Source organism: Allokutzneria sp. A3M-2-11 16 (assembly GCF_024213555.1).
Taxonomy (GTDB): domain Bacteria; phylum Actinomycetota; class Actinomycetes; order Mycobacteriales; family Pseudonocardiaceae; genus Allokutzneria.
Map to the genome: position 1 here is coordinate 343,476 of NZ_JANAVO010000003.1, position 223,093 is coordinate 566,568.

The window sequence follows — 223,093 nt, forward strand, 5'->3', positions numbered from 1 at the left end:
GCCGCGGTTCTGCGTCGGCGCGCACCTGGCCCGCCTGGAGGGAGAGCTCGCGCTGGCCACGTTGTACCGGCGGCTGCCGGAGCTCAGCCTGGCGATCGACCCGGCGGAGATCCCCTACTCGGCGTCGTTCATCACGATCGGCCCGACGTCGATCCCGGTCAACCTGGGGGCCGTCAAGTCCTGACGTCCGGCAGGATGGGCTGGTGGAACTGATCGTGCTGGCCGGGGGCGAGGGCAGTCGTCTCGGTGGACGGGACAAGGCCGCGCTCGTCCTCGGCGGCAGGACCTTGCTGGAGCGGGTGCTCGGCCTCGTCGCCCCGGACTCGCGGGTGATCGTGGTCGGGCCCCGGCGCGAGACCACCCGGCCCGTGGTGTGGACTCGTGAGGACCCGCCTGGAGGTGGGCCGGTCGCCGGGCTCGCCGCCGGTGTGGCGCGGGTGGTCGACGACGTGGTCGCGGTGCTCGCGGTCGACCAGCCCGGGGTCACCGCGAGCACGCTGACCCGGCTGCGCGCCGCGCTGAGCGAGGACGTCGACGGGGTGGTGCTCGTCGACGCCGAGGACCGTCCACAGTGGATGGTGGGGGTGTGGCGAACCGCCGCTCTGTCGCGGTGCCTGCCCGAAACGCCCGCGGGCAGCTCGCTCCGGCGCGTGCTCGGCGGGCTGACCGTGCGGCGGCTGCCCGCCGAGGACGCGGAGGCCGACGACATCGACACCCCGGCGGACCTCGGCCGCTGGCGCGACCGCGCCGAGTAGCCGGATCGTCACCCGCCGAAGTTTGTCCTTTCCCTTACCCGGCCCTGTGTTCGCGCTGTCCTGGCGCTACCTCGCTCGCTCGAAAGTGGAGTCACACCCACCGACGAGCACTGAGGAGTTCGACAATGCGCACCAGCAAGGGCATCAAAGTCGCCGCCGTGACCACCGCGCTGCTCGCCACCGCGTTCGCCGGGACCGCGAGCGCACAGGCCCCGCAGCGCTCTGCGTTAACCATCGAGATCGGCAAGCCGTCGCAGCAGCGGATCGCCGCGCTGTTCAGCCAGTGGAACGCCGCGCTCGCCACCGGTAGCCCGAGCACCGTCGCCGACCTCTACGCTCGCAACGCGGTGCTGCTGCCCACGGTCTCCAACGAGGTCCGCACCGACCGGGCCAGGATCGTCAACTACTTCGAGACCTTCCTCGCGAAGAAGCCGAGCGGTCGCATCCTCAGCTCGACGATCACCGTGCTGGACAACAACTCCGCGACGAACAACGGGACATACCGGTTCAGCTTCGCCGACGGGTCCACTGTGGACGCTCGATTCACCTACGTCTACGAGAAGGTCGGGGGCAGGTGGCTGATCGTCACCCACCACTCCTCGGCGATGCCGGAGAAGTAGCCGCGCGCAGGGAGATCCACACGCCCAGCCCGCCGCCGGGAGCCGCTTCGAGGCGAGCGCTCCCGGCGGAGTCGGCGACCAGCTGCTTCACGATCGCCAGGCCCAGCCCGGAACCGCCGCGGCCGGTCAGCGCGGGACCGCGCCAGAAGCGGTCGAAGGCCCGAGCTCTGTCCTGTTCGGACAGACCGGGTCCCTGGTCGAGCACGGCCAGGTCCACCCGGTCGCCAGCGGCCCCGGCCCGCACGGTGATCATCCCGCCCTCCGGGGACACGTCCAGGGCGTTGGAGAGCACGTTGTCCAGCACCTGCTCCAGGTGGCCCGGCCCGGCCAGCACCCGCAGGTCCTCGTCGGGCAGCTCGGCCACCAGGCGCACCCCGCGCTCGGCGGCCACCGGCGACCACACCTCGAACCGGTCCCGCACCAGGTCCGCCACCTCGGTGGGCTCCGGCGGGGCCACCATGCCCTCCGCCTTCGCCAGCGCGAGCAGGCCGTTGACCAGCCTGCTCATCCGGACCACCTCGGCGGTCGCGGCGGCCACGTCCTCGCGGGTGAACTCGTCATCGGTGTTGTTGTCGGCGAGGGCATCGGAGATGTTGTCCAGCGACAGCCTCAGCGCGGTCAGGGGCGTGCGCAGCTGGTGCGACGCGTCGGCGACGAACGCCCGCTGCGCGTCGACCAGCGTGCCGATCCGCTCCGCCCCCGCGTTCAGCGTGCGCGAGAGCGTGCGCGTCTCCGGCGGACCCGCCTCGACCGAGCGCGCCGTGAGGTCACCGTCACCGAACCGCGCGGCCATCGCGGTCAGCTCCCGCAGCGGACGCGTCAGCCGCCGGGCGACGAACACCCCAGCCGCAGCGGCCAGCACCAGCACCCCGATCGCGAGAGCGGCGCGGAAACCCCAGATCTGCCACAGCCGCTGCTCCAGCGGCGCGTCCGGGAAGCTGACGCGCACCGCGCCCTTGACCGCTCCGTCGGGCGAGCTCGCGGGGACGGTGACCACCAACGCGTCCGCGCCGAGCGCGGGGGAGTACTGCCACGCGGTGCTGTCCGTCGCCGCGGCCGCGGGCAACAACTCGATCCGCCCCGGCGTCTGCTGTTCGTAGGCCCGCACGAGTCGGTCCAGCGCTTGTCGCGACGGCTCATCGCCTGCGGCGAGCAGCAGCGCGACCGTGTCGGCCTCGCGCCGCACGGACAGTTCGAGGTCGCCTTCCAGCTGGGCGGTGAGCGTGAACGCGACCGGGACCGTGAAGCCCGCGATCGCCAGCGCGATCAGCAGGACGTAGCTGGCGACGAGCTGGCGGACCACTACGACACGACCAGACGGAAGCCGACGCCGCGCACGGTCTCGATCGCGAAGGCGTCCGGGAACTTCCGCCGCAACGCGCCCACGTGCACGTCCAGGGTCTTGGTCGGGCCGAACCAGTTGGCGTCCCAGACCGCTTCCATGATCTGCTCCCTGGTGAACACCGCGCCCGGCTCCTCGGTGAGGAACGCGAGCAGGTCGTACTCCTTCGGCGTCAGCGGCACCTCCGCCTCGTCCAGGAACGCCCGCCGCGCCCGCCGGTCCAGGGCCAACCGCCCGTAGCGGTCCGGCGCTTGTTCCTCCGGCCCGGCGGGGCGGACCCGGCGCAGCACCGCCCGCATCCGCGCGATCACCTCGCGCACCCCGAACGGCTTGGACACGTAGTCGTCCGCCCCGATCTCCAGGCCCACCACCCGGTCCACCTCGTCGCTGCGCGCGCTGATCACGATGATCGGCACATCGCCGCGCGCCCGCAGCTCCCGGCACACGTCCAGCCCGTCGGTATCGGGCAGCCCCAGGTCCAGCAGCACCAGCCCGGCCTCGGGCGCGGCCAGCGCCTCCGCCCCGGTGCGCACCCAGTCGACCTCGAAGCCGTAGCGGCGCAACCCGCGCCCCAGCGACTCGGCGATCGGTTCGTCGTCCTCGACCAGCAGCACTCGCACGCGTGCATCGTCGCATCGCACCCGAGGTAGGGCAGTCTTCAAGTACCCCCAACCCCCGCCCTCACGGTCTCAAACCGCCCCCAACCCAAGCCTCAGCCCACGCCCCTGCGGCCCGCGCGCACGCATCCACCCAAGCCGTGCCGCCTCCACGTCGGAGTCGTCGCCGCACCACGTCCGACAGCGACCACGCGCTCGCCCGGAACGTCCGTTCGCTGGCAACGCCGCGCTGTCTCAGGCGCATTCGCGCAGAGGTGCGGCGGTCTTCAAGTAAGACGAACCCCCGCTCCGAACGTCTCCAACCGCTACCAACCCTGGTGGGGTTTGTCGTCGTTTGAGACCGCTGGGACGGGGGTTCGGGGTACTTGAAGACCGGCGGACCTGGGTCAGGGGATGCGTTGGCCGAGCACGAGGGAGATGCCAGCGGCGACGATGAGCGTGAGCGTGCCGAGCACCATCCACGGACGGCTGGCGTCGGCGCGCTTGGTCTCGTAGCCGATCTGCTCGCCCAGGTTGTCGTAGACCCGGCGCAGCTCGCTCTCGGTGGCGGCCTTGTGGAAGTCACCGCCGGAGAGCGTGGCGATCTGCTTCATCGAGTCGTCGTCCACCGGCACGAGCTGCGAGCGGCCGTCGATCTCGATGCTGCCGTACTCGGTGCCGAAGGAGATGGCCGAGATCGGCATGCCGCCGTTCTTGGCGTTCTTCGCCTCGGCGAAGGCGCCGCGCGGTTCGTCCAGGCTGGTCGGGATGGTCTGCTTGCCGTCGGACATCAGCACGATCCGCGCGGGCGGGCGTCCCTCCGGCCCGGCGATCAGCTTGCTGAAGGAGTCGACGGCGGCCACCGCGGAGGCGATCCCGTCACCGGTCGCCGTGCCCGCGCCCAGGCGCAGGTTGTCGATGGCGTGCTTGACCGGGCCGCGTTCCACGGTCGGCGCGACCACGACCGCCGCCGAGCCCGCGAAGGTGATCAGGCCCAGGTTCACCCCGGGGGTCAGCCCGTCAGCGAAAGCCTTGGCCGCGTTCTGCGCCGCGGTCAGCCGGTCCGGCTTCACGTCGGTGGCCTTCATCGACAGCGACACGTCGATCACCAGCATCACGGTCGCGCGGTTGCGCGGCACCCGCTGCTCACCGGTGGGCCCGGTCATCGCCACGGTCAGCAGCGTCATCGACACCAGCATCAGCGCGGGCGCGACGTGGCGCACCCAGCCCTGCCGCTTCGGGGCCACCTTCTCCAGCAGCTCCAGGTTGGTGAAGCGCATGACGTTGCGCTTGCGCCGCCGCTGCTCCAGCACGTACCAGCCGAGCAGCCCGGCCACCGCGGCCAGCAGCAGGAACCACCACGGGTTGGCGAAGCCCTCCAGGCTCAGACCGAACATCAGGCTCCCCCTCCCGACCAGCGCTGCTTGCGGCGCACCACGAAGCGCAGGATGTCGGCGATCCAGTCGGAGTCGGTGCGCAGCACCAGGTGCGAGGCCCCGACCCCGCGCAGCGCGGCGGCCACCTCGTCGCGGTGGGCCGCTGCCGCGGCGGCGAACTCCCTGCGCAGCAAGGGGGTCGCGTGCACCTCGCGCTGGCCGCCGGTCTCCGGGTCGGCCAGCACCACGGTGCCGACGTCGGGCAGTTCCACATCACGCGGGTCCAGCACCTCGACCGCGAGCAGGTCGTGCCGGGCGGCCAGGCCGCGCATCGCGCGCAGCCAGTCCACCGGGCCGAGGAAGTCGGAGATCACCACGGCCAGGCCCCGCCTGCGCGGCGGGCGGCGCAGCTGCTCCAGCGCGGCGGCGAGATCACCCCGGGTGCCCTCGGGCGCGGCGGGGTGTTCGGCCGCCTTGCGGATCAGGCTCCGCGCGTACGGCAGGCCGCCGCGCGCCGGGATGCGGATCGTGCGCTCGCCGTTGGCCACGACCGCGCCGATCCGGTTGCCGCCGCCCCTGGTCAGGTGCGCGACGGCGGCCAGAGCGGCGATGCCGAGGTCGCGCTTCTCGCAGCCCGCCGTGCCGAAGTCCATGCTCCGCGAGCGGTCCAGGACGACCCAGGTCTCCAGCTCGCGGTCGGCGACGGTCTCCCGGATGTGCGGCTCGGTGGTGCGCGCGGTGACCGACCAGTCCATCCGGCGCACGTCGTCGCCGGGCTGGTACTGCCGCGCCTCACCGGGTTCGGTCCCTGGGCCCGGCACCAGGCCCAGGTGGTTGCCCTGGAGCAGGCCGTCCAGCCGTCGCCGCACGGTCAGCTCCAACGTGCGCAGCCCGGCCTCCATCCGTCCGCCCCGCAGTGACGGAGGCGCCCAGGACGGGCGCGTCTCCTCGGGGCTCTGCGCGGGGGTCACTGCCTGGGCGCGGCCTGGGCGGGCGCCTGCGGCATGGGCTGGCCGGGCGGCGGGCCCTGCTGCGGCCGCGCGGAGACCTGCGGCAGCGGAACGGTCTGCAGCACGCGGCTGATGATGTGGTCGACCGGGACGCCGTCGGCGAGCGCGTCGTAGGAGAGCACCAGGCGGTGTCGCAGCACGTCCGGCACCACGTCCACCACGTCCTGCGGCAGCACGTAGTCGCGCCCGCGCACCAGGGCCAGCGCCCGGGAGGCGGCGACCACGCCGAGGGTGGCGCGCGGGGACGCGCCGTAGGCGATCCAGCCCGCGACGTCGGTGAGACCGTGCTCGCCGGGCTGACGGGTGGCCAGCACGACGCGGACCACGTAGTCGACGAGCGCGTGGTGCACGAACACCTGTGACGCCACGCCCTGGAGCCGGACCAGCTCCTGCGCGGTGAGCACCTGGTGCGGGGCCGGGGGCTGCACGCCCATCCGGTAGACGATCTCGCGCTCCTCCTCGGCGGAGGGGTACTCGACGAGGATCTTGAACAGGAAGCGGTCGCGCTGCGCTTCGGGCAGCGGGTAGACGCCCTCGTTCTCGATCGGGTTCTGGGTGGCCATCACCAGGAACGGGTCGGGCATCGGGAAGGTCTTGCCGCCGATGGACACGTGCCGCTCGGCCATGACCTCCAGCAGCGCCGACTGCACCTTGGCCGGGGCCCGGTTGATCTCGTCGGCGAGCACGAAGTTGGCCACCACCGGGCCGAGCTCCACGTCGAAGGTCTCGCTGCCCTGGCGGTAGATCCGGGTGCCGAGGATGTCGGCTGGCACCAGGTCGGGGGTGAACTGGAGGCGGTTGAACGATCCGCCGACCACCCGCGCGAAGGTCTCCACCGCCAGCGTCTTGGCCACGCCGGGCACGCCCTCCAGCAGCAGGTGGCCCTTGGCGAGCAGGCCGACCAGCATCCGCTCGACGAGGCGGTCCTGCCCGACGATCACCCGCTTGACCTCGAAGACCGTGCGCTCCAGGAGTTGGGCGTCACGAGCGGGGGTCTGCGGTGCGGCGGGGGCGGCCGTGCCCTCGGCGTGCCCGGGGTCGGTCACTGGGGTTCCTCCTACGACGAGAACCGTTGCTCTTCGGGACACGACTTTAGGCACCGCGTGACCGCGCGCCGGACGCACCCCGGCGTGTAGCAAACCCCGCCGCCGGTGTGACCACTGTGAAAGCGCTCCGCCCGCGCACCCCGCTTCGGGCGGCGGCCCCAGCGTGGTCGGCCGGTCTTCAAGTACCCCCGACCCCCCTCCCAGCCACCGCTAACCGTGGCTAACCCGCGTGGCGCTCGCGGGGGTTAGGTGCGGTTGAAGACGGTGGGAGAGGGGGTTCGTAGGACTTGAAGACGGGACAACCCGGCTGGGAGGGGAGACGGCGGGGCGGGTGGGAAAATCACTAAGCTCGGGGTGTGGAGACGCCGAGGTTTCGCCTGCTCGGACCGCTGGAGGTGCGTGCGGTCGACGGCTGGCGCGGGGCCAGGGCGGCGAAGCAGCGCTCGGTGCTCGCGCTGCTGCTGCTCCACGCCAACCAGGTCGTCTCGGTGGACCGGCTGGTGGCCGAGGTGTGGCCGGAGGACCCGCCTGGCTCGGCCGTCAACGCCGTGCAGGTCTACGTGCACCAGATCCGCCAGCTCCTCGGCGGCCCCGGCCTTTTCACCCGTTCCGGTGGGTACGCGCTGGACGTGGGGCCCGGCGAGCTGGACGCGGAGTGCTTCGCGCAGCTCGCCGCGCGCGGCCGGGCGGAGCTGGACCGGGCCGAGCACGACCGGGCGGTGGCCACGATGGGCGAGGCGCTGGCGCTGTGGCGCGGCACCGCGCTCGCCGACGTGCCGCAGGGGCCGACGGTGTCCGCCGAGCGCACGCGCCTGGAGGAGCTGCGCTGGTCGGCGCGGCAGACCCTGGTCGACGCGCGCCTCGGGCTCGGCCACTACGCCGAGGTGATCGGCGAGCTGCGTGCGCTCACCACCGAGCAGCCGCTGAACGAGGGGCACTGGGCGCGGCTGATGACGGCGCTCTACGGGGCGGGGCGGCAGGCCGACGCGCTGGAGGCCTACCGGCAGGCCAGGGAGACGTTGGTGCACGCGCTCGCGGTGGAACCGGGGGAGCGGTTGCGCCGCAGGCACGCCGACATCCTGGCCGGGGTGCCCGCCGCCGCGCTGGTCGACGCGAAACGCGTGTCCACAGTGGAGGGTCAGGCACCCAGGGTGGTTGAGCTGCCCGCCGAGCTGCCGGGGGAGCCCGCGGGGTTCACCGGCCGCGAGGAGGAGCTGGCCCTGCTGGAGCGGGCGGTGCGGCGCAACGCCCAGGTGGTGGCGATCGACGGCCCGGCGGGCGTCGGCAAGACCGCGCTGGCCGTCCACTTCGGACACCGGACCGCCGCGCGGTTCCCGGACGGCCAGCTCTACGTGGACCTGCACGGCTACAGCTCCGAACCGCCGATGTCGCCGGAGGAGGCCATCGGCCGGTTCCTGCGCTCGCTCGGCGTGCCCGACGCCAGGGTGCCCACCCGGCGGGACGAGGCCGCCGCGATGCTGCGCAGCACGCTCACCGGCAAGCGGCTGCTGCTGGTGCTGGACAACGCGCGCGGCACCGAACAGGTCCGGCCGATGCTGCCCGGCACCCCCGGCTGCACCGTCCTGGTGACCAGCCGCAGCAGGCTCGGCGGGCTCGTCGCGCTCAACGGCGCGGAGTCGGTGCGCCTGGGCATGATGTCCCCGGAGACCTCGCTGCGGTTGCTGGAGCGGTTGATCGGGGCGGACCTGGTGCGCGCGGAGGCGGAGACGGCGCGGGAACTGGCGCACCGTTGCGGTCATCTTCCGCTGGCGCTGCGGGTGGCGTGCGGGCAGCTGCTGACCAACGCCCACGACGGGCTCGCCGATCTCGTCGAGCGGTTGAGCGGGGCGGAACGCCTTGCCGCGCTGGAGATCCCCGATGATCCGCACGCGGCGGTGCGCACGGCGTTCGAGCGCTCCTACCAGATGCTGGAGCCCGACGAGCGGATGGTGTTCCGGCGCCTCGGCCTGATCCCCGGGGCGGACTTCTCCGTCGCCGCGGCCGCGTGCGTGTCGCCGGGACCCGCCGACCGGGCGCGGACCAGGACGCGGCTGCGGCGGCTGGTGGAGGCGCACCTGGTGGAGGAGGTCTCGCCGGGGCGCTACCGGCTGCACGACCTGCTCCGCGAGTACGCCGCGCAGCTCGTCGCGGCCGAGGACGGGGAGGACGGCGCCCGCGCGGTGCTGCGCAGGCTGGTGCTGTGGTCGATGCACAGCGCCTGGGCGGCGGTGATGACCGACCTCGGCGGCCAGCACTCCGCGGCCTCGTTCGCCGAACCGGACCCGGACTGCCCGCCGGAGGCGTTCGGGACGATCGCCGAGGCGTTCCGCTGGCTGGATGCGGAGCAGGACAACCTGGTCGCGTGCGTGGTCCGGGCCGAGTCGGCCGGGCTGCCCGAACTGGCCTGGCAGTTCGCCGTGATGCTGGCCCCGCACTTCGACCGGACCAGGGACTACCAGCACTGGATCACCGCGAACGAGGCCGGGCTGCGCGCCGCGCGGCGCACCGGGCGGCCGGACGCGGAGGTCAGCATGGTCACCGGGCTGGGCAACGCGGCCTACCAGATGCACCGGCTGGACGACGCGCTGCGCCACCACCGCCGCGCCCTCGAACTCTCCCACGAGCTGGGCAAAGCGCGCGGGGTCCGCTCCGTGCTGCACAACATCGGCGGGGTCTACCTGCGGCTCGGGCGGATGGCGGAGGCCGAGGAGAGCCTGCGGCGTTCGCTTGAGCTCTCCCGCGAGCTCGACGATCCGGGCACCGCGGCGCTGAGCAGGCTCAGCCTCGGCGAGCTGTGCACGGAGGCCGACCGGCCGCTGGAGGCGCTCGACCACTTCGCCGACTGCCTGAAAGCGATGGAGCGGCTGGACAACCGGTGGTCGGCCGCGCTGGCCCGGCTCAGCCTCGCCGAGGCTCAGGCCCGCGTCGGCACCCCGGTCCCGGCGCGGGCCAACAGCGAGCTGGCGCTGGCCCAGATGCGCGAGCTGGGCAGCGAATGGGGCGAGGCCGCCGCGCTGCGCGTGCGCGGCCTGGTGCACCGGGCGGAGGGCCGGAGCCACGACGCGATGGTCTGCTGCCTCCGCAGTTCCCGGATGTTCCACGACAGCGCGGACCGCTACCAGGAAGCACTGTCCACTGTGGAGCTCGGGCGGGCCTTCCTGGCACTGGACCGGCCGGAGGAGGCCGAGCGCGCCTGGCGGGAGGCACTGGCGATCTACGAGGAGATCGGCAGCCCCCGCTCCGCCAGGGTGCACGAACTGCTCGGTGGCTGAGCCGCCCCCTGCAAGCGGTCCCCAACGATCGTGACGCCCCCGCGGAACATCCGCGCAGCCCAAAATCCCGTTTCGTACTCAAAACGGGTTTTTGGAGCGCTCTTTTTCCCGTTATGAGTACGAAACGGGGTTCTCTAGGTTGCGGCCGCCGTGCGTTGGGTGCGGAGGCGGTTGGGGCGCATAGGCACAGTTTACGTGGTGTGCGGAGTGCTTGCGGGGCATGAGCTGGGCTCGCCGAGCTTTGGTCAGCGAAGCCTCGCCGTCAGACGGCTTCCAGGACGAAGAACAGGAAGCACAGGAAGGCCGACCTGGTGCCGAGTTCCTCCGGGAACAGCTCGCGGGCGCCCGGTGCCGGGTGCGGTTCGCTGACGACGGCGGTTCGGAAGCCCGCCGCAGTGAAAGCGTCGGTCATCGCGTGCAGCGGCCGGTGCCAGTACGTGAGCACGGCCTTCTGGCCGCTGAAGGTGTACTCGTCGGACCACTTGACGGTCCCGAAGTAGTCGGCTTCGGGATGGACCACCTTGTAGATGATCGGGTGGTTCACGGCCATGATCAGCCGACCGCCGGGCTTGAGGATGCGCCGCAGCTCGGCCAGCGGCGCATCCCAGTCCTCCAGGTAATGCAGCACCAGCGACGCGATCACATCGTCGAACGCGGCGTCGGGATAGGGCAGCGGGGCGGCGATGTCGGCGACCCGCAGGTCCGCGTCGGCGCCCAGCCGCTGCCTGGCCAGCTCCACCATCGTCGTGCTGAAGTCGAAGCCGGTGACGAGGGCGCCCCGGTCGCGCAGCGCCTCGAACAGCGGGCCGGAGCCGCAACCGGCGTCGAGGACCTGCCTGCCCGCCACGTCCCCGGCCAGGTCCAGGATCGCGGGCCGCGTGTAGTAGGCGTTGATGAGGCTGGACTCGGTCTCGGCCGCGTACGCCTCGCCGAAGGTGTCGTAGTCGTTGGCCACGGCCCCGGCGGAGCTCTCGGAAACAGCAGGCATGCGATCCACTCTGGCACAGCACGCCACCAGCGGAGGCGGCCGCTATCCGAGCCTTCTATGGGTGTAACGCCCGTAATGGATCGCCCAGAAAAGTCGCTCAGCACCGGCGAATCGACACTCCTTGAGCCTCCCCTGACATTCTTCGCGACCGCTTCAACGGCGCTTAAGCGGTACTTCAACGCCTTTGTCGAGGCTTTACCTCGCGGGGACTCCCCGCAGGTCGCCGGCCCTGTGCGCCGGGTGATGCAGGGGCAACAGCCGTGTGGGGCGGGGCCGGCGACCGCCGGCCCCGCCGGCTTGTCCGAATGGGATTGCGCGAGGGCCGGCACGTTCTTCGGATGTGTTGTGAGGAGTGCCATGCCCGTCCCACCCGTGTCACCGCCGGACTCGGGTTGGCCCATCGCCGACCTGCGCTGGGCCGACGCGCGCTACCTGCACGAGCTGCCCGCGACCCCGGTGCGCGACACCAAGCGCGCCGAACGCCGGATGGGCCGGTGGAACACGTGCTTCACCGAGGGGTCCACGGCCAGCCGCCGCGCGGCGGGGGTACTGGGCTTCAAGCTGGACTCGTTGTGGCGGACCTTCGGTTCGCCGACGGGCTGCGAGGACCGTTCCCCGGTACCGGACTGGCTGATCCAGGTCCATCGGGTGCGCGGCTACGGCGGGCCGCCGCAGGACGAGCGACACCTGGCCGCCGACGAGGAGTTGGCCGGGATACGCGCGGTCACCGAGATCGTGCGCGGTTACCAGCGCGTGCTGCACAACAGGTTGCGGAGGCTGCCCGCGACCAGCGGCGCGCCGGGCCTGACCCGGCTGCCGGAGCTGGTGGTCGCCGCGTGGCCCCGGCAGCGGATCGCGGACGCGATGTCCGGAGTCGCGGACGCCGACGAGGCCGGGCAGGTGCGGCTGTGGAACACGTACCCGGTGCTGCTGCGCTACGTCAACGACGTGCTGCGGGCCTGGCTGCACGAGCGCACCGGCTTCGCCCAGCGGCTCGTCCGGGACCACGTCGAGCTGAGCCGGGTCTGCGGTGAACCGCTCGGCGAGCTGGTCTCGATCGACTTCGACCGCGGTGACCGGGGCGTCGCGGAGCTGGCGTTCGAGCGGCTGAGCATGATCTACCGGCCGCACAGCGTCGAGGCGGACCGGGCGTGGGCGGCCGTCTGCGCGTGGTTCAACGACCGGAGGCCGCGGCACGACCTGCTGCCGGTCCCGGTGCTGGCCAAGGACGGCTACGGCTGGATGTGCCACGTGGCCGCGCGGCCGTGCCGCACCGAGGACGAGGCGAAGGCGTTCCACTGGCGGATCGGCGCGCTGACCGCGCTGCTCTACGTGCTCGACGGAGCGGATGCGCACCACCGCAACGTGATCGCGCACGGCGAGTACCCGGTGCTGGTGGACGGCCAGGTGCTGCTGCGCGGTCGTTCCGCGGGCACGGGGCACGGAGCGGAGCGGCCGGATCCGGCGGCGGAGCTGATGCGCGAGGGCGTGCTCGGCGTCGGCATGATCGGCACCAGGTCGCTGACCAGGATCGCGCACCCGGGCCGTGGCGGTGCCGCGCTGGTGACGACGCTGGACGAGGGCGCACCCGTCGACCCGCGCGAGCACCGCGACGAGATGCTCGCCGGGTTCGACTGGACCTACCGCGCGATCGCGATGGACTGGCCCCAGTGGCTGGCCGTCGGCGGGCTGCTGTCGAAGTTCATCGAGGTGCCCGTGCGGCACGTGCCCCGCGACCCGGACCGCTACCGCGAGGTGCTCGCCGACAGCCTGCGGCCGGAGCACCTGCGCGACGGGGTCGACCGGGATCGGAGCCTGGTCTCCTTGTCCGCCAACGACTCCGGCGATCAGCCGCGCGAGCTGCTGTGCAACGACGAGCTGCACGCGCTGCGGGTGGGCGTGCTGCCCAGCTACTCCACCCGCGGGCACAGCACGCAGGTGTGGAACCGCGAGGGCAAGCCACTCGGCCCGATGCTGGCGGAGCCGCCGATCGACATCGCGATCCGCCGGATCGGCGAGCTGACCGAGCCGAGCCTGCTGCGCCAGCTCTCGCTCCTCCGGCAGGCGCTGGACGTGCCCGCGCCGGGGCGGACAACCTCCAGGGGACCCGCGCCCGAGCCGGAGGAACTGCCCGGGGACCCGTTGCGCTACCCGGAGGCGGTCGCCGACGCGGTCGACCTCGCCAAGGGGCTGTGCCGCCAGGCCGTGCGGCGCAACGGCGCGATCGGCTGGATCACGCTGACCCCGGCGGGCGGCGGGCACTGGGAACTCGGCCCGGCGCCGAAGGACCTGCGCTCGGGCACCGCGGGGATCGGGCTGTTCCTGTCCACGGTCGCCGCCTACACCGGGGACACCGAGATCGCCGGGACCGCGCACACGGTCGCCGACCACCTGGCGCGGTGGGCGGCGGGCGCGGGCGACCAGCTCGGCAGGTCCGCGCTGGACCGGCCGGACCCCGGCGCTTTCGGTTCGGTCGGCGGGCTGGTGCACTACCTGACCCACACCGCCGTCCTGCTGGAGCGGCCGGACCTGCTCGGCCTCGCCCAGTCGCTGCTGCGGCCGCTCGCCGCGCACGTGCAGCACGACCAGCGCTTCGACCTGGTCAGCGGCAGCGTCGGCGCGATACTCGTCGCGCTCGGACTGCACCAGGTGCTGCCGGGCTCGCAGGCGCTGGAGGTCGCGCACGCGGCGGGCAGGCGGCTGGTGCTCTCCCCCGCGCTGGTGCCGGGGACCGGCATCGGGATCTCGCGCGGCGCGAGCGGCATCGCCTACGCGCTGGCCCGGCTGCACGCGGTCGATCCGCGCCCGGAGTACGCCGAGACGGTCCACGCGGCGCTGCGGCACGAACGCGACCACCTCCACCCGGAGCGGCACGACTGGACCGCGCCGAGGGCGGAGGGCTGCACCGCGGCGCGTGCCCCACTGCTGGGCTGGTGCCACGGGGTGCCGGGGGTCGGGCTGGCCAGGGCGGGGATCGCCGGGCTCAGCGGGGACTGGGACGTGCGGGACGACCTCGACGCCGCGGAGCGCGCCACCGCGTTGGCCCTGTTCGGCGAGACCGGCGGCCTGCTGGCCTCGGTCGGCGACCACGGCCTGTGCCACGGCGACCTCGGCGCGCTGGAACTGCTGGTGCTCGCGGCCCACCGACGGTCCGATGTGGACGGTCTGCGGCGGTGCGGGCAGGCGGCGCGCGCCGTGCGGGACCGGGGCCGGGAGGCCGGGTGGCGGACCGGGCCCGCCCGGCCGGAGTCGGTGCCGGGGCTGATGCACGGCCGGGCCGGGATCGGCTACAACCTGCTGCGCCTGGTGGCCCCGGAGCTGGTCCCCTCCGTTCTCCTACTGGAACCCCCCAGAACCCCTTAGCCCGTGTCCTGCAAGTCCGACCCGCACTCCGCCCACCAAGTAAACTCATCCCATGCCCCACACACGCCCGTTCACCCCCTCGTCAGCGGGCGCCGTCTAGAGAACCCCGTTTCGTACTCATAACGGGAAAAAGAGCGCTCCAAAATCCCGGCAAGAGTACGAAACGGGTTCTTCGGCGACCTCAGCGCAGGATGAGGGTCTGTGGGGTGGGGGCTAGTTCTGGCGTCCCTGGGCGGCGATCGCTCGGAATGCGGCCTTCTCCTCGGAGCCGGTCAGCATCCACTTGCCGTCGTTGTTGTTCTGCCAGTACAGGAAGTGGTGTGCGCCGCGCTCTTTGACGAAGGCCCAGTCGTCCTTGAGGACGGCGATCCGTCGCTGCTCACCGTGCGCGGCGGCGATGCCTCGTTCGCTGATGCCCCAGGGTTTTCCGCTGGGCACCTTGATGAGGTCCCACCACCGCTTGAAACCCTTGTCGTCACGGATTCTGAGCGGTCCGTCACCCGGGCTGGCGTAGACGTCCAGTGAGACGCCGTCGGCCGCGCGCGCGGCGTCGATCCACCCGGCGGGGCTGCCCACGTTGCCCTTGGAGTTGGTCTCCCACTGGTAGGCCATCGCCGAGTACCACACCAGCACGCCGGGGTTGGCGGCCTTCACCACGTCGATCGTCTTGCGCATCAACAGGTTGAACGTCGCGCCGGACATGTCGTCCTCCGGCTCGTGGTAGACGGTGAAGATCGTCCCGGGCGGCAGGTCCTTGGCGAGCGCGCGCAGCTGGCCGTCGTACTTCCCGTCGATGTAGCCCTGGATGTCGTTCTCCGGCGGCTTGGCGGAGTACCAGTGGCGCGAACCCGCCACGCGCCAGCTCGCCTTGTCCGGGCTGCGCAGGGTCGGGTCGAAGGAACGCCGGTAGGACAGCTTGTCGTCACCGATGGCGTTCTGCGCGGTGGACCACCCCGCCGCCTGCGATCCCGTGCTGGCGCCCACCCAGATCGTGGTGGCGGACTGGGCCGGGGACGGGAACGCGACCGCCATGCCGACGGTGATCGACAGCACCGCGAGCTTGTGCGTCACGGACACCTCCTCGTAGTAGACAGCGGTTATGCCGTGAACGACCGCGAGGCACAAGAGAACGCGAGCCCCTTTTGGCTGTGGTCGAATCCGACGAGAACTCCCCGGCGCCCGGGTCGGGGTTCGTGTTGTCGATCGCCAGGCACCTGCCGTTGATGTCGTCGGCGAGCAGCCCGTTGTGCAGGCTCCAGTTCCGCGCCGCGACGTTGTTCCCAGCGGCGCCATCGCGTCAACCGAGAAAAGGACGTGCGCAACTGGGTTCGCCCGGCGATTATGCGGTCATGACAGCGAAGCGGGCGTGGACCGTCGCCCCGGCTCCGGTGGACAGCGCGGAAGCGGCGGCCCTGTGGCGGGAGTACTACATCGACGTCGCGGACCGCTACCGCTTGCTGCACTTCGACAGGCGCTCGACTCCGGCCGAGATAGAGGAGGAGCTGGCTGACTCCTCCGACGCCGATCTCATCCCGCCCACCGGACTTCTCCTGCTGGGCAGGTATGACGGTGAGCCCGCGGCGTGCGCGGGGCTGAGGGTGTACGGCCCGGGTGTCGTCGAGCTGAAGCGGGTGTTCGTCCGCCCCGAAGCGCGTGGCACCGGCGGTGGGGCCTGTCTGCTCGCCGCCGTGGACGAGGCGGCCATCGGCATGGGCGCGAAGCGGATCGTGCTGGACACCCGGCTGGACCTGGTCGAGGCCCGCGCCCTCTACCTCAAGCACGGGTACACCGAGATCCCGGCTTACAACCAGGGCGAGTACGCCGAGGTCTGGTACGGCAAAGAGCTTGACGTATAAGGAAGAACGGGTGTGGGGCCGGCGCTGGGGGACGCGGCGCCCCACCTGGGGCGGCCAGGGCTGTCAGACCCCTGTTCTAGGGTGCCGTTCGTGATGGACATCGAGGTGCGCACGCGGGTGCCCGACGTACCCGCCGTGCTGGTGCGCCTGGCCGACGACCGCACGACGGCGCGGGAGTTGATCAGCCGCGCGGTCGAGGAGCAGATCCGGGAGCTGCGCGCCGACACGGGGCGCTGCCGCCGCGCTCTCGATCGCCAGTACCTGTCCGATGAGGACCTCCGGGCGCAGGCCGCGGCGGGTGTGATCAAGATGCCGCGGCCCGCACCACCGGAACCGGGCATCGCCGAGGAGGTGGCCAGGGCGCACCGGGCCTTCGCGCGCGGCACCTTCGTGATTTTCGTTGGCGGACACCAGGTTCACGGCCTGGACGAGGAGGTCGTGGTCCGGCTCGGCGAGCCGGTGGTGTTCCTGCGGCTGGTCGCGCTGGCGGGAGGCTGATCGCGGATGGAGCAGGTGTACGCCGACGTCATCCGCGAGGAGCGCGAGGCGTTGTGGCAGCTGGTGGATGAGGTCCGGGCCGGGGACCTGGCGGGAATGCGTGCCACCGCCGAGAAGATCCGGCTCCGCATCGAGAAGGGCGAGGACCGGACGATCGGCAACCTGACACCGTATGTCAGGGACGTCATCGCGGAGCTGGACGAGCTCTACGACGCCGGTTTCCCGGTCGACCGGCCGGACGACATCGCCGACCTGCTGGACGCGCCTTGGCCGACCGCGCACCGGAAAGCCCTGCTCGCCGCCTACCTCGACTGCGACGTGCGGCACCGGCTGCTGCTGGACGAGGTGGCGGAGCAGACGACGGACACGGACCTGCTGCGGCTGCTCGTCCTCACCCCGCTCGGCACGCTGAGCCGGGACGCCAAGGCGCGGATTCTCGATGCGCTGCACCACAAAGGTGCGTTGGACGCCGCCGTAGTCGAGCGGGCTTTCACCGACGACAGCTACCTCGGCCACGCGATCACCGACGCCAGTGCGGACGCGGTGCGCGAACACGTGGACGCGCTGACGTGGAAACTCGTTTCCGCGCCGGCTCCGGCGGAGTGGGACGCGCTGCCCAAGGTGTTCCTGCCGCGCGGCCTGCGGTTCGTCCGGGTGGCGCTCGATTGGTCCGGCAACGAGCAAGTGGCTGACCATCTCGGTACGGCGGAGCTGACCGACGAGGAACGCCTCGCGCTGCTCGATCTGCTGAAGGAACGACCGGAGGAACAGCGGCGGGCGTTCGCGTGGCGGCTGCGCGCTGGTGACGCCGAAGCGCTGCTGCCGCTGTTCGGCCTGGAGCGCGCGGCGCCGTTGCTGCGGCTGATCCGGGCGATGCCGGTCGACGAGGCCATCCGCCACGATCGCGCCGCCATCCTCGCCGCGATCGACGACGTGGGAACCGCTCGGCGCCTGCTCGAACTCGAACCGAACGAGCTGGTCTCCGCAGTGCTGGGGGACAACCGCGCCCAAGTTCTGCGGCGCGTGAAACACAATGCGCTGCAAGGCATCGCCGCGTTCGGGATGCTGCCGTTGGCTCCGGACGAGACGGTCCTCGACCGCTACCTGGCGCTCCGCGAGTCCGCGAAGAAGGGCGCCAAGCTCGGCCCCAACCGCAAGCACAGCCACGCCGCCGCCATCGAGATCGCGCTCGACCACCTGGCGCAGGTGGCCGGTGTCGAGGCGAGCCGCCTGGAATGGGACTGCGAGGCTCGCATCGCCGCCGAGACCCGCACGGAGGCAGAGGTCGGCGATTACCGCGTCGCACTGCGATTCGACGGCGCCGACCCGGTAATCGTGGTGAGCCGGGCGGGCAAGGCATTGAAGTCCGTGCCCGCCGTCGTCCGCGCCGATCCCGGTTACGCCGGGCTGCGCGAGCATCAGGAACGGCTGCGGGAGCAGGCTCGCCGGATGCGGACCGGACTGGTGGAACGACTGGTCGCCACCTCCGGGACCCTGACGCCGGACGAGCTGGCCCGGTTGCTGTCGCTGCCCGCCGGTGCGGCGATGCTGCCCGCGCTGCTCTGGCGGGACCGGCTCGGCAAGATCGGCTTGCTTGACCAGGTCGACACCACGGGCCCCGTTACCGCCGTGCACCCGCTCGACCTGCACGAGCGGCAGGCGCTCGGCGACTGGCAGGCGGAGATCGTTCGACGGCGGCTCCAGCAACCGGTCAAGCAGGTGTTCCGGGAGCTGTACGTCCTCACCCCGGCCGAGCGCGAGGCGGGCGACGTGTCGCTGCGGTTCGCCGGGCAGATGGTGAACGGCCGGGTCGCGGGGCAACTGCTGTCCGGGCGGGGCTGGTTCACCCACGGCGACTACGACGACCACCAGGCGACCCGAGCTGTCGGAGACGGCCTCACCGCCGCGCTCCGCTGCGACTTCCACGGCTACTTCGGCATGGGGGACGTCCTGGTCGGCGAGGTTCGTTTCCTGGCGGACGGCACGCCGACACAGCTGGCCGACGTGCCGCCCGTGGTGTTCTCCGAGGTGATGCGCGACCTGGACCTGGTGGTGTCCGTCGCGGGAACCGAGCAGGGGGCGTACCTGTCACCCGCGCAGGCGGCGAGCCGGGGACGTGTGCTCGCGGCGCTCATCGACGACCTGCGGCTGGACCGCGTCACCGTCGACGGGCAGGCGGCCGTGGTGCGCGGCACGCGGGCGACCTACCGGGTGCACCTGACCAGCGGCAGCATCCACGTCGAACCCGGCGGTTACCTGTGCATCGTGCCGGAGTCCTTTGGCGCCAAGGCACATCGGCGGCTTTTCCTGCCGTTCGCCGACGAGGACCGGATGACCAGCGTCGTGCTGAGCAAGGTGCTCCTGCTCGCCGAGGACGAGAAGATCAGCGATCCGTCGATCCTGTCGCAGCTCGATGCCCTCACCTAGCTCGCGAGGAACGCGACGAGCCGATCGTCGAGGTCTCCCAAGGGACGCGACCGGGACGTCAACGGTCGCACGGCGTCGTGCAGTACCCGAAGGCGGCGAACCATTCGGTCGGATTTCATCGTGGTGGCGATGCTGATCGCCTGTTCTCCCAGGGAGGCTGCCTGCTCGTGGTCGTCGCGCGCGAGGTGGGTGAGCGCGAGGTCGGTCCGCACGTAACAACGGCTGCGCACACGCCAAGGCTCGTACTCGTCCACGACCCGGCTGATCATGCGCAGGCCCTGCTCGGGATCTCCGGTGTCGCGCAGGCACCGCCCGAGGTCCGCGGCGAGTTCGGCTTCGGTGTAATGGCTCAACCAGGCGGGTTCCTCGGCTTGGCGGGCGAAGTGCCGCTCGGCTTCCCGCATCGACTCGCGCATCGCGCTGTGATCGCCGAGCTGGGCGTGCCCGCGAGCTTCGACGGCGTGCAGCAACGCCGCCAGGGTCGGAGTGTCGTTTCGCCCCAACATGTTCCGGCCTGCGCGTGCGAGGGAGACCTTGTGCTGCGCGGTGACGCGGCTCAGGTGTGACAGCACGTGGGCGGCGTAGAGCCGATCTCCGGCCGCCATCGCCAGGGTGAGGGTCTGCATGGAGTAGCGCCGAGCTTCGACGTGGCGCCCGGCGTCGGCTGTCGCGGACCCGGCCAGCCAACATGCCTGTGCGACCGCGCTCAGCAGCGCGCGTCCGGTGCGCTCCGAGTAGGTGCCGTGCGCGACCGCGTTCCACCCGCGACGGAAGAGCTGGATCACTGGCTCCCGCACACTGCTCGACCCGAATCTCCGGTCGAGTCCGCGGAGGCGCGCGATGTTCTCGGTCAAGCCGTCGACGTCGGCCATGCCGATGCGTCTGCCCGGAACCGACCCCAGCAATGCCGCCCGGAGACCGACATCGTCGCCGGACAGCTCGATCACTGTGCGCATGGCGCCGTCCAACGGTTCGTAGGTGTCCGCTGACTCAGACCCGCGCTCGGCGAATCCGCAGTCGGCAACGCTGACCTCGCGCCCCAACTGTCGGCTGAGCACCTCCGCGACCAACCGTGGCACCGGCCTGCGCGGTTGCGATCCGTCGAGCATCCGGCGAACCGTCGTGGCGCTGGTGCCCAGGTGAACGCCTTCCTCGGCGCCTGCCGCGACCACGGCGCCCGCGAGTTCGATGTTGCTCATCCCGGCTTCGTCGAGCAGTGCCCGCAACACGTTGTTTCCCGGCCCGGGATGCCTGTCTGATGTGTTCACGACACGAGCATCGCGCCCCGCCGACCGGCAGCCAAGGACACCGCCCGAAGCAGGACCCCAGTAGGACCCCTTCGTAAAACAGCGAGCCCGAACATTTCGTGAAAGTCCGTCGGCTTCTTTGGTGAGTCATTTCGGCTACCGCCGATACCATCTGATGCGAACCGATCCGGGAGTCGATACGCTTCTTCGGTCGAGAAAGTGAAGCTCAAGAATACCTTAGCTGGTCACCAATTCGGGTGAAAAGCATGAGTGTGCTTGAGGGCATTCGCTTTTCCGCCCGCATCGAGAGGTAGTACCCGTGACCAACTGGACCCGCCGGATCGCCGGGGCGGCCACCGCCTCCGCCCTGCTGTCGCTGGTAGCCGTCAGCACCGCACCCCCCGCCCTCGCCGCGAAGCCGAAGTGCGCGCACAGCGAGAGCTTCGACCTGAATTCCCGGGAAGACTCCGGCGGCAACGTCCGTGCCCGCGCCGCGGGCACCATGAAATGGGGTTGTTCCGACGGGAAGTTCCACGTGACCGGGAAGCTGTACGACCTGGACCTGAACGACTCCAAGGGCGCCTACGTGTGGGCGCAGGCATGTGGCTACTACCACGGCAAAGATCGTCCGGGTAAGTGCCGGAACACCAAGGACATGAAGTATTCCTCCCGGCAGGGAAAGGAATTTGACTTCACCGTGTCCCCGCGGGCCAAGTCGGACGGGCCGACCGGTGCCTGGCTGATCGGTGTCAAGGCAACCAGCTACTGGGACGACTCGAACGACGCGTACAAGGTGGTCAAGGCCTAGCTCTCCCGTTTGCACTCATAACGCGGAGGGGCGGAAGCGCCTGCGGTACTCCGTGGGCGTCATCCCAATCTGCCGACGAAAGGCGCGAATCAACGTGTCGATCGTATTGAAGCCGCACGCCGACGCGACCCGTTCAAGCGCGTCATCAGTGGATTCGAGGCGGTTGCGCGCCACCTCCACGCGAGCGGATTCGAGGTAGGCGGCGGGCGTCGTGCCGAGCTCGGACTTGAAGATCCGGGTGAGCTGCCGTTCGCTCACGTGGGCTTGCGCGGCGAGGTCGGCGACGGTGAGCGGGTCGGCGATGTTCCGCGTGATGTGGTGGCGGAGGTCGTCAACGCGGCGCGTGGTGGAGACGGGTTCGAGGGGGATGCTGAACTGGCTCTGCCCGCTCGGCCGCTTCAGGTACATCACGAGCTGCCGGGCCACGCCGAGCGCGACGGCCTCGCCGAAGTCGTCGGCGACGAGCGCGAGCGACAGGTCGAGGCAGGCGCTGATGCCCGCGCCGGTCCACACGTCGCGGTCGCGGATGAAGATCGGGTCGGGGTCGACGTCGACCGCGGGGTGCTCGGTGGCGAGCTGCCGCGCGGTGGACCAGTGGGTGGTGGCCCGCCTGCCGTCGAGCAGTCCGGCGGCGGCGAGGATGTGCGCGCCCACGCAGACGGAGGCGACCCGCCGCGTCCGGCTGGCGAGCGCCCGCACCCGGTCGACCACGACGGGATCGGCGACGGCGCGCACGCGGCGCTGCTCGTCGACGGAGACGGAGCCGGGAACGATGAGCGTGTCGATTTTCTGCTCGGCCACCTCGTCGAAGGTGACGTCGGGCAGGACGCGGACCCCGGCGAAGGTGGTCACCGGGTCCGCGGTCTCGGCGGCCAGGATGACGCGGTAGCCCGGCGCACCGTCCAGTTCCCGGCGCAGCAAAGAGAAAACCTCCGGCGGGCCGGTGACGTCGAGCAGGTCGACGCCGTCGAACAGGACGATGACGACGAGGGGTTCGACGCGGCTCAAGGCGACTCCAACGGGATGTCCGGATCTGCAAGTCGGACGTCATTGCCGACATCCGTGGCCGATCGTAGCGTCGGAGGCGTCAAGATCCTCCGAGGAAGGACACCACGTGCCCACGACGACCCTGCGCGAGCTCAACGGCCTCGACAAGACCCCGGCATCGCTGGCGACGGCGACCTTGGTCCTGGTCGACTACCAGAACACCTACACGCAGGGCGTGATGGAGCTGACGGGATGGGGGCCCGCACTGGACAACGCGGCCGAACTCCTTGCGGCAGCGCGGAAAGCGGGCACGAAGGTGGTCCACGTCATCCACGACAGCGGCGAGGGGACTCCCTTCGACATCCGCGCGGACATCGGCCAGATCCACCCTCGCGTGGCACCCGTCGACGGCGAACACGTTGTCGTCAAAGGGTTCCCCAACTCGTTCACCGACACGGAGCTGGGCGAGCTGGTCGACGCGTCCGGCAACACCGATGTCATCATCGCCGGGTTCATGACCCACATGTGCGTGGCCGCCACCGCCGCGGGCGCGTTCCTGCGCGGCACCAAGGCGACCGTGGTGGCCGACGCGTGTGCGAGCCGTCCTTTGCAGACGGCCGTCTCCGAGGTGCCCGCCGACCAGGTCCACCACGGAGCGCTCGCGATGATCACCGACCTCTACGGGGTCGTCGTCCCGTCCTGCTCCGCCTTGGGCTGAGGCTTGTTGGGCAGGAGAGCCGCGTGGGCCTGGGCGACGAGGTTGCCTTCGTCGTCGCGGATGGACGCGTTGGTCAGCAGTCGGGCGCGGCCTGCGTGCACGACCTCGGCCACGACCGAGTACGCCTTGCCGGGCTGCACCGCGCGCACGTAGTCCACGGTCAGGTTCAGCGTGTTCATCGGGTAGCAGCGGTCGCCGATGCTGACTCCGGCGCTGCAACAGGTCTCGTCCAGGACCATGGCGGTGTAGCCGCCGTGCACGGTCCCGACGAAGTTGGCCAGCGAGTCGCCCGGCGTCCACGCCATCTCGACCCGGCCCTCGGCCGCCCGCGAGACCTGGAGGCCGAGCATGGAGTACTGGTCGGACTGCGGTTCGGGATTCTCGGCCAACACCCGCATCAGCTCCAAGCCGCTCGCCGACGACCACAGGTCCAGTAGCGCCTTGTTCACGGGGTCTCCTGCCAGGTGGTTGCATGGGGATGTGGACTCGCTCATCGAAGCACTGAAGCGTCGTCCGGTGGTGCTCGACGGCGGACTGTCGAACGAACTGGCCGCCGCCGGGCACGACCTCTCGGACGCGCTGTGGTCGGCCCGGTTGCTGCACGACGATCCGAGCGCGATCACCGCGGCGCACCTCGCGTACTTCCGCGCCGGGGCGGAGGTCGTGATCACCGCCAGCTACCAGGCCACGTTCGAGGGCTTCGCCGCGCGCGGGCACAGCAAGGGCGAGGCGGTGGCGCTGCTCAAGCGGAGCGTGGCTCTCGCGAGGGAAGCAGCGTCCGAAGTGGACGGTCGGCGCTGGGTCGCGGCGTCGGTCGGCCCGTACGGCGCGATGCTGGCGGACGGATCGGAGTACCGCGGGCGTTACGGGCTGAGCGTCGACGAGCTGGAACGGTTCCACCGCCCGAGGATGGAAACCCTGGCGGAGGAACACCCCGACGTGTTCGCGTTGGAGACGATCCCGGACATCGACGAGGCGGAGGCCCTGCTGCGGATCGCCGACGACATCGGCATTCCGGCCTGGTTGTCCTACAGCGTCAAGGGAACGTCCACGAACGCCGGTCAGCCACTGGAGCATGCGTTCGCAGTGGACTCCGGCACGGTGATCGCGACCGGGGTCAACTGCTGCGAGCCCGGTGATGTGGCCGCCGCCGTGGGGATCGCCACCCAAGTCAGCGGCAAACCCGTTGTGGCGTATCCGAACGGGGGCGGTGAGTGGGACGGCGCGACCAACGTCTGGCGCGGCGATCCCACGTTCGACGTGAGTTGGATCGAAGCCGGGGCGAGGCTGATCGGCGGGTGTTGCCGCGTCGGTCCCGCCGAGATCGCCAAGCTGGCCGCGGCGGTCGCATGACCGAGATCGCGATCCTCATAGGACTCCAGGCGTCCGGGAAGACGAGCTTCTACCGCGCCGTGCTGGCCGCGACCCACCACCACGTCAGCAAGGACGCCTTCCCGAACGCGCGGCGCAGGCAAGCGCGGCAGCTGCGGCTGATCGGCGAAGCACTCGACGCGGGGCGCGATGTCGCCGTCGACAACACCAATCCCTCCGCCGAGGAGTGGCTGCCGATCATGGAGGTCGGCCGGGCGCGCGGGGCGCGGATCGCCGGGTACTGGTTCCCGCCGGACATCGCCGCGTCGCACGAGCGAAACGCCCTGAGGGACAACAAAACCCGCGTGCCCGATGTGGGGCTGTATGCCACCCTGAAACGCCTGCGAAAGCCTCTGCCGACTGACGGGTTCGACGAGCTGTTCACCGTGCGGTTCGACGGCCGTGGCGGGTTCGACGTTCAACCCTTTGAGGAGTGACGATGCACGGGGCCGAGTTCGAAGCCGGGCAACGTGCCAGGGAATGGTTCCACGAGCTGACGGTGCCGCCCGGCGTGTGGACGGTCGTCCGGGTCGACGGACGCGGGTTCTCCCGGTTCACCGAACAGCACTTCGACAAGCCGTTCGACGCGCGGTTCTCCGGGCTCATGGTGGAGACCGCGCAGGCGATGCTGACGGAGTTCGGCGCCCGCTACGTCTACACCGAGAGCGACGAGATCTCCCTCGTGCTCGACCCGGAGCACGGTCTTTTCGGGCGCGGCGTCGAGAAGATCGTGTCGATCTCCGCGGGCGTAGCCTCCGCCGCGTTCACCCACGCCGCCGGTCAGCCCGCGCACTTCGACAGCCGGGTCTGGATCGGCGCGGGCGTGGGCGACGTGATCGACTACGTGTCCTGGCGCCAGGCCGACGCGACCCGCTGCGCGCTGAACGGCTGGTGCTACTGGACTCTCCGCAAGGCGGGCGCTTCCCGCCAGGAGGCCACCAAACGCCTGCAAGGCACGACCGCCGCGGACAAGAACGAACTCCTGTTCCAGCACGGGATCAACTTCAACGAGGTGCCCACCTGGCACCGCCGCGGCATCGGCCTGTGGCGGGAGGACGTCAGCCGCGAGGGCCACGACCCCGTGCGCGGCGTCGACGTCACCACCACCCGGCGGCAGGTCCACGTCGAACGCGAGCTGCCGATGAAGGACGACTACCGCGCCCTGGTGGAGAAGCTGATCACTCATGGCTCCGGGTGACGAGCTGCTCGCCGGTGAGCGCGATCGTGCCCTGCTCGGTCCATTCCCCGCAGGGGCCGCCGCCCTCGCTCACGTCCAGCTGGAGCGGCGAGCCGTCCATGCGGAGCGCGGGGTGGTAGTAGGACGCGACGGTGCGCGCGTCGCCCTCGATGTAGTGGCCGATGAGCGCGCGCCGGAAGCGGTCGTCGGTGGTGTTGGGCGCGCTGCCGTGGACGAGGGAACCGTTGAAGAACAACACATCCCCGGGCTCCATCTCGACCGGCACGGCGTCCGGGCCCACCGGGAGCGGCACGGTGACGTCGGTGAAGCTGGTCTTCGTGTCGGCCTTCGCGGTGCACAGGATCGGCCAGCGGTGGCTGCCGGGCACGACGAGCATGCAGCCGTTGCCGACGTCGGCGCGCTCCAACGCCATCCACGCCGCGACGCACGTGCCCGGCTCGGCGCGCAGGTAGAAGTTGTCCTGGTGCAGCGCCTGGCCCCGTGAACCGGGCGGCTTGAAGTAGAGCATCGTCTGCACCGCGAACGGTTCCGCGCCGAGCAGGTCGACCAGCAGGCCGCGCAGGCGCGGGTCGAGCAGCCAGCGCAGGCTGTCCTCGTCCCAGCGGTGCATCTGCGCCATCCGCGGGTAGCGCCGCAGCGGGTCACGGTCGCCAGCCCGGACGCCGACGACGTCATCGGAGTAACGGCGCTTGCGGAGCGCCATGTAGTGCTCGCGGAGCCGTTCGACCTCGTCGAGACCGAACACGCCGCGCGCGACGGCGTATCCTTCCTGGTCGAATGCCTGCTTGAATGATTCGCTCATGCCATCAAGGATCGCGACGAATTACCGCGCCACGCCAGTGACTCGAAGCGCGAGGTGTTGCACTTATGACGCATCTGAACTCGCCGCCCACGTTCTGGCGGTGTGAGCCGTCCTGGTCGTGGCACTCGCGGCCGCTCGGCGACCACCTGCTGTGGTGCGTGCTCGACGGCCGAGGGCACATGAGCCTCGACGATCGGCGCCGCGAGCTGGAGCCCGGCTTCTGCGCGGTCTTCCGGCCCGGTGACGCGCCGATCGCCGGGCACAACCCGCGGCGGCGATTGCTGGTCTTCGGGATGCACTTCGACACCGCCGAGGACATCACCACCGAGCCCCGTTGGGCGCAGCTGGGCGACCTGTCGTTGCTCACCTCGTTGGCGCGGCTCGCCGACCGCAGCTTCCAACGCGGCGACGAGCTCGGCGTGCGACAGACGTTGCTGTGCTTGGAACAACTCATCGCGCTGCTGCACGCCGAGCTGACCGCGCCGCCGCGCCGGAAGGTGGACCGCGCGCTCGACGAGATCACCGAGACCATCCGGCAGGACCCGCGCAGGCGGTGGTCGGTGACCGAACTCGCCGCGCGGGCCGCCCTGTCCCGGGCCCAGTTCACCCGCCGGTTCATCGCGCACACCGGGCTCACGCCGACCCGCTTCCAGATCACCGCCAGGATCGAGCGCGCGCACCACCTGTTGAGCGAGACCGGGATGTCAGTGACCCAGGTGGCCGCCGCATTGGGCTACGCCGACCTCGCCTACTTCAGCCGCCAGTACCGGCAGCACACCGGGCACCCGCCTACGTGGAGTGCGGGAACGAGTGGTGTTCATGCGCCACAACCCACCGGCCCCGCTCCTTCCGCAGCCCCAGGGTGAGCCGAAGCCGGTTCTCGGGCTGCGCCGCGAGTTCGTCCGGGGTGCCGCACCGCAGCAGCGCGTGGGCGAACGCGACGTCCTCCCCGGCGGTGACCTCGAGCGAGACGATCTCGAACGACGCTCCCTGCGCCTGCCACTGGAAGAACGGCGGCCACGTCGCGCGATAAGCGTCGATGCCGTGGACGCCGTCGTACGGCGGCGGGACGTCGAACATCACGATGTCGTCGGTGTGATCAGCGAGAACGCCGTCCAGGTCGCCTTCGTGCACGGCGACCGCCCACCGTTCGATCAGGGTCCGGATCTCTTGCTCGTTCACGGGTTCGCCTTCCGTTCGTCGGGTGCTGTCACCGGTAGAACCCGCGAACACGACAGAACTCATCGGCACTCAGCGGAACTCAGCGAGAAATTTCCGGGGGCAGGCCGAACAGGCTGAAGTCGGCGTCCAGGAACGAGACGACCCCGGCGACCCTGTCCCCGCGCAGCGCTAGGACGTCGAGCCCCGCGGGCACGTAGACCGATCCGTTCCACATGTATGTGCCGAACGCGAGCTGCCCGTTGGCCCGCGCGGGAAGGAAGCGCCAGCGATCGGTCAGCGGGCCTTCGCGAAGGAACTCCGCGATGGCGGCGGGCCCCACGTACCACTTCGGCAGCGGCGGCATGGAGAACCTGGCGTCCTCGGTCAGCAACTCCACGATCGCCGCGACGTCGCCGCTTTCCCACGCTGCCAAGTACTTCTCGCCGAGTTCTCGAACGCGGTCCTCGCCGAGGGAACGCAGCGTCGCCTGCTGGCTCACGTCCGAACGCCGCGCGTCGAGGGCGGCTCGAGCGCGTTGCAGCGCGCTGTTGACCGACGCGACGGTGGTGTCCAGTAGTTCGGCGACCTCGCGCGCAGAGAAGCCCAGGACCTCGCGCAGGAGCAGCACCGCCCGCTGCCGCCCGCCGAGGTGCTGGAGCGCCACCACGAACGCGAGCTCCACGCTTTCCCTTGCCGCGTAACGAGCTTCCGGCGAAAGGGAGTCGAGCTGCGCGTCCGGGAACGGGGTGGGGATCTCCCGCCGCGCGCGTCCCTCGATCAGGGTCAGGCACCGATTGGTGGCGATCTTGTAGAGCCAGGCCCGCGCCGAACCGCGATCGTCGAACCGGTCCAGCGAACGCCACGCGCGGACCAACGCCTCCTGGAGCGCGTCGTCGGCGTCGTGCAGTGAGCCCAGCATGCGGTAGCAGTGCGCCCGCAGCTCGGCGCGATGGGGCTCGACCAGCTCCTCGAACTCGGCCACGAGCCGAAACTACTGGTTCACCAGCAGCAGCACGCCGATCAGCACCATCGCCGCGCCGGAGACCCGGCTGACCACGCGCGCTGCGGCCGGTCGCGCCCGCAGTACCACCCGGGCCAGCACGCCGACGCACAGGTAGATCGCGCCGCAGGTCAAGGTGTGCACGACGCCGAGGGTGCTGATCTGCGCGGCGAGCGGCCAGCTCCCGGCGGGAGTGGTGAACTGGGGCAACAGCGCGAGGAAGAGCAGCAGCGCCTTCGGGTTGAGGCCGCTGATGCCCGCGCCCTTGAGCACCCGTGCTACCCGGGATGTCCGCCCCGGGGCGTCCACATCGGCGCCCGGCACCGCGGCGGGACGGGCGAGCGTCGTCCCGCCGATCCACACCAGGTACAGCGCGCCCACCGAGGTCAGCGCGGTGAGCACGAACGGGGTGCTCGCCACGACGGCGGCGACCCCGGCCGCGACCACGGCGGTGAGCCCGACGTAGCCGAGCAGCAGGCCGCCCACCGCGGGCACCACCGATCGGTCCTGGATGCCGGCGGAGATCGTGTACGCCCAGTCCGCCCCCGGGACGAGGACGAGCAGGACGGACACTGCCCAGAACGCGGCGACGGAGCTGATAGCCATGCAAGGAGATTAGGTCGGCATCGGCCAAAGATGTTTCTAAGTATTGTCGCTGATCAGCGCTCTAGTGGAAGAATCTTCCCCATGGACGACGTCGACAGGAAGATCCTTGCTGAGCTCCAGGACAACGGGCGGCTGACGGTGACGGAACTGGCCGCGCGGGTGCGGTTGAGCCTGTCGCCGTGCCACCGCAGGCTCCGCGAGCTGGAGCGCGGCGGGGCGATCCGCGGGTACCGGGCGATCCTGGACGCCGGGGTGGTCGGGCTGGCGTTCCAGGCGCTCGTCTTCGTCACCATGCGCCAGGAGGACCGCGACACCGTCGCCGCGTTCGAGCAGGCGCTCGTGGACATCCCGCACGTGTTGCAGGCGCAGCGCCTCTTCGGCGACCCCGACTACCTCCTGCGCATCGCCACCGCGGACCTGGAGGCGTTCCAGCGGCTCTACGACGAGAAGCTGGCGACGCTGCCCGGAGTGCAACGGCTCAGCTCCACCCTGGTGATGAAGCACGTCGTGCACGAGCGCGCGCTGCCCCTGTAGCGTTCGCGTCCAGCTCATTGCAATGAGCAGTTTGATAGTTTTAGAAACGCAACGTAGCTTCGCGGTGTGAACGCGATCCAGGGAGTACTCGAACGCGCCGTGCCCGGCATCCTCGTCGAGGTCCAGGACGGCGACCGGCGCTGGTTCGGCGCGGCCGGGGTGGCCGACACCGCGACCGGCGCCCCGCGCCTGCCCGAGCACCGGTTCCGCATCGGCAGCACCACCAAGACCTTCGTCGCGACGGTGCTGCTGCAACTCGTCGCCGAGAACCGGCTCAGCCTCGACGACGCCGTCGAGCGGTGGGTGCCCGGCGTCGGCGGTGTCTCGGTGCGGCAGCTCCTCAACCACACGAGCGGGATCTTCAGCTACACCAATGACCAGGAGGCGTTGAGCCAGCACGAGCACTACACGCCGGAGATGCTCGTCAAGATCGCGATGTCGTACCCCGCGGACTTCGCGCCCGGCACGGGCTGGGGCTACTCCAACACGAACTACGTCCTCGCCGGGATGATCATCGAACGGGTCACCGGCGCGCGGCTCGACGAGGAGATCGGCGGGCGGATCGCCCTGCCCGGGACCTACCTGCCGTCCGACGAGAAGATCCGCGGACCGCACTCGCGGCACTACACGCGGCTGTACGACCCCGATCCGAACGCGCCGATCCACGACGTGACCGAGCTGGACGGCAGCCCGTTCTGGGCCGCTGGAGCCATGATCTCCACGGCGGGCGAGCTGAACCGGTTCTTCGGCGAGCTGCTCGGCGGACGGCTGCTCCCGCCGGAACTGATGCGGGAGATGACCACGACGGTGCCGACGAAGGACTGGATCGACAACACCGCTTACGGCCTCGGCCTGGTCGAGCTGCGGCTGTCGTCCGGGGTCGTGGTGTGGGGCATGGCGGGCTCGATCTTCGGGTCCTGGACCTACACCTTCGGCACGCGGGACGGCCGCCATGTGCTCAGCGCCAACATGAACGGGGACTGGACGGACGCGATCGGCATCTTCACCGACCTGCTCGAAGCCGAGTTCAGTCCCACTCGTTGAGCAGTCGCCGCGCCGATCCGCCGATCGGTCCGACAGCGTCGGCCAGCGTCGCCGCGTCGGGCAGGCGCGCGTCTCTCACGGCGGCCACGGCCTGGGCGGCGTCGCCGATCGTGGAGGAGCAGACCGCGCGCAGGTAGTCCGGCACGGTGAGGGCGGGGTCGGTGCAGCCCACGAGCGGCGTGCCGACCGCCGCGATCAACGGGAACACCGTGCCGGGAATGCCGATCGCGGCCTCCGCCCTGGCCGACGCCGCGAGCGAGCTGACCGGGCTGATCTCGTACTTCTCCCACAGGCGGCGGTTTTCGCGGGGGTGCAGGCCGACCAGGACGCGCTTGCCCGCGGCGGCGAGCCGTTCCGCCGCGGCGAGCAGGAGCTCCGTTCCCGGCGCCGCGCTCCCCGTGCCGTCGGGATGGGTGACGCTGGTGAGGACCAGCACGAGGTCCTTCTCCGGAGCGCGCCGCGGGAGGTCGTCGGTCTGCGGCGAGCCGACGACCTCGACCCGCCTCTTCGTGCCGAGATAGGTGCCGAACGCACGAGCTTCGGCGGGGGAGGACGCGGTAATCACGCGCAGGCGGCGGCGGATCTCCCGGGCGCGTGGTGCTTCAACCGGCACCTGGTAGGCGAGCGCGCTCGCGGCCACCCGGGTCCGGCGGAACCGCGCCGCGCAGTCGGCGGGCCAGTCGCCGGCTCCGGTGACCACGAGCAGGTCCGCGCGGGGAGCGTCCGCCGGAGTCGCCACCGGCACCGGGTCGCCTGGCGTGACCTTCGAGTAGTCCGGCACCAGTTGGGTCAGCCGCCACCCGCGCCGCGCCGCCTCCGCGAGCAGGGGTTTGACGTGATACGTCGCCCAGGGCTCATTGGTAGCAACCAAAACCTCGCGACCACGCCCCACCCCGAGGGCAACGGCGAGCGCACCCCCAAGCACCCCACGCCGCGACAACAGGCTCTTCATGCCGCGCACGATAAGCGCCCATCCCCAACACAAGGTGAACACCCACCACGCGCGTCGACTAAGCTACGACCCACCACTCCACCCCTAGATGCCCCCAACGTGGGCCGGGGTGGTCTAGAGAACCCCGTTTCGTACTCAATACCGTGGATTAGAGCGCTCCAAAACCCGTTAAGAGTACGAAACGGGGAAAAGCGGAACGTTAGTTGAGGATTACGACCGCGAGGTTGAGCGCCGCGGTGTAGACGAGCCACAGCAGGTAGATGCCCTGGAACAGCGCGGCGAGGCGCGAGCGGCGGAAGAACAGCCACGCGGTCACCAGCACCACCAGGTTCAGCGCCAGGATGTCCAACAGCGCGTAGACCGCCATCCCCGCACCGAAGAACAGCGGGACCCACGCCGCGTTGAGGAGCAGGCCGAACCCGTAGACGGCCACCCCGGTCTTGGACCCGCCCGCTCGCCAGTACAGCCAGCCGGAGAGCGCCATCAGCGCGTATACGACCGTCCACATAGGACCGAAAAGCCAGGAGGGCGGGGCCCAGTCGGGCAGCCGCAGCGCCGCGTAGGTCTCCTTCGCGCCACCGCCGAAGGAGGCGCCGATCACCGCGACGATCCCGACGGCGCTGCCGAACCCGGCCAGGGCGAAGGGGAGGGACGGGGCTCGAATGGGGGTGGCCATTGCTCGCCTTCGTTCACTCGGTGGCTGAGTTGATCGATGGTAGAGCCTGCCACCAGGGGGCTCCTGCCTGGAGAAGACGGTTCCGGCCCAGCGGCAGGCGGGCCCTTCGGAGTAGCCCCTGCGTGCAGTTGCGCGCTGCTGCAAAAGGCCGTTGGCAGGGCCGAATCCGCGACATACGTTCAGGTCAACCGGTTCCTGTCCCGGGGCCGGTCTGGGGAGAGGACGTCCACCATGGCCGTGCGCCGCCGTGACCTTCTCGCGGGTGCCGTCGCGTTAGCCGGATTCGCCACCGTCGGGCTGCTACCCGGAACCGCCGCCGCGGTGACCCGGCAGCGCCCCGGGGCCCAGCTGCCGCCGTCCCTGGCGATCGGGGACCGCGCCGTCGTGGCCAGGGCCAGCGCCCGCCGCGCCATGGAACACCTCCAGGTGCTCAGCAACGAGATCGGCCCGCGGATCGGCGGCACCCCGTCCGAGCGGCGGGCCGCCGACTACATCGCGGGCGTGCTGCGCAGGCTCCGCTACGACGTGACGTTGCAGCCCTTCCCCGTCGCCGACAAGCACCTCGCCGACATCTCCGTGGTCGGCGACCGCGGGCCGAAGTGGCAGACCGGCGCCGCGCCGCAGGGCAAGCTCGACGTGACGGTCTCCGGCGCGGTGGTCGACATCGGCAAGGCCACGCCCGAGGAGCTGGCGCACGTGCGCGGCCAGATCGCCTTCGTGCCCGACTCGCAGGTCAACAGCGCCGCGCCGCGGCTCGCGGTGGAGGCGGGCGCGATCGCCGTCCTGCTCTCCCGCAAGGGCACCCCGGAGCGCAAGCTCAGCGCGTTCACCCCGACGCTGCCCGCCGCCCTGCCCGTGCCCGTGCTGGGCCTGGCGCAGATCCAGGGGGAGCGGCTCACGCAGCGGCTGGCGGCGGGCCCCGTGCGGATGAGCCTCACCGCGACCCACCACAGGAACCTCACCTCCTACAACGTGCTCGCCGAGCGTCCGGCCACGCTGCCGAACCCGGACGGCAAGGTCGTGATGATCAGCGCCCACTACGACAGCGTGCCCGGTTCGCCCGGCGCCAACGACGACGGCAGCGGCACCGCGCTCTGCCTGGAGCTGGCCAGGGTGCTGCGGTACCTGCCCACGCAGCAGGCGGTCCGCTTCGCGCTGTGGGGCTCGGAGGAGCAGGGCCTGATCGGCTCGCGGCACTACGTCAAGCAGCTCTCCGACGTCGACGCCAAGCGCATTTCGGGCTGCTTCCAGAACGACATGGTCGCCACGAGCTGGGACCCGGCCGTCGTGTACTGGCTGCTGTCGGTCGACGGCGGCAACAACAACACCACCGGCGCGGTGGCTGCCGCTGCGCAGCGGCTCGGCTACCAGCCGCGGACGAAGGGCCCGGTGGCGCGCGGCTCCAGCGATCACGTGCCGTTCCACGAGCGCGGGATCGCCTCGGCGAACTTCAGCTGGCGCGGCGAGACCGGCCCGGCGCTGCTGGAGCCGACCTACCACACGCCCGAGGACACCATCGCCGCGAACATCAGCAGCGAACGCCTCCAGGTCTCCCTGGAACTGATCGGCTCCGCCGCCTACGAGGTGGCCCGCCACCGCTGACCCGAATTGGCGCGTCTTCAAGACCCCCGCACCCCAGCGCCGCGCTTACGTACCCAATGTGGCACTCGTTACGTCTGACGAAACAAATGCCACATTGGGTACGTAAGCGCGATGGTTGTGGTGGGGGTGCGTGGTACTTGAAGACCGGCGTACGTCGGCGCTAGCCGTGGAGGCGGCGGTAGACGGCGGCGGCTCCGGAGTGCAATGGGATGCCCGCGGTCGCGATCAGGGCGCGCACGTCGAGGAACTGCGCGCCGAGGGCTTCTCGCGGAACCAGGCGATCGGCGCGTTCGGCCAGCACGGTGGTGACCTCGGCGGCGATGTCGTCGGGCAGGTCGGGCAGGCACACGACGAGGTTCGCCACGCCGACGGTGGGCAGCGACCGCACCCACTTGTAGCCGCCCGCGGGCACGGAAACCTGTTCGTAGACGGGTCCGTGAGCCTCGCGCAGCTTTGGGTACACGTCGTCCAGGGGCAGCAGCCGCACGCCCACCCGCTCGTCCAGCTCGGCGATCGCGGGTGTGGGCACTCCGCCGGACCAGACCAGGGCGTCGATCTCGCGGCGTTCCAACGCGGTCACGGCGTCGGCCAGTCGCAGCTGCCGCGTCCGCAGGTCGGTCAGCTCCGCGACGGCGGCGAGCCGGGTCGCCAGCAGCGCGGCACCGGACCCCGGCGCGCCCATGGACACGTTGCGCCCCTTGAGGTCCGCGACCCGCTGCACGGGGGAGTCGGCGCGCACCACGACCTGGAGGTAGTTCTCGTAGATCCGGCCGAGCGCCCGCAGCTGGGTGGCGAAGCTGAACGGCGCCCGCCCGGTCGCCGCGGCCTCGGCGGCATCGGCGTGGGTCAGCGCGAGGTCGGTGCCGCGCGCCGCGAGCAGTGCCAGGTTGGCGACGCTGGCCTGGGTGGTCAGGGCTTCGGCGCGGAGCAGTGGTTGTGCTTCCCGGATCTGCCCGGCCAGCCGCTCGGCGAACGCCAGGTACGGCCCGCCCGGTTCACCCGCGGCGATCCGCAGATCCCTTGCCGCACCCCGGTATCCGGTATCGGTGCAGCCCACTCCGACCGCGCCGACCAGCGCGCCGAGCAGTAGGCCGCGCCTGCTCACCCGCGTCATTCCGCGACCCCCGGCAGCTCCAGGCGGACGCAGAGCCCGGACGGTGTGTTGCTCGTGATGGTCAGCTCGCCCTCGCGCGCGCGGGCGAGCTGGTCCGCGATCGCCAGGCCCAGGCCGCTGCCACGGCTGCCCTGGTGCTGAGTGGAACGCCAGAATCGTTCTGTGGCAAGGGAAATCTCCTCCTCGGTCAACCCGGGCCCGTCATCGGAGACCTCCAGGTGGACCACGGAGCCGGACCTGGCGTGCCGCACGCTCACGGTGCTGCCCTCGCCCGCGTACTTGATCGCGTTGTCCAGCAGCACGTCGAGCACCTGGGCCAGTTCGCCCTCCTCGCACCCCGCCAGCAGCGGGTGCTCCTCCGGTGCCGGGGCGAGCAGCCGGACCTCGGCGTGCTCGGCGGCGGCGTGCCAGGCGTCGAGCCGGTCGGCCACCACGAGCGCCACATCGCAGCTCGGTGCGTCCTCTGTGGACAGAGCGATGGTCGCGGCCTTGTTCTCCGCGCCCGCCAACGCGAGCAGACTGTCCAAAAGGGACTCCAAGCGCTCGACCTCGCCGACGACCGAGTGGTAGGCGCGCTCGGCGCCCGGGTTCAGCGCGCCTTCGAGGCCGTCCACCCGCAACCGCAGCGCCGCCATCGGGTTGCGCAGCTGGTGGGATGCCTCCGCCACCAGTCTGCGTTGCCGCTCAAGGGAATCGGTCACCGCGTCGGACATCCGGTTGAACGAGCCCGCCAGCGAACGCAACTCGGCGGGCCCGCGCACCTCCACGTGCGCCCTCGGCTCGCCGGAGGCGACCGCGTGCACTCCGCGCTCCAGCTCCCGCAACGGCCGCAGCACCCACCGCGCCAATCCCGAAGCCAGCGCGGCGAAAGCCACCGTCGCCGCCACCGCGCCCGCCAGGATGATCGCCCAGCGCTGGGCGACGTCGTCGGCGGCGGAGACGACCGAGGCGCGCAGCACCACGGCTCCGGTCACCCGCGTCCCGGTCCCCGCCGGACGCGCCAGCAGCAGCGGTTCACGGGACCACGGACGCAGATCGGGAGTTCCGCGCCACCGCTGGTTGCGTAGCGCCGCGTCCACCAACGCCCGAACTCCGTTGTCCTGCAAGGACATTCCCGCCTGCACGACGAGGCGGCCCCGGCCGTCGACCACGAGCAGGCCCTCGCCGTAGAGCTCGATGTAGCGGCCCGCCTCCGCCAGCAGCTGACCGGTGTCACCGGAGCCATCGGCCTGCTCGGTCAGCGTGGCGAACCGGTCCAGGTCGGCGGTGCGGTCGAACACCAGGCGCTGGGTGCGCTCAGCGGATGTGCTGAGCAGCAACGGGACCGCGAAGGCCGCCACAACGGCGACGGAGAACCCTAGCAGCACCAACAGCAGGCGGGCGCGCACCGGCTACGCCTCCAAGCGGTAGCCGAACCCGCGGATCGTGGTGAGCAGGCCGGGCCTGCCGAGCTTGGCGCGCAGCTGCGTCATGTGCACGTCCAGCGAGCGGGACACCGCGACGAACGCGTCACCCCAGACCTCGTCCATCAGCTGCTGGCGGCTGACCGCGGTGCCCGCGCGGGCGGCGAGCACGGCGAGCAGGTCGAACTCCTTGGCGGTCAAGGAAACCGGGTCCCCGCCCACGGTCACCGAGCGGGCCCGGACATCAATGTCCACATCGGACACCCGCACCACGTCGTCCTGAGCGGTGCCGCGCGCGGCGGCGGCCCTCCGCGTCACCACGTCCATCCTGGCCAGCAGCTCCGCCAGCCGCACCGGCTTGACCAGGTAGTCGTCCGCGCCCAGGCGCAGCCCGCGGACCACGGAGCGCTCGTCACCGCGCGCGGTGAGCACGACGACCGGGGTGTCGGCGACCTGGCGCAGCTTGCGCAGCACGTCCATCCCGTCGCCGTCCGGCAACCCGAGGTCCAGCAGCACCACGTCGGCGCCGCGGTGCGCGATCAACGCGTCGGAGCCCCTGGCCACCCTGGTCGGGGTGTGGCCGTGCGCGCTCAGGACCTCGACCAGGGCCTCGGCGACCCCGTCGTCGTCCTCCACCAGCAGTACGCGCACGGCCCTCCCGCCTGACTACTTGGGCTGTCCCACGGTGTAGAGGCCCTGGTCGTTGTCCACCTTGATGATCGACACCTTCTGCTTGCCGTCGATCGTCACCTTGCACTGGAAGGACGAGCCCGCGGCGATCTTGTTGCGGCTGCCGCAGTCGATCGCGCCGATCTTGGACTCGGCCACGCCGAAGTCCTTCGTCAGCACGCCCTTCACGCCCGTCTTCAGCGCGTTGTCGTCGAAGACGTTGGTGGTGAAGAAGCCCATGAAGTACAGCACCGCGGCGGCTGCGGCCAGCACGACGAAGACGCCGATGCCGATCAGCATGCCCTTCTTGCTCTTCTTCTCCTTGGCGGGCGCGGGCGCCTGGCCCGCACCGCCCCAACCACCGGGCTGGCCGGGGTGCTGCTGCTGCGGGAACTGGCCGGGCGGCGGGCCCTGCGGCGGGCGCGGGCCGCCGGGGCCGGGGCCTCCGGGACCGCCAGGACCGCCGGGGCCACCGGGACCGAAGCCGGGCTGCGGGCCGGTCGGGGGGCCCTGACGGGGGAACTGGCCGGGCTGCTGGGGCGGGTAGGGGCCCTGTGGAGTGGTCATCGCTGCGCTACCTCGTCAACTCGGTGCTGCTGGTCTGCCGGACGGTGAGTGCTGGGGCGGGTCACTTGGCGGCGACCTTGTCCAGGAACTCCTTGCGCGCGGCCTCGGAACCGAGCGCGGTGACGTCGAAGTCGGAGATCGGCGGCGGGAAGTCCTTGGCCGCGCTCTTGCCCGTGATGTCGTAGGCGATGGCGATCTCCAGCTTCTTGCCCTCCTTCTCCAGGGTGCCGTTCATCGTGATCGACTTGAAGTCGCCGTTCGGCGCGGCGACGATCTTGGTCGGGATGAAGGAGTCCAGCATCGACTGCGGGAACTGCTTGCGGATGTCCTCGGGGATGAACATGACGCGGCCGTCGATGAAGGACTTCAGCGTCACCCCGGTCTCCAGCTGCGTGCCGCCGTCGGGCAGCTCCTTGTACCGCTTGAAGACGTTCTGCGCGTTCTTCTGCGTCAGCTTGATCGCGTCCTGCATCGCGCACACCGTCTGGATGCCCGCCACCAGGCAGACGTTGAACCCCTTCTTCGGGGTGAACGTCGGGTAGGACACCCACGGTGTCGGCGCGAGGTCCTTGAACAGCGCGCCGAGCAGGGCGTAGTCCCGCTCGGAACCGCTGGGGTGGTAGACGTCGTAGTTGTCGCCGCGGTCCTTGCTGGTGCGGGACTTGGTGAAGATCGCGGGCGGTTCCGGCTTGCCCTTGTCCGCGCCCTGGTACCAGACGATGTCGATCTCCTTGAGCGCCTTCTTGCCACCGAAGGCGGCCAGCGTGGAGATCGTGGACTTCTGGTCCCTCGGCTTGGTGAACTGCTCGTCGAGCTTCGCGTAGGCCTCGTCGAAGCGGGCCGTGTTGTACGCGGTGATCTCGGCGTCGTCGGCGCGGGCGGTCGGGGTGAGCTTCTGCCCGCAGCCCGCGAGCAGCAGTGCGGTGGCGCCGAGCACCACCAGTCCGGTCAAACGGTTGCTACGCATCGGTCATGCCCCCGAATCAGCCTGCTTGTAGAGGTCGTAGGCGACCTTGCCCAGTGTCGGACCGTTGGACTGCCGCCCGTTGCCGGTGGAGTGCACCGAGATCAGGTAGCCGGCGCCCTTCTCGTCGTCGAAGCGGGTGAACCAGCCGCCGCCCGAGCACCCCGGGGTCATCGTGCACGGGATGCCGTAGGTGTTCCGGCTGCGCTCGGTGGTGTAGGTCGGCGAGGCGCACGAGCGCATCGTGGTGCCGTCGAAGGGCGGCGCCGTCGGGTAGCCGAGGGTGCGGATGCTCTCCGCCCTCGCGTCGAAGGCGATGCCCTGTCCGCCGAGCGCGTCCTTGATGTTGCGCCCGTTGAGCGGGCGCATCCGCAGGAACGCGAAGTCGTAGGCCCAGCCCGCGCCCTTCGTCGTGCCGGGGGCCGAGTCGGCCGAGTCGATGAACTGCTTCGGCGCGTACATCATCTCCGCGGTCCACCGGCCGTACGGCGCCTGCCGGTTGGTGTCGCCGGGGATGAAGAGCACGTCGCTGGCCCACGACTTCTTGCCCGGCGTGGTCTCCCAGACGCAGTGCGCCGCCGTCGCCACGAGCGTGCCGGAGGTGGAGTTCACCACCGACGCCGAGCACACGTAGGGATCTCCGTTGAAGGAGTAGTACAGCCGGCCCGCCGTCGAGGCGCTGAGCCCGGCCCGCGACCACGCCGCGCCGCTCGGGTCGGACGGCTGCGGCCTGGTCACCCCGACCGGTCCGCTGGTGGGCTGGACGACCACACCGGCGGGTTCGTCCTTGGGCACGTCGGTGCCCTGGCCCGGCTCCGGCTGGCGCGGCTTGGCGTTCTTCAGCCGGTCGCTGTTCCAGTAGTCGTTGACCTGCTGCGGGCTGCTGGTGAACACCTTGCGGAGATCGCTCTCCTTGGTGTTGCCCAGCTCCTCTTCGATGTTCCTGGTCGACGGACCGGCTTTCGGGGTCCCGGGCTTGGCCACCGTGCAGGCGCCCAGCGCGGCGATCGCCGCCAGTACCGCGACCGCGGTACGCAGGTGTCGCATCTATCCCCCCAGATCGACTGACTGATGTCGTTGCTCACTGCGATGAGGCAGGTTAGCGCCCGGTCCGTACAGCTCACCGGGCGTGTCGCACTACCCCGCCCGCGGGCAGGCTAGTACCGCGTTCACCCGGACGGCGCACGGAGGCCCCGAACCTCACCCGAGAAGGGCACCGGCTCTGACGTCGCTCGGCGCCCCGCGGTTTCCCCGAACTCGGCAGTCGGCCACGTCGAGGCCGCCCGGCACCGTGACCAAGTCGTTAGTGTTGCCCGATCCTGAGACAGGAGTGGTGCCGAGTGCTGCGGAGAGATCTCCGGGTGGAGTGGTTCGTGTCGTTCCTCGCCGTCGTGGACACGGGCGGGTTCAGCGCGGCGGCCGAGGTCCTGCACCGCTCGCAGTCCCGGGTCAGCACCTACGTGGCGGCGCTGGAGCGCGAGGTCGGCCTGCCGCTGTTCGACCGCAGCACGCGCCCGGTGCGGGTGACCGAGGCCGGGCAGGCGCTCGCCGCGCACGCGCGGGCCGTCCTGCGCGAGCTGGACCTGGCCGACGCCGCGATGGCGGCGCACCGCCACGGCGAGCGCGGCCTGGTGACGATCGGCAGTTTTCCCAGCCCCAGCGCGGCGTTCGTGCCCGCGCTGATCGAACGGATCTCCTCGGCCAGCCCCGGCATCGAGATCGTGCTGGTCGAGCGGTCCACCCTCGAGCTGGACCAGGCGTTCGCCGCCGGGGAGCTCGACCTCTACCTGCGGTCGACGGTCCCGGCCCCGGAGCCGGTGCCCAGTGGCAGCCGGTTCCTGTGGAGCGAGCCGCTGGTCGTCGCGCACCCGCCGGAGCACCCGCTCGCGGCGCTGCCGGAGCCGCTGTCCGCGACCGCCGTCGCCGAGTACCCGGTGCTCGTCATCGGGCGCAAGGACACCAAGGAGTGCGGGGTCGAGGCGTCGGCGCTGTTCGCCGCGCACGGCCTCGACCTGACCCCGGTGCAGGCGGCGACGCAGCCGCAGACGCTGCTGGCGATGGTGCGCGCCGGGCTCGGGGTCGGGGTGCTCAACGCGCTCGCCGCGACCATCTGCAACACCGAGGGGCTGTCCGTGCGGACGCTGGACACCACGGAGCACCGGCGCCGCGTCGCCGTCTACTGGGACGCCGAGCGGCCGATGAGCCCGGCGGCGCGGACCGTGCTCGCCGCCGTCATCGCCGCGAAACCGCCGGAGGGCTGCGATCCGGCTCCGTGAGTTCCGCATACGCTTCGTGGGATGAGTGCGGTGTGGACGATCAGGTACGCGACGGTCGCGCCGGGCGACCCGTACCACGCGCGGCTGATCGACATGCCCCGGCACCGGGTCGAGCGGCACACCCACCACGACTTCGTCGAGCTGATGTACGTGCTGGCAGACGGCGGCGTGCACGTGCTCGACGAGCAGCCGGAGCGGATGGTGCGCGACACCCTCTACCTGCTCCACCCCGGTGAGGCGCACTCCGTGCACACCGAGGACGAGCTGAGCTACGTCAACATCGCCATCCCGGTCGCGACCTGGGGTTCGCTGCTGGACGTGTCCGGGCTGACCGGTTCGGTCGGCGCCAAGGTGCACGTCCGCTCGCCCGCCGTCGCCGAGGCGTTCGTCGGCCTCGTCCGCTCCGGTGAGCGCGATCCGGCCGGGCTCGACCTGCTGCGGTTCGCCTCGGTGGTGCTGCCGCTGTTCGCCGGGCACCCCGCGACCGCGGTGCTGCCGGACTGGCTGCGCGAGGCGTGCTCCGGCTTCGACCGCAACCAGGACCGGTGGAGCGAGGGCGTCTCGCTGCTGCTCGGCCTCGCCGCCGTCAGCCACGGCCACCTCGACCGGAGCATGCGCAGGTTCCTCGGGCTCACCCCGTCGCAGTGGGTCGAAAGACGTCGCATGCGGCTGGCGAGGCAGTTGCTGGTCGGGACCGAGTCCTCGATCTCCGTCATCGCCCTGAAGTGCGGATACGGCACCGTCACGTACTTCTCGCGGCGCTTCGCGATGGTGCACGGCGTCCCGCCGAGGGACTACCGGGACAGGGCAAGAAAAGTCGGATTTCCGCGCAGCTGGTGACACACGGCCGCGCCGGGATTCGCCAGCATCTTCGGCATGCCGTTCACCGACCAGGTGCTGTCCTATGAGGACGAAGGGTACGCAGTTTTCCGGGACGTCCTCGACTCTTCACTCATGGCTGAAGTCCGCTCGCACGTCGAGTGGCTGCACCGCGAGCACCCCGACCGCCGCGGCGAGCAGCTCTCCCACGAACTGGTCGCCGCCGACCCGTTCTGGGTCCGCCTCGTCAGCGACGACCGGCTGCTCGACATCGCTTCGGCGTTCCTCGGCGAGGACCTGGCCCTGTTCGCCTCGCACTACATCAGCAAACCGCCGTACTCCGGCCAGGCCGTGCTGTGGCACCAGGACGGCGCGTTCTGGCCGCTCGACCCGATGCGGGTGATCACGTTGTGGCTCGCCGTCGACGAGTCCACGCCGGAGAACGGCTGCCTGCGGGTGATCCCCGGTTCGCACCGCATGGACATCGGCACGATCCGGGAACGCGCCGACGTCGACAACGTGCTCGGCGCGGAGACGACGATCGACGTCGACGAGTCCCTCGCCGTGGACCTGGTGCTGCGGCCGGGCGACGTCGAGGTGCACCACCCGCACATCGTGCACGGCAGCAACGCCAACACGTCGGCCCGGCGCAGGTGCGGGCTGACGATCCGCTACATACCGACGTCGACGCGGATCACCAGTGACCAACAGCCGTTTCCCAGTGCGGTGCATCTTCGGGGGGAGCTCGGGGTGAACGTTTACCAGTCACGTCCAGTGGTACCGGCGCGGTGGGCCTGGGAGGGCGGGGCGTAGGGACGGCAGGCCCACCGCGCGGGCCCCTACTTCTCCAGCGGGGAGTCCTTCGAGGTCTCCCGCATGCTGCCGTACACGATCAACGACACCAGGATGCAGGCGGAGACGTAGTAGAAGTACGCCGACTCGTACCCGATGTCCTTGAGCCAGAACGCGATCAGCTCGGCGGTGCCGCCGAAGATCGCCACCGTCAGCGCGTACGGCAGACCGACGCCGAGCGCGCGGATGTTGGTGGGGAACAGCTCCGCCTTTACGATCGCGTTGATCGAGGTGTAGCCGGTGACGATGATCAGGCCGCCCAGCATCAGGAAGAACGCGCCGACCGGCGAGCTGGTGCCGCCGAGCACGGTCATCAGCGGCACGGTGAACAGGGTGCCGGAGACGCCGAAGAACAGCAGCAGCGGGCGGCGGCCGACGCGGTCGGACAGCTTCCCGGCCAGCGGCTGGAGGATCACGAAGACCAGCAGGGCGAAGAAGTTGATCCACGCGGCGTCCGGCTTGGAGATGCCGCCGGTGTTGATCATGAACTTCTGGAGGTAGGTGGTGTAGGTGTAGAACGCCACGGTGCCGCCGAGGGTCAGGCCGACGACGAGCGCGACCTCCTTGGGGTGGGCCAGCAGCGCGCGCAGCGTGCCCCGCGAACCGGGCTCGCCCTTCTCCTCCTGCGCGGCCTTGGTGAAGCTCTCCGACTCCTCCATGCTGCGCCGCAGCCACATCACCACGATGGCGCCGGTCGCGCCGATGACGAAGGCGATCCGCCAGCCCCACGAGGACATCTGCTGCTCGGTCAGCACCTGCTGCAGCACGATCTGCACGCCCAGCGCGAGCAGCTGGCCGGCGGTGAGGGTGACGTACTGGAAGCTGGAGTAGAACCCGCGCTTGCCGGGCGAGGCCACCTCGGACAGGTAGGTGGCCGACGTGGCGTACTCGCCGCCGACCGACAGGCCCTGCAACAGCCGTGCGGCGACGAGCAGGATCGGGGCGAACACGCCGATCGTCGCGTAGGACGGGGTCAGTGCGATCATCAGCGAGCCCGCGGCCATCAACGTGACCGACAGCGTCAGCGCGGCGCGCCTGCCGTAGCGGTCGGCGTAGCGGCCGAGCATCCACCCGCCGAGCGGACGCATCAGGAAGCCGACCGCGAAGACGGCCGCGGTGTTCAGCAGCTCCGCGGTCGCGTTGCCCTTGGGGAAGAACGCGCCGGAGAAGTAGATCGCGAACGCTGTGTACGCGTACCAGTCGTACCACTCGACGAGGTTCCCGATGGACCCCTTCATCACGTTGGCGACGACGCGGCGCTCACTGTGCCTCGGCTCGCCCGGCTGCGCCGACGGGCGGGTGTCAACTGACATCTGGCCTCCTCATGACTGCGATCACAGTCGGGGCGGAGGCCGGAATCCGGCAAGACGGCCGGGCCAGAGTTAACCGTCCCTTAGGACGATCGCGCGGCGTCGCAGTCCTCGCAGCCGGAGCCCTCGGCGCAGAGGAAACGCAGCGGATCAGCGGTCAGCCGGGGGACGACGAGCCGCACGAGGTCCCGCGCCGCGAACAGCCGGGCCTCGGCGTTGCCGACGCGGCCTTCGCGCTGCAACCCGCTTTCGCGCAGCCAGTCGTCGGCGACGGAGAAGCCCTGGCAGCAGTGGTCGGGCTCGGTGATGAACACTTCGCGCACCCTGTCGCCGTCGCGGACAAGGGCTCGGTCCTGTGCCTTGTAAGGAACCCCGGCCAAGTCCTCCGCGAGGTGCATCGTGGTGTTCGCGTCATGGCCCACGCCCAGCAGCAACACCGACCCGCCCAGCTCGTACGCGCGGCCGACCGGGCTGTCCAGGCCGTGCGGCGGGGAGAGCGGTTGCGGCGCGACGATCTGTTCCGCGTGCGGTCCGACCGCGGCGAACGTCGACGTCGGGTGGTCGCCGCGGAGCACGCCCGGCAGCCGCCAGAACGTCTCCGCGACGACCCCCATGTTCCTGGTCGGGCTCTGCCGCGGGTCGTACGGCTCGACGTTCTCGCCGCCGGTCATCGACGGCATGACGAGCGTCCCGGAGTCGCCGAGCGCCGTGCGCAGCGCGGTGATCACGCCGAGCGGCCCATCGGCGACCGGGCGGACGGCGCGGAACGAGGAATGGACGACGAGCACGTCACCCGCGCGGACACCGAGTTCCCGCAACTGTCCGGTCAGGTGCTCCACAGAGCTCACCAGACCAGTGAAGCAGGTCAGGCACCGACCCGGAGCATGCCTTTTGTGTACTGCCCGGCGCCGCCGGTGTGCCAGTGGATGTGAACCACGCCGTGCAGCCCCTTGTAGGCCGATCCGGCGGAGATCGTTTGCTCTTTCCCCCGGCAGTTAGCGGCGAACTTGTTGCGCCCGCCCGCCGCTCCGACGACGTTGATCACCGTGGTCTTGTTGAGGACGCCTTCACAGCGGTAGGTGATCGTTCCCTTGTGCTGCCAGCTGCACGTGCGGGCGCCGGCCCGCGTGGGCGCGACGACGAAGGTCGCGGCGATGACGGTCAGTGCGAGAGGAACAAGGCGCATGCCGCTGACCAGAGCACGTGCCGAGACGCGCGAACACCGAGTTCGGCGCCGTCATGCCGAACTCGGTGTTCCGAACGCAGGTCGAAGGCGCCTCGATCAGCCGGTCGGGCGATCCGGGATCTTGGTGATCAGCTCGGCGGGGCAGCGGAGACCGTCCTGGGGGAGCGGGCCGCCGAAGAGGTAGCGGTTGACGTGTTCCCGCAAGCACTTGTTGCCCGCCAGATAGGCCGCGTGGCCATCGCCGTGCCAGAACGCCCGAGCCCCGGGGAGCTGACTGGCCACGTGCGCGGCACCGAGGTTGTTGGTGTTCTGGTCCACCTCCCCGATCCCGACGAGCACCGGCGGCACGCCCTTGGCGCGCAACGGATGTGGCGGGTAGGTGACGGCTGGGTCGTCGGGGACGCCCAGGCACCGCGAGACCTCGAACCGCCCTTCGAGCCAGCCCATGCGCGGCGCGACGGCCTTCAGACGCTCTTCGATGGCCAGGAACTCCTGGTAGGTGGGCTGTTTCGGCATGAAGTCGTGGCAGAGCAACACGCTCATCACGCCGCCACCTCCGTCGCCGCGGGACGGGAACGGCAGGAGCGTGAGGAAGTCGCCCGCGTCGCCCTTGCGCGCCTTGGCCATGCCCTCGGCGAGCATCGGCCACTTCGGCGGGGGCATCGAGCCCATCAAGCCGTTGTGCAGCTGTTGCAGGCTGACGGTCTTGCCGCCGCTCGCGGGCAGCGGTTTCTTGCTCGCCCGCGCGACCAGGTCGTCCCACACCTGCGCGACGTCGCTGCCGTACAGCGGGCAGCCCTTGCGGAGCACGCACCAGTCGCGGAACCGGTCGAACTGCCGCTCCATGGCCACCGCGTAGTTGCGCAGCCAGTCCTCGAACACGGGCTGCGTGTGATCGGCGACGCCGTCCAGGTACATCCGATCGATGCGCTCCGGGAACAACTCCGCGTACGCCTGCCCGTACACAGTTCCGTAGGAGTTGCCGACGTAGCGCAGCTTCCGCTCGCCGAGCGCGGCCCGCAGCGCGTCGACGTCGTGGGCGATCTGCCAGGAGTTCAGCCCGGTGTAGGACGCACCGAGGGCTTCACGACAGCTCGCGTCGTAGGCGGCGTTGCGCTCGGCGTGCGCCCGCCACGCGGCCTCGTCGGTGGCGAAGAACAGCCCTCCGAGCGGAGCCGGGCCCTTGGGGCAGCGGAAGGACGTGGGGGTGTCCGGGCGGCCGAGGCCGCGCTGGTCGAACACGACCACGTCCGCGCGCTCGGTGAGCTTGTCGATCGTCGGCCTCAGCATCCCCGCTTCGGGAATGTCCTTTTCGAACAGGATGCTCGTGTTGTGCCCGGAGCCGATGTTGAGGACCACCGAGCCGATCCGCTGCTCCGGTTTGCGCGCGGGCACCTTCACCAGCTCCACCGGCAGCGTCGGCCCGTCGGTCCTGCGCCAGTCCGCCGGGACGATGAGCCGCGCGCACTGCATCTTCGGGTCGCGATCGCACGGCTTCCAGTCCACTGTGGACCAGGCGTTCCGTTCTTCGGCGGCGCCGAGCTGTTGCGTGACGGTCATCGTCACCGCGACCACCGCCACCCCGAGCGCGGCGGCGATCAGTTTCGTTCGTGTCATCCGGTTCTCCTGAGATACGACTGTGACGCCACGGTCGCAGCGGAGCCGGATCGGCACATCTGTCGTTCGGCATACCCCCGTTCTCAGTCGCGGGGGATCGCGAGGATGCGGTCCATGTGTTCCTCGCCCCATTCCCCGAGCGGCATGAGGGCGGTGTTGAGCGACTGGCCGAACGCGGTGAGCGAGTACTCCACCTTCGGCGGCACCTGCTCGTGGACCTCGCGGTGCACCAGGCCCGCGGCCTCCATCTCGCGCAGCTGCATGATCAGGATCTTCTCGCTGATGCCGGGGACCTCGCGGCGCAGCGCGCCGAACCGCAGCGGGCCCTCGAACAGCGCCCACAGGATGAGCGCCTTCCACTTTCCGCCGACGACGTCCAACGCGGCGTCCATGCCGCAGGTGTAGGTCCGCTTCTTCACCGGGAGCCTCACTGACAAAAAGGTAGGTACTTGTCGGGTTGTTCGTGCCGAGCAAGCATGAGTCACATGTCGGACAACAACAACCGCACGGACGTCACACTCGTCGGGCTCGGATCGATGGGAGCGGAGCTGGCGAGGGCGTTCATCAGGGCCGGGCACCACACGACGGTGTGGAACCGGACGAAGGAGAAGGGCGCGGCGCTGGCCGTGGAAGGGGCGGTGCACGAACTGTCCATTGAGGACGCTGTGGCGGCGAGCCCGCTCGTCATCACGTGCCTCACGACGTACGAAGCGACGCTGGAGGCGTTGGAGCCCGCAGTGCTCGAAGGCCGCACGCTGATCACGCTGAACTCGGGAACTCCCAGCGGCGCAAGGACAATGGCCGCGTGGGCGGCTTCGCGCGGTGCTGACTACCTTGATGGAGCGGTGAAGAACGTTCCGGACGCGGTCGGCAAGCCGGACACGTTGTTGTACTACAGCGGTGACAAGGCGGTATTCGACCGCTACGCGGAGACACTTCGCGTGCTCGGCGGGCAGACCGTGCACCTCGGTGAGGAGGTCGACCTCGCGGCGCTCTACGAGTACGCGGTCGGCGGCACGCTGCTCCCCGCGCTGCTCGGGTTCTTCCAGGCCGCGGCGTTGGTCACAGGGCGAGGCTTGCCCGCGAGCTCGCTGGTGCCGTACACGGTGTCCTGGTTGGAGATGATCGGTTCGGTTCTGCCAAGCCTGGCAAGGGAAATCGACGCGGGGGACTACGGGCGACCCGCCTCGTCGCTCGGGTTGTTCCACGAGGGCATCGTGTATGACGAGGAGATGGGCAGGGAGGGCGGCATCGACGTCAGCTGGCACGCGCCCATGCACGACCTGCTCCGTCGCGCGGTCGCCGAGGGGCACGCCGGTGACAGCATCTCCGTGCTGACCGAGCTGCTCAGGAAGCCCGTCGCACCGCCTTCTCCAGCTCCGCTCGGCTGAGCTTGGACCTGCCCTTGATGTCCAGTTCCTTCGCCATGGCTTCGAGCTCGGTCTTGCGCAGACCGGACAGGTCCGGCTTTCCCTTGCCCTTGCGGGCTTTCTCGACACTGCGGCGCAGGGCCTCCATCAGGTCGACGACGCCGGTGGGCTCCGGCGGCTCGGACTCCGCGACGACCGCCTTGCCCTTCTTCTTGTCCCGCACCAGTTTCTTCACCTTCGCGGTGTAGGTGTCGCGGTAGTCCTTCGGGTTCCACGCCCCGCTCATCGACTCGATGAGGCTGGTCGCCATGCTCAGCTCCTTGCCGCGCACGGTCGCCTTGCGCGGCAAGGACTCCAGCTCCCCGGGATCGCGGATCTCGTCGGCGAAGAACATCGTCTCCAGCACCAGACCGTGTTCGCCCGCCCGCACCGCGGTCAGGTACTCCTTGCCGTGCATGACGAACGTGGCGATGCCCGCCCGCTCCGTCTCGGCCATCGCCTGCCACAGCAACCGGTACACCCGGTCGTAGTCGGAGCTGGCCGGGGCGAGCCAGTAGGTCCGGTCGAAGTACATCGGGTCGATCTCGTCGAGCGAGACGAAGGTGGAGATCTCCAGCGTGCGCGAACGGCCGGGCGCGATCTCGGCCAGCTCCTCGGGTTCGACCACCACGTGCTGCCCGTCGTCGAGCTCGTAGCCCTTGACGATCTCGGAACGGTCGACCTCGTCGCCGGTGCGCTCGTTGACCCTGCGGTTCCGGATGCGGTCGGCCGTGCCGCGCTCCAGCTGGTGGAAGTGCACGGTGTGGTCGCTGGTCGCGCTGTACAGGCCAACGGGGATGCTCACCAGCCCGAAGGTCACCGTGCCCGACCAGATCGCTCTCGGCATGACGTCCTCCTTCGCGTTCCCGCGTGGAGTACCCCTATTCCGCGCGTTTCAGCCGCTCCACCTTCGCGCGCGCCTCGTCGAGGCGTTCCTCCGCGGCGGCCAACCGCTCCCGCGCCGCGTCCACTTCGCGCCGCGCGTCGGCGCATTCGGCCTCCGCGGCCCTGAACGCGCCCTCGGCCTCGGCCAGCTTCTTCTTGTCCGGCCTGGGTTTCTGCTTGGCCCGCTTCACCGGCAGCGCCGCGGTCACCTCCGGCCAGCTCGCCCGGTCGTCCAGCCGCAACGTCGTCGTCAGCCGCCCCGCCTCCAGCACCGCCGCCGCGTCCGGGTCGCTGAGCGCGGTCGTCAGGCTCTCCTCCAGCTCCCGCTCCACCGACGCGCTCAGCGAGTGCATCCCGGCCGCGAGCTTGATCAGCTCGCGCACCGTCCGATGCCGTCGCTGCCCCAGCTCCCGCAGCTTCGCCCCGTCGAGCGTGGTGTGCGCCGCGCGCAGGTCCACGCCCAGCTCCAGCAGCCCGTCCACCTCCTCGGAGTGCTCGCGGACGAGCCGGTTCACCAACCAAGCCGCTGTAGAAGGCTTGCGCTGCGCGGAAATCACCTCGGCCGCTTCGGCGTCCCCCTCCTGCTTCGCCTCCGCCACCCTGCCGTTGCGCGCCGCCGTGAACTCGCGCGGCTCCAGGCCGTAGAGCTCGGTGATGATCGCCTCCGTGTCCACACCGACGATCGTGCAACAAACGCGCCGCCATCGCCCGCCCGCGGGGCACGGCCTAGAGTCTTGGTATGGCTCAGCGGGTGAACGACGTGCCGAAGCGGATGCTCACCGAGCAGGTGTACACCGACCTGCGTGACGCGATCATGCGCGGCGAGTTCACGCCGGGGCAGGCGTTGAAGCCGCAGGAGCTGGCGACGCGGCACGGGGTGAGCCTGGTCGTGGTGCGCGAGGCGCTGGTGCGAGCGGTGGGGGAGGGCATCGCGGATCGCCTGCCCAACCGGGGGTTCGCGGTTCCGGAGTTCTCCGACCAGCGGTGGCAGGAGATCGCCGAGGCCCGCAGGACGATCGAGCCCGCGGTGCTGCGGATGGCGATCGAACGCGGCGACCTCGACTGGGAGGCGCGGGTGCGGGCGGCGCACCACAGGCTGGCGCGGACGCCGATGCACGTGCCGGAGGAGGGCGAGTACTTCAGCGAAGCCTGGTCGCTGGCGCACCGGGACTTCCACCGGGCGTTGCTGGAGGGGTGCGGCAACGCGGTGCTGCTGGACACCTTCGACCGGATGTGGGTGGCGAGCGAGCTGGCCCGGCGGTGGTCGCTCAACCGGAACCCGCGACGGGATCTCGTCGCCGAGCACCGCTGCCTGGAGGAGCTGACCCTGGCGCGCGACGCGGACGGGGCGGGCCAGGCCCTCTGCGACCACCTGACCCTGACCGCCGCAGGGCTGACCGAGGCCTAGCCCCGCGTCCCGCAAGCCCCCGCCCGCACTCCGCACACCGAGTAAACTCAGCCCATGCACTCCACCCGCCCGCACACCCCATCCCCCGCGGGCGTGGTCTAGAGAACCCCGTTTCGTACTCATAACGGGAAAAAGAGCGCTCCAAAATCCCGATAAGAGTACGAAACGGATTTGGGCTGCGCTGGGGATGGTTCGCGGGGGTGTCACGATCGCGGGTGACTGCTCGCGGGACGCGGACTAGCGCGCTCCGGTGGCGTAGGCGGACGCGGCTTCGAGGATCTGCCGAATGACGTCGGCCTCCTCGACGGTGCGCGGCGAGTACACGAAGATGTACGCCAGCGGCATGTTCGGGTAGTCGCCCGCCAGGGGGTGCCGTTCTCCCCATCCCGCCTCCAGCACGGTGATCGCGTCGGTCGGGCTCAGGATCATGTGCATCGAGCCGTCGGTGGGGTGGATGTGCGCCACCTCGCCCTGGGTCACCTTGATGATCTCCGGCGCGCGGGCGAGGTCGACGACGGTGATCGCGTCGCTGTGCTTCTCGAAGAAGCTCATGCGGTACTCGATGAGGCCGGGCTCCCGCGCGGCGCGGGCGTCGAAGTGGTCGAGGACGGCGACGCGGCCGCGCAGCGAGCCGGGCTGGTCGGTCTGCCGGTGCGGCACCGGGTGCGCGCCGACGTTGGGCCGCGGGCCGTCGCGCTTCGGGATCGGCTTCAGCCACCGCCCGTCGCCCAGCTGCCCGACCAGCGGGCGGAACGGGGCGGGATCGGTGGTCTCGCTCTTCTGCAGTCGCAGCCAGTTGACCCGCACCCAGCCCGCGGGCGTGTTGGGGATGCCGCCCGGGCCGAGCGCGCGCCACTGCTCGTAGTCACAGCCCCCGGCGAGGCCGACGCCGAACGCGGCCCCGGCCAGCAGGGTCCGTCTGGCGATCTTCTTCCCGTCCATGCACTTCTCCCCGGAAAATCGATTATTTGGCGGATAGTCTATTGGGAGGATGTGAGGGTGATGTGAGGCGGTTTGTTCCTGGGTTGACCTCGGCTCCCGGCTGAGCGGAACGGTGCGGGGCTGCCGGGGGCGGGGTATTCGGGTTTGTCGCTGACCAGATAGCCTGACCGCCGTTCGCGCCACGGCTGTCTAGGGAGTGCTCTGTGTCTCGGTCCGTACTGGTCACTGGTGGTAACCGTGGGATCGGACTGGCGATCGCCAGGGCCTTCGCCGAGCAGGGTGACAAGGTCGCGGTGACCCACCGCGGCTCCGGCGCGCCGGACGGGTTGTTCGGGGTGCGCTGCGACGTCACCGACGCCGCCCAGGTGGACGAGGCGTTCTCCGAGATCGAGCGGCAGCACGGTCCCGTCGAGATCCTCGTCTCCAACGCGGGCATCACCGACGACACCCTGCTGCTGCGGATGAGCGAGGAGCAGTTCACCCGGGTCGTCGACGCCAACCTGACCGCCGCGTACCGGGTGGCCAAGCGCGCGTCCATGGGCATGCTGCGCAAGCGCTGGGGCCGGATGATCTTCATCTCCTCGGTGATCGGCCTCTCCGGCGGCGCCGGGCAGGTCAACTACGCGGCCAGCAAGGCGGGCCTGGTCGGCCTGGCCCGCTCGGTGGCCAGGGAGCTGGGCTCGCGCAACATCACCGCGAACGTGATCGCGCCCGGCTTCATCGAGACCGACATGACCGCGCACCTGAAGGAGAAGCTGGACGCCGAGATGGCCCGGGTGCCCGCGGGCCGCGCCGGCAAGCCCGAGGAGATCGCCTCCGCCGCCGTCTTCCTCGGCTCCGATGCCGCCTCCTACGTCACCGGCGCAGTGCTGCCCGTCGACGGCGGCATGGGCATGGGGCACTAGAATTCCGCGATCGACCGTCCACAGTGGAGGATGAACAGGTGTCAGGTCTGCTCGCCGGTAAACGACTGCTGATCACGGGTGTGATCACGGAGTCCTCGATCGCGTTCGACGTCGCGAAGATCGCACAGCAGCAGGGCGCCACGGTCGTGCTCACCGGCTTCGGCCGGATGAGCCTGGTGGAGCGCATCGCCAAGCGCCTGCCCGAGCCGCCGGTGGTGCTCGAACTGGACGTGACCAACCAGGAGCACCTGGACAGCCTCGCCGACCGCGTGCGCGAGCACGTCGACGGCCTGGACGGGGTGCTGCACTCCATCGGTTTCGCGCCCGCCTCCTGCCTGTCCGGGGAGTACCTGGACACGCCGTGGGAGGACGTCTCCACCGCGATGCACGTCTCCGCGTACTCCTACGCCGCGCTGACCAAGGCGTGCCTGCCGCTGATGGGCCGAGGTGGCTCGATCGTCGGCCTGGACTTCGACGCGCGGTTCGCGTGGCAGAACTACAACTGGATGGGCGCGGCCAAGGCTGCGCTGGAGTCGATCAACCGCTACCTCGCGCGGGAGATGGGCCGCCTGCACGGGATCAGGGTCAACCTGGTCGCGGCGGGCCCGATCCGCAGCACCGCGGCGCGGTCGATCCCGAACTTCGACTCCATGGAGGGCCAGTGGAACGCGCGCGCTCCGCTGGGCTGGGACCCGACCGACCGCGAGCCGACCGCGCGCACCTGCTGCGTGCTGCTCTCGGACTGGATGCCCGCGACCACCGGCACCATGGTGTGGGCCGACGGCGGTTTCTCCGCGATCGGTGACCGCGTCGACCCGTTCGAGGCCGAGCCGAAGACCTGACCCAGCGCGGGTTCGCCGGTCTTCAAGTACCCCGCACCCCCGCCCCAGCTGTCCGCAACCGCCCCATACCTCCGTGGTATGGGGCGGTTTGCGATGTTCTGGGGCGGGGTCGGTAGGACTTGAAGACCGGCGGACCCTGCGCGAGCGGGGTGGGGTGGTGAGGGGGAGGATGGGTGGTGTGAGTGGCTTCGACGCGGTGCTGGTGTTGTCCTTCGGCGGACCGGAGGGACCGGACGAGGTCCGGCCGTTCCTGGAGAACGTGGTGCGCGGCCGGGGTGTCCCGCCCGAGCGGCTGGACGCGGTCGAGGAGCACTACCAGCACTTCGGCGGCGTCTCGCCGATCAACCGGCTGAACCTGGCGATCATCGACGCGGTGCGCGCCGAGCTGGACCGCCGCGGCATGGACCTGCCTGTCTACTTCGGCAACCGGAACTGGCACCCGATGGTGGAGGACACCGTCGCGAAGATGGCCGAGGACGGCGTCAAGCGCGCGCTCGTCTTCGCCACCAGCGCATACGGCGGCTACTCCGCGTGCCGCCAGTACGACGAGGACATCGAGCGCGCCCGCGCCGCGGTCGGCGAGTCAGCGCCGGAACTGGTGAAGCTGCGGCACTTCTACGATCACCCGCTGTTCATCGACGCGTGCACTGACGCGGTCCTCGCCGCGCGCGCGGAGCTGCCGGAGGCCCAGCGCGCCGCCGCCCGCCTCGTCTTCACCGCGCACTCCGTGCCGACGAGCGCCGATCGCGCGTCCGGTCCGCCCGCGGAGGGTGGTCACCGCTACTCGCGGCAGATCGCCGAGGCGTCGCGCCTGGTGTCGCTCGAAGCCGACATGCCGCACTACGACGTGGTCTGGCAGTCCCGGTCGGGGCCGCCGCAGGTGCCGTGGCTGGAGCCGGACATCGTCGACCACCTCGACGCGCTCAACCGCGACAACGTCAGCGCGGTGGTGGCGTGCCCGATCGGCTTCGTCAGCGATCACCTCGAAGTCATCTGGGACCTGGACACCGAAGCCCGCGAGCACGCGGAGAAGCTGGGCATGGCGTGGGCGCGCGCCGGAACCGCCGGACCTGACCCGCGCTTCGCCGAGCTCGTCGTGGAACTGATCCGCGAGCACACCGAAGGCGTTGCCCCGCGCAGGCTTTCCGCGCTGCCGCACGGGGGTTGCACGGTGAACGGAGCCCCGTGCGCGCCGTTGTGCTGCGAGCCGCAACGCCGCCCTACGAGGTGACCGGCTCGTCGAGGTAACCGGCGGCCTGGAGGCGGAAAAGGTTGGCGTAGACGCCATCCGTCGCCATCAGGTCGCCGTGCGTGCCCTCTTCGAGCACCCGGCCGTGGTCGATGACGACGATGTGGTCGGCGGCCCGGACGGTGGAGAAGCGGTGCGCGATCAGCAGCGTGGTCGCGCGCCCGGCGATCTCGCTCATCCGCGCGAAGATCTCCGCCTCGGCCGCGGCGTCGATGGCCGCGGTCGGTTCGTCGAGCACCACGATCGGCGCGTCCCGCAGGAAAGCCCTGGACAGCGCGACCTTCTGCCACTGGCCGCCGGAGAGCTGGCTGCCCCCGGCGAACCACCGGCCGAGCTGGGTGTCCAGCCCCTGCGGTAGATCCTCCACGAAGGACAGTGCGTCGGCCCGGCCGGCGGCACCGCGGATCGCGGCGGTGTCGTCGAGCTCGCTGGCCCGCCCGAACCCGATGTTCTCCCGCGCGCTCGCCTCGTACTGCACGAAGTCCTGGAAGATCACGCCGATGTTGGCGCGCAGGTCCGCAAGGTCGTACTCGGTCAGCGGCACGCCGTCGATGAGGATCTGCCCGCCGGTCGGCTCGTAGAACCGGGCCAGCAGCTTGACCAGGGTGGTCTTGCCCGCGCCGTTCTGGCCGACGAGCGCGACGCACTTCCCGGCGGGCAGCACGAGGTTGAGGCCGGAGAGCACCGGGGTTTCGGTGCCGGGGTAGGTAAAGGAGACGTCGCGGAACTCGATGCCCCGGCTGAGCACGGGCGGGAACGGGCGCGTGCCGCAGGCCGGACCGCCCTCCTCGATGTCCAGGAAGCCGAACAGGTTGCCCAGGAACAGGTTGTGCTCGTAGAGCATGGCCATGCCGCCGAAGAGCGCCTGCACGGTGGACTGCACGAGGGTGATCGCGGACAGGTAACCGGCGAACTGCCCGACCTGCCCGGAGGCCATCGTGACCTGGAGCGCGTAGAGCGTCGCGCCGACCGCCGCGCAGACGCTGAGCAGGCCCAGTGCCCCGGACACCACGGCCTGCTTGCGTTCCAGGTCGCGGTCGACCCGGTAGAAGCGGTCGATGAGGTCGCGGTAGCGGCCGAGGAACAGCGGCCCGAGCCCGAAGAGGTGGGTCTCCTTGAACGAGCGGTCGTTGGTCACCAGGAACTGGAGGTAGGTCGCCCGGCGGCGGTCGGCCGACCGCTCGTTCTCGATCTTCCAGCCGACCCGGCTGTAGAACACCCTGCTGGCCATGGAAGGCAGCGGTGCCAACAGGATCGCGATCGCCACGCCGACGTTCCAGGACAGCAGCACCACGCTGACCGCGATCAGCGACACCGCGCTGGAGACGGTGGTGATCAGGTGCGCGAAGATCTGGTAAGGCCGGTAGGCGGCCTCGCGGCTGGCCCGCTGGAGGCGGTCGTAGGTGGTGGAGTCCTCGAAGTGCTCCAGCCGCAACCGCGTCGCCTTGGCCATGATCCGCTCGTTGACCGTGTTGGACATCCGCAGCTGGAGCAGGGTTTCCAGGTAGTTCCGGCCGATCGCCAGCACGTGCGTGAGCACCATCAGCCCGCACAGCGCCACCCCGGCGGTGAACGCGCTGTCCACCGCGGCCGGCGCGCCCCGGCTGGCCACGGCGTCCGCGACGCCCTGCACGGCCAGCGTTGTCAGCTGCACCGTGGCCGCGGGCAGCAGCGATGCCAGCGCCGCCACCGTGATCACGCCGCCGACGTGCCAGGGGCTGACCTCCCAGAGCAGCCTCAGCGCGCGGGCCCAGTTGCCCCGGTCCTTCATGCGGGCCGTCCCTTGATCAGGCGCAGGGCGAGCGACCACAGCTGGTAGCACTCGTTCTCCCGCTCGTTGTCGATGCCCAGCAACCGGTTGGCCTGCATGTGCGCCAGGCTGCCGAGGACGCGGCCCTCCGTGCCCACCAGGCGACCGGCGGCGGCCAGCTCGCGGACGCGCTCCCCGGCCGCGCGCAGGCTTTCCCGTTGCCCGGCGAGGATGGTGGTCAGCGCGTCCAGGTGCTGCCGCGCCACTGGATCGGGGTGCGCGTCCCAGGGCTCCAGCAGGTCGCACAACAGCGTCCGGACTTCCTTGAACCGCGTGCGCATCGCATCCGGCACGGTGTCCACAGTAGACGGAGCGGCACCCCAGTCCCGGTACAGGGAGTGCTGGGCCATCGTGCACACCACGTCCGGCGAGAGGTCCGGGTTGGCGCGCAGGTACCGCACCAGGCCCGCGCAGACGGCGCTGTTGGCCTCGAAGGTGGCCTCCACCGCGTCGTACGCCTCCGGTCCGCCGTAGCGCTCCAGCTCGACGTCGTAGCTCGACAGCGCGATGTCGTTGGCCAGCCCGGCTTCCACGACCTGCTTCCCCCAGGCCAGCACGCGCGCCAGCACGCCGGGGACGGCGCCCGGATCGGGCACGTGGAGCCGGAACCGCAGGTGCGGGTAGGGATCGGCGTAGCGGATGAAGAACCACCGGTCCACCACGCCTTCCGCGCGCAGTGCCGCGGCCAGCTCGGGCATCGGTCCGCCGACGATGTCGTCGTGCTGGGTCAGCGCCGAGTACAGCTTCAGGTAGATCCACTCATCCCCGGCCAGTCGTCGCCGGGACGCCGCACCGTGCGCGGGCGGATCGAGCGCGACCGGCTTGCGCCGCACCGACTCCTCGGTCCTGGCCAGCATTGGCACCACGATCTCGGAGAAGTACCCGCGACCGTCCACATCGGACAACCACGCCTGGGAGAAGTCCGGGAGCAGCTCGTGCAGCACGACCGGCCGCTTCTGGTCCGCTCGCCTGGCCCGCGCCAGCTCGGCGTGCAGCTCCGCCACGCAGAGCGGGTGCTCCAGGTCGAGGGCGAGCCGGTTGTCGAACACGGCGAGGAAAACGTGCCGCGGCACCCGCCACTCCGCGCGCCAGCGGCTCAGCGACTCTGCGAACTCGGCGCCGTCCTCGGGGAACTGGTGGGTGAACAGGTGCCAGCGCGCGGGGGAGAGCACGATCCGCCCGCGCCGCACGCGGGGCAGATGGGGGAAAGCGGTGGCCGCGCCCCAGTCGAAGTCGGCGAGCGGGGCGAACCCGTCCTCCGACAGCTCCAGCAGGAAACGGCAGACGTTCGGCGCGGTCGACGGGTTGAGCATGTGCCCCTGGGTGACGCGGAGTTCCTTGTCCAGCCGCCGCGAGCGCAGGTAGAAGCGGTCCACCGTCGCGCCGACCACGATGTCGGACAAGAGGATCTGATTCTCCTCCGGCACGGAGGGCGCGGTGTTCACGCAGATCTCGTAGCTGCGCACCTGCGGGTGCACCGCCACGTTCCCGTTGCGGCCCCGTGGTGAGGCGTAGCTGAGGTCGGCGAAAACGAGATCGGGGCAGAGCGCTTCCTCCGCGCGGGCGAACTCGCGCAGCTCGGCCAGCGCGGACCCGTCGACCAGGTCGAAGAACCTGCCGAACGTGCGACCGCCGTCCGTCATCGTGCCGGGGGCCACGACGAACCGGTAGTCACCGGAGTCCACCGCCTCGCGGGAGGACGCCGCGACCTGCGCGTACAGGTCCAGCGAGGGGCGGCACCGGGCCTGTTCCCCGGTCGGCCGCCACGTCGTGAGCCGCTCCAGCAGCTCATCGGTCAGCTCGATCTCGTCCTGACCGCTCCGCAACGCCTCGGCCAGTACCGGCATCAGGATCAGATCGCGAGAGTTGTCGCGCTCGTTCGCCATGCGCGGCAACGGGGTCGTGCGCGTCGGCATGGTGTAGGTCGCCGGGGCGTCCAGGCCGCGCTCCGGGCTGAGCAGGTCCAGCACCGGGACCTCCGCGCCGATCCCGTACCGCTCAAGGAAAGCGGTGTGGTACTCGACGAGGTGCGGTCGGCGCTTGGCCGAGGAACCCACTCGTAGCAACAGTTCCGCGGCCTCGGCCGCATCCGCGGCGACCCGGGACGACAGGTCCGCGTCGGTGATGGCCAGCGCGGTGTCGAGCTGGAAGGTGTCCTTGGTGTGCTCCGGCGCCATTGCCCGCTGCTGCCGGACCAGTTCGTCCACAGTGGACACGTCCGCGCGGCCCGCGCACTCGTCGACGGCGGTGGCCAGCGCACGCGTCCGCTCCAGGCCGTCCCGCACCTCGCCCTGGTCGAGGCGCTTGAGGAGGTCCTGCTCCGGCAGGGCCACCGTCATCGCCGGGCGGAGGTCGCTGGTCAGCACGTGCAGGTCCCAGAGTTGCTTGACGAGGCCGCGGGCCTTCGCCCCGGTGGCGCCGGGAACCTCCTCGACGATGCGCCGCGCGATGTCGCCGACCGTGGTGCCCGGCCTGCCCGCCATGCGCACCGCGATCGCGGCGGGCGCGGTCAGCCGGAAGCCGATGTTGCGGTTGTCGGCCTGCCCGTGCACGTCGGCGTAGGGCAGCACGGCTCGGTCGCCGACCTGGTAGAGCATCGGGTGCACCGCGACGCGGGTTTCGTCGGGGAACGCCTCGTCCTCGTCGAGGCCCTTGATCACGGTCAGCAGCCAGCCGAGGTCCGCGCGCGTGCGGGTGCGCCCGACCGGATCGGCGGCCAGCGCGAGCGTGGTCCGCTCGGCGAACCGGCCGACCCCGATGCCGGAGAACAGCCCGTACGGCGTCGGCCGGGTGGACATCCTGGCCAGGTAGCGGAGCAGGGAGGAGTACGCGCGCGCGGACTTCTTGGAGGAACCGCCGAGGTGGGCCAGACCCGCGGTCAGGCTCGGGCTCGCGACGTGCAAAGCCTGTCGCACCAACGGTTCTTCGGCCAGTTCGCGCAGTCGCCGTCGCGCGTCGTCGGCCGAGCCACCGGTGATCGACAGGAACTCGTCCGCGGGCAGGGTGGGCGTGCGCACCATGAAGAACCCCGCCGCGCGGTAGACCGACTCGGTCATGACCTTCTCCTTCGAACCGCTATGCCAGCAGCAGTGCGCGAGTCCACCGCTTGTCGATGTCCCCGGTCGCGGTGAGCAGCGCGAGCGCCACTCCCGCCGAGCCGGTGAGCAATGAGGGATCGTCCATGCCGTCGCCGCGCACGATCAGCGGCGCGTCCTCGTCGCAGTGCGAGAGCACGTGCTCGGCCAGTTCCCCGACGCTGTCCCGGGCCACCGCGCTGTGCTCGGAGAAGACGGCGCAGATGGGGATGAGCCCGGCGGCGCCGTGGCACAGCGGGACCTCGGGCAGGCCGTCGAAGCTCCGCAGCGCGGACTCGAACCCGTCCACCGCGACAGCGCGAACAGTGTTGTCCCGCAAGGAAACGGAGGCGTTCAGCAGCGCGGACGCCACACCGGGGGCGCCGTAGCACCACGCGAGCCTGCCCGGTTCGAGATGATCACGGTCCTCGGTGCCGGACTCGGTCAGCGGCACACCGGCGGGCCACTTGCACGGCAGGTCGACGAGGTAGTCGGCGGTGCGCCGAATCGCCTCCACGATTCCGCCCCGGTGATATCCGGCTTGGTGGGCGAGGGAAAGCGCGCTCAGCGGGCCGGGAATGCCATGTGCCAGGCCGGTGTTCACATAACCGTGGGGATATCTGTCCGAATAGGACTCAAGCGGGAACAGGCGTGGCGGGATGAACCAGCGCTCCGGCTCGCACAGCCACACCAGATCATCGATCAGCACGTCGATCGCTTGCCGCACAAGGGGCTGCGGATCGGTGACGGTGATGAGGTAACCGAGCGTCCCCGCGGCTCCGGAGATCGCGTCGTAGTCGCTGTCGCGCACGCCGTCGTCCGAGCGCCAGCTCGGTGAGTCGACCACCTGCTCGGCCAGCTGGACGTCGAGCTTGTCGAGCGTGCCGCCGTAGCGGGGCTCCTCGCGCAGGGAGTCCGCGAAGGCGAAGGCCAGCCCGGCGGTGCCCGCGGAGAGGCCGGGATGGCTCAGCGGTGCGGAGAAGCTGGCCTGTGCCGCGGCGACGAGGTGCTGGTGGGCCAGTCCGCGCCAGTGCGCGGCCTCGGCCGGGAACGCGCGGTGGGCGGCCTGGAAGGCCACGGCGCTGCCCGCGGGTCCGGTGAACAGTCCCGGTCCGCCCCAGCCGAAGGGGTGGGTCGCGCGCTGCCGGGAGGCCGCGACCGCGTCGGCGACCGCCACGGGGTCGGCCAGCCGGGTCAGCATCAGCCTCGCGGTGTCCCGCGCACGCTCAGCCAGGGCCGGGTGCACCCGCATCACTCCTTGCCCGATCGTTTGTGCGTCCCAGTGCGCAGGGCCGGGTGTCGCGGCGATCGGCGCGGCCGCGACACCCGGGGCTCAGTACGTGGTCAGCAGAGGTAGATGGTGCACCGCAGGGAACACATGACCTGGGTGAAGGTCATGGCCTCGGCGTCGTGCTGCTCGCCGGGCGCGGTCACCCGGACGTCGAGGTCGAACTGGTCCAGCGCTGCCTGATCCGGATTCATGGGCACCTCTCCTTGTCGGACAACAACAAGGAGGGACGTTCCGGCCCGGGCACCGTCGCGGGCAATACACGATCGGAGCCCCGAATTTTAGGCTTCCGGCAGACCGGACAGCGGGACCCGGACTCCGGCCCGGGTCCCGCCGCGTGATCAGTTACCCGGCGCGGAGGTGGTGATGCCGCACTGCCCACCGCCGCAGGTGAAGCACGACCGGAGGGTGGTGGTGCCACCGGTGGCGAAGCCGTCCGCCTGCTCGCGCGGCGTGGACACGCGCACGTCGAGGTCGAACTGGTCCAGGTCCGGGTTCATCGTGGTGCCTTTCGAAGTCTGCGATCAGGACCGGGCCGGAAGCGTGATCAGCAGGGCCAGGTGGGGCACTGGAAGATCGCGGTCTTCGCGAGGGTCTCCGAGTCGCCGAACTCGCGCGGGGTGGTGACGTTGACGTCGAGGTCGAACTGGTCCATGGCCGTGCCTTTCATCGAGTGGAAACTTCTCCACCACTGTGCCTGTTACCTCGTCGTGACTTGGCCCGGTCATCGAAGACGCTGAAGGCCGGACGATCACCACTGTCCATTGTGGCTCGTCAGGGCCTGTGGGCGAACTTTTTTCGCGGACGAGTCCACAGTGGACGAATCGGCGGCCCCCGAATGGTGAAAATCGTTCTGGTGCAGCAGGTCGGTGAACGCGCTCAGCGCCGGGTTGGTGTTGCCCCGCGCCCAGCACAGCGCGAGCGTCCGCGGGAGGAGGCCGACGACCGGGCGGCTGACCAGGTCTGGGCGCTCGTAGTGCCGGGAGACGTGCTCGGCGACGAAGGCCACGCAGCCGCTCTGCGCGACCTGGGCCAGCAGCGTCTCCGGGTTGTCCACGCGGGGGCCGGGCACCGGGCTGCGGCCGTCCGGGCGCGGGTCGACGCGCCAGAAGTCCTGCCAGACCTGCGGAACCTCCGCGCGGTAGGTCGGCACCGGCACCTCGGCGAGATCGTCGAAGGTCAGGATGTCCTTGTGCGCCAACGGATGATCGACCGCGAGCATGGCCACGCGGTCCTCGACGGTCACCGGGACCACGTGCAGCCCCTCGGGCGGCGTCGGCATGCACAGCAGCCCGATGTCGGCGCGGCCGTCCAGTACGAACGCGGGCTGGTCGTGGTAGTCGAAGCGCTGGAACTCCAGGGCGATCTTCGGCTCGGCGAGGCGGAACCGGCGCAGCAGCTCGGCGAACTCGGGGTAACCGGCGTCGTTGCACAGGAACCCGACGCGGATGCGGCCGCGCAACCCGTCGCGGTACTCCCGGGCCGCGCGGTCCACCTCCTCGGCCGCGGTGAGCACGGCGCGCGCCTTCACCAGCACCTCCCGCCCGGCCTCGGTCAGCTCGACCCGGCGCGAGTCCCTGGTCAGCAGTGCCACCCCGAGGCCGCGCTCCAGCCCCTTGACCGCGTGGCTCAGCGCGGGCTGGGACATCCGCAGCCGCTGGGCCGCCCTACCGAAGTGGAGTTCCTCGGCGACCACGACGAAGTACCGCAGCGTGCGCAGCTCCATACCTCGGATGATAGCCATTCCGTATCGCTCGATTCGTTTCCTGTCTTGGACAACTTCAATTGCCGCCCATGAGACTGAACGCGTTCCCGGGCTTTTGGTCAGCATTGTGAAATGGGTGTGAAGAAATGCGAGAAAAGGCTTCCACGTTTGCCGGAGAACCGGAACCGTCGGGACCCAACCGCCGCACCGTCCTCGTCGGCGCGGTCGGTGCGGGCGTCGCCGGGACCGCGCTCGCCGGGGTCGGTGTCGGGCTCGCCGCGCCCACCACGGCGCCGCCCGCCCCGCAGGAGACGCTGCCGGTGACGCTGACCGTCAACGGTGTCCGCAGGTCGGCGCCGGTCGATCCCCGGGCGAGCCTGCTGGACACGCTGCGTGACCAGTGGGGCCTGACCGGTCCCAAGAAGGGGTGCGACCAGGGCGCGTGCGGCGCGTGCACGATGCTGCTCGACGGCACCAGGGTGCTGTCGTGCATCAGCCTCGCGGTCCTGCACGACGGTCAGGAGATCACCACTGTGGAAGGTTTGGTGGCAAAGGGGGAAATGCATCCCGTGCAGCGCGCGTTCGCCGAACGCGACGGTTTCCAGTGCGGGTTCTGCACCTCCGGTCAGGTCACTTCGGCGGTGGGTCTGCTGAAGGAGAACCCCCGGCCGTCGCGAGCCGAGATCTCCGAGCTGATGAGCGGGAACCTGTGCCGCTGCGCGGCCTACTCCAACATCGTCGACGCGGTCGCCGACGCGGCGAGGGGTGAGCGCTGATGCGACCGTTCCACTACTCCCGCCCGGGTTCGGTCGGCGAGGCGGTGCGCGCGCTCGGGGCGGACCCGGGCGCCGAGGTGATCGCGGGCGGCACCGACCTGGTGACGTTGCTGCGGGACGGGGTCCGCGCGCCGAGCCAACTCGTCGACGTTAACCGGCTCGGCCTGGACCGCCTGTCCTGGCAGCCGAACGGCAGTGTCCACATTGGAGCGATGTGCCGCAACGCCGTTGACGACAGCCGGTTGCGCCGCGCGTACCCCGGGCTCGTCCAAGCCCTGCGCTCCGGGGCGTCGCCGCAGATCCGCAACCGGGCCAGCTTCGGCGGGAACCTGTTGCAGCGCACCAGGTGCGCGTACTTCCGGCTGCCCGAGTTCGACTGCAACAAGCGCAACCCGGGCTCCGGCTGCGCCGCGCTGAACGGCGACGGCGCGCAGACCGCGTTGTTCGGGGCGAGCCCGTCCTGCGTCGCGGTGCACCCGTCGGACTGCGCGGTGGCGCTGGTGGCGCTCAACGCGGTCGTGCACGTCGAGGGACCCGCAGGAGCGCGCCGCATCCCGATCGAGGAGTTCCACGTGCTGCCGGGGGAGACCCCGCAGCGGGAGACCGCGCTGCGCCGGGACGAGCTGGTCGTCGCGATCGAACTGCCCCCGGCACCGCCCTCGCACTACCTGAAGTTCCGCGACCGGACCTCCTTCGCGTTCGCGCTGGTCTCGGCGGCCGTCGCGGTGGAGGTGAGCGGCGGAACCGTCCGCTCCGCACGGATCGCGCTCGGCGGCGTGGCGGCCAAGCCGTGGAGATGCCTTGCGGCGGAACGGGAACTGGTCGGCAAGCCGTTCACCGCGCCGTCCATCGCGAAGGCGGGTGACGCCGCAACCGAGGGCGCGAAACCCCGTCCTGGCAACGAATACAAGGTCGAACTCGTCCGCAGGGTAGTCCGGCGGGCGCTGACGGAACTGGGGAACGCGTGAGCGAGCAGGGGATCGGCGCCGCCCTGACGAGGGTCGAGGCGAGGGACAAGGTGACCGGTGCGGCGCGCTACACCGCGGACGTGGTGCTGCCCGGGATGGCGTACGCGGCGCTCGTCAGCAGCCAGGTGTCAGCGGGCAGGCTGCGCTCGCTCGATGTGTCGGCGGCGAAGGCGGCACCGGGTGTGCTCGGTGTGTTCAGCCACCTCGACCGGCCGACGTGGCATCGCGTTCCCGCCATCCCGTACTTCGGCGAGACCCGCATGCCCTTCTCCGACGACCGGATCCACCACGCGGGCCAGCACATCGCCATCGTCGTCGCCTCCACCCGGCAGCAGGCCGCGCACGCGGCGGCGCTCGTCAAGGCGGAGTACGAGGCGGGCAAACCCGTGCCCACGCTGGAGAAGGCGCTGCCGTCGGCGTATGTGGCGGCGCAGGGCAACTACGTGAACTTCCCGCAGGAGACCGTCCGCGGTACCCCCGAGGAGGCGCTGGCCGGATCTCCGGTGCGCGTCAAGGCGGAGTACCGCACCGCGCTGATCAGCCACGCGCCGATCGAACCCTCGGTGACCACGGCGACCTGGGAGGGTGACGAGCTCACCCTCTATGACACCAGCCAGGCCGTCGTGGTGCACCGCGGCCTGGTGGCCACGGCGTTCGGCCTGCCGGAGGACAAGGTCCGGCTGGTGTGCCCGCTGATCGGCGGGGCGTTCGGGGCGAAGACGCACGTCTGGGGGCACACCCTGCTCGTCGCGCTCGCGGCCCGGCGCCTCGGCAGACCGGTCCAGGTGGTGATCACCAGGAAGCAGATGTTCACCACCACCGGGCACCAGCCGCCGACCGTGCAGCGGATCGAGATCGGCGCCGAGCGCGACGGCAGGTTGCGGGTGATCACCCATGACAGCACCAACTCCACGTCCTTCGTCGCCGAGCGCCCGGAGAACACCGTCCTGTCCTCGGTCGCGACCTACGCGGTGCCGAACCTGCGCACCCGGGTGCGCCTGGCGCGGATGAACTTCGGCACGCCGACAGCGATGCGCACGCCGGGCGACGGCCCCGGCAGCTTCGCGCTGGAGTGCGCGCTGGACGAGCTCGCGCACGAGCTGGGCGCCGACCCGGTGGAGCTGCGCCGCCGCAACCACGCCGATGTGCACCCGCAGAGCGGGAAACCGTGGAGCGGCAAGAACCTCCTGGAGTGCTACCGCATCGGCGCCGAGCGCTTCGGCTGGCACCGCAGGGATCGGCGTCCCGGCACGCGCCGCGAGGGCAACGACCTGATCGGCTACGGCATGGCCACCGCCCGCCGCGTGGAGCACCACCGCGCCGCGGAGTCCACAGTGGACATCAGGACGGACGGTGGCGTCGTCGTCCGCACCGCCACGCAGGACATCGGCGGTGGCACGCTGACCACCATGATCCAGGTCGCGGCCGACGCGCTCGGCGTGGCGCCGGACAAGGTCACCATCACCGTGGGCGACACCGATCTGCCGCCGGGCGCACCGACCTTCGGCTCGATCACCTCCGGCAGCAACGGGAGCGCGGTGCGCCTGGCGGCCCAGGACGCCCGCGGCGCCGCGATCCGCCTCGCCGTGGGGGACAAGGGATCGCCGCTGCACGGGCTCGCGGAGGACGCCGTTGACGTCCGCGACGGGCGGCTGTTCGCCAAGGCCGACCCCCGGCGCGGGGAGACCTATGCCGTGCTGCTGACCAGGAATCGCGTGAACCCCTTGCGCGGCAACGGGAAGTACAGTCCTGCGGAAAGCCAGTACGAGACGTCCACGTTCGGCGCGCACTTCACCGAGGTCCGCATCGACCGCGACCTCCCGCGAGTCCGCGTGGTGCGCCACCTCGCGGTCATCGACTGCGGCATCGTGCTCAACACCAAGACGGCGCGGAACCAGGCGCAGGGCGGCATCATCGGGTCGATCGGCGTCGCGCTGATGGAGGAGCTCCGGCAGGACCCCGTGTCCGGTCGCGCGCTCGCCCCGGCGCTCACCGACTACCACGTGCCGGTGAACGCCGACATCGGCCAGATCGACGTGCACTTCGTCAACAAGCCCGACCACAACTCCAATCCGTTGGGCGCCAAGGGGCTCGGCGAGATCTGCTCGATCGGTGTGTCCGCCGCGGTCGCCAACGCGGTCTTCAACGCCACCGGCAGGCGCATCCGGGACCTGCCGATCACCCCGCGGCGCCTCCTGTGAGGTCGATCTTCCCGGACCTCCTTGAACGCCAAGGGGAACCGGCCGCCATCGCCACCCTCGTCGACAAGACCGGCAGCGCCCCGCTGCCGGTCGGCTCGGCGATGGTGGTGTGGCGGGACGGCACCGTGCGCGGCTGGATCAGCGGCGGCTGCGTGGATTCCGACGTGGTCGCCGTCGCGGAACGAGTCCTTCTTGACGGGGTCGCCGAGATCCGCGAGTACGGCCCACCATCCCTGATGGGCGTCGGCCTGACCTGCGGCGGTCAGCTGCGGGTGCTCGTCGAGCCCGTCTACCCCGAACTGCTGACCGCCGCCGCTGCCGTGGTGTCCGATCGGGCGGTTACGCTGAGCACGGACCTTTCGACCGGGTCGCACAGCCTGTCGTGGTCCTCTGGTGAAGGCTTTTCTTTGCATGGCTCGACGTTCGTCGCCGGGTTCGCGCCCCGGCCGCTGCTCGTGATCGTTTCCGCGACCGCCGTGACGAACCCGTTGGCGCAGTTGGCTTCCTCATTCGGCTGGCGCGTGGTCGTCGTCGAGCACCGACCCGTTTTCGCGGCGCAGATCTCCTGCGACGTCGTGCCCCGACTGGATGGTCTGGTCCTGGATCGCCGCTCTGCCGTGGCTGTGCTGAGCCATGATCCGATGGTGGACGTTCCGGCGATCATGGCCGCTTTCGCGGCTTCCTGTGGCTACGTCGGGGCTATGGGGTCCGCTGTGACTCATGTGGATCGGGTACGGCGGTTGCGTGCGGCCGGGGCGTCGGATGGTGATCTGGCTCGGCTTCGGTCGCCTATCGGGAGTGCGGGGGTGGGTGGGCGCAGTCCGGTGGAGTTGGCTGTGGCTATCGGGGTTGAGCTTGGGGTTGCCGCGGTGTGAGCTTGTGGCTTTGGACTGGCCAGCCTGATTCGGTTGGGTTGATGGCTTGCGTTCGCTGAGGCCTGGCGCCGCCAGGCGTCTGGCTCAGCGTCGACGTGTTCGACCATGCCGTCCTCGTGCACTGCGTGCCGGAGAAGTTCCGCAACCACGCGAGAATCGAGAATGTGTTGGGGCGCTTGGGAAATTCACTCCTTAGAGCCATGATCGACTATTTTCGCGCGATAAAATGTGGTTATGCCCCATGGTGAATTGCTCGATGCGATCAAGGCTGCCAGTCGCAAACTGAGCGCGGCGAAGGCCGATCTTGCTGTCGCGTGCCGGGACTACATGAATCAGGTCGAGGGTGGTGACTACAACTACATGGGTTCGGAGGTCGGTCCTGAACTCGCGATCTCCCGTCGTAAGGCGGATGCGATGTTGTCGCGCGGGTACGAACTGACCGAGCGTCCGGCGATTTTGTTGGCGATGGCCGAAGGCCGGATCGACGAAAGCAAGGCGCTACTGATCCTGGACCAGATCAGCGTCCTCTCGGAGAGCCACAAGGTGATCGTCGAAGACGACCTCCTGGAATACGCGGAAACTCGCACGTACACGTCGGTGCGCAGGCATGCTCAGACGGTGATCCACAAGCTCGACCCGGATGCCGCGCTGCGTCGGCACAAGAAGGCGACCAAGGAACGGGCGGTGGAGAAGCGCGATCTCGATGACGGCATGTCCTCGCTCCGCTTCGTGGTACCCGCGCTGGAGGGGGTGTTGATCTATGACCGGATCGATCGGATCGCCCGAGCGTTGCCGAAGGATGACCGGACGTTGGACCAGAAGCGCGCCGACGTAGCCATGGATGTGTTGCTGGGCAAGGAAACCGGCGCTCCCCAGGGTGAGGTTCGGGTGTATCTGACCATGCCCGTCACCAGTGTCATCGGCATGAACGATGACCCGGCGATGCTGCACGGCTACGGACCCCTGCCCGCCGAGATCGCCCGCGACGTCGCCGCTGGTGGGATCTGGAAGCGCATCCTCACCGACCCCGTCACCGGCATGGCCGAAGAAGTCAGCGATGTCTACCGGCCGACCGCCAAGCAGCGGGAACTCATCGCGGCCCGGTTCCCCAGGTGCACCGCGATCGGCTGCCAGCAGCCCGCACACCGCTGCGACCTGGACCATTGCTGCCGCTACGACGGGACCAACACCACGGTCAAGAACTTGCGGCCGAAGTGCAGGCACCACCACCGGATGAAGCACGAAACCAGCTGGCGCTGCGAGAACCTCGACGATGGACGGCACGTGTGGACCTCACCCAGGGGGAAGGTCTACGAAACCGAACTGGAGCCCATCGCCGAACCCGCACCCTTCTGAACCGACGAGCGTCCATAGTGGACAATCGTGGTCGAGCGCAGTGCCGTTCAGCGGCGAGGTGTTGATCCCGTCAAGGGTGTCGTTGTGCACCCCGCACACCACGTAAACTGTGCCCATGCGCCTCAACCGCCCTCGCACCCCACCCGCGGCGGCCGCAACCTAGGTAACCCCGTTTCGTACTCATAACGGGGAAGAGAGCGCTCCCAAATCCCGGCAAGAGTACGAAACGGAAGTTCTCTAGCGACCTCAGTGCAAGAAGAGGTGTGCGCGTGGGGTGGGGTGGACCCGTTGTTCCCGCCGGTCTACTCCCAGACGACGACGTTGCGACGGGTGGGAACCGAAGCGGAGTTGGACGCGAACAGCTCGGGGGAGCGCGCGCGGATGCGTTCGATGTCGGCGAAGACCGCCCGGAGGTGGACGCGCATCGCCCGGCGGGCCAGATCGGCGTCGCCGCGGCGGACGGAGCGGAAGATCTCCACGTGCTGGTCGGCGAACTCCGCCGGGGACTGCGCGTCGTACAGGCCGAGGCGGCGGGCGCGGTCGAGGTGACCCTTGGCGGCCACGACGGTCGCCCAGGCGCTGGCGTGACCGCTGAGGCGCAGCAAGCCGAGGTGGAAAGCCTCGTCGAGCGCGAAGAACTCCTCCAGGTCGATGCCGGGCCGCCGTTGCTGTTCGAGGTTGGCCTCAAGCTCGGCGACCAGGGCGGGGTCCAGCTCCTCGGGCAGGTCTTCGAGGGCGGCCAGCTCCACGGCCTCGCGGAGGAACTGGGCGTCGGCGACCTTCTCCGGGTCCACCCGCGAGACGAAAGACCCGATCTGCGGGAAGACCTGCACCAAACCCTCTTCGGACAACAGGATCAGGCTCTCCCGCACCGGTGTGCGGCTGACGCCCATCGCGGCGGCCAGCTCGTTCTCCGACAGCGCGGCGCCGGGCGGCAGCTCCATGGTCAGGACCTTGCGGCGGAGCGCCTCGTAGACCTCGCGGCGGTTGGACTTCTTCCCGGCTGAGCTGGCCACGGCGCCCATCATAGGGTCGCCGCGGCCTTGACAACGTCGATCGACCGGATCTTGTATACAAGTACTGGTTCATCAGAACGGAGGAGGGGTCGTGAGCACGATCGAGCGCGCTGAGGTCCTCGTCGCCTCGCCCGGCCGCAACTTCGTCACGCTCAGGATCACCACGTCGGACGGGGTGACCGGGCTCGGCGACGCCACGCTCAACGGTCGGGAGCTGGCGGTCGCGTCGTACCTGCGCGACCACCTCGTGCCCCTGCTCATCGGGCGCGACCCGGCCCGCATCGAGGACACCTGGCAGTACCTCTACCGGGGCGCGTACTGGCGGCGCGGGCCGGTGACGATGACCGCGATCGCGGCCGTCGACACCGCGCTGTGGGACATCAAGGGCAAGGTCGCGGGACTGCCGGTCTACCAGCTGCTGGGCGGGCGCTCGCGCGACGGCGTGATGGTCTACTCGCACGCGAGCGGCACCGATGTGGAGTCGTTGCTCGACGACGTCGCCCGCTTCCGAGAACTCGGCTATCTCGCGGTGCGCGCACAGGCCGCCGTGCCGGGAATCGGTGGCAGCTACGGCGTGCGCGCGGGCAAGGTCTACGAGCCCGCCGCCACGGCGCTGCCCGACGAACAACCGTGGAGCACCGAGGCGTACCTGGACTTCGCGCCGGGCTACCTGGCCGCGGTCCGCGACCGCTTCGGCTTCGATTTCCATCTGCTGCACGACATCCACCACCGGCTGACCCCGATCGAGGCGGCCCGGTTCGGCAAGTCGGTCGAGGACCTCCGGCTGTTCTGGATGGAGGACCCGACCCCGGCGGAGAACCAGGAGGCGTTCCGGCTGATCCGGCAGCACACCACCACGCCCATCGCCGTGGGGGAGAACCTCAGCTCGATCTGGGACGTGCAGCACCTGATCACCGAGCAGCTGATCGACTACGTCCGCACCACGGTCGTGCACGCCGGGGGCATCACCCACCTGCGGCGGATCTTCGACCTCGCGGCGCTGTACCAGGTGCGCACCGGCTCGCACGGCGCGACGGACCTCTCCCCGGTCACCCTGGCCGCCGCGGTCCACCTCGACATCGCCGTGCCCAACTTCGGCATTCAGGAGTACATGGGCTTCGCGGACGAGGTCGACGAGGTGTTCCACAGCGGCGTCCGCTTCGAGAAGGGAATGCTGCTGCCCTCGGAGGAACCCGGGCTCGGCGTGAGCTACGACGACGAAGCCGCCGCGAAGTTCCCCTACGACCCCCGTTATCTCCCGGTGGCGCGCCGCCTCGACGGTTCGATGCACGACTGGTGACCACTTTGGACTCGGAGCGTTTCACCGCGCGCACCAAGCGGTTTACGCCGAAGCCGCCGCGGCGCACGGGCGAGCCATGGGGGATCGACGTCGCTGCGGCAAAGCGCGCGAGTGCGGCGCGAGTGATCGCCGCCGACGTGGCCGCTTCGCCGCTCGCGATCACCCGTGCGCTCGTCGACGAGATCACCGACGCGGTCCGAGCCCTGGGCGACGGACTCGACCCGAGCCCGTTGATCGTGGCGGAGTTCGACCTGGAACGCGCCGCCGGACCCGGTGGCGGCAAGGTCCTGCTCCGCACCAGCGGTGGTCGGCGAAGGCGAGCCGGACGCCGAGGCCGACGAACAAGCCCGCCCACCGACAATCAGCCGCCGTTGATGTCCTGCGGTGAGTGCCTCAGCTGTCGAACCGCCTCCGCGATCGCGACACGGCGAGCCCCGCGAACGGCGTCGGACAACGGCTTGAGCGCTTCGGTTCGCGCCCGCGCCGCCGAAGCCGACACCGCGCCGCCCGCGTCGTCGCCGAGCGCGGCGCGGAGGATCGCCTCGACCTCGTTCGCCCGCTCCAGCACCCGCAGCGAGCGCGGCGGCATCGCGGGCGGCCACGCCAGCCGCGGCCGGGCCGAGATGAACTCGGCGATCTCCGCCCGGACGTTCGGCCGGTGCCGCGCGACGTCCAGGGACACCAGCGTCGCCGCGGCCTCGCGCACCGCGATCGTCATCCCGTGCTCCGCCTCCCCGATCGGGGTGTGGTCCGCCCCGGGGGAGCCGGGCAACGGGAACACCGTCCAGCGCAGCACTCCGTCGGCCACGTCGTCCGGGACCGCCGCGAGGCCCGCGCCCGCGAACACGACCGCCTCGCCGCGCTCCAGCGCCGGAGGCATCGCCGGGCCGGCTCCGCCGAGACCCCGGACATCGCCGGGAACCGGGAGCACGAGCGCCGCGCCGTCAGCGCCCGACCTGCGCAGGGCCGCCAGCCACAGCGCAGGTCCCGCCGCGCGCTCCCCGTCGACGGGCAGGCCCGTGCGAGTGGCGGTCTCGTGGTCGGCGGCGACGACCTCCTGAAGCTCGCCCCACACCGTCAGGGCGTCGAGAACGTCGTCGGCCGCGGCCGCGCCGTGCAGCCACGCGGAGGCCCACACGGCCATGGTGGCACTGGGAACAGACACGTTGGTCAAGGATACCGGTAGGTTCGCGTCGTGCGTTCCTTCAACTACGGCAAGGACATCCTGTCCACTCCGCGCGAACGGCGAGTCGTCCCCGAGGTGGCCGCCGAGGCGGGCGTCGTCGCCGAGGACCCCGACAGCGGTTTCTGCGGCGCGGTCGTGCGCGTCGAGTCCGGCTCGGTGCTGCTGGAGGACGCCGCGGGCCGACGACGGCTGTTCCCGATGACCCCGGCCGCGTTCCTGATCGACGGCCAGCCGGTGACCCTCGTGCGCCCGGCGGCCGTGGCCGCTGCGCCCCGGGTCAGCGCGTCCGGCTCGGTGAAGGTGGACGGCCTGCGCGCTCGCACCGCCGCCGCGAGCCGGATCTGGGTCGAGGGCATCCACGACGCCGAGCTCGTCGAGCGCGTGTGGGGCCACGACCTGCGGGTCGAGGGCATCGTGGTGGAGCCGCTGCACGGCGTCGACGACCTCGCCGCGTTGGTCGCGGAGTTCGGCCCCGCGCCGACGCGGAGGCTCGGCGTGCTGGTGGACCACCTCGTCGACGGCAGCAAGGAGTCGCGGGTCGTCGCCGCCGTGGCCGACCCGAACGTGCTGGTCACCGGGCATCCGTACGTCGACGTCTGGCAGGCCGTGAAGCCTTCGGTGCTCGGCATCCCTTCGTGGCCGACCATCCCGAAGGGCACGCCGTGGAAGGAAGGCGTCTGCGCGCGCCTCGGTTGGGGCGAGCCCGCGGACGGCTGGCGCCGCGTGCTCTCCTCGGTGAGCGGCTTCCGCGACCTGGAGTCCCCGCTGCTCAGCGCCGTCGAACACCTCATCGACTTCGTCACGGTGCCGTCCTGATCGAAGATCACGCGTGGGTCACGTGGGGCGTTGCGGAGGACAGCGGGGGCGCGGTTCTGCCACGATGAGGGCATGGCCGCTCTTGTGTGGCTGATCGCCGGCGTGCTGCTGATCGCAGCCGAGGTGCTCTCCGGGGACTTCGTCCTGCTGATGATCGGCCTTGCCGCCCTCGCCGCCGCGGGTTCCTCCGCGCTGGGGGCCGCCCTGCTCGTCGACGCGATCGTGTTCGGGGTCGCCTCGGTCGCCCTGATCGCGCTCGCCCGCCCCGCCATCAAACGGCGGCTGCTCGCGGGCGACACCATGAAGATGCACACCGAGGCGCTCGTCGGGGCCAAGGCCGTTGTGCTGTCCACTGTGGACAGTCATGGGGGCCAGGTGAAGCTCGGCGGTGAGGTGTGGACCGCCCGCAGCTACGACGAGACCCAGGTGCTGGAACCCGGCAGCACCGTGACGGTGATGAGCATTTCCGGGGCTACGGCGATCGTCTGGTCGGAGGAGATGTAGGTGGACGCAGCAACTGTCACGCTTGTCGTGGTGGCGGTCATCGTGCTGTTGGTACTGGTCACGGTCGCCAAGGCGGTCCTGGTCATCCCGCAGGCGCAGGCCGCCGTCATCGAACGGCTCGGCCGGTTCCGCGCGGTCGCCGCGCCCGGCCTGAACTTCCTGCTGCCGTTCCTGGACAAGGTGCGCGCGCGGATCGACCTGCGCGAACAGGTGGTGTCCTTCCCGCCGCAGCCGGTGATCACCCAGGACAACCTGACGGTCTCCATCGACACCGTCGTCTACTTCCAGGTCACCGACCCGCGCGCCGCGGTCTACGAGATCTCCAACTACATCATCGGCGTCGAGCAGCTGACCACGACGACGCTGCGCAACGTGGTCGGCGGGATGAGCCTTGAGGAGACGCTGACCTCGCGCGACTCCATCAACGGCCAGCTGCGCGGTGTGCTCGACGAGGCCACCGGCCGCTGGGGCATCCGCGTCTCCCGGGTGGAGCTCAAGGCGATCGACCCGCCGCCGTCCATCCAGGACTCGATGGAGAAGCAGATGCGCGCGGACCGGGAGAAGCGCGCCATGATCCTCACCGCCGAGGGCCAGCGGGAGGCGTCGATCAAGACCGCCGAGGGCCAGAAGCAGGCGTCGATCCTCTCCGCGGAGGGCCAGAAGCAGGCCGCGATCCTCTCCGCGGAGGGTGAGCGGCAGAGCCGCATCCTGCGCGCCCAGGGCGAGCGCGCCGCCCGCTACCTCCAGGCGCAGGGCCAGGCCAAGGCGATCGAGAAGGTCTTCGCCGCGGTGAAGGCGGGCAAGCCGACGCCGGAACTGCTCGCCTACCAGTACCTCCAGACGCTGCCGCAGATGGCGCAGGGCGACTCCAACACCGTGTGGATGGTGCCCAGCCAGTTCGGCGACGCGCTGCAGGGCTTCGCGAAGATGTTCGGCGACAAGGGCGACGACGGCGTGTTCCGCTACGAGCCTCCCGCCGACGACACGACCTCGCGCCCCGAGGCCGACGACGAGGAGACCGCGGGCTGGTTCGACACCGCGCCCGATCCCCACGTCGCCAAGGCCGTGCAGGAGGCGGAAGCCGTTGCGCGCAAGGAGGTTCCGGGTCCGCTGGGCACCGGCACCCCCGAGCTGGGCACCGGCGCCCCTCGGATCTCCTCCGGCTCGACGGAACTGGCGGACGGGGAGAAGTGATCACTCGTCGGGCAGCTTGAGGAACAGCGTCAGCCCGGCACTGACCAGGTACAGGACGGCGAAGATCACCATCACGCCCTGCACCCCGAACGGGCCGAGGAACAACCCCGCGATGGCGGGACCGGCCATCACACTGGCGCCCGCGCCGAGGTTCAGCGCGGCCATCGCCTGCCCCTTGTGCTCGGGCGCCAGTGACGGCATCAGCGCCGACAGCGGCACGTAGCCCGCGAGCGTCGCCCCGTAGGCCGCCGCGACCAGCAGCGCCAGCCAGTACTGCGGGCCCGCCGCGACCGGCACGTGGTAGAGCAACAGGATCGTCAGCGCCGACCCGACGCCGCCGCACCACGCCACAGTGCGGCGCCAGCCCAGCCGGTCGCCGACGATCCCGAAGATCAGGTTGAACACGATGTTGGTGGCGAACATGACCGTCAGCAGCCGCAGCCACTGGCCGAGGGTGAAGCCGATCGTCTCGGTGAAGAACAGCGGCAGGAACACCAGGAACCCGAACTGCGGGGCGGTGTTGATCACCCGGACCAGGCAGCCGACGCCGATCCTGGGGTTGCGCCACAGGATGCTCACGCTGCCGAGCAGGGTCGCCAGCGGGCGCTCACCCGCCGGGGCGAGGCGGTGGAAGCCGGTGCGCTCCCGGACCAGCAGCAGCGCGATCAGCCCGCCGAGGACGATCAGCGCCAGCGCCACCCACAGCGTCGCCAGCGGCCCGATGACCGGGATCAGCCCGCTGGCCACGAGGGAACCCAGCGTCGGCAGGCCGCCGGTGAAGGCGAACCAGAACCACCCCACCGCCGTGCCCAGCCGCTCGCGCGGGGTCGCCGCGGCCACCCAGACCAGGAACCCGAATGCGAACAACGGATAGCCGAACCCGCGCAGCCCGTATCCCAGCAGCAGCAAGGGGAAGTTCATCGTCGGCACCGCGACCACCAGGAACAGCACCTGGAACACGACCCAGACGACCAGGCCCAGCGCCATCACCCGGCGCGGGCCCCACAGGTCCGACAGCGCGCCGGAGAGCCACGCCGCGATGCCCGCGGTGACGCCGTACACGGTGAACAGCAGCGCCACCTGCTGGGTCGAGAGCCCTTGCGCCACCAGGTACGGCGAGAGGTAACCCGCCTCGACGCCGTCGCCGATCATGAAGATCAGCACGCCGAGGAAGCCCCACGCCAGGGGGCGCGGGATACCTGAGCGCTCCACCAGGGAAGGCCGCGTCACCGTCTCCGTCATGCGGAGGAGAAGACGGCAGTGCCCGTGGTCGGCGCAACACGCTGCGCCCAACACCACGTGAGGAACGCCCGCGTGCCGCGTGAAGTGCTCCACCCTGACCAGGCTGAGCGTCGGAGCACGTGTGAACTCAGTGTTATCTTCACATTCGTTGGGCATTGCCCCGCTCCTCTGGACGCGGCAGCCTGGAGGAATGTCCATCCGGGCTGAGGTCGCCGCCACCGCGCGGGCCGCTGTGGCGGAGCTCCCGCTCGACCTGGTCGACGTTGCCGAGGATGCCCTCGACGAGACGGCCACGACGTGGGATCACGCAACAGAAGGAAGCCCTGACCTTGCCCGCGATGAGGTCCACGGCCTCCTGGAGACAGCCAAGGACAACCTTCGCGCGGTCCGGCGACGGCTACGCCAACTGCCCGCCCGGGTCGAGTCCTGGATCACCGGCCTCGGCGGAGCCTTGGCTGCGGTCGTGGAACCGCCGGGCGAACCGAGCATCGCCGAGCTGGTCGAGCGGGCCCGCGCGGACCTGCCGCCGCCGGTGCCCAAGCGACAGCCCAGCAAGACACAGAAGATCACCCACGGCCGCCTCCTCGACGAGCACGGCGTGATCGTCGGACGCCTGGTGTCCGGTACCGATACCGACAGCGCCGAGGCGGACCGGCTCATCACCGACGCCGGGTTTCGGCAGCAACTCGGCATCGCCTTGCATGTGGAGCTCAAGGCCCTAGTGCGGATGCGTGCCGGCGGACAGCGACACACCACGCTTCTCATCAACAACGTGCCGTGTCCGGGCCCGTTCGGATGCGACAAGATGTTGCCGCGGCTGCTGCGCCCTGGCGAGTCCTTGACCGTCTACGGCCCCGAGGGTTACCGCAGCACTTACAGGAGGACGGCCCCGTGACCACCATGCAGGCCTGGTACGACATCGACCAGGACCAGGAACTCGTGCTCGACGACGAGACCGCCGTCGACCAGCTTCTCGACCGGCTCGCCACCGGGCCCGAACCGCTCGTGGTGTCGCTGTTCCGCAGCGAGGACCTGGCAGGCGACCAGCTGCCCGACATCGAGTTCTGGGTCGGTGTCGGCGCCGTGCCCGGCCGTGGCCTGATCCAGTGCAGCGACTCAGTGGGCCTGTGGGTCACCCGCAGCGACGACGCCACGCGCACTGACACCGTGTTCTACAACTACATGAACACCTCGCACACCTTTCCCGCGGGTTCCGAGATCCCCCTCGATCAGGTCCGCGCCGCGATCCGCGAGTTCTCCGCCACCGGCCGACGTCCCTCCGGCGTCGCGTGGCAGCGCGTCGACCGCTGACCCTCAACCTCGCCGCGAGGGTTTTTCCTTTCCGGTCAACATCATTTCTTCCGTACTGTCCACAACAGACTCAACGTCTTCCCAGTCGCTCGCCGCACCGCGCACACTTCGGCAGCCGAAACTGCTCATTGTCCAAAGCTTGCGGCGGCATCAACACCTCGCCCCCGCACGCTCTCGCAGCCAGCGCCCCAGGCCGGTGATCCCCGAGCACACCGCGCATCGCGTGCCGCTGCCCACCGACCGGCCACCAGTAGTGGTTGCCACCGGCTGCGACATCCTCTCGCTCCAATACCGGGCTAGCCACAGCAGTCCTCTCCCTCTGTCAAGAGGTAGAGGACGCTATGAACCCCAGTCCTCAGACTGTTGTCACCGTGACAACAGTCCCTCGGAAGGGCTAGACGGGAAGCCCTGCGCGGTACGCCATGCCCCGGAGTTCTCTGCGGACGGCGTTCCCCTTGACCTTGGCGAGCAGTTCGCTGAGGACGGAGCGGATGAACGGATGCCTGTGGATGCGGGTGGGAGAGATCTTCTCGGCTTCTCGGAGCATCATCACAGCCGCATCGTGCTGTTTCGGAAGCCGAGCCAGCGCCCGACCGTATTCGCGCCAGTACGCCGCTTTCCGTGTGGGCGAGGACAACGCTTCGGGATTCACGGTCGGCGCGATCTTCGCGGCAGTCGCGTACTCGCCGGCCTCAAGGGCTACCGACATTCGCCAGACACCGACGTTGCTGGGACCGAAACCAAGCCACAGGGCGCTTCCCTCGCCGGAGCGCCTGGCGAGTTCGTCCGCGTACTCCAGTGCGGCCACACGCTCGCCCTGGTCCTTTTTCGCTGCGGCCACAAGGGAGGAGGCCAGGGCCAGCATCCCGGTGAGCTGCATGTGGTCCGACGTTCGTGTGCCCACGCCGGGGGCCGAGAGCGTTCGTGACGCGAGGTCGAAAGCGCCGGCGCCCATCAACCCGAAAGCTGTCCCGAAGGCACTGATGCCCAGCGCGAGCGGATCGTCAAGGCGTTCGGCGGCATCCCGCGCAAGTGTGGCGGCTTGCCAACCGAGGTCCATGTTCGCCCCGATGTCCGTGAGCCACGCCTGTGTGCCCTGGACGTGGATCACCGCCAGCAATCGCAGCACCTGCTGGACGTCGCGCCCCGCGTCCAGCGTCGTGTGAAGATCACGAAGTAGTGGAGGGAGCGCTCGGCCGACTTCGGCGTACTGACAGTCCCTCTGAGCATCGAGCAGCGATGCCGCTCGGACAGACAGCGTTTCGACAGGGAATACTTTCCCTTGTGGTTCACCCATGCTGATCGACTGCAGCGCAAGCCTGACGGGACCGAGCGCCTGGTCCTCGGCGAGATCGCCGGGTGTCACGACACCCGGACCGGTGATCTCCGACGGGGCGACTTCGAGCGCGTTCGCCAAGTCGACGATCAAGGACCTTCGATCAAGGGCGCGGGTGCCGTTCTCCAGGTGAGAAAGGTGACCGGCGGAGATCCCCGCAAGTCCTGCGACAACACGCAGGGACTTGCCACGCGCCTGTCGAATCTCCCGAAGGCGCGCGCCGAAGTTCACGTTCGTGTCCACGGGACACCTCACTTCGCCGAGTCTCCTCCGCCGGAACCCCGGGCTCGTCGGCCCGGGATGTTGCCCTCTCGGCGAAAGAGGTATCCATACGGTACGGCGTTCACGATCGAGCGGCCACGGTCAGCCCTCGGCGGACCGGCGATTCGTGAGCGTCCGCTGCCGTGACCGCCATGCAGGCCTGGTACGACCACACCCACGGCGACGAGGGTGTGCTGCTCGACGGCGCCGCCGAGGTCGACAAGCTGCTGACCACTCTCGCGGCCGAGCCGGGCGCGTGTCTGGTCGCGTTGTTCCGGACGGCCGACCTGGCCGAGTTCTCGCCCCCGTGCGAGCTGCTGGTCGGAGTCGGGGGAGGCGAACCGATCGGAGTCATGCAGTTCAGTGACCGCGACGGCCGGTGGGTCAGTCAAGGGGAGCCGAGCGGATTCGACACGCTTGCCTACTACTACATGGGAACCCCGACCGAATATCCGACGGACGCTCCCATTCCGTTGCCGCGGCTGCTCGCCGCCGTGCACGAGTTCGCCGCCACCGGGGATCGGCCTGCGGGCATCGTCTGGCAGGCCACCGACAGGTAGTCCCGGTGTTATCTTCACATCCGTGGGTGCCGACGAATCACAGGCCGAGCGGCGCCGCGTCATCCGGGAACGGGTCACCGCGGAGGGGTTCCTCCGCATCCAGGACCTGGCCGAGGAGTTCGGCGTCAGCGTGATGACCGTGCACCGCGACTTCGACGCCCTGCAAGGGCAAGGCTGGCTGCGCAAGGTGCGCGGCGGCGCGACCGCCATGCCCTCCACGGTGTTCCACGGCGACGTCCGCCAGCGCATGGCCGCCATGGCCGACACCAAACGCATGCTCGCGCGCGCCGCCGTCGAACTCATCCCGCCGGGCAGTTCCGTCATGCTCGACGAGAGCACCACCTGCCTGCACCTCGCGCAGCTGCTGGCCGAACGCGCCCCGCTCACCGTCATCACGTACTTCCAGCCCGTGATCGAGCTGTTGACGCGGCGGCCCGGCATCAACCTCATCGCGCTCGGCGGCGAGTATTTCCCTGCCTACGACGCGTTTCTGGGCCTGTACACGGCGGAAGGCGTTGGCAAGGTCCGCGCCGACACGCTGTTCATGTCCACCACGGCGATCTCCCACGGCCGCTGCTACCACCAGTCACAGGAGACCGTTCAGGTCAAGCGCGCGCTGCTGGCCGCTGCCTCCCGCCGAGTACTTATAGTCGATCACACCAAGTTCACGCGGCAGGGCCTGTACACGTTGGCTCCGTTGACCGATTTCGACCTCGTCCTCGTCGACGACCGCCTTCCGGCCGCCGAACAACGCCGCATCCGCGACGACGGCGTGGCGCTCACCGTCGTGCACCGATGACCCAGCGGAGCGCGCCGTCCGGCGTGTCCAGCCAGGCCCACTGAGCGCCTTCCTCGACCGTGAGCCCGAAGCGTTCCCAACCCGGTTTGCCCAACTGGTGCCACAGATCCGTGGTCTCCTCGATGATCCGCCACAGCGAGACCGGACCGCCTTCCCGCACCTGTCGGACGCCGTTGTCGACCGTGGTCGAGACCTCGCACCACGATCCGTCCGAAGTGGACAGAAAGACCGCTCCCGGACCGCCGGTACCGGGATCCATGGCGTAGCCGAACCGCACACCGGGCGGGAACCGGAAGTGCGCGAGGAACCACAGAGTGCTCTCCTCCCAAGGCCGCTCGGTCAGCAGTCCCGTCGTGCGTCGGCGCGCTTGAGCCAGGTCTCGCTGCGGGTGCCTGTGCGGCTCGGCGGTCCCGGGACGGCGTAGGTCCATGAAATCCACCCAGCCGGGGGCGAACCGACCTTGTGCCCGCTTTCCCTTGCGGCGCAACACAACCAGGTTCCCCGCGAAGACGTGGGGCTTGACGTCGGCGATGATCAGCCCGCCGTCGCCGGTCTGCTCGACCCACTCCCACGGGATCATCGGCACCGCGCAGGTGGCGATGATCCGGTCGTACGGTGCGTGCTCGGGCAGGCCACCGGCACCGTTGTGCTCAGCGAGCACCGGGTGATACCCCAGCCCCGCCAGTCGCCGCCGTGCCGCCGACACCAGTTCGGGTTCCACTTCAACGGAGAACACGTTGGCGTCGCCGAGCCGATGTGCCAGCAAGGCCGCGTTGTAGCCGGTGCCAGTGCCGATTTCCAGCACGCGATCGCCGTCGCGCACATCGAGCGCTTCCAACATCCGCGTCATCAGGCCCGGCTCGCTGGAGGACGAGATCGGCACCGCTTCTCCGAGCAGCGTGACCAGCGCGGTGTTGGAGTACACCAACTCCAGCCAACGATCCTGGGTCTGGTCCACGACCTCCCAAGCGCCCCCGCGCCGCTCGTGGAACACAGGAACGAACACGTGGCGCGGAACCGCGCGAACCGCGGCCTGCCATTCCGGGGAAGACACCTTGCCCTTGTCCACGAGCGTGCGAACCAATCGCTCAGCCCGTTCGGACCAGTCGTCGAACACGTTCACGCCGCCCCTCCCGCCAGCGTCTCCGCCATCGCCGCGCTCATCCGTGCGCCGGTGGCGCTCTCCAGCCAGCCGAACTGTGGTCCGGTGTTGGCTTCGAGCATGACCCATCCGCCGTCCGGCCGGACGACGAAGTCGAATCCGGCATAGACCAGTTTCATGCGTCGCATGAACAGCCGCACGCCAGCCACCACCTCGTCGGGAATCGGTACGAACCCGTAGCTCAGCGCCGCGGGGTCGGCCCGCCAGTCAACGTGGGCTTCCTCGCTGGCTGCGTGAATGGAAATCGGGAACCACTCGTCGCCGATCACGGTCAGCCGAACTTCGAAAGCCTTGGGCACCCAGTGCTGCACGGTCGTGGCAGTCACCGCCACTCCGGACAGGTCAGTCAGATCGGCACGGGTCAGCCGCCGGGTGTAACCGATCAGCACTCGATCCTCGGCGACGATCCCCGCGCCACCAAGCGATTTCGTGATGACTCCGCGACGTGCGCGCCCGACGAATCTGAGGGCTGCCTCGGGCGAGTTGGTCACCTGAGTATCAGCCACGGCCAATCCGCAGGAGACCGCGACAGCCCACTGGTACGGCTTGTATACGGCGTCAGCACAGCGGTTGGGGTGGTTCGCCCACAGCACGTCCAGTGCCGCGAGGACCCCACCGAGGCCGAGCACGGCTTCACGCCGGGCGTACGTTCGCTCAGCCAAGGGCATGGCGTCCGGAAAGGAGAAGGCCGAGGGATTGCGGTACCAGACGGACCGCACCGACTCCAGCGCCACCGCGCGGTGGTCTGTCCACAAGTGTCCTTCCCACCGCCCATCCCGCAGTTCCGCCGCCATTCCGAGGCATTGCGGGAAGTCACCGAGGTCGGCGCGGAAGGTCGGGACTTGGCGCTCGGTCAGTTCACTCACCACGGCGTCGACCGTTGGATCGAACTCCCTCGCAAGGATCAGGACGGTCATACCTCTTCCCAGCCCCAGTCCTCGTTGCCATCGCAGTTCGGTCCGTCGCCATCCTTCTTGTAGGGGCTGGTCGTCCAGTCCTTGTCCAGTTGCGGCGCGAGCGGAGTGCCGTTCGGACTGACCGCTACCTGGAGTTCGGCGGAGTACCGGTAGTCGGGGATGGCGGGCCGCTGTGCCGGTCGCAGCCAGCGAAGCGCGAACGGCCGTGGTGTCGGCCCGGAAGGCGGCGCGGTGGCGGCAACGGCGTCATCGGTGAGTCGCATCGCGGTCGAGGACAGCGGGTTGTCCGCGGTCGCGCCGATCTTCATGGTGTTGATCATCGTGGTTCCCCCTTGACATGGATGGACCGGACGTCGGCGTCCTATGTCCGGATCGTGCTCAGCCGGGACGAGGATGGCCGGTCACCGGAGCGGTGGGGGAGATGTCAAGCCCATCGGCATCGCCGATGTCCAGGTGGCGTCCCATATCGGTCGAACCGATCGGCTTGACCGATCTCGGCACTCCGCGCACGTCGATCGTCGCTACCGTGGAGTTGATCGACAGCACTCCGATCGGAGGGAGGACCCTTGACCAACGTTCTCCCGTTCGACGACGCCCCGATCAACCCGGCGATCTGGGCCCGCCCGGCAACGCGTCACGCGCTGCGGACTAGGGACATCACCACGCTGTTTCAACACCTGCAGGCGGCTGGCGTCTACCAGCGTCGGATAGCGCGACTGACCGGGATGAACCAGTCCGACGTCAGCGAGATCACCAACGGTCGTCAAGTGCAGGCGTACGACGTCCTCGCTCGCATCGCCGACGGGCTCGGGATCGAGCGCGGACTCATGGGGCTGGCCTACAGCGACTCCACGCCGCAGTCGGCGCCGCCGGTCGGAGCGGCGTGTCACCCGCGCGATGATGAGGACGACGAGATGCAGCGCCGCAACTTCCTTGGGCTGATCAGCGCAGCGGTCTTCGCCGGTCAGCCGCAGCACTCTGTCGACTGGGACGGGCTCGCCGTTCGGTCGAGTCCCACGCCGGTGCCGAGCAAGGTCGGCGGAGACGACCTGCTGCAACTGGTGAAGCTCACGGGCGACCTGCGCCGCTCGGACGCCGAGCACGGCGGGGGTGGATGTCGCGACGCGGTCCTCACTCAGCTCGACCGCGCCGAGCTCCTCCTCAAGACTTCGGTTCCGGACGAACTCCGTCCAGAGTGGCTGTCGGCGGTCGCCGACCTCAACACCCTCGCTGGCTGGACTGCCCACGACCTCGGCAAGGGCAACGAGAACGAGGCGCGCCAGTACCTGCGCAACGCCGTGCTGCGCGCCACCGAAGCCGCCAATCCCATGCACACCGCCATAGCCCTGCACCATCTCGGCCGGGTGCCGCTGGACAACGGCAACCCCAAGGACGCCTTGGCCTACTTCCAACTTGGTCAGAAGGCCGCCGAGGACGCCGGATCCCTGCTCGCGCTGGCGATCATGCACGCTGACGCCGCGCTCGCCCACGCGCTGTCCGGCGACGCCCGCCGCGCGCTCGATTCGCTGGGGCGCGCTGAACACGAGTTCGCAGGCCACCTCGACCGCGACCACGAGCAGCCGACGTTCGCGTCCTTCTTCGACGCCGCCGCGCTCAACACCAACGCTGCCCGTGTCTACAGCGCGCTCGGACTCGTCGACGCCAAGCACCGCGCGGTTGCCATCGAGCGCCTACAGGCCGCGATACGCACGTCGGCACCGCATCGCGTGCGGCAGAACGTGTTCAACGAATCGCAGCTCGCGGCGTGTGAGATTGCCGCCGGAGATGCCAGCACCGGTATCGCGCGCGGTGTCCATGCCCTGGAAGCCGCGCAGCGCCTTCGGTCGCCGCGCGTGCTCCAGCACCTCGCACCCCTTCAGTACCAAGCAGGACGCCTCAGGTCGGAGGACGGCAGCGCACTCGCACGCGAGATCAAACGAGCGCGCATCGCAGTCGAACACCGTTTGTAGACTGCGGCAATGTCGCAGTCTGCCGAAGAGTTCCTCAAAGCCTTCCACGACAACAACCCCGGCCTCCAGTCAGTGAGCGTGGAGGCCAGCCGGACCGCGAAGGGCCGCACGAGCTACGAGGAGTTCGCCGACCGGGTGGATGCGCCTGGGCGGGTCCTGGACCTGGGGTGTGCGGACGGCGCGCTGCTGGAGGTGTTGGCGGGGCGTGGAGCGCGGACATTGGCGGGCGTCGACCTCTCAGCTGAGGAACTGGAGCTGGCCCGGCGGCGGCCCGCTTTGGTGAACGCGGATCTGCGTCGAGGACGAGCGCAGGAACTGCCGTTCGAGAACGCCGCGTTCGACGCCGTCGTCTCGCACATGGCGCTCATGCTGATGACAGACGTCGAACAGGTTGTCGCCGAGGTGGCGCGGGTGCTCGTTCCGGGCGGGGTGTTCGCGGTGGCCCTCGGTGGTGGCGCGGTGGAAGGGGAGGGGATGGCGCTGTTCCTGGAACTGGCCCGGCCACATTTCGAAGCGGCGAGGGAGGCGGGGCGGCGGATGCCGAGGATGGGCGACCGCAAGATCCGCACACGCGAAGGGCTGGACGCGGTCCTGACACCGGCGGGGTTCGCGCCGGTGTCCTGGGACTCGATCGTGCTCGACCAGAGCGGAACGCCCGAAAAGGTGTGGGAGACCAACGTTTCCGTGTTCTACGACGTCGAAGTGCTTGACGAGGACCAGATCGTGGAGCTTCGACGGGAGTTCCTGGACAAGGCGCGGTCCCTGGTGTCGGACGGCAGGCTTCCGTGCGGCATGCGGATCAACATCGCCACGACGCGGCGTCGCGCGTTCACGGTGACCGGCGAGATGTGAAAGTCACCCCTCGAAAGTCCCTACCGCCGCGCCCGAGCTGTCCCAGACACTGCCGGTGATCTCTGCGCCACTGACACCAGTGGCGTCCACCCTGCTGGGAGGTCACACAGTGAAGATCCGAGCGACACTCGGTTCGGTTGCCCTTGCCTCGACCCTGACCCTGGGCGTGCTCGCCACGCCGAGCGGTGCCGCCACCGTGGACGTGGCGGCGGCGCCCGCCATCCCGGTCGCGGCGGTGCAGGCGCACCTGAACCAGCTCCAGCAGATCGCGACCGCCAACGGCGGGAACCGGGCGCACGGCAAGCCCGGGTTCAAAGCGTCGATCGACTACGTCAAGGCGAAGCTGGACGCGGCGGGCTACCAGACGAAGGTGCTGGAGTTCACCAGCTGGGGCACCAAGGGCTACAACCTGATCGCCGACTGGCCCGGTGGCGACGAGAACAACATCCTGATGGCCGGTGGCCACCTGGACAGCGTGGGCAGCGGGCCGGGCATCAACGACAACGGCTCCGGTTCGGCCGGGCTGCTCGAGGTCGCGCTGACCGTGTCCAAGCAGCAGCTCAAGCCCAAGCAGCACCTGCGCTTCGGCTGGTGGGGCGCCGAGGAGCTGGGCCTGATCGGGTCGACCAACTACGTGAACACGTTGCCCGCCGCGGAGAAGTCGAAGATCAAGGGTTACGTCAACTTCGACATGACCGGTTCGCCGAACCCGGCGTACTTCGTCTACTCCTCCAGCGGTCAGCCCGCGGGGTCGGACAAGTTCCAGTCCACGCTGGAGGCGTACTTCAAGTCGATCAACGTGCCGACCGAGACGACCAACGTCGGCGGGCGCTCCGACCACGCGGCCTTCGCACGGGCGGGCATCCCCACCGGTGGCACGTTCAGCGGCGCCGAGGGGCGCAAGACCGCAGCGCAGGCGCAGAAGTGGGGCGGCCAGTCGGGCGTCGCGTTCGACAAGTGCTACCACCAGTCCTGCGACACCACGAGCAACATCAACGCGCAGTCCCTGGAGCGGCACACCAACGCGATCGCCTACACGATCTGGACCATCGCGGGCACCACGCGCACCGTGCCCGTGCGCACGGCGGCCTGATCGAGCGCCCTGAACGGGTCGTTGAGGGCATCCAACGCCCCGAACGACCCGTTCAGGGAATCCAACGCCCCGAACGCGGCATTGGCGATGGGCCGGGTCACCGGCTGATCACCACTTGATCACCGTCCGGGTAGTGGCGCGGGAAGGGTTGCCGCCGTTCGGGCGCTTGGGCTGGTGCGTTCGGAGTCAACTCGGGCGCGGGACGGGTGGCGTGCGGTTTGATTCAGCAGGTGGGCGGCAATGGGGGCGATGAGCCTTACGGCGTGGCGGCTCTGCGGGGCCTGCGTGGCGGGCTGCCCCCGTTCGACGGGGAGCGCGAGGCGGAGCACTGGGTGCGCCTGCGCGAGGTGGTGCGCTCCCTCTGCGAGCAGTCCGAGGTCGGCCGACCGGACCAGGCCGTCGACTACGCCGAGCAGGTCGTCGAAGTGCTGTGCTCGGCGGCCCAGCAGGTCACCGGGAACGCGGGCGAGCTGCCGGAGCTGATGCAGCAGGCGCTGTCCGGGCACGCGCTGGCCTGCCGCAGGAGCAGACCCGATCCGCACCGCCTCGCCGGGTGGCTGGTGCGCCTGCAGCTGAACTACCCGGACGGCCCCGAGGTCGCGCTGAGCGCGTACGCGGATGCGTTGGGGCCGGAGGGAATCACGGCCTATCGCAGGACCGCGCGCCGCGCCTGCCGGGAGCTGCCGACCGTGCCGTTCGGACGGACGCCGCGCTACGACCGCAGGCGGTGGGCGGTGGTCCGCCTGATGGAGGAACTGGCCCGCTTCACCGGCGACGTGGACGTCGAGGTGCAGTGGCTGGCGACGGACCTGTCGACCCCGTGGCAGTACCTGCGGATCGCCACCGTGCTGGAGGACGCCGGTCGCACGGCGGAGGCGCTGGCGTGGGTGGAGCGCGGCCTGGTCGCGACGCAGGGCAGCCGCGCCGAGGTCCGGCTGGTCGACATGGCGGTGGACGCGTGCCTGCGGCTGGGCAAGACCACGCGGGCGTTGCAGTTGGCGCGCAACGCTTTCCGGGACTGGCCGGGCCTGGACACCTACCTGAAGCTGCGCACCGTCGCCGACCGGGCCGATCGCTGGCCCGCGCAGCGGGAGTGGGCGCGGCGGTGGTTGCGCGCGCAGGGCGAGGACCCCGGGCGCAACTCGGTGCTCGTGCAGATCCTGTTGTGGGACTCCGAAATCGACACCGCGTGGACCGTCGCCGCCGAGCGCGGGTGCTCCGACCGGGTGTGGGCGTCGCTGGCCGCGGAGCGCGTGATGCAGCACCCCGAGCAGGTGCTGCCGGTCTACCGCCGCCTGGTGCGCAGGCGGATCGCGGTCGGCGGCCCGGACCATCCGGCCGAGGTGATCGAGCTGCTGGAATGCCTTGGTGTCGCGTGGGAAAAGGCGGCCGATGACGGGCGCGCGAAGTTCCACCGCTACCTGGAAGAGCTGAAGCGGGAGTGCGCGAGCAACCGCGCGCTCCTCACCGAGCTGGCCCGCCGAGGCATGTGACCCCGGCGGACAGCTCGGTTCAGCCGACGGGGGGTACGTCGGAGAAACCCTTGGCGGCGTTGGTCACCGTGTTGTCGCGGTAGACCAGGTTGGGCTTGGACGCGCATTTCTTGTTGTGCGGGAACTGGAATCCGTATCCCGAAGCCTGCACGTCGGCGACGTTGCGGTGGAAGACGTTGCCGCAACCCCAACCCGCGAGCCGCTGGATCACCTTGAAGCCGTGCTCGTAGCTGCGCACGCCCTTGTTGTCGGAGATCTCGTAGTCGTTGCCCTTGGCGTTGACCCAGCTCTCCGAGGAGTTCTGGCCGGTCATGCCCGCGCCGTCGAAGGAGTTGCGCAGCACCTTGCCGCCGGTGGTGCCCTCCTTGATGTCCACGTGCTCGGCGGCCACGTTCGGCCCGAGCCGGTTGTCCAGCGCCTGGTTGCGGTCGCTGGTGTCCGGCGTGTTCTGGTCGCCCGGCCGGTCGCCGTACTTGCCCCAGTTCGCGCCCTTGGCCGAACCGAAGTACACGCCTTCCCCATACGCGGGCTGCGTGATGCCGACGTGGTGGACGGAGGAGTTGCGGACCACGTTGTCGTTGGAGTTGGCGCGGAAGTGCACGCCCTCGTCACCGATCCGGCTGACCTCGACGCCGTCGACCACGTTGTTGTCGGAGCCGTCGAGCACGATCCCCTTGGCGGAGTCCGCGACGCTGAAACCCTTGAGCACCCAGTGTTTGACGAGGTTGAGGTGCAGCCCGTAACCGCAGTAGCTCACGCCCTGGGCCTTGCGCTCGGGTGGCACGTTCGGGTCGCACGTCTTCTTGGTGTTCTTGAGGATCGCCGAGCGCGGCCCGGTCAGGGTGATGGGCGCGCTCGCGGTCCCGGACGCGGTGGCGAAGAACGCGCCGTCGTAGACGCCGGGCCGCAGCTCGATCGTGGTGCCGGGCTTGGCGGCGGCCAGGGCGGCGATCAGCTCCGCGGGGGTGCCGACGGGCGAGGGCCGGGCCTGCGCCGGGAGCGCGGTGAGCAGCAGCGCAGCGGTGATCACGGATGTGAAGCGGAACATCTTGTGTGCCTCCCAATCCGCGGCGGTCCCCCGACCGTGCCCGCCTTTCCTATTTCCGTCAACGATTCACGTCGCTGAACGCAGCGCGTCGACGAGTGTGGCCACCGGTGGACGCGAGCGTGCGCGGGCCGCGACCACCACGCCGATCCTGCGCGCGGGCCGGGGCCGGGCAACGGGGATCACTACCAGCGAAGGGGTTTTCCGAAGCGCCACAAGGGGGATGAGCGCGATCCCGACCCCGGCCTCGACCAGGGCCTGTGCGAAGAAGTAGTCGGTGGTGCTCGCCGAGACCCGCAACGAGAACCCGGCGTCCTCGGCGTAGCGGTGCAGGAAAGCCGCCGTTCTCGAGCAGCCGAATACCCAATGCTGGTCGGCGATGTCGTTGAGCGACAAGGACTTCTTGGAAGCCAGTGCGTGATCACGGCGCAGCACCACGGACATCGGGTCGTCCATCACCGGGAGGAAGGTCAGGCGGTCCAGCGGCAGCGGCTTGTCGAACTCGTAGGCCAGCGCCAGGTCCGCCGCGCCGGAGCGCACCAAGGGCACGCTGTCCTCCGGTTCCCGCTCCAGCACGGTGATCTCGACGTTCGGGTGCTCCGCGGCGAGCCGCGCCAACGCACTGGGCAGCAGGTGCCGCCCGCCGGTGCTGAACGTGGCGATGGTCAGCGTGTCGACGCCGGTGGCCAACCGGGTGAGCGCGGCCTCGGTGTGCCGCAGCTCCGCCGAGATCGTCTCGCCCGCGTCGACCAGCAACCGCCCCGCGTCGGTGAGCGTGACGCCGCGCGCGCTCCGCAGCACCACCTCCGTGCCCACGGTCCGCTCCAGCGCGGCGATCTGCTGCGACACCGCGGACGGGGTGAACAGCAGCGCGGCGGCGGCCTTGCTGAAGCTGCCGTGCCGGGCGACCTCGGTCAGCACCCGCAGCCGCTGCACGTCGATCATCAGTTTTCCTAACAGCTCGTTATGCAAGTGGTTACTTCCGCTGATGACTCTACGGGGCGAAGGTGGTCGCTATGAAGACCGTGTGCGTCATCGGGGGCAGCCGTCACTTCGGCCGCGACCTGGTGCTCAACCTGCGGGAGGCGGGCGTCGGGGTCACCCTCGTCAACCGCGGCTCGACCGCCCCGCCACCCGGGGTCGACCACCTCGTCACCGACCGCGCGGACCTCGGCGCGGTCCTGGGATCGCGGACGTTCGACGCGGTCGTCGACCAGGTCTGCTACACCCCGGCCGACGCGGAGGCGGCCGTGAAGACGTTCGCCGGACGCACCGGGCGCTACGTCATGACCTCCACGATCGAGGTCTACGAACACGTGCGGGCGGACGCGCCGCTGCTGGAGACCGCGGTCGACCTGCACGCGAAGGCGCCGCAGGGCTACGGCGAGGACAAGCGCCGAGCCGAGGCCGTGTTCGAGACCAAGGCGCCGTTCGACTTCGTCGCGGTGCGCTCGGGGCACGTGCTGGGCGGGGACGACTTCACCGGCAGGCTCGCGCACTACCTCGATCGCGTGCGCGAAGGTCGTCCGATCGTGGTCCACCAGGAGAACCACCCGTCCTCGTTCATCCACTACCGCGAGATCGCCGAACTGCTGGGCTGGGCGGCGTTCGCCGACTTCACCGGCCCGGTCAACGCGCGTTCGCACGGCGAGCTGAGCGTGTTCGACCTGTGCGAGCACATCCCCGGCGAGCCGGTGTTCGAGGTGGGCGAGGACGCGTCGCCGTTCGCCTTCGGCCACTACTACGGCATGGACAACAGCCGTGCCACCGAGCTCGGATTCTCCTTCTCGCACACCGAGAACTGGCTGCCGGAGGTGATCGGCGCGTGATCACCCGCAAGATCGGCGACTTCGAGGTCGGGCACAACGAGGAGCTGGTCGCGGGCATCAAGGGTGTGCTCATCGCGACCAAGGGCGGGCGCGGCAGGCCGGGCGACGGGTCGTGGACGGTCGACGCTTCGCCGGAGCACCTCAAGCGCGCCTGCGAGGGCTCGCTGCGCCGCCTCAGGGTGGACGCGATCGACCTGTACCAACTGCACAAGCCGGACCCGGAGGTCCCGTTCGCGGACTCGCTCGGCGCGCTGGCGGAACTGCACGCCGAAGGCAAGATCCGCGCGATCGGTCTGTCCAATGTAGACATAGAGCAGATCCGTCAAGCTCGTGAACTGCTCGGTCCCGCTTTCGTTTCCGTCCAGAACGAATACTCGCCCCGAGTCCGCGCGTCGGAGCCGGAGCTGCGGCTCTGCGCGGAGCTGGGCCTTGCGTTCCTCCCGTGGAGCCCCCTCGGCGGCATCTCCCGCAGCTCCCTTGACGGCCCGTCCGCACTGCCCGAGGACCCAGCGCTCGCCGCTTTCCACCACACCGCCCGGGACCTCGGCGTCAGCCCGCAACGCGTCTGCCTCGCGTGGCTGTTCTCCCTTTCCCCCACGGTGATCCCCATTCCCGGAGCGACCCGGCCCGCCAGCATCCGCGACTCGACCGCTGCGGCCGATATAGGTTGGGGGAGTGGGTCTGACGAGGCGCGGTGTCCTGTGTGGACTGGTGGGAGCGACGATCGCGGGCTGCGGCACGCCGGCGAAGCCCGCCGCGGGGACGGGGACCGCCAAGCCCGGTGACCAGCTCGTCGGGCTCGCGGAGATCCCGATGGGCAGCGGAAAGCTCGTCGATGTGCCGGGTGGCGGGCGGTTGCTGATCGTGCGGACCAAGGCGGGGGAGGTGCGCGCGTTCGACCCGCGCTGCCCGCACACCGGCTCGATCGTCAGCCCGCCCGCGAAGGGGATCGTCGACTGCACCACGCACGGCAGCACCTTCGACGCCGAGACGGGCGACCTGCGCAAGGGTCCGGCGACCAAGGGGCTGACCGCCGTGCCCGTCCGCGCGGCCGGTGACCGGGTCGTCCTCGGGTGATGTCAGACCTGTCCGTAGGCTTATGACGTGGCCGACCCGTCGACTTATCGCCCCGCCCCGGGAACCATTCCCGAGGCGCCAGGGGTGTACAAGTTCCGCGACTCCACCAAGCGCGTCATCTACGTCGGCAAGGCGAAGAGCCTGCGCAGCCGCCTCTCCTCGTACTTCGCCGACGTGGCGACGCTGCACGCGCGCACCCGGCAGATGGTCACCACCGCGAGCTCGGTGGAGTGGACCGTCGTCGGCACCGAGGTCGAGGCGTTGCAGCTGGAGTACTCCTGGATCAAGGAGTTCGACCCGCGCTTCAACGTCCGCTACCGCGATGACAAGTCCTACCCGGTGCTCGCGGTGACCCTGCACGAGGACTTCCCTCGGCTGCACGTCTACCGCGGTCCGCGCAAGCGCGGCGTCCGCTACTTCGGCCCTTACGCGCACGCGTGGGCGATCCGCGAGACGGTGGACCTGCTGCTCCGCGTCTTCCCCGCGCGCACGTGCTCCAACGGTGTCTTCAAGCGGCACTCGCAGATGGGGCGCCCCTGCCTGCTCGGCTACATCGACAAGTGCTCGGCGCCGTGCATCGGCCGCGTCACCGAGCAGGGGCACCGCGACATCGTCGAGGACTTCTGCGACTTCCTCTCGGGCCGTACCGACGCCATGGTGCGCAAGCTGGAGAAGGAGATGCAGGCCGCCTCCGACGAGCTGGAGTTCGAACGCGCCGCCCGGCTGCGCGACGACGTGGCCGCGCTGCGCAGGGCCATGGAGAAGCAGGCCGTGGTGCTCGGCGACGGCACCGACGCCGACGTGGTGGCCTTCGCCGAGGACGAGCTCGCCGCCGCCGTGCAGGTCTTCCACGTGCGCGGCGGGCGGGTGCGCGGTCAGCGTGGCTGGGTGATCGACAAGGTCGAGGAGGTCGACACCGCCGGGCTGGTCTCGCAGTTCATCACCCAGTTCTACGGGGAGCAGGCCGACCTCGCGGCGCAGGCGGACGCGGGTGGCAGCCCGGTGCCGCGCGAGGTCCTGGTGCCTGAGCTGCCCGAGGACGCCGACGCGGTCGCCGACTGGCTGTCGAAGCTGCGGGGGTCCCGTGTGGACCTTCGCGTGCCGCAGCGGGGCGACAAGCGCGCGCTCGCGGAGACGGTGGCGCGCAACGCCGCGGAGGCGTTCACCCAGCACAAGCTGCGCCGCGCCGGGGACTTGACCGCGCGGTCCGCGGCGCTCCAGGAACTCCAGGAGGCGCTGGACCTGGACACCGCGCTGCTGCGCATCGAATGCATCGACATCAGCCACGTGCAGGGCAGCGATGTGGTGGCCTCGCTCGTGGTCTTCGAGGACGGGCTCGCGCGCAAGTCCGAGTACCGCCGCTTCGCCATCCGCGAGGCCGCGACCGAGGGCGACGTGGCGTCCATCGCCGAGGTCGTTCGGCGCAGATTCGCGCGCTACAAGGACGAAGACCCGCTTGCGGGGTCGAGCATCGACACAGCAACGGCATCCGAAGCGCCCGGAGAACTGCCGGGGATCGACCCGGAGACGGGCAGGCCGAAGCGCTTCGCCTATCCGCCGAACCTGCTGGTCGTGGACGGTGCCGGGCCACAGGCCAACGCCGCCGCGGACGTGCTCGCCGAGCTGGGCGTGACCGACGTGGCCGTGGTCGGGCTGGCCAAGCGGCTCGAAGAGGTGTGGGTGCCCGGCGACCCCGATCCGGTGATCCTGCCCCGCACCAGCGAGGCGTTGTACCTGTTGCAGCGCGTCCGGGACGAAGCTCACCGCTTCGCGATCTCCTACCACCGGCAGAAGCGGTCGAAGCGGATGACCGCCTCCGCGCTGGACGGGGTCAGCGGGCTCGGGGACGCGCGCAAAGCCGCGCTGCTCAAGCACTTCGGCTCGCTCAAGCGGCTGAAGGCGGCCACCGTCGAACAGATCACCGAGGTGCCCGGAGTGGGACGGCGCACCGCCGAAGCAGTACTCGCCGCGCTGGGCGCGGGCAACGGGGAGGACACGAAGTGAACGACGAGAAGTCCGGCGTCGAGGTTGCCGTGGTCAGCGGCCTGTCCGGGGCCGGCCGCAGCACCGCGGCCAAGTGCCTTGAGGACCTCGGCTGGTTCGTGGTGGACAACCTGCCGCCGGAGCTGGTCTCCACCATGGTCGAGCTGGGCGCGCAGGCGCGTGGCGTGATCACCAAGGTGGCCGTGGTGATGGACGTGCGCAGCCGCGCGTTCACCGACGACCTGGCCTCGGTGATCAAGGACCTGGACGCGCGCGGCTACAAGCCGAAGGTGCTCTTCCTCGAGGCCACCGACGCGGTGCTGATCCGCCGCTTCGAGCAGGTCCGGCGCGGGCACCCGTTGCAGGGCGACGGCAGGCTCTCCGACGGCATCGCCTCCGAGCGCAGGATGCTGATGCCGCTGCGCGACGAGGCCGACCTGGTGCTGGACACCACCGGCCTGTCCGTGCACCAGCTGCGCGGCAAGATCGAGGACGCCTTCGGCAGCGAGTCCAGCGCGCGCACCAGGGTCACCGTGCTCTCCTTCGGCTACAAGTACGGCCTGCCGATGGACGCCGACCTGGTGATCGACGTGCGCTTCCTGCCGAACCCGTTCTGGATCCCGGAGCTGCGCGACAACACCGGCCTGGACTCCGAGGTGCGCAACTACGTGCTGAGCCAGGAGGGCGCCGAGGACTTCCTCGACCGCTACCAGGAGCTGCTGCGGCTGATCGGCGCGGGCTACCACCGCGAGGGCAAGCGCTACCTGACGCTGGCGGTCGGCTGCACCGGCGGCAAGCACCGCAGCGTGGCCATGTCGGAGGAGCTGGCCGGGCGGCTGGCCTCCGAGGACGGGATGACGGTCAAGGTCGTGCACCGGGACCTGGGGCGCGAGTGACGCCAGGGTTCCCAGCGGAGTCCACTGTGGACACTCAGGTGGTCGCTCAGGTGGACGCTCCGCGGGTGGTCGCGCTCGGCGGCGGGCACGGGCTCCAGGTCACCCTGGCGGCGCTGCGCCGGATCACCCAGGACGTGACCGCCGTGGTGACCGTCGCCGACGACGGCGGCTCCTCCGGGCGGTTGCGCCGGGAGCTGGGGCTGCTGCCGCCGGGGGACCTGCGCAAGGCGCTGGTGGCGCTCGCCGGTGACTCTCCCGTGTGGACGGAGGCGTTCCAGCACCGCTTCGGCGGCTCCGGGGCGCTGGCCGGGCACGCGGTCGGCAACCTGCTGCTGGCCGGGCTGCTGGAGACGATGGGTGATCCGGTCGCGGTGCTGGACGAGGTGGCGCGCCTGCTCGGGGTGCGCGGCCGGGTGCTGCCGATGTGCCGGGAACCCATGGACATCGAGGCCGACGTGGTCGGGCTGGAGGAGGACCGCAGCGCGGTGCGCCGCATCCGCGGCCAGGTCGCCGTCGCCAGCACCCCGGGCCGGGTGCAGCGGGTCCGGCTGCGCGCCGCCGGGCCCGAACCGGGGCCGCCGCGCGCGTGCCAGGAGGCCGTCGACGCCGTGCTCAAGGCCGACGTGGTGCTGCTCGGGCCGGGCTCGTGGTTCACCAGCGTGCTGCCGCACCTGCTCGTGCCGGAGCTGCACGACGCCCTCGTGCGCACCGCCGCCCGCCGCGTCGTGGTGCTCAACCTTGTCCCACAACCGGGCGAAACCGAGGGCTTCTCCCCTGAACAGCACCTCCAGGTACTCGCCGAACACGCGCCGGGCCTACGGGTGGACGCGGTGATCGCCGATACCGACTCGGTGCCCACCCCCGACCGTCTGCGCCGCGCGGCGTCCACCCTCGGCGGCACCGCCCGCCTGAGCCGGATAGCCCGCACGGGAGCCCCCGACCGGCACGACCCGGACGCGCTCGCGGACAGCCTCCGCGGTGCCTTCTCCGACGGAGCATTAGGCGGAGGGGGCACCCGGAGTCCAGAATTCCCCAGCACCCCGGAACATCCCAGCAGCACGGACGGACCCGTTCGGGAGGAGGAGACCCCATGGCGATGACCGCGGCGGTCAAGGACGAGCTGAGCCGCTTGTCGGTGACCAAGACCTGCTGTCGGCGGGCCGAGGTCTCCTCGCTGCTGCGCTTCGCGGGCGGGCTGCACATCGTGGCCGGGCGCGTGGTGGTGGAGGCCGAGCTGGACACCGGCGTGGCCGCGCGCAGGCTGCGCAAGGAGGTCCACGAGCTGTTCGGCCACAACTCCGACGTGCACGTGATCACCTCCGGCGGGCTGCGCAAGGGCACCCGCTACGTGGTGCGCGTGGTCCGCGACGGCGACGGGCTGGCCCGGCAGACCGGCCTGCTCGACCCCAGGGGCCGCCCGGTGCGCGGCCTGCCCGCCCCCGTGGTCTCCGGCGGGGTGTGCGATGCCGAGGCCGCGTGGCGCGGCGCGTTCCTGGCGCACGGGTCGCTGACCGAGCCGGGCCGCTCCTCCGCGCTGGAGGTCACCTGCCCCGGCCCCGAGGCGGCGCTGGCCCTGGTCGGCGCGGCCCGGCGGATGGGCATCCAGGCCAAGTCCCGCGAGGTGCGCGGCGCCGACCGGGTGGTGGTCCGCGACGGCGACTCCATCGGCGCGCTGCTGACCCGCCTCGGCGCGCACTCCAGCGTGCTGGCGTGGGAGGAGCGGCGGATGCGCCGCGAGGTGCGGGCCACCGCGAACCGGCTGGCCAACTTCGACGACGCCAACCTCCGCCGGTCCGCGCGCGCCGCGGTGGCCGCCGCGGCCAGGGTCGAGCGGGCGCTGGACATCCTCGGCGCCGACGCGCCGGACCACCTGGTCGCCGCGGGCCGCCTCCGCCTGTCCCACCGCCAGGCGTCCCTTGAGGAGCTGGGTCAGCTCGCCGACCCCCAGATGACCAAGGACGCCGTAGCGGGCCGCATAAGGCGTCTCCTCGCCATGGCCGACAAGAAGGCCCGCGACCTCTCCATCCCCGACACCGAGTCCGCCGTCACCGCCGACATGCTCGACGCCTGACCCAGCCCGGGTTGGACAGTCTTCAAGTACACCGCACCCCCCTTCCAGTAACCGCAAACCGCACCTAACTCCCTTGCGGCGCACGGAGGTTAGGCGCGGTTTGAGACCGCTGGGGGCGGGGTTCGGGGTACTTGAAGACGGGGGGACCACCGGGCGCCGGGATGGGTGCGCGGGGTGTGGCGACGGTCACCGGGAAGGTTTCCGGCGCGCGGGGCGGGGCACGATGAAAAGCGCTGCTCGGGCCGCCGTTGGGCTGATTCGATTAAGCCAGCCGCAAGGGCGCTGTGACCAGCGACTCTGTCAGCCGCTAGGGTGACGGCGAAACACTGGGCAAGACCTCCAGACGACTCACCAAGGAGAGGCACCGTGACGGTTCGCGTGGGCGTGAACGGCTTCGGCCGTATTGGGCGCAACTTCTGGCGTGCGGTCCAGGCCAGCGGCCAGGACATCGAGATCGTGGCCTTCAACGACCTCGGTGACGTCGCGACCATGGCCCACCTGCTCAAGTACGACAGCATCCTCGGTCGTCTCGACGGCGAGGTCGCGGTCACCGACGAGGGCATCTCGGTCGACGGCAAGACCATCCGCGCGCTGGCCGAGCGCGACCCCGGCAAGCTGCCCTGGAAGGACCTGGGCGTCGACGTCGTCGTCGAGTCCACCGGCTTCTTCACCAACGCCGACGCCGCGCGCAAGCACGTCGACGAGGGTGGCGCGAAGAAGGTCATCATCTCCGCCCCCGCCAAGAACGAGGACCTGACCGTGGTCTTCGGCGCGAACGAGGGCAAGTACGACGGCTCGCAGACGGTGATCTCCAACGCCTCCTGCACCACCAACTGCCTGGCCCCGATGGCGAAGGTCCTGCACGACACCTTCACCATCGAGAAGGGTCTGATGACCACGATCCACGCGTACACGCAGGACCAGAACCTGCAGGACGCGCCGCACTCGGACCTGCGCCGCTCGCGCGCCGCCGCGCTGAACATCGTGCCGACCAGCACCGGTGCGGCCAAGGCGATCGGCCTGGTGCTGCCGGAGCTCAAGGGCAAGCTGGACGGCTACGCGCTGCGCGTGCCCGTGCCCACCGGTTCGGCCACCGACCTCACCGTCACCGTCGGCCGCGAGACCTCCGTCGAGGAGGTCAACGCCGCGGTGAAGGCCGCCGCCGAAGGCGCGCTCAAGGGCATCCTGCGCTACAACACGGACCCGATCGTCTCCAGCGACATCGTCACCGACCCGGCGTCGTGCATCTTCGACGCGCCGCTGACCAAGGTCATCGGCAACCAGGTCAAGGTCGTCGGCTGGTACGACAACGAGTGGGGCTACTCCAACCGCCTCGTGGACCTCGTCTCCCTCGTCGCCTCCAAGCTCTGAGGACACCATCTTGAAGACCCTGGCTGACCTGCTGGCCGAGGGTGTTGCGGGTCGGCGCGTCCTGGTGCGCGCCGACCTCAACGTTCCCCTCGACGGTTCGAAGATCACCGACGACGGCCGGGTGCGGGCCTCGCTGCCCACCCTCACGGCGCTCACCGAAGCGGGCGCGCGGGTCGTCGTCCTCGCGCACCTGGGGCGCCCCAAGGGTTCCCCGGACCCCAAGTTCTCCCTCGCCCCGGTCGCGGCGCGGCTCGGCGAGCTGCTCGGCGCCGAGGTGGCGCTGGCCACCGACCTCACCGGTGACTCCGCGAAGTCCACTGTGGACGGTCTGGCGGACGGCCGGGTCGCCCTGCTGGAGAACGTGCGCTTCGACGCGCGCGAGACCAGCAAGGACTCCGCCGAGCGCGGCGCGCTGGCCGACGAGCTGGCCGCGCTGGTCGGCCCGGACGGCGCCTACGTCTCCGACGGTTTCGGTGTGGTGCACCGCAAGCAGGCGTCGGTCTACGAGGTCGCGAAGCGGCTGCCGCACTACGCGGGCGGCCTGGTGTTGTCCGAGATCGAGGTGCTGCGCAAGCTCACCACCGATATCGAGCGGCCCTACGTCGTGGTGCTCGGCGGCGCGAAGGTCTCCGACAAGCTCGGCGTCATCGCGAACCTGCTCACCCATCCCGGCACCGACGACCCGGACCGGCTGATCATCGGCGGCGGCATGGCCTACACCTTCCTCAAGGCCCAGGGCCACGAGGTCGGCAAGTCGCTGCTCCAGGAGGACCAGCTGGACCAGGTCCGCGGTTTCCTCGCGGAGGCCGACAAGCACGGTGTCGAGCTGGTGCTGCCGGTGGACGTGCTGACCACCACCGAGTTCGCCGCCGACGCGGAGATCGAGACCGTCGCCGCCGACGCCATCCCGGCCGAGCGCCAGGGCCTGGACATCGGCCCGGCCAGCCGCGAGCTGTTCGCGGCCAAGCTGGCCGACGCCCGCACCGTGTTCTGGAACGGCCCGATGGGCGTCTTCGAGTTCGAGGCGTTCTCCGGCGGCACCCGCGCGGTGGCCGAGGCGCTGGTGAAGTCGGACGCGTTCAGCGTGGTCGGCGGGGGCGACAGCGCCGCGGCCGTCCGCCAGCTGGGCCTGCCCGAGGACGGTTTCTCGCACATCTCCACCGGCGGAGGCGCGTCGCTGGAGTACCTGGAGGGCAAGGAACTGCCCGGCGTCTCGGTTCTGGAGGACTGACTAGATGGCCCGCAAGCCGCTCATCGCAGGCAACTGGAAGATGAACCTCAACCACTTCGAGGCCATCGCCCTGACGCAGAAGATCGCGTTCTCGTTGCCCGCCAAGTACTTCGACAAGGTCGAGGTCGTCGTGCTGCCGCCGTTCACCGACATCCGCAGCGTGCAGACCCTGACCGACGGGGACAAGCTGCTGTCGAAGTACGGCGCCCAGGACATCTCCGCGCACGACTCGGGCGCCTACACCGGCGACGTCTCCGGGCCGATGCTGGCGAAGCTGGGCTGCTCCTACGTGGTGGTCGGGCACTCCGAGCGCCGCGAGTACCACGCGGAGACCGACGAGGTGGTCAACCGCAAGGTGCGGGCGGTGCTCAAGCACGGGATGGCGCCGATCATGTGCGTCGGCGAGCAGCTGGAGGTCCGCGAGGCGGGCACCCACGTCCAGCACTGCACCGACCAGCTCATCGCGGGCCTCAAGGGGCTCAAGGCCGAGCAGGTCAAGGACGTGGTCATCGCCTACGAGCCGGTGTGGGCCATCGGAACGGGCAAGGTGGCCACGGCCTCCGACGCCCAGGAGGTCTGCGGCGCCCTGCGGGCCGCGCTCGCCGAGAAGTACGGCCCGGAGATCTCCGCCGCGGTCCGCGTGCTCTACGGCGGCTCGGTCAAGTCCGGCAACATCAGCGAGCTGATGAAGGGCGACGACGTGGACGGAGCCCTGGTCGGCGGGGCGAGCCTGGACGGCGAGGAGTTCGCCAAGCTCTGCGCGCTCGCCGCCGGTGGGCCGCTGCCGTAGGGACGTTAGGGTTTCGCTTCAATGATTTGAGCCCGGGGGCGGTCATCCGTCCGCGAGCGACCCGGTACCCTGTGATGTCAACCGCTGTACGGCGAGGGTGAGATGCAGCTTTTTCTTCAGATCATGTTGATCGCGTCGAGCATTGTGCTCATTCTGCTCGTGCTGCTGCACCGTGGGCGTGGAGGCGGTCTGTCCTCCCTGTTCGGCGGTGGCATGCAGTCGAGCCTGTCCGGCTCCAGCGTGGTGGAGAAGAACCTCGACCGGATCACGATCTTCGTGGGCGCGGTCTGGTTGATCTCCATCATCGGGGTCGGCCTGCTGCTCAAGACGGGCGCATGACGGCGTTGGTCTCCGCTGGGGATCGATGGGCTAACGGGGTCGGGAGTGTGAGGGTCGATGGCTGGTGGTAACGCGATCCGCGGCACCAGGGTCGGGGCAGGACCGATGGGCGAGTCCGAGCGCGGGGAGTCCGCTCCGCGGCGCCGCGTCTCGTACTACTGCTCGAACGGGCACGAGGTGAAGCCGTCCTTCGCGTTGGAGGCCGAGGAGCCTGAGACGTGGGACTGCCCGCGCTGCGGTCTGCCCGCGGGGCGGGACTCGCACGAGCCCCCGGCTCCACCGAGGAACGAGCCGTACAAGACGCACCTGGCGTACGTGAAGGAGCGGCGTTCCGACTCCGACGGCGAGGCGATCCTCGAAGAGGCCCTCGCCAAGCTCCGCCAGCAGCGCGGCGAGTAACGGCGCACAGCACCACCGAACGGCCCGGAAGCCTCCTGCTTCCGGGCCGTTCGACTGCCCTTACAGGGCGCGGAGGACGTCGGGGCGGTTGGTGATGATGCCGTCGACCTCGCGGGAGATCAGGGTGCGCATGAGGTCGGCGGAGTCCACGGTCCACACGTTGGCCTTCATCCCGTGCCGGTGCACGGCCGCGATGTACTCGCCGGTGGCCGACGCGTGCGGCGGGTTCACCTGGTCGGAGTAGCGGGCGATCTCGGCCAGCTCTTCGACCTTGGGGGTGCCGAGCACGCCGAGCACCGCCCTGGGCGCCAGGCCGCGGAAGGTCCTGATCCACGGCCAGTTGAAGCTCTGCACCTGTACGCGACCCCGCCACGACGGCCAGGCGGTGATCTGCCTGGCGATCTCGCGCTCGATTCCGGGGTAGAGCTCGGGCGCCTTCGCCTCCAGGAGCAGGCCCACCCGGTGCGGGGCCAGCGCGCGCAGGAACTCCGGCAGCGTGGGCACCCGCTCACCGGCGAACTTCGGGTTCTTCCACGAGCCCGCGTCCAGCCGCTTGATCTCCGCGAGGGTGAAGTCGGCGATCTTCCACGGCGCCCTGGTGGGGAAGAGCTGCTCGACGTCGGTGGTGCGGGCCAGGGTGGTGTCGTGCATCAGCACCAGGTGCCCGTCCTTGGAGCGCTGCACGTCGATCTCCACCAGGTCGGCCCGCATCCGCGCACCGAGGCGCATCGCGACCAGGGTGTTCTCCGGCGCGTCGTAGGAGGCTCCCCGGTGGGCGATGTTGGTGACGTCCGGAGCGGCCTCGGCGGCGGGTGCGCCGAGCAGCGCGGCGAGGACCGCGACGAGAACGGTACGGCGGAGCATGGGCTCTCCAGTCGATAGTCGATAGTCGACGGCAGCGACGACCTCGCGATGATTCCCGCTGGAGCCGCCCGCGGCAGCGCGTGGTTTCCGCGACGCGGGCAAACGCGAGGCCGCGTGATGATCACGGGCGCGGAGCGAGAACCTGTGGTTGTTTGTAGAGTCCTCCGGTGCTCTCCTCAAGCGACACGCGGGGCAACCCCGGCCCCGACGCTTCTCCGGCCACGATCGGCCTCGCGGTCACCGCCGGGGTGCTGTTCGTGAGCCTGGCGCTGCCCTGGCTGACCCGCACCGGCCTGAACGACGGCACCTACTGGGTCAACAGGTTCATCACCGGCTGGGGCGTCTTCCCGACAGCCGTCGACAATTCGCGAACCGATGCCACGGCCATCGCCGTGCTGGCGGTGCCCCTCACCGTGCTCCTGCTGATCGCGCTGGCGGCGGCGGCCGTCTTCACCGGGTCTTCGCGCGTCAACACCACCACCGTCGTCGCCGGGTGGCTCTGCGCCGCCGCTTGCGCGGGCCTCATGGTGCTGACCGGCCGGGACGACGACGTGGACGTCGGCTCGGGGTTGTCGACCGCGATGCTGGCGGCGATCGGCATCGCGCTGATCGCGGCGAAGCGGCGAAGCACCCTCGCCTCCTGACATGCGCACGACAGTGCCGAACGCCAAGGGGCGCAGGGGGCGGACCGCGCACCGGCCGGACAGCGCGGCCGGTCCGGTCGGTCGGTTCGCCGTCGAGCTGTGGGAGCTCAAGCGCGCGGCGGGTGACCCTTCTTACGACCGGATGCGCTCGGAACTCGGGGCGCTGGCCTCCAAGTCCGCCCTGTCCGCCGCGGCCCGCGGGGAGCGCCTGCCGACCTGGGAGACCACCTGGGAGTTCGTCCGCGTGCTCGCGGTCGGTGTGCTCGGCGAGAACGAGGACGCGGTGCGCGCCGCCTGGCGCGAGCGCTGGGAGCTGGCCGCGACCCCGATCCGGGCTGTGCCGCACCCGGTCCGGTGGCGGACCTGGCGCCTCGCCGCGGTCCTGGTCGTGGTGCTGGTGGCGACCGGCGTCGTGGGAACCGGACCGACGCCCTCGAAGCACGCGTTCCTGGTCACCGGCGGCGCGGTGGTGGGTTCGGTGGTGGACGTGAGCGAAGACCAGGCGAGCGAGATCCGGGTCGGCGATCTCATCACCAAGGTGTGGGAGTTCCACAACACCAGCCCGACCTGGTGGGACATGCACGAGCTGGCCAAGGTCGAGCAGTCGGGTTCGTGCCGGACGCCGACCTCGCTCGCGGTTCCCCCGATTTCGCCCGGGGCGAAGGCGCGCGTCGCGGTGCTCATCAAGGCCCCGCCCGAGCCGGAGTCCTGCCGAAGTTACTGGAACGTGGTCGAGGGCAAGGAAGTCCTCCATCGCGCGGTCGCCCGGATTGACCTGAAGATCACCCGCTGACCTGCGCGAAGACCAAAGGTAGTCAATTCTGGTTTGGCCACACCGGGTTATCGGACATTTCACCGGAGAATGGTCCGGGAAACCGCGCCTAGGTTCGCCCTATGCGATTCATTTCCGCCGAGCACATTCGCGCGCGCTGGCTGACTCTCGTGTTCCTGATCACTGTCGGCGGCTACGCGGTGTCGTTCTGGTGGTCACCGCCGATCATGCTCGACCTGCACGTCTACGCCGAGGCCGTGCGGGCGCTGGCCACCAGTGATCGGCTCTACCTGGACAGCTACGCGGGCATGCGGTTCGTCTACCCGCCGTTCGCCGCGATCCTCATGACCACGATGACGGCGGTGCCCCCGGCCGCGCTGCCCGCGCTGATGACCGCGCTCAGCGTCGCCGCCCTCGGCGCGGCCCTCTGGTGCGCGCTGCGGCTCGTCCGGCGAACCCGGCCCGCACTGGTGCTCGGCCTGTGCGGACTCGCGCTCTGGCTGGAGCCGGTGCGGACCAACCTGGACTTCGGCCAGGTGAACATCTTCGTGATGTTCTTGGTACTGCTGGATTTCAGCCTCCGCGCGGACAACCGGCTGAAGGGCGTCGCGCTCGGTCTGGCGGTCGCGGTGAAGCTCACTCCGGCGATCTTCGTGGTCTACCTGCTGCTCACCAAGCGGTACCGGGTCGCCGCGGTCGCGGGGCTGACGGTGCTCGGCACGATCTCCCTGTCGTTCCTGGTGCTGCCCGTGCAGTCCGCCCGGTTCTGGGGCGGCGCGGGCTTCGACGCCTCCCGAATGGGTGGCTATCTGGACTTCTACGGCAACCAGTCCCTCGGCCAGCTCATCGGCGGCACGTCCCTCGTCACCGCGGTCGTCGGCGTGGCCGGTCTGCTGGCCGCCCGGCGGGTGTGGCAGCGGTTCGGTGAGCTGCCCGGCGTGCTGATGTGCGCGCTCACCGGGCTGCTGGTCTCACCGGTTTCCTGGCACCACCACTGGGTCTGGGTCGCGCCCGCGCTCGTGTTGCTGCTGGACGCCTCGGTGCCACTGGTCGCCGCGTTCGTGGCCCTGTTCGCGTGCCTGCCGGGACCGTCGGACCTGCCCCACCTGCGACTGGGCCTGCTGCACTGGAGCTACGCCGGGGCCGACAGCCCGTGGCCGCTCGGCGCGCTCCAGTTCCTCACCCACAACCTCTACGTGCTCGCCGGACTGGCCGTGCTCGTCTGGACCCTCATTCACACGAGGGGCGGGACGAACATCCCCGGCACCTTCGTCGCGGCGGAACGGTCGAGCATCCACAGCGTGCGCAGCTGACCCCGGGCACCGGCCGCGGGCAGCTGGACCTCACCGGCCTCGCCGAGCGCCATGGACACCGCGGCGGCCTTCGCATCGCCCGTGGTGAGCAGCCAGACCTCGGTCGCGTGCCGGATCGCGGGCAGCGTCAGCGACACGCGGGTGGGCGGCGGCTTGGGGCAGTTGCGCACCGCGACGACGGTCCGCTCCGTCTCGTAGACCGCGGGCGAGGCCGGGAACACCGACGCCACGTGGCCTTCGCCGCCGACGCCGAGCATGCACACGTCGAAGGTCGGCACCGGCCCGTGGTCCTCCGGTCGCGCGGCGCGCGCGAGCACCTCCGCGTAGTCCGCGGCGGCGGCCTCCGGGTCGTCGCCGAAGCGCCCGTCGCTGGGCTCCATCACGTGCACGCGCTCCGGGTCCACCGGGAGGTGGTCCAGCAGCGCCGCGCGGGCCTGGGTCTCGTTGCGCTCCGGGTCACCCGCGGGCAGGAACCGCTCGTCGCCCCAGTACATGTCCACCCGGGACCAGTCGACGGCATCCCGCGCAGGCAGCTCGCGCAGCTGTTCCAGCACGGCGATCCCGGTGCCACCGCCGGTCAGCACCACCGAGGCCGTGCCCCTCGCCGTCTGCGCGTCGACGAGCCGGGTCACCAGCCGCGCCGCGGCCGCCGCCGCCAGCAGCTCGGGGGAACTGTGCACCACTACCTGCGGTCGGGTCACTCTTCGTCCTCTCCTGCTTTCGCGTACTCCGGTGCAATCCTAGGACCGCCTGCCTTGCGAAGAAGCCCGAGCGCGGCCTTGATCGCCGGGACAGCGTCGGAACCGGCGACGGTGACCGCGGAGACCACCCGCGACGCGCCACCGCGGATCGGCACGGCCACCACCCCGGGATGGGTGAACGCGTCCAAGGCCAGCTGCGGCAGCAACGCGACCGCGAAACCGGCGGCCACCAGGTTCTGCACCACCACGTAGTCGTCGGTCTCGTGGCGGATGTCCGGCTCGAAGCCCGCTCGGCCGGTCAGCTGGAGCAGGTGGTCCCGGCACCGCAGGCACCCGGCGATCCAGCTCTCGCGCGCCAGCTTCGCGAGGTCCACAGTCCGTTGTGCCGCAAGGGGATGCTCGGCCGCGAGCACCACGCGAACGGGGTCCTCGCGCACCGGGTGCACCGCGAGGTCGGTGTCCGAGGGCGAGTGGTCGAAGACGACGGCGAGGTCGCAGTCGCCCGCGCGGAGCAGGCCGAGCGCTTCGGGCGGCTCGACCTCGATCAGGCGAACGTCGATGTCCGGGTACCGCCGGGACAACGCGGTCATCAGCCGCGGCGCCACGGTCGCGGCCGCCGAAGGGAACGCGGCGATGCGGAGCCGACCGGAACGCAGCTCGGCCAGCATCGCCAACTCGTCCTCGGCGGCCGAGAGCCGAGCCGCGAGGGCGTCGGCGTGGCGCAGCAACGCGGCTCCCGCGTCGGTGAGCCGCACCCCGGTCGCCTCGCGCACGACCAACGGCTGCGCGACTTCCCGCTCCAGACCGCGCAGGTGCTGGCTGATCGCGGGCTGCGTCCAGCCCAGGGCGCGCGCCGCCGCGCTGAGCGAGCCGTGCCGGGCGATCTCCCGGAAGAGCAGCACACGTCGCGGATCCACCTGCTCAAAGTACAGCTTTGAGGGATGGAAGGAGATCGTAGTTCTGCTTTGGTGCTGCTCGTGCGAGCCTGCCGGTATGCGGACGATCGGCCTTCTGGGCGGCATGAGCTGGGTGAGCAGCGCCGAGTACTACCGGCTGGCGAACGAGCTGGTCCGGCGGGAGCTGGGCGGGTTCCACTCGGCCAGGTGCGTGCTGTACTCGGTGGACTTCGCCGATGTCGAACGGCTCCAGGCCGAGGGCCGCTGGGCGGAGGCCGGGACTCTCCTCGGTGATGCCGCACGCAGCCTGGAGGCCGCGGGCGCGGACCTGATCCTGTTGTGCACCAACACGATGCACGAGATCGCCGACCGGATACAGGCAGCGGTGCGGATTCCCCTGCTGCACCTCGCCGACGCGACCGCGCGAGCCGTCACGGCCGCCGGGGTGCGCCGCGTCGGACTGCTCGGCACCGCTTACACGATGGAGCGGGACTACTACCGCGGACGGCTCGAAAGCCACGGGCTCGACGTGCTCGTCCCGGATGCCGCCGACCGCGCCGCCGTGCACCGCGTCATCTACGACGAACTGGTCAAGGGCGAGATCTCCGGCGCGTCCCGGCGGCTCTACCGCGAGGTCATCGCCCGGTTCGCGGACGCGGGCGCGGAGGGCGTGATCCTGGGCTGCACGGAGATCGAGCTGTTGGTGACGCAGGACGACAGCCCGCTGCCGGTGTTCCCGACCACCCGTCTACACGTCGAGGCTGCGGTGGCCGACGCGCTGGAACGGGCGACGTGAACAGAGCGCGAACACCACCGCCAGCACCGCCCACCCCGTCACATAGCTGACGAAGAGCGGCCACGGCGCTTCCAGCCACGAGCTCAGCGCGGCCAACAGGCTGAGGAACACCGCGATACCCAAGCCGAAACCGGGGATGAGGCCCCACAGACGGTTCACGCCGATCGATTTCGAGCCGCGGAGCACGATCCACGCGAACGGCGCCAGGAAGACGAGCTTCTCACCGCCTGCGTCCGGCGTTCCGTCCTGCCAGAGCCAGAAGTGGTGGCCGAGCACCGTGACGGCGGCGAGGAGGGCTGTCGCCACGGTGGTGGACAGCAACGGGGCAGGCCGCCCCGGCGTCGGAAGATCGTCGCTCAAGGGTTCCTCTTGGTGTGGTGGCGTACGGCCCAGGCTAGGGACTCCGCCACGGCACGACAAATAGACGACCTTGCTGCGAATCGCCGAAATGGGCAACGAATGGAGCTACCCCCACACCCCCTCATCCCACGCTGAGGCCGCCAAGATCTTCCGTTTCGTACTCTTGCCGGGATTTGGGAGCGCTCTCTTCCCCGTTATGAGTACGAAACGGGGTTCTCTAGACGGCGCGCGCGGGGGTTGGGGTGTGCGGGCGCGTGGGGTGCATGGGTTCAGTTTACGTGGTGTGCGGAGTGCTTGAGGACTTGCAGGACGGGGCCTAGTTCGCCTTTGCGAGGACGTTCGTGGTGGCGTAGACGAGCCGGGCGGGAACGTAGCCGCGCTGCTGCACCTGACGGATCAACTCTCGGCCTATCTCCTCCAATTCGGCGTCCATGTCGCGGTCACCTCGGAGTGTCAGCACGTAAGGCATCTTCGTGAACGGCATGTCGTCGGCCGGATCGTCCTCCTCCTCGTCGTTGTCGAGTGCGAGGTCGTAGTGGCGTCGGCCGTCGTGCGCCTCGTAGTCGGCGTAGTGCATCCGCGAGAGTTCGAAGCGCACACCGAGAAACTCGCCCAGGGCCTCGACCGTCGTATCGATGTTGTCGGGCGAGCCGAAGTACAACTCCAGGTAGTCAGCCACGAGTCCGGTTCCAATCGATGTCGTAGTCAGTACCCATGATGCGGACGCGCGCGAGGCGTTCCGTGAGCTCGGGTTGATCGCGGAGGTAGTCGTTCAGGCCCTGGAGTGCTTTCTCACGCGACAGTCCGACCGGGCTCACGTCGATGACGATGTTGTTGCCCTGCCCGTAGACAAGCGGATCGGTCGACTGGCGGCTGTCGTGCTGCATTCGGCGGATCACGCGGCCGATGTGGTGTGGGCCGTGCTGCGTACCCGAATGCGGTTGCAGTGTCTTGAACTCCACTGCGTACCCGTCGACCGCCGCGTCCGCGGTGCGCCCACCTGCCCGAGGCAGCGGTGCGATGCGATGGGGATCGAGTCGGGCCACGCGATGAGCGATGACTCTCTCCGGGGCGGAAAAGTGGAACCGTTGGGGGACAAGGGACTCGTCGACCCGGCCCGGCCAGGTCTTCGGATCGTCGGTGACCCACGGCGCGGGCTGACGCCGCGGCGAGACGGCGGGGGCGGTCTCCGAGATCGGGCGCATGGGAGGCGCGTGCACGGCGTGCTCGATGTACCGGTAGCTCCGGTCGTCGTCACGAGTGGGAGCGCCGAGGCACGCGTGCATGTAGTCCCGCGTGACGCGGTGCGTCTCGTGCGCGTGCCGCCGCCCGCTGTCCAGCTCGACCCCGGCGCGGTTGACCGCGGCGAGCGCCTCGCGCAGCTGGGGATTCGAGCTGGTGCGGGCCAAGTGGTGCAGACGGGGGAGTACGACGCCGCGCAGGTGCTCACGGGCCTCGGTCAGCGAATCCAGCGGGAGGTCGTCCACCGCCGCCTGGAGCCGCGCCTGGAGGTCGCCGATCGAGGACGTCACGGCGTCACAGCTCCGCGGTCGCGGTGCGCACGCATCCCAGCGCCCGCCGGAGGGTGGCTTCACCGTCGCGCACGGCCTTCTGCGCGAGAGCGAGCTCGTGCCGTGCCTTGTCGGGCCGCGAGTCGCAGGTCTTCGCCCACGCCGCGGCCAACTCGGCGTGCACGGCGGTCAGGCGCAGGCGTGCCTCGGCGACCTGGGCGAGCGGAATGTCCTCGCGGACGGCGTGCAGCCCGGCGCGCACCTCTTCGAGTTCGCTCATCGACTCCCCCCGAGTCCTTCACAACAGATGGTCTTCTCCTTTGCCGCCCTTGGGAAGACGTATTCGCCCAATAGGAGCAGACTGCTCTGGAGAAATGCCACGAATTGATTTTCCGTGGTGGCAAGCCGTTCTGGAGGTCAGCGGGAGGAAACGGCGGGTATTTTGTGCCAGTGCCGCAAACTGGCCCCAAATGGGGGAGATCTACATCCGTTCCGCGGCGGCGGTGATGGCCTCCCTGATCCGGTTGTAGGTGCCGCACCGGCAGATGTTGCGGATCTCGTCGAGGTCGGCGTCGGTGATCTTCCTGCCCTCGGCCTTGGCCTGGCGGACCTTCGCGACCGCGGTCATGATCTGGCCCGGCTGGCAGTAGCCGCACTGGGCGACGTCGCGGTCGAGCCAGGCCTGCTGCATGGGGTGCAGGGGTTTGCCGACCGTCCCGGGTAGCCCCTCGATGGTGGTGATCCTGTCGGTGGGTTTGACGTCGCCGACCCGGACGGCGCAGGGGTTGAAGACCTTGCCGTTGATGTGGCTGGCACAGGCTTTGCAGACCTCGACGCCGCAGCCGTACTTCGGGCCCATCACGCCGAGGACGTCGCGCAGCACCCACAGCAGCCGGACATCGTCCTCGACATCGACGGTGACCTGCTCGCCGTTGAGGATGAAGGTGTGTTCGGGCACGGAGTTCTCCTAGAAGGCGTTGCGGAGGCCGTCTGTGGGGGACTGGGGGATCGGCGGCACGGTGGGCAGGGGGTCGAAGCCGAGCGGGCCGTCGTGGTTGACCGGGAACGTGGTCGGCAGGGTCCCGGTGGCCCGGGTGTAGGCGCACGCGACGGCGGCGTAGCTCGCGGCGACACCGAACTCCCCGGCGCCACCGGGCTGGCCGGTCGTCGGCGGCATCACGATGATCTCCACGTCCTTCGGCACGTTCCACTGGCGCGTGTAGAAGTAGTTGTCCCAGCTGCCTTCCAGGAAGTAGCCGTCCTTCAGGTGCAGGCTGGAGGTGAGCGCGAGCGCGATGCCGTCGCTGATCCCGCCCAGCATCTGGGCTTCGAGCCCGCGCGGGTTGACGGCGAGGCCCGCGTCGACGGCGAACACGACCTTGGTCACCCTGGGGCCGGTGCGGGCCGAGGGGATCTTCCGGTTCACCGTCGCCGGACGGCAGTCGATCTCCACGAGCGCGGCGGAGAATCCCTTGTACTCGGCGTGGACGGCGATGCCCTGCGCCATTCCGGCGGGCATCGCGCGACCCCAGTTGCCGACCTTGGCGACCTTGTCGAGCACGGCGCGCGCCCGGTGGTCCCGCGCGAACTCCTGGCGGAACTTGTACGGGTCCTTGCCCATCTTGGCGGCGAGCTGGTCGACGAAGAGCTCCCGGGCGCAGCACACGTCGGGGGAGTAGATGTTGCGCATGCTGCCGGTGTTGAAGCCCTTGTTGACCTCGTTGAGCAGCTGGGTGGTGACGCCGAAGTTGTACGGCATGGTCTGGGTGAGCTGGAAAACGGTCTGGGAGAACGTGAAGTCGCCGACCGGGAGCTTGGCCGCGAGGGCGGTGATGATCTCCCCGAGGCCGTGGCCGAAGTCGGTGGACACGCTGGTGTGGCGGTGCTCGAAGGTCAGCACGTTGCCCGCGGCGTAGGTGGCGCGCAGGCGGGAGGTGCACATCGGGTGCGTCCGGCCCTGGCGGAAGTCGTCGGTGCGGTGCCACATCAGCTTCACCGGCTTGCCGAGCGTGCGGGAGATCTCGGCGGCTTCGAGCGCGGCGTCGAAGAACAGCTTGCGGCCGAACGATCCTCCGCCCTCGGTGACGTGCACCCGCACCGCGTTCTGCGGTAAGCCGATCTTGGCCGCGATCGCCTGCTGCGCCACGATCGGCGACTTGAGGCTGCCCCAGATCTCGGCGCGGTCGCGGCGGACGTCGGCGATCGCGCAGTTGGGCTCCAGCGCGCTGTTGCTGCGGAAGGCGAAGGTGAACCCGGCGTCCAGGGTCTTGGCCAGCAGCGGCAGCGGCGGCACCACCAAGGGCAGCTCGGCGGCTTTGAGCTCGCGCAGCACGGAGGCGTCGCTCGCCCCGGCGGCGGTGCCCTTGCCCCAGTCGACGCGCAGGGCGCGGACCGCGTCGACGCACTGGCCGAAAGTGCGGCCGCGCACCGCGACACCGGTGGAGATCGTGACCACGTCGGTGATCCCGGGCATCGCCCGCACCGCCGCGGCGTTGAGCACCGACCGCACCTTGCCGTTGATCGTCGGGGGCCTGCACACCATCGTCGGCAGCGCGTTCGGAATCCGCAGGTCCATCGCGAACACCTTGCGCCCGGTGACGGCGTCGAGCGCGTCGATCCGGTTGTGCGGCTTGCCGATGACGGTGAACTCCGAGCGCGGCTTGAGGGTGACCGAGACCTGTTCGGTCCGCGTGCTCGCGGCGCGCTGCGCGAGTTCGCCGTAGGTCACGCTCTTCCCGCCGCCGCCGGTGATCACACCGAGCTTGCTGGTGAGGTTGGTGACCGTGTCCCCGAGGACGATCGCCGCGGCCGCCAGCAGCCGTCCCTTGGCGATCGCGGCCGCGACCCGGATCGGGGTGTAGGTCGAGATCGTGGTGTTCGACGCCGCAGTCAGCTGGTTGAACAGCAGTTCGGGCCGCGAGTCGGCGAGCGTGATCTTGATCTTCTCGACCGGCAGGCCCAGTTCCTCGGCGATCAGCATCGCCGTCGAGGTGGTGACACCCTGGCCGACCTCGGCGCGCGGCAACGCGAACGACGCCGTCCCGTCGGAGTGGACCTGCACGGTGATCAGGGCCGAGGTCGGCACCGCCGCGGTGCTCAGCAGGTCGTTGAGGTCGAACAGATCGGCGGGCGGCGGCAGGGTCGGGATCGCGGCGGCGGCCTCCGGGGCCACGGCCGACCCGCCCAGCTCCGCGGCGGCCATCAAGGTCGGCGCGGCGAGTACATACCCGAGAAAACGGCGACGGTCCATTCCCTGCGGGGATCCACGGTGATCCGCCATGACAGTCCTTCCCGAACCGGCAGGTGTATGGGGCGCAGTTGTACACCACACCGGCGCCGGTCGGAAGGAGTGACGAAAGGGACGCCCGCACTCGGACGTCCCCTTCGCTTACTTCTTGGCCTTCGCCTTGGCGGGCTTGGCCTTCTTCGGTTTCGCCGCTGGTTCCGGCGAAGCCTCGGCGGCCGGAGCGGGCTCCGCCTTCGGCTTGGCGGCCTTGGCGGGCTTCTTCGGTGCCGCGCGACCCCGGACCACCTTGGGCAGTGCCCGCAGCGTCTCCTCGTAGGTCTCGTCGGGGTCGAGCCTGCGCAGCTCCTCGGCGAGGCAGTCGCGGACCGGGCGCCGTTGCAGCGCGACGCGGCGGTCGGGCTGGCCGGGCTGGTCGAGCGTGCCGACCTTGCCGTCGGGGCGGATCAGCGCCACGGCACCGGAGCGCCGCTCCAGCACCGCGGAGACGATGCCCTGGCCGGAGCTGGCCTTGGTGCGCGTCACCGGGATCTTCAGCCGCGCCGACAGCCACGCCGCGAGCAGGTCCGTCGACGGCGAGTCGGCCTCGCCGGAGACGGTGGCCGCGGTGACCTTCTCGTAGGGCGGCAGGTCCAGCGCGGCGGCCAGCAGGGCCCGCCACGAGGTCAGCCGCGTCCACGCCAGATCGGTGTCACCGTCCACATAGGACTCGCGACGCTGGTCGAGCGCCTTGATCGGGTTGCGCTCGGCGGCGGCGTCGGTGATCCGGCGCTGGGCCAGCGCGCCGATCGGGTCCTGGGACGGCTTCTCCGGGGACTCGAACGGCCACCACGCCACCACGGGTGCGTCGGGCAGCAGCAGCGGCACCACGCAGCTCGCGCCCTCGTCGGCCAGCGGGCCGTAGAGCCGCAGCACCACGACCTCGCTCGCCCCGGCGTCGCCGCCGACCCGGACCTGGGCGTCCAACCGCGCCGCGGCCTTGCGGGCGCCGCGGGCCAGCACGATCACCCGGCACGGGTGCTCGCGGCTGGCGTCGTTGGCCGCGTCGATGGCCTCCTCGGTGCGCGCGCCGTCGTCGGTGACGATGACCAGGGTGAGCACCCGGCCCAGGGCCACCGCCCCGCCCTGTTCGCGCAGCTCGACCAGTTTCTTGTTGACCTGGGAGGTCGTGGTCGAGGGCAGGTCGATGATCACGGGCGCCTCCAATGACGTCCGGAGCGGGCCATCATCGAGTCAGCGGACGCCGGGCCCCACGTGCCCGCCTTGTACTCCTCGGGACGGCCCTTCGCGGCCCAGTGCTTGAGCACCGGGTCGAGGATCTTCCAGGACAGCTCGACCTCGTCGTTCATCGGGAACAGCGAGGGTTCGCCGAGCAGCACGTCCAGCAGCAGCCGCTCGTAGGCCTCCGGCGAGGACTCGGTGAACGCGTGGCCGTAGCCGAAGTCCATCGTCACGTCGCGGATCTGCATCGCGGTGCCGGGCACCTTCGAGCCGAACCGCAGCGTGATGCCCTCGTCCGGCTGCACCCGGATCACCAGGGCGTTCTCGCCCAGCTCCTCGGTGGCCGTGGAGTCGAACGGCAGGTGCGGGGCCCGCTTGAACACCACCGCGATCTCGGTGACGCGGCGGCCCAGCCGCTTGCCGGTGCGCAGGTAGAACGGCACCCCGGCCCAGCGGCGGGTGTTCACCTCCAGCTCCACCGCGGCGAAGGTCTCGGTGGCCGAGTCGGGGGCGAAACCGCCCTCCTCCAGCAGCCCCGGCACCTTCTGGCCGCCCTGCCACCCGCCGGTGTACTGGCCGCGGGCGGTGGTCTCGTCCAGCGGTCCGGCGGGCCGGGTCGCCGAGAGCACCTTGACCTTCTCCGCCCGCAGCGCCGCCGGGTCGAAGGAGACGGGCTCCTCCATCGCGGTCAGCGCCAGCAGCTGGAGCAGGTGGTTCTGGATCACATCGCGCGCCGCGCCGATGCCGTCGTAGTAGCCCGCGCGACCGCCGAGGCCGATGTCCTCGGCCATGGTGATCTGCACGTGGTCGACGTAGTTGGAGTTCCAGATCGGCTCGAACAGCTGGTTCGCGAAGCGCAGCGCCAGGATGTTCTGCACCGTCTCCTTGCCGAGGTAGTGGTCGATGCGGAACACCGAGTCCTCGGGGAAGACCTCGTTCACCACGCGGTTGAGGTCCTTGGCGGTGGCCAGGTCCGAACCGAACGGCTTCTCGATCACCACGCGGCGCCACTGGTCCGGGTTCTGCGCCGACAGGCCGGAGCGGGCCAGCTGGCGGCAGACCGCCGGGAACGCGCCCGGCGGGATGGACAGGTAGAACGCGTGGTTGCCGCCGGTGCCGCGGACCCGGTCCAGGTCGCCGATGGTCTCGACCAGCTTGTCGAATGCCTCGTCGTCGTCGAAGCTGCCCTGCACGAAGCGGCAGCCCTCGGCGAGAGAGTCCCAGACCTCCTGCCGGAACGGCGTCCGGGCGTGCTGCTTGACCGCCTCGTACACCACCTGCTCGAAGTCCTGGTCGGCCCACTCCCGCCGGGCGAAGCCGGTGAGCGCGAAGCCCGGCGGCAGCAGCCCCCGGTTGGCCAGGTCGTAGATGGCGGGCATCAGCTTCTTGCGGCTGAGGTCACCGGTCACGCCGAAGATCACCAGGCCGCAGGGCCCGGCGATCCTGGGAAGTCGCTTGTCCCGCTCGTCGCGCAGCGGGTTGCGCCAGGTTTTGGCACTCACAGCGAGTCCTGCACCGCCTTCACCAGGTGGACCAGGCCCTCTGCCCGGTCGGTGAGGTGCAGGCGCAGCACCGGACGCCCGTGCTCGGCGAGCACCTGTCCGTCGCCGAGCGCCTGCGCCTTCTGCAGCACGCCAAGGGTGTACGGGCGGTCCGGCACCTCCAGGTCCTCCGGCGAGTAGCCGGTGATCTGCAGGAACACGCCGTTCTGGTGGCCGCCCTTGTGGTACTGGCCCGTGGAGTGCAGGAACCGGGGGCCCCATCCGAAGGTGGTCTGCAACCCGGTGCGCCGCGCGATCTCCTTGCGCAGCAACGCGATCGACGCGTCGTCGAGCCGGTCCAGGTAGGCCTGGATCGACAGGTAGCCGTGCTCCGGGGCCGCGTCGACGAGCGCCTTCAGCGCCGCCCCGACGGTCTCGGTCTCCGGCGCGAACAGCTTGTCCGCCCAGCCCGCCGCCTCGCCCGCGAGCCCGGAGGCGTAGACGTCGATCGGACCGTCCGAAATGGCCGGTGCCGCCGTCGTCTCGTCCGCGGGCGCGTCGAGCAGCGCGCGCGCCGCCTTCTTCGCGGCCTCGACATCGGGCTGGTCGAACGGGTTGATCCCGAGCAGCCTGCCCGCGGCCGCGGTCGCGTACTCCCACAACAGGAACTGGCCGCCGAGCGAGCCCGCGACCGCGATGGCCGCGGCGCCGCCGACACCGCCGATGCTGACCGCCGTCGCGTCCTCACCGGCGTCGGCGAACCCGGGCGCGTCGATGCCCTCGACCGCGACCGGCAGCAGGCCGGTGCCCTCCTTGCCGGTGGACTCGGCGATCAGCTGCTCCGCCCAGTCGGCGAAGCCCTTGATGCCCGAGTCGGCATCGGCGATGACGACCTTCTCCGCACCGCGCGCGTGCGCGGCGGCGAAGACGGAAGCCAGCAGCAGCGCCGGGTTCTCCGCGGAGTCCGCCGACAGTGACGGAGCAGCCGAAGCGGCGTCGTCGAGCAGCGTCGCGATGTCCGCACCGGCCAGACCGCTCGGCACCAGGCCGAAAGCGGTCAGCGCCGAGTAGCGGCCACCCACGTGCGGGTCGGCCAGGAACACCTTGCGGTAGCCCGCCTCCGCCGACGCCTTCGCCAGCGGCGAGCCCGGGTCGGTGACCACGACGATGCGCGAGGCAGCGTCGATCCCCTTGTCCCGGAACGCCTTTTCGAACACGCGGCGGTGGCTGTCGGTCTCCACCGTGCCGCCGGACTTCGAGGAGACCACGAGCACGGTGCGCTCCAGGTCCCCGGCGAGCGCGTCCGCCACCTGCGCGGGGTCGGTGGTGTCCAGCACGACCAGGTTGACTCCAGCGGTCGCGCAGATCACCTCCGGCGCCAGGGACGAGCCGCCCATGCCCGCGAGCACGACCCGGTCCACGCCCTCGCCGTGCAGTTCGGCGCGCAGCGCGTCGATCTCGGCGAGCAGCGGGCGGGAGGTCTCGTGCAGCGTGGTCCAGGACAGCCGGATGGACGCCTCCGGCTCGGCGGCCGGACCCCACAGCGTGGCGTCCCGTGCGGTCAGCTTGCTCGCGAACTGGTCGGAGACCAGCCTGTCCACCAGCGGAGCGGCCTCAGCCATCAGTCCACTGTGGACGAGTGTGACCGAAATGTCAGTCATCTCAACCCTTCGCTCGGCCGAGTTGGTCGGTCACCGTCTCCAGCAGCTCGGCCCAGGACTTCTCGAACTTGTCCACGCCCTCGGTCTCCAGGGTCACGAAGACGTCGTCGAGGTCGATGCCCGCGTCGGCCAGGGCGTCGAAGACCTCCTGGGCCGACTCGGCGGTGCCGGTGACGGTGTCGCCGGTGATCTTGCCGTGGTCGGCGACCGCGTGCAGCGTTTTCTCCGGCATCGTGTTGACGACACCCGGCGCGACCAGCTCGTCGACGTAGCGGGTGTCGGAGTAGTTCGGGTCCTTCACGCCGGTGGAGGCCCACAGCGGGCGCTGCGGGCGGGCGCCCGACTCGGCCAGCGCGGTCCACCGCGGTGAGGCGAAGACGTCCTCGTAGGCGGAGTAGGCCAGCCGCGCGTTGGCGATGGCGGCCTGCCCGCGCAGCGCCTCGGCCTCCGGGGTGCCCAGCTCGCCGATCCGCTTGTCGATCTCACTGTCCACACGGGACACGAAGAACGAGGCGACGGAGGCGATCGCGGACAGGTCGTGGCCGTTGGCCTTGGCCTGCTCCAAGCCCTCCAGGAACGCGTCCATCACCGCGCGGTAGCGCTCCACCGAGAAGATCAGCGTCACGTTCACGCTGATGCCCTCGGCCAGCGCCTTGGTGATCGCGGGCAGACCGGCGACGGTGGCCGGGATCTTCACCATCAGGTTCGGCCGGTCCACCGCCTTCCACAGCTCCTGCGCCTCGGCCGCGGTGGCGTCGGTGTCGTGCGCCAGCCGCGGGTCCACCTCCAGGGAGACCCGGCCGTCGAGGCCGTTGCTGGCCTCCCAGGTGGCGCGGAAGACGTCGCAGGCGTGCCGCACGTCGGCGGTGGTGATCTCGCGGACCGCCTGGTCCACGGACGCGCCGCGACCGGCCAGCTCGGCGACCTGCTTGTCGTAGGCGCTGCCCTTGGACAGCGCGCCCGCGAAGATCGTCGGGTTGGTGGTCACGCCGACCACCGAGGACTCGTTGATCAGCTCGACCAGGTTGCCGGACTCCAGGCGCTCGCGCGAGAGGTCGTCCAGCCAGATCGAGACACCGGCCTCGCTCAGTGCGATGAGGTTGGGATTACTCACTTCGTCGCTCCAATGCTGCGCTTGGCGGCCTCGACGACGGCGGTGTCGGTGAAGCCGAACTCGCGGAAGAGGGTCTGGTAGTCGGCCGACGCGCCGAAGTGCTCGATCGAGACGATCTCACCGGCGTCGCCGACGTAGCGGTACCACGGCTGCGCGATCCCGGCCTCGACCGCGACGCGGGCGCGGACCTCGCGCGGCAGCACGGAGTCCTTGTAGGACTGGTCCTGCGCCTCGAACCACTCGACGCACGGCATGGACACCACGCGGGCGGCAACGCCCTGCTCGGCCAGGATCTTCCCGGCGGCGACGGCGATCTGCAGCTCCGAGCCGGTGCCGATGAGGATCACGTCCGGGGTGCCTGCGTCGTTCTTGGCGTCGACGAGGACATAACCACCGCGAGCGACGCCCTCGGTGGAGGTGCCCTCGAGGGTCGGCACGTTCTGGCGGGTCAGCGCGATACCGGTCGGACCGTCCTGGGTCTCCAGCACCTTCCGCCACACCGCGGCGGTCTCGTTGGCGTCGCCGGGGCGGGCCACCGCGAGGCCGGGGATGGCGCGCAGCGCGGCCAGGTGCTCGATCGGCTGGTGCGTCGGGCCGTCCTCGCCGAGGCCGATCGAGTCGTGCGTCCACACGTAGACCACCGGCGACTTCATCACCGCGGCGAGGCGGACCGCCGGGCGCATGTAGTCGCTGAACACCAGGAAGGTGCCGCCGTACGGGCGGGTCGGGCCGTGCAGCGCGATGCCGTTGAGGATCGAGCCCATGGCGTGCTCGCGGACACCGAAGTGCAGCGTGCGGCCGTAGGGGTGCGCGGTCCACTCGCCGGTGGAGATCGACTCCGGGCCGAAGGAGTTCGCGCCCTTCATGGTGGTGTTGTTGCTCTCCGCCAGGTCGGCGGAGCCGCCCCACAGCTCCGGCAGCACGTCGGCGATGGCCGAGAGCACCTCGCCGGAGGCCTTGCGGGTCGCCAGGCCCTTGGCGTCGGCCTCCCACTTCGGCAGCGCGTCCGCCCAGCCCTCGGGCAGCTCCTTGGCGACCAAGCGGTCGTAGAGGGCCTTGCGCTCCGGGTTGGCCTGGGCCCACGCGTCGAAGGACTTCTGCCACTCGCCGCGGGCCGCCTCGCCGCGCTTGACGACCTCGCGGGCGTGCGCCAGCACCTCCGGCGCCACCTCGAAGCTCTGCTCCGGGTCGAAGCCGAGCACCTTCTTGACCTCGGCCACCTCCTCGCCGCCGAGCGCGGAGCCGTGGATCTTGCCGGTGTTCATCTTGTTCGGCGCCGGGAAGCCGATCACGGTGCGCAGCAGGATGATCGACGGGCGGTCGGTCACCGCGCGGGCGGCGTCGAAGGCGGCCAGCAGGTCCTTGACGTTCTCGCCGCCCTCGACGGACTGCACGTGCCAGCCGTAGGCCTCGTAGCGCTTGGCCACGTCCTCGCTGAGCGCGATCGCGGTGTCGTCCTCGATGCTGATCTTGTTGTCGTCGTAGACCAGCGTCAGGTTGCCCAGCTGCTGGTGCCCGGCGATCGAGGACGCCTCGGAGGTCACGCCCTCCTCGATGTCACCGTCGGAGGCGATCACGTAGATCTGGTGGTCGAACGGGCTCTCGCCGGGCGCGGCGTCCGGGTCGAACAGGCCGCGCTCGCGGCGCGCCGCCATCGCCATGCCGACCGCGGAGGACAGGCCCTGGCCCAGCGGTCCGGTGGTGATCTCCACGCCCGGGGTGTGCCGGTGCTCCGGGTGACCCGGGGTCAGCGAGCCCCAGGTGCGCAGCGCCTTCAGGTCGTCGAGCTCCACGCCGTAGCCGGAGAGGTAGAGCTGGATGTACAGGGTGAGGCTGGAGTGCCCGCAGGAGAGCACGAACCGGTCCCGGCCCGGCCAGTCGGCGTCCGCGGGGTCGTGCCGCATGACGCGCTGGAACAGGGTGTACGCGGCGGGCGCGAGGCTCATCGCGGTACCGGGGTGGCCGTTGCCGACCTTCTGCACGGCGTCGGCAGCGAGGACGCGAGCGGTGTCCACCGCGCGCCGGTCCAGCTCGGTCCAGTCCTCTGGCAGGTTGGGGGTGGTCAGACCGGTGAGGTCGGTGTTCACGGACACGGACGCTGTCCCACTTTCGCTTGAGGTTCCGCAAGGTCGCGCGCGAGGAGGGCGGAGCGTTGCCGCGGGTGAACTCAAGCGCTGTCCGCCCGGCGTGACGCACGTTCTCCCTCGTCCACCGATCAGCCTAGTAGTGGGCGGTGGCGAACGTCGCTTAAGGCACGTCACACGACCCCCCGCGCGCGTCGCTTCTGTAGCGTGCCTACCATTTGGGTGACCCGCGTTCCCCGGGTCGAAACCGATCTGATTCGAGGAGCCCCATGCCGCCGGTGATCGTTGCGGAGGGGACGCGATGAGCATCACCGCTGACGCGTCGGCCCGGAGCCACCACCGCCCGCGGCCGGACTGGAAGAACAGCCTTCGCGCCTACGTGGCCCTCACCAAGCCGCGCGTGATCGAACTGCTGCTGGTGACCACGATCCCGGCGATGCTGCTGGCCCAGCGGGGTCTGCCGTCGCCGCTGCTGGTGCTCACCACCCTCGTCGGCGGGATCATGGCCGCGGGCAGCGCCAACGCGCTCAACTGCGTCGCCGACGCCGATATCGACGCGGTGATGAAGCGGACCAAGGCCCGCCCGCTCGCGACGCACTCGGTGCCCCGGCGCAACGCGTTGGTCTTCGGCGTCCTGATGGGGCTCGGGTCCTTCGGCTGGTTCTTCGCGACGACCAACCTGCTGGCCGCGGTGCTCGCGGTGGCCACGATCCTGTTCTACGTCTTCGTCTACACCTTGGTCCTCAAGCGGCGCACCGCGCAGAACATCATCTGGGGCGGCGCGGCGGGCTGCATGCCCGTGGTGATCGGCTGGGCCGCGGTGACCGGCACCGTGGAGTGGCCCGCCTTCGTGATGTTCGGCGTGATCTTCTTCTGGACGCCGCCGCACACGTGGGCGCTGGCGATGAAGTTCAGCGACGACTACCGGGCCGCTGGCGTGCCGATGCTGCCCGCCGTCGCCGAGCCCGCCTACGTCACCCGGCAGATCGTGATCTTCACCTGGCTCATGGTCGCCTGGTCGCTGCTGCTGGTCCCGGCGGCCAGCTGGCTCTACCTGGCCGCGGCCGTGGTGGCGGGCGTCTGGTTCGCCGTGCTGACCCACCGCCTGCACGGCCAGGTCCGGCGCGGGGAGAAGGCCAACCCGATGCGCCTGTTCCACATGTCCAACACCTACCTGATGCTGGTGTTCGTGGCCCTCGCGGTGGATTCCGCGATCGGCCTCCCGGTGCTGAACTGGCCCTGGGCCTGGTAACCCCTTGCGGGGGCCGGTGGTCGCCGGGCACCATGGAAACACCAAGATCAACTCTATCTGGGTGGGCACATGACCAGCGTGGACGTCAGCTACCGCAGTGAGGTCGGCGGCAGGTGGCTGGAGCACCTGGAACGGATCAACGCCACGCTCTTCGACCGGATGCTGGCCGGGCGGCTGCCCGAGGTCGGCAAGCACGGCGCGATCATCCGGCACCGGCACCGCCCGGTCGACGACCGCGACCCCTCCGAGCGCGAGCTGATCTTCGGCGTGCGCAACGGCCGCGCCGCGCTGTACTACACCGACGAGACCGGCGCCTGGTACAGCCGCGGCCCGACCCCGGCCTCCCCGGACGAGCTCGTCTACGCCGACCTGGAGTTCCCGGCGCACTGCGAGATCTCGCTGATCAACCTCGCGCACGCGCTCGCCGAGTTCTTCGACACCCAGACCCGCCCCTCCTGCGTCTCCTGGCAGGAAGCCGACTTCTAACCCCACCCCACCCTCCCGTTGACGTACCCAATGTGGCATTTGTTTCGCCAGACGTAACCAATGCCGCATTGGTTACGTCTGGCGCCACCCCGGGCCCCGCCAACGATGCCCTGAACGACCCGTTGAGGGCGTTGAGTGCCCCGAACGACCCGTTCAGGGAACCTAACGCCCCGAATGCGGCGTTGGGTACGGCCCGCCCACCACAGCCTTACGTGCTGAATGAGTCATTCGGGGTGGACGCGGGGGCGGAGGAGTTCGATCACGCTGCTGGCGCTGTCCTCGGCGTGTCCGTCGGCGGCGCGCCGGTCCATCAGCTCCTTGAGCGGCAGCAGGAGGTCCGGGGCCACCCCGGCGGAGCGGCTGGCGTGGACGATGTTGCCGAGCGCGACCTGGTTGATCGCCACGCTGGACGCGCCGTGGGCGTAGTCGCGCTGGTCGACCTCGCGCGCCACGTCGGCGAGGAAGGCGACCATCCCGTTGAGCCAGGTCGTGGCCAGCGGCAGGAAGTCCTGGGCCGGGACGCCCAGCATCGCGACGGCGTGCAGGAACCCGCCGAGCGTCGCGTACCCGGCGGAGAGCAGCCCCAGGTCGTGGAACTCCGCCACCCCGGCGTCGGTGCCGAGGAAGTGGCTCGCGCCGAAGCTGTCCAGCGCGTCGCGGTGCTCGTCGAAGACCTCCCGCGAGCCGCTGTAGATGACGAAGGCGCCAGGCGTGCCGATCGCCTCGGGCACGGCCATCACCGCGCCGTCCAGGTAGTCGACGCCTCGGGAAGCCGCCCACGTGGCCAGTGCGCGGGCCTCGTCCGGGGAGCCGGTGGTCAGGTTGACGACGGCCTTGCCCGCGGCCACCGGCTCCAGCAGCTCCCGGGCGGCGGCGGTGTCGAAGACGCACACGATCACCACGGGGCTCGCGGCGACCGCGTCGGCGACGGTGTCCGCCCGCGCGGCCCCTTGCGCCACAAGGGCTTCGGCCTTCGCCGGGGTGCGGTTCCACACGGTCACCTCGTTGCCGGACCGCAGCAGCGCGGCGGCGAGCGCGGACCCGAGGCTGCCCAGGCCGATCACGGTCACCTTTTTCGTGCTCATGGTGTCTCCCTAGCTGGTGTTTCGCTGTCCGGATACCGTCGCCGGGGGCGCTGTCGGTTTCCTGTCGCTAGGCTGTCGGCCGTGCGTTTCGGGGTGCTGGGCCCGCTTGAGGTGCGGTCCGCGGACGGAGACCCCGTTGGTGTCCCCGAGACCAAGGTCCGCGCGCTGCTCGCCGACCTGCTCGTGCACCGGGGCCGGGTGGTGTCGGCGGACCGCCTCGCCGAGGACCTGTGGGCGGAGCGCCAGCCCGCGAATCCCCTGGCGTCCTTGCAGACCAAGGTGTCCAGGCTGCGGCGCGCGCTCGGCGGCCTCGTGGAGTCCCGCCCGCCCGGTTACGTGCTGCTCGTCGAGCCGGAGGCGGTGGACCTCGGCCGCTTCGAGGCCCTGCTGCTGCGCGCCCGCAGGGCCGACAACGCCCGTGTCCGAGCCGATCTGCTGACCGAGGCGCTCGGCCTGTGGCGTGGTCCGGCCTTCGCCGACTTCGCCGATGAGGACTTCGTCCGGCCTGCGGCCGAGCGCGCGGAGGAGCAGCGGCTGACCGCCCTCGAATGGTTGGCGGAGGCGCGGTTGGAGCTGGGCGAGCAGCCAGACCTGGCGCAGCTCGTCGCCGAACACCCGCTGCGGGAACGGTTGCGCGCCGCGCACATCCGCGCGTTGTACCGCGCGGGCAGGCAGAGCGAGGCCATCGAGCACTACGAAGACCTCCGCGCCCGCCTGGCCGGTGAACTGGGGCTCGATCCCGGGCCGGAGCTGGTCGCCCTGCACTCCGCGATCCTCCGGCAGGATGCCGCGTTGGCGGCGTCTCCCGTGCGGCGCAGCAACCTTCCCGCTCCGGTGACCGATATCGTCGGCCGCTCGTCCGCCATCGCCGAGGTGCGCGAACTCCTTGCGGCGAAACGACTCGTCACGCTCACCGGTACCGGGGGAGTCGGCAAGACCCGCCTCGCGGTCGAGACGGCGGCCCAGCTCGTTGAGTCCTTTGTGGACGGTGTGTGGCTCGTCGAGTTCCGGGACGACGACGAAGTGGTCGAGGAGATCGCCTCCGTGCTCGGCATCCGAGACGACGCCGCGCCCGTGCCACTGCTCGACCGCCTCGTGGATTCCTTGCGGGACAAGCACATGCTGCTCCTCCTGGACAACTGCGAGCACGTGGTGGAGCCGGTGGCGCGCCTGGTCGAGGTGCTGCTGCGCACCGCGCCGTCGCTGCGTGTGCTCGCGACGAGCCAGCAGCCGATCGACATCGCGGGCGAGACGCAGTGGACCGTGCCGACGTTGGACATCGCCGACGCCACAAAGCTTTTCGCCGAGCGTGCGGCCGCGAGCGGTTACGCGGTCGACCCGTCCATGCCCGAGGTCGCGCGCTTGTGCAAACGTCTGGACGGCATTCCGCTGGCCCTCGAACTCGCGGCGACTCGTGTTCGGGTGCTGGGCGTGCACGAGCTCCTCGCGCGACTGGACGATCGTTTCAGCGTGCTCACCTCTGGCCACCGGGGCGCACCGCCGCGCCAGCAGACGCTCCGCGCGATGATCGACTGGAGCTGGGACCTGCTCACCGAGCCGGAGCGCGTGGTGCTCCGCCGCCTCGCCGTTCACGTCGACGGCTGCACACTGGAAGCCGCCGAGGCGGTGTGCGCCGCGGACGTCCTGGCCCCCTTGGCGCGCTTGGTGGATCGGTCGCTGGTGGTAGTGCTCGACGGCCCGCGCTACCGGCTGCTGGAGTCCGTCGCCGCGTACTCCGTCGAGCGCTTGGCCGAAGCGGGCGAGCTGGACGCCGTGCGGCGGCGGCACCACGACTACTACGCCGGACTGGCCACGAGCGCCGCGCTGCGCGGACCCGACCAGCGCGAGTGGGTGCGGCGCCTGGACCGCGAGAACGCCAACCTGCGGCAGGCGCTGGACTTCGGCGGGGACATCCGGCTGGCGAAGGCGCTGTCCTGGTACTGGTACCTCAGCGGGCGCATCAGCGAGGCCAGGCGGGCCTTCGAAGCGGTGCGCGAACCCCTTGACCCCCGGTCAAGTGCGTGCCTCGCGGGCATGTCCGTCCTCAGTGGACAGAACGTCGAGATCCCGGAGACCGACGACCCGGAGAGCCAGTGGTTCCTCGGCTTCGCGCTGTACCGCAGCGGTGCTGACCTGTCGGCCAGCGAGCGGTTGATCGAACGCGCCTTGGCGGGTGCCACCGACCAGTGGGGGATCGCCGCGGCGCTGAGCGTGCGCGCGAGCCAGGCGCTCGTCCGCGGCGACCTCGATCGAGCGCGCGAGGACGGAGAACGCGCCCAGTCGCTGTTCTGCGAACTCGGCGACCAGTGGGGGCAGCTGCAGACCGTCTTCCCGTTGGCCGCGCTCGCCGAGATCTCCGGCGACTACGCGCGGGCGGAGCGCCTCAACCGCGACGGCCTGCGGATGGCCGAGGAGCTGCACCTGTGGTCGGAGGCGGCCGACCGACTCACCGGCCTCGGCAGGCTCGCGCTGCTGACCGGCGACTTCGCCGCGGCCGAGGACCTGCACGAGCGCGCCAGGAAGCTCGCCGCGCGGCAGAGCTACCGGGCCGGGGAGATCCACGCCGAGATCGGCCTCGCCCTCGGCGCCCGCAGGCAGGGCGACCTGGACACCGCCGAGAACCACCTGCGCGGGGTCTACGAGTGGAACCGGCACTCCGCCTTCGACCCCGGCAATGCGCTGATCCTCGCCGAGCTGGGCTTCGTCGCCGAGCTGCGGGGCGATGCCGACGCCGCGCTCGCCCTGCACACCAAGGGACTCGCCGTGGCCCGGCGCATCGGCGACCCCCGCGCCATCGCGCTCGCCCAGGAAGGGCTGGCGGGCGCGCATTCCCTCACCGGCGACCACGAGTACGCCGCCCGCCTGCTCGCCGAAGCCGCCGCCGCGCGCAACGCCGCGGGCGCCCCGCTGCCCTCCGCCGAACGCGGCGACGTCGACCGCGTCCGCGCCCGCCTGCGAAGTGACGGAGTTTCAACTGCGGCCCGCGATCCCGCGCGCGACCGGTAACTTCCCGCCATGGACGCGTTGTGTGAAGCCATAGACCTGTTGCTGCCGGGGGAACGGGTGCTGTGGACCGGCCGCCCCGTCCGGTTCCCCGGCTTCGTCATCCTCGACGTCCTCATCGCCCCGCTCGGGGTGGCGACGCTGGTCTACAGCGGGTTCGTGCTCCGGGACCTCTACCTCGACGGAGCCGCGCCCATGCACTTCGCGGCGCTGCTGGCGGCGCAGATCGCGTGCGTGTTCCTCGTGGTGGGCAGGCCGATCGTGCGCCACCTCGACCTCCGCGGCACCACCTACGTCGTGACCGCGCACCGGGTGATCGTCGCGAGCACGCCCAACCTCACGCGCTCCGTCCGCACGGCCTACCACTCGGACCTCGACGCGCCCCAGCTGTCGAGGCGGTTCGACGGTTCCGGCACGATCAACTTCGGTGACACCTTCGGCCATGGCGAGCTCAGGCACTGGGAGCTCATCCACGAGCCGTTCCGGCTGAAGGCGGTGCCGGACGCCGCCAAGGTCCGTGATCTGCTCGTCGCCGCACGACGGGAGGCGGAGCCGGTACGGGCCCGGGGCAGCGCGGGAGAAGAGGTGCTCTGGACGGGAAAACCGTTGCGGCACGGTGTTCTCGGCACACCTGAGCTGATCCTGATCCCGTTCGGTGCCCTCTTGTGCGGCTTCGGTGTGCAGAGGCTGGTCGACGATGCCCCCGGGGTCTACTTCCTCGCGGCCGTCGCCATGGCGGTCGCCGGTGCCTGGGTCGCGGTGGGCGTGCGGGCCACGGTGGCGCGGTGGCTGGTGCCGAAGAACTGGCGGGAGTGGCGACCGGTCGCGATCGAGCACGTGGCCGACGCGGAGCGGGTTCGCGATCTGGTCTTCCGGGCGAGGCACGCGTCGTCCTGAGTGGACGGTGGGGCCTCAGGCGACCGGTAACGCGCCCCTGGTCATCCGGTGCAGCGCGGCGATGTGGCTGTCCAGGGCGCGCTTGCCGGGCCGGGTCAGGGTGATCCACGTGCGCACGCGGCCCTTGCCCGCCGCGGGTGCCTTGCGCAGCACGACGTAGCCGGCCTCCTCCAGGATGCGCAGCTGCTTGCTCAGCACCGAGTCGCTGACGCCGAGCTCCTCGCGCAGCGGGCGGAACTCGCCCTCCTTGACCCCGGCCAGGAACGAGCAGATCTGCAACCGGTGGGCCGGATGGACTATCGGGTTGAACGCGGGACGGGTCTTCACAGGGCCTCCAAGCGTGTCCCGACCACACATACTCACCACGCCTGGGACGGTCAAATCCCTCCCCTTGCGGGTGTAGGCAAATGCGTGGTATGTCGCCCCGGTCGCGGCTACCGGATCTCCTGCTCCCGGTGGGAGGTCAGCATCGCGCTCAGCTCCTGGGCGGAGACGGGTTCGCCGAAGAGCGGGCCCTGGGCGAAGCAGGCGCCGATCCCGCGCCACCACTCCAGCTGCTCCCGGCTCTCGATCTCGCCGACCACCACCCGCGCCCCGGACCGGGTCAGCGCGGGGACCAGGAACCGGACGCTGGTCCGCAGCGCCTCATCCGCACTGTCCTCAGTGGACAGACGGCGGACCACCCACGGGGCCACCCGGACCAGGTCGGCGTTGAGCGAGCCGGAGACGCCCAGGTTGGCCAGGCCGCCCTCGAACTCGTGCAGCGCCATCAGCACGCCCATGTCGCCGAGCACCCCGGCGTTCTCCTCCGCCTCGTCCCGGTGCTGGCGCAGCGAGGTCATCGGGATGCCCAGCCGCAGCCGCGACGCGCTCATCCCGCAGTCGGCGAGCGCCATCCGCACCGTCGCCGCCAGGTCGGGGTCGCGGGCCTGCAACGGGGTCAGGTTCAGCAACAGCCCGGGCGTTTCACCGTCCATAGTGGACGGCCAGGAGGCGGCGACCAGGCACGCCTCGCGCAGCACCGACCGGCCGAGCGGCAGGATCATGCCGGTCTCCTCGGCCAGTTCGACGCACCGCTCGTGCGGCAGCACGCCGTGCTCCGGGTGGTTCCACCGCAGCAGCGCCTCGACGAAGGCCACCTCGTGACCGGGCAACCGCAGCACCGGCCGGTAGACGACCTCGAACTCGCCGTTCTCCTCCGCGCCGGGGATGGAGGCGGCCAGCCGGGTGCGCGTCCTGGCCTCGGTGTCGTGCTGGGCGTCGAAGAGCTCCCACTGGCCCTTCCCGCCCGCCTTCGCCCTGCGCAGGGTGATGTCGGCGGAGCGGAGCACCTCCTCCGGCCGCAGGTTCTGGCTGTTGGCCTGCACCACGCCGATGCTGGCCGAGACCGCGACACCCACCCCGTCGACGTAGGTGGGCTCGGCCAGCGCGGTGTTGATCAGCACCGCGAGCCTGCCGGGGTAGGGCGTGTCCTCGGTGTTCTCCAGCAGCACGGCGAACTCGTCCCCGCCGAAGCGCGCCACCACGGCGTTCTCGTCGGCGAAGACGTGCTCCAGCCGCTTGCCGGTGACCTGGAGCAGTTGGTCGCCCACGCGCGGGCCCATCCCGGCGTTGATCACGCCGAACCCGTCGAGGTCCAGCTGCAGCACGGTCACCCCGAGCTGGGGGTCCATCCGGGCGAGCGCGGTCTGCAGCCGCGAGCTGAACAGCTGCCGGTTGGCCAGCCCGGTCAGCGCGTCGTTGAGGGACTGCTGGCGCAGCCGCTGGGTGAGCATGTGGACCTCGGTGGCGTCCTCCACCATCGTCACGATGTGGCCGGGCATCTCGTGCAGCGCCGACACCGCGAGGTAGGCCAGCACCGCGTCGCCGTCCCTGGTGGCCAGCATCCGCCGCACCCGGAACCGGTCCCGCGCGCCCTCGGCCAGCTCGCGGTAGGCGTGCCGCAGCGAGTCCGAGCCCTCCTCCTGGAACAGCTCGTAGAGGTTCAGCCCGGTCAGCTCCTCCTGCGAGTAGCCGAGGATCTCGGTCAGCGCCGGGTTGGCCTGCACGATCCGGCCGTCGAAGGAGGTGAGCGCGATGCCGACGCCGGAGGAGGTGAACACCTCGCGGAAGCGGGCCTCGGAGGCGCGCAGGTGCCGCTCTGCCTCCTGCTTCGCCCGCAGCAGCGCGTCGGTGATCTGCTGCTGCTGGTGCAGCGTGCGCTCGCGCATCGCCCTGGTGTAGCTGGTGGCCAGCCCGCCGAGCAGCGCGAGCACCCGTGAGGTGAGCCGGTCCGCGCCGTCGCCGAACACGTCGAGCAGCCCCTCGCCGAGCACCTCGACGCTGCGGCGCAGGCTGTCCGGGCCGGTGAAGTTCGCCCGCACCATCCGCTCGGCGACCTCGTCCAGCAGTCCGGTCGCCGCCTCGCCCGCGTCCATCGCCGCCACCAGCAGGGCCAGCAGCTCGTGCGTCAGCCGCTCGACCTCGCCTCGGGTGAGCGGGGTGTAGTTGCTCGCGGTGACCGCGTCCGCCCAGGTCCGGGCAAGCCTGATCACCGGGGTGGACACCGCGCTCTCGCGGGTCACCTCGGTTGCGGCGGGCTGCCGGGAGTCGTCCGGATGCGGCGTACTCATCGCGGCTGGCGGTCTCCGGTGCCGGTGCCCGCGGCGGACGGGCGGACGAGCGGTTCCACGAACACACCTCAAGGCTTTGCCATCGTGGCAAAAGTCTAGCGATCTCCGGTGGGGTGCGCGTAGGGCGGACCGGGATCCGCCCGGGTGAGTTCCCCGGTCGGCCGCGTGCCGGGTCCGCAAGCGGGTGCTTCAAGATAGGCCGGTGGGCGTCGGGAATGTCAGAGGCAAACAGGACCGCAGGGCCGAACTGCTCGCGATCGCGGGCCGGCTGTTCGCCGAGCGCGGCTTCGCCACGACGACCGTGCGCGAGATCGCCGACGCCGCGGGCATCCTCTCCGGCAGCCTCTACCACCACTTCGACTCGAAGGAGTCGATGGTCGACGAGATCCTGCGCGGGTTCCTCGACCGGCTGCGCGCGGCCTACGACCGGGTGCTGGCCGAGGAGACCGACCCGCGCGCCGCGCTGACCGCGCTGATCACGGTGTCCTTCGAGTCGATGGACACCGACGGCGACGCGATCGCGATCTTCCAGAACGAGGCCGCGTACCTGTCCCAGTTCGAGCGCTTCGGCTACTTCGAAGGGGTGACCGCCGAGCTGGAGGGCTGCTGGCTGGGCGTGCTGGAGCGCGGGCAGCGGGACGGGGTGTTCCGCGCCGACCTGCGGGTGCCGCTGGTGTACCGCTTCATCAGGGACACCGTCTGGGTGGCGGTGCGGTGGTACGACCCGAAGGGCGCGCTCGGCGCCGAGGAGATCGCCGCGCAGTACCTGACGATCCTCTGTCAGGGCATCGTCGCGCAGCGTTAGTGCGTTCGGGTGACGGCTATGCGCAGCTCACCGTTGGGACACCAATGGGTCACGGCCATTAACACGGACGGCGGAATCGCCGACGATTCAGGCATCCGGCTCCGACGAGACCGCCTGGAGCGCCCATGCCACCCCATCACCGCGGGTTCCGTGACACCTTCGCCTTCATCGCAGGCACCGCCGGTGCCTCCGCCGCCGTGTTCAGCATCGCGGTGTGGGAATGCGCACCCCTGGTCGGCCTGCCGTTCGGGCTCGGCTTCGGCGTGGTGTTCGGCCTGCTGGTGACGCCGCTGGTGATCAGCGTGACCAGGCGCGTCCCGGTCGCGGCGGGCGGTGACGAGCTCGTGGTGGCGCTGAACGACCTGCTCAGGGGCCTCGGGTATGGTGCGCCGGAGCGGCTGGCCGAGGACACCCTCGGCTACGCGCCCGCCAGTCGCAGCCGGATGCGCTGCCGCCACCTGAGCGTGCGGCTGGGCGAGCGCGAGATCACCCTGACGGGCCCTCGCCGGGTGGTCTTCTCGGTGCTACGGGGGCTGTCCGGGCGGGCCCGAGGAAACAGAGCGGTAACGGGACAGGAATAGGATCGGTGGCCTCACCCCAGGAGGCACACTTGCTCTACCAGCTGATGAGACGGGTCCTGAGCCCGCTGGCTCGGCTGATCTTCCGCCCGCGCATCGAGGGACTGGACAACGTTCCGCAGAACGGCGCGGTCATCCTCGCGAGCAACCATCTGTCCTTTGTGGACAGTCTGGTGATCCCGCTGATCGTGCCGAGGAAGGTCGCCTTCCTCGCCAAGGCGGAGTACTTCCACGGCAAGGGCGTCAAGGGCGCGATCGCCCGCTGGTTCTTCACCATGATCGGCCAGATCCCGGTCGAGCGCGGGCGCGGGCGCGCGGCCAAGGACGCGCTGGACGTGGCGATCAAGGTGCTCGCCGGGGGCGGCGCGTTCGGCATCTACCCGGAGGGCACCCGCTCCGAGGACGGCAGGCTCTACCGCGGCAAGACCGGCGTCGGCCGGATCGCGCTCGCCAGCGGAGCCTCCGTGGTCCCGGTCGCGCTCATCGGCACCGAGCGGATCCAGCCCATCGGCAAGAAGATGCCCCGCCCGTACCGGGTCACCGTGCGCTTCGGGGAGCCGCTGGACTTCTCCCGCTACGAGGGCATGTCGCACTCCACGGTCATCCACCGCACGGTCACCGACGAGATCATGTACGCGATCCTGGAGCTCTCCGGCCAGGAGTACGTGGACACCTACCACCAGCGCAAGGCCGCCTGACCCAGCGCGGGTTGGCCGGTCTTCAAGTACCGCGCACCCCCTCTTCAGCCGTCTCCAACCGCCCCTAACCCCCATTCGCAGCGCGGGGGTTAGGGGCGGTTTGCGGTGGTGTGGGAGGGGGTTCGGTGTACTTGAAGACGGGGGAACCCGGCTGGGACGGGAGGGGCGGGTGATCGGCGGTGCCCGTCAGGTGAGGGTGGCGAGGGCTTCGGCTAGGCGGCGGACGCCTTCGTCGAGGACTTCGGGGGAGGCCGCGCCGAAGGTCAGGCGCAGGTGGGCGGCGGGGGGTTCTGCGGCGTACCAGGGGCGGCCGGGGAAGACGACTACTGAGCGAGTTGCCGCTGCTGCGGTGAGGGCAGCGTCGTCGATGCCGTCGGGCAAGCGCGCCCACACGTGCAGGCCGCCCTCGGGCACCATCGCCGGCTCCACCTCCGGCAGCCTCCTGCGCAGCGAGGTCAGCAGCGCATCGCGTCGTTCTCGTAGCGCGCCTTGCAGCTTTCGCCGATGCCGGTGCCACGCGGGCGAGGTCACGAAGTCCAACGCGGCGTCCTGCAACGGTCCCGCCACGAAGAAGTCGTCGAGCACGCGCGCGGTGCGCAACCGCGTTCCGGCCACCCCGCGCGCCCCGACCGCGGCGACGCGCAGGCCAGGCGCGGCGGACTTCGTCAACGACCGCAGGTAGACCACGTGGCCGTCCACGTCATCGGCGGCCAGCGGACGCGGCGGGTTGGGGGCGATCGTCAGGTCGCGCGCCCAGTCGTCCTCCAACAGGAACGCACCCGCCTCGCGCACGGCGTCGAGCACCAGGGGCCGTCGCTCCGCGGAGAGCACAGCGCCGTGCGGGTTGGCGTAGAGCGGCTGGCTGTAGAACAACCGCGCTCCCGTGCGCCGCAACGCCGCGGCAAGCAGGTCCGGCCGCACGCCGTCCGCGTCGGCGGGAACGGGGATCACGCGAAGTCCGGCGTGCCGCGCTGCGGCGATAGCGCCCAGATAGGTCGGTGCCTCGACGAGGATCGGATCGCCCGGTTTGGCGAGCGCGCGGAAGGCCGTGGTCAACGCGGGCTGTCCACCCGGGCACACGACCATGTCGCCCGTGCGCAGCGCTCCGCCCGCCTCGGCGGCGAACCACGCCCTGAGCCCGTCGCGGCCCTCGACCGGACCCCGTTCCCAGGACGTGGGGTTGCGCGCGGCGCGGGCCAGCGCCGCGCCGAGCGGGCCGACCGGTTGCAGCGCCGCGTCGAGGTAGCCGCTGGACAGCGGGATGGCCTCCGCGCGCGGCACGGCCAGCAGCTCCGGCAGCGCCTCCTCGCCGCGCGGCTGGTCGCCGAGGGCAACGGTCTGCCACGACAGGTCGGGCGCCGCGGGAGGAGCGGGTGGGCGCGCGAGGAAGCTGCCCTTGCCGGGGACGGAGTCGACCAGTCCCTCGGCGACCAGCACGCGGATCGCCCGCTGCACCGTGACCGGTGAGACGTGGTGCCTGCCCATCAGCTCGCGCACCGAGGGCAGCCGGTCACCCGGGCGCCCGGCAGTGATCCTCGTCCGAAGATCACCGATAACGCCATTCATCGCGTTATCCTCATTCATGAGAGAGCAGAGTAACGTTATCGAGCGGAACCGGATAACACCCGGCCTGCTGCTCGGCTCGCTGGGCGTGCTGGCGTTCAGCTTCTCGTTGCCCGCGACGCGCCTCGCGGTGGCGGGCCTCGACCCCTGGTTCGTCGCCTTCGGGCGCGCGGTGGTCGCGGGCGTGCTCGCCGTCGCCTACCTCCGGTTCACCGGCGCGCCGCGGCCGAGCCGGAGCCAGTTCAGCCGCCTCGCCGTCGTCGCTTTCGGCGTGGTCGTCGGCTTTCCGCTGTTCACCTCGCTCGCACTGGTCACGCAGACCGCATCGCACGGCGCCGTGGCGGTCGCGCTGCTGCCCGCGGCCACGGCCGTGTTCGCGGTGCTGCGCGCGGGGGAGCGGCCGTCGCGGACGTTCTGGTTCGCCAGCGGCGGCGGACTGGTCGCGGTGCTGGCCTTCTTCGTGGTGACGGGCGGGGCGGGCGGCGGCTTCGAGCCCGCGGACCTGTTGCTGCTGGCGGCGATCGTGGCCTGCGCACTGGGTTACGCCGAGGGTGGCGCGCTCGCCCGGGAGCTCGGCGGGGCGAGGACGATCTGCTGGGCGCTGGTCGTCGCGCTCCCGGTCACCATCGCGGTCACGGCAGTGGTGTTCACCGTCGGCGATTTCCCGGACGTGGGCACCTCCTCGCTCTTCGGCTTCGGATACGTCAGCGCCGTCTCGATGTTCCTGGGTTTCTTCGCCTGGTACGCGGGCCTGGCCAGGGGCGGTGTCGCCAGGATCGGTCAGCTGCAACTGGCCCAACCGGTTCTCACGTTGCTCTGGTCGGCCCTCTTCCTCAACGAGAACCCGGGTTTGCCCGCCGTGGGCGCGGCCGTGATCGTTTTGATATGCGTCGCCCTCACCCAGCGGGCCCGCTGACCGTGCTAGGGTTGCCCTAGTTGCAGTTGTGTTACCCATGGATTTAGGGCGCCTGCGAGAAGTTCCGCGCAGGCGTTTTGTTTTGCCGGGGTGTGATATGTCCGGGGTTCTAGGGTGAGCATGCCGCGACTCAGGGCTCGCGAAGCGGGTCCTGACGGTCTGTTCTACACGGAGTGAAAATGGCTACTGGTGTTGTCAAGTGGTTCAACGCGGAGAAGGGCTTCGGCTTCCTGACCCCGGATGGCGGTGGCGCTGACGTCTTCGCCCACTACTCGGCGATCGAGGGCAACGGCTACAAGTCCCTGGATGAGGGCCAGAAGGTCGAGTTCGAGATCGGCCAGGGCCAGAAGGGCCCGCAGGCCAACAACATCCGGGTCATCTGAGCCTCGGACGGTCTGAACTGACGCGTGGGCCCGCACCACTTCGGTGGTGCGGGCCCTTTCGCTACGCGGCGCGGCTCGGGGGGCCGATATGGCGGACTGGTTCCAGCGGACGTTCGTGGAGGCGGGCAGGCTGCCGCTGCTGTGCTTCCTCGCCGGCATGGTGTTCGGGTTCGCCTTCATCCGGATGTCGGTGCGGCTGATCCGGGCGAAGGTCCGCTGGTGGCCGGGCAACTTCACCCCGGGCGGCCTGCACATCCACCACGTGGTCTTCGGCGTGGTGTTCATGATGATCGGCGGGGTCGCCGCGCTGGCCATCCCGGACGACCACGAGGGCTGGCGGGCGACGGCGGCGGTGGTCTTCGGCATCGGCTCGGCACTGGTGCTCGACGAGTTCGCGCTGATCCTGCACCTGCGCGACGTGTACTGGACCGAGGAGGGCCGGATCTCCGTCGACGCCCTGTTCGTGGCGTTCGCGCTGACCGGGATGCTGCTGCTGGGGCTGCGGCCGCTCGGGCTGGACGAGGCCGCGGCCTGGGTGACCCCGGACGAGCCGGGGGCGATCGCGCTGACCGTGCTGGTGATCCTGGCCGACCTGGGGCTGGCCGTGGTGACCCTGTTCAAGGGCAAGGTGTGGTCCGGGCTGCTCGGGCTGTTCATGCCGGTGCTGCTGGTGGTGGGGGCGCTCCGGCTGGCCCGGCCGTCCTCGCCGTGGGCGCGGTGGCGCTACCGCGCCGACACCCCCGGCGGGCGCCGCAAGCTGGTGCGGGCGCGCTGGCGGGAGCGGCGGCTGCGGGTGCCGGTGATCAAGGTGAAGATCTGGGTCCAGGAACTGCTCTCGGGCAGGCACGACGAGCCGTCGACCTGATTTGCCGCCGGTTCTAAGGTCATGGCATGCAGGGGGAGCGGTTTCCCGGCCGCGCGACGGCCCTCGCCACCGCGATCGCCTTCGGGTGCTTCGTCGTGCTCGTCGTGGCGTGGGCGCTGCACCTCGCGGCCCCGGTCAACCAGGCCAGGTCGGGCTGGTTCTGGGCGCAGACGGCCGAGCACTCCCTGCGCGGGCTGGCGTTCGCGACGGCGGGAGCCCTGGTCATCACGCGCGCGCCGAAGCACCGGGTGGCCTGGCTGTTCCTCGTGGCCGGGGCGGCCACGTCGCTGTACCCGCTGATCAGCGCGACCTCCCCGTACGAGCTGCCGCCTTCGGCACGGGTGGCGGTCTTCGTCTCCGGGCTCGGGCTCTCCGCCCTCAACCTCGTGGTGTTCCCGCTGCTGGCGCTGTACTCCCCGGACGGGCAGCTGCCGAGCCGCCGGTGGCGGTCGATGCCGGTCATCCTGTCCGCCCTCGCGCTGGTCATCCTGATCACACTGCTGAGCGCGGTCCCGCCGACCGATCCCCTGCTCGCCTCGGCCGTGCACGAGCCCGGTCAGCGGGGCGCCGGGATGCTCATCGTCGGGGCGGCGGTCGCGATGCAGCAGGTGCTGTGGGTGATGTGCCTGTACGCACTGCACACCAGGGCGCGGCGGATGCCGGGACTGTTCCGCCGCCAGGTCCGCGTCGACCTGGTGATCTACGTACTGATCTTCGTGGCGACCGGGCTGGAGCTCTGGTTCGCGCGGGGGTCGTTCCTGTCGTTCGGGCCGACCCTGCCCGACGAGCTGTTCCTGGTGATGCGGGCGTTGATCGTCCTGGTCGGCCTGCCGATGCTGGCGTTCGTGCTCACCCGCACCAAGGTCTACCAGTTGGATCGGGCGGCTCGGGCGACGGTCCTCGTGGTGATGGTCGTCGGCGGACTGGTGCTGTCGTACGCGGTCGCCACGGCGTTGCTGTCGAGGGTGCTCCCCGGCGCCGCGTCGACGGGGGCCCTGGTGGTGGCGTTGGCGACGGGGCTGGCCGGGTTCGGGTTGCGTGACGCGGTGCGGTTCGTGCGGCGCCGGGTGGACCGGGCGTTCTACGGGGATCGGGCGGAGCCTTACCGAGTGCTGCGCGCGTTGCCGCGTCGGCTCAGCGAAGGCTTGCCGCCCAACGAGATCCCGTTCGCGGTGTGCCAGACGGTGGTGAGCGTGCTGCGGCTGCCCGCCGCGGCGATCGAGGTGGACGGCAGGCGGTTGGCGAGCGTGGGAGTCTCGGGCGCGGAGCCCGCGATGTTCGCGCTGGGGGAGTCCGGGGCGCTGCTGGTGTGGCCGCGCTCCGGTCAGGAGTCCCTGGACGAGATGGACATCGCGGTGCTGGAGCCGGTGGTGGACCAGACCGCGGCGGTGATCACGACGGTGCTGGTCGGCGAGCGGTTGGAGCGCGGTGTCGAACAGGAGCGGCTGCGGTTGCGGCGGGACCTGCACGACGGGCTCGGTCCGTCGCTGGCGGGGGTGACGCTCCAGCTGGGTGCGGTGCGGACGATGTTGCCGCCGCGTTCGGAGGCGTCGGTGCTGCTGGGGTCCGTGATGGTCCACATGAGACAGGTCGTGGACGATTTCCGCCGGGTGACGAGGAACCAGCGGCCGTTGTTGCTGGAGGAGCACGGGCTGCGCGGCGCGCTGACCGAGTTGTGCCGTCGTCTGTCCACTGTGGACGCTCCGGTGGTGGTGGAGCTGCCGGAGGTGGTGCCGGTGGAGCACGAGGAGGTGGTGTTCCACGTGGCGGCGGAGTCGTTGGCGAACGCGGTGCGGCACGCGGGGGCTCGCTCGATCGGGCTGCGCGTGACGGTGACCGGCGGGTGGGTGACGGTGGAGGTGCGTGATGACGGGACCGGAATCGCCGATCCGGTCGAGCTCGGGGTGGGCCTGGTGTCCATGCGCGAGCGCGCCCAGGCGGTGGGCGGTAGCTGCGTGATCGACAGCGGTCCGGGCGGCACGACCGTCCGTGCCCGCCTCCCTCGGTCATGAGTGCGTCGAAGCGGTCGATGGTCGCCGCGACGATCGCGCTCGGGTGCGTGGTCGTGACCGTGCTGGCGTGGACGTTGCTTCTCACGGCGCCGGGTGCTCCCGCCAGGGGCCCGTGGTACTGGGCGCAGATGGCCGAGCATTCGTTGCAGGGACTGGCTTTCTCGGCTTCGGGGCTGCTGACCGTGCTGCGCTGGCCGAAGATGACGCTGGCCTGGCTCTTCGTCGCGGCGGGCAGCACGGCGTCGCTGTACCCGCTGCTGCGGGCGAGCACGCTCTACGAGCTGTCGGCGCCGTTCGACGTCGCCGTCCTCGTGCTCTGGGAGCTGGTCGACGTGCTCAGCTACGTCGTCCTCCCGCTGCTGCCGCTGTACTCGCCGGATGGAGTGCTGCCGAGCAAGCGGTGGCGGCCGATGCTGGTCGCGCTGCCCGTGGTCACCCTGGCGGTGATGACGCCCGTGTGGCTGGGCTTCCCGCCGACCGGCGGAATCGGCACAGGCATGCGGATCGGTGCCGCGGTGCACCAGGCGCTGTGGACGCTCTGCCTGGTCGCGCTGTACGGGAAGCTGCGCAGGGCAACGGGTTTCGACCGCAGGCAGACCGCGGTCATCCTGGTCATCCTCGTGTTGATGTACCTGACGTTCTGGCTCGGGTACCTGTTCGTGCCGACGTCGGTCCTCTGGGTCGGCGTCACGGTGCCCACCGGGGTTCTGGTGATCACCCAGCTGCTGGCGACCGTGATCCTGGTGCCCGCGCTGGGTTTCGCGCTCACCCGGACGCGGCTCCACCAGCTGGACCGGGCGGCCCGCGTGACCCTGATCGTGGTGACCGTGGTCGGTGGCCTGGTGCTGTGCTACGTCGGGCTGGCGGCGCTGCTGTCGATCGTGTGGCCCGCCGCCGCGTCGACGGGGGCGATGGTCGTCGCCGCCACCACCGGGCTGGCCGGGTTCGGGCTGCGCGACGCGGTCCGCTTCGTGCGCCTGCGGGTGGACCGGGCCTTCTACGGGGATCGGGCGGAGCCGTACCGGGTGCTGCGCGCGTTGCCCCGCAGGCTGAACCAGGGCTTGTCGCCCAACGAGATCCCGTTCGCGGTGTGCCAGACGGTGGTGAGCGTGCTGCGGCTGCCCGCCGCGGCGATCGAGGTGGACGGCAGGCGGCTGGCGAGCGCCGGTGCCGCGGAGGGTGAACCGACCGCGTTCGAACTCGGGAAGACCGGGCGGTTGCTCGTGTGGCCGCGCTCCGGCCAGCGGGAGTTGGACGAGCTGGACATCGCCGCCCTGGAACCGGTTGTCGAGCAGACCGCGACCGCGATCAGCACGTTGCTGGTGGGGGAGCGCCTGGAGCGGAGCATCGAGGAGGAGCGGTTGCGGCTCCGGCGGGATCTGCACGACGGGCTCGGGCCGTCGCTGGCGGGCGTGACGCTCCAGCTGGGAGCCGTGCGGACGATGCTGCCGCCGCGCTCCGAGGCCGATTCGCTGCTGGCTTCCACGATGGTCCACATGAGACAGATCGTGGACGATTTCCGCCGGGTGACAAGGAATCAGAGGCCGTTGTTGCTGGAGGAGCGCGGGCTGCGCGGCGCGCTGACCGAACTGTGCCGCCGCCTGTCCACGCCCGGGACCCCGGTGCTGGCGGAGCTGCCCGACGTGCTGCCCGAGGCCCACGAGGAGGTCGTGTTCCACGTCGCGGCGGAGGCGCTGGCGAACGCCGTCCGGCACGCCGGGGCGGAATCGATCACCCTCCGTGTCGCGGTGGTGCCGGGGTGGGTCATAGTTGAGGTGTGCGACGACGGAGCCGGTATCGCGGAGTCGGTGAAGCTCGGCGTCGGGCTGACGTCCATGGCTGAGCGGGCCAGGGCGGCGGGTGGCGACTACGAGATCGACTCGGGTTCGGCGGGCACGACCGTGCGGGCCAGGTTCCCCTTGGAGCAGCGGTGAGTCCGGCCCTGCGGCCGTTCGGCCGCCCCGTGGTGCTCGCGGTCTCGCTCAGCTTCGCGTGCCTGGTGGTGACCGTGGCCGCGTGGGTGCTCTTCGCCACCGCGCCGCCGGGGCCCGCGAGGCCGCTGTGGTACTGGTTGATGACCGGCGAGAAATCCCTGGTGGGAATGGGTTTCGCAGTCATCGGCATGCTCATCGTCGCGCACATCCCGCGGCTGCCGCTGGCGTGGCTGTTCATCGTGATCGGCGGCTGCGACGTGCTCTACCCGTTCCTGGGCGCCCTGCTGCGCCACGGGTTGCCGGAGGGGATGCGGACCGGCGCCTTCCTGATGTGGTTGGTCGTCAACGTCGCGGGCGTGGTGCTGTTCCCGCTGCTGACGCTGTTCACCCCGGACGGCGTGCTGCCCAGGCAGCGGTGGCGGTGGATCTACCCGGTGCTCGGCCTCATCGGTGCCGCCCAGCTCACCGCGCTGCTGCTGACGGTGCCGGTGCCCGGTGGGCGGCTGCTCCTGCCGGGCGCCCCCGAGGTCGGCGTCGTCGTGCTGCGCGCGGCGATCGTGGCCTTCCAGGTGGTGTGGGCGTGGTGCCTGGTCGCCACCTACCGTGATCTCCGCAAGCGGCCGAAGGGGTTGCGCCGCAGGCAGATCACCGTGATGTTGACGATCTTCGCGCTCGGCTTCGCCGCGTTCTTCCTGGAGATGTGGTTCACCGACCAGTCCTTCGCGCGGGCCGTGGTCACCGTGCCGGACGAGCTGCTGAACGTGCTGCGGCTGGCGATCGCGCTGGTCGGTGTGCCCGTGCTCGGGTTCGCGCTGACCCGGACCCACCTGCACCAGATCGACCGCGCGGCCCGCGTCACGGTCATCGCGGTGACCGTGACCGGTGGGCTGGTGCTGTCCTACACGCTGGCCACGGCCGTTCTGTCGAGTGTGCTGCCGGGTGCCGCGTCCACCGGCGCGCTGGTGATCGCCCTCGCCACGGGCTTGGCGGGCTTCGGCCTCCGTGACGCGGTCGGCGCTGTCCGCAGGCGGGTCGACCGCGCGTTCTACGGCGACCGCGCGGAGCCGTACCGGGTGCTGCGCGCGTTGCCCAGCAAGCTCAACGAGGGGTTGCCGTCGAGCGAGATCCCGTTGGCGGTGTGCCAGACCGTGGTCAGCGTGCTCCGCCTGCCCGCGGCCGCGATCGAGGTGGACGGGCGGCGGTTGGCGAGCATCGGAGCTTCCGCCGGTCAGCCCGTGGAGCTGGCCCTGGTGCACCAGCGGCGGCGCCTCGGTGCCCTGCTGGTGTGGCCGCGTTCCGGGCAGATGTCGTTGGACGACCTGGACATCGCCGCCCTGGAGCCCCTGGTGGAGCAGACCGCGACGGTGATCAGCACGATGCTCATCGGGGAGCGCCTGGAGCGCAACATCGAGGAGGAACGGCTCCGGCTCCGCCGTGACCTGCACGACGGCCTCGGCCCCGCCCTCGCGGGTGTGACCCTGCAACTGAGCGCGGTCCGCACCATGCTCGCTCCGCGCTCCGAAGAGGCCGCGCTGCTGGAGAACACGTCTGTCCACATGAGACAGATCCTCGATGATTTCCGCCGGGTGACCCGGAATCAGCGGCCACTGCTGTTGGAGGAGTACGGCCTGCGCGGCGCGCTCGTCGAGCTGTGCCGCCGCCTGTCCACCACCGCGACCCCCGTCACCGCGCGGATTCCGCCGGAGCTGCCCCCGCTCCAGGAGGACGCCGTTTTCCACGTCGCCGCCGAGTCGCTGACCAACGCGGCCCGCCACGCCGCCGCCACCGCGATCGGCCTCACTGTGACCGTGGAGCCGGATCGGGTCGTCGTCGAGGTCCGCGACAACGGCTCGGGCATCGCGGAGCCTTCCGGCTTCGGCATCGGCATGGCGTCCATGCGCCAGCGCGTCGCCGCGACCGGGGGAGAGTGGGAGCTCGACACGTCTCCGTCCGGCACCGTGGTCCGGGCCTGCTTCCCCGTGGCGAGCGTGGCGATCGGTTGAGCCGGTGAGGATCGGTGGGTTCCGCTCCCGGAAGGGGCGGTCGGACTTCGAGGTCAGCTATCGGGCCGGGATGCGCCTGCTCCCGGAACCCGTTGCGGTGCATGACGTTCCGACCGCGTTCGGCCGGGTGCGGGTGTACCGGTTCGGTCAGGTCGACGGCGCGCCGATCCTGCTCCTGCCGGGGCGCGCCGGGACGACGGTCATGTGGCGGCCCAACATCGCCGCCCTCGCCGAGCGGCACCCGGTGTACGCGGTGGAACCGCTCGGCGAACCGGGCCAGAGCACGCAGCCCGCGCCCATCACCGGCGGCGACGACCAGGCGGAGTGGCTGTCGACGGTGCTGGAGGCGCTGGACCTGCGCGGCGTGCACCTCGTCGGCGTGTCCTTCGGCGGCTGGCTGGCGTGCAACCAGGCGCTGCGCAGACCGGAGCGGATCGCCTCGGTGAGCCTGATCGACTCGGTGTGCACCTTCGCCCGTTTCTCCGCGCGGCTGGTCCTCGGCGTCGCCTTCGCCGGGCTGCGCGGCTGGCGCGCGTTCCTGAGCTGGGTCTCCGGCGGGGTCGCGATGCCGGAGGGCGACCCGGTCGGCGACGTGATCATCAAGGGGATGCGGTCGTTCCGGCTGGGCACGCCGCTGCCCACGTACTTCACCGACGAGCAGCTGCGGAGCATCCGCGTGCCGGTGCTCGCGATCGTCGCCGGGCGCAGCGTCATGCACGATCCCCGCGTGGCGTACGCGCGCGCCGGGGCGCTGGTCCCGGACGTGGAGGCGGAGCTGTGGCCGGCCGCGAGCCACGGCCTCTCCGCCGAGTCACCGGCGGAGGTCAACGGCCGCATCCTGCGGTTCGTCGCCGCCACCAGCGCGCGACTCGGTCAGTCCGGCCTCGCCGAGCCGGACGACGACAACGCCCGCAAGGATCAACGCGCCACCGAGCAACTGGGAACCGCGCGGGATCTCGCCCAGAAGCAGCCAGGCGAAGATGAGCGCCAGCAGCACTTCGGTGAGCGCGGCGAACGACGCGAGGCGTGAGCCGAGCAATCGCGTTGCGGCGATGCCGGAGACGTAGGCCAGCGCGGCGGTGACCATGCCGAGCGCGAGCACGGGCAGCCACCACGCGACGGTGAACCCGGCGAAGACCACGGGCTCGGTCGACGTCGTGAACGGCAGGATTCCGATCATGCCCGCCACCAGCAGTGCGATGCCGCCCAGCAACAGGCCGCCCGCGGCGAGGACCGTGCCGGGCACAGCGTCCTCCTCGCGCGCGGAGAGCACGAAGTAGGCCGCGGCCCCCACCATCGCGCCGAGCGCCCACAGGATGCCGATCACGTTGACCTCGGCTCCGGAAGCCACGTCCAGCACGAGCAGCAGCCCGGCCACCCCGAGCACCGCGCCGAGCACGGTCAGCCGGGTCGGGCGCTGACCCCGGCTCAGCCACAGCCAGCCGACCACGGCGACCGGCGCGGTGTACTCGATCAGCAGCGCCACGCCGACCTCCATGTGCGCCACCGCGTTGAAGTAGGCCAGCTGGCAGCCCGCGACCGCCACCAATCCGTATGCGATGACCATGGAAGCGTTGCGGCGTAACAGTTTCCACCGACCGCGCAGCTGGGCGAGGGCGATCGGCGTCAACGCGACCGCCGCCAGCAGCACCCGCACCGACACGGCGGCGGCCGACGACCACCCCGCGTCCATCAGCCCGCGGGCCAGCGGGCCGGACAGGCCGAACGACGCCGCGGACAGCAGGGCGAAGCCCCAACCGGCCCGCTGTCGGTCATGAGTGAAAGTCGTCATGGCTCATGACGGTATGGACAGTCCGGGTAATGTGTCAATGTGCGTTTCACTGATGACACCGCATCGTCACTGGTCGCGGCGGTCGCGCTGGTGAACTCCGCCGAGGAGCCGGACACGCTGACCAGCCTCGACCAGCTCGACGCGTTCTTCGCCGAGCACGGCTACAGCGGCTCGCGTTCCCGTGACGCCGACGAGCTGGCCGCGGTCCGCGCACTGCGGGCGCCCCTGCGCGCCCTCCTCGTCAGCGACCGCGACACCGCCGCGGAGATCGTCAATCGGATGCTGGCCGAGCACCACGCGCTGCCCCAGCTCGTCCGGCACGACGGCCTCGACTACCACCTGCACGCCGTGGACGCGGAACGGCCGTTCGCCGAGCGGATCGCCGTGGAGACCGCCATGGCCATGGTGGACCTGATCCGCGCGGACGAGATGAGCAGATTGTCGTTGTGCGACAGCGATGTCTGCGAAGGACTCGTACTGGACCTCTCCCGCAACCGCTCCCGTCGCTACTGCAGCACGACGTGCGGCAACCGGCTCGCGGTCGCGGCTTACCGAGCGCGTAGGTCGTGATCTGAATGGGGATTCACGAGCGACTGCGGCTGTCCAAGGTGATCAACGCCAAGGGGACGTACACGCCGCTGGGGGTGTCGCGGAGTTCGGCCGCCGTCATCGCGGCCGTCGCCGAGGCGCTGCCGGAATTCGTTGTGATGGAAGAACTCGCCGACCGCGCCAGCGAGGTCATCGCGGACGCGACCGGTGCTCAGGCGGGGGCGGTCGTGCACTGCACGGCGGCGGCGATCACCGTCGCGGTGGCTGCCGCGATGGCCGGAACCGACCCTGAGCGGATCGCGGCGCTGCCCGACACCACGGGGATGAAGAACCGCGCCGTGGTGCTCGAAGGGCAGGAGGTGAACTACGGACAGTCGAATCTGCAAGCGATCCGACTCGCCGGTGCCCGTGTTTCCCTTGTGGGGCAACTCGCGTTCTCCGATGATGTCGCCTGCCTGGTGCTCGTGTCCTCCCGGCTGGCGCAACAGGTCGACCTCGCCGCAGCTGTTCGCGCCGCGCACGACCACGGTGTGCCGGTGATCATCGACGGAGCCGCGCAGTTCCCGAGGGTGGGCGAGCTGCTGGCGACCGGCGCGGACGCGGTGCTGGTCAGCGGCCAGAAGTACCTGGCGTCACCGACAGCGGGGCTGGTGCTCGGATCACGGGAGTTCGTGCGCGCGGTTCGGGCTCAGGACAAGGGAATCGGCCGCGGGATGAAGCCGACGAAGGAAGCCATCGCCGGGGTCATCGCCGCCATCGGGGAGTGGCGCCCTGACACGTGGCTGGCCGGCGAGGCGGCCAAGGTCGCCGACTTCGTGCGGGAGGCCGCGAAGATCCCCGGAGTCGAAGCGCGCGAGTGGCCCGACCCCGCCGGGCTGCCGGTGACCCGTGCGGTGCTGACCGTCGACGACGCCGTTGGGCTGGCCGCGGAACTGGAAGCGGGTGACCCGCCGATCTTCGTGATGGTTCACGGTGATGAACTGGCGCTGGAGCTGGTGTCGTTGGGGGAGAGTGAGGTACGCGTCATCCTGGATCGACTGCGCGCCATCGGGTGTTAACGTTAACACTGTGGAGAGACGAGAGCTGGGCCGCAGCGGCAGGCAGGTCGGGGTCATCGGGCTGGGCGCGTGGCAGCTGGGCGCCGACTGGGGCGAGGTGGACGAGGACCAGGCCCTGTCGGTGCTCTCCGCGGCGGCCGACGCGGGCGTGACGTTCATCGACACCGCCGACGTCTACGGCGACGGGCGCAGCGAGCGCCTGGTCGGCCGGTTCCTCAAGGGGCGGCGGGGCATCACCGTCGCGACCAAGATGGGCCGCCGGATCACGCCGCAGGACCCGGCGATCTACACGCTGCACAACTTCCGCGCGTGGACCGACCGCTCGCGCGCGAACCTCGGCGTGGACACCCTGGACCTCGTGCAGCTGCACTGCCCGCCGACGCCGGTGTACTCCACGGACGCCGTCTTCGACGGGCTGGACACCCTGGTGGAGGAGGGCCGGATCGCGGCGTACGGCGTGAGCGTGGAGACCCGCGCCGAGGCGCTGACCGCGATCGCCCGGCCCGGGGTGGCCAGCGTCCAGATCATCCTCAACACGCTGCGGCTCGGCCCGCTCGCCGAGGTCCTGCCCGCCGCCCGCGCCGCCGGAGTCGGCATCATCGCGCGGGTGCCGCTGGCCAGCGGCCTGCTGTCCGGCCGGTACGACGCGAACACCACCTTCGCCGACAACGACCACCGCACCTACAACCGCAACGGCGAGGCGTTCGACGTCGGCGAGACCTTCTCCGGCGTGGACTTCGGCACCGGGCTCGAAGCGGTGCGGCGCCTGGCTCCGCTCGTGCCGCCCGGGGCGACCATGGCGCAGTTCGCGCTCCGCTGGATCATCGACCAGCCCGGCGTCAGCGTGGTGATCCCCGGCGCGCGCAACCCCTCGCAGGCTCGGGCGAACGCCGCGGCGGCCGACCTCGCCCCGCTGACCGCCTCGCACCTGGAGACCGTGCGTTCGGTCTACGACGAGCTGATCGCTCCGCATATCGCCGACCGCTGGTGAGCGTCGGCCCCAATGCCGCATTTGGTGCGTTCTAACGTGCTGAATGCGTCATTGAGGGCATGATCAAGGGGAGGAGCCTCGCTAAACGCCGCCGTGAGCCCGGCAAGCTCGGTCGTCATTCCCTGGGCCCGCTAGATCAGCTCATCCCGAACGAGACGCTGCATCAATCGAGTGGAGCTTGTCCGAACCGGTCCGCTGCTGCGTAGACGGCGGCAGGGTCGAGGTCGTGTCCATCCGCAGCGAGGTCGTCGCAGCCGCGCGCAGAGCCGTGGGCGACCTGCCCGTCGCGCTGATCGATTCCGCGGAGAACGCGCTCAAAGAGACCGCGCAGTTGTGGGAGCACACCACCGAGGGCAGCCCCGACTCCGCCCGCGACGAGGTGAACCTGCTGCTGGAGGACGCCCTCGATGGACTGCACGCGGTACGCAGCATGCTGGGGCAGCTGCCCGACCGGGTTGAGTCCTGGATCGCCGGACTCGGCGGTCGAATCAACCCGGCCGTCGTGCCGCCGACATCAGTTCCGACTCCGGCGGCGCTGCCGCCCGGAGTCGCTGCGGCCTTCGAGGATCTGTCGCCGCTGGTGCGGCGCCAGCGAGGGCAGACGCAGATGCCCACTCGCGGTCGCATTCTTGACGCCGAAGGGACGATCATCGGCGCGCTGCGCTCTGGCACCGACGAGACCACCTCGACCGCCGACCGGCTTATCGCCGACGCCGGATTCCGCCGTCTCAACATCGCCGTCCATGTCGAACTCAAGACGCTGGTGTGGATGCGCGCCAACCGACGGCAGCACACCACGATCGTGATTGACAACGAGCCGTGCCCCGGCCCCTACGGCTGTGACAAGGTCATGCCGAAGCTGTTGCGCCCCGGCGAGTCGCTGACCATCTACGGCCCAGAGGGCTATCGCAAGACCTTCAGGAGGATGACGCAGTGACCGTGCTGCACGCCTGGTACGACGTCCGCAAGCACGACGCGGAAGTGCTCGACGGGGTCGAGGCCACCGACGAGTTCCTGACCCGCCTGGCCGTCGCCGACGACCCGGTGATGGTCGCGCTGTTCCGCGCCGACGACCTGGAGAACCTGCCGCAGCCCATCGAACTGCTCGTCGGCATCGGCGGCGGCCCCGATGTCGGCATCGCGCAGTGCAGTGACGACGATGGCATCTGGGTCAGCAGCGCCCCGGAAGACTCAGGGTGGGACGCGGTCTCCTACAGCTACATGGGCACCGGACACGACTTCCCCAACAACGCCCCCATCCCGCTACCCCAGATCCGCGCTGCGGTGCACGAGTTCGCCGCCACCGGAAACCGCCCCGAAACCATTGCGTGGCAGCAACTCCGCTAACGCCGGATACGCCAAGGGTGGGACGGGGCTTCGCGGCAGTTACCGGAAGTCGCGTACGCGAGGTAGTCAGGCCTGCTCAGGGTCGTCCTGCCGGGTTGCCCGCAGGGAGCCCGCGTGGGCCTTGGCCGAGGGATCCCGGCTGGTCTTGACCAGGCTCGCCACGGTGACGACCACCAGCACGCCGATGATCACGCCGAGGCTGACCGGGGTGGGGATCTCCGGGACACGCGGGTCGATGTCGACGTGCGCCCAGTGCAGCATCAGCTTCACGCCGATGAACGCCAGGATCAGCGCCAGGCCGGTGGAGAGGTAGACGAGCCGGTCCAGCAGACCCTTCACCAGGAAGTAGAGCGCCCGCAGGCCGAGCAGCGCGAACGCGTTGGCGGTGAACACGATGAAGGGCTGCTCGGTGACGCCGAAGACCGCGGGGATGGAGTCGAGCGCGAAGAGCAGGTCCACGCTGCCGATCGCCAGCAGCACCACGAACAGCGGCGTGACCAGCCTGCGCCCGCCCTGGCGGACGACCAGTTTCCCGCCGACGTAGCCGTCGGTGCTCGGGAACAGGCGCCGCGCGAGCTTCACCATGACGTTGTTCTCGACGTCGGGGTCCTCGTCGCGGTGCCGGAACAGCTGCACGGCGGTGAAGACGAGCAGCAGCCCGAAGATCAGGAACATGAAGGAGAACAGCGACAGCAGCGCGGCGCCGAGCACGATGAAGATCGCCCGCATGATCAGCGCGAGCACGATGCCGAACGTCAGCACCTTGTGCTGGTGCTCCTCGGGCACGGCGAACGTGGTCATGATGATCACGAAGACGAAGAGGTTGTCGACCGACAGGCTCTTCTCGACGATGTAACCGGCGAAGTACTCGGTGCCGAAGTCCCCGCCGTGGCTCAGCGCGAACCACACCCCGAAGCCCACGGCGACGAGGATGTAGAACACCGACCACGCGGTGGCCTCGGCGAAGCCCACCCGGTGCGGCCGCAGCGCGGCCACGACCAGGTCGACCGCGAGCAGGGCGACGATCAGGCCGATCGTCACGGCCCAGGTGAGAAAGCTGATCTCGAGCATGCTGTCTCCGGCTTCCCTCGGAACTCCCAGCGATCTTAATGAAGCCTGGTCAGCGTCGCGACAGCACGCGTCTACAGCTCGTCGGGCCGCCAGCGGACACCGGAAGGACGGTCTCCGCCAGTCGCGAGGAAATCCTGAACGGCCTGCCGCACGGCAGGACCACGCCTGCCGCCGTCGCGATCTTCTTCAGCACGGGGACTCCTCGGGGGAGAACGGGAAGCGGACTTGGTCGACTAGAGTGAGCGCTCACATATTGACGTCAAACCCTGCGCGCCGAGCCGTTGTCTTCGTTGACAGGTCGGCAGATGTCGATTATGTTAACGCTCACTTCATCGCCGCGTGACGCGCTCCCCGCCGTCGAGCGTGTCACGGTCCGGCGGGATCCAACCCCGTATCGCTAGCATCACGGGTCCGGGGAACGAGGATCGGAGAGCGTCAGTGGACAACAAGACTTCGCGCGATCCGGCGATGACCGATGTCGCCAAGCTCGCCGGTGTCTCCCACCAGACGGTCTCCCGCGTGCTCAACGACCACCCCAACGTCCGCGAGCAGACCAGGTTGCGCGTGCGCGCCGCGATCCAGGAACTGGGCTACCGGCCGAACCGGGCGGCGCGCGCCCTGGTCACCGGCAAATCGCAGCTCATCGGTGTAGTCGCGCAGAACTCCACGCTCTACGGCCCGGCCTCACTGCTCGCCGCCTTCGAGGAGGCGGCGGCCGGGTCCGGGTTCTCGGTGAGCGTCGGCAGAGTGAAGGTGCTCGACCGCGCCTCGATCGCCGCCGCCGTGGAGCGCCACCGGGACCAGCGGGTCGCCGGGATCGTGGCGATCGCGCCGACCGCCTCGGCCAACGACGCGCTCGCCGACGTCCCCGCCGGGGTGCCGCTGGTGACCATCGACGGCGACCCCGGGCGCCCGACCCCGCTGGTGACCGTCGACCAGGCCGCGGGTGCCTTCGCCGCCACCAAGCACCTGCTCGACGTCGGTCACCGCACCGTCTGGCACGTGTCCGGTCCGGCGGACTGGTTCGACGCCGCCGGTCGAGTCCAGGGCTGGCAACGTGCTCTGGAGGCCGCGGGCGCCGAGGTCCCCCCGGTGATGGCCGCGGACTGGAGCGCCGCCGCCGGTTACCGCGCCGGGCAGATGCTGGCCCGGATGCCCGAGGTCACCGCTGTGTTCGCGTCCAACGACCACCTCGCGCTCGGCGTGCTGCGCGCCATGAGCGAACGCGGTCGCCGTGTGCCGCAGGACGTGAGCGTCGTCGGTTTCGACGACGTGCCCGAGGCCGCGTACTTCATCCCGCCGTTGACCACAGTGCGCCCGGACTTCGACGCCGTGGCGCGCGAGGCGCTCGGCCTGCTGCTCGCCCAGGTCAGCGACGGGGAGAGCGCCGAGCCACGCCGCACCATCGCGCCCACCCTCGTGTCCCGCGAGAGCGTCGCCCCGCCCGCCTGACTCCCCTCCCAGCGCCGCCTTCTCCCGTTTCGTACTCATAGCGGCCTATGGGAGCGCTCCTTTTCCCGTTAAGAGTACGAAACGGGTCTGCACGGCGAGCTGGTCGAGGGGGAGCTGGCACCGTCCTCGGACACCGCCGCGCACACGCATTCTCCTTACGCCACAGCATGGTCCGCGCGTGGTGAGCCGATTCCCTGTGTGCTGACGATGATCGCGGACGAGTTCGGCGGGGACATCCCGGTCGGGCCGTTCGCGCTCATCGGCGACTCGATCGGCCGCGGCATCGTGGAAACCTTGCGGGCCCGCCCTCCTGCGAGATCCACCCGCTGGGCATCGGCGGTCGCGAGGACCCGGTGCGGCTGGTCTTCGACGCCGAGCCGGGCCCCGCCGTCGTGGTCGGGCTGGTCGACCTCGGCGACCGCTTTCGTCTGGTGGCCAACGAGGTCGAGGTCGTCGCGCCGGACGAGCCGCTGCCGAACCTGCCGGTGGCCAGGGCGGTGTGGCGGCCCGCGCCGTCGCTGTCGACCTCCGCGGAGTGCTGGCTCACAGCGGGCGGGCCGCACCACACCGTGCTCACACGGGCGGTCGGCGTGGAGACGCTGGAGGACTTCGCCCGGATGTCGGAGACCGAGCTGGTGGAGTCGGGCCTACTACCGCCTCGCGGCCTTGTCACGGCAATGACGGCAACACGTGAATGTGGAAGCCGTTTCGCCTTGGTAGCGCGGCAAATCCGGAAACTCGATCGGTGGCTCCCGGCGAGTCAGCTTCGCTTATGCTCCGCGCGGTGGCATTGCGCCACAAGGGAATACGTGAGGAGTTTCCGGATGTTTCGCAAGATCGTGCTGACCGGGATCATCGCGGCGAGCTGCGTGCTCGTCGGTTCACCGGCGTCGGCGGCGAGCCCGTGCTCGTTCAAGGAGGAAAGCACCGGCGTGAGCATGAAGTGCTCGCACGGCAAGTACCTCATCGGCGCAAACTGCTCGCTTCAGGGCCCGCTGACGGGACCGCCCAAGACGGTGGTCAGCAGGACGCGCAACGACGGCAAGTGGACCAAGGCAACTTGCCCGACCGGGTACTACTTCAAGGTCGGACGCGGCACCATCGCGGCTTACTGGGACCCCAAGGGCGGCACTCCCAAGCCGATCGAGGTCTGAGGCCGCACCCACCGCCGCCGCTGGGCTAGCCGGGATCTTCCTCGTCGGCCTCGCCCAGCGTCAGCCTGGCCACCACCGCGTCGGCGACCGCCTGGGCGCGCTCCTCGGACATGCCGCGCTGCAAGGCCGCTTCGCGCACCTTCTTCCGCACTTCGACGAGTTGCGCGGCGGTCAGGGGCGGGATGACCACCCGCGCGGGACCCTTGCGGAAGACCTTTCGCAGCAACGCCTTCGTCCCTTTGGCGGCACCGTTGACGGCGGTGTCCGCGACCTTCTGGGCGATCTGGTCCACCACGATCCACACCACCGGGGCGACCATGACCGCGATCTCGCCGAGGCCGAATCCCAGCGGCTGCCCGCGGTCCCCGCCCCGGCGCAGCCGCCGGACGACCGTGGCGTCGTCGAAGGCCGCCAGGCCGTTCACGACCGGTAGTTCCTCCGGCGCGACCTCGGCCACCACGTCGCGCACCACGTCCCGTACGGCTACTGACCCCATGACATCACGATGACGGCAGGCGCCGCGATTGTCGATAACAGTGCGACAACGACGATCATCCACAGTGGACGGTGGCAGGGGCCTTCCGCCGCTCCAGGACCAGGAACACCGCCGCGGCCAGCGAGATCACGATGACCGTCAGCCCGTAGACGTCGGCCGTGACCGCCAGGCCGAACGAGGTCGCGGCGGCCCCGGCGACGATCGCGGGCAGGCTGAACGCAAGGTAGTTCACCGTGTAGACGGTTGCGAAGAGCGCCGCGCGCCGTTCCGGCACCGCGAGTGCCGTCGTCGTCGCGAACGCGCCGAGGAAGGCGATCCCGAACCCGAGACCCGAGACCGCGGTGCCGAGGAAGAGCGCGCTGAGCGAGTCGATGTGCAGTCCCATCAGGGTGATCGCCAACCCGCCCGCGAGCCCGGAGGCGCCGGTGACCATCGCGGACCGGGGGTCGCGGCCCCGTGCCAGCACCGAGCCGACCGCCGCGCCGATCATCAGCGCGCACACCACTGCCCCGCTGACGAGGTGGTTGCGCAGGTGCAGGACTTCGGCGACGAGCGAGGGCCCGAGCGACAGGTAGAGCCCGGCGACACCCCACGTGGCCGCGAAGATCGGGACGGCGGCGAAGAACGTCCGCCGCCCCGTCCCGGGCACGGTCAGCCTGGGCAGCAACGACGCCAGCGCTCCTGGGCGCCGCCCCGAGGTCTCCGGCATCAGCGCGGTCAGGGCCGCCATCACCGCGGTCGCCGCGATGAGCAGCACGAAGACCAGGGTGGTCGGCGCGGGCGCGTACTCGACGAGCAGACCGGAGCCGAGCGCGCCGAGCCCGAGGCCGAGGCCGGGGACCGCGCTGGTGACCAGCGGTGCGAGCCCGGGGCGGTGCGCGGGCTGCACGTCGACCAGCCCGGCGGTGATCGCTCCGGTCGCGGCCCCGGTCGCCAGGCCCTGGAGCACGCGCGCGGCGACCAGCCAGCCGACCCCGTCCGCGGTGACGAACATGATCAGCGCGAGCAACTGGGCGGCGAGCGAGACCAGCAGCACCGGGCGGCGTCCGACGTGGTCCGACAGGGCGCCGACGGTCACCAGCGCGGCCAGCAACGCCAGCGCGTACACGCCGAACACCACGGTCAGCGTGGTGCCGGTGAAGCCCCATTGTGCTTGGTAGACAACGTAGAGCGGGGAAGGTGCGGCCGCGGCGGCCATGAACGTGAACAGCGTCGTCGCGAGGGTCCAGAACGCCACACGGGCCTCCTTAAAGCAAATGGCTTGGCTTTAGCGACGCTACGTCATGACGTCGGCTAAAGCAAAGTGCTTTGCGTTAAGCTGGTCGTATGGCCACCACCCGCCGTCCCGGCGGCCGCAGCGCCCGGGTCCAGGCCGCGGTCCACCGCGCCGTCACCGACCTGGTCTGCGAGCGCGGGGCGGACCAGGTGACGATCCCGGCGGTGGCCGAGCGGGCGGAGGTCAACCCGACCACGGTCTACCGCCGCTGGGGTTCGATCCCCGCCCTGCTCGCCGAGGTCGCGGCGGCCGAGGAGAGCGGGCCGCCCGCCCCGACCGGGGATCTGGGCGCGGACCTCGCCGCCTACGCCGAGTGGACCCTCGCCGACCTCTCCCGCCCCGGCGGCATCGCGTTCTTCCGCGCGGAGGTCGCCGCCGACGTCGACGAACGCAGAGCAGGGCTCCGGGAGTGCCTGAAACGCAGCAGCACCACCATCGAAGCCCTGCTCGACCGTGCGCGGGGGGCCGGTCACGAGGTGCCGGCGCTCACCGATGTCATCGACCGCGTGGTCGCGCCGCTGTACTTCCGGGTCGTCTTCTCCATCCCCGGAACCGACGCGGCCTACGCGCGCGGCCTGGCGTCAGCCCTTCACCGCGAGGCTTGAGGAACCACCGGCGGCGATGGTCGTGACCCCGGCCAGTCCCTCCGGCGGAGTCGCCTCGCCGTAGATGTTCGAGCCCCAGCCGCGCAGGGTCCCGTTGTTGTGCAGGGCCAGCCCGTGCGCGCACCCGGCCGCGATGGCCTTCACCCCGCTCAGCGGCGGCGGAGGCGTCTCGCCCCACTGGTTGCCGCCCCAGGCCACGACCGTCCCGTCGTTCTTGAGCGCCACGCTGAAGTAGCGCCCGGCCGCGACGGCCTTGACGTTGGACAGGCCTGCGGGCACGGAGGACTGGCCATGGCTGTTGCTGCCCCAGGCGACCACGGTGCCGTCGTTCTTGAGCGCCAGGGTGTGCTCGCCCCAGCAACCCGTGGAGATCGCCTTCACGCCGGACAGCCCAGCTGGGACGTGGAAGTCCGCGCCCCAGCCGATGACCGTGCCGTTGGCCCGCAGCGCCAGGCTGTAGGTCGGACCCGCGGTGATCGCGACGGCGTCGTAAAGCCCCGGGGGCGCCGTCGCCTGGCCGCGGCCGTTGTCGCCCCAGCCGATGACCGTGCCGTCGTTGCGCAGGGCCAGGCTGTGCGCGCCGCTGGTCGCGATCGCCTTGACGCCGTACAGCCAGGACGGCGGGGTGGCCTGGCCGACGATGTTGGTTCCCCAGCCCACGACGTGACCGTCCGCCTTCAGCGCCAGGCTGGTCCGGCTGTTCACCACGACGGAGACGACGTTGGACAGCCCGGCAGGCGGGGTCGCCACACCGCCGGTGTTCTCTCCCCAGCCGACGACCGTTCCGCCCGCGAGCTCACCGGCCGACGCCGAACCGGCCACGAGTGCGAGCGCGGCGGTGGCGATGACGGTCGAACGCAGCAGGCGCATCTTCATCTGTTTCACAGCGCCGAACCTAGTTAGCCGTGCGGTCCGGTTCTCCGTTCTGCGCCGGTCCTGCCCGCACGTCTGCCCCTAAGCGCGTCCACCAGTGCTGGGAACCCCGCTCCCCACTCACAACGGGGCACGACAACGCTCAAAAACCCCGCTATGAGTACAAAACGACACAGACGACACCACCTCGTCCACGCGCACCCCATCCTGGGCTGAGGTGGCTAGAGACCTTCCGTTTCGTACTCTTGTCGGGATTTTGGAGCGCTCTTTTTCCCGTTAAGAGTACGAAACGGGGCTCTCTAGGTTGCGTGTGCGCGAGGTTGGGTGCGGGGGCGGTTGGGATGCATGGGGCTCAGTTTACGTGATGTGTGGGGTGCTTGGATTACTTGCGGGACAGGGGTTAAGCGCGCTCGGTGGTGCGCGCGAATGCCAGCAGTTCGTCGACGGACCACTGGTCGTACGCGTGCTCACCGCGCTTGGCGGCGAGCACGCTGCCGTCCCGGTCGATCAGGAAGTCCGCGGGTAGCCCGAGCCGCCCGCCCTCCTGCTTGGCGGCGGGCGGCCGGAATCGGCCCAGTGCCGTCAAAGCGCCGCCCCGCAGGATCGCGCCCCAGGTTCGCGGGTGCAGCAGCGCGCGGCGGCTGGATTCCACGCCGTACTCCCGGTAGTAGCGCTTCTCCGGATCGGCGATGACCGCGAACGGCAGGTCGTAGTCGCGCAGCTCGTCGGCGGGGGAGTGGAAGAAGACCACCTCGCGGATGCCCGCCGCGGTGATCTCGTCGTGCCGCCGCACCACCGACTGCAGGTGGAGGTTGCAGATGGGGCAACCGGCGAAGCGGCGGAACTGCAGGTGTACCAAGCGATCCGGGTCGGGTAAGCGGACGCGTTCCCCGGAGACGGTGATCAGCTCGCGCATGGCTCCTCCTGTAGGCGTGTGGTGTACGCCTACGAACGTATGCGCGTATGCTGTACGCTGTCAAACGCCATGCCACGACCCCGTTCCCTCACCCCAGAGCAGATCGCGACCGCCGCGCTGGCCGTGCTCGACCGCGACGGGCTCGACGGCCTGTCCATGCGCACGGTCGCCCAGGAGCTGGGCGTCGGCACGATGTCGCTCTACCGCTACGTCAGCGACCGCGGTCAGGTCGAAGAGCTCGTGGTCGACCTCGTGCTCCAAGCCGTCGACCCGGCCATTCCCCGTGGTACACCGGGAAAACGCCTCAGCGCGCTCGCCGATCGCGTGCGGGTCGTGGTGTCCGGGCACCCGGCGGTCGTGCCGCTGCTGCTGACCTACCGGCACCGCTCGCCCAGCTCGCTCCGCTGGGGCGAGGCGATGCTGACCGTGCTCACCGACGCGGGGCTGACCGGCAAGCGCCGGGTGATCGCGTTCCGCGCCGTCCTCGGCTACGTCTTCGGCGCGCTCCAGGTCGCGCACTTCGGCCCGCTGTCCGGTCCCGGTACCGCCGCGCTGGCGGAGCTGCCGCCCGAAGAGTTCCCGATCCTGTCCGAGACCGCGGCGCGGGCGCGGGGCATCACGCCCGAGGAGGAGTTCCGGAAGGGCTTCGAGATCGTGCTGCGCGGGCTCGGCCTCTAGCTGAAGCTCGCGCGGTCGGCGGGCGGGACCCAGTGCCGCGCCGGGTCCAGCGGCGTGAAGTTCTCCTCCACGTGCCGCACGAGCCGGGACAGCGCCGGGTGCGGGTGGTGCCGGTTGACCAGCAGGGACCACGGATAGACCGGAATCGGCCGCACGATGGGGATCTGGACGACGTCCGGGTACCACGGCACGCGCATGCGCTCGGCCGCGAAGCTGAACCAGTCCGGCGAGCCGCCCAGCTCTTCGAGCAGGTGGTCGAAGCCGAAGTGCGGGCCGGACGTGTCGATCCCGATGCCCAGCTCCTCCTCCAGCGCCTCGTAGTAGTCCGCCCATTCGCTGCCGGGCTGGTTGTCCGGCATCCACGCGGTGCCACCGGCCAGCTCCGCCACGGTCACGGAGCGCCGGCGCGCCAGCGGGTGCTTGCGCCCGACCAGGAGGTGCAGGGGTTCGAGGTAGGCCGGGTGGTGCGCGATCGACTCGTCCAGCGCGCCGGTCACGCGGGCGAAGGCCGCGTCGACGCTGCGTTCGGCCAGCGCCGGTCCCGCATCGCGAAGTCCTTGGGAGGTAACGATTTCCACCTCGACGCCGGTGGACTGGTAGAACTCCCGGACGAGCTCTGTGGAGGCCAGCCAGGTGTGGAGCACGTCGATCCGCAACGGCCGTCGCCTCGCGCGCAGCGCCGCCACGGCCTGGTCGGCGACGGTGAGCAGGGCGCGGGCGTGCGGCAGGAACGCCTCGCCGTCGCTGGTCAGGTTCGTGCCGCTGCCGCGTGAACGGTGCAGCAGGGTCGTGGCCAGGTCGTCCTCCAGCCGGGCGACCCGCTTGGACACGGCCTGCTGCGAGAGCCCGAGCCTGCTCGCCGCCTCGCCGAAGTGCCGCTCCTCCGCCACCACGGCGAACGCGCGCACCGCGCCCAGGTCCAGCTCCACAGCTCACTCCTCAACGTGACCCGGGCTAGACTTCGCCCATGCGCCGCATCCCCGGGCTCACCCATTCCTGGGCCGGTGTGGTCCAAACCAATCCCGTTTCGTACTCATAACGGGAAATGGAGCGCTCCCAAATCCCGGCAAGAGTACGAAACGGGAAAACAGCGCTGGGTCGGGAGGGGGCGCCACGCCTCCGGGGGATCGACGGGCGCCCCGCCGACGACCAAGATCATCTCGCCGGTCTGGGCGGACCGGGTGGGTGCTGTTAGCGTCGCGTCACCGGATGGTCTGTGACCGTGGGAGGTGGGGTGCTGTGTCCTCGGACGACGGCGAGCTGCTCGACGTGCGATGGAGCACCGTCAACGGGTGGCAGGTGCTGTCGCTGGCCGGAGAGGTCGACGTCTCGCGCCAGGACGAGCTCTACGAGGAGCTCTCCGAAGCCCTGCGGACCGCCTCCGCCAGAGTGGTGCTGGACCTGACGAAGGTCTCCTACATCGACTCCTCGGGGCTGTCGGCGATAGCGGTCGCCAACCGAGAGGCGCAGGAGGCCGGGGCGCTCTTCCGGGTGGCGGGGTCGGGTGGGTTCGTCACCCGCCTGCTCCGGACCACGGGCCTGGACACGGTGCTCGACCTTCACCCCACCGTCGAGGCGGCGGCCAGGTCGGCCTGAGCGCGCCAGCCGCTCGGGCTCAGCCCGGTGACCTTGCGGAAGCGCGTCGCGAAGTAGAGCGCGCTGCTGAAGCCGGTCGCCTCCGAGACGGCGCCGATCGGCAGCGAACTGGACTCCAGCAGCGTCTTCGCGCGCTCGACCCGGCGGTGCTCGACGAACTGGGCGGGCGGGACACCGGTCTGAGCCTTGAAGACGTGGGCGAGCCGGGACGGCGACAACCCGGCCGCGGCGGCGATCTGCGGGACGGTCAACGGCTTGTCCAGGTTGCGGGCGATGAACAGGATCGCCTCCTGCACGGCGGCGTCCAGGCGGGCGGGCCGGGGGTTGGCGGAATCCAGCCACAACAACGCGCGCTCCAACGCGTTCAGCGCGAGGTCGACCGCCCGTGGGAGCGCGCTCCGCGCGTAGGAATCCATCTCCAGCAACATGTCGTCGACCCTTGCCCGCAGCCGCGCCTGCGGAGCCGGAATCCGGGCGACACCTGATCCGAGCGCGGGCCAGGCGAGCCATTCGTGCCACGAGTCGCGCGGGTGGAAATGGGCCCACACGATCTCCCACGGTTCCGCGCCGACCGCCGGACCGAAGTCCTGCGGCGTGCCAGCCCACCACAGCGCGGTGTCCCCGGGCGACAAGATCTGCTCCGTGGGCTGACCTGCGACTTTGATCGTGCCCCTGCCGGTCCGGGTGTGGATGAGCAGGGGAACCGGAGTGCCGCGCCGCCGCAGGCACCGGACATCGCGGCGATGTTCGTGCCCGGTGAGCAACCGCCGCACCGGCGCGTAGGGCGTTTCGCGGGCTGCCATCGCGCAAGGCTAGTTCGCCGCCGGGTGGTCCGACATGGGCCGCAGCAGGATCTCGAAGCAACGCAGCCGGTTCTCGCATTGCCGGGAAACGCCCTCGGCCGCGATCGTCGGTACATGCGCGAAGGACTGACGGAACAAGAGATCGAGTCGTACCGGACGAACGGCTTCGTGGCGATCGAGGACTTCCTCAGCCCGGCCGAACTCGACCACTGGCGGGCGGTCGTGGACGCCGCGGTGGCCGATGAGAGCGTGCGGCAGCCGGTGGGCAGCAACCCCAGGGTCAACACCCAGCGGATGAACCTGCGCTGGACGAACGCGAAGGTCGGGGAACTGGTGCAGGACCCCCGTGTCGGCAGGCTCGCGGTGGAGCTGGAGGGGGTCGACGCGATGCGCATCTGCCTCGACCAGGCGCTGATCAAGGAGCCGTTCGGGCAGCCGACCCAGTACCACCTCGACCTCCCGTGGTGGTGCTTCGAATCCGACCACGCGTGCACGATCTGGGTGGCGCTCGACGATTCCACCGTGGGCAACGGCGCGTTGTACTTCGTGCCGGGCAGTCACCGGTTCGGGCTCGACTACCGCAGCGACCTCGGGTCGGACCTGGGCGCGGTGTTCAGCGCCAATCCCGGGTTCGCGTACTCGCCGGTCCCGCGCGAGCTCCCCGCGGGCGGGTGCACCTTCCACAACGCCCGCACGATCCACGGCGCGGGAGCGAACATGACCTCGGGCCGGCGCCGCGCGATGACGGCCGCGTTCATGCCGGACGGAGTGCGTTTCAACGGTCTGCGCAACGAACGCATGCTCGCGACGGAAGACCTCACCGGCCTCGTCGACGGCGAAGTGTGGCGCAACGACAGGAGAAACCCTGTTGTCTACGCGCGAGGCGGGACCGGTCCCGATGCGCGGGGCTAGCCTGCGGGAATGGTGCGCAGGATTGCCGCGGTGCTCGCGTCCGCACTCGTGCTGGGCGGATGCGCCTCCGCGCAGGACAAGATCAACGGTGCTTGTTCGCAGGTCGAAGACGTGGTCAACGCGGTGCCGAAGTTCGCGGACCCGACCCATGCCGGGGTGACGGTTCCCGCTCTGGAAAAGCAGATCGAGGCCGCTCAGACCGCGAGCAAGACGTTCGAGGACGCCGGTGCGGACACCGATTTCCGGGCCGCGTGGGAGCGGATGGTCAAAGCCCTCCAAGAGCGCGTGACCGCCTGGAAGGGCTGGGACAACAAGACCCGGCCGCGCGGTAGCGACATGTACTTCATGGTGATGTTCGCGAAGACGAAAACGGACGCCGACGAAGCGAAGGGCGCGCTCACCGCGGCGGCGGCCAAGAGCAGCTTGACCGAGTGCGGCGATGCGATCCAGTGGCGGTACTGACGTTTCCCGGTGCTCAGGTTCCGGCGGTGTACTGGTGCGCGAGCGGGAGCGCCTCCGAGGCCGCGCCGAGGTGGAGCACCACGCGGCACCCGGGATCGCCGAGGGCGATGCGCTCTTCGAGGGTGACCGCGGCGTTCCCGGCGTTGCGCGCGGCGATACCGCCGAAGACCGCGGAAGTCATGCGGCACAAGGAAGGCGAGCGCTGCACTGCGGCCCCGAACGGGCAGCGGTCGTTGACCAGCACGATCCGGTCCTCGGTCACGTCGACGACGCGGAACGTGCCGCCGATCGCCGTCTTCAGCCGGACCAGGCACTCCGCGATCTGCTCCGGGGTCAGCGGCAGCGCGCCGGTGGTCCCGGTGGCGATCCGGTACTCCTTCTCCATCTGGCCGCCGATGTCGGTGCCGACCTGGGCGATCGCGCGCTGGGCGGTGCCCGGCCCCTGCTGCTGCTCGATGGTGTTGGCGAGCTGGACGACCAGGGCCCGCAGGAAGCTCTCCCGGCCGAAACCGCCGGTCGGCGCGGCCTCGTCCAGGTGCGGCAACGGGTTCACCGTGTGGTTGCGGGGCGGCTCGATCGTCACCTCGACCGGCCGGGAGACCGGCAGCGTCGACCGCACGGCCTTGCCGACGCGGCGGGCGGCCACCGCCAGTTCGGGGGCGAGCTGGGAGACCAGCCAGAGCCCCCGGCCGCGCCGCTGCGCGGAGTCGGGGGCGTGCCGGGGCAGCGAGAAGGCGGGACCCAGGTCGCGGACGGTCAGCGTCGGCCGCGCCTGCGTCCACTCCAGGGTGACCCACACCGGGCCGCTGCCGTGGTCGAGCGCGTTGGCCGTCAGCTCCATCGCGATCAGCTCGGCGTCGGCCAGGTCCTGCGGGGTGGCCTGGGAGTGCCTGGCGAGGTAGTCACGGATCTCCCGGCGCAGCGCCGACGGCACCGCCCGGTCGTGCCGATCGACGTACCAGTCCACCAGGTGGTCCCTCCGCGTAGCCCGCGCCCGCGGTGTTCCCCGCGGCGCGGACGCGGTAAACCTCAATCGCCGGTGGTGAACAACACCCGCACGGTGGTCCCGCCCGGCCCGGTGTGCACGCGCACTAGGTCGGCCAGGTCGTTGACGAGCAGCAGCCCGTAACCGGAGGTCTGGCCGGGCTCGGCCGGGCGGCGGCCGACGAGCGGATCGGTCAGCTCCCCGGTGTCGCGGACCTCGCACACCAGGTGCCCGTTCTCCCGCCACACGCCCAGCCGCGACGGCCCACCGGCGTGCCTGAGGCTGTTCGCGACCAGTTCGGTGACGATCAGTTCCAGGTCGGCGACGCGCTCCTCGGCCAGCCCGAGCACGCGGGCCCGGTCGGAGCCGAAGCGCCGCGCCGCGGGCAGGTCGGCCGGAGTGCCGACGCGCAGCACCGCGTCGTCCGGGCCGGTGTCGGCCAGCGGCCGGTTGTAGCGGGCGATCACGGCTTCCGGGGCGTAGCGGTCGCTGTCGTAGCGTCGTTCGCTGTCCCAGATCAGCGGGTGCGTCTCCACCGCGTCGTCCAGCGCCTCGGCCGACAACGTGGACATGTCGTAAGGGCAGACGATGGTGACGTCGCGACCGGCGAAGGCCATGTTGATCAGCGCCTCGTGCTGGGCGCACGCCGGGTACTCGGTATCGCTGCGCGCCGCCCAGATCGGCTCGCCGATGATGCGGACGTGCCGGTCGCGGTGGGCGTCGGCGAAGCGGCGCAGCACCCGGGGGATGATCCGGCCGGGGTTGCGCCCCTCCCGGGTCATGTCCAGCAGCGTGATCCGCTCCGCCGCCGCCCCGAGCCCTTCGCGGAGCACGTCGAGCCTCGGCCCCGGCACCGCGACGGCCACGGGCTCACCCACGGCGAGGCCGTCGGTGACGAACGGGACGAGGCAGTCCAGGTACTCCTGGTCGGAGCGGTAGAACAGCGCCGGGTGGACGAAGTTGCCGTTGTCGATCATGCGATCGCCTCCACCCGGACGTGGGGGAGGCCGAGCACGGAGACGACGCGCGCCGCCCCGGGCCAGCGGGTCCGCAGCACCAGCGTCGCGTCGTGTCGTTGTGCGTGCGCGGCCAGCACCATCAGGCCGCGGTGGTCGATGAAGTCCAGTTCGGGCGCGTGCAGGACCAGCTCGCCATCGGTCGGTCGCGGGTCGATGCACTCCAGCAGCGCCGCGAGCAGATCATGGCCGTACAGGTCGAGTTCCCCGCTCAGCTCGGCGGCGCAGCCACCGTCCGCGGGGGCGTGCAGCCGGAACTGCCCTGGCCGGTTGGCGGTCGGGTGCGCCGCGGTCAGCCGCGCGACGGCGTGGTCGTCGAGCGCCGTGCTGTCGTAGCCGCACATCGCGGAGAACGGGTGGCTGGCCATGTACCGGTCGATCAGGTGCTCGTAGCGCAGGAAGGCGTTGAGCTGCTCCGGCGTCCGCACCAGCGGCGTGGCCTCGGCGGCGACCCGCAGCCCGGTGTACCCGGCGTCGATGGCCTCCTGCGTGGCGGTGGCGTAGGTCCGCACCTGGTCGGCGGGGTCGACCACCTCGCCGTTCGGGTAGGCCCGCGCCTGCGGGATCACCTGCACGGCTCCGCTGGCCAGTGCCGCCTCGATGGCGGCGACGCCACGCAGCGGATCGGCGTTCTCGGCACCGACGAAGCAGATCCGCTGGCCCAGTTCGAGCCCCTCCACCAGGAACTCCCGCGCGCGGGCGGTGAACTCCTCGCCGCTCGTGTAGGACCAGCAGAGGTGGTCGTGCCGACCGAACCCCCGCGCGTCCTCCGCCATCCCTGACTTGCGCATGACCCCCCTTCCTACCGCGTCTCTGCCTGGATTATCCAACTCTGCCCGCGCAACGCGTCGGCCAGGCGTGCGGCCGGTTCCGGGAGCGGGTGCCGCAGCCACGCGAGCAGCAGGCGCCGCCGCTCCTGCGGGCCGCCCCGCACCGGCAGGACGCGCACCCCGTCCGGGGCGACCGCGGCGAGCGAGGCGGGAACGGTGGTCAGGCCGCATCCGGCCGCGACCAGGTGCAGTTTGGCGAGCCAGTCGCGCGCGGTGTGGGCGATGCGCGGGCGTTCGTCCAGGCCGGGCCAGACGCCGAGCAGGCGGTCGTCACCGGAGTTGGCGCTCGCGATCCAGCTCTGGCCGCGCAGGTCGTCGACGTCCACGGCGTCCCCGGCGGCCAGCGGGTGGGCCGCGGGCAGGGCCAGCAGCAGGCTGCGCTCGGCGAGGGTCCGCAGGCGCAGCGGAGGGCTCTCGTCGTCGAGCGGGCGGTACGGCGGCGCGGACGCCAGCAGCGCGAGGTCGACGGTTCCGGCGCGCAGGGAACGGACGAGCGCGGGTGTGCTGCCCTCGCGGCTGATCACGGTGATTGCCGGGTGCGTGCGGCGCAGCTCGGCGAGGGCCCGGGGGAGCAGGCCGGTGCCCGCGCTGGTGAACCAGCCGAGGCGGACCGTGCCGCGCTCGTCGGGCAGACCGGCGAGCTCACGCGCGGTGGCGTCGATCTGGTCGATCACCGTCGCGGCGCGGTGCACGACCACGCGTCCGGCCGCGGTCAGCCGGACCCCGTCGTGCCGCCGCTCCAGCAGTGGCGCTCCGGCGGCGCGCTCCAGGGTGGCGATCTGCCGCGACACGGCCGACTGGGTGTAGCCGAGCGCGGTGGCCGCCGCCGTCAGGGTTCCGCGCTCGGCGACCTCGCGGAAGACCCGGAGCGCGGTGAGGGAGGCATCGCTGAAGCTCATGACGGAATGGCATACCAGGGTTGCCGGAGTTTCGCTTTTCGCATGCCTCCGGCGTTCCTAGCGTGGAGGCCATGAAGATCGCACTCGTCACCGGCGCGACCCAGGGGCTGGGCTTGGCACTGGTCGAAGGGCTCGCCCGGCGGATGGACGCCGACGACACCGTCTACCTCACCGGCCGCGACGCCGCCCGCGTCGCCTCGTCCGTCGAATCGATCCCCGGCGGGGGCGCGCAGGTCCGGGGCGAGGTCTTCGACGTCGCCGAAGACGATGCCGCCGACCGGATCGCGGAGACCCTGCGGGAGCGGCACGGCGGCGTCGACATCGTCTTCGGCAACGCGGTGATGCGCGTCGGCCCCGACGACGATCCGCGCTCGATCGTGGACACCTACACGGAGGTGAACAACTTCGGCACGACCCGGCTCCTGCGTGCTTTCGCGCCCTTGGTGCGCGACAACGGCCGTCTGCTCGTCGTCGCCAGTTCGCTGGGCACGTTGCACCACCTCGCGCCCGTGCTGCACCGGCGCTTCGACGGCCTTCGATCCTTGGCGGAGGTGGACGACCAGGTCGCGGCCTGGCGTGCGGCGATCAAGGACGGCAGTGCCCGCGGCGGCGCGTGGCCCGGCTTCGTCAACATCCCGTCCAAGATCGGCCAGGTCGCCGCCGTCCGCGCGCTCGCACACCAGCGGCGGGACCGGGACCTCGCGCGCGGCGTCCTGCTCGCCGCGGTCTGCCCAGGCATGATCAACACGCCGACCTCCGCGCTGTGGTGGGATGTCAGCTCCGCGCCCAGCCCGGCCGAGGCCGCCGCCGCCCCGCTGGACCTCGCGCTCGGACCGCTTTCGCCGAAGCACTACGGAGAACTCGTCCGGCATGGCGAAGTCGTGCCCTGGGCGCCTTGACCGTGCAGCACAATGCGAGGCATGTCGAAGCGGTGGTGGTTCGCCGGGGCCGTGCTGCTGGTCGCCTTCGGGGGCCGGTTGGTGTTCCGGGGCGAGCGGGGAGAAGCCGTCGCGCCGGACCCGAAGCGGGAACTGTTGCGGCAGTGCGTGTTCGACGGGCTGGACGTGGATTCGTTGCTGCTCGGGCCGATGCTCGCCGACCCCGGCGGCAAGCGCACCGTCGTGGCCAGTTCGCCGGATCGCTCGCGGCACGTGCACTGTTGCGAGGGAGGTGGGCGTGGCAGCACCACCCTTGACGTGCCCAAGCGCGGTGTCGTGCACCTGCTCGGCACGATCGGCGGGCAGTCGCGTGGTGTGTTCGCCCATGGCTACGCCGCACCGCGGGTAGCGCGGCTGGAGATTGACGCCAACACCTTCGCCGTCACCGCGCCCACCACGACCGAGGCGATCGGCGCGGCCACGGTTCGCGCGTTCGACGCGGCCGGGAAGATGATCCACGAGGGGCGGCTGGGTGAAGGCTGAGCTGATCCTGGTCCGCCACGCCGAGTCGGAGGTCCCTCGGCCCGGCGGCCCGGACGAGTACCGGCGACCACTGACCCCGGCAGGCATGGCGCAGGCCGAAAGCCTTGTCGCCGACCTGGTCTCGGCCGCGCCCACGCTCATCGTGTCCAGCCCGTACCTGCGCGCCGTGCAGACCGTGGCGCCCCTCGCCCGCGCGGTGGGGTTGCCCGTACGGACCATGCCGGACCTCCGGGAATGGGACTCAGGGCTCGACCCCACCCCCGACTACGCCCGCCATTACGCCGCGAGCTGGGCCGATCCGGCGGCTGCCCGGCCCGGCGGGTATGTCCACTGTGGACTGGGAGTTCAGTCGGGCGATGCCGATGCCTGCGGTGTATCGCATTCCTGTTCCTGGGCCGCTGAGTTCCTGCGGTGGGTCGGCTTGACCTGGTGCCCCTTGCGCGTGCCCTTGGGCCTTTCAGGGGCACGGGATGAAACCCCGGCCCTCGCGGGGGAGCGTATGGCACGCGCACCCCAGGTAAAGCCTCGGTTGCGTTGCGCCCCTTACCTTCCAGCCCACGCCGGGGCTACAACCGGAGTGGGTGATCCACTCGGATGTTCCGCAGCGGTGCCTGGTCAGGGTCGATCCACTTCGGCGGGATGAAGCTCGGTATCCCGTGCTCGAAGATGATCTCCCAGTCCTGATCATGGATCACGTGATGGTGATGCACGCAGAGCAGGACGAGGTTGTCGAGGTCGGTCGGCCCGCCGTCGATCCAGTGCACCACATGATGTGCTTCTGTCCACGAGGGTGGCCGATCACAGCGTGGGAAGGCACATCCCTTGTCCCGCACCGCCAGTGCGCGTTTCTGAGCGAGGGAGGCCAGGCGTCGTTCGCGTCCGTAGGCGAGGGGTTCACCCTCTCCGCCGAGCACGATCGGGATGACTGCGGTGTCGCAGGCGGTCTGCCGCAGCAGGTCCGCTGACATGGGCTGGCCGGTGTGGGTTTCCCCGCAGCCGGTCTTGTGCTGCAGGTTGTCGAAGTCCATCGTCACGATCAGCAGCGAACGCGGCAGACCAGGGATGTCCTGGATCGACATCGCCATGGTCATGGCTTCGATGAAGGCATCGGCCAACCGCTGCTCGAAGGTGCGGGGGTCTTTCTCGCCGTTGACGGACTTGGGCTTGGCCAACGCCGAGAGGAAGTTCCACACCTTCTCGCCGTTGATCGGATCGAGGGTGGTCTTGAAGTGCAGGCACCCGTCCTGGTCACGGCCCATCCGGGCCGCGCGCCGCGCGATGGCTTCTTGTTCGTCGCGGTAGACGCCGTCGGGGTCGACGTGATGTCGCACGCGTTTGCCGACCACCGTCAGATCACGCGGGTTCAGCTTGCGTGCCGCCTTCGCCAGGGCCGCGTCGGCCTTACCCGCGTACTGCTCGGGGATGCGCTTGATGGCATCGGAGATCACCAGCGCGTGTTCGCCGCTGATCGTTCCGGTGTAGACGGCTTGCCGGGTGTTGGGCAGTTTCGGTAGCTCGCGCACCAAGCGGCTGCGGCGGTTGGCTTCGGCAGGAGCGATATTCAACTCGCTGCGCAGCAGGATCGCCAGATCCTTACACCCGCGTGAGGTGTGCAGGCCACGTTCCTCAGCGTGGGTGGCGACATCGGTCTTGACGGCGGTGAGCAGGTTGCTGATCCGCTCCAACTCCTTCAGCAACGCGACGTGGTCCTTCTCGGAGAGTCGGTAGCTGTCGTTGACTTCGATCTCGGTCGTCAGCATGTCTGTGATTGCTTTGGTATCCAACATGATTCACCCCCTCTCCGTGGATACCTCTATTATCTCAAGACGCAAGATCGACATCCAAGTACCAGTGGGTGAATCCCTGCACGCCAACGGTTCCAGCGTGTCACCGAATTCGGCATTCGGGGAGGGTCCTCCAACTGGGCGACACCAATCGCAAGTCCCAGCGAAACGTAAGGGGCGCAACGGGATCGAGGCTTTACCTGGGGTGCGCGTGCCATACGCTCCCCCGCGAGGGCCGGAGTTTCATCCCGTGCCCCCTGAAAGGCCCAAGGGCACGCGCAAGGGGCCCCAGGTCAAGCCGACCCCACGCTGGTACCGACGCGAGCTGGAAGCCCAGCCGACCCATCGCAGGAACCACCTAGCCCCGATACACCCGGAAGTATGCGAAGGTCGCGGTGACCGGAGGAGAGTCGCCGCCGTGAGAGACAAGGCCGATGCGAGGCGCGGGTCCGGCGGGGAATGTCCAGGTGCCGCCCCAGGTCCAGTGCTCGCCGTCGCGGCTGGCTCCGCCCCGGAACCGGTGTTCTCCGCTGACGGGGTCGACGCTGTGCGCGAGCCGCAGCCAGATCCTGGGCGCCGGGGCGGTCAGTGTCAGCTGGCCGTAGACGAGCCGTCCGGCATGCGGAAGCTCCCGCCCGAACTCCAGCTGCCGAGTGTTCCAGATCGCGACATGGCTCAACCGGGCGAAATCATCGTCATCGGCGTAGGCGATGAGGCCCGCTTGCTGGAAGTTGCGCACTGTCCCTTCGCCGAGGTCGAGATCGAGGCGAGTCTCGACGACGTAGTCTCCGCGCGGTGGATCGCGCAGGAGAATACCGGCAGTGTTGTTGGTACCGACCAAATCCGCCGCTTGGGCAGGCCACCGAAGCGAGCCTCCGTGCACGGTCGCGGCCGGATCGCCTCGGACCCAGGTCCACCCGGAGGAAAGCGCGCCGTCGAACTCGTCTGAGGCTGTTCGGTCGAGTCGACCGATGTGCGGCACTGGAGAGGAGCGCCGCACTGGCTGGGCGGCGTGGGCGAGTGACACGTTGTCGAACTCGGCCGTGCCTCGTGCGATGAGCGCGAACTCCTCGGTGTGAAAAGGGAAATCGCGGGACTGCTCGGCAACGGGATCGCCGAGCCGGGCGTCGGTGACGGAGGCCGTCAGCTCTCCGCCGCGCAGGCGAACTGTGAGCGAATGCCAAGCGGAGTAACGAAAATGTGGAGGAAGCGGAGTGAGTCGGACGCCGCGTCCAGGCACGTCGGTGACCAGCGCGGCGGCCCGCCGGTCGAGCATGACAGTGGTGCCACCGAAGGACACCCCGGCAGCTCCGTCGACGCGCACGTCGAGTTCGACAAAAGCATTGGCGGGCAACGATTCGGCAGAAGTCAACCGATTCGTTCCCGTCGATGCGTGCCGCAGTGCGCCGGACTCCAAACGCCACCCCGGTGACGAAGCGCGCCAGCCGGGGCCGAGCACACCTCGCTCGAAGCGGTCGTCGACGACGCCGGAAGTCACCGGAGCCCGCTGTCGTCCGGTCGAAGCGCCTGCGCCTGCGCGCACGGTCGGCCAGTCGTCGATCCAGTCGAGCCGGTCGAGCAACATGGGGCGCATGTTCACGCCGTGTGGCTCGTCGAGATACGGGTCGGAGCGGTCGATTCCGTGATACAGCAACCAATCCTGGCCCGCAGCGTCGGTGGCCACGGAGTTGTGCCCGGTCCCGATCCACCGGTTGCCGTGCTGCTGCACTACCGGCGTGCCGCCCGTGCGCGAGTCCAGCAGTGAAATGCCGTCGCGATCGGTGAACGGGCCGGTCGGCGATCGAGAACGCCCGGCGAACACGCTGTAGCCCGTCGCGGGTCCCACGCAACAGTTGGCGGACGACGCGAACAGGTAGTACCAGCCGTTTCGCCTTACCGCATAAGCACCTTCGTACCGGTCGCCGATCGCGATGCGCGTCGCGGCTCCGGTCTTCCGCGTCCCGTCGTCGGACAGCGGCACGACGAAAAGCCCACCGTAATAAGAGCCGTAGTACAGCCAACGCTTGCCAGCGGTGTCGGTGAGCATCGCCGGGTCCAGGATCGACCAGAACCGGCCCTGGTCCCCGGGCACGGGTGGCACCACGGGAGCGTCGAGCGCCGTCCATGGTCCGGTCGGCGATGGCGCCGTGGCTCCGCCGACCGCGGCATCACCACCCTCGTTGAGCACCGTGTCGGTGACGGTGAAGTACAGCAGGTATCGCCCGTCCACGTAACGGATGTCCGGCGCCCACAGGCCCGCGCCGTGCGCCGCCCACCGTGGCCGGGTGGCTTGGGTGAACACGTCGGTGACGTACTCCCAGCGCGTCAGGTCGGCCGAGCGCATGATCGGCAGCAGGCGGTGGACGTGCTCGCCGCGCCGCAACGGGTCACCGGTGCCGAACGCGTACCAGAAACCGTCCTTGCCCCGGATGACCGCGGGGTCGGCGAACGTGTCCGCGGCCGGAGCGGACACCGGATTGGCGTAGCGCCGGGAAGAATCGGCGGCGGCGACAGGGGAGAGGGCGACGGTGAGCGCCACCGCCAGCGCGAGCATCCGATCCAGAAAACGCGCCATGGCGCGAAGTCCCTCCGGTCAAGATCAGCCCATCGTATGACCGGGCCGAGCCTCGGCGACAGGGCCACTGAGCTGAACCTGCTGCCCGGAGGGCGAAGGCGAGAAGGTGTTTCCGCGCGCGTTCGGAGCAGCGCACACCCACAAGTGTCCTTTGTGGACACTCTGACTGATCGGCGCGGCCCCGCCCCCTGGACCGCCCATCGTGCGCTGACGTGGCTGAAGAACCCGTTTCGTACTCTTAACGGGCTATGGGAGCGCTCTTTTCCCCGTTATGAGTACGAAACGGGGTTCTCTAGTCGGCGCCTGCGGGGGATGGGGTGTGCGGGCGGGTGGAGTGCATGGGACAGAGTCTACTTGGTGTGCGGAGTGCTTGGATGACTTGCGGGACAGGCATTAGACTGTGTTCTGCAAATCGTGGCTCGCAGCCCTCTTCGATCGAGGGTCGGGGTGGTCTGGAACCGCCCGTTTCGTACTCTTAGCCAAGTTTTGGAGCGCTCTAAATCCCGTTATGAGTACGAAACGGGAAAAGGGGCCCGCCGTCCTGGCCCGCGGAGCGGTTGCGCACGGGCGGCGGGTGAGCCGTGCCGTTCACCCGCACCTCACGGCGGGCGGCCGATAGTGGGCGGGTGCGGGAGACACGGCGGCACGGGGGACGGCTCCTGGCCAGGAGCGAGCACACCTGGCCGGGGCTACGCCTGGAGCTGTCGCGCTGGTCGGCGGACCCCGAAGGTGACGGATTGTCCTTCTCCGACAAGCACCTTCTCTTCGTCACCTTCGCCGGGGCGACCAAACGCACCGAGGCGGAGATCGAAGGGGCGCCGCGCTACGTGGGCTCGGACTTCGCCGGTGCGGTGACCTTCATCCCCGCGCACCGGCAGCGGCGGTCGTGGCACCAGGGCGGGGAGATCGACTACGCCGCGATCTGGCTCGATCCCGCCCTGGCGGGTGGAACCGCTTTCCGTGGCTTCACCAATCGGCCGGACCCGCTCATCCACCAGCTCTGCCTGGCGCTGCGGACGGAGGCGGGTTCGCCGGGCGAGGACGCCGACCTGTTCGTGCACAGCGTCGCGACCACACTGGGACTGCACCTGGCCCGCCACCACGGCGGCCCGGCCGCGCCCGAGGAACCGAGAGCGCTGGAAGGGGCCAGGCTCAAGCAGGTCCTCGACCGCATCCAGGACCACCTGGGCGAGCCGTTGCGCGTTGACGACCTCGCGGCGACCGCGGGCATGCGCAGGCACCTCTTCGGCCAGGCGTTCAAGCAGGCCACCGGGCTGACCCCGCACCGCTACGTGCTGACCCAGCGGCTGCGCCGCGCCGCCGAGCTGCTGACCGGCTCCGGCCTGCCCATCGCCGAGATCGCCCACCGCGTCGGCCTGTCCAGCCAGAGCCACCTGACGACGCTCTTCCGCGCCCGCTTCGGCCAGACGCCGCACGCCTACCGCAAAGCGAAGCTGTAATCGCGGCGAAGGTGAAAGACCGGCGGGCCGCGTCCTTGCCAGCATCGCGGCATGAGTCCCCAACACGGTGCGTCCCGCCGGACGGTCTTCAAGGCCGCCGGGCTCGGCGCCCTCGCTGCGGTGGGTGGCGCGGCCGCGGCCTCCGCCGCGCCGGTCGGCAATCCGATCACCCGCGTCATTCCCCGTACCGGCGAACGCGTGCCCGTGCTCGGTATGGGCACGTTCATGACCTTCGACAAGCTCCCCGGCCGACCCCGCGCGCATCTGCGCGAGGTGACCAAACGCTTCTTCGACGGCGGCGGGCGGGTTATCGACACCTCTCCGCTCTACGGCTACTCCGAGGTCACCGTCGGCGACTTCCTCGAAGAACTCGGCATCGCCGACCGGGTGTTCCTGGCCAACAAGTCCTGGAGCACCGGTGAGTACCTCAGCGACCCGAGCCACGCGAACCGGCAGTTCGACCAGTCCCGGCGCAGGCTGTGGCGGGAGCGCATGGACCTGGTGCAGGTGCACAGCCTCACCAACGTGGACATGATCATGCCGATCCTGCGCGCGTGGAAGCGCGAGGGCCGCATCCGCTACCTCGGCGTCACCCACCACGTGGCGCACTACCTGCCCGCGTTGGAGCACTGGATCACCACCGGCGACGTCGATTTCGTGCAGTTCCGGTACTCGATCTTCGCCAGGCAGATCGAGGACCGGCTGCTGCGGGTCGCCGCCGATCGCGGCACGGCCGTGCTGGTCAACATGGCGCTGGAGAAGGCGCGGCTGCACGCGGTGGTCGCGGGCCGCCCGTTGCCGCCCTTCGCGGCCGAGATCGGCTGTGCGTCGTGGGCGCAGTTCTTCCTCAAGTACGTCATCTCGCACCCGGCGGTCACCTGCGTCCTGCCCGCCACGACGAACCCGGACCACATGACCGACAACCTCGGCGCTCTGCGCGGGCCGCTCCCGGACGAGGCGATGCGCCGGGAGATGGTGCGCCACATGGAGAAGATCCCCGGGTTCGCCGCGATCGACTCGATGCCCTGGTACCCGGGCAAGAGCTTCGACGGCGCGGTCCGGCTCTGACCGTCCTCAGTGGACTTACACGGGTGGCGCGAACAGCTTCCGCGTCTTCGTGGCCATCCACTCGCCCGCGATCACGTCGTCCACCCGGGTGTCGTGATTGGGTTGGTAGAAGTAGGGAATGGACAGGCGCGAGGACGTGTCGCCCCGTTCCGGGTTGATCACGCGGCGCATGGTCGACACCCACCGGCCGCCGGTCCACAGGGCCATCAGGTCGCCGATGTTCACCACGAAACTGCCCGGGATCGCTTGAACATCACACCACTCGTCCGGCCCCTGGAGCACTTGCAGGCCGCCCAGGTCGTCCTCCTGGTAGAGCACGGTCAGCGCGCCGAAGTCGGTGTGCGCGCCGAACGACTCGCACAGATCGGGAGGGGTCTGCCGGTCGAGGCTCAGCGCGGTGGTGCCGCCGGACCGGCGGAAGCCGGAGGTCCCCGGCCGGTGCGCGACCAATGCCTTCTCCTCGGCGGGCAGCCCGAAGAAGGCGTTGGTCACCGTGTACATCCGGTCGACGAGTTCCTGGGGCACGCCGTGTCCCACGATGACGAAGAATCCCGAAGTCCCGCAGGCGGTTCCGATCGCCCCGGCCAGCTCATCCCGGCCCTGCGCGCTGTTCCTCGATGAGATGTCGATGACGTCCATAATTCAAGTGTTCCGTTGAAGTCGTCCCGGAGACTTTGCTGTGATCCTCCGGCGATGACGGGCGCCGACCCTCAAACCGCGGTGCAAGGAGGGTGCCGACCTGACGGAGCTGGACCGGGCGCGAGCCGACACCGTCGAATCGAGCGTTACTCGGCCGATGCGGAAATGACACTCCTTTTTCTCGCGGACACTCTTTCGGAGCCTAGCGGCCGGTGTGGCACACGGGAAAGATCCCTGCACATGAGTGAATCGAAAATACCCATGCCGCCAACGGTTCCCTTCACGCCTGACAAGCGCGTATCCGCGCAGCAGACGGCCGCGTTCGCTCAAACGCTGGGAACCGGAGAGCGGCGTTACCGGGAAATGATGAAATCTGTTCAGGATGGTGGCTTCCTGTCGGATGAGGACATGGCGGAGCGGCGGCGGCGGTTCGCCGAGCACTACCGCGCCGAGCCCGCGAAGGAGAAGCCCTACTGCGATGACGGCGCCGAGCACGTCAGCATCCCCGGGATCCCGGCCGCGATGTACGTCAACGCGATCAGCGCCGCCCAGGGCGAGATCCGGGCCTGGCACAACGCCAACCCGGTCGGCGACGAGATCCCGGACTGGCCGCTGCTGAAGACCTCCGACATCCAGTACCTGCGCTACGAGGCGGCGTTCAACGGGGCGCGGGTCGCGCCGCTGCGCCGGATCGTGCGGATGAACGTCGCCTCCGGCAACGGCAGCGAGATGGTCCTCTACCTGAGCAATCTGAACACGAGGTTCATCGGAATGACGCTCACCCCCGGTGACCTCAGTGAATGGCGGGTAGACGGTCAGGCCGGACCGGTCAGCGCGACCACCTCGGATTTCTTCCACGCATTTCTCGGCACCGACAACGGTGCTTCCTCGATCTGGCTGGTGCGTGAGCACGGTCGCCGCCTGGGAATCACCGGGATCGAGAAGGTCGTCATCGTGAACGCGCAGAACGTGGCAATTCATTTCTCGCACAGCTGAGGCTGGGTGCAGAATGGGCGTATGGACGTCGCAGAGTTCGTCATCTTCCTCGGGGTGTCGTTCGCGGTGATCGCCACGCCCGGCCAGGACACCGTGCTGACCGTCCGCAACGCGCTGGTGGGCGGTCGGCGCGGCGGTGTGCTGACGGCGGCCGGGGTGGCCGCGGGACAGGGCGTCTGGGCGGTGGCGGCCGCGACGGGGGTCGCCGGGGTGATCAGGGCTTCGGAATCGCTGTTCCTGGCGATCAAGCTGGTCGGCGCCGCGTACCTGGTCCTGCTGGGCGTGCGGTCGCTGTGGTCGGCCTGGCGCGGCGACCGGCGGGAGCACGTCACGGGAGCTCCGACCGGGCGAGCCTTCCGGCAGGGGCTGGTGAGCAACCTGGCCAACCCGAAGATGGCGGTGTTCTTCATCAGCCTGCTGCCGCAGTTCGGCGGCGGCGGGCTGTCCACCATGCTGGTGCTGGGTTCGATCTTCTGCGCGATGACCTTCTGCTGGCTCGTGCTGTACGGCTGGGCGGTGGTCGCCGCGCGTCACGTGCTGTCGCGGCCGGTGGTGCGGCGCTGGATCGACGGCGTCACCGGGTGCCTGCTCATCGGCCTCGGCGCGCGGCTCGGCCTACAGCGGATCTGAGTCCGCCGCGATCTCGCGCAGGATGCGCGCGGCGGTGGCGATCACCGGATTCGTGCTGCTCCCGTCACGGATCGCCAGTTCGACGTGCCGCTCGATGTGCCGCGTCGCGTCGGGGTGCGCCGTGATTGCGTAGTCGCCGCCGCGGCCCACGGTCGCCTGCGGCACCAACGCGGCACCGGCGCCCGCGCCCACCAGGGAGAGCACCGAGTCGTAGCAGTCGCAGACGTGGTGGACGTCCGGGCTGAACCCGGCGTCCGTGCACGCGGTCGTGGTGGCGGACGCGCACCAGTTGCCGGTCGGGTAGCTGATCCACGGCCGCTCGGCCAACCCGGACAGCGTGGTCTCGCCCAGCGCCCAGCTGCGCGGGGTGACCAGCACGAGCGGATCGGCGAGGAGCGGAATCCTGGTGATTCCCGCGGGTACCGCCAGGTCGGCCAGCGGGTAGTGGTAGATCACCGCGGCGTCGAGCCGGTGCGCCTTGAGCGCGCTGAGGCTCTGGTCCGGCTCCGTCTCGACGATCTCCACCCGCAGCCCGCCGTGCTGCCGCGCGGTCGCGGCCACCAGCCCCGCCGCGAACCTCGGGATGCCGCAGGCGAAGCAGCCCAGCACCAGGGTGCCGGTGACCTCGTTGCGCAGCGCGGCCACGGCCGCCCGGCCCTGTTCGAGTTCGTGCAGCGCCCGTTCGGCGTACTCGACTAGCATCCGCGCGGCCGGAGTGAGCACCAGCGCGCGCCCCCTGCGTTGCACCAGCGGCGCCCCGGCCTCCCGTTCCAGCACGCGCAGCTGCTGGGAGACCGCGGACGGCGTGATGCGGTGCAGTGCGGCGACGGCGGTGACGGTCCGCTTGGCCGCGAGGTCGCGCAGGAGCACGAGGCGGCGCAGTTCCAACATATAGCTGAGCTTAAGTTCGTTGCAAGCAAAGGGAAATGGACGTTCGACCCGGCACGGCGCAGAATCTTGGAATCGCTTCCGCGCCGAGGAGAACTCTTTGTCTGCTCTCGTTTCCGTCTCCGACCTGCTCACCGGGGACAACAACACGACAGTGCAGCGGATAGCGATCGACGGCCGGATCAACCTGGCCGACGGGCATGCCAGGCAGGACCTGCACGCGTTCGAACTGGACCTGGTCGAACGGGCGAGCGAGATCTTCCACGAGGTGTGGCCGAAGGACTACAGCAGCGTGGAGAACGCGTTCCTGGACCGGTTCTACGAGCTCGGCGGGCAACGCAGGCCGGATCACGTGCTGCTGTCCTACTCCGTGTCGAGCCTGGTGCAGAGCATCGCCATCCACCTGCGCCGCAACCACCGGCGGGTGTGTTACGCGGAGCCGTGCTTCGACAACTTCGTCGATCTGGTCGCGAACGTCGGCGTCGAGACCACGCGGATCGGCTACCCGGACCTGCCCGCGCTGCTGGGCACCGTGCCGGACTTCGACGTGCTGTGGGTGGTGGCGCCGGGCAACCCGGACGGGCAGGAGCTGGACGAGGACCTGCTCGGCGCGCTCGCGGAGCACTGCGAGCGGCACGACGTCCTGCTGGTCGTCGACTGCTGTTTCCGCTTGTTCTCGCCACGGATGACTTCGTGGTGCCAGTACTCGGTGCTCGACGAGTCCGGTGTGAGCTATGTCGTTCTGGAGGACACGGGCAAGGTTTTCCCTTTCCTGGACCTGAAAGTCGGGATGCTCGCGGCGTCGGCCGACGTGCTCGGCGCCCTGCACGAGCTGAACCGCGACCTCCTGCTCAACGTTTCGCCGTGGGTGTTGGAGCTGCTCGGCCGCGGTTGCACGGGCGCGGCCGAGATGGGGCTGGAGGACTACCTGTGGCGCGGGGTGCGGCGCAACCGCGAGGGCTTCCTCGGGCTGACCGACGGGCTCCTCCACGACCTCGCGCCGGAGTCCACGGTTCCGTTGCTGTGGCTGGAACTGACGCCGGAGGTCCCGTTCGACGCGGTCGAGCTGCGCAAGCACCTGACCAAGTCCGACGTGCACGTGCTCGACGGCCGGTACTTCTACGCGGAGCGGGACAGGGGAGCCCGGCGGTTGCGGGTCGCGATCTCGCGCTCGACGCCGTCCGTGCTGGCCGCCGCCGAACGAGTCGTCGCTGCCATTGGCGAACTCCGTGGCTGAGCGGTACACCTACGACCAGGCCGCGGTCGGCGAGGAAGAGCGACTGCTGGGGATCACCGCGCTGTGGGACCAGGGCACCCGCAATGCGTTGCGCGCCATCCCTTTGCGACCCGGCTGGCGTTGCCTGGACGTCGGGGCGGGCGGCGGATCGGTTACGCGGTGGCTCGCTGAGGCTGTCGGAGCGGACGGCGCCGTGCACGCCACCGACCTCGACACCCGGTTCCTCCGCGCCACTCCCAACACGCTCGTCATGCGGCACGACATCACCGGCGACGAGGCGCTGCCCGGCGACTACGACCTGGTCCACGCGCGCTTGGTGCTTTCGCACCTCAAGGATCGCGATGCCGTACTGGCGAAGCTCGTTTCGCTGTGCGCGCCGGGCGGGTGGTTGCTCGTCGAGGAGTTCGATTGGCCACGCAGGCATCCCGCTGACGGGGATCGGCGGCTGGCCACCTACACGCGGGTCAACGAGGCGATCAACGACCGCATGCGTGCCAACGGCTACGACCCCGAGTACGGCAGGCGTTTGCCGTTGCTGCTGCACGAACACGGGCTGTCGGAGATCGGAACCCTGTTACACGGCGGCTTGATCCGTGGCGGTTCGGCCGCGGCGGAGTTCGATCGCCAGGCGGTGCACCAGCTGGCCGACTCCCTGGTCGAGCACGAGGGGATCACCCGGGCCGAGGTCGACGACACGCTGGAATCGTTGGCGGATCCGGAGTTCCTCGTACCCTCCCCACCCTTGGTGTCGGCGTGGGGGCGCCGACCCCAGTAAACTCTGTCCCATGCCCCACACGCGCCCGTCCACCCCATCCCCCGCGGGCGCCGTCTAGAGAACCCCGTTTCGTACTCATAACGGGAAAAAGAGCGCTCCAAAATCCCGACAAGAGTACGAAACGGGGATTTGGGCTGCCCAGCTGAGGTTTTGCGGGAGGGGGCGGTGGGCGTGCGGTCGTTGGTGACGGCTTGTGGAACGTGGCCTGGGCCGCACGCTGTGTTATTTGGCGAGCAGTTCCTCGGCGACCTTGGCGACGACGTCCTTGGCGATCTCCTCGGGGAAGGGGGAGTCGCGGAAGAAACCCTTGTCGTGGCCCCAGTACTTGATCAGGTAGTACACGGCACCCTTGCGCGCCACCAGGTTCGCCTCGGTCATGGACGTCTGCAGCGAGGTGGCGTCCACGAACGTGGCCTCCTCGGCGCCCGCCAGCTGCCGGTCCATCCCGAGTGGACTCGTGGCGGCGCTGCGGTAGGCGTTGCGGGCCTGCTCGACGTCGCGTTCGGGCAGGCGGTTGGAGCCGCGGAAGTCGTAGACGTGGATCTGGAGCTTGCGGGTGTCCTTGCCGTCCTTGCCCGCGGTCTGTTCCCAGAAGCAGTTGCTGTGCTTCATGCCGCGCGCCCTCGGTGGCTCCCCGGCCAGGCGGAAGCTGCTGACCTTGGCCTGCTGCTTGAGTTCGGCGCTGATGTCGCACTGCGCCACCGGCTGTCCACCGGGCCCGCCGCCCGGCATCTCCGCGTAGTCGAGGTAGAACGCGCCGATGACGCCCGCGACGACCAGGACGAGCACACCGGCGATGACGCCCACGACGAGGCCGGTGCGCTTCTTCCGCGGGGGCGGCGGTGGCTGCTGGGGCCAGCCGGGGTACTGCTGCGGGGGCTGCTGCCAGTTCGACGGCGCGTTCACGGTGGTCAACGTGGCGAGCGCGAGCCGGATTGTCAAATTCGGCGAGCCCGACGCGCTGAACCGTCCACTATGGATCGAGCGCGTGTCCCGTGAACATGGCTCACGCTAAGATCGTTGTTCGTGGCGACTCCCCGGATTCGAGCGACTGACGCCGGCAGGACCCTGGACGACCCGTCCGAGGAGCAACTGCACGACCTGCTCGCGGACATGAACCTGCGGTGCAACTTCGTTGTCGTGGAACGGCTTTCGGCTGATCCGGACCCGGAGCGCGTCCACTACATCCAGGTGGCTTTGCGGGCGGAACCGAACTACGGGAGCTATCAGGTCGAGTACCGCGAAGGCGGGCCGTCCGACCACTTCCAGACGACGGTGCCGCGCACGTCCGACTGGGGCAGCGTCTACGACCGCGGGTTCGACAAGGTCGTGGAGGTGGTCTGCGACTGGGCCGCGGGGCGGACGAACTGGCGCACCGCGCTCGCCTGGGAACCCTGGGATCCCACCCGTTCAGCCGATCACGCGGATAATCCCGTTATCTAGAATCGGGCGCGGCCTTCCCCGTACTGCTCAAGGAGCGGTGATGCGTCTTCGCTGGCGCGTGTCGATCGTGGCCGCATGTCTGGCTTCCCTGCTCAGCCCGGTCCCCGCCGCCGCGAGGGGCGAGCCGGTGTGCCAGGAGTTCGACCAGACCGTGCCGGTGTTGCTGGGCCAGTCGCGGGTGCGCGGGACGCTGTGCGTGCCCGGGTCGACGAAGACGGTCGTGGTGATGGTGGCCGGTTCCACCTACAACGGAACCTACTGGGATTTCCCGTACCAGCCGGAGAAGTACAACTTCCGCAGAGCCATGAACGCGGCCGGTCACGCCACCGTCGTGGTCGACCGGCTGGGCACCGGCGGCAGCTCGGTGCCGCTGGGCGCGCAGCTGACCACCTTCGTCCAGGCGGGCGCGGTCCACGAGGTGATCCAGTCCTTGCGGGCGGGCCGGATCGGGGGCAGGGCGTTCGGCAGGGTGATCCTCGCCGGGCACTCACTGGGCTCGACCGTCGTCATCCTGGAGTCGGCCACGTACCGGGACGTCGACGGCGTGGTGGTGACCGGGCTGACCCACCACCTCAACCTGGTGACCGCGGTCAAAGTGGTCGCCTCGATGTATCCGGCCGCGCTCGACCCCCAGCTGCGCGGCCGCAACCACGATCCGACCTACTTGACCACGCAGCCCGGCAAGCGCAAGGAACTGTTCCACGATCCGGGGCAGGTCGATCCTGGCGTCGTGGCGGTGGACGAGCGGACCAAGGACGTCTTCGCCGCGACCGAGGCCGCGGATGCGGTCGGCGTTGCCGTCGTCTTGCCGTACTCCGCGCGGATCACCGCTCCGGTGCTTCTCGTGCTTGGCGGCTCGGACCCGCTGCTGTGCGGTCTGGCCGCGACGAACTGCACGAGCGCGCAGACCGTTCTGGCCTCGGAACGGCCGTACTACGCGGGATCTCCGTGCGTCAGCGCTTACCTGCAACCGGGCGCCGGGCACGACGTGAACCTGCATCCCCTTGCGCCCCAATACCAGCAGCGCGTGCGGACGTGGGTGGACCAGGTCGTGGCCGGTCCGTTGCGCTGCTGAGGTCGCAGGAGCGTTTCACCCGGGCAGGTCGGCGATCCGGGTCGACAGCGCGCGCAGCATGGCGAGCTCGTCCGGGCTGAGGTGGTCGAGGAAGCGAGCGCGCACGGAAGCGACGTGGTGCCGGGCAGCTTCCTCCAGCACCAGGGAACCGCCGTCGGTCAAGCAAAGGATGCAACCCCGCGCGTCCTCGGGATCGGGGTCCTTCTCGATGAGCCCCCGGCCCTGCATGCGCGTCGCGTGGTGGGACAACCGGCTGCGCGACCACTCCATCTTGGCGGCCAGGTCCTTGAGCGCCCACCGGCGATTCGGCTTCTCCGACAACGTGCTCAGGACCTCGTAGTCCGCCGGGGACAACCCCGAGTCCCCGGCCAGGTCCCGGCCGATCCGCGCGGGCAGCGCCGTCAGCAGGCGCCGGAACGCGCGCCACGCCAGTTCCTCGTCCTCGCTCAGCCACGCGGTGTCCATGGCGCCAGCCTACAGTCATTGACATGTCATCGAAAGTCCGCGTAGCTTCGATGACATGTCAATGAAACCGCTGACCGTGCTCGTCATCGTCGCAAGCACCCGCCCCGGGCGGCTCGGGCCCGCGATCGCCGACTGGTTCGTCCGGGCCACACAGCCCGAAGCCGGGGTCACCGTCGACGTCGCGGACCTGGCCGAGATCGGGCTGCCGTTGTTCGACGAGCCCGAGCACCCCTCCAGCGGCGTCTACGTCCACGAGCACACCCGCGAATGGAGCCGCCGGGTGGCCGCGGCCGACGCGTTCGTCGTGGTCACGCCCGAGTACAACTACGGCATGCCCGCGGCGTTGAAGAACGCCTTCGACTTCCTCTACCACGAGTGGGCGTGGAAACCGGTGGGCTTCGTCAGCTACGGCAACACCTCGGCGGGCACCCGCTCGGTGCAGATGGCCAAGCAGGTCGTCACCACTTTGAAGATGATGCCCATCGGCGCGACCGTCGCCCTGCGCCTGGCCGACAGCACTCACGAAGGGCGGGTGCTCGAATCGGCGGAGCGGGACGAGACCGCCCGCGGCGTGCTGCGCGAGCTGAGCCGGGTTGCCCGGGTGATGCGGCCACTGCGCCTCAGCGACGACCCCGATGACCCCGGGCCGGTCGCGGTTCAGCCGGAGGACCTGCCTGAACTGCTTGTGCTGCAACGGTGTTGCTGGGTGCAGGAGGCCGTCGCCAACGACACTCTCGACCTCGCTCCGCTTCGGGAAACCCTGGAGGAGCTGCACGCTTCGACTTCGAGCTGGCGGCTGTGGTGCGTGCGCAGGCACGGACGGCTCATCGCCGCGGTCCGGGCTCGCCGCAACGGATCGGAGTGGCTGATCGGTCGCCTGATGGTGGCTCCGGACCAGGCGGGCAACGGCATCGGCTCGCGGCTGCTGTCCTTCGTCGAAGCGCAGGCTCCCGCGGAGGCCACGCACCACGCCCTGTTCACCGGCCGCCGCAGCACCCGCAACATCGACTTCTACACGCGCGCCGGGTACGTCCTCGCCGATGCCCCGGACGACAGCACCGTCCGCCTCACCAAGCAGCGATAAGGTCCGGGCATGGCTGATCGTCGTTTCGAGCTGATCTGTGAGGTCGAGCCGCCCACCCGTCCCGACCTGACCAGGGTGCGGCACCAGATCGGCGTGTTGAGCCCGATCGCCGACTCGTTCCTGATCCCCGACAACCACATCGGCCGTGCGACGGTGTCCAGTGTCGCGGTCGCTCATGAGGTGCAGGCCATGGGCGCGCGTTCCATCGCCTGCCTGAATTCGCGGGACCGTAACGTGCTGGGCTTCCGGCGCGATCTGCTGACGGCCGCCGCGTACGGGGTGGAGCGGTTCTTGTTCGTCTACGGCGACAAGCCCACCGCGGGCGGCCGGACCAGCGAGCTGACCGTCCGGACGATGATCGAGCAAACGCGGACGGCCTCGGCGGACCCGGCGTTCGGCGACTGCGCTCCCTTCCAGGCCGGGGTGACCTCTGGGCTGCGTCCGCTCCCCGGGTGGAAGAGCGCGGCCGACTTCGTCTTCGTCCAGGTCAGCTACTCGGTGGAGAACCTGTTGCGCTGGCGGGAGAGCGTGTCGCTGGACGTGCCGGTCTACGCCGGAGTGATGGTGCTGGCCAGCGCGGGCATGGCCCGCAACCTCGCGGCCAAGATCCCCGACATCGACATCCCGGAGCAGCTGGTCGCCGCCGTCGAACGCGACCGCGACGCCGGTGTCGAGGCGGCGTGCGAACAGATCCTGGCCATCCGCGACAGCGGGCGCGTTCGACGGCGTGCACCTGGTCCCGGTCAGCCGCTACCGGCAGGTCGCGGCCGTGCTCGAACGCGAGCTCTGAGCCTGGAAGTCCTCGGCGGCGACGTGCCGCTCGCGCCCGGCCCCGTAACCGACGACGGCCATGACGAGGCTGATGGCGCCGAGCAGAGCGAGGGGGAGCACCCATCCGCCGGTGGCGTCGTGCAGGACGCCGAGCAGGAGCGGACCGGCCGCGGCGACGAGGTAGCCGATGGACTGGGCCATACCGGCGAGTGCGGCCGCTTGGCCGTGGTCGGCGGCGCGCTGGCTCTGGAAACCGAGGGCGAGGACCAGGCAGACACCTCCGCCGAGGCCCAGCACGGAGACGGCGAGGACGGGCTCGACCAACAGGCTTTCCAGCGAGGCCAGGTCGGCTTCCGAACGGTGGGCGGCGGCAAGGGAAGACGCGTGTTCCTCCAGGATCGCGCGCAGTCCCAGTACTTCTTCCCTGCGCGCGGCGGCCGCGCGTCGTTGCAGCACGGCGCTCAGTTCGCTCGAGGAACGCACATACGTGCCGTCGCCGACCCGCGCTTCCAACAGCCCCAGGTGCACGAGCGCGCCCAGCGCCTCGCGCATCGTCGACCGACCCACGCCGAACTGCTCGACCAACGCATGTGCTCACCCAGGTCGGGATGAGCACCGCCGACTCGCCTCGGCTCGTCCACCGACGACTGACAAGGAGAAGGCCGGGCGGATGAGTTCCGCCCGGCCTGCGCCGTGGATCACGCGTCCTTGTTGTCCTCCCACCACTTCTGGCCCGTGTCGGGCAGAGTGGTGATCGGGTCGTAGTACGGGTAGCGGCGGTCCAGCGCCTCGCCGTCGGACAGCTCGATGCCGGTGCGGTAGTTCTTGGTCCAGTACGAGATGCCCAGCTCGCGGTCGTACTCGGCGAGCTGGTGCACCCAGCGCTTCCCGACGTAGGGCACGTCGCAGACGATGCGCGGCGTGGCGTATCCCGGCAGGTAACCCATGATCGCGTGCTGGAGCTCCTGCGCCTCCCACACCGCGACGCGCCAGTGCTCGGCGTTGGGGATCATGTCGCACATGTAGAAGTAGTACGGCAGGATGCTCGCTTCCCCTTGCAGCGCAAAGCAAAGGTCGAGCAGCGCCTTCGGATCCGCGTTGACGCCGCGCATCAGCACGCCCTGGTTGCGGACGTCGCGGACGCCGACCTCCAGCATCGCCCGCGCGGCTTCGGCGACCAGGGGCGTGACGGACTGGACGTGGTTGACGTGGGTGTGGATCGCCAGGTTCACGCCACGCCGCCGGGCGGTGCGCCCGACGCGCTCCATGCCCTCGACCACGGTCGGCTGGATCCAGTGCTGCGGCAGCCCGGCGAGCGCCTTGGTGGCCAGGCGGATGTCGCGCACGGTCTCGATGTCCAGCAGCCGCATCAGGAAGGACTCCAGCTGCCGCCACGGCACGTTCGCCACGTCGCCGCCGGAGACCACCACGTCCCGCACGCCCGGGGTGCGCTTGAGGTAGTCGATCATCTGGTCCTGGCGGTCCACCGGCTTCAGCGAAAGCTTGTGCTTGTCCACCTGCGGAGTGGAGTTGCCGACCAGGTCCATCCGGGTGCAGTGCCCGCAGTACTGCGGGCACGTCGAGAGCAGCTCCGCGAGCACCTTGGTCGGGTAGCGGTGAGTCAGCCCCTCGACCACCCACATCTCCGCCTCGTGCAGCGAGTCGCGGGAGGAGTGCGGGTGGGACGGCCACTCCTGCTCGCGGTCGGAGGCCACCGGGATCATGTACCGGCGGATCGGGTCGGCGTAGAACGCCTCGGTGAACTCCTCCGGTGACGCGGCGCCGTCGGGCACCATCGTGTTGATCATCTGCGGCGGCACCAGCATGGACATGGTCGCCAGCTGCGCCTGGTCGGCGGCGAGGTCGTCGTAGAACCGCTCGGTCAGCAGGTCGCCCATGAGGGCGCGCAGCTGGCGCACGTTCTTCACGCACGACACCCGCTGCCACTGCGCGTCCCGCCACTGTGCCTCGGTGATGTGCTTCCAGCCGGGGAACCGGCGCCAGTCGGGCTCTCGCAGCTCCTGCCGGACGTACTCGTACGGCTGGCGCGCGCTGTGCTCGATGGCCTCCGAGACCGTCGTGCTGGCAGAGACACCGTCGTGGACCGCAGTCATAACTACTCCTCGCCCTCAAGACGACGTAAAGATATGCTGCCAGAACGCAGCGATGGCGTAAATCTTACGGAGGTTAGCGTGACCGAGGCCGGTTCCCCGAGTCAAACGCCGGGCCAGACCTCGCCGTTCGGACTGCACCGGGTGGTCGAACCGGCGGGGGTGCTCCCGCAGCAGGCGTGGCGCCTGGACGCCGACCCCGTGCCGGGCCGGGACGAGGTCGTGATCGACGTCGAGCGGCTGAACCTGGACGCGGCCTCCTACCGCCAGCTCCGCGAGACCCACGGAACCGGTCCTGAGCTGCGCAAAGCGGTGCTCGACATCGTCGCCGAGCGCGGCAAGATGCAGAACCCGGTGACCGGCTCCGGCGGCATGCTGCTGGGCACCGTGCGCGAGGTCGGGCCGGAGTCCCCGCTCGGCCTCAAACCGGGCGACCGGGTGGCCACGCTGGTGTCGCTGACGCTCACCCCGCTGCGCATCGACGACCAACTTTCGGACTGGGACGGTCAGGGGGAGCAGGTCCCGTGCAAGGGCACCGCCGTGCTCTTCGGCCGCTCGATCGCCGCCGTCCTGCCCGACGACGTGCCCGACCTGCTCGCGCTGTCCGTCTTCGACGTGTGCGGCGCGCCCGCGCTGACCTCGCGCGTCGTCGGTCGTCGGGCAGAGCTGCTTGCAGGCTCGCCCCATGGTCACGGGGACGTGTCAGTTTTGATCTTGGGCGGGGGCGGCAAGTCCGGGTCGCTGTCGCTGGCCGCCGCGCGGCGGGCCGGGGCGAAGCGGCTGGTCGCGCTCGTGCCGTTCGAGTCCGAGGCGGAGGTCGTGCGCGCGTCCGGCCTGGCCGACGAGGTCGTGGTCGCCGACGCGCGAGACCCGATCGCGGTGCTCAACGCAGTCGGCGAGACGGTCGACGTGACCGTGGTGTGCGTGGACGTGCCCGGCTGCGAGCACGGCGCGGTGCTGGCCACCAAGGACGGCGGCACCGTCATCTTCTTCTCCATGGCGACCTCGTTCTCCGCGGCCGCGCTCGGCGCCGAAGGGTTGGCCGCCGACGTCGAGATGCTGGTCGGCAACGGCTACGTCCCCGGCCACGCGGCGTTCGCCCTGGAGCTGTGGCGCGCGGAACCCGGGGTGCGCACGGTGTTCGAGGCGCGCGAACGGCAGACTTCCCGATCATGACGCGCATGAAGCTCCCGACCCTGCTGCACGGTGGCCGCATCCACAGCCAGGCCAGTTCGGACGCGACCGCGATGGCCGTCGAAGGCGACACCATCGTGTGGGTCGGCCAGGACGCGGTCGGTAAGGCGCTCTACCGCGACGCCGAGCAGGTCGACCTCGCGGGCGCGTTCGTCACCCCGGCGTTCGTCGACGCGCACGTGCACGCGACCTCGGCCGGGCTCCAGATCGAGGGCCTGGACCTGGCGGGATGCGGCTCGCTCACGGAGTGCCTGGACGCGGTGCGCCGGTTCACCACGGCCAACCCCGGCGCCTTGGCGTGGGGCCAGGGCTGGGACGAGACGAAGTGGCCCGAGGGGCGCCCGCCGACCCGCGCGGAGCTGGACGTCGCGGCCGGGGGAGAGGCGGTCTACCTCTCGCGGATCGACGTGCACTCCGCGCTCGCGAGTTCGGCGTTGATCGACCGCGTGCACTCGACGCGCGATGCGGTCGGGTGGTCCGCGGACGGGCCGCTGACCCAGGAAGCGCATCACCACGTCCGCCGAGCCGCACAGCGTTCGTTGACCGCGAGCCAGCGACGCTCCGCGCAGACGGCGTTCCTGCGGCGCGCGGCGGCGAACGGCATCGCTTCGGTGCACGAGTGCGCGGGGCCGGACATCTCCAGCGCCGAGGACCTCTCCGAGTTGATCGAACTGTCCACTGTGGAGGATGTTCCCGAGGTCATCGGATATTGGGGCGAGCTGAACGCCTTCGAGACGGCCAAGGAACTCGGAGTCCGCGGACTCGCCGGTGACCTGTTCGTGGACGGGGCGATCGGTTCGCGCACCGCCGCGTTGTGCGCGCCGTACACCGACCGCTCCGACACCTCGGGCGCGCTGTACCTCCGTGCCGACGACATCGCCGAGCATCTGGTCGGGTGCACGCGCGCCGGGTTGCAGGGCGGGTTCCACGTGATCGGTGACGCGGCGGTCGCCGAGGTCGTCGAAGGCTTCGCGCTCGCGGAGAAAGTCGTTGGGGCGCATGCGCTTTCGGCCGGACGGCACCGTTTGGAGCACCTGGAGATGGTGACCTCGGAGCAGGCCGAGCGGCTCGCGGCGTGGGGTGTCACGGCGTCGATGCAGCCGCTGTTCGACGCGGAGTGGGGCGGCGCCGAGGGCATGTACGCGCAGCGGCTCGGGCTGCCGCGTGGTGCTCAGCTCAACCCGTTCTCCCAGCTCGCCGCCGCCGGGATCGTGCTCGCGTTCGGCTCCGACGTGCCGGTGACGCCGGTCGCGCCGTGGGCCACCGTGCGCGCCGCTGTGCACCACCGCACTTCCGGGCTCGGCGTGTCACCGCGTGCGGCGTTCACCGCGCACACCCGCGGTGGGTGGCGAGCGTGCGGTGTCAACGACGGCGTCACCGGGACGATCAAGCCGGGTGCTCCGGCCACCTATGCGGTGTGGGAAGCCGGTGAACTCGTCGTCGCCGCGCCGGACAACCGCGTGCAGCGGTGGTCCACCGACCCGCGCTCCGGTGTTCCCGGGCTGCCGCGGCTGGACGTGGACGCACCGTTGCCGCGCTGTACCCGTACTGTCCGAAGTGGACGGACGATCTATGACGGAGGCTCAAGCCAATGACAAGGGCGTTGTTGGGACTGGACCAGGGGACTGTCGCGAGGGCGAGGGAACTGGCGGCGGCCGCGGCCGCCCCGGTGATCGAGCTCGCCAAGGCGCACACCACCGTCGCCGTCGAGCGCGCGACGCTGCGACTGGCCGGGATCACCGGAGCGGACAGCACGCACCGGGCGGGCGACGTGCCGTGGGTGAACCGGGTCGTCGACACCGTTCGTGACCACTGTGGACTGGAACAGGGCTCCCTGCTGCCGGTGTTCCACGCGTTGCGCGAGCACGACCTCGGCACGCTGACCGAACTGGCCGAGGCGACTGCCGCCGGGCAGGTCCGGTTCGCGCTGCCGGAGGGCAAGGACCGCGATCGGGCCGCGAAGGCCGCGCGATCGGCCGTGGGCAAGGGAATGCGGCAGGTCGACCGCAGCAGGGCGCAGCGGGCGAAACTGGTCGAGAAGATCGGCGACCCGCAGCAGCGGCCGTGGATCTACCTGATCGTCGCGACCGGCGACATCGACGAGGACGTCGTGCAGGCGTGCAACGCGGCGCGCGCCGGGGCCGACATCATCGCGGTGATCCGCTCGACTGGACAGTCCCTTTTGGACTACGTCCCGGAAGGCGCGACGCACCGCGGGTTCGCGGGCACCTACGCCACCCAGGAGAACTTCCGGATCATGCGGGCGGCGCTGGACGAGGTGAGCAAGGAGGTCGGCCGCTACATCCGGCTGACCAACTACGCGTCCGGGCTGTGCATGCCGGAGATCGCCGTGCTCGGCGGCCTCGAACGGCTGGACATGATGCTCAACGACTGCATGTACGGCATCCTGTTCCGCGATATCAACCCGATCAGAACCTTTGTGGACCAACGGTTCTCGCGCCAGGTGCACGCGCGCGCTGGCATCATCATCAACACCGGCGAGGACAACTACCTCACCACCGACGACGCCGTGGACGCCGCGCACACGGTGACGGTCTCGCAGCTGCTCAACGAGCGGTTCGCGCACGAGGCCGGGCTGCCGGACGAACTGCTCGGGCTCGGGCACGCGTTCGAGATCAACCCCGACCTGCCGGACTCGTTCCGGATGGAGCTGGCGCACGCGCTGCTGGCCCGCGAGGTCTTCCCGGACGCGCCGCTGAAGTGGATGCCGCCGACCAAGCACATGACCGGCGACGTGTTCCGCGGTCACCTGCTGGACGGCTTCTTCAACCTCGCCGGTGTCCTGACAGGACAGAGCATCCTGCTCGTCGGCATGATGACCGAGGCCGTGGTGACGCCGTTCCTGTCCGACCGCGACCTCGCCGTGGCCAACGTGCGCTACGTGCTCAACGCCGCGGGCAACCTCGCCGAGGACTTCCGCCCCGCGCCGGACGGCTTCATCGTCAAGCGCGCGCACCTGGTGCTGGACGAGGCCGTCGGGCTGCTGGAGCGCATCGGCCGCGACGGCCTGCTGAAGGCGATCGCCGAGGGCACGTTCGGCTTGATGAAGCGCCCGCCGGAGGGCGGCAAGGGCGCGGACGGCGTTGTGGTCAAGGCGGAGGAGTACTACAACCCCGCCATCGAGATGCTGGAGACGGGAGCCACCAAGTGACTTCTCGTTACGTCCGTCCCTACGGCGACACCACCGGCGACGGCATGGTGCAGATGTCGCTGACCGTGCCGGTGCCGCACGGCCCCAAGGCGGAGGGCGCCGCCGCGCAGCTCGCCGCGAAGATGGGCATCGAACCCGCGATGGTGGTGCACTCGCACGCCATCGGCCCGGACTTCACCTTCGTGGTCGTCTACGGTTCGGTGAAGCACCTGATCGACCTCGACGAGGTCAAGGTCGTCGAGCGCGAGTACCCGCTGCTCAGCCCGACCGAGATCAACACTTCGGTGAAGAAGTCGTTGCGGCGCAAGATGGTCGTGGTCGGCGCGTGCATCGGCACCGACGCGCACACCGTGGGCATCGACGCGATCCTCAACATCAAGGGCTTCGCCGGGCAGAAGGGCCTTGAGTACTACCGCGAGCTGCGCGTGGTGAACCTCGGCGCCCAGGTCGCCGTGCCGGACCTGGTGAAGCGCGCCCGTTCCGAGAAGGCCGACGCGGTGCTCGTGTCCCAGGTCGTGACGCAGCGCGACGCACACCTGTTGAACACCAAGGAGATGGCCGCCGCGTTCCGCGAGGCGATGGGCGAACGACGCCCGCTGCTCGTCGCGGGCGGCCCGCGCTTCGACCCGTTGCAGGCGGGCGAGCTCGGCGTGGACCGCGTCTTCGGGCGTGGCACCACCCCCGGCGAGGTCGCGAGCTTCCTCGTACACGCTATGTCCCACAAGGAAAAGGTGGCTTGATGTCGCTCGTCGAAGGCTTCACCGTGACGCACCGCCGGTACGTGCCGTACGCGCACGCGCACTACGGCGGGAACCTGGTGGACGGTGCGTACAGCCTCGGGCTGTTCGGCGATGTGGCGACCGAGCTGTGCATCCAGACCGATGGCGACGAGGGCCTGTTCGCCGGTTACGCCAACGTCGAGTTCCTCGCGCCCGTCCGCGCCGGTGACGTGGTCGAGGTGGCCGCGACGCTCACCCGCATCGGAAACCGTTCGCGCACAGTGGCTTTCGAGGCCCGCGTGGTGTGTCGCGCAGCCCCCGACCGCGGCCCGTCCTCCGCCGACGTCCTCGACCCGCCCTTGGTGGTCACCCGCGCCACCGGCACCGTGGTCGTCCCCATCGCCACGACATGACCGCCTCCACGTAGCCGGAGAACCCCGTTTCGTACTCATAACGGCCATTGAGAGCGCTCTTTACCCCGCTATGAGTACGAAACGGGAATTTGCGGTTCACATCGCGGAGGTTCAGCGGGTACGGGCGATGTGGCGCATGCACGTAGTTTACGCGAGCGAGCGCCCTGTCGCGGACCAAGCCGTGTCCCGAAGCGCTCCCCAACGTTCGTGACACCACCGCCCGTGCTCTCCCCCGAAACATCAGCTGGGCAGCCCAAAATCCCGTTTCGTACTCAAAACGGGTTTTTGGAGCGCTCTTTTTCCCGTTATGAGTACGAAACGGGATTTTTAGGCGGCGCGCGCGGGGGATGGGGTGTGCGGGCGGGTGGAGTGCATGGGCGGAGTTTACTTGGTAGGCGGAGTGCGGGCGGGCTTGTGGGGCTTGGGGGTTAGGAGGGGCGGCGGGGTTGGAGGCCGTCGAGGATGGCGTTGAGGCCGTAGGTGAAATGCTCGTCGCGGGTCTGGCGCATGTCGTCTACGCGACCGGCGGCGACGTGCGCGCGCAGGTGCGGGTAGGGCTCGGCGGCCTTCACCGCGGCGGGGGCCAGTTCGGCGACCCACTCCCGCTCGTCCTGGCCGCTGCGCGCCAAGGAGGTCAGCCACGCGGCCTCGCTGACGCCCATGCCGATCACGAAGGCCATCACGGCGCTGATCGCCTTGTCGGCCTCGACGGGACCGAACTCGCCCGCGCCCTCGAACAGGGCGAGCATGCGGTCGTTGAGCCGCATCACGTTGGGGCCCAAGTAGGACAGGCCGACCTGGCCGAGCAGTGACGCGATCCACGGGTGCCGCAGGATCATCGCGCGCACGCTGCCCGCGCACGCGGTGACGGACGCGCGCCAGCCCTCGGAGCCGTCGGGTACCTCGATCTCGCCGTAGACCTCGTCCACCACGAACTCGATCAGCTCGTCGCGGTTGGTCACGTGCCGGTACAGCGAGGTGGCCGCGGTGCCCATGCGCGTGCCGAGCGTGCGCATGCTGAGCGCCTCGACGCCCTCGGCGTCCAGCAGCTTCACCGCCTCGGCCACGATCTGCTCCCGGCTCAGGGTCTCCCGCTGCCGCCGGGGGCGGGTCCACGCCGACGCGATCTTCGGTTCGTCCGCCATCCACCGAGCGTAGCGCACGGTGTGCGCCTCTTGCGTACGCCGAGACCGTCTGCGTACAGTGTTCGCAACAAGGGAACAGTGTTCGCAAGGGAGAACGAGATGCGTGAACTGCTCGCCAAGAACGTCGAGTCGGGGGCCTTCCCCGGGATCGTCGCGCTGGTCGACCACGCGGGGGAGACCCGGGTCGAAGTGGCCGGGACGCTGCACGTGAACAGCACCGAACCGATGCGCCGGGACACGATGTTCCGGATGGCCTCGGCCACCAAGCTGGTCACGGCCGCCGCGGTGATGGCCCTGGTCGAGGAGTGCAGGCTGCGGCTGCACGACCCGGTCGACGAGTTGCTGCCGGAGCTGGCCAACCGCCGCGTGCTGACCAGCATCAGCGCCGACCTGGACGACACCGTGCCCGCGCACCGGCCGATCACCGTGTGGGACCTGCTGACCTTCACCTGGGGATTCGGTGCCGTGTTGGCCCCGCACGGCAGTCACCCGATCCAGGCCGCCATGACGGAACTGGGCATCGGCAGCGACGGCACCACGCCGAGCGCCATGCAGCCGGACGAGTGGATGCGCAGGCTCGGCACCCTGCCGCTGATGCGTCAGCCGGGGGAGAAGTGGCTCTACAACACCGGTTCCGACGTCCTCGGCGTGCTGATCGCACGCGCCTCCGGCAAGTCCTTCGGCGAGTACCTGCGCGAGCGGTTGCTGGAGCCGCTCGGCATGTGCGACACCGGATTCTTCGTGCCGGAGGACAAGATCCACCGCCTGCCGACGAGCTACGCACATGACCCGGAGACCGGCGGGCTGGTCGTGTGGGACGAGGCGAAGGGCGGCAAGTACAGCAGCCCGCCGCCGTTCGAGGTGGGCGGGGACGGCCTCGTCTCCACCGCCGACGACTACCTGGCGTTCTACCGGATGCTGCTCAACAAGGGCACGCACAACGGCGAGCGCGTCCTGTCGCGCGCCGGGGTCGAGCTGATGACCGGTAACCACCTCACCGCCGAGCAGATGGACGGCAACGTCTTCAGCGACCACGGCGGCTTCGGCCTCGGCATGGGTGTGCGCACCGTGCGCCGCGGCCACGCCTCGATCGGCCAGTTCGGCTGGGACGGCGGCCTCGGCACCTCGACGCAGGCCGACCCGGAGCGGCAGCTCACCGGCATCCTGCTCACCCAGGTCGCGCAGGACAGCCAGGACACGCCCCGCCTGATCAAGGACTTCTGGACCACCGCCTACCGGGAGATCGACTAGGTTCGGCCGGGTGACGGACGTGCGGCGGATCGCCGAGGACGTGTGGGCGTGGGTCGGACCCGGGCGCGGCTGGGGGTGGAGCAACGCCGGAGTCGTTGGCGGACAAGGACAAGCGCTGCTCGTCGACACGCTCTACGATCTCCGGCTGACCCGGGAGCTGCTCGCGTCCGCGGACAAGGTGCTCGACGGGCGCCCGATCACCGACGCCGTCAACACCCACGCCAACGGTGACCACTGCTTCGGCAACGAGCTGCTGGGTGCCGACGTGCGCATCCACGCGGCCCGGGAGACCGTGCCCGGGATGCACGAAGCCCCGCCGCACTACATGGCCGCGATCCTCCAAGCCGATCTCGGGCCCGTGCTCACGCCCTACATGCAGAAGGCGTTCGGGCCGTTCGCGTTCGACGAGATCACGCTGCGCGAGCCGAACGCGCTCTTCGACGGCAGTCACACCCTCGACGTCGGCGGGCGGGCGGTGCACCTGCACGACCTCGGGCCCGCCCACACCGAGGCCGACACGGTCGTGCACGTGCCCGACGCCGGAGTCCTCTTCGCCGGGGACCTGTTGTTCGTCGAGTCCACGCCGATCATGTGGGCCGGGCCGTCCCGCACCTGGATCGCCGCCTGCGACCGCATGATCGCGATGGACCCGGCGGTGGTGGTGCCCGGCCACGGCCCGATCACCGGGCAGGACGGCATCCTGGCGATGCGCGGCTACCTCTCGCACGCCTTCGAACACGCCCAGGCGGCGCACGCGCGGGGCGAGAGCGTCGAGGAGGCGGGGCTGGGCTTCGACAGGCCCCTACGCCGGGTGGGAGAACCCGGAGCGGATCGTGATCACGATGCACGCGCTCTACCGCGAGCTCGACCCGGCGTGGCCCGTGGTGGACTCCGTGACGATCTTCCAGATCATGGCCGAGTGGGACCGCCGCCGCGGGGGCGCATGATCAGCGCGGTGATGTAGTAGGAGCACGGCTCCGGTCCGGGGTTGGCGAAGCCGTGCACGACGTCCGCCGCGAAGTACGCCGAGTCGCCCGCGGTCAACGTCAGCCGCTGTTCGTCCACGGTGAGCACGAGGGTGCCTTCCTGCACGACCACGTACTCGTGCGAACCGGACGCGTAGGCGGGGAAGTCACCCGCGTCGCAGCCCGGGGGCAGCTCGGTGCGCAGGAGTTCGACGTTCACCCCGGGCACCACGGGCGACAGGATGGTGCGCCGCCAACCGCCGGGGTGGTCGGAGACGTCCTGGTCGGCCGCGCGCCGGACGATCACGCGGTCCTGCGCGGGTTCGGTGACGAGCTTGGCCAGCGGGACGCCGAGGCCGTCGGCGATGCGGGAGAGCACCGTGACGGTCGGCGCCTTCGCCGCGCGCTCCACCGAGGACAGCATGCTCACGCTCACCGAGCTGCGGTCGGCCAGCTCCTGCAGCGTCAGGCCGCGTTCCGCGCGCAGCTCCTGCACGCGTTCGCCGAGAACTCCCAGGTCCAGCATGTGCGCTATAGTAGATGCAGTTCTCCTATAGCGAAACGGAGGGGTCGTGGAGATTCGTCAGGCGTGGCCGGGTGATCTCGGGGCGGTCGGGCAGATCTACGGGCACCACGTCACCGGCGGTGTGGCCACCTTCGACGAGCGGCCGCCGAGCCTGGCCGACTGGCGGAGCGCCTACTGGAAGATCGCCGCGACCGGGCTGCCGTTCCTGGTGGCCGAGGACGACGGCCGGGTCGTCGGCTACGCGCTCGCCAAGCCCTGGCGCGACCGGCCCGCCTATCGCGCCACCGCGGAGGAGTCGATCTACCTCGCCCCGGAGGCCGCGGGTCGCGGTGTGGGGACCGCGCTGCTCACGCGGCTGCTCGACGACTGCGCGCGGACCGGGATCAGCGAGGTGCTCGCCGTCGTGGTGGACACCGGTGACCCCGCCTCGCTGCGGCTGCACCGCCGGTGCGGCTTCGTCGAGACGGGCCGCCTGGCGCGGGTGGGGCGCAAGCACGGCCGCGTGCTGGACACCGTGCTCTTGCAGTGCTCGCTGGAAAGCTGGTCGAGCCGCGCGCTTCTGGGGAGCGCCTGAAACCGAACTTGACTAGGTAAAACCCGGATTGGGCTGTCCGGGTGACCCCCACCCGCCGTTGGCCGCTCGGCACCGACAGCTCGTCGCGCCGTACCGGCTGTTTGCCACGCGCGCAAGATCCACTCGACAGAATTGGCCTGTCGCCGAGCGCGTGGGACGGGAGCCAGATGAGCGTGGAGCGGGTGTCACAGCAGCCGTCGCGGCCCAGTCCGGCCGTGCTCGCCCCGCGCCGCCGCCGCGTCCACCTCGGCCCGGCGGGTCGAGGTCCGCGCCCGGTGAGCGCGATCCCGGTGCGGCGGCCCGCCGTCCGCAAGCGCAATGCCTGCTTCCTCGCCCCGCTGGTCCGCCGCACCCGCCGCTGGTCACCCGCGATGCGGCAGGCGGTGTTCACCATGGTGCCGCTGATCACCTTCGGCGCGGTCTCCATGCTCGCGGGCCCCGCCGTCGCCGCGATCATCCTGGCGTCGCTGTTCGGCGGTGCCGCGCTCTGCCGCTGGCACGGCTGAGCCACTTCGGCCGGGCCAAATCCGGGGATGCCGCTCACCGCTCCGCCACTGCGGCTCGGCGGCCGTTTGCGCCACTGGCAAGCGCGACCGGCAAACCGCCCGGTCAGGTGCGCAGGCGGCGTGTTCAGCTGTCTCCGCCGAACCGCCATGACCGGAGCAGGCCCGCGGGCCCGCGAAGCACGCGCGGAAGCCGAAGCCGAAACAGACGCGGCGTGATCGACGACTGGGGCACCGCCGGGCGGCTGATCAGCTACACCGCCGTGGCCGCGGTCGCTGCGGTCACCGCGTCGGGTAGGAGTGGAACCCGCGGCCCGTCTTGCGCCCCAGGTGCCCCGCGCACACCAGGTCGGCCAACAGCCTGCTCGGCGCGAAGCGCGGGTCGTTGGTGTACTCCTGGAGCACCACCAGTGAGTCCAGCACCGTGTCGAGGCCGATCAGGTCCGCCGTGGCCAGCGGTCCCATCGCGTGCCCGAGGCAGTCCTGGAAGATCTTGTCCACTGTGGACGGATCGGCGGTCTGCGCCTGGACGACGTGCGCGGCCTCGTTCACCGCGAGCAGCACAACGCGGGTGGAGACGAACTCGCGCACCACGAGGCCCTGTTTGCCGAGGTCGGCCAGCAGCGCCAGCGTCCGGTCCACGGTGTTGTCGCTGGTCAGCGCCCCCCGGACCACTTCAACCGGGCGCCTGAGCGGCGCCGGGTTCATGAAGTGGGTCGCCAGCACCCGGTCCGGCCTGCGCGTGTTCGCGGCCAACCGCTCCACCGGCACAGTCGACGTGCACGAGGCGAGCACCGCGTCCGGGCGGCACACCGCGTCCAGCTCGGCGAAGATCTTGTCCTTGAGCGCCAACCGTTCAGGGGCGCACTCGATCACGAAGCAGGCCGCGGTCAGGTCGGTGATCTCCGTCGTCCAGCGCACCAGGGCCAGCGCGTCCGGCGGCGGCGCCGACGGCAGCCTGCGCAGCTGCTTGGCCAGCCGCAGTCCCTCGCGCAGCCGGTCGATCCCGCGCGTGAGCGCCCCGGGCACCGGGTCGACCACGATCACCTCGCGGCCCGCCTCGGCCAGGCACTGCGCGATCCCCGCGCCCATCGTGCCCGCGCCGACCACCCCGATCGGCCGGGCGCCGTTCATGCCGACTCCTTCGTCACCGCAAAGTCCCTACCACGCGCATCCCGGCCGATCCAGCCTTTTCTTGATATGGCAAGGATATTGCGGCCATAAAGGGCGTCGATAAATTCTGTGTTCCGCGCGGTGCTCCGACCACGCTCGGGGGAGAGGGCATGACTGGACTCCTGGCGCACCAACGATTCGCCGATGCCGCGGCGCGTTCGCCGGAGGACGTCGCGGTGCTGCCGGGCGCACCCGGCGATCGTCCGATGACTTTCGCCGAGTTGGACGCCCGGGTCAACGGGCTCGCGCACCGGCTCGTCGAACGCGGTGCCGGACCGGAGGACCTGGTCGGCCTCAGCCTTCGGCGTGGCCCGGGAATGGTCATCGGCGTCCTCGCGGTGCTCAAGGCCGGTGCGGCCTACGTGCCCTTCGATCCCGGGCATCCGGCCGAGCGCGTCGAGCGGCTCGCCGCGGAAGCCGGGCTGTGCGCCATGGTGACCGACCGCGACATCGCGGACGCGGGCATGCGGGCCGACGCGCCGGGAGTTTCCGTACAGCCCGAAAATTCGGCCTATCTCATGTTCACCTCGGGCTCGACGGGGCGGCCCAAGGGCGTGCTCGTCGAGCACCGCGGTCTGGCCCGCCAAGCCGACGCGTGGGACGAGCTGTACGGATTGTCGGCGGCGCCACCGCATTTGGTCTCGGTGAGCGCGTTGACCGTGGACGTGTTCTTCGCCGACGTGCTGCGCTCGGTGTGCTTCGGCGGCAGCATTGTGATCGCTCCCACGGACGTCGTCACCAGCCCGCGCGCCCTGCTGGACCTCGTGCGGCGGACCGGGGCGGACGCGCTCGAACTGCTGCCCAGCCTGGCGAAGGCGCTGCCCGGGGAGCTCCCGCCGCTTCGGCTGGTGTCGGTGGGATCGGAGGCGTGGCACGCCGAGGACTGCCGCGAGCTGCTGGCCCGCGTCGCGCCGGGCACCACGGTGGTCAACGCCTACGGCGCGACCGAGACCATGATCGACGCCTGTGTTGCCAGACCGGAAACGGATTCACTCGGCTCGGTCGTCCCCGTCGGCCGACCGGTCTCGGGAAGCGCCGTGTACGTGCTTGGAGTCGATCTCAAGGCAGCTGAGACCGGTGAGATCTATGTCGGCGGGGAAGGGTTGGCGCGGGGGTACCACCGGCTGCCCGCGCTGACCGCGGAGCGTTTCGTCGCCGACCCGTTCGCCGGGCCGGGCGCGCGCATGTACCGCACCGGTGACCTGGGCCGGATTCGCCCGGACGGCCAGCTCGAAGTGCTCGGCCGCGCCGACGACCAGGTGAAGGTCCGGGGGTTCCGCGTCGAGCCGGGCGAGATCGAGAACGCTCTCCTCGCGCACCCGGCCGTGACGCGGGCGGCCGTCCTCGTGCGGGACCGGCGGCTCGTCGGCTACGTGGTCCCCGAGGTTCCGGATCTCCGCGAGTTCCTCCGGGCGCGGCTGCCGGGTCACATGGTTCCCGCCGTGATCGTCGGTCTGGACGAGTTCCCGTTGCTGTCCTCGGGGAAGGTCGACCGGCGGGCCCTTCCCACGCCCGCCATGTCATCGTCGACGCCGCCGAGAACGCCACGCGAGCGCGCTGTCGCGGAGATCTGGCAGGACGTCCTCGGCGTGCCGGAGATCGGGATACACGACGACTTCGTGGAGCTGGGCGGGGATTCCCTGCTGGGCATGCAGATCATCGCCCGGCTCGGCATCTCGGCTCCGGTTCGGGCCTTGTTCGAGCGCCCCACCGTCGCCGAGTTCGCCGCCGCCGACTTCTCCTCGCTCGGTGAACCGATCGAGGCACGTGGTGATCTACTTCCGCTTTCCTTTGCCCAGCAACGGTTGTGGTTCCTCCACGAGTACTCGCCGGGGCCGGAGTACAACCTCAGCATCGGCCTGCGGTTCACCGGCGAAGTGGACGTCGACGCGCTGCGCGAGGCGGTGAACCGGCTCGTCGAACGGCACGAGTCGCTGCGCACGACCTTCGACGCAGTGGATGGTCGGGGCGTCCAAATCGTCCATCCGCCTTCGCCTGTGGAGCTTGAGGTCGGCGAAGCGGACCCGGGCCAGGTGTTCGACCTTCGCAGCGGTCCGTTGTTCCGCGCGCGGCTCGTCGAGCCGGATCTGCTCGTGCTGACGATGCACCACATCATCTCGGACGGATGGTCGATCACGGTTCTGCTGGAGGATCTGCGCGACTGCTACGAGAGGCGAGTTGTTCCTTCTACCGCACGGTATGCGGACTATGTGGTGTGGCAACGGGAACGCGCGGACGGCGATGTCGGCTACTGGCGGGAGAAGCTGGCCGAGCCCACGGCGCTGGAGCTGCCCACCGATCGGCCTCGACCCGCGACTCCGAGCGGAGCCGGGGGCACGCGGACTGCGACCATTCCGGCTGCCGGACTGCGGGAGTTGGCGCGAGCCAACGGGACCACGCTCTTCACGACCTTGATCGCGGCAACCAAGGTCCTGCTCGCCCGGCATTGCGGACAGGACGACGTGCTGCTCGGCACCGCCGTCGCGGGCCGGGATCGCCCGGAGTGGGAACGCGTGGTCGGGTTCTTCGCCGGGACGGTCGCCCTGCGGTCCACAGTAGACGGATCGCAGCCGTTCGACGCCTTCGTCGGTGATGTCCGGCAGACTGTGCTCGACGCGATGGCGCACTCCGACGTCCCGTTCGAGCGAGTGGTGGACGAGCTTGCGCCACAACGTGATCCCGGCCGCGTCCCACTGCTTCAAGCGCTGGCGGTGATGCGCGCGTCCGCGCCGGTCACGTGGGAGCTGCCCGGACTCAGCGCGGTCGAGGTCGACCTGCCGATGGTGTCCGCGAGCTTCGACCTCGTGCTGGAGTTCCAGGAGGTCGGCGAGGAGATCCGGGTCTTCGCGAACTACGACGCCGACCTGTTCGACCCGGCCACAGTGGACAGGATGCTGGCGCGGCTCGGGGTTCTCGTCGACGGTGTGATCGCGGAGCCGTCGCGGCCGCTCGGCGACCTGCCGTTGCTGCCCCCGGCCGAGCGTCGTCAGGTCGAGGCCGACTGGAACGCGACGGGCACGGACGAAGAGGGCAGTGGCCTCGCGCACGAGCGGTTCGAGTCGTGGGTGCGGTCGGCACCGGACGTGTGCGCGGTGATCCACGGGTCCGCGCGGATGAGCTACGCCGAGCTGGATCGACGCGCGAACTTCTTGGCGCACAAGCTGATCGCGCGGGGCGTTGGGCCGGAGGCGCTGGTCGGCGTCTGCCTGGAGCGCGGAGTCGATCTCGCGGTCGGCGTGCTGGCGGTGCTCAAGGCGGGTGGCGTCTTCGTTCCGCTCGACCCGGACTACCCCGCCGATCGGCTGGCGTTCATGATCGCTGACTCCGACGCCGCAGTGCTCGTGTCGACCGTAGAACTGGCCCCGCGCTTGCCCGTGCACTCGGCGGAAGTCGTCTTCGTGACGGACGAAGTCTCGGACAACTCGCCGAAGACCTTTGTACAGCCGGACAATCTGGCCTACGTCGTCTACACGTCGGGCTCGACCGGTCGGCCCAAGGCGGCGATGATCTCGCACAGATCGCTGTGCAACAGCGCGATGGACGGCCGCCGCCGGTGGGAGCTCGGGCCGGACAGCCGGGTCCTGCTGCACCTTTCCGTCAGCTTCGACGGCGGGGTGTGGGCGTTGATGACACCGCTGTTGTCCGGGGCGACCGTGTCGATGAGCCGCGCGGGGGAGATCGACTTCGCCGAGCAGGTGCGGCAGGACCAGGTCACCGTGGTCGCGCTGCCACCCGCCTTGCTGTCCACTGTGGACCCTTCGAGGGTGCCGAGTCTGCGCTCCGTGCTCGCCGGGGGTGAGCTGTGCACCGCCGAGCTGGCCGGGCGGTGGCTCGGGCCGAACCGCGAGTTCGTCAACATCTACGGGCCGTGCGAGGCCACGCTGATCTCCACGACCATGCGGATCACCAAGAGGGAGCAGCGCGGTAGCGCTCCGATCGGCCGCCCCATCGCCAACATGCGGCACCACGTGCTGGACAGCAGGCTCCGCCCCGCGCCGGTGGGCGTGACCGGCGAGTTGTACCTCGCGGGTGCAGGAGTGGGGCGTGGGTACTTCAACCGGCCCGGCGGAACCGCGGAGCGGTTCGTCGCGAACCCCTTTGGCAACCCGGGATCGCGGATGTACCGGACCGGTGATCTGGTGCGGTGGTTGCCGGACGGCACGTGCGAGTTCGTCGGCCGCGTCGACGACCAGGTGAAGGTGCGGGGTTTCCGCGTTGAGCCGGGTGAGATCGAGTCCGCGCTGCTGGACCTTCCCGGCGTGCATCAGGCCACTGTGATCGTCCACAAGGGACGGTTAGTGGCTTATGTCGTCTCGGAGCGGACCGATCTCCGGGCCGATCTCGCTCAGCGGTTGCCCGGTTATCTCGTGCCCCAGGTGTTCGTCCCGCTCGACGAGATTCCGCGGACCCCGAATGACAAGGTGGACCGGAAGGCGCTGCCGGAGCCCGTGTTCGCCGCCGACTCGGAGCACGTGGAGCCGCGCACACCGGAAGAGCGGACGCTCGCGGAGATCTGGGCGGACGTGCTGGGCGTGGACCGGGTGGGCGTCGAGGACAACTTCTTCGAGCTGGGCGGGGACTCCATCCAGAGCATTCGCGTAGTGGCCAAGGCGCATGAGGCCGGACTGCGGATCACCACCAAGGACCTGTTCCTGGTACAGAAGATCAGTGGCCTGGACGTCCGTCCGGTCGAGGCGTGGACGCAGAAGAGTACAGAGGACACTTATCCGCTCACGCCGATGCAGAAGGGTTTGCTCTACGACTCCCTCGCGGGCGGCGATGTGGATGTTTACGCGATGCGGGTCGCCCTGACTCTCGAAGGCGTCACTGACGAGCACGTCCTCGGGCGCGCCTGGCAGGTGGTCGTCGATCGCATTCCCACGCTGCGCAGCACAGTGCACTGGGAGGATCGCGACGAGCCCGTCCAGGTCGTGCATCCTAAGGTCGAGCTTCCGATCGAGTACGTGGACGACGCTTCCCACGTGCTCGAACGCGACCGGACGCGGAGCTTGGACCTGCGCGTGGCGCCGCCGATGCGCATCACCATTGCCAGGCTCGACGAGCGGCGCGTGTACGTGCTCTGGACGACGCACCACCTGTTCATGGACGGGTGGAGCCTGTCCGAAGTGTTGGGCGATGTGCTTGCCGCATATGGCGAACTGGTCGAAGGGCGCGAGCCCACCGTGGTGCCGAGGACGCCGTTCCGGGACTATGCAGCGTGGCTCAGCAGCCGTTCCCACGACGTGGCGCATTGGCGCGAACGACTGGCGGGCTGTACATCGACTCCGTTGCCGTATGACCGCAAACCCGTTGCTGGACATCGCATTCGATCGATCGGGAAGCTGACCGCCGAAGTGCCGGTCGAGCCGATCCGTGAGTTCGCGCGGCGGCACCACATCACCGTGAACACGGTTGTCCAGGGCGCCTGGGCGCTGTTGCTGGCGCGGCACTCCGGCTCGGATGACGTGGTGTTCGGGAGTGCTGTGTCGACCCGTCCGGCCGATCTGCCCGGCGCGGAGACAGTGATCGGGTTGCTGCTCAACACCATTCCAGTTCGCGTCCGGATCGACGATCGGTCGGTGCTGGACTGGTTGACAGAGTTGCAGCGGCGACACGTGACCGATCGCGAGGTCGACTTCGAGCAGAGGGCCGGGCTGTTCGACTCGGCGATGTCATTTGGCGATCTGCCGGAGGATGCGGAGGATATCGCCGAGGGCGGAGTACGGGTGGCGCACGTCGATGGTGACGATACGACGAGTTATCCGTTGAGCCTCAACGCCCGGAGCGCCGACAACCTCTTCCTCCGGCTCGTCTACGACCGCGAGCTGTTCGACGAGTCGACCGCGCGGTTGTTGCTGGAGCAACTGTCCACTGTGGTGGGTGAGCTGATCGCAGCACCCGATCGCTCGCTGGCCGAGGTGCCGCTGTCCAGGTCCGTTGCGGTTCTCGACGGCGGACCGGGCGCCGAGCCGGTCTGCGCGCAATCGTTGTTCACCGCTCGGGATGGCGTGGCGTGGGAGTTCGACGAAGGGTCGATGAGCTATGCGGAGCTGGACGCGAAGGCCAACCGAGTCGCGCATCACCTGATCGGCCGGGGCGTCGGGCCGGAGGTACTGGTCGGGGTCGGCATGGCGCCGGGCGTGGACTGGGTGGTGGCGATCCTCGCGGTGCTGAAGGCGGGCGGGGCGTTCGTGCCGCTGGACCCCGCGCTTCCGCCGGACCGCATCAAGTGGATCACCGAGAACGCCGGGATCACCTTGGTGCTCAACGATATCAACGGGCTGGCCACCGGGTCGGGAACAGCGCCGAAGGTCGATGTCTCGGTGGACAACCCGGCCTACGTGATTTACACGTCGGGGTCTACGGGCACCCCGAAGGGGGTGGTAGTCACGCATCGCGGCGTGCACAGCATGGTTGCGGCGCAACGCGCGCAGTTCGACGTCCGCCCGGGCTCGCGCGTCCTCCGGTTCGCGGCTCCGGGTTTTGACGCGGCCTTCTGGGAGCTGGCCATGGCGCTGTTCACCGGGGCCACTTTGGTTGCTGAAGAGCCGACCCACATGACGCTGCCGCCGAGCGCGCTCGCCGTGATGGGGTCGGTCCCCTCGGGGGCCACGGTCATCGTGGCCGGAGAGGCGTGCCCACCGTCCCTTGTGGACAGCTGGTCGACAGGGCGCCGGATGGTCAACGCCTACGGACCGACCGAGTCGACGGTGTGCGCGACGATGACCGGGCCGCTGTCACCGGGCGACGCAGTGGGCATCGGTGTGCCGCTTCCGGGGACGCGGGCGTACGTCCTGGATGCCTCGCTGCGGCCGTGCGCCGAAGGGATTCCTGGCGAGCTGTTCCTAGCCGGAGTTGGCTTGGCCAGGGGATATTTGGCCGATTTCGCCCGCACGGCGGAGCGCTTCGTCGCTGATCCGTTCGGGCCGCCCGGAACACGGATGTACCGCACGGGCGACCGCGCGCGGTGGTTCGGAGCACGCCTTGAATTCATCGGGCGCAGCGACGAGCAGGTCAAGGTGCGCGGTTTCCGCGTGGAGCCCGGCGAGGTCGAGGCCGCTTTGACCAGGCATCCCAAGGTGGTCCAAGCCGCGGTGAGCGCGGTCGGTGAAGGCGCTGCGCGGCGGCTGGTCGCCCATGTCGCGGCCGTAGGAGTCGCGGCGGACGAGCTCCGTGACTTCCTCGGCGGGCAGCTGCCGGAGTACCTGGTGCCGTCGGAGTTCGTGATCCTGGAGCGCTTGCCGGTGACCGTCAACGGGAAGGTCGAGCGCGCCGCGCTGCCACAGGCGTGGAGCAGGGCGGAAGCGAACATGGTGCGGCCGCGCACCGACGCCGAGCGGGTGGTCGCCGCGATCTGGGCCGATCTGCTGGAACGGCCGGAGATCGGGGTACGGGAGAAGTTCTTCGAGGCTGGGGGTTCTTCGTTGACGGTACTGGAGCTGGTCAACCGCTTGAGAGCGGCCGGGGCGGGCGAGGTGACCGTTGCGGAGTTGCTAGAACGGTCCACTGTGGAGTCCATGGCGCTCCTGCTCGCGCCTTCCGACGACGGGGACCACGAGCTGTGAGCATCGCGATCATCGGTGTCGGCCTTGCGTTGCCGGACGCGGACAGCCTGGACGCCCTGCACGCCAACCTCTTCTGCGGCCACAGCAGCGTCCGCGCCCCGAGTGCGGAGCGCGCGCTGCACTCGAACGGCGCCGCCTACGCCGAACTCGGCTACCTCGACCGGATCGACCTGTTCGACCACCGGTTCTTCGGGATCTCCCGCCGCGAGGCCGAACTCATGGACCCGCACCAGCGGATGAGCCTCCAGCTGGTGCACGCCGCGATCGAGAACGCGGGGTACGCGCCCGGTGCGCTGCGCGGCTCCCGAACCGCGGTGATCATCAGCGCGCCGCGTTCGGACTACCCCAGCTCGGAAGACGAGCCGCAAAGCATTCTGGGCACCCTCGCGTCCGCGGCGGCGGCCAGGATCGCGTACCTGTTCGACCTCCGTGGACCGGTGAAGGTCGTCGACACGGCGTGCAGCGGCAGCCTGGTCGCGCTCGCCGCGGCCGTGCAGGAACTGCGCAGCGGTCGCGTCGATCTCGCCGTCTCGGGTGGGTTGAGCGTGCAGACGTCGTTGCCGGAGCAGGACTACGAGCTGCGCGGAGTGCTGTCGAGCAGCGGCCGGTGCCGTCCGTTCGACGCCGGAGCCGATGGCGCGGTCGGTGGCGAGGGCGGTGGGTTCGTGCTGCTCAAGCGGTTGTCGGCGGCGCTGGCCGATGGCGACCACATCCATGGCGTGCTGCGCGGGATCGCCGTGAACCACAACGGGTTCCGGGCGACGAACATGGGTGCTCCGGATCAGAACGCGCAGGCCGAGGTGATCACGGCGGCGTGGCGCGATGCCGGAGTGGACGCGGTCGAGCACGTGGAGTGCCATGGCTCGGGGACTTCTCTCGGTGACGTCGTGGAGATCGCGGGACTGCGTCGCGGGCTGGGTGATGCGGAGTGCACGGTCGGCGCGGTGAAGTCGAACCTCGGGCACCTGGACCACGCGTCGGGCATGGCGGGCCTGTTCAAGATCCTGGCGGGCGCCCGGCACGACGCGCGGTACGCGACGGTCAACTTCGAGACGCCCAACCCGATGATCGACTTCGGTGATCGCGTGCGGGTGAGCACCGAGTCGGGTGCGGGAGCACCACAGCTGTCCGGGCTGAGTTCGTTCGGCCTCACCGGGACCAACGCGCACGCGGTGGTCGAGTGCCCTGCCGCCCGGCCGGTTTTCGAAGGCTTCGGGCCTCAGCTGATCACGCTGTCGGCGAAGACCCCGGAGTCGTTCGCGCGGTACTGGACGCGGTTGCGGGAGTCGCTGGACGGTGATCTGGCGTCGATCGCCCACGTGCTGAACCGCGGCCGGGATGATCACCCGTATCGTCGTGCGTACATTGTGGACAGTGCGACCGAACTGGTCGAACGTTTTCAGACCCCGGCGGAGCCGGTCAGCCCGCGGCCCGTCGTGTTCCTGTTCTCCGGCGACGCCTTCCCGGCTGATGTGGTCCGGCGGCAATACGAACTGGCGACACAGCTCCGCGCGCTCGGCGTTTCTGAGAGCCGGATGGTGGGTTCGGCCGGAGGCAACCTCGCCGTTCGTGTCCTTCGTGGACAGTTGGCCCTCGATGCCGCGCAGGACGTCGAGCCCAGCGATGAGGTCAACCTCGCCGGGCTCGAACGGGCGGTTCGGGGATTCCTCGACGACAACGCCGTGCTCGTCGAGATCGGACCGGACGGAGTGCTGTCGAGGCGGATCGCCGAGCTGGTGCCCGACCTGCCCATCGTGACCCTTGCCGAAGGTCCGCTTCAAGCCGTGGCGCAGCTCTACGAACTGGGCGTGACGATCGATTGGGAGCGGCATTACGAGGGCGCGAGAATCCCGCGCATCGAGCTACCGGGCACGGTGTTCGAGCCGGTCTCGTGCTGGACCACGGGGACCGCCGCTCCGGCGCCGACTGCATCGAAGGGGGTGGAGGAGTGGGTGATCGACCGGTGGCGCCAGCTGCTCAAGGCCGATGACGTGCACGCGGGTTCCAACTACTTCGAGCTGGGCGGAACCTCGATCGCGGGCATCACGGTACTTCGCGAGGTCGAGCAGCACTTCGGTGTCCCGCTGGCCTTCGCCGATCTCTACGAGCACCCGACCGCGCGGAAGCTCGCGGCGCTGATCGAGCAGCGAACATCCGTTGTGGACAGTTCTGAGTGGACGATTCCGCTGCTGGAGCGCGGCGGCCGGTTGCCGTTGTCCTTCAACCAGGAACAGCTGTGGTACTTGGACCGGCTGAACCCGGGCTCGCCGCTCTACAACATTCCGGCTGACCTCCGATACCGCGGTCCGCTCGACGTCGACGTGCTGCGCGCGGCGCTGCGGGACTTCGCCCAGCGGCACGAGGTACTGCGGACTCGGATTCCCGACGATGACGGGTTGCCGTACGTGGTGGCCGATCACGCCGGACCCGACCTGCGGATCGTGGATGTCGGCTCCGAGGACGACCTGCGCCGGGCGATGGACGACGATGCTCGGCAGCCGTTCGACCTGGCGACTGGGCCGCTGGCGCGCACGACGCTGTTCCGGTTGACGCCGGAGGACCACGTGTTGCAGGTGACGTGGCACCACATCGTGTTCGACGGGTGGACTCCGGCGATCTTCCTGCGGGATCTGTCAGAGCTCTACCAGTCCAGAGTGGACGGACGCGCTCCAAAGCTGCCTTCGCTGCCGGTGCAGTACGCGGATTTCGCGGCCTGGCAACGATCCGTGCTCCAGGGTGAGCGGCTGCGGGAAGGGCTGCGGTACTGGGAGAGCACCCTCGCTGACATCCGCGCTCGTGAGTTGCCGCTGGATCGGCCGCGCCCGGAGGTCCAGTCGTTCGCGGGTGGCCTGCTGGAGTTCGTGCTCGACCCGGACGATGCCGTGCGGTTGCGCGAGTTCAGCAAGGCACAGGGCGTGACGACGTTCGTGACGATGCTCGCGGCGGTCGACGCGCTGCTGTACCTGTGGGCGGGCCAGGAGGACGTGGTCGTCGGCTCGGCCACCACCGGGCGGACCAACCCCTCGACCCACGAGCTGGTCGGATACTTCAACAACCTGCTGCCGTTCCGCACGCGGGTGGACGGCGCGGTGAGCTTCCGCGAGTTGGTGCGGCGGTGTTCGGCCACGGTCACCGGGGCGCTCGACCACGAGGAGGTGCCGCTGTCGAAGATCGTTTCGCACCTCGGCGTGGGGCGGGACGCGTCGCGGCAGCCGTTGTTCACCGTGGCCTACACCCACCAGAACACCGCGACGCACTCCGGTGCGATCGCGGGACTGGAACTCGCGCCCAGCGGCTTGGGCATCGCGCCGGGAACCTCGAAGTTCGACCTGACTCTGGGCGTCGCCGATCAGGACGGCGGCGAGATGCGCGGCTACCTGGAGTACGCGGCCGACCTGTTCGACGAATCCACCATGCGGCGTGTCGCGGAGCTGTTCGCGAGGGTGGTCACGGCCGCGATGGCTAACCCTTCGCTGAGCCTGGATTCGTTGTTGGACAAGGATGATCGTCAGTTCTGGGAGCTGGTCCGAGCGCACGCCGAGGAGCGGCCCGCACACCCGGCAGTGGTGGATGGGCGTCCGTACACATACGCGGAGATCGACGCGCTCGCCGGTCGTTTGGCAGCGCGCTTGCTTGAAGCTGGAGTGCGGCCGTCGACGCCGATCCCGGTGCTGGCCGAGCGCGGTGTCGAGCTGGTGGTCGGTTGGCTCGGCGTGATGCGAGCCGGTGCGGCCTTCGTTCCGGTCGATCCGGCCAACCCGGCCGCGCGGATCGCAACCATGCTGGATGAGATCGCCGGTCCGGTTGTGGTTGTCGGGTCTACTGTTCCGTGCGATCGCGCATCTCTCCCCGCGATGCACTTCGACGGGCCGATCGGGGAAGGCCCGCGGTCGGAGCTGGCGTACGTCGCTTACACCTCCGGCTCGACCGGTCATCCGCACGGCTGCGAGATCGAGCGCCGCAGCCTGCAGAATCTCGTGCAGTGGTACGGGTCTCTCGTCGGTATGTCCAATTCGGACAGAACGTCGCAAGTGTTCGCGGCCGGTTTCGACGCCGCGATCCTGGAGATCCTGTCGTCGCTCTACCACGGCGCGACCGTGCACGTGCTGCGCGAGGTCCGGCAGGCGCCCGCGACGTTGCTCCGGTGGCTCGCCGACAACAGGATCACCGTTGCCATCCTGCCGACTCCGCTCGCCGAGGTGGTGCTGGACGAAGCCGCGCGGTTCGGCGATTTCGGGCTGCGGGTGATGTGCACGGGCGGAGACCGGCTGCGGGTCCGCCCCGCGCCGGGGCTGCCTTTCCGGCTGCTCAACCTGTACGGCCCCACGGAGTGCACGGTCGCCGCGACCGCCGGCGAGGTTGGGCCGTCAGGTGGCTTGCCCGACATCGGCTTCGCGATTCGTCATGCCCGCGCGTACGTGCTCGATCCGCAGGGACGGCCGAGCACGACAGGGGAGTTGTACCTCGGCGGGGCCGTGGTCGGCCGGGGTTACCGCGGGCTGCCCGGACTGACCGCGACGCGCTTCGTCGCCGATCCTTTTGGAGCGCCCGGTTCGCGGATGTACCGCACAGGAGACCTCGCCCGGATCAGTCCACAAGGGACAATCGAGTTCCTGGGGCGGGCGGACGCGCAGCTGGAAGTTCGCGGGCATCGCGTCGAACCCGCGGAGATCGAGCGCGTTCTCGTCGCGCATCCGTCGGTTCGCGAATGCGTTGTGACACTGCGTGGTTCGCAGCTCGTCGCGCACGTCGTCGCCGATGGGCCGACCGGCGACCTGATCTCGTGGGTGGCGCGCGAACTGCCGAGCCACATGGTGCCCGCGGAAGTCGTGGTGCGCGACGAACTGCCGAAGACCATCAACGGAAAGCTCGACCGCAAACGCTTGGGGGGAACAACCGTGACATCACCGGAGCGCGTTCTTGGTCAGATCTGGGCGGAACTGCTCGGCCGTGACACCGTTGCCGGTGACGACGACTTCTTCGCGATCGGCGGTGACTCCGTGCTCAGCGTCGCGGTCGCGGGTCGCGCCGCCAGGCACGGCATCCACATCACACCGCAGGATGTGCTGACCCATCCACGGTTGCGCGACCTGGCTTCCCTGACGGTCCCTCTGGCGGCCTCCGCGCCGGAGCGGCGCCCGGCGCCGGTGCGTCCGACGCCGATCATCCACAGCTTCCTGGAGCGGATGAGGGACCCGAGGTTCAGGTTCACCGTGATCGAGGACATGGAGGTCGCGGAGAGCATTGGTGCGCAACAGGTTCGGGCCGCAGTGGAGCGCTTGGTCGAACTGCACAGCACATTGCGCTATCGGTTCCGCCGCAATGCCATCGGCTGGCGGATCGAGGAGGCTCCCGTGGGCGAGTTCTTCGACTCTGTTGTGCTGCCGCCGATGGTGGACGAGGTGCCCGACGCGGACAAGGTCCAGCTCGCGGAGGAGATCGACATCGAGCGCGGGCCGATTCTCCGCGTGCGGTACTACGATCGTGGGCACCGGAAGACCGGTCTGCTCCTCTTCGTGGTGCACCATTTCGTCTACGATGCGATGTCCTTGGTGCCGATCCTGGAAGACCTCAACGCGTTGCTCACCGGGCGGACCGTCGAGCCCGCTCCGGATGCGTGGGAAGCATGGTCCGCGCACGTGCACGACATGGCGTCCTCGGACGTGCTCGCCGGGGAGCTGGGCTACTGGACCGGCGTCGTCCAGACCGGTTCGGCTCGTCCGTCCATTTTGGACTCGGTGGGTGGGCCTGCCGGGCACGTGGTGCGGACGATCCCCGCTGACCAGGTCGCGCCGTCGTTGCGCGCCAGCGGGGCGGAGGGCCGAGAAGTCGCTGTCAGCGCAGCGGCCGTCGCGGTCGCCCGCTGGCGGGGCGAGTCGTCGGTCTACCTGTTCAACGAAGGCCAGGCGACGCCGAACGGGTACCGCCCGGACGATCGGTCTCGCTCGGTCGGCTGGTTCACCACGGCGCACCCGGTGCTGCTCCCGGTTGATCCCACGGCGAGTGTCACCGAGGCGATGCCGTCCATTGTGGACACGCTTCGGTCCGTGCCCAACGATGGTGTGGGCTACGGGATTCTCCGGCACTTGAGCCACCCCGGCGAGGGCGTCACGCGGCTTCGGTCCTTCGCAGAGCCGGAGATCTTCGTCGAGCACACCGCGCACGGCGGGGAGTCGATGAACACGGCGGCCAAGGCGGTGTGGATGCGCACCACCCCGCTGGGCTTTGTGCAGAACTCGGTGACCCAGTGGGCGTCTCTGGCGATCGCGAGCGCGATCGTGGACGGTGCCCTGGTGGTGTTGATCGCGCACGACGGCCGCTTCGGCGCGGACGACATCGACAAGCTCGCTGCCCACGTGAAATCCGCGTTCCTGGAGCTGAAGGACTGACATGGAACTCGGAATCCGCGCCGCCGCATGGCATTTCCCGGACCAGGTGCTGCCGGTCGCCCGGTCCGACCTGGGTATCGAGGAGGTCCGTGCGGGCACTTCCGACGCCGTCGAGCTAGGGTTCCGCGCGGCGGCTTCGGCCCTGTCCGAGGCAGGGTTGACGGGCCACGACGTCTCCGCGCTGATCGTGGTGGAATCCCGTGCGCCCGAGCGGCTCATGACCTCGGAAGTGATGCGCTTGCAACACCTTCTCGGCGCGGACCGGGCGTTGACCTTCGGTGTCGGTGGTCTGGGCTGCGCTTCGATCAGTCCGGCTCTGCTGACCGCGCGCGGGCTGCTCGCTGCAGACCCTTCGTTGGCCAATGTCCTTGTGGTGCACGGAAGCGTACCCGCGACGCCGGAGCGCTACCGCGATCCTGTGACCGTCAGTGGGGACGGCGGGCAGGCGCTGCTGCTCGGCAGGCAGGGGCCGGTGCGCGTGCTCGACATCGTGCAGGAGACCAACGGCGAATACTGGGACCTGTTCGGCGTTTCGTATCGGGACGTGCCGTCCGCGGAGTGGCGCGAGACGTGCTCCAATCCTGCGAAGTACTCGTTCCAGTTGGCCGTGGAGACGCGGAACCGGCTTCAGGCATTGCGGTCGATCTTGACGGAACGGCACGGGGACACGGTGGACTGCTACCTCGCGCAGAACCTGTCCGCCGCCGGACACCGCGTGCTGGGCGAGGCGCTCGGCGTGGAGATCGGGAAGGCGTGCTCGGAGAACCTGCGGCGCTACGGGCACCTCGGGCCGAACGACATGTTCCTCAACCTGTACACGGCGATGGAGCGTGGTGAAGTTGGCGAGGGACAGCGGGCGATGCTGTTCAACGTCAGCCCTGTCGCGGCGTGGAGCGCGGCACTGGTCGAGGTCGGCGCGTCCGCTGACACCTTTCTTTGACGTGAGCCGCTGGGCTTCCTGCTTGTGTGGCTGAGCTTCCAGCGGAGTCGGCTGGGCTTCCAGCTCGCGCCGGTTCCAGCGTGGGTCGGCTTGACCTGGGGCCCCTTGCGCGTGCCCTTGGGCCTCTCAGGGGCACGGGGATGAAACCCCGGCCCTCGCGGAAAGCGTATGGCACGCGCACCCCAGGTAAAGCCGACCGTTCCAGCCGCGTCCGGCGGATGGTCGGCGCCTGGGTTTTCCTTGTGGCGCAACGGATTTGTAACTGTCAGAGAACCAGATATAATGGAGGTATCCACGGAGAGGAGGTGTGATCATGTTGGATACCAAGGCAATCAAGGATCTACTCGCCGCGCAGCTGGCGGCCAACGACTCCTACCAGTTGCCCGAGAACGACCACCTAGAGTTCCTGTCGGAGTTGGAGACGATCAGCAGGCTCCTGACCGCTGTGAAGACCGACGCCAACACTCAGGCCGATGAACGTGTCCTGCACGCCACCTACGGGTGCAAAGACCTCGCGATCCTATTGCGGGACAAGCTGAAGATCCATCCCAGTGAGGCGAAGCGGCGCACGAGGTTGGTGCGGGAGTTGCCGAATCTCCCACACACCCGCGACGCGATGTACGCCGGGGAGATCAGCGGTGAGCACGCGTTGGTGATCTCCGACGCCATCAAGCGTCTTCCCACGGAGTACAAGGCGGATGCGGATCGTGTACTGGCGGATGTGGCACCGACGCTGGACCCGCAGTTCCTCATGCGTGCCGGAAAATACGTGCGGACCGTGGTCGACCCTGACGGTGTCTACCGCGATGAGAAGGACGCGATAGCGCGGCGTGCGGCGCGGATGTTCCGGGACAGGGACGGAAGCCTGCGTTTCAGTGCCACGGTGGGTCCGCTCGATGGTGAGAAGATCTTCAACTTCCTGTTGGCGTTGTCCAAGCCCAGGAGTGTGGACGGGGAGAAAGACCCCCGGACCTTCGAGCAGCGGTTGGCCGATGCCTTCGTCGAGGCGATGACGATCGCGATGACCGCCCGCGACATCCCCGGACTCCCGCGTTCCCTGCTGGTCGTCACGATGGACGCCGACAACCTGGCGAACAAGACCGGGTGCCGCTCGGACCGACACCGGACAGCCGGTGTCCCCGGGACTGGCTCAGCACACCGCCTGCGACGCCGACCTCGCCCACATCGTCCTCGGAAGCGAAGGGGAACCCCTCGCCTACGGACGCACACGACGACTCGCCTCACCCGCTCAGCGGAGGGCGTTGGCGGTGCGGGACAAGGGATGTGCCTTCCCCGGTTGTGATCGGCCTCCGGCATGGACGGAAGCTCATCATGTGGTGCATTGGATCGACGGCGGGCCGACCGACCTGAACAACCTCGTTCTCCTGTGCGTGTATCACCATCATGTGATGCACGAACAGGACTGGGTGATCATCTTCGAGCAGGGGATACCGAGCTTCATCCCGCCGAAGTGGATCGACCCTGACCAGGCACCCCTGCGGAACATCAGGGTGGATTGCCCATTGAAGCTGTAACGCTGGAAGGCAAGGGGCGCAACGGATCGGAGGCTTTACCTGGGGTGCGCGTGCCATACGCTCGTCGCGAGGGCCGGGTTCCTCCCGTGCCCGTCCGGCAGGCCCTCGGCACGCGCAAAGGGGCCCAGGTCTAGCCGACCCCACGCAGGTACCACGTCAGGCGGGAATCACGGGACATCGGCCTGGGCCGGTGCCGGGTGGAATACTGCGGGGCCATGAGAGCCAGGTGGGTGGGTGGCGTCTGCGCGGTGCTGCTGATGGTGGCGGGGTGCAACGAGAAGCCGGTGGTCGGTCAACCGGCTGAGCCCTCGGACGTCGCGCCGGTGCGCGCCCCGGGCGCCGCGCGCAAGGCCACGGCGGAGAAGTACGCCCCGTTCATCTGGTTCGCGAAGGGCGAGGAATACGGTCCGATGGACGCGGCGACGTTCATCTCCACCGCGAAGTTGAAGTGGTCGCACGACGACGGCTGTCCCGACGCGGACATCGCCGCGCCACCGGACCTGGCGGCACTCAGCGGCAGGGCGGAGCCGTACGCGCACCGCAAGAAGAGCGGCCTCCCGCGCTGCGACTTCGAGGGTGAGCCGATCAAGTCGAGCACGTACAGCGTGCCGAGGCGTACGGAAGAGCTTGGTGAGGAAGGGTTCTACCTGGACGGGATGGACACGCAGCGGCGGCAGAACGGAGCGGGCGCGCCGACGTACTGGCAGGTGGACGAGCCCAAGGGCGAGCGGGTGCGCGTCTACACGTACTGGCGCTTCCACGCGTGGAACAACGCCCGCAACGTGGAGGACGTCATCCCGGTGCCCGGGTCGGTGGCGGGGCTCGACGGTGACCACGAAGGGGACTGGGAGCGCGTCACACTCATCACGGACCTGCAGGACACACCGCGGATGCTCGTCTTCAACGGGCACGGTTCGCAGTGCAGGCTGGACTGGCCGAAGGTCGAGAAGACCGACGGCAGGCCCGTGGGGTACTCGGCCAAGGGAACGCACGCTTCCTACCCGACGACCGGGACGCACGGGTGGATGCTGGACCGGACCGATCAGGGAACGCTGCTGGACACCCGCGCGGACCTGCGCTGGGCCGAGGGTGAGGCGTGGTGGGGCTACGCCGGTGGCTGGGGCTCTGTGGGCAGGCCGGGCGCCGTGATGGCCAAGGAGCGCACCGGACCTCCCGGACCGCGTCCCAACCGGGGGCTGGGCACGCCGTGGACTGCCGATCCGTGTGACGAGCCGGGAGCGCTGGTGCCCGAGTACTTCGTGGGGACGTGGCAGACACCCGACTACGTCTACCAGCCCGGGACGACCGCGAAGTACAAGGCGACCATGACGTTGCGCGGCGGCCGGGTGGGCGACAAGGTCGGCGAGATCGTCTATCCCGGGCTGGAGTGCCGGGGCGAACTGACCCTGGAGAAGGCCGACCGCTCGGCAGTCATGCTCACCGAGAAGATCGTCGCCGAGCCGGTGCGGTCCTGCGTCAAACGCGGCACGATCGCGTTGACACCCACCGAGGGTGCGGGATCACGGCCGGGGTTGTACTGGGTCTACCGCGAGCTCGGCTCGGGGCCCGTGCTGAGCGCGACCGCCGAGTTCGTCAAGACAGGCTAGGGACCCGGGGGAGTTCGAAGCCGAAGTGCTCGTGGTAGGCGGCCAGGATCTCGGCCTCGGAGTGCAGGACCTCCTCCGTGCGCGCGCCGCCCATCGTCCTGATGAGACGGTCACCGGCGAGGGTGATCCGGCCACCGGGCACCGCGATCGAGCACGTGGGGCCCCGCCGGAACCCCGAGTCCGGCGACGTCTGCTGGTACCAGCAGGTCGGCACGAAATCGGTCAGCCGACGCGGGCGCGGGTCCAGCCGGTACTCCGGTGTGCCGTCGCGCAGCACGTCCAGGTCACCGTCCTCAGTGGACCGGAGCAGGAACGTCCCGTCGGGATCCTCCTGCGGCGCGCGGGAGCTCAGGCGCAGCGGGAACGTGCTGTGCCTGCCGAAGCCCACATCGGCCAGCCACGGTTCGTCCAGGTGCACCACCAGCGCCATGTGGTCGAACGGCGGACCGGGGACACCGGCCTGGAAGACTCCCGCGGACAGCATCTCCACGCGGAAACCCAGCTCCGTCAACAGGTGCGCGAACGATCCGTTGAGTTCGTAGCAGAACCCGCCGCGACGGCGTTTCACCAGCTTGTCCAGCATCGCGTCGGTGGTCAGCTCGATCGGCACGCCGAGGTGGATGTCCAGGTTCTCGAACGGCACCGTCGCGAGGTGCCGCGCGTGCAGGTACCGCAACGTCTCCTCGTCAGTCCGAAGTGGACGGTCGGCGCCGATGCGGGCGAGGTAGTCGGCTACGAGGCTCATGCCAGGACTCCAAGGCGGTCGAGCAGGCGGACCGGGTCGTCGTCGACGATCAGCAGCTCGCGGGCCTGTTCGCGGAGGAACTCCTCGGCCACCAGGTGATCGGCGAAGGAGACCAGCGGCCGGAAGAAGCCCTTGACGTCCAGCAACCCGAGGGGCTTCGCGTGGATGCCGATCATCGACCAGGTCCACACCTCGAACAGCTCCTCCAGCGTGCCGATGCCGCCGGGCAGCGCCACGAACGCGTCGGCGAGCTCCGCCATCTTCGCCTTGCGCGTGTGCATGCTGTCCACCACGTGCAGCTCGGTGAGCCCGCTGTGGCCGATCTCCCGAGACTGGAGCTGGTGCGGGATCACCCCGTGCACCTCGCCGCCGGAGGCGAGGGCGGCATCGGCGATCTCGCCCATCGTGCCGACCGAGGCGCCGCCGTAGACGAGGCCGATGCCGCGCTCCCCGAGCAGGCGGCCGAAGTTCCGCGCCGTCTCGACGTACTGGGTGCCCCGGCCGGGCCGGGAGCCGCAAAAGACGCACACTCGCATGGGTCCGATCCTGTCACGCCGACGACGAACCCCCGCTGGTGACGGGGGTTGGGGGCGGTTGAAGACGTTTCAGGTGGGGGTTGGGGGTACTTGAAGACGCCCCGACCACGCTAGGGGGCGCGGTACCCGGCGCCGCGCAGCAGCTGCGCCACGTGCTTCGGCGCGTCCGCCGGATCGAGTTCGGCGTGTCCGACGAGCAGCCGGTACCAGAACGGGCCGAAGACCGAGTCGACGGTGTACTCCACGTCGAGGTCCTCCGCCAGCTCGCCGCGCTCGACACCGCGCATGAGGATCGTGGACATCAGGGTCCTGCGGCTCTGGATCCACTCCTGGAAGGCCGCGCGGAAACCGTCGTCGAGCTGGGCCTCCGCCATCAGGCCGCGCAGCACCCGCGCCCGCCCGGCGTTCGCGTTCACGCGGTAGAGGGTGTCCAGGAAAACGCGCAGATCCTCTTGCACCCCACCGGTGTCCGGGCCGGGCACGCGGCGCGCGGTCACCTCGGTGTAAGCCTCCATCACCAGATCGGCCTTGGAGCGCCACCACCGGTAGATCGTGCTCTTGGCGACGCCGGAGCGGGCCGCGATGCCCTCGATCGACAGCTTGCCGTAGCCGCTCTCGTCCAGTAGCTCCGCGGCGGCGGCCAGCACGGCGGCGTGCGCCGAACCGCTCCTGGTCCGACCGCCTCGACGTGCCTCACCGACGGCACCGCTCACACCAGCCCCCTCTCGAACCGCCTCCCATCGTAGGGGCGGCCCTCTGTCAGAAATCGAAACGCGACGTCGCGTTTTGATTAACTTACCCGATCAACGAGAGAAGCACACGTGATCACTCGAACCCTCGTGACCCCCGTCGCCGACTCCGGTCAAGTCCCCGGTAACAGGTACTTGTGGCGATTCGAAACGCTTCGTAGCGTTTCGCTTCTCTTCGAACGGAAGGCCAGAACAGATGCGCATCGCACTCGCCGCCGCGCTCGCGGCAACCGCCGTGACCACGGTGCTCGCCGCGGGCGGACCCGTCGTTCCGGCCGAGGCCGAGGCCCGGCCGACCAGCTGGGCGATCCCCGGGGACAAGACGCACCCCGAGGGGATCGCCCTGGACCGCGGACAGGGGGCCTTCTACACCGGCAGCTTCACCGACGGCACGATCTACCGGGGCGACGTGAAGACCGGGAAGGTGGAGGCGTTCCTGCCCGCCGGGGCCGACGGTCGCACCTCGGCGCTGGGCATGAAGGTCGACGACGCGGGCAGGCTGATCATCGCGGGCGGCACCTCCGGGAAGGTGTGGGTCTACGACCTCGCCACGCGGAAGCTGCTGAAGACCTTCTCCACCGGGGTCGCCGGATCGTTCCTCAACGACCTCGTCGTCACCATGACCGGCGATGTCTACGTGACCGACTCGCAGCTGCCGACGCTGTACGAGATCAGCGCCAAGGAGCTGGGCGAAGCCGGTCAGGCGCTGGTGCCCCTGCGGCCGTTCCTCGACCTGCGCGGCACGCCGATCAACTACCAGGCGGAGGGGCCCAACCTCAACGGCATCGCGCTCTCGGAGGACCAGAGCACCCTCGTCGTCGCCGACAGCAACGACGGTGAGCTGTTCACCATCAACCGCAGGACCCGCGAGGTCCGCAAGCTCGACCTCGGCGGCCTCAAGGTCAGCGCGGACGGGCTGCTCATCGGCGATAGGGAGCTGATCACCATCAGCACCGCCCCCGGCAACCGGGGAACGGTCCACGTGTTCCAGCTCGACCACTTGGCCGCAAAGGGAAAGCTGCGCCACCGGCTGGACGACCCGGCGCTGTTGTCGCCGTCGACCGGCGCCTTCGCCGGCAGCCAGGAAATGCTGGTCGTCAACCTGCAGTGGGGTGTCGAGAAGCCGGTGCTGCCGTTCAGCGTCGTTCGGATCCGGCTGCCGCTCCCCCGCGACGCTCGTGCTCACTGAACCGCGCCGCCTCGGCACCGACCTGGGTGAGCAGGAACGCGCCGAGGCCGATGTCGTCGGTCAGCCCGATCACCGGCAGTAGCTCGGGGATCAGGTCGATCGGCGACACGATGTAGAGCACACCGAAGATCCAGAACATCCGCTTCGACCACGGCGGAGCGGGGTAGGTGCCCGCGCGGACCGCACGCACCATCCTCGGCAACGCGCGCAACCGCGCGACCATGCCGAGGCGCCCCCTGGCGATCCGCACGACGCCGACGATCATGGCAACGCCCGCCAGCACGAACAACACCGTGCCGATCGTCGTCGGTTCGACGCCCAGCACCGGGTTCGTCATGTTCCAGAACGCGAACGCGCCGAGCCCGAACAGCAGCAGGCCGAGAAGGATCACACCTCCACGCTACCGCCGTTCCACGAGAAAGGCCGGTCCCCGGGGACCGGCCTTTCTCCCTGCGGCGGTGATCAGGCGTCGCGCTTGGCCAGCAGGCTCTGCGCGATGCCCAGCACCACCAGCACCCAGACGACCAGCACGATGGCCGAGACGCCGGGGTTGATCGCGTACGGCGAGGTCGCCGGGGTCAGCCCGGCCAGGTTGTGCAGCGCCTCGCCGGGCAGGTACGGCATGATCGAGTTCCCGGCCTCGCCCAGCCAGCCCACGATGCTCGGGATGACCAGCGCCACCAGTGCGGAGAGGATGCCGCCCGCGGTGCTGCGGAAGACGATGCCGAAGGCGACCGCGATCAGGCCGTAGAGCGGGGCCATGATCGCCGAACCGGTGATCAGCCGGAGGATGCGCGGATCGGCGACGCTGGCGATGTCCAGGCCCTGCGAGAGCAGGATCAGCTGGCCCACGCCGTAGGCGACGAACGCGGCGACGACGCCGACCACGTAGGTCACCACGGCGATCACGATGGCCTTCGCCGTCAGGAACTGGCTGCGCTTGGGCGAGGCGGTCAGCGTCACCCGGATCATGCCGGTGGAGTACTCCGAGCCGATGGTCATCGCCGCCATCACCATCAGCGTCAGCGCCGCGGCGTCCGCGCCCAGCAGGCTGGTGGAGACCACGTCGAAGACTTCCCGGTCGGCGATGCCGGTGCCCGTGGTCACCGCGCTGGTCAGCACGAACAGCGCCGCGGCGACCGCGGCCAGTCCGACGGCGACCAGGAGCAGGATCCTGCTGGTGCCGAGGCTCCAGATCTTGGTCCACTCCGAGCCGACGGTGGTGAACAGGCCCGAGGGCTTGTGCTTGGTCCCGGAAGGCGACACAGATGCGGTGCTCATGATCCCTGGTGCTCCTTAGCGCGGTAGCCGACCTCGTCGCGGGTCAGGTGGATGAACGCCTCTTCCAGGCCGGGGCGGCGCGGGGTGAGCTCGTGCAGCGCGATGCCGTGCCGCGCGGCCAGCTCGCCGATCTCGGCGGCGTCCACGCCGCTGATGATCAGCTCGCTGTCGGCGCCGGAGACGATGTGCGCCTCGGTGTGCTCCAGCAGCGCCACCAGCTCCGCCGCCCTCGGCGAGACGACGCTGACCTGCGCCGCCGCGCCCTGGCGGACCAGGTCGTGCACGCTGACGTCGGCGATGAGCCTGCCCTTGCCGATCACCAGCACGTGGTCGGCGGTGGCCTCCATCTCGTTCATCAGGTGGCTGGACAGGAAGATCGTCCGGCCCTCCGATGCCAGGCCCTTGAGCAGCGTGCGGACCCAGACGATGCCCTCCGGGTCGAGACCGTTGAGCGGCTCGTCGAGCATGAGCACGGCCGGGTCGCCGAGCAGCGCGGCGGCGATGCCCAGGCGCTGGCGCATGCCGAGGGAGAACTCCCCGACCCGCTTGTCCCCGGCCTTGCCGAGGCCGACCAGCTCCAGCACCTCGCCGACGCGCTTGCGCTCGATGCCGCCCGCCTGGGCGATCCACTGCAGGTGCGCCCGCGCGGTCCGGCTCTTCTGCAGCGCGGCCGGGTCCAGCAGCGCGCCGACCTCCCGCAGCGGCGCGGCCAGGCTGCGGTAGTTGCGGCCGCCGACCCTGGCGGAGCCCTTGGTCGGGGTGTCCAGCCCGAGGATCATGCGCATGGTGGTCGACTTCCCGGCGCCGTTGGGGCCGAGGAAGCCGGTCACGCGACCCGGGGACACCGTGAACGAGAGATCGTCCACGGCGACGACGTCCCGATAGCGTTTGGTGAGACCGTGAACCTCGATCATTGAGTTCCCCATCGCTTAAGAAGTGGTCGAAGTCTTGTGCACGGTCTAAATGTGCCGGGGCGGCGCCGTTCGGACATACCTCGTCCGTCACGAATCGACCATGACGTCTGTCAGGGCACAGGGTATGCGGCTGTCGCCGCAGTTCACGGGGTTGTAATCCGCTTAGTACTACAACTGGCTCGCAGATAACGCGGCTATAAATGCCGGTTATTAGTACCTATCGCGGTACTTGACACCGCGTAGCGCTCCGGCCCCCGCCGAGCCGCCGAGAATCAGCGCGTCCTCGCGCGGGTCCCGTGCGCGCAGCGCTTCGACGACGCGTTCGGCCTGCTCTTCGACCGGTTCGTCGGTGATGCCGATGATGCGGCTCAGGTGGTAGTAGTCGCCCTTCGCGGGTGGCGGTGTGAAGAAGGTCAGCTCGACCGCGCCGTCCCTGGCGACCGCGAAGCAGACCTTGCTGTTCCAGCGCCCCAGCACGTCCGTGTCCGTCCGCAGCGCCTCCTGCAGCAGCCGGGCGAACGTGCGCGCGGGCCACTCCCACGAACGGTCCCGGCCCGCGCGGGCCAGCTCCGCCTCGTACTGCGCGGCGTCGAACCGGAACTCGTCGGGCACCTCAGCCCGATCGGAGGAGTTTTCCCAGCCGTACCAAGCGATCTCGTCGCCCTCGCGGCTCATCCACACCGACAGCGCGCCGCAGCACTCGGCGATGCACTCGGCCTCGGCGATGCGCACGTTGCGCGGCTCGGCGCCGGGCAGCAGGCGGCCGGCGTCGCCGAGGACGTAGTCGGGGTCGTAGTTCGGGCCGGCGTCGAAGCACTCGGCGACGATGTCGCGCCCGTCGACGAGCACGCGCAGCTCGACGGCGCCCCAGTCGGAGTCCTTGGGCGTGAGCACGGTGACCGCCAGCTCGTTCAGCACGTTTCCACGCTAACTCCGCTGTGCCCGGAGCACTCCCGATGTTGGGCAAACGTGCCCGATAGGTGCCCGGAACGAGGCGCGAGCTGGCGGTTTCACGCAGGCTTGAAGCCGGGCCGAACGGTCAAGGTGCCGTTGCTAGGTTCACGCCGAGGGGTGGGGGAGCGTCTCCGGACGCTCCCTCCAACACCCGCCGCGGTCACTGGGCCACAAGGGAATCCCGGGTCGTCCGCTCGAAGTCGAGCAGGTGGCGCTTGCGCTCGATACCGCCGCCGTACCCGGTCAGGTCGCCGGTGGAGCCCACCACGCGGTGGCACGGGACGATGATGCCGACCGGGTTCTTCCCGTTGGCCAGCCCGACCGCGCGGGAGGCGGTCGGCCTGCCGATGCGCTCCGCCAGCTCGCCGTAGGACACCGTCTCGCCGTACGGGATCTCCTGGAGCGCGCCCCACACCAGCCGCTGGAAAGGCGTTCCGGCCAGCGCCAGGGGCACGTCGAAGTCGGTCAGCCGACCCGCGAAGTAGGCGTCCAGCTGCTCGATCACGTGATCGAATCCACTGTCCACTCTGGACCCGAAGGTGGCTTCGGCCGGGCGGTGCCGCTGCTCGACCATGTAGAGCCCGGACAGCTCGCCGTCGGTCGCGACCAGCGTCAGCGGGCCGAAGACGCTGTCGGTCACGGTGTGCTTGCGGTCAGTCATGGCTGAATCTTCTCCTTACTGCGGAAGCAGGTTGATGGGGTGGTCGCCGGTCGCCCACAGGTACTGCACGGCGTAGGCGCGCCACGGCCGCCAGGCGCTCGCGTGCGCGGTCAGCGCGGCGGGGGTGGACGGCAGACCGAGTGATTCGGCGGCGATGCGCACGCCGAGGTCGGTGGGGATGAACGCGTCCGGGTCACCGAGCGCCCGCATCGCGATCGACTCGATGGTCCACGGGCCGAAGCCGGGCAGCTCCGCCAGCTGCGCGCGGGCGCGTTCCCAGTCGCTGCCGACTCCCAGGTCGATGTCGTCCAGCTCGGCGACGAGCGAGGTCAGCGTCGTCCGCCGGGAGCGCGGCAGCGCCAAGGACTCCGGGTCGACCTCCGCCAGCGCTTCGGGCGTGGGGAAGAGGTGGGTCAGCCCGCCCATGGGGTCCTCGATCGGCTCGCCGTGCGCGGCCACGAGGCGGCCCGCGTGCGTTCGCGCCGCAGCGGTGGAGACCTGCTGGCCGAGGACCGCGCGCACGGCGAACTCGGCTCCGTCCACGGTGCGCGGCACGCGTCTGCCGGGCGCTTTCGCGACCAGTGGCTTGAGCACCGGGTCCTCGGAGAGCAGGGCGTCCACGGCGGTCGGGTCCGCGTCCAGGTCGAGCAGTCTCCGGCACCGGCTGATCGCGTTGGACAGATCGCGCAGGTCCGTCAGCGTCAACTGGCACGCGATGTGATCGGGGAGCGGCTTCAGCGCGACGATCCCGTGCCCGTGCGGCAACCGCATCGTGCGGCGGTAGGCACCGTCCCGCCACTCCTCGACACCGGGCACCGCGGTCGCGGCGAGATGGCCGAAGAGGTTGTCCGGGAACAGCGGCGCACGGAACGGCAACCGCACAGAGAGCGTCCCGGAGGACGGCGCCTGCTTGGCGCGCTTGCGGAGTTCGGTCGGTGACAGCGCGAAGACCTCGCGCACGGTGTCGTTGAACGAACGGATGCTGGCGAAGCCGGACGCGAGCGCGACATCCGACATGGACAGCGTGCTCGTCTCGATGAGGATGCGAGCCGACTGGGCACGTTGGGCTCGTGCCAGCGCCAGCGGACCCGCGCCCAGCTCCGCGCGCAGCAGGCGTTCGAGCTGGCGCGTGCTGTACCCGAGCTGCGCGGACAGGCCGGGCACACCGTCGCGGTCGACCACGCCGTCCGCGATGAGCCGCATCGCGCGCGCCACCACGTCGGCCCGCTCGTTCCACTGCGGCGATCCCGGGCTGGCGTCCGGGCGGCAGCGCTTGCACGCGCGGAAACCGGCCTGCTGGGCGGCTGCCGCGGTGGGGTAGAAGCGCATGTTCTCCGGCTTGGGCGGGGCGACGGGGCAGCTCGGGCGGCAGTAGATCCGCGTGGTCAGCACCGCGCAGAAGAACCACCCGTCGAAGCGGGAGTCCTTCGACTGGACCGCGCGGACGCACCGTTCCCTGTCGTTGTGCATGCCCCCAGCCTCGCCCGCCCGCGACGGTATTGCTAGCGGAAAAACGACACGGACGATGATGTCGTTTTCCTGCTGGACTCCGGCGGCGGGCTGGGGTGGACTGTGGCCATGACGAAAAGCCGCCAGGAACAGGCTGAGCTGTTCACCTCCTTGCACCACAACGATTCCGTGCTCGCACTGCCGAACGCGTGGGACGTGATGAGCGCGCGGCTGGTCGAGCTGGAGGGTGCGGCGGCCATCGCCACCACCAGCGCCGGGGTGGCCTGGAGCCTCGGCGCCGCGGACGGCGACCAGCTCGACCGGGACCGCGCGATCGACCTCGTGGCGCGAGTGGTCGCGGCCGTCTCCGTGCCGGTCACCGCCGACATCGAGAGCGGCTTCGGTGTTTCGGCCGATGACGTGGCGGAGACCATTCGCGGCATCGCGGCCGCGGGTGCCGTCGGCGTCAACCTGGAGGACGCCCACCACGGCGGCGACTCCCCGCTGCGCCCCACCGCTGAGCAGGCAGAACGCCTCGCGGCGGCCCGGGAAGCCGACGCCGCGCTCTACATCAACGCCCGCGTGGACGTGTACCTGCGCGCGGTCGGCGACCCGTCCACGCGGGTGGAGGCGACCCTGGAGCGGGCGCGGGCCTACCTCGACGCGGGCGCCAGCGGGATCTTCGTCCCCGGTGTCGCCGACGCGGAGACGATCTCCTTGCTGGTCAAGGAGATCAGCGCGCCGCTGAACGTGCTCGTCGGCCCGGGCTCGCCGACCGTCGCCGAGCTGGGCGCGCTGGGCGTCGCGCGCGCCAGCCTGGGTTCCGGGCTCACCCAGGCCGCCTACGCCGTGGTCCAGCGCGGCGCGCGGGAGATGCTGACCAGCGGCACCTACACCGCGACCGCCGACGCACTGGACTTCGGCACCCTCAACTCCGCACTCTGACCCTCCGCGCTCTGACCCTCCGCGCTCGGACCCGAGATACACCGGTCTTCAAGTACCGCGAACCCCCGCCCAGAGCGTCGCAAACCGCTACTAACCCTGCTCGTACATCGCCGCCACGGCCGCGTCGATCTCCTCCTTGGGGACGTCGCGGTCGTGGCGGGCGACGCACCAGCGGATGCCGAACGGGCACCGCAGGACGCCGAGCCGGTCGCCGGAGAAGGTGTCGTCGATCGGCGTCAGCACGGTCGAGCCGGTGGCGACGGCCTTCTCGAAGACCGCGTCCACGTCGGCCGTCCACAGCGTGATCGTGAACGAGTTGCCCTCGGCGGGCGGGCCGACGATGCCGTAGTCGGGCATCGGCTCGGAGAGCTGGAACCGCCCACCGGCGAGCGCGATCTCGGCGTGCGCAACGGAACCGTCCGGCGCGTCGAAGCGGTCGATCACCTCGGCGCCGAAGACGTCCTCGTAGTAGGCGAGGGCCTTGGCGCTGTCGGGGACGGCGAAGAACATGGTCAGGGCGGGGCTCCCGGACGGAGCCGGGCCGGTGCTGTTCGACATGCGTGCATCCTGTCTCCGTGGTGCGCGCGGCGGCTTGGACAAACGCGACACCGTCAGACCCGTTTGCCATCCTGTGCGGGTGGACAACGCGACGACCAGCGTTCACGGGCTCCTCGGCACCGGCGATCCCAGCTTCCGGCTGGACCGGGTGCCGGTGAGCGCCGAGCTGGGCGCGTTCGTCGAGCGGCACTGGATGACCAGCTGGGACATGCCCGCCGGGCGCAGCGCTTCGGTCACCCTGCTGCCGCACCCCTGCGTGAACCTGGTCTTCGACCGCGGACAGCTGATGATCAGCGGAGTCGGCCGCGACCGGTTCACCTACACCTACCAGGGGCGCGGCCAGGTCTTCGGGATCAAGTTCCGCCCGGGCGGTTTTCAGCCGTTCTACGGCGGTCCGGTCGCCGAGCTGACCGACCAGGTCCGTCCACTGTCGACACTGTGGGGCTCGGCGGCCACGGTCTTCGCCGACGAACTCGCCGGAGCCTCAGGGCTGGACGGCTTTGTCGCGGTAGCCGAGCGGCACCTCCGTGCGCACTGGCCGCCTCCGGACACGGAGGTCGCGCGCGTGGGGCGGATCGTCCGGGCACTGCTGCACGACCGCACGGTGACCCGCGTCCAAGACGTGACCGAGCGGTTCGGTCTGTCGATGCGCACGCTGCAACGGCTGTTCCAGCGCTACGTCGGAGTGAGCCCGAAATGGGTCCTGAAGCGGTACCGCCTGCACGAAGCCGCCGCCCTGCTCGCCTCGGGCAAGGGCGGGGACTGGACAGAACTCGGATACTTCGACCAGTCACACTTCATCCGCGACTTCACCCGGGCGATCGGGATGACGCCGTCGGCGTACATGGCGGCGCTTGGGGATCATGGATTTGGGGTATTCCCGACGTATGTCTGAGCATCCGTATCCATTGCCGCCGGGACCGGGTCCGGTGCCGCCTAATCCTACTCCGCCTGTTCCTGGGCCGGTGCCTCCGCAGCCGCCTTGGCCTGCGCCGCCGAGTTCTTGATTTTTCTGGGCTTCCTGCGAGGCTGGGCTTCCGGCTTGCGCCGGTACCAGCGGTGGGGTCGGCTTGACCTGGGGGCCCCTTGCGCGTGCCCTTGGGCCTCTCGGGGGCACGGGATGAAACCCCGGCCCT

Annotated in this window: 210 protein-coding genes and 6 pseudogenes (1 of these 216 running past the window's edge); 116 read left to right on the top strand and 100 right to left on the bottom strand. The window is 70.1% G+C overall.

Annotated elements, in window-relative coordinates; translation table 11 throughout:
- From NLX83_RS23315 to NLX83_RS23325, 3 genes are all read left to right on the top strand, one after another.
- A protein-coding gene (locus NLX83_RS23315; protein WP_254237252.1) for a cytochrome P450 family protein crosses the window boundary here: on the top strand, positions 1-184 show its end. It extends 1,034 nt beyond the left edge of the window; only the last 184 of its 1,218 coding nucleotides appear in the window; the start codon falls outside the window, past its left edge; the stop codon is at positions 182-184.
- A 19-nt stretch (positions 185-203) separates the two neighbouring features.
- Positions 204-755, top strand: coding sequence for a molybdenum cofactor guanylyltransferase (gene mobA / locus NLX83_RS23320; RefSeq protein ID WP_254237253.1), 552 nt, complete (start codon positions 204-206; stop codon positions 753-755).
- Positions 756-880: 125 nt separating this feature from the next.
- The gene (locus NLX83_RS23325) at positions 881-1,375 is read left to right on the top strand and encodes an SgcJ/EcaC family oxidoreductase (protein WP_254237254.1); all 495 of its coding nucleotides are present in this window, start codon (positions 881-883) and stop codon (positions 1,373-1,375) included.
- Here the strand turns inward: NLX83_RS23325 and NLX83_RS23330 are convergent.
- From NLX83_RS23330 to NLX83_RS23350, 5 genes are all read right to left on the bottom strand, one after another.
- Positions 1,341-2,678 carry a sensor histidine kinase gene (locus NLX83_RS23330; protein ID WP_254237255.1) on the bottom strand — a complete coding sequence of 446 codons (1,338 nt, stop codon included), beginning with the start codon at positions 2,676-2,678 and terminating at the stop codon, positions 1,341-1,343. The two genes, NLX83_RS23325 and NLX83_RS23330, sit on opposite strands and share 35 nt — an antisense overlap.
- Positions 2,678-3,337 (bottom strand): response regulator transcription factor, encoded by a 660-nt coding sequence (locus NLX83_RS23335; RefSeq protein WP_254237256.1) that lies wholly within the window; start codon positions 3,335-3,337, stop codon positions 2,678-2,680. Before NLX83_RS23335 ends, NLX83_RS23330 begins: the two co-directional genes overlap by 1 nt.
- A 383-nt stretch (positions 3,338-3,720) precedes the next feature.
- The gene (locus tag NLX83_RS23340; RefSeq protein ID WP_254237466.1) at positions 3,721-4,701 is read right to left on the bottom strand and encodes a VWA domain-containing protein; all 981 of its coding nucleotides are present in this window, start codon (positions 4,699-4,701) and stop codon (positions 3,721-3,723) included.
- Positions 4,702-4,709: 8 nt separating this feature from the next.
- Positions 4,710-5,591, bottom strand: a complete 882-nt coding sequence (locus NLX83_RS23345) for a DUF58 domain-containing protein (RefSeq protein ID WP_254237257.1) — start codon at positions 5,589-5,591, stop codon at positions 4,710-4,712.
- 65 nt (positions 5,592-5,656) lie between these two features.
- Positions 5,657-6,745 (bottom strand): AAA family ATPase, encoded by a 1,089-nt coding sequence (locus tag NLX83_RS23350; RefSeq protein WP_254237258.1) that lies wholly within the window; start codon positions 6,743-6,745, stop codon positions 5,657-5,659.
- Between the two features lie 356 nt (positions 6,746-7,101).
- Here NLX83_RS23350 and NLX83_RS23355 point away from each other — a divergent pair, with 356 nt between their 5' ends.
- The gene (locus NLX83_RS23355; protein ID WP_254237259.1) at positions 7,102-10,017 is read left to right on the top strand and encodes an AfsR/SARP family transcriptional regulator; all 2,916 of its coding nucleotides are present in this window, start codon (positions 7,102-7,104) and stop codon (positions 10,015-10,017) included.
- Positions 10,018-10,279: 262 nt separating this feature from the next.
- Here the strand turns inward: NLX83_RS23355 and NLX83_RS23360 are convergent, their stop codons facing one another.
- Positions 10,280-11,005, bottom strand: coding sequence for a class I SAM-dependent methyltransferase (locus NLX83_RS23360; RefSeq protein ID WP_254237260.1), 726 nt, complete (start codon positions 11,003-11,005; stop codon positions 10,280-10,282).
- A gap of 357 nt (positions 11,006-11,362) precedes the next feature.
- On the opposite strand from NLX83_RS23360, the gene NLX83_RS23365 reads away from it, so the two are divergent.
- Complete coding sequence (locus tag NLX83_RS23365) at positions 11,363-14,368, top strand: type 2 lanthipeptide synthetase LanM family protein (protein WP_254237261.1); 3,006 nt, start codon at positions 11,363-11,365, stop codon at positions 14,366-14,368.
- A 213-nt stretch (positions 14,369-14,581) separates the two neighbouring features.
- On the opposite strand, the gene NLX83_RS23370 is transcribed toward NLX83_RS23365, so the two are convergent.
- Positions 14,582-15,439, bottom strand: a complete 858-nt coding sequence (locus tag NLX83_RS23370; RefSeq protein WP_254237262.1) for a hypothetical protein — start codon at positions 15,437-15,439, stop codon at positions 14,582-14,584.
- A 278-nt stretch (positions 15,440-15,717) separates the two neighbouring features.
- Between NLX83_RS23370 and NLX83_RS23375 the strand changes: the two genes are divergently transcribed.
- From NLX83_RS23375 to NLX83_RS23385, 3 genes are all read left to right on the top strand, one after another.
- A complete protein-coding gene (locus tag NLX83_RS23375; RefSeq protein ID WP_254237263.1) occupies positions 15,718-16,224 on the top strand; it encodes a GNAT family N-acetyltransferase in 507 nt (168 codons plus the stop codon).
- Positions 16,225-16,314: 90 nt separating this feature from the next.
- Positions 16,315-16,722: a hypothetical protein gene (locus NLX83_RS23380; protein WP_254237264.1), complete on the top strand. Its 408-nt coding sequence runs from the start codon at positions 16,315-16,317 to the stop codon at positions 16,720-16,722.
- Between the two features lie 6 nt (positions 16,723-16,728).
- The gene (locus NLX83_RS23385) at positions 16,729-19,149 is read left to right on the top strand and encodes a DUF4132 domain-containing protein (protein WP_254237265.1); all 2,421 of its coding nucleotides are present in this window, start codon (positions 16,729-16,731) and stop codon (positions 19,147-19,149) included.
- On the opposite strand, the gene NLX83_RS23390 is transcribed toward NLX83_RS23385, so the two are convergent.
- Positions 19,146-20,417 (bottom strand): hypothetical protein, encoded by a 1,272-nt coding sequence (locus NLX83_RS23390; protein WP_254237266.1) that lies wholly within the window; start codon positions 20,415-20,417, stop codon positions 19,146-19,148. The genes NLX83_RS23385 and NLX83_RS23390 overlap by 4 nt on opposite strands.
- A gap of 298 nt (positions 20,418-20,715) precedes the next feature.
- Between NLX83_RS23390 and NLX83_RS23395 the strand changes: the two genes are divergently transcribed.
- The gene (locus NLX83_RS23395; RefSeq protein WP_254237267.1) at positions 20,716-21,204 is read left to right on the top strand and encodes a hypothetical protein; all 489 of its coding nucleotides are present in this window, start codon (positions 20,716-20,718) and stop codon (positions 21,202-21,204) included.
- A 15-nt stretch (positions 21,205-21,219) separates the two neighbouring features.
- Here the strand turns inward: NLX83_RS23395 and NLX83_RS23400 are convergent, their stop codons facing one another.
- On the bottom strand, positions 21,220-22,212 hold the full coding sequence (locus tag NLX83_RS23400; RefSeq protein ID WP_254237268.1) for a GlxA family transcriptional regulator: 993 nt from the start codon (positions 22,210-22,212) through the stop codon (positions 21,220-21,222).
- A gap of 106 nt (positions 22,213-22,318) precedes the next feature.
- On the opposite strand from NLX83_RS23400, the gene NLX83_RS23405 reads away from it, so the two are divergent.
- Entirely contained in the window at positions 22,319-22,909 is a 591-nt protein-coding gene (locus NLX83_RS23405; protein WP_254237269.1) for a cysteine hydrolase family protein, read from the top strand.
- Here the strand turns inward: NLX83_RS23405 and NLX83_RS23410 are convergent.
- Complete coding sequence (locus tag NLX83_RS23410; protein WP_254237270.1) at positions 22,870-23,358, bottom strand: PaaI family thioesterase; 489 nt, start codon at positions 23,356-23,358, stop codon at positions 22,870-22,872. The two genes, NLX83_RS23405 and NLX83_RS23410, sit on opposite strands and share 40 nt — an antisense overlap.
- 31 nt (positions 23,359-23,389) lie before the next feature.
- Between NLX83_RS23410 and mmuM the strand changes: the two genes are divergently transcribed.
- The 3 genes from mmuM to NLX83_RS23425 are packed head-to-tail and all read left to right on the top strand — an operon-like array spanning position 23,390 to position 25,478.
- Positions 23,390-24,262: a homocysteine S-methyltransferase gene (mmuM, locus tag NLX83_RS23415; RefSeq protein ID WP_254237271.1), complete on the top strand. Its 873-nt coding sequence runs from the start codon at positions 23,390-23,392 to the stop codon at positions 24,260-24,262.
- Positions 24,259-24,717, top strand: coding sequence for an AAA family ATPase (locus NLX83_RS23420; RefSeq protein ID WP_254237272.1), 459 nt, complete (start codon positions 24,259-24,261; stop codon positions 24,715-24,717). Before mmuM ends, NLX83_RS23420 begins: the two co-directional genes overlap by 4 nt.
- A 2-nt stretch (positions 24,718-24,719) precedes the next feature.
- Positions 24,720-25,478 (top strand): tRNA(His) guanylyltransferase Thg1 family protein, encoded by a 759-nt coding sequence (locus tag NLX83_RS23425; protein ID WP_254237273.1) that lies wholly within the window; start codon positions 24,720-24,722, stop codon positions 25,476-25,478.
- Here the strand turns inward: NLX83_RS23425 and NLX83_RS23430 are convergent.
- On the bottom strand, positions 25,459-26,280 hold the full coding sequence (locus NLX83_RS23430; RefSeq protein ID WP_254237274.1) for a phytanoyl-CoA dioxygenase family protein: 822 nt from the start codon (positions 26,278-26,280) through the stop codon (positions 25,459-25,461). The genes NLX83_RS23425 and NLX83_RS23430 overlap by 20 nt on opposite strands.
- Positions 26,281-26,345: 65 nt before the next feature.
- Between NLX83_RS23430 and NLX83_RS23435 the strand changes: the two genes are divergently transcribed.
- Complete coding sequence (locus tag NLX83_RS23435; RefSeq protein WP_254237275.1) at positions 26,346-27,146, top strand: AraC family transcriptional regulator; 801 nt, start codon at positions 26,346-26,348, stop codon at positions 27,144-27,146.
- On the opposite strand, the gene NLX83_RS23440 is transcribed toward NLX83_RS23435, so the two are convergent.
- The 3 genes from NLX83_RS23440 to NLX83_RS23450 all read right to left on the bottom strand — a co-directional run bounded on the left by NLX83_RS23440 (position 27,070) and on the right by NLX83_RS23450 (position 29,047).
- Positions 27,070-27,462, bottom strand: a complete 393-nt coding sequence (locus NLX83_RS23440) for a YybH family protein (protein WP_254237276.1) — start codon at positions 27,460-27,462, stop codon at positions 27,070-27,072. The two genes, NLX83_RS23435 and NLX83_RS23440, sit on opposite strands and share 77 nt — an antisense overlap.
- Positions 27,463-27,541: 79 nt before the next feature.
- Positions 27,542-28,423, bottom strand: a complete 882-nt coding sequence (locus NLX83_RS23445; RefSeq protein WP_254237277.1) for a sigma-70 family RNA polymerase sigma factor — start codon at positions 28,421-28,423, stop codon at positions 27,542-27,544.
- Positions 28,424-28,432: 9 nt separating this feature from the next.
- A complete protein-coding gene (locus NLX83_RS23450; protein ID WP_254237278.1) occupies positions 28,433-29,047 on the bottom strand; it encodes a LysE family translocator in 615 nt (204 codons plus the stop codon).
- A gap of 81 nt (positions 29,048-29,128) precedes the next feature.
- Here NLX83_RS23450 and NLX83_RS23455 point away from each other — a divergent pair, with 81 nt between their 5' ends.
- Complete coding sequence (locus tag NLX83_RS23455) at positions 29,129-29,581, top strand: Lrp/AsnC family transcriptional regulator (RefSeq protein WP_254237279.1); 453 nt, start codon at positions 29,129-29,131, stop codon at positions 29,579-29,581.
- A 66-nt stretch (positions 29,582-29,647) separates the two neighbouring features.
- Positions 29,648-30,625 carry a serine hydrolase domain-containing protein gene (locus NLX83_RS23460; protein WP_254237280.1) on the top strand — a complete coding sequence of 326 codons (978 nt, stop codon included), beginning with the start codon at positions 29,648-29,650 and terminating at the stop codon, positions 30,623-30,625.
- Here the strand turns inward: NLX83_RS23460 and NLX83_RS23465 are convergent.
- Together NLX83_RS23465 and NLX83_RS23470 are read right to left on the bottom strand one after the other, a co-directional pair.
- A complete protein-coding gene (locus NLX83_RS23465; protein WP_254237281.1) occupies positions 30,609-31,577 on the bottom strand; it encodes a hypothetical protein in 969 nt (322 codons plus the stop codon). The two genes, NLX83_RS23460 and NLX83_RS23465, sit on opposite strands and share 17 nt — an antisense overlap.
- A gap of 199 nt (positions 31,578-31,776) precedes the next feature.
- Positions 31,777-32,253 (bottom strand): TspO/MBR family protein, encoded by a 477-nt coding sequence (locus tag NLX83_RS23470; RefSeq protein ID WP_254237282.1) that lies wholly within the window; start codon positions 32,251-32,253, stop codon positions 31,777-31,779.
- Between the two features lie 231 nt (positions 32,254-32,484).
- Here NLX83_RS23470 and NLX83_RS23475 point away from each other — a divergent pair, with 231 nt between their 5' ends.
- The gene (locus NLX83_RS23475; protein ID WP_254237283.1) at positions 32,485-33,855 is read left to right on the top strand and encodes a M28 family peptidase; all 1,371 of its coding nucleotides are present in this window, start codon (positions 32,485-32,487) and stop codon (positions 33,853-33,855) included.
- A 160-nt stretch (positions 33,856-34,015) separates the two neighbouring features.
- Here the strand turns inward: NLX83_RS23475 and NLX83_RS23480 are convergent, their stop codons facing one another.
- The 6 genes from NLX83_RS23480 to NLX83_RS23505 all read right to left on the bottom strand — a co-directional run bounded on the left by NLX83_RS23480 (position 34,016) and on the right by NLX83_RS23505 (position 39,619).
- Positions 34,016-34,969: a TAXI family TRAP transporter solute-binding subunit gene (locus NLX83_RS23480; protein WP_254237284.1), complete on the bottom strand. Its 954-nt coding sequence runs from the start codon at positions 34,967-34,969 to the stop codon at positions 34,016-34,018.
- A complete protein-coding gene (locus tag NLX83_RS23485; protein ID WP_254237285.1) occupies positions 34,966-36,357 on the bottom strand; it encodes a sensor histidine kinase in 1,392 nt (463 codons plus the stop codon). Before NLX83_RS23485 ends, NLX83_RS23480 begins: the two co-directional genes overlap by 4 nt.
- A 3-nt stretch (positions 36,358-36,360) precedes the next feature.
- Entirely contained in the window at positions 36,361-37,023 is a 663-nt protein-coding gene (locus tag NLX83_RS23490) for a response regulator transcription factor (protein WP_254237286.1), read from the bottom strand.
- 15 nt (positions 37,024-37,038) lie between these two features.
- The gene (locus NLX83_RS23495) at positions 37,039-37,608 is read right to left on the bottom strand and encodes a DUF4333 domain-containing protein (RefSeq protein WP_254237287.1); all 570 of its coding nucleotides are present in this window, start codon (positions 37,606-37,608) and stop codon (positions 37,039-37,041) included.
- Between the two features lie 61 nt (positions 37,609-37,669).
- Complete coding sequence (locus NLX83_RS23500) at positions 37,670-38,575, bottom strand: lipoprotein (protein ID WP_254237288.1); 906 nt, start codon at positions 38,573-38,575, stop codon at positions 37,670-37,672.
- Between the two features lie 3 nt (positions 38,576-38,578).
- A complete protein-coding gene (locus tag NLX83_RS23505) occupies positions 38,579-39,619 on the bottom strand; it encodes a trypsin-like serine peptidase (RefSeq protein WP_254237289.1) in 1,041 nt (346 codons plus the stop codon).
- 293 nt (positions 39,620-39,912) lie between these two features.
- Between NLX83_RS23505 and NLX83_RS23510 the strand changes: the two genes are divergently transcribed.
- The 3 genes from NLX83_RS23510 to NLX83_RS23520 are packed head-to-tail and all read left to right on the top strand — an operon-like array spanning position 39,913 to position 42,480.
- Entirely contained in the window at positions 39,913-40,848 is a 936-nt protein-coding gene (locus NLX83_RS23510) for a LysR family transcriptional regulator (protein ID WP_254237290.1), read from the top strand.
- A 21-nt stretch (positions 40,849-40,869) separates the two neighbouring features.
- A complete protein-coding gene (locus NLX83_RS23515; protein WP_254237291.1) occupies positions 40,870-41,688 on the top strand; it encodes a helix-turn-helix transcriptional regulator in 819 nt (272 codons plus the stop codon).
- 36 nt (positions 41,689-41,724) lie between these two features.
- On the top strand, positions 41,725-42,480 hold the full coding sequence (locus NLX83_RS23520) for a phytanoyl-CoA dioxygenase family protein (RefSeq protein ID WP_254237292.1): 756 nt from the start codon (positions 41,725-41,727) through the stop codon (positions 42,478-42,480).
- Positions 42,481-42,506: 26 nt separating this feature from the next.
- Here NLX83_RS23520 and NLX83_RS23525 read toward each other — a convergent pair whose 3' ends face one another.
- From NLX83_RS23525 to NLX83_RS23545, 5 genes are all read right to left on the bottom strand, one after another.
- Entirely contained in the window at positions 42,507-43,832 is a 1,326-nt protein-coding gene (locus NLX83_RS23525; RefSeq protein WP_254237293.1) for an MFS transporter, read from the bottom strand.
- 80 nt (positions 43,833-43,912) lie between these two features.
- A complete protein-coding gene (locus tag NLX83_RS23530) occupies positions 43,913-44,677 on the bottom strand; it encodes an AAC(3) family N-acetyltransferase (RefSeq protein ID WP_254237294.1) in 765 nt (254 codons plus the stop codon).
- A 17-nt stretch (positions 44,678-44,694) separates the two neighbouring features.
- Positions 44,695-45,015: a hypothetical protein gene (locus NLX83_RS23535; RefSeq protein ID WP_254237295.1), complete on the bottom strand. Its 321-nt coding sequence runs from the start codon at positions 45,013-45,015 to the stop codon at positions 44,695-44,697.
- Positions 45,016-45,111: 96 nt separating this feature from the next.
- On the bottom strand, positions 45,112-46,632 hold the full coding sequence (locus tag NLX83_RS23540; RefSeq protein WP_254237296.1) for an alpha/beta fold hydrolase: 1,521 nt from the start codon (positions 46,630-46,632) through the stop codon (positions 45,112-45,114).
- 83 nt (positions 46,633-46,715) lie between these two features.
- The gene (locus NLX83_RS23545; protein WP_254237467.1) at positions 46,716-47,024 is read right to left on the bottom strand and encodes a winged helix-turn-helix transcriptional regulator; all 309 of its coding nucleotides are present in this window, start codon (positions 47,022-47,024) and stop codon (positions 46,716-46,718) included.
- 93 nt (positions 47,025-47,117) lie between these two features.
- Between NLX83_RS23545 and NLX83_RS23550 the strand changes: the two genes are divergently transcribed.
- Positions 47,118-48,023, top strand: a complete 906-nt coding sequence (locus NLX83_RS23550; protein ID WP_254237297.1) for an NAD(P)-dependent oxidoreductase — start codon at positions 47,118-47,120, stop codon at positions 48,021-48,023.
- Here NLX83_RS23550 and ku read toward each other — a convergent pair.
- Positions 47,980-48,888 (bottom strand): non-homologous end joining protein Ku, encoded by a 909-nt coding sequence (ku, locus tag NLX83_RS23555; protein ID WP_254237298.1) that lies wholly within the window; start codon positions 48,886-48,888, stop codon positions 47,980-47,982. The genes NLX83_RS23550 and ku overlap by 44 nt on opposite strands.
- A gap of 34 nt (positions 48,889-48,922) precedes the next feature.
- On the bottom strand, positions 48,923-49,600 hold the full coding sequence (locus NLX83_RS23560; protein ID WP_254237299.1) for a hypothetical protein: 678 nt from the start codon (positions 49,598-49,600) through the stop codon (positions 48,923-48,925).
- Between the two features lie 98 nt (positions 49,601-49,698).
- On the opposite strand from NLX83_RS23560, the gene NLX83_RS23565 reads away from it, so the two are divergent.
- Complete coding sequence (locus tag NLX83_RS23565; RefSeq protein ID WP_254237468.1) at positions 49,699-50,334, top strand: GntR family transcriptional regulator; 636 nt, start codon at positions 49,699-49,701, stop codon at positions 50,332-50,334.
- 237 nt (positions 50,335-50,571) lie between these two features.
- Here NLX83_RS23565 and NLX83_RS23570 read toward each other — a convergent pair whose 3' ends face one another.
- The gene (locus NLX83_RS23570) at positions 50,572-51,276 is read right to left on the bottom strand and encodes a luciferase domain-containing protein (protein ID WP_254237300.1); all 705 of its coding nucleotides are present in this window, start codon (positions 51,274-51,276) and stop codon (positions 50,572-50,574) included.
- A gap of 203 nt (positions 51,277-51,479) precedes the next feature.
- Here NLX83_RS23570 and fabG point away from each other — a divergent pair, with 203 nt between their 5' ends.
- The 3 genes from fabG (at position 51,480) to NLX83_RS23585 (ending at position 54,254) form a co-directional block, all read left to right on the top strand.
- On the top strand, positions 51,480-52,181 hold the full coding sequence (gene fabG / locus NLX83_RS23575) for a 3-oxoacyl-ACP reductase FabG (protein ID WP_254237301.1): 702 nt from the start codon (positions 51,480-51,482) through the stop codon (positions 52,179-52,181).
- A 38-nt stretch (positions 52,182-52,219) separates the two neighbouring features.
- On the top strand, positions 52,220-53,023 hold the full coding sequence (gene fabI / locus NLX83_RS23580; protein WP_254237302.1) for an enoyl-ACP reductase FabI: 804 nt from the start codon (positions 52,220-52,222) through the stop codon (positions 53,021-53,023).
- A gap of 169 nt (positions 53,024-53,192) precedes the next feature.
- Positions 53,193-54,254: a ferrochelatase gene (locus NLX83_RS23585; protein WP_254237303.1), complete on the top strand. Its 1,062-nt coding sequence runs from the start codon at positions 53,193-53,195 to the stop codon at positions 54,252-54,254.
- Here NLX83_RS23585 and NLX83_RS23590 read toward each other — a convergent pair.
- From NLX83_RS23590 to NLX83_RS23620, 7 genes are all read right to left on the bottom strand, one after another.
- Entirely contained in the window at positions 54,244-56,043 is a 1,800-nt protein-coding gene (locus tag NLX83_RS23590; protein WP_254237304.1) for an ABC transporter ATP-binding protein, read from the bottom strand. The two genes, NLX83_RS23585 and NLX83_RS23590, sit on opposite strands and share 11 nt — an antisense overlap.
- A complete protein-coding gene (locus tag NLX83_RS23595; protein WP_254237305.1) occupies positions 56,040-59,138 on the bottom strand; it encodes a lantibiotic dehydratase in 3,099 nt (1,032 codons plus the stop codon). The genes NLX83_RS23590 and NLX83_RS23595 overlap by 4 nt, the downstream gene beginning before the upstream one ends.
- A 19-nt stretch (positions 59,139-59,157) precedes the next feature.
- On the bottom strand, positions 59,158-60,408 hold the full coding sequence (locus tag NLX83_RS23600; RefSeq protein WP_254237306.1) for a lanthionine synthetase C family protein: 1,251 nt from the start codon (positions 60,406-60,408) through the stop codon (positions 59,158-59,160).
- A gap of 92 nt (positions 60,409-60,500) precedes the next feature.
- Positions 60,501-60,638: an FDLD family class I lanthipeptide gene (locus NLX83_RS23605; protein WP_254237307.1), complete on the bottom strand. Its 138-nt coding sequence runs from the start codon at positions 60,636-60,638 to the stop codon at positions 60,501-60,503.
- A 147-nt stretch (positions 60,639-60,785) separates the two neighbouring features.
- Positions 60,786-60,944 carry an FDLD family class I lanthipeptide gene (locus NLX83_RS23610; RefSeq protein ID WP_254237308.1) on the bottom strand — a complete coding sequence of 53 codons (159 nt, stop codon included), beginning with the start codon at positions 60,942-60,944 and terminating at the stop codon, positions 60,786-60,788.
- Between the two features lie 47 nt (positions 60,945-60,991).
- Complete coding sequence (locus tag NLX83_RS23615; protein ID WP_254237309.1) at positions 60,992-61,114, bottom strand: FDLD family class I lanthipeptide; 123 nt, start codon at positions 61,112-61,114, stop codon at positions 60,992-60,994.
- An 81-nt stretch (positions 61,115-61,195) separates the two neighbouring features.
- A complete protein-coding gene (locus NLX83_RS23620) occupies positions 61,196-62,170 on the bottom strand; it encodes a LysR family transcriptional regulator (RefSeq protein ID WP_254237310.1) in 975 nt (324 codons plus the stop codon).
- Positions 62,171-62,295: 125 nt separating this feature from the next.
- Here NLX83_RS23620 and NLX83_RS23625 point away from each other — a divergent pair, with 125 nt between their 5' ends.
- From NLX83_RS23625 to NLX83_RS23645, 5 genes are all read left to right on the top strand, one after another.
- Positions 62,296-62,925, top strand: coding sequence for a (2Fe-2S)-binding protein (locus tag NLX83_RS23625; RefSeq protein WP_308209363.1), 630 nt, complete (start codon positions 62,296-62,298; stop codon positions 62,923-62,925).
- A complete protein-coding gene (locus tag NLX83_RS23630) occupies positions 62,925-63,893 on the top strand; it encodes an FAD binding domain-containing protein (protein ID WP_254237311.1) in 969 nt (322 codons plus the stop codon). The genes NLX83_RS23625 and NLX83_RS23630 overlap by 1 nt, the downstream gene beginning before the upstream one ends.
- The gene (locus tag NLX83_RS23635) at positions 63,890-66,094 is read left to right on the top strand and encodes a xanthine dehydrogenase family protein molybdopterin-binding subunit (RefSeq protein ID WP_254237312.1); all 2,205 of its coding nucleotides are present in this window, start codon (positions 63,890-63,892) and stop codon (positions 66,092-66,094) included. The genes NLX83_RS23630 and NLX83_RS23635 overlap by 4 nt, the downstream gene beginning before the upstream one ends.
- Positions 66,091-66,969 (top strand): XdhC family protein, encoded by an 879-nt coding sequence (locus NLX83_RS23640; protein ID WP_254237313.1) that lies wholly within the window; start codon positions 66,091-66,093, stop codon positions 66,967-66,969. The genes NLX83_RS23635 and NLX83_RS23640 overlap by 4 nt, the downstream gene beginning before the upstream one ends.
- A gap of 249 nt (positions 66,970-67,218) precedes the next feature.
- On the top strand, positions 67,219-68,325 hold the full coding sequence (locus NLX83_RS23645) for an HNH endonuclease signature motif containing protein (protein ID WP_254237314.1): 1,107 nt from the start codon (positions 67,219-67,221) through the stop codon (positions 68,323-68,325).
- Positions 68,326-68,627: 302 nt separating this feature from the next.
- Here the strand turns inward: NLX83_RS23645 and NLX83_RS23650 are convergent, their stop codons facing one another.
- The gene (locus tag NLX83_RS23650; protein WP_254237315.1) at positions 68,628-69,341 is read right to left on the bottom strand and encodes a GntR family transcriptional regulator; all 714 of its coding nucleotides are present in this window, start codon (positions 69,339-69,341) and stop codon (positions 68,628-68,630) included.
- Positions 69,342-69,432: 91 nt separating this feature from the next.
- Here NLX83_RS23650 and manD point away from each other — a divergent pair, with 91 nt between their 5' ends.
- Complete coding sequence (gene manD, locus NLX83_RS23655; protein ID WP_254237316.1) at positions 69,433-70,641, top strand: D-mannonate dehydratase ManD; 1,209 nt, start codon at positions 69,433-69,435, stop codon at positions 70,639-70,641.
- Positions 70,642-71,002: 361 nt separating this feature from the next.
- On the opposite strand, the gene NLX83_RS23660 is transcribed toward manD, so the two are convergent.
- The gene (locus NLX83_RS23660; RefSeq protein WP_254237317.1) at positions 71,003-71,806 is read right to left on the bottom strand and encodes a hypothetical protein; all 804 of its coding nucleotides are present in this window, start codon (positions 71,804-71,806) and stop codon (positions 71,003-71,005) included.
- Positions 71,807-71,836: 30 nt separating this feature from the next.
- Here NLX83_RS23660 and NLX83_RS23665 point away from each other — a divergent pair, with 30 nt between their 5' ends.
- The 3 genes from NLX83_RS23665 to NLX83_RS23675 all read left to right on the top strand — a co-directional run bounded on the left by NLX83_RS23665 (position 71,837) and on the right by NLX83_RS23675 (position 74,341).
- Complete coding sequence (locus NLX83_RS23665; protein WP_254237318.1) at positions 71,837-72,643, top strand: DUF3097 domain-containing protein; 807 nt, start codon at positions 71,837-71,839, stop codon at positions 72,641-72,643.
- A gap of 72 nt (positions 72,644-72,715) precedes the next feature.
- Positions 72,716-73,147 carry an NfeD family protein gene (locus NLX83_RS23670; RefSeq protein WP_254237319.1) on the top strand — a complete coding sequence of 144 codons (432 nt, stop codon included), beginning with the start codon at positions 72,716-72,718 and terminating at the stop codon, positions 73,145-73,147.
- Entirely contained in the window at positions 73,148-74,341 is a 1,194-nt protein-coding gene (locus tag NLX83_RS23675; protein WP_254237320.1) for an SPFH domain-containing protein, read from the top strand.
- Here NLX83_RS23675 and NLX83_RS23680 read toward each other — a convergent pair whose 3' ends face one another.
- A complete protein-coding gene (locus NLX83_RS23680) occupies positions 74,342-75,583 on the bottom strand; it encodes an MFS transporter (RefSeq protein ID WP_254237321.1) in 1,242 nt (413 codons plus the stop codon). It lies immediately after the preceding gene.
- A 190-nt stretch (positions 75,584-75,773) separates the two neighbouring features.
- On the opposite strand from NLX83_RS23680, the gene NLX83_RS23685 reads away from it, so the two are divergent.
- Together NLX83_RS23685 and NLX83_RS23690 are read left to right on the top strand one after the other, a co-directional pair.
- The gene (locus tag NLX83_RS23685) at positions 75,774-76,478 is read left to right on the top strand and encodes a DddA-like double-stranded DNA deaminase toxin (protein WP_254237322.1); all 705 of its coding nucleotides are present in this window, start codon (positions 75,774-75,776) and stop codon (positions 76,476-76,478) included.
- A gap of 5 nt (positions 76,479-76,483) precedes the next feature.
- A complete protein-coding gene (locus tag NLX83_RS23690) occupies positions 76,484-76,894 on the top strand; it encodes an Imm1 family immunity protein (protein ID WP_254237470.1) in 411 nt (136 codons plus the stop codon).
- A 394-nt stretch (positions 76,895-77,288) separates the two neighbouring features.
- Here the strand turns inward: NLX83_RS23690 and NLX83_RS23695 are convergent, their stop codons facing one another.
- Positions 77,289-78,473: a helix-turn-helix domain-containing protein gene (locus NLX83_RS23695; RefSeq protein ID WP_254237323.1), complete on the bottom strand. Its 1,185-nt coding sequence runs from the start codon at positions 78,471-78,473 to the stop codon at positions 77,289-77,291.
- Between the two features lie 170 nt (positions 78,474-78,643).
- Here NLX83_RS23695 and NLX83_RS23700 point away from each other — a divergent pair, with 170 nt between their 5' ends.
- Together NLX83_RS23700 and NLX83_RS23705 are read left to right on the top strand one after the other, a co-directional pair.
- The gene (locus NLX83_RS23700; RefSeq protein ID WP_254237471.1) at positions 78,644-79,051 is read left to right on the top strand and encodes an Imm1 family immunity protein; all 408 of its coding nucleotides are present in this window, start codon (positions 78,644-78,646) and stop codon (positions 79,049-79,051) included.
- 22 nt (positions 79,052-79,073) lie between these two features.
- Positions 79,074-79,850 (top strand): DeoR/GlpR family DNA-binding transcription regulator, encoded by a 777-nt coding sequence (locus NLX83_RS23705; protein ID WP_254237324.1) that lies wholly within the window; start codon positions 79,074-79,076, stop codon positions 79,848-79,850.
- Here NLX83_RS23705 and NLX83_RS23710 read toward each other — a convergent pair.
- The 4 genes from NLX83_RS23710 to NLX83_RS23725 are packed head-to-tail and all read right to left on the bottom strand — an operon-like array spanning position 79,831 to position 82,475.
- Positions 79,831-80,973: a methyltransferase domain-containing protein gene (locus NLX83_RS23710; protein ID WP_254237325.1), complete on the bottom strand. Its 1,143-nt coding sequence runs from the start codon at positions 80,971-80,973 to the stop codon at positions 79,831-79,833. The genes NLX83_RS23705 and NLX83_RS23710 overlap by 20 nt on opposite strands.
- Positions 80,970-81,929, bottom strand: a complete 960-nt coding sequence (tgmB, locus tag NLX83_RS23715; RefSeq protein WP_254237326.1) for an ATP-grasp ribosomal peptide maturase — start codon at positions 81,927-81,929, stop codon at positions 80,970-80,972. The genes NLX83_RS23710 and tgmB overlap by 4 nt, the downstream gene beginning before the upstream one ends.
- The gene (tgmA, locus tag NLX83_RS23720; protein WP_254237327.1) at positions 81,926-82,249 is read right to left on the bottom strand and encodes a putative ATP-grasp-modified RiPP; all 324 of its coding nucleotides are present in this window, start codon (positions 82,247-82,249) and stop codon (positions 81,926-81,928) included. Before tgmA ends, tgmB begins: the two co-directional genes overlap by 4 nt.
- Positions 82,250-82,307: 58 nt before the next feature.
- Positions 82,308-82,475, bottom strand: coding sequence for a hypothetical protein (locus tag NLX83_RS23725; RefSeq protein ID WP_254237328.1), 168 nt, complete (start codon positions 82,473-82,475; stop codon positions 82,308-82,310).
- Between the two features lie 20 nt (positions 82,476-82,495).
- Here NLX83_RS23725 and NLX83_RS23730 point away from each other — a divergent pair, with 20 nt between their 5' ends.
- The 4 genes from NLX83_RS23730 (at position 82,496) to NLX83_RS23745 (ending at position 87,337) form a co-directional block, all read left to right on the top strand.
- On the top strand, positions 82,496-83,899 hold the full coding sequence (locus NLX83_RS23730) for a helix-turn-helix domain-containing protein (RefSeq protein WP_254237329.1): 1,404 nt from the start codon (positions 82,496-82,498) through the stop codon (positions 83,897-83,899).
- 9 nt (positions 83,900-83,908) lie between these two features.
- Positions 83,909-84,751, top strand: a complete 843-nt coding sequence (locus tag NLX83_RS23735; RefSeq protein ID WP_254237330.1) for a class I SAM-dependent methyltransferase — start codon at positions 83,909-83,911, stop codon at positions 84,749-84,751.
- 109 nt (positions 84,752-84,860) lie between these two features.
- Complete coding sequence (locus NLX83_RS23740) at positions 84,861-85,844, top strand: M28 family metallopeptidase (protein ID WP_254237331.1); 984 nt, start codon at positions 84,861-84,863, stop codon at positions 85,842-85,844.
- Between the two features lie 263 nt (positions 85,845-86,107).
- Positions 86,108-87,337 carry a DUF6880 family protein gene (locus tag NLX83_RS23745; RefSeq protein ID WP_254237332.1) on the top strand — a complete coding sequence of 410 codons (1,230 nt, stop codon included), beginning with the start codon at positions 86,108-86,110 and terminating at the stop codon, positions 87,335-87,337.
- A gap of 19 nt (positions 87,338-87,356) precedes the next feature.
- Here NLX83_RS23745 and NLX83_RS23750 read toward each other — a convergent pair whose 3' ends face one another.
- Positions 87,357-88,367 carry a right-handed parallel beta-helix repeat-containing protein gene (locus tag NLX83_RS23750; protein ID WP_254237333.1) on the bottom strand — a complete coding sequence of 337 codons (1,011 nt, stop codon included), beginning with the start codon at positions 88,365-88,367 and terminating at the stop codon, positions 87,357-87,359.
- 84 nt (positions 88,368-88,451) lie between these two features.
- Positions 88,452-89,327 (bottom strand): LysR family transcriptional regulator, encoded by an 876-nt coding sequence (locus NLX83_RS23755; RefSeq protein WP_254237334.1) that lies wholly within the window; start codon positions 89,325-89,327, stop codon positions 88,452-88,454.
- Between the two features lie 71 nt (positions 89,328-89,398).
- On the opposite strand from NLX83_RS23755, the gene NLX83_RS23760 reads away from it, so the two are divergent.
- The 12 genes from NLX83_RS23760 to NLX83_RS23815 all read left to right on the top strand — a co-directional run bounded on the left by NLX83_RS23760 (position 89,399) and on the right by NLX83_RS23815 (position 100,368).
- Positions 89,399-90,211: an NAD-dependent epimerase/dehydratase family protein gene (locus tag NLX83_RS23760; RefSeq protein ID WP_254237335.1), complete on the top strand. Its 813-nt coding sequence runs from the start codon at positions 89,399-89,401 to the stop codon at positions 90,209-90,211.
- Positions 90,208-90,996 (top strand): aldo/keto reductase, encoded by a 789-nt coding sequence (locus tag NLX83_RS23765; protein WP_254237336.1) that lies wholly within the window; start codon positions 90,208-90,210, stop codon positions 90,994-90,996. The genes NLX83_RS23760 and NLX83_RS23765 overlap by 4 nt, the downstream gene beginning before the upstream one ends.
- Positions 90,923-91,288: a Rieske (2Fe-2S) protein gene (locus NLX83_RS23770; RefSeq protein WP_254237337.1), complete on the top strand. Its 366-nt coding sequence runs from the start codon at positions 90,923-90,925 to the stop codon at positions 91,286-91,288. The genes NLX83_RS23765 and NLX83_RS23770 overlap by 74 nt, the downstream gene beginning before the upstream one ends.
- A 27-nt stretch (positions 91,289-91,315) precedes the next feature.
- Positions 91,316-93,292 carry an excinuclease ABC subunit UvrC gene (gene uvrC, locus NLX83_RS23775; protein WP_254237338.1) on the top strand — a complete coding sequence of 659 codons (1,977 nt, stop codon included), beginning with the start codon at positions 91,316-91,318 and terminating at the stop codon, positions 93,290-93,292.
- Entirely contained in the window at positions 93,289-94,167 is an 879-nt protein-coding gene (rapZ, locus tag NLX83_RS23780; RefSeq protein WP_254237339.1) for an RNase adapter RapZ, read from the top strand. The genes uvrC and rapZ overlap by 4 nt, the downstream gene beginning before the upstream one ends.
- A 26-nt stretch (positions 94,168-94,193) precedes the next feature.
- Complete coding sequence (locus NLX83_RS23785) at positions 94,194-95,267, top strand: gluconeogenesis factor YvcK family protein (RefSeq protein ID WP_308209364.1); 1,074 nt, start codon at positions 94,194-94,196, stop codon at positions 95,265-95,267.
- Positions 95,258-96,238, top strand: a complete 981-nt coding sequence (gene whiA, locus NLX83_RS23790; RefSeq protein WP_254237340.1) for a DNA-binding protein WhiA — start codon at positions 95,258-95,260, stop codon at positions 96,236-96,238. Before NLX83_RS23785 ends, whiA begins: the two co-directional genes overlap by 10 nt.
- Positions 96,239-96,604: 366 nt before the next feature.
- Positions 96,605-97,609: a type I glyceraldehyde-3-phosphate dehydrogenase gene (gap, locus tag NLX83_RS23795; protein WP_254237341.1), complete on the top strand. Its 1,005-nt coding sequence runs from the start codon at positions 96,605-96,607 to the stop codon at positions 97,607-97,609.
- A 10-nt stretch (positions 97,610-97,619) separates the two neighbouring features.
- Positions 97,620-98,840, top strand: coding sequence for a phosphoglycerate kinase (locus tag NLX83_RS23800; RefSeq protein ID WP_254237342.1), 1,221 nt, complete (start codon positions 97,620-97,622; stop codon positions 98,838-98,840).
- Positions 98,841-98,844: 4 nt separating this feature from the next.
- Positions 98,845-99,630 carry a triose-phosphate isomerase gene (gene tpiA, locus NLX83_RS23805; RefSeq protein ID WP_254237343.1) on the top strand — a complete coding sequence of 262 codons (786 nt, stop codon included), beginning with the start codon at positions 98,845-98,847 and terminating at the stop codon, positions 99,628-99,630.
- Positions 99,631-99,732: 102 nt separating this feature from the next.
- Positions 99,733-99,969, top strand: a complete 237-nt coding sequence (gene secG / locus NLX83_RS23810) for a preprotein translocase subunit SecG (protein WP_254237344.1) — start codon at positions 99,733-99,735, stop codon at positions 99,967-99,969.
- Between the two features lie 57 nt (positions 99,970-100,026).
- Complete coding sequence (locus tag NLX83_RS23815) at positions 100,027-100,368, top strand: RNA polymerase-binding protein RbpA (RefSeq protein WP_254237345.1); 342 nt, start codon at positions 100,027-100,029, stop codon at positions 100,366-100,368.
- A 60-nt stretch (positions 100,369-100,428) separates the two neighbouring features.
- On the opposite strand, the gene NLX83_RS23820 is transcribed toward NLX83_RS23815, so the two are convergent.
- Complete coding sequence (locus NLX83_RS23820) at positions 100,429-101,232, bottom strand: glycerophosphodiester phosphodiesterase (protein ID WP_254237346.1); 804 nt, start codon at positions 101,230-101,232, stop codon at positions 100,429-100,431.
- Positions 101,233-101,399: 167 nt separating this feature from the next.
- Here NLX83_RS23820 and NLX83_RS23825 point away from each other — a divergent pair, with 167 nt between their 5' ends.
- The 3 genes from NLX83_RS23825 to NLX83_RS23835 all read left to right on the top strand — a co-directional run bounded on the left by NLX83_RS23825 (position 101,400) and on the right by NLX83_RS23835 (position 103,961).
- Entirely contained in the window at positions 101,400-101,876 is a 477-nt protein-coding gene (locus tag NLX83_RS23825; protein WP_254237347.1) for a hypothetical protein, read from the top strand.
- 1 nt (position 101,877) lies between these two features.
- Complete coding sequence (locus NLX83_RS23830; RefSeq protein WP_254237348.1) at positions 101,878-102,669, top strand: NBR1-Ig-like domain-containing protein; 792 nt, start codon at positions 101,878-101,880, stop codon at positions 102,667-102,669.
- Positions 102,670-102,770: 101 nt separating this feature from the next.
- Positions 102,771-103,961, top strand: coding sequence for a glycosyltransferase 87 family protein (locus NLX83_RS23835; protein WP_254237349.1), 1,191 nt, complete (start codon positions 102,771-102,773; stop codon positions 103,959-103,961).
- On the opposite strand, the gene pgl is transcribed toward NLX83_RS23835, so the two are convergent.
- Both pgl and NLX83_RS23845 read right to left on the bottom strand, forming a co-directional pair.
- Positions 103,883-104,662 (bottom strand): 6-phosphogluconolactonase, encoded by a 780-nt coding sequence (gene pgl, locus NLX83_RS23840; RefSeq protein WP_254237350.1) that lies wholly within the window; start codon positions 104,660-104,662, stop codon positions 103,883-103,885. The two genes, NLX83_RS23835 and pgl, sit on opposite strands and share 79 nt — an antisense overlap.
- Positions 104,659-105,579 carry a LysR family transcriptional regulator gene (locus NLX83_RS23845; protein WP_254237351.1) on the bottom strand — a complete coding sequence of 307 codons (921 nt, stop codon included), beginning with the start codon at positions 105,577-105,579 and terminating at the stop codon, positions 104,659-104,661. Before NLX83_RS23845 ends, pgl begins: the two co-directional genes overlap by 4 nt.
- Before the next feature lie 76 nt (positions 105,580-105,655).
- Here NLX83_RS23845 and NLX83_RS23850 point away from each other — a divergent pair, with 76 nt between their 5' ends.
- Entirely contained in the window at positions 105,656-106,354 is a 699-nt protein-coding gene (locus tag NLX83_RS23850) for an aspartate/glutamate racemase family protein (protein WP_254237352.1), read from the top strand.
- On the opposite strand, the gene NLX83_RS23855 is transcribed toward NLX83_RS23850, so the two are convergent.
- The 11 genes from NLX83_RS23855 to tkt all read right to left on the bottom strand — a co-directional run bounded on the left by NLX83_RS23855 (position 106,307) and on the right by tkt (position 119,039).
- Complete coding sequence (locus tag NLX83_RS23855) at positions 106,307-106,714, bottom strand: hypothetical protein (protein ID WP_254237353.1); 408 nt, start codon at positions 106,712-106,714, stop codon at positions 106,307-106,309. The genes NLX83_RS23850 and NLX83_RS23855 overlap by 48 nt on opposite strands.
- A gap of 316 nt (positions 106,715-107,030) precedes the next feature.
- A complete protein-coding gene (locus tag NLX83_RS23860) occupies positions 107,031-107,393 on the bottom strand; it encodes a hypothetical protein (protein ID WP_254237354.1) in 363 nt (120 codons plus the stop codon).
- Positions 107,386-108,246, bottom strand: coding sequence for a hypothetical protein (locus NLX83_RS23865; RefSeq protein WP_254237355.1), 861 nt, complete (start codon positions 108,244-108,246; stop codon positions 107,386-107,388). The genes NLX83_RS23860 and NLX83_RS23865 overlap by 8 nt, the downstream gene beginning before the upstream one ends.
- A 4-nt stretch (positions 108,247-108,250) precedes the next feature.
- On the bottom strand, positions 108,251-108,505 hold the full coding sequence (locus NLX83_RS23870; RefSeq protein ID WP_254237356.1) for a hypothetical protein: 255 nt from the start codon (positions 108,503-108,505) through the stop codon (positions 108,251-108,253).
- 201 nt (positions 108,506-108,706) lie between these two features.
- Positions 108,707-109,183, bottom strand: coding sequence for a (2Fe-2S)-binding protein (locus NLX83_RS23875; RefSeq protein WP_254237357.1), 477 nt, complete (start codon positions 109,181-109,183; stop codon positions 108,707-108,709).
- Between the two features lie 9 nt (positions 109,184-109,192).
- Positions 109,193-111,505 (bottom strand): molybdopterin cofactor-binding domain-containing protein, encoded by a 2,313-nt coding sequence (locus NLX83_RS23880; protein ID WP_254237358.1) that lies wholly within the window; start codon positions 111,503-111,505, stop codon positions 109,193-109,195.
- Positions 111,506-111,613: 108 nt separating this feature from the next.
- On the bottom strand, positions 111,614-112,663 hold the full coding sequence (gene opcA / locus NLX83_RS23885) for a glucose-6-phosphate dehydrogenase assembly protein OpcA (protein ID WP_254237359.1): 1,050 nt from the start codon (positions 112,661-112,663) through the stop codon (positions 111,614-111,616).
- Entirely contained in the window at positions 112,660-114,192 is a 1,533-nt protein-coding gene (gene zwf / locus NLX83_RS23890; RefSeq protein ID WP_254237360.1) for a glucose-6-phosphate dehydrogenase, read from the bottom strand. The genes opcA and zwf overlap by 4 nt, the downstream gene beginning before the upstream one ends.
- On the bottom strand, positions 114,189-115,793 hold the full coding sequence (locus tag NLX83_RS23895; protein WP_374118800.1) for a glucose-6-phosphate isomerase: 1,605 nt from the start codon (positions 115,791-115,793) through the stop codon (positions 114,189-114,191). The genes zwf and NLX83_RS23895 overlap by 4 nt, the downstream gene beginning before the upstream one ends.
- A 40-nt stretch (positions 115,794-115,833) precedes the next feature.
- A complete protein-coding gene (gene tal / locus NLX83_RS23900; RefSeq protein ID WP_254237362.1) occupies positions 115,834-116,946 on the bottom strand; it encodes a transaldolase in 1,113 nt (370 codons plus the stop codon).
- Positions 116,943-119,039 (bottom strand): transketolase, encoded by a 2,097-nt coding sequence (gene tkt, locus NLX83_RS23905; protein WP_254237363.1) that lies wholly within the window; start codon positions 119,037-119,039, stop codon positions 116,943-116,945. The genes tal and tkt overlap by 4 nt, the downstream gene beginning before the upstream one ends.
- A 292-nt stretch (positions 119,040-119,331) precedes the next feature.
- Between tkt and NLX83_RS23910 the strand changes: the two genes are divergently transcribed.
- A complete protein-coding gene (locus NLX83_RS23910) occupies positions 119,332-120,282 on the top strand; it encodes a heme o synthase (protein ID WP_254237364.1) in 951 nt (316 codons plus the stop codon).
- A gap of 69 nt (positions 120,283-120,351) precedes the next feature.
- Positions 120,352-120,768: an Imm1 family immunity protein gene (locus NLX83_RS23915; RefSeq protein WP_254237365.1), complete on the top strand. Its 417-nt coding sequence runs from the start codon at positions 120,352-120,354 to the stop codon at positions 120,766-120,768.
- 224 nt (positions 120,769-120,992) lie between these two features.
- Here the strand turns inward: NLX83_RS23915 and NLX83_RS23920 are convergent, their stop codons facing one another.
- Complete coding sequence (locus NLX83_RS23920) at positions 120,993-121,853, bottom strand: NAD(P)-dependent oxidoreductase (RefSeq protein WP_254237366.1); 861 nt, start codon at positions 121,851-121,853, stop codon at positions 120,993-120,995.
- An 81-nt stretch (positions 121,854-121,934) separates the two neighbouring features.
- On the opposite strand from NLX83_RS23920, the gene NLX83_RS23925 reads away from it, so the two are divergent.
- A complete protein-coding gene (locus NLX83_RS23925) occupies positions 121,935-124,859 on the top strand; it encodes a BTAD domain-containing putative transcriptional regulator (RefSeq protein ID WP_254237367.1) in 2,925 nt (974 codons plus the stop codon).
- Between the two features lie 9 nt (positions 124,860-124,868).
- Entirely contained in the window at positions 124,869-125,753 is an 885-nt protein-coding gene (locus NLX83_RS23930) for a hypothetical protein (RefSeq protein ID WP_254237368.1), read from the top strand.
- 15 nt (positions 125,754-125,768) lie between these two features.
- Here the strand turns inward: NLX83_RS23930 and NLX83_RS23935 are convergent, their stop codons facing one another.
- Both NLX83_RS23935 and NLX83_RS23940 read right to left on the bottom strand, forming a co-directional pair.
- A complete protein-coding gene (locus NLX83_RS23935; RefSeq protein WP_254237369.1) occupies positions 125,769-126,080 on the bottom strand; it encodes a transcriptional regulator in 312 nt (103 codons plus the stop codon).
- Between the two features lie 107 nt (positions 126,081-126,187).
- Positions 126,188-128,365 (bottom strand): putative bifunctional diguanylate cyclase/phosphodiesterase, encoded by a 2,178-nt coding sequence (locus NLX83_RS23940; RefSeq protein WP_254237370.1) that lies wholly within the window; start codon positions 128,363-128,365, stop codon positions 126,188-126,190.
- A 202-nt stretch (positions 128,366-128,567) separates the two neighbouring features.
- Between NLX83_RS23940 and NLX83_RS23945 the strand changes: the two genes are divergently transcribed.
- From NLX83_RS23945 to NLX83_RS23955, 3 genes are all read left to right on the top strand, one after another.
- Entirely contained in the window at positions 128,568-129,170 is a 603-nt protein-coding gene (locus NLX83_RS23945) for a TetR/AcrR family transcriptional regulator (protein ID WP_254237371.1), read from the top strand.
- Between the two features lie 125 nt (positions 129,171-129,295).
- Complete coding sequence (locus NLX83_RS23950; protein ID WP_254237372.1) at positions 129,296-129,751, top strand: hypothetical protein; 456 nt, start codon at positions 129,296-129,298, stop codon at positions 129,749-129,751.
- A 29-nt stretch (positions 129,752-129,780) separates the two neighbouring features.
- Positions 129,781-130,446 (top strand): lysophospholipid acyltransferase family protein, encoded by a 666-nt coding sequence (locus NLX83_RS23955; RefSeq protein ID WP_254237373.1) that lies wholly within the window; start codon positions 129,781-129,783, stop codon positions 130,444-130,446.
- Positions 130,447-130,632: 186 nt separating this feature from the next.
- Here NLX83_RS23955 and NLX83_RS23960 read toward each other — a convergent pair whose 3' ends face one another.
- On the bottom strand, positions 130,633-132,012 hold the full coding sequence (locus tag NLX83_RS23960; RefSeq protein ID WP_254237374.1) for an aminotransferase-like domain-containing protein: 1,380 nt from the start codon (positions 132,010-132,012) through the stop codon (positions 130,633-130,635).
- A gap of 16 nt (positions 132,013-132,028) precedes the next feature.
- Between NLX83_RS23960 and NLX83_RS23965 the strand changes: the two genes are divergently transcribed.
- From NLX83_RS23965 to NLX83_RS23995, 7 genes are all read left to right on the top strand, one after another.
- Complete coding sequence (locus tag NLX83_RS23965) at positions 132,029-132,925, top strand: DMT family transporter (RefSeq protein ID WP_254237375.1); 897 nt, start codon at positions 132,029-132,031, stop codon at positions 132,923-132,925.
- Between the two features lie 179 nt (positions 132,926-133,104).
- Positions 133,105-133,308, top strand: coding sequence for a cold-shock protein (locus tag NLX83_RS23970; RefSeq protein ID WP_086827168.1), 204 nt, complete (start codon positions 133,105-133,107; stop codon positions 133,306-133,308).
- An 88-nt stretch (positions 133,309-133,396) separates the two neighbouring features.
- Positions 133,397-134,173 carry a hypothetical protein gene (locus NLX83_RS23975; RefSeq protein ID WP_254237376.1) on the top strand — a complete coding sequence of 259 codons (777 nt, stop codon included), beginning with the start codon at positions 133,397-133,399 and terminating at the stop codon, positions 134,171-134,173.
- Positions 134,174-134,199: 26 nt separating this feature from the next.
- Positions 134,200-136,185: a sensor histidine kinase gene (locus NLX83_RS41140; protein ID WP_256564255.1), complete on the top strand. Its 1,986-nt coding sequence runs from the start codon at positions 134,200-134,202 to the stop codon at positions 136,183-136,185.
- Positions 136,182-138,119 (top strand): sensor histidine kinase, encoded by a 1,938-nt coding sequence (locus tag NLX83_RS23985; RefSeq protein ID WP_254237377.1) that lies wholly within the window; start codon positions 136,182-136,184, stop codon positions 138,117-138,119. The genes NLX83_RS41140 and NLX83_RS23985 overlap by 4 nt, the downstream gene beginning before the upstream one ends.
- A complete protein-coding gene (locus NLX83_RS41945) occupies positions 138,116-140,122 on the top strand; it encodes an ATP-binding protein (RefSeq protein ID WP_254237378.1) in 2,007 nt (668 codons plus the stop codon). The genes NLX83_RS23985 and NLX83_RS41945 overlap by 4 nt, the downstream gene beginning before the upstream one ends.
- Positions 140,123-140,126: 4 nt before the next feature.
- Positions 140,127-141,152, top strand: coding sequence for an alpha/beta fold hydrolase (locus NLX83_RS23995; RefSeq protein ID WP_254237379.1), 1,026 nt, complete (start codon positions 140,127-140,129; stop codon positions 141,150-141,152).
- Here NLX83_RS23995 and NLX83_RS24000 read toward each other — a convergent pair.
- Positions 141,078-141,914: pseudogene (locus NLX83_RS24000) on the bottom strand (EamA family transporter); the annotation flags it as partial. The gene NLX83_RS23995 and the pseudogene NLX83_RS24000 sit on opposite strands and share 75 nt — an antisense overlap.
- Positions 141,915-141,953: 39 nt before the next feature.
- Between NLX83_RS24000 and NLX83_RS24005 the strand changes: the two are divergent.
- The 5 genes from NLX83_RS24005 (at position 141,954) to NLX83_RS24025 (ending at position 145,859) form a co-directional block, all read left to right on the top strand.
- Positions 141,954-142,484 (top strand): CGNR zinc finger domain-containing protein, encoded by a 531-nt coding sequence (locus NLX83_RS24005; RefSeq protein WP_254237380.1) that lies wholly within the window; start codon positions 141,954-141,956, stop codon positions 142,482-142,484.
- 5 nt (positions 142,485-142,489) lie between these two features.
- Positions 142,490-143,521: a beta-eliminating lyase-related protein gene (locus tag NLX83_RS24010; RefSeq protein ID WP_254237381.1), complete on the top strand. Its 1,032-nt coding sequence runs from the start codon at positions 142,490-142,492 to the stop codon at positions 143,519-143,521.
- A gap of 10 nt (positions 143,522-143,531) precedes the next feature.
- Positions 143,532-144,512, top strand: a complete 981-nt coding sequence (locus NLX83_RS24015) for an aldo/keto reductase (RefSeq protein WP_254237382.1) — start codon at positions 143,532-143,534, stop codon at positions 144,510-144,512.
- Positions 144,513-144,738: 226 nt separating this feature from the next.
- Entirely contained in the window at positions 144,739-145,449 is a 711-nt protein-coding gene (locus NLX83_RS24020) for a DddA-like double-stranded DNA deaminase toxin (protein WP_254237383.1), read from the top strand.
- Positions 145,446-145,859, top strand: a complete 414-nt coding sequence (locus NLX83_RS24025) for an Imm1 family immunity protein (RefSeq protein ID WP_254237384.1) — start codon at positions 145,446-145,448, stop codon at positions 145,857-145,859. The genes NLX83_RS24020 and NLX83_RS24025 overlap by 4 nt, the downstream gene beginning before the upstream one ends.
- Before the next feature lie 66 nt (positions 145,860-145,925).
- Here the strand turns inward: NLX83_RS24025 and NLX83_RS24030 are convergent, their stop codons facing one another.
- Positions 145,926-146,930: a TerC family protein gene (locus tag NLX83_RS24030; RefSeq protein WP_254237385.1), complete on the bottom strand. Its 1,005-nt coding sequence runs from the start codon at positions 146,928-146,930 to the stop codon at positions 145,926-145,928.
- 71 nt (positions 146,931-147,001) lie between these two features.
- Complete coding sequence (locus NLX83_RS42290; RefSeq protein ID WP_374118803.1) at positions 147,002-147,082, bottom strand: Imm1 family immunity protein; 81 nt, start codon at positions 147,080-147,082, stop codon at positions 147,002-147,004.
- A gap of 286 nt (positions 147,083-147,368) precedes the next feature.
- On the opposite strand from NLX83_RS42290, the gene NLX83_RS24040 reads away from it, so the two are divergent.
- The 3 genes and pseudogenes from NLX83_RS24040 to NLX83_RS24050 all read left to right on the top strand — a co-directional run.
- Entirely contained in the window at positions 147,369-148,382 is a 1,014-nt protein-coding gene (locus NLX83_RS24040; protein WP_254237387.1) for a LacI family DNA-binding transcriptional regulator, read from the top strand.
- Between the two features lie 81 nt (positions 148,383-148,463).
- Positions 148,464-148,685 (top strand): annotated as a pseudogene (locus NLX83_RS24045) (class II aldolase/adducin family protein); the annotation flags it as partial.
- Positions 148,679-149,020: pseudogene (locus NLX83_RS24050) on the top strand (L-arabinose isomerase); the annotation flags it as partial. The pseudogenes NLX83_RS24045 and NLX83_RS24050, both read left to right, overlap by 7 nt.
- 541 nt (positions 149,021-149,561) lie before the next feature.
- Here NLX83_RS24050 and NLX83_RS24055 read toward each other — a convergent pair.
- Together NLX83_RS24055 and NLX83_RS24060 are read right to left on the bottom strand one after the other, a co-directional pair.
- A complete protein-coding gene (locus NLX83_RS24055) occupies positions 149,562-150,032 on the bottom strand; it encodes a hypothetical protein (protein WP_254237388.1) in 471 nt (156 codons plus the stop codon).
- Positions 150,033-150,087: 55 nt separating this feature from the next.
- Entirely contained in the window at positions 150,088-151,269 is a 1,182-nt protein-coding gene (locus tag NLX83_RS24060) for an MFS transporter (protein WP_254237389.1), read from the bottom strand.
- An 89-nt stretch (positions 151,270-151,358) separates the two neighbouring features.
- Here NLX83_RS24060 and NLX83_RS24065 point away from each other — a divergent pair, with 89 nt between their 5' ends.
- Positions 151,359-151,913: a TetR/AcrR family transcriptional regulator gene (locus NLX83_RS24065; RefSeq protein WP_254237390.1), complete on the top strand. Its 555-nt coding sequence runs from the start codon at positions 151,359-151,361 to the stop codon at positions 151,911-151,913.
- On the opposite strand, the gene NLX83_RS24070 is transcribed toward NLX83_RS24065, so the two are convergent.
- On the bottom strand, positions 151,890-152,789 hold the full coding sequence (locus tag NLX83_RS24070) for an RCC1 domain-containing protein (protein WP_254237474.1): 900 nt from the start codon (positions 152,787-152,789) through the stop codon (positions 151,890-151,892). The genes NLX83_RS24065 and NLX83_RS24070 overlap by 24 nt on opposite strands.
- A 397-nt stretch (positions 152,790-153,186) precedes the next feature.
- Positions 153,187-153,702 carry a peroxiredoxin-like family protein gene (locus NLX83_RS24075; RefSeq protein ID WP_254237391.1) on the bottom strand — a complete coding sequence of 172 codons (516 nt, stop codon included), beginning with the start codon at positions 153,700-153,702 and terminating at the stop codon, positions 153,187-153,189.
- A gap of 69 nt (positions 153,703-153,771) precedes the next feature.
- Between NLX83_RS24075 and NLX83_RS24080 the strand changes: the two genes are divergently transcribed.
- The gene (locus tag NLX83_RS24080; protein WP_254237392.1) at positions 153,772-154,380 is read left to right on the top strand and encodes a TetR/AcrR family transcriptional regulator; all 609 of its coding nucleotides are present in this window, start codon (positions 153,772-153,774) and stop codon (positions 154,378-154,380) included.
- Here the strand turns inward: NLX83_RS24080 and NLX83_RS24085 are convergent.
- The gene (locus NLX83_RS24085) at positions 154,377-155,309 is read right to left on the bottom strand and encodes a LysR family transcriptional regulator (protein ID WP_254237393.1); all 933 of its coding nucleotides are present in this window, start codon (positions 155,307-155,309) and stop codon (positions 154,377-154,379) included. The two genes, NLX83_RS24080 and NLX83_RS24085, sit on opposite strands and share 4 nt — an antisense overlap.
- Before the next feature lie 310 nt (positions 155,310-155,619).
- On the opposite strand from NLX83_RS24085, the gene NLX83_RS24090 reads away from it, so the two are divergent.
- A complete protein-coding gene (locus NLX83_RS24090; RefSeq protein WP_254237394.1) occupies positions 155,620-155,976 on the top strand; it encodes an STAS domain-containing protein in 357 nt (118 codons plus the stop codon).
- Here NLX83_RS24090 and NLX83_RS24095 read toward each other — a convergent pair.
- Positions 155,940-156,779 (bottom strand): helix-turn-helix domain-containing protein, encoded by an 840-nt coding sequence (locus tag NLX83_RS24095; protein WP_254237395.1) that lies wholly within the window; start codon positions 156,777-156,779, stop codon positions 155,940-155,942. The two genes, NLX83_RS24090 and NLX83_RS24095, sit on opposite strands and share 37 nt — an antisense overlap.
- A 114-nt stretch (positions 156,780-156,893) precedes the next feature.
- Here NLX83_RS24095 and NLX83_RS24100 point away from each other — a divergent pair, with 114 nt between their 5' ends.
- Both NLX83_RS24100 and NLX83_RS24105 read left to right on the top strand, forming a co-directional pair.
- Positions 156,894-157,691: a phytanoyl-CoA dioxygenase family protein gene (locus NLX83_RS24100; RefSeq protein WP_254237396.1), complete on the top strand. Its 798-nt coding sequence runs from the start codon at positions 156,894-156,896 to the stop codon at positions 157,689-157,691.
- Positions 157,692-157,700: 9 nt separating this feature from the next.
- Positions 157,701-158,153: a hypothetical protein gene (locus NLX83_RS24105; RefSeq protein ID WP_254237397.1), complete on the top strand. Its 453-nt coding sequence runs from the start codon at positions 157,701-157,703 to the stop codon at positions 158,151-158,153.
- 13 nt (positions 158,154-158,166) lie between these two features.
- On the opposite strand, the gene NLX83_RS24110 is transcribed toward NLX83_RS24105, so the two are convergent.
- The 4 genes from NLX83_RS24110 to NLX83_RS24125 form a co-directional block, all read right to left on the bottom strand.
- Positions 158,167-159,120, bottom strand: a complete 954-nt coding sequence (locus NLX83_RS24110; RefSeq protein WP_254237398.1) for a methanogen output domain 1-containing protein — start codon at positions 159,118-159,120, stop codon at positions 158,167-158,169.
- A gap of 62 nt (positions 159,121-159,182) precedes the next feature.
- Complete coding sequence (locus NLX83_RS24115) at positions 159,183-160,115, bottom strand: sensor histidine kinase (RefSeq protein ID WP_254237399.1); 933 nt, start codon at positions 160,113-160,115, stop codon at positions 159,183-159,185.
- The gene (locus NLX83_RS24120; RefSeq protein WP_254237400.1) at positions 160,112-160,945 is read right to left on the bottom strand and encodes an MEDS domain-containing protein; all 834 of its coding nucleotides are present in this window, start codon (positions 160,943-160,945) and stop codon (positions 160,112-160,114) included. Before NLX83_RS24120 ends, NLX83_RS24115 begins: the two co-directional genes overlap by 4 nt.
- Before the next feature lie 11 nt (positions 160,946-160,956).
- The gene (locus NLX83_RS24125; protein ID WP_254237401.1) at positions 160,957-161,883 is read right to left on the bottom strand and encodes a LysR family transcriptional regulator; all 927 of its coding nucleotides are present in this window, start codon (positions 161,881-161,883) and stop codon (positions 160,957-160,959) included.
- A gap of 71 nt (positions 161,884-161,954) precedes the next feature.
- On the opposite strand from NLX83_RS24125, the gene NLX83_RS24130 reads away from it, so the two are divergent.
- The 3 genes and pseudogenes from NLX83_RS24130 to NLX83_RS24140 form a co-directional block, all read left to right on the top strand.
- On the top strand, positions 161,955-162,782 hold the full coding sequence (locus NLX83_RS24130) for an SDR family NAD(P)-dependent oxidoreductase (protein WP_254237402.1): 828 nt from the start codon (positions 161,955-161,957) through the stop codon (positions 162,780-162,782).
- A 21-nt stretch (positions 162,783-162,803) separates the two neighbouring features.
- On the top strand, positions 162,804-163,304 hold the full coding sequence (locus NLX83_RS24135) for a hypothetical protein (RefSeq protein WP_254237403.1): 501 nt from the start codon (positions 162,804-162,806) through the stop codon (positions 163,302-163,304).
- Positions 163,294-163,500 (top strand): annotated as a pseudogene (locus tag NLX83_RS24140) (SixA phosphatase family protein); the annotation flags it as partial. The gene NLX83_RS24135 and the pseudogene NLX83_RS24140, both read left to right, overlap by 11 nt.
- A gap of 45 nt (positions 163,501-163,545) precedes the next feature.
- Here the strand turns inward: NLX83_RS24140 and NLX83_RS24145 are convergent.
- The 3 genes from NLX83_RS24145 to NLX83_RS24155 form a co-directional block, all read right to left on the bottom strand.
- Entirely contained in the window at positions 163,546-163,686 is a 141-nt protein-coding gene (locus tag NLX83_RS24145) for a hypothetical protein (protein WP_254237480.1), read from the bottom strand.
- A 184-nt stretch (positions 163,687-163,870) separates the two neighbouring features.
- Positions 163,871-165,064, bottom strand: coding sequence for an HNH endonuclease signature motif containing protein (locus NLX83_RS24150; RefSeq protein WP_254237404.1), 1,194 nt, complete (start codon positions 165,062-165,064; stop codon positions 163,871-163,873).
- Positions 165,065-165,446: 382 nt separating this feature from the next.
- Positions 165,447-167,663: a family 43 glycosylhydrolase gene (locus NLX83_RS24155; protein WP_254237405.1), complete on the bottom strand. Its 2,217-nt coding sequence runs from the start codon at positions 167,661-167,663 to the stop codon at positions 165,447-165,449.
- 626 nt (positions 167,664-168,289) lie between these two features.
- On the opposite strand from NLX83_RS24155, the gene NLX83_RS24160 reads away from it, so the two are divergent.
- Together NLX83_RS24160 and NLX83_RS24165 are read left to right on the top strand one after the other, a co-directional pair.
- A complete protein-coding gene (locus tag NLX83_RS24160; protein WP_254237406.1) occupies positions 168,290-169,123 on the top strand; it encodes a helix-turn-helix domain-containing protein in 834 nt (277 codons plus the stop codon).
- 51 nt (positions 169,124-169,174) lie between these two features.
- Complete coding sequence (locus NLX83_RS24165; RefSeq protein WP_254237407.1) at positions 169,175-170,191, top strand: aldo/keto reductase; 1,017 nt, start codon at positions 169,175-169,177, stop codon at positions 170,189-170,191.
- A gap of 15 nt (positions 170,192-170,206) precedes the next feature.
- Here NLX83_RS24165 and NLX83_RS24170 read toward each other — a convergent pair whose 3' ends face one another.
- The gene (locus NLX83_RS24170; protein WP_254237408.1) at positions 170,207-170,830 is read right to left on the bottom strand and encodes a 2-oxoglutarate and iron-dependent oxygenase domain-containing protein; all 624 of its coding nucleotides are present in this window, start codon (positions 170,828-170,830) and stop codon (positions 170,207-170,209) included.
- 366 nt (positions 170,831-171,196) lie between these two features.
- Between NLX83_RS24170 and NLX83_RS24175 the strand changes: the two genes are divergently transcribed.
- Both NLX83_RS24175 and NLX83_RS24180 read left to right on the top strand, forming a co-directional pair.
- Positions 171,197-171,826, top strand: coding sequence for a hypothetical protein (locus tag NLX83_RS24175; RefSeq protein ID WP_254237409.1), 630 nt, complete (start codon positions 171,197-171,199; stop codon positions 171,824-171,826).
- Positions 171,827-171,847: 21 nt separating this feature from the next.
- A complete protein-coding gene (locus NLX83_RS24180; protein WP_254237410.1) occupies positions 171,848-172,456 on the top strand; it encodes a LysE family translocator in 609 nt (202 codons plus the stop codon).
- Here NLX83_RS24180 and NLX83_RS24185 read toward each other — a convergent pair.
- Positions 172,442-173,347 carry a LysR family transcriptional regulator gene (locus NLX83_RS24185; protein WP_254237411.1) on the bottom strand — a complete coding sequence of 302 codons (906 nt, stop codon included), beginning with the start codon at positions 173,345-173,347 and terminating at the stop codon, positions 172,442-172,444. The two genes, NLX83_RS24180 and NLX83_RS24185, sit on opposite strands and share 15 nt — an antisense overlap.
- Before the next feature lie 97 nt (positions 173,348-173,444).
- On the opposite strand from NLX83_RS24185, the gene NLX83_RS24190 reads away from it, so the two are divergent.
- Positions 173,445-174,581, top strand: a complete 1,137-nt coding sequence (locus NLX83_RS24190) for an aminotransferase class I/II-fold pyridoxal phosphate-dependent enzyme (protein WP_254237412.1) — start codon at positions 173,445-173,447, stop codon at positions 174,579-174,581.
- Positions 174,574-175,356, top strand: coding sequence for a class I SAM-dependent methyltransferase (locus tag NLX83_RS24195; RefSeq protein WP_254237413.1), 783 nt, complete (start codon positions 174,574-174,576; stop codon positions 175,354-175,356). The genes NLX83_RS24190 and NLX83_RS24195 overlap by 8 nt, the downstream gene beginning before the upstream one ends.
- A gap of 222 nt (positions 175,357-175,578) precedes the next feature.
- Here NLX83_RS24195 and NLX83_RS24200 read toward each other — a convergent pair whose 3' ends face one another.
- Positions 175,579-176,262: a hypothetical protein gene (locus NLX83_RS24200; protein ID WP_254237414.1), complete on the bottom strand. Its 684-nt coding sequence runs from the start codon at positions 176,260-176,262 to the stop codon at positions 175,579-175,581.
- A gap of 120 nt (positions 176,263-176,382) precedes the next feature.
- Here NLX83_RS24200 and NLX83_RS24205 point away from each other — a divergent pair, with 120 nt between their 5' ends.
- Positions 176,383-176,799, top strand: a complete 417-nt coding sequence (locus tag NLX83_RS24205) for a hypothetical protein (protein ID WP_254237415.1) — start codon at positions 176,383-176,385, stop codon at positions 176,797-176,799.
- 40 nt (positions 176,800-176,839) lie between these two features.
- Positions 176,840-177,874 carry an alpha/beta hydrolase gene (locus NLX83_RS24210; RefSeq protein WP_254237416.1) on the top strand — a complete coding sequence of 345 codons (1,035 nt, stop codon included), beginning with the start codon at positions 176,840-176,842 and terminating at the stop codon, positions 177,872-177,874.
- Between the two features lie 15 nt (positions 177,875-177,889).
- On the opposite strand, the gene NLX83_RS24215 is transcribed toward NLX83_RS24210, so the two are convergent.
- Complete coding sequence (locus NLX83_RS24215) at positions 177,890-178,339, bottom strand: MarR family winged helix-turn-helix transcriptional regulator (RefSeq protein ID WP_254237417.1); 450 nt, start codon at positions 178,337-178,339, stop codon at positions 177,890-177,892.
- Positions 178,340-178,394: 55 nt separating this feature from the next.
- Between NLX83_RS24215 and NLX83_RS24220 the strand changes: the two genes are divergently transcribed.
- Together NLX83_RS24220 and NLX83_RS24225 are read left to right on the top strand one after the other, a co-directional pair.
- The gene (locus tag NLX83_RS24220) at positions 178,395-179,423 is read left to right on the top strand and encodes a bifunctional NAD(P)H-dependent oxidoreductase/GNAT family N-acetyltransferase (protein WP_254237418.1); all 1,029 of its coding nucleotides are present in this window, start codon (positions 178,395-178,397) and stop codon (positions 179,421-179,423) included.
- A 9-nt stretch (positions 179,424-179,432) separates the two neighbouring features.
- Positions 179,433-180,122: pseudogene (locus tag NLX83_RS24225) on the top strand (methylenetetrahydrofolate reductase); the annotation flags it as partial.
- A gap of 51 nt (positions 180,123-180,173) precedes the next feature.
- Here NLX83_RS24225 and NLX83_RS24230 read toward each other — a convergent pair.
- Positions 180,174-180,746, bottom strand: a complete 573-nt coding sequence (locus NLX83_RS24230) for a hypothetical protein (RefSeq protein ID WP_254237475.1) — start codon at positions 180,744-180,746, stop codon at positions 180,174-180,176.
- Between the two features lie 146 nt (positions 180,747-180,892).
- Positions 180,893-182,308, bottom strand: coding sequence for a KamA family radical SAM protein (locus tag NLX83_RS24235; RefSeq protein ID WP_254237419.1), 1,416 nt, complete (start codon positions 182,306-182,308; stop codon positions 180,893-180,895).
- A 78-nt stretch (positions 182,309-182,386) separates the two neighbouring features.
- Here NLX83_RS24235 and NLX83_RS24240 point away from each other — a divergent pair, with 78 nt between their 5' ends.
- Genes NLX83_RS24240 through NLX83_RS24260 form a run of 5 tightly spaced genes read left to right on the top strand, consistent with a single transcriptional unit; the run spans position 182,387 to position 187,803 of the window.
- Positions 182,387-183,481, top strand: a complete 1,095-nt coding sequence (locus tag NLX83_RS24240; protein WP_254237420.1) for an L-erythro-3,5-diaminohexanoate dehydrogenase — start codon at positions 182,387-182,389, stop codon at positions 183,479-183,481.
- A gap of 5 nt (positions 183,482-183,486) precedes the next feature.
- On the top strand, positions 183,487-185,094 hold the full coding sequence (locus NLX83_RS24245; protein ID WP_374118801.1) for an amidohydrolase: 1,608 nt from the start codon (positions 183,487-183,489) through the stop codon (positions 185,092-185,094).
- Positions 185,091-186,671 (top strand): lysine 5,6-aminomutase subunit alpha, encoded by a 1,581-nt coding sequence (locus NLX83_RS24250; RefSeq protein WP_254237422.1) that lies wholly within the window; start codon positions 185,091-185,093, stop codon positions 186,669-186,671. Before NLX83_RS24245 ends, NLX83_RS24250 begins: the two co-directional genes overlap by 4 nt.
- Positions 186,668-187,411 carry an OAM dimerization domain-containing protein gene (locus NLX83_RS41950; protein WP_254237423.1) on the top strand — a complete coding sequence of 248 codons (744 nt, stop codon included), beginning with the start codon at positions 186,668-186,670 and terminating at the stop codon, positions 187,409-187,411. The genes NLX83_RS24250 and NLX83_RS41950 overlap by 4 nt, the downstream gene beginning before the upstream one ends.
- The gene (locus NLX83_RS24260; RefSeq protein ID WP_254237424.1) at positions 187,411-187,803 is read left to right on the top strand and encodes a hotdog domain-containing protein; all 393 of its coding nucleotides are present in this window, start codon (positions 187,411-187,413) and stop codon (positions 187,801-187,803) included. Before NLX83_RS41950 ends, NLX83_RS24260 begins: the two co-directional genes overlap by 1 nt.
- A gap of 428 nt (positions 187,804-188,231) precedes the next feature.
- On the opposite strand, the gene NLX83_RS24265 is transcribed toward NLX83_RS24260, so the two are convergent.
- Positions 188,232-188,948 carry a TetR/AcrR family transcriptional regulator C-terminal domain-containing protein gene (locus tag NLX83_RS24265; RefSeq protein ID WP_254237425.1) on the bottom strand — a complete coding sequence of 239 codons (717 nt, stop codon included), beginning with the start codon at positions 188,946-188,948 and terminating at the stop codon, positions 188,232-188,234.
- 99 nt (positions 188,949-189,047) lie between these two features.
- Between NLX83_RS24265 and NLX83_RS24270 the strand changes: the two genes are divergently transcribed.
- Together NLX83_RS24270 and NLX83_RS24275 are read left to right on the top strand one after the other, a co-directional pair.
- A complete protein-coding gene (locus NLX83_RS24270) occupies positions 189,048-190,199 on the top strand; it encodes a serine hydrolase domain-containing protein (protein WP_254237426.1) in 1,152 nt (383 codons plus the stop codon).
- A gap of 10 nt (positions 190,200-190,209) precedes the next feature.
- Entirely contained in the window at positions 190,210-191,163 is a 954-nt protein-coding gene (locus NLX83_RS24275) for an MBL fold metallo-hydrolase (protein WP_254237427.1), read from the top strand.
- Here NLX83_RS24275 and NLX83_RS24280 read toward each other — a convergent pair.
- Positions 191,109-191,690 (bottom strand): helix-turn-helix domain-containing protein, encoded by a 582-nt coding sequence (locus NLX83_RS24280; RefSeq protein WP_254237428.1) that lies wholly within the window; start codon positions 191,688-191,690, stop codon positions 191,109-191,111. The two genes, NLX83_RS24275 and NLX83_RS24280, sit on opposite strands and share 55 nt — an antisense overlap.
- A 46-nt stretch (positions 191,691-191,736) precedes the next feature.
- On the opposite strand from NLX83_RS24280, the gene NLX83_RS24285 reads away from it, so the two are divergent.
- Positions 191,737-192,264 (top strand): GNAT family N-acetyltransferase, encoded by a 528-nt coding sequence (locus tag NLX83_RS24285; RefSeq protein WP_308209365.1) that lies wholly within the window; start codon positions 191,737-191,739, stop codon positions 192,262-192,264.
- A gap of 167 nt (positions 192,265-192,431) precedes the next feature.
- Positions 192,432-192,770 carry a hypothetical protein gene (locus tag NLX83_RS24290; protein ID WP_254237429.1) on the top strand — a complete coding sequence of 113 codons (339 nt, stop codon included), beginning with the start codon at positions 192,432-192,434 and terminating at the stop codon, positions 192,768-192,770.
- Positions 192,771-193,049: 279 nt separating this feature from the next.
- On the opposite strand, the gene NLX83_RS24295 is transcribed toward NLX83_RS24290, so the two are convergent.
- Complete coding sequence (locus NLX83_RS24295; protein WP_254237430.1) at positions 193,050-193,901, bottom strand: 3-hydroxyacyl-CoA dehydrogenase family protein; 852 nt, start codon at positions 193,899-193,901, stop codon at positions 193,050-193,052.
- A 149-nt stretch (positions 193,902-194,050) separates the two neighbouring features.
- Between NLX83_RS24295 and NLX83_RS24300 the strand changes: the two genes are divergently transcribed.
- The 6 genes and pseudogenes from NLX83_RS24300 (at position 194,051) to NLX83_RS24325 (ending at position 211,976) form a co-directional block, all read left to right on the top strand.
- A complete protein-coding gene (locus tag NLX83_RS24300; RefSeq protein ID WP_254237431.1) occupies positions 194,051-201,505 on the top strand; it encodes a non-ribosomal peptide synthetase in 7,455 nt (2,484 codons plus the stop codon).
- Positions 201,502-207,894 (top strand): non-ribosomal peptide synthetase, encoded by a 6,393-nt coding sequence (locus NLX83_RS24305; RefSeq protein ID WP_254237432.1) that lies wholly within the window; start codon positions 201,502-201,504, stop codon positions 207,892-207,894. The genes NLX83_RS24300 and NLX83_RS24305 overlap by 4 nt, the downstream gene beginning before the upstream one ends.
- Position 207,895: 1 nt before the next feature.
- Positions 207,896-208,834: a 3-oxoacyl-ACP synthase gene (locus NLX83_RS24310; RefSeq protein WP_254237433.1), complete on the top strand. Its 939-nt coding sequence runs from the start codon at positions 207,896-207,898 to the stop codon at positions 208,832-208,834.
- Positions 208,835-209,147: 313 nt separating this feature from the next.
- A pseudogene (locus NLX83_RS24315) lies at positions 209,148-210,051 on the top strand (DUF222 domain-containing protein); the annotation flags it as partial.
- A 117-nt stretch (positions 210,052-210,168) separates the two neighbouring features.
- Entirely contained in the window at positions 210,169-210,369 is a 201-nt protein-coding gene (locus tag NLX83_RS24320; RefSeq protein WP_254237435.1) for a hypothetical protein, read from the top strand.
- 215 nt (positions 210,370-210,584) lie between these two features.
- On the top strand, positions 210,585-211,976 hold the full coding sequence (locus NLX83_RS24325) for a Vps62-related protein (RefSeq protein ID WP_254237436.1): 1,392 nt from the start codon (positions 210,585-210,587) through the stop codon (positions 211,974-211,976).
- On the opposite strand, the gene NLX83_RS24330 is transcribed toward NLX83_RS24325, so the two are convergent.
- The 3 genes from NLX83_RS24330 to NLX83_RS24340 form a co-directional block, all read right to left on the bottom strand.
- Positions 211,963-212,721, bottom strand: coding sequence for an arylamine N-acetyltransferase family protein (locus NLX83_RS24330; RefSeq protein ID WP_254237437.1), 759 nt, complete (start codon positions 212,719-212,721; stop codon positions 211,963-211,965). The genes NLX83_RS24325 and NLX83_RS24330 overlap by 14 nt on opposite strands.
- Positions 212,718-213,257, bottom strand: a complete 540-nt coding sequence (locus tag NLX83_RS24335; protein ID WP_254237438.1) for a TIGR00730 family Rossman fold protein — start codon at positions 213,255-213,257, stop codon at positions 212,718-212,720. The genes NLX83_RS24330 and NLX83_RS24335 overlap by 4 nt, the downstream gene beginning before the upstream one ends.
- 110 nt (positions 213,258-213,367) lie before the next feature.
- Positions 213,368-213,970 carry a TetR/AcrR family transcriptional regulator gene (locus NLX83_RS24340; RefSeq protein WP_254237439.1) on the bottom strand — a complete coding sequence of 201 codons (603 nt, stop codon included), beginning with the start codon at positions 213,968-213,970 and terminating at the stop codon, positions 213,368-213,370.
- Positions 213,971-214,202: 232 nt separating this feature from the next.
- On the opposite strand from NLX83_RS24340, the gene NLX83_RS24345 reads away from it, so the two are divergent.
- Positions 214,203-215,195: an SMP-30/gluconolactonase/LRE family protein gene (locus tag NLX83_RS24345; RefSeq protein ID WP_254237440.1), complete on the top strand. Its 993-nt coding sequence runs from the start codon at positions 214,203-214,205 to the stop codon at positions 215,193-215,195.
- Here the strand turns inward: NLX83_RS24345 and NLX83_RS41955 are convergent.
- The 6 genes from NLX83_RS41955 to NLX83_RS24375 form a co-directional block, all read right to left on the bottom strand.
- Positions 215,143-215,586: a YkvA family protein gene (locus tag NLX83_RS41955; protein ID WP_254237441.1), complete on the bottom strand. Its 444-nt coding sequence runs from the start codon at positions 215,584-215,586 to the stop codon at positions 215,143-215,145. The two genes, NLX83_RS24345 and NLX83_RS41955, sit on opposite strands and share 53 nt — an antisense overlap.
- Positions 215,587-215,657: 71 nt before the next feature.
- Positions 215,658-216,476, bottom strand: a complete 819-nt coding sequence (locus tag NLX83_RS24355) for an ABC transporter permease subunit (protein ID WP_254237442.1) — start codon at positions 216,474-216,476, stop codon at positions 215,658-215,660.
- Positions 216,473-217,390 (bottom strand): ABC transporter ATP-binding protein, encoded by a 918-nt coding sequence (locus NLX83_RS24360; protein WP_254237443.1) that lies wholly within the window; start codon positions 217,388-217,390, stop codon positions 216,473-216,475. Before NLX83_RS24360 ends, NLX83_RS24355 begins: the two co-directional genes overlap by 4 nt.
- Positions 217,391-217,600: 210 nt before the next feature.
- Positions 217,601-218,308, bottom strand: a complete 708-nt coding sequence (locus NLX83_RS24365; RefSeq protein ID WP_254237444.1) for a hypothetical protein — start codon at positions 218,306-218,308, stop codon at positions 217,601-217,603.
- A 196-nt stretch (positions 218,309-218,504) separates the two neighbouring features.
- Positions 218,505-219,005 carry a methylated-DNA--[protein]-cysteine S-methyltransferase gene (locus NLX83_RS24370; protein ID WP_254237445.1) on the bottom strand — a complete coding sequence of 167 codons (501 nt, stop codon included), beginning with the start codon at positions 219,003-219,005 and terminating at the stop codon, positions 218,505-218,507.
- 15 nt (positions 219,006-219,020) lie between these two features.
- Positions 219,021-220,475, bottom strand: a complete 1,455-nt coding sequence (locus tag NLX83_RS24375) for a DNA-3-methyladenine glycosylase 2 family protein (protein WP_254237446.1) — start codon at positions 220,473-220,475, stop codon at positions 219,021-219,023.
- 108 nt (positions 220,476-220,583) lie between these two features.
- Here NLX83_RS24375 and NLX83_RS24380 point away from each other — a divergent pair, with 108 nt between their 5' ends.
- Positions 220,584-221,399 (top strand): isocitrate lyase/PEP mutase family protein, encoded by an 816-nt coding sequence (locus tag NLX83_RS24380; RefSeq protein ID WP_254237447.1) that lies wholly within the window; start codon positions 220,584-220,586, stop codon positions 221,397-221,399.
- Positions 221,400-221,489: 90 nt separating this feature from the next.
- Here NLX83_RS24380 and NLX83_RS24385 read toward each other — a convergent pair whose 3' ends face one another.
- Entirely contained in the window at positions 221,490-221,957 is a 468-nt protein-coding gene (locus NLX83_RS24385; RefSeq protein ID WP_254237448.1) for a VOC family protein, read from the bottom strand.
- 79 nt (positions 221,958-222,036) lie between these two features.
- On the opposite strand from NLX83_RS24385, the gene NLX83_RS24390 reads away from it, so the two are divergent.
- Positions 222,037-222,852: a helix-turn-helix domain-containing protein gene (locus NLX83_RS24390; RefSeq protein ID WP_254237449.1), complete on the top strand. Its 816-nt coding sequence runs from the start codon at positions 222,037-222,039 to the stop codon at positions 222,850-222,852.
- The last annotated feature ends 241 nt before the right edge of the window (positions 222,853-223,093 follow it).

Excerpts from the sequence above, each read along its gene's own strand:
- NLX83_RS23325 (WP_254237254.1), top strand. The coding sequence starts at position 881 with ATGCGCACCAGCAAGGGCATCAAAGTCGCCGCCGTGACCACCGCGCTG.
- NLX83_RS23345 (WP_254237257.1), bottom strand. The coding sequence starts at position 5,591 with ATGGAGGCCGGGCTGCGCACGTTGGAGCTGACCGTGCGGCGACGGCTG.
- NLX83_RS23360 (WP_254237260.1), bottom strand. The coding sequence starts at position 11,005 with ATGCCTGCTGTTTCCGAGAGCTCCGCCGGGGCCGTGGCCAACGACTAC.
- NLX83_RS23365 (WP_254237261.1), top strand. The coding sequence starts at position 11,363 with ATGCCCGTCCCACCCGTGTCACCGCCGGACTCGGGTTGGCCCATCGCC.
- NLX83_RS23375 (WP_254237263.1), top strand. The coding sequence starts at position 15,718 with ATGACAGCGAAGCGGGCGTGGACCGTCGCCCCGGCTCCGGTGGACAGC.
- NLX83_RS23385 (WP_254237265.1), top strand. The coding sequence starts at position 16,729 with ATGGAGCAGGTGTACGCCGACGTCATCCGCGAGGAGCGCGAGGCGTTG.
- NLX83_RS23420 (WP_254237272.1), top strand. The coding sequence starts at position 24,259 with ATGACCGAGATCGCGATCCTCATAGGACTCCAGGCGTCCGGGAAGACG.
- NLX83_RS23425 (WP_254237273.1), top strand. The coding sequence starts at position 24,720 with ATGCACGGGGCCGAGTTCGAAGCCGGGCAACGTGCCAGGGAATGGTTC.
- NLX83_RS23430 (WP_254237274.1), bottom strand. The coding sequence starts at position 26,280 with ATGAGCGAATCATTCAAGCAGGCATTCGACCAGGAAGGATACGCCGTC.
- NLX83_RS23435 (WP_254237275.1), top strand. The coding sequence starts at position 26,346 with ATGACGCATCTGAACTCGCCGCCCACGTTCTGGCGGTGTGAGCCGTCC.
- NLX83_RS23450 (WP_254237278.1), bottom strand. The coding sequence starts at position 29,047 with ATGGCTATCAGCTCCGTCGCCGCGTTCTGGGCAGTGTCCGTCCTGCTC.
- NLX83_RS23455 (WP_254237279.1), top strand. The coding sequence starts at position 29,129 with ATGGACGACGTCGACAGGAAGATCCTTGCTGAGCTCCAGGACAACGGG.
- NLX83_RS23465 (WP_254237281.1), bottom strand. The coding sequence starts at position 31,577 with ATGAAGAGCCTGTTGTCGCGGCGTGGGGTGCTTGGGGGTGCGCTCGCC.
- NLX83_RS23470 (WP_254237282.1), bottom strand. The coding sequence starts at position 32,253 with ATGGCCACCCCCATTCGAGCCCCGTCCCTCCCCTTCGCCCTGGCCGGG.
- NLX83_RS23475 (WP_254237283.1), top strand. The coding sequence starts at position 32,485 with ATGGCCGTGCGCCGCCGTGACCTTCTCGCGGGTGCCGTCGCGTTAGCC.
- NLX83_RS23480 (WP_254237284.1), bottom strand. The coding sequence starts at position 34,969 with ATGACGCGGGTGAGCAGGCGCGGCCTACTGCTCGGCGCGCTGGTCGGC.
- NLX83_RS23495 (WP_254237287.1), bottom strand. The coding sequence starts at position 37,608 with ATGACCACTCCACAGGGCCCCTACCCGCCCCAGCAGCCCGGCCAGTTC.
- NLX83_RS23500 (WP_254237288.1), bottom strand. The coding sequence starts at position 38,575 with ATGCGTAGCAACCGTTTGACCGGACTGGTGGTGCTCGGCGCCACCGCA.
- NLX83_RS23505 (WP_254237289.1), bottom strand. The coding sequence starts at position 39,619 with ATGCGACACCTGCGTACCGCGGTCGCGGTACTGGCGGCGATCGCCGCG.
- NLX83_RS23515 (WP_254237291.1), top strand. The coding sequence starts at position 40,870 with ATGAGTGCGGTGTGGACGATCAGGTACGCGACGGTCGCGCCGGGCGAC.
- NLX83_RS23520 (WP_254237292.1), top strand. The coding sequence starts at position 41,725 with ATGCCGTTCACCGACCAGGTGCTGTCCTATGAGGACGAAGGGTACGCA.
- NLX83_RS23525 (WP_254237293.1), bottom strand. The coding sequence starts at position 43,832 with ATGTCAGTTGACACCCGCCCGTCGGCGCAGCCGGGCGAGCCGAGGCAC.
- NLX83_RS23535 (WP_254237295.1), bottom strand. The coding sequence starts at position 45,015 with ATGCGCCTTGTTCCTCTCGCACTGACCGTCATCGCCGCGACCTTCGTC.
- NLX83_RS23540 (WP_254237296.1), bottom strand. The coding sequence starts at position 46,632 with ATGACACGAACGAAACTGATCGCCGCCGCGCTCGGGGTGGCGGTGGTC.
- NLX83_RS23545 (WP_254237467.1), bottom strand. The coding sequence starts at position 47,024 with ATGGACGCCGCGTTGGACGTCGTCGGCGGAAAGTGGAAGGCGCTCATC.
- NLX83_RS23550 (WP_254237297.1), top strand. The coding sequence starts at position 47,118 with ATGTCGGACAACAACAACCGCACGGACGTCACACTCGTCGGGCTCGGA.
- ku (WP_254237298.1), bottom strand. The coding sequence starts at position 48,888 with ATGCCGAGAGCGATCTGGTCGGGCACGGTGACCTTCGGGCTGGTGAGC.
- NLX83_RS23565 (WP_254237468.1), top strand. The coding sequence starts at position 49,699 with ATGCTCACCGAGCAGGTGTACACCGACCTGCGTGACGCGATCATGCGC.
- NLX83_RS23570 (WP_254237300.1), bottom strand. The coding sequence starts at position 51,276 with ATGGACGGGAAGAAGATCGCCAGACGGACCCTGCTGGCCGGGGCCGCG.
- NLX83_RS23585 (WP_254237303.1), top strand. The coding sequence starts at position 53,193 with ATGGGTGGTGTGAGTGGCTTCGACGCGGTGCTGGTGTTGTCCTTCGGC.
- NLX83_RS23590 (WP_254237304.1), bottom strand. The coding sequence starts at position 56,043 with ATGAAGGACCGGGGCAACTGGGCCCGCGCGCTGAGGCTGCTCTGGGAG.
- NLX83_RS23595 (WP_254237305.1), bottom strand. The coding sequence starts at position 59,138 with ATGACCGAGTCGGTCTACCGCGCGGCGGGGTTCTTCATGGTGCGCACG.
- NLX83_RS23600 (WP_254237306.1), bottom strand. The coding sequence starts at position 60,408 with ATGCGGGTGCACCCGGCCCTGGCTGAGCGTGCGCGGGACACCGCGAGG.
- NLX83_RS23605 (WP_254237307.1), bottom strand. The coding sequence starts at position 60,638 with ATGAATCCGGATCAGGCAGCGCTGGACCAGTTCGACCTCGACGTCCGG.
- NLX83_RS23610 (WP_254237308.1), bottom strand. The coding sequence starts at position 60,944 with ATGAACCCGGACCTGGACCAGTTCGACCTCGACGTGCGCGTGTCCACG.
- NLX83_RS23615 (WP_254237309.1), bottom strand. The coding sequence starts at position 61,114 with ATGAAAGGCACGGCCATGGACCAGTTCGACCTCGACGTCAACGTCACC.
- NLX83_RS23620 (WP_254237310.1), bottom strand. The coding sequence starts at position 62,170 with ATGGAGCTGCGCACGCTGCGGTACTTCGTCGTGGTCGCCGAGGAACTC.
- NLX83_RS23625 (WP_308209363.1), top strand. The coding sequence starts at position 62,296 with ATGCGAGAAAAGGCTTCCACGTTTGCCGGAGAACCGGAACCGTCGGGA.
- NLX83_RS23630 (WP_254237311.1), top strand. The coding sequence starts at position 62,925 with ATGCGACCGTTCCACTACTCCCGCCCGGGTTCGGTCGGCGAGGCGGTG.
- NLX83_RS23670 (WP_254237319.1), top strand. The coding sequence starts at position 72,716 with ATGGCCGCTCTTGTGTGGCTGATCGCCGGCGTGCTGCTGATCGCAGCC.
- NLX83_RS23680 (WP_254237321.1), bottom strand. The coding sequence starts at position 75,583 with ATGACGGAGACGGTGACGCGGCCTTCCCTGGTGGAGCGCTCAGGTATC.
- NLX83_RS23685 (WP_254237322.1), top strand. The coding sequence starts at position 75,774 with ATGTCCATCCGGGCTGAGGTCGCCGCCACCGCGCGGGCCGCTGTGGCG.
- NLX83_RS23690 (WP_254237470.1), top strand. The coding sequence starts at position 76,484 with ATGCAGGCCTGGTACGACATCGACCAGGACCAGGAACTCGTGCTCGAC.
- NLX83_RS23700 (WP_254237471.1), top strand. The coding sequence starts at position 78,644 with ATGCAGGCCTGGTACGACCACACCCACGGCGACGAGGGTGTGCTGCTC.
- tgmB (WP_254237326.1), bottom strand. The coding sequence starts at position 81,929 with ATGACCGTCCTGATCCTTGCGAGGGAGTTCGATCCAACGGTCGACGCC.
- tgmA (WP_254237327.1), bottom strand. The coding sequence starts at position 82,249 with ATGATCAACACCATGAAGATCGGCGCGACCGCGGACAACCCGCTGTCC.
- NLX83_RS23735 (WP_254237330.1), top strand. The coding sequence starts at position 83,909 with ATGTCGCAGTCTGCCGAAGAGTTCCTCAAAGCCTTCCACGACAACAAC.
- NLX83_RS23755 (WP_254237334.1), bottom strand. The coding sequence starts at position 89,327 with ATGATCGACGTGCAGCGGCTGCGGGTGCTGACCGAGGTCGCCCGGCAC.
- NLX83_RS23760 (WP_254237335.1), top strand. The coding sequence starts at position 89,399 with ATGAAGACCGTGTGCGTCATCGGGGGCAGCCGTCACTTCGGCCGCGAC.
- whiA (WP_254237340.1), top strand. The coding sequence starts at position 95,258 with ATGGCGATGACCGCGGCGGTCAAGGACGAGCTGAGCCGCTTGTCGGTG.
- tpiA (WP_254237343.1), top strand. The coding sequence starts at position 98,845 with ATGGCCCGCAAGCCGCTCATCGCAGGCAACTGGAAGATGAACCTCAAC.
- secG (WP_254237344.1), top strand. The coding sequence starts at position 99,733 with ATGCAGCTTTTTCTTCAGATCATGTTGATCGCGTCGAGCATTGTGCTC.
- NLX83_RS23815 (WP_254237345.1), top strand. The coding sequence starts at position 100,027 with ATGGCTGGTGGTAACGCGATCCGCGGCACCAGGGTCGGGGCAGGACCG.
- NLX83_RS23820 (WP_254237346.1), bottom strand. The coding sequence starts at position 101,232 with ATGCTCCGCCGTACCGTTCTCGTCGCGGTCCTCGCCGCGCTGCTCGGC.
- NLX83_RS23830 (WP_254237348.1), top strand. The coding sequence starts at position 101,878 with ATGCGCACGACAGTGCCGAACGCCAAGGGGCGCAGGGGGCGGACCGCG.
- NLX83_RS23835 (WP_254237349.1), top strand. The coding sequence starts at position 102,771 with ATGCGATTCATTTCCGCCGAGCACATTCGCGCGCGCTGGCTGACTCTC.
- NLX83_RS23850 (WP_254237352.1), top strand. The coding sequence starts at position 105,656 with ATGCGGACGATCGGCCTTCTGGGCGGCATGAGCTGGGTGAGCAGCGCC.
- NLX83_RS23870 (WP_254237356.1), bottom strand. The coding sequence starts at position 108,505 with ATGAGCGAACTCGAAGAGGTGCGCGCCGGGCTGCACGCCGTCCGCGAG.
- NLX83_RS23880 (WP_254237358.1), bottom strand. The coding sequence starts at position 111,505 with ATGGCGGATCACCGTGGATCCCCGCAGGGAATGGACCGTCGCCGTTTT.
- NLX83_RS23895 (WP_374118800.1), bottom strand. The coding sequence starts at position 115,793 with ATGGCTGAGGCCGCTCCGCTGGTGGACAGGCTGGTCTCCGACCAGTTC.
- NLX83_RS23910 (WP_254237364.1), top strand. The coding sequence starts at position 119,332 with ATGAGCATCACCGCTGACGCGTCGGCCCGGAGCCACCACCGCCCGCGG.
- NLX83_RS23915 (WP_254237365.1), top strand. The coding sequence starts at position 120,352 with ATGACCAGCGTGGACGTCAGCTACCGCAGTGAGGTCGGCGGCAGGTGG.
- NLX83_RS23920 (WP_254237366.1), bottom strand. The coding sequence starts at position 121,853 with ATGAGCACGAAAAAGGTGACCGTGATCGGCCTGGGCAGCCTCGGGTCC.
- NLX83_RS23930 (WP_254237368.1), top strand. The coding sequence starts at position 124,869 with ATGGACGCGTTGTGTGAAGCCATAGACCTGTTGCTGCCGGGGGAACGG.
- NLX83_RS23940 (WP_254237370.1), bottom strand. The coding sequence starts at position 128,365 with ATGAGTACGCCGCATCCGGACGACTCCCGGCAGCCCGCCGCAACCGAG.
- NLX83_RS23950 (WP_254237372.1), top strand. The coding sequence starts at position 129,296 with ATGCCACCCCATCACCGCGGGTTCCGTGACACCTTCGCCTTCATCGCA.
- NLX83_RS23960 (WP_254237374.1), bottom strand. The coding sequence starts at position 132,012 with ATGAATGGCGTTATCGGTGATCTTCGGACGAGGATCACTGCCGGGCGC.
- NLX83_RS23965 (WP_254237375.1), top strand. The coding sequence starts at position 132,029 with ATGAGAGAGCAGAGTAACGTTATCGAGCGGAACCGGATAACACCCGGC.
- NLX83_RS23970 (WP_086827168.1), top strand. The coding sequence starts at position 133,105 with ATGGCTACTGGTGTTGTCAAGTGGTTCAACGCGGAGAAGGGCTTCGGC.
- NLX83_RS23975 (WP_254237376.1), top strand. The coding sequence starts at position 133,397 with ATGGCGGACTGGTTCCAGCGGACGTTCGTGGAGGCGGGCAGGCTGCCG.
- NLX83_RS41140 (WP_256564255.1), top strand. The coding sequence starts at position 134,200 with ATGCAGGGGGAGCGGTTTCCCGGCCGCGCGACGGCCCTCGCCACCGCG.
- NLX83_RS23985 (WP_254237377.1), top strand. The coding sequence starts at position 136,182 with ATGAGTGCGTCGAAGCGGTCGATGGTCGCCGCGACGATCGCGCTCGGG.
- NLX83_RS24010 (WP_254237381.1), top strand. The coding sequence starts at position 142,490 with ATGGGGATTCACGAGCGACTGCGGCTGTCCAAGGTGATCAACGCCAAG.
- NLX83_RS24030 (WP_254237385.1), bottom strand. The coding sequence starts at position 146,930 with ATGCTCGAGATCAGCTTTCTCACCTGGGCCGTGACGATCGGCCTGATC.
- NLX83_RS24055 (WP_254237388.1), bottom strand. The coding sequence starts at position 150,032 with ATGGGGTCAGTAGCCGTACGGGACGTGGTGCGCGACGTGGTGGCCGAG.
- NLX83_RS24065 (WP_254237390.1), top strand. The coding sequence starts at position 151,359 with ATGGCCACCACCCGCCGTCCCGGCGGCCGCAGCGCCCGGGTCCAGGCC.
- NLX83_RS24070 (WP_254237474.1), bottom strand. The coding sequence starts at position 152,789 with ATGAAGATGCGCCTGCTGCGTTCGACCGTCATCGCCACCGCCGCGCTC.
- NLX83_RS24075 (WP_254237391.1), bottom strand. The coding sequence starts at position 153,702 with ATGCGCGAGCTGATCACCGTCTCCGGGGAACGCGTCCGCTTACCCGAC.
- NLX83_RS24080 (WP_254237392.1), top strand. The coding sequence starts at position 153,772 with ATGCCACGACCCCGTTCCCTCACCCCAGAGCAGATCGCGACCGCCGCG.
- NLX83_RS24095 (WP_254237395.1), bottom strand. The coding sequence starts at position 156,779 with ATGGCAGCCCGCGAAACGCCCTACGCGCCGGTGCGGCGGTTGCTCACC.
- NLX83_RS24100 (WP_254237396.1), top strand. The coding sequence starts at position 156,894 with ATGCGCGAAGGACTGACGGAACAAGAGATCGAGTCGTACCGGACGAAC.
- NLX83_RS24105 (WP_254237397.1), top strand. The coding sequence starts at position 157,701 with ATGGTGCGCAGGATTGCCGCGGTGCTCGCGTCCGCACTCGTGCTGGGC.
- NLX83_RS24115 (WP_254237399.1), bottom strand. The coding sequence starts at position 160,115 with ATGATCGACAACGGCAACTTCGTCCACCCGGCGCTGTTCTACCGCTCC.
- NLX83_RS24120 (WP_254237400.1), bottom strand. The coding sequence starts at position 160,945 with ATGCGCAAGTCAGGGATGGCGGAGGACGCGCGGGGGTTCGGTCGGCAC.
- NLX83_RS24125 (WP_254237401.1), bottom strand. The coding sequence starts at position 161,883 with ATGAGCTTCAGCGATGCCTCCCTCACCGCGCTCCGGGTCTTCCGCGAG.
- NLX83_RS24130 (WP_254237402.1), top strand. The coding sequence starts at position 161,955 with ATGAAGATCGCACTCGTCACCGGCGCGACCCAGGGGCTGGGCTTGGCA.
- NLX83_RS24135 (WP_254237403.1), top strand. The coding sequence starts at position 162,804 with ATGTCGAAGCGGTGGTGGTTCGCCGGGGCCGTGCTGCTGGTCGCCTTC.
- NLX83_RS24145 (WP_254237480.1), bottom strand. The coding sequence starts at position 163,686 with ATGCGATACACCGCAGGCATCGGCATCGCCCGACTGAACTCCCAGTCC.
- NLX83_RS24150 (WP_254237404.1), bottom strand. The coding sequence starts at position 165,064 with ATGCTGACGACCGAGATCGAAGTCAACGACAGCTACCGACTCTCCGAG.
- NLX83_RS24155 (WP_254237405.1), bottom strand. The coding sequence starts at position 167,663 with ATGGCGCGTTTTCTGGATCGGATGCTCGCGCTGGCGGTGGCGCTCACC.
- NLX83_RS24165 (WP_254237407.1), top strand. The coding sequence starts at position 169,175 with ATGAGTCCCCAACACGGTGCGTCCCGCCGGACGGTCTTCAAGGCCGCC.
- NLX83_RS24170 (WP_254237408.1), bottom strand. The coding sequence starts at position 170,830 with ATGGACGTCATCGACATCTCATCGAGGAACAGCGCGCAGGGCCGGGAT.
- NLX83_RS24175 (WP_254237409.1), top strand. The coding sequence starts at position 171,197 with ATGAAATCTGTTCAGGATGGTGGCTTCCTGTCGGATGAGGACATGGCG.
- NLX83_RS24180 (WP_254237410.1), top strand. The coding sequence starts at position 171,848 with ATGGACGTCGCAGAGTTCGTCATCTTCCTCGGGGTGTCGTTCGCGGTG.
- NLX83_RS24185 (WP_254237411.1), bottom strand. The coding sequence starts at position 173,347 with ATGTTGGAACTGCGCCGCCTCGTGCTCCTGCGCGACCTCGCGGCCAAG.
- NLX83_RS24210 (WP_254237416.1), top strand. The coding sequence starts at position 176,840 with ATGCGTCTTCGCTGGCGCGTGTCGATCGTGGCCGCATGTCTGGCTTCC.
- NLX83_RS24215 (WP_254237417.1), bottom strand. The coding sequence starts at position 178,339 with ATGGACACCGCGTGGCTGAGCGAGGACGAGGAACTGGCGTGGCGCGCG.
- NLX83_RS24220 (WP_254237418.1), top strand. The coding sequence starts at position 178,395 with ATGTCAATGAAACCGCTGACCGTGCTCGTCATCGTCGCAAGCACCCGC.
- NLX83_RS24230 (WP_254237475.1), bottom strand. The coding sequence starts at position 180,746 with ATGCGCGAGGCGCTGGGCGCGCTCGTGCACCTGGGGCTGTTGGAAGCG.
- NLX83_RS24235 (WP_254237419.1), bottom strand. The coding sequence starts at position 182,308 with ATGACTGCGGTCCACGACGGTGTCTCTGCCAGCACGACGGTCTCGGAG.
- NLX83_RS24245 (WP_374118801.1), top strand. The coding sequence starts at position 183,487 with ATGAAGCTCCCGACCCTGCTGCACGGTGGCCGCATCCACAGCCAGGCC.
- NLX83_RS24250 (WP_254237422.1), top strand. The coding sequence starts at position 185,091 with ATGACAAGGGCGTTGTTGGGACTGGACCAGGGGACTGTCGCGAGGGCG.
- NLX83_RS24260 (WP_254237424.1), top strand. The coding sequence starts at position 187,411 with ATGTCGCTCGTCGAAGGCTTCACCGTGACGCACCGCCGGTACGTGCCG.
- NLX83_RS24265 (WP_254237425.1), bottom strand. The coding sequence starts at position 188,948 with ATGGCGGACGAACCGAAGATCGCGTCGGCGTGGACCCGCCCCCGGCGG.
- NLX83_RS24270 (WP_254237426.1), top strand. The coding sequence starts at position 189,048 with ATGCGTGAACTGCTCGCCAAGAACGTCGAGTCGGGGGCCTTCCCCGGG.
- NLX83_RS24280 (WP_254237428.1), bottom strand. The coding sequence starts at position 191,690 with ATGCTGGACCTGGGAGTTCTCGGCGAACGCGTGCAGGAGCTGCGCGCG.
- NLX83_RS24290 (WP_254237429.1), top strand. The coding sequence starts at position 192,432 with ATGAGCGTGGAGCGGGTGTCACAGCAGCCGTCGCGGCCCAGTCCGGCC.
- NLX83_RS24295 (WP_254237430.1), bottom strand. The coding sequence starts at position 193,901 with ATGAACGGCGCCCGGCCGATCGGGGTGGTCGGCGCGGGCACGATGGGC.
- NLX83_RS24300 (WP_254237431.1), top strand. The coding sequence starts at position 194,051 with ATGACTGGACTCCTGGCGCACCAACGATTCGCCGATGCCGCGGCGCGT.
- NLX83_RS24310 (WP_254237433.1), top strand. The coding sequence starts at position 207,896 with ATGGAACTCGGAATCCGCGCCGCCGCATGGCATTTCCCGGACCAGGTG.
- NLX83_RS24325 (WP_254237436.1), top strand. The coding sequence starts at position 210,585 with ATGAGAGCCAGGTGGGTGGGTGGCGTCTGCGCGGTGCTGCTGATGGTG.
- NLX83_RS24330 (WP_254237437.1), bottom strand. The coding sequence starts at position 212,721 with ATGAGCCTCGTAGCCGACTACCTCGCCCGCATCGGCGCCGACCGTCCA.
- NLX83_RS24335 (WP_254237438.1), bottom strand. The coding sequence starts at position 213,257 with ATGCGAGTGTGCGTCTTTTGCGGCTCCCGGCCCGGCCGGGGCACCCAG.
- NLX83_RS24345 (WP_254237440.1), top strand. The coding sequence starts at position 214,203 with ATGCGCATCGCACTCGCCGCCGCGCTCGCGGCAACCGCCGTGACCACG.
- NLX83_RS24355 (WP_254237442.1), bottom strand. The coding sequence starts at position 216,476 with ATGAGCACCGCATCTGTGTCGCCTTCCGGGACCAAGCACAAGCCCTCG.
- NLX83_RS24360 (WP_254237443.1), bottom strand. The coding sequence starts at position 217,390 with ATGATCGAGGTTCACGGTCTCACCAAACGCTATCGGGACGTCGTCGCC.
- NLX83_RS24370 (WP_254237445.1), bottom strand. The coding sequence starts at position 219,005 with ATGACTGACCGCAAGCACACCGTGACCGACAGCGTCTTCGGCCCGCTG.
- NLX83_RS24375 (WP_254237446.1), bottom strand. The coding sequence starts at position 220,475 with ATGCACAACGACAGGGAACGGTGCGTCCGCGCGGTCCAGTCGAAGGAC.
- NLX83_RS24380 (WP_254237447.1), top strand. The coding sequence starts at position 220,584 with ATGACGAAAAGCCGCCAGGAACAGGCTGAGCTGTTCACCTCCTTGCAC.
- NLX83_RS24385 (WP_254237448.1), bottom strand. The coding sequence starts at position 221,957 with ATGTCGAACAGCACCGGCCCGGCTCCGTCCGGGAGCCCCGCCCTGACC.